Below are 225,785 nucleotides of genomic sequence, written 5' to 3'. Positions count from 1 at the left end.
GTGAAGCGGGTGGGCGAATCGCGCCAGGCGCTCAGCACCGCTTCCCGCAGCCGGACTGTCCCGAAAGGATCAGCCGCTCCCCCAGCGACTTCGTTCACCGGAGGACATCGCTCCCGTCGGAGTCGCCCTGCTCCGGCGCGGAGCCTTCCTCGGCTGCGACCGCCTCGACGACCACGTCCGCCGCCGTACCCGCCGCCGAAGCCTCGACCGGTTCCTCGGCAACCGGCTCGACCGAATCCGCAGCGACGTCCTCCGAAGCGGCTTCGGCAGCCTCCTCGACCGGTTCCTCGGCAACCGGCTCGGCTGAATCCGCAGCGACATCCGAAGCACCCTCCGAAGCCGCTTCCGCAGCCTCCTCGACCGCCACCTCCACGGCCGCCTCCGGCTCCACCGCCGCGACCTCAGCGGTCTCTTCGGCAGCCGCGGCCGCCGCCTCTTCCACCACCGCCGGGTCCGCGACCGCGCTCGGCTCCGGAGCCGGCTCCGGAGCTGGGGTGAAGTCGATCAGCGAATCGTCGTAAACCAGTTCCGCGACCGGAACCGAGGAAGTCACCTCGACCCGCACCTCCGAATGCGCGCCGCAGCCGTACGCCACGTCCACGACGTGCCCGTCCGCGGGCGCGATGTCGTTCGTGCAGGCGCCGAAGGAGCCGCGCAGCGACCCGGCGAGCGGCACGAAGAACCCGCAGGTCCCGCAGGTCGCGGGCGCGCTGCGGGCCATGTCCGAGCGCGGGCCGAATTCGCCGCTGTGCCAGCGGGCGGCCGCGTCCAGCCTGCCGTAGCGCGAAAGCACGTGCACCCGGCCGAGGCCGACCTCGAGAGCGGTCTCCTCGACCGCCGGGTCGTCCGACTGCAGGTACGCGGGCGAAAGGCGCGGGTCGTCCTTGTCCGCCGGGAACAGGTCGCCGACCCCGAGGTCGCCCGCCCGCACCCGCTGCTCCCACGGCACCCAGGCGGGCGCGACCAGCGCCTCCGGGCCCGGCTGCAGCACGAGCTCGCTCACCGTGACCGGCTCGTCCGGCCCGGCCACCGCGACGGTGACCGACCAGCGCCAGCCGCGGTAGCCGGGCACCGAGGCTTCGAAAAGGTGGCTCGCGGAGACCGCGTCCTCGCGTTCCACTCCGACGTGCTCGCCGACCTGGTCGGCGGGGGCTTCCGCCAGCACGGCCTCCCGCGCCACCTCGACGGCGTCCGCGAGCTTCCGGTGGAGAGAGCCGTCGTCCAGGGTCAACAGCAGCGTCATACCCCCAATTGTGCCGCACGCATCCGCGCCGCCCGTGCCAGGCTGTTCCTCGTGCGAACCCGGATCGTCTGGCCCCTGGTGGCCGCCGCCCTGCTCGGCGGGTGCGCGGGCACCCAAGCCGCGCCCGCCCAGCCCGAACAGCTCACCGTCCAGGTGCTCGGAACGCTGCCGCACGACTCGACGGCCTTCACCGAAGGACTCGAGTACTCCGGCCCGACGCTGTACGAGAGCCGCGGGCTCGAAGGCAAGTCCGCGCTCACCGCGGGCCCGGCCGGCGAAGCGCCCGCCAAACAGGTAACGGTGCCGTCGCCGCTGTTCGCCGAGGGCATCACGGTGCTCGGGCCGAAGCTGTGGCAGCTGACCTGGCGCGACGGAATCGCCATCGAGCGCGACTCCCAGACGCTCGCCGAGTTGCGGCGCGTGCGTTACGACGGCGAGGGCTGGGGACTGTGCCACCAGCCCGACGGGCGGCTGGTGATGAGCAATGGGTCGTCGAAGCTCACCTTCCGGGATCCGCAAACGTTTGCGGTCACCGGTTCCGTCGAGGTCGGCCAGGACCAGCTGAACGAACTGGAGTGCGTCGGCGACACCGTCTACGCGAACGTCTGGCAGACCGACACCATTCTGCGCATCGACGCCGGCACCGGACGGATCACCGCGAAGATCGACGCCAGCGGGCTGCGCAAGCCCGCCCGGCCCGGCGAGGACGTGCTGAACGGCATCGCCGCCATCCCGGGCACCGACGAATTCCTGCTCGCCGGGAAGCTGTGGCAGTCGTCGTTCCGCGTGAAGTTCGTCCCGGAAAATCAGCGAACCGGCACGTGAGCGGGCGGCGCGGGACCCCGATGAGGCAGGATTGAACCGTGGCCCTCTTCAGCTCGCGCTCCGGTTCCGACAGCCCCCTCGGCGGGCAGTCGGGCAAAGGCCGTGGGCGGAAGAAGCGCCGCTGGACTCCCGAGCCCGGCGCGGCGCAGGCCCGTCCGTGGCGCGAAGCCCCGCCGACCCGGGTCGATCAGGCCGTTGACCAGCGCGTTCGCCAGACTCCGCCGGAGTACGCGCCGGAGCCGCCGCGGGCCCGTCCGGAGCGCATCCCGCCCGAACCGCCCCGCGGCCGCCCGGCCGAACCGCGGACCGAGCACGTCGATCCGCGCCGCGAGCCGCCTCGCGCGTACCCCGGACGCAGCGCGTTTTACGACGACGTGCCGCCGTTCGTGCCGAATGCCGACGAAGCGCCCACCGGCGCCGTCCCGATGGGACACCGGCCCCCGCCGCCACCGCGCGGCGCCCGGCCGTACCCGCCGCGCGAGCACCGCACCGAGCCGGTGCACCCGCGGCCGTACGAAGATCGTCCCGGCAGCGCCGGCTACGAGCACTACGACACCGGCGGTTACGCGGGCGAGCCTCGGATCGACGAGGAGCAGGACGAGGCGTTCAACACCACTGCCGTCCCCGGTGCCGGGTCGATTCCGAAGCTGCCGAAGAAGCTCACCGTCACGCGGGTCGCCGCGCTGCGCAGCCGTCAGCTGAGCGGGCAGGCGATCGGCGCGTTCCAGCGCGCCACCAAGGCGGACGGCGCGGACAAGTCCGGTCTCACCTCGCTGATGTACGCGGTGATGCTGAACTACGCCAGCGACGCCGCGATGGCGATCGCGCTGGCCAACACGCTGTTCTTCGCCGCGACCAGCGGCGAGAGCAAGGGCAAGGTCGCGCTGTACCTGCTGATCACGATCGCGCCGTTCGCGCTCGTCGCGCCGGTGATCGGCCCGGCACTGGACCGGATCCAGCGCGGCCGCCGGCTCGCGATGTGCGTGTCGTCGATCGGGCAGGGCCTGATGGCCGTGGTGATGGCGCTGCATTTCGACGACTGGCTGCTGTACCCGGCGGCGCTCGGGATGATGGTGCTGTCGAAGTCGTTCACCGTGCTGAAGGCGGCGGTCACGCCGCGCGTGGTGCCGCCGGAGATCACGCTGTCGAAGACCAACGCGCGGATCACCGTGTTCGGCCTGATCGCAGGCGGCGCGTTCGGTGCGCTGGCCAGCGGCGTGAGCAGCCTCACCAACTCCTCCGGCGCGCTGTGGTTCACCGCCGCGATCTGCGTGGCCGCGGCAGTGCAGTCGATGCGGATCCCGTCGTGGGTCGAGGTGACCGAGGGGGAGGTCCCGACGTCGCTGTCCGCCCGGCCGGAGCCGAAGCAGAAGCGGCGGCGCCAGCCGATGGGACGGCACATCGTGGTCGCCTTGTGGGGCAACGGTTCCGTGCGCGTGCTGACTGGCTTCCTGATGATGTTCGCGGCCTTCGCGGTGAAGGCGCAGACCGAACACGCCGGGCACAGCCCGTTCGTGCAGCTGCTGTTGCTGGGCATCATCGGCGCGGCGGCGGGCGTCGGCGGATTCGTCGGCAACGCACTGGGTTCGCGGCTGCACTTCGGTTCGGCGGACCAGGTGATCGTGGCCTGCGTGGCGGCGTGCGTCGTGACGACGTTGATCGCCACGCTGCTGCCCGGACTCGCCACGGCGGCGATCGTCGGTCTCATCGGCGCGACGGCCAGCGCGCTGGCGAAGATCAGCCTCGACGCGGTGATCCAGGAGGACCTGCCGGAGCAGTCGCGCGCCTCGGCGTTCGGGCGTTCGGAAACGGTGCTGCAGCTGTCGTGGTGCATGGGCGGCGCGATCGGGCTGCTGCTGCCGCCGACGTACTGGATCGGCTTCCTGGTCGTGACGCTGCTGCTCGCGGTCGGCCTGACCCAGACCTTCCTGGTGCAGCGCGGCGGTTCGCTTCTGCCCGGGCTCGGCGGCAACCGCCCCCTGCGCCCGGAGCCGACCGGCAGCTTCCCCGCCCCGGGGCCCGCGCGAGGCCGCCGGTAATCTCGGGCCATGCGACGTTCCCGGGTGGTGGCCGTGCTCGCGGCCGGTGGTTTCGCGGTGGCCGGCTGTTCCGCGCCGGGTCCCGCCGAGGTGACTTTCTACGCCGACGGGCACACGATCAACGTCGCCCCGATCGGCAACTGCGACATCAAGTCCGGCGTCTGCGCGGCCAACCCCGGCGCGACGGGCAAGCTCAAGGTGCGCCCGGGCCGGTCGGTGCAGATCTCGGTGCCGAAGGAGATCGCCGAGACGCCGTGGAAGGTCACCGTGCAGTACGTGAACTCCAAGGGCGAGCCGCAGCCGCTCAAGGAGGACATCATCACCTCCCGCGACCGCTACGCCTACACCGCGACCCCGCCCGCGAAGGACGACCAGATCGTGGTGGTCGAGATCGCGCAGGCGTCGGTGATCAGCCGCACCGGCGACCCGAACGACGCGGAAGCCGTCACGACGGCGCTGTGGTCGCTGCAGGTCCAGCCTGCCTGAATCGCCTTAAAGCCGTGAAGGGCTCCGCGCGGGGAGATTCCCGCACGGAGCCCTTCACTGTTTTCAAGCGGTGGCGTGACTGATCACGGGTCGAGGTCGCGCGCGACCGCGCGCATGATCTCCGCGATCTGCTTGGTGTTCTTGCGATCCGGGTACCGGTTGCGCCGCAGGTCCGGCTGGACCTTCAGCTCCAGCAGCTTGATCATGTCCTCGATGAGGCCGTGCAGCTCCTCCGCGGGACGGCGGCGCGCCTCGGCGACCGACGGCGGCGGGTCCAGCAGCCGGACGGAGAGCGCCTGCGGTCCGCGCCTGCCGTCGGCCACGCCGAACTCGAGCCGCTGCCCGGCTTTCAGGCCCTCCACGCCGTGGGGCAGCGCGGCCTTGCGGATGTAGACGTCCGCACCGCCGTCTTGCGTGACGAAGCCGAACCCCTTCTCCGCGTCGTACCACTTGACCTTGCCGGTCGGCACTTCCCTCACCAGTCCTTCTGCTGTGCAGGTCACGACGAACGCGCCCCGAGCGATCTCGAGGCGCGCGTCCGATAAGCGTATCTCGCCACAGGTGCTGGGGAGAAGCGGATAGTCCCGTTACTCTCACAGCCCATGGAGAACAAAGCGAAGCAGACCGGCAAACCGATCCTCATGCGGCTCGGCATCGGCCTGTTCGCCATCGGCATGCTCGCGGTGGCGACGGTGTTCGTGATGTTCGCCGTCGGCCTGGAGAACCTGCCGGTGTGGCTCAGCGCGGCCGCCGGCGTGATCACCCCGCTCGGCCTGCTGCTCGGCCTGATCGCGCTGATCCAGGAGGCCCGCGCCGGAAAGCACGGCTGAGCAGCGGTTACACCGCCGTCTCCACGAACGTCCTGGCAAACCACTCCGGGAAATCGACCAGCGAGTCGAACACCACGTCCGCGCCCTCGGCGGCCAGTTCCTCGCGGGTGCACGGCCCGGTCGCCACGGCGACCGACATCGCGTTGGCCGCTCGCGCGCCCCGCACGTCGCCGAGGTGGTCGCCGACGTACGCGCGGGCCTCGTGCTCCAGCAGGGCCGCCGCCTTCTGCGTGGACCACAGCTCGCCCACCAGCGCGTCGACCCGCAGGCCCAGTGCGTCGAGGTGCATCTGCGCGTTGGGCGCGTACTTGCCGGTGACCACGAGCGTCCGGCCGCCCGCCGCGCGGACCGCCCGCAGCGCCTCGGCCGCGCCGGGCAGCGCGACCGTGCTCGGCACGACCGTCTCCGGGTACAGCTCGCGGAACTGCCAGATCAGCTCGGGGATCCGGTCCTCCGGCGCGCCGAAATCGCGCAGTGCCTGATCGAGCGGCGGCCCGAGGTTCGACGCGAACGCCTCCCCGTCGAACGGCAGCCCGGACTTCTCGCCGAGCGCGTTCATCGCCGCGACCATGCCCGGCCGCGGGTCGATCAATGTCATGTCGAGGTCGAACCCCACCGTGATGCCCACGTCCGACACGGTAGCTGCCCGCACCGACAGTTCCGGCGGGGTTTTGTACACGTGCGCCATCCAGGTAAAGCTTCTTGACACAGATTCATCCTGTGTCAAGCTGACGGTGTGACCAGCTTCACCGAGCGGACCAAGGCGACGCTGCGCGAGACGCTGCTGGACGCCGCCGCGGACCTGCTCCCCGACCGCGGCCACCAGGGCCTCCGGATGGCCGACGTGGCCGCGAAAGCCGGGGTCAGCAGGCAGACGGTCTACAACGAGTTCGGCAGCAAGGCGGCGCTCACGCAGGCCGTCGCGCTGCGCGTCGCCGCGGAATTCCTCGACGGCATCCGCTGCCGGTTCGAGGACGCCGAGAGTTTGCTCACGGGCATCCGCGGCGCGGTCGTCTACACCATCGAACACGCCAGGGAGAACCGGCTGATCGCGGCGGCGCTCGGCACCGAAGCCGGCGAGGACCTGCTTCCGTTGCTGACCTCCCGGGGCGAGCCGATCCTCACCGCGGCGGCCGATCTCGCGGCGCAGCAGTACCTCGCGCTCGAACCCCGGCTCACGCCGGAAGCCGCCGCGCTGCTCGCCGAGACGGTGGTCCGGCTGTCGCTCAGCCACCTGGTGCTGCCGACGCATTCCGCGGCCGAGGCCGCGGAGTCGATCCTCGCGGTGCTCGCCCCCGCCATCGACCGATTCGTCCACAATGGAGTGAAACGAGAGGGCCAGTCATGACCGAGACGCTTCCGGAGCTGCGCAGCGGATTCTCGTCCCTGCGCGAGGGCGGGCTGAACTGGGACTCGTTCCCGTTGCGGCTGTTCGTCAAGGGCAACAAGAAGTTCTGGAACCCGGCGGACCTCGATTTCAGCCGCGAACGCGAGGGCTGGGAAAGCCTGACGCCCGAACAGCAACGCTCGACCACCTACCTCGTCGCGCAGTTCATCGCGGGCGAGGAGGCGGTGACCGAGGACATCCAGCCGTTCATGCGCGCGATGTCGGCCACCGGCCGGTTCGGCGACGAGATGTATCTGACCCAGTTCTGTTTCGAGGAAGCCAAGCACGTCGAGGTCTTCCGGCGCTGGATGGACGCCGTCGGACTGGACGCCGACCTGCATTCCTACGTCGCGGAAAACCCGCACTACCGCAAGCTTTTCTACGAGGAGCTGCCGCAGTCGCTGCGCGCGCTGGAGGACGATCCCAGTCCGCTCAACCAGATCCGCGCGAGCGTGACGTACAACCACGTGATCGAAGGCAGCCTCGCGCTCACCGGGTACTACTCGTGGCAGCTGATCTGCACGCAGAACCAGATCCTGCCGGGAATGCAGGAATTGGTCCGCCACATCGGCGACGACGAACGCCGCCACATGGCGTGGGGCACGTTCACCTGCCGCCGGCACGTCGCCGCGGACGACGCGATGTGGGACGCCGTGCAGGAACGCATGGGCGAGCTGCTGCCGCACGCGCTCGGCATGATCCAGTGGGTGCAGGACCAATTCGAGGAAGTCCCGTTCGACAACGATCCGGAAGAATTGCTCCAGTACGCCGCCGACCGCGCCCAGCGCCGCCTCGGGGCGATCGAATCCGCGCGGGGCACGCCGGTCGAGCAGATCGACCTCGACTACTCGCCCGAGCAGCTGGAGGACACCTTCGGCGAGGAGGACGAGAAGGCACTCGCCGAAGCCGCCGCAGCCGCTTCCGCCTGACCTGCTCGTGAGTGTTTATGCCGGTTCTAACCGGCATAAACACTCACGAGGTTCACGCGTGCTTCTGCGCCGCTGCCTGCTCCAGCCCCAGCAACGTCACCGACTGCTGCCGCATCTCGACCTTGCGCACCTTCCCGGTCACCGTCATCGGGAATTCGTCGACCACGTGGATGTACCGCGGAATCTTGTAATGCGCCAATTTGCCCTGGCAGAACTCGCGCACCGATTCCGCGGTCAGCGGTTCCGCACCCTCGCGCATCCGGATCCAGGCCATCAGTTCCTCGCCGTACTTGACGTCCGGCACGCCGATCACCTGCGCGTCCAGCACGTCCGGGTGGGTGTAGAGGAATTCCTCGATCTCGCGCGGGTAAATGTTTTCGCCGCCGCGGATCACCATGTCCTTGATCCGGCCGGTGATGTTGAGATAACCCTCGCCGTCCATGACCGCGAGGTCGCCGGTGTGCATCCAGCGCGCGGCGTCGATCGCCTCGGCGGTCTTTTCCGGTTCCTCCCAATAGCCGAGCATCACCGAATAGCCGCGGGTGCACAGTTCGCCGGGAGTCCCGCGCGGCACGGTCAGCCCGGTTTCCGGATCGACCACTTTGGACTCGAGATGCGGGCCGACCCGGCCGACCGTGGACACCCGGCGCTCCACCGAATCGTCGGCGCGGGTCTGCGTGGACACCGGCGACGTCTCGGTCATGCCGTAGCAAATGGACACCTCGGTCATCCCCATCCGGTCGATGACCTGCTTCATCACCTCGACCGGGCACGGCGATCCGGCCATGATGCCGGTGCGCAGCGAGCCGAGGTCGAACGTCTCGAACTCCGGGTGGTTCAGCTCGGCGATGAACATCGTCGGCACGCCGTAGAGCGACGTGCAGCGTTCGGCGGCGACCGCGGCGAGCGTGGCCTTCGGGTCGAACGCCGGGGCCGGGATGACCATGCACGCACCGTGGCTCGTGCACGCGAGGTTGCCCATCACCATGCCGAAGCAGTGGTAGAAGGGCACCGGGAGGCAGACCCGGTCCTTTTCGGTGTAATTGCACAGCTCGCCGACGAAAAAGCCGTTGTTGAGGATGTTGTGGTGGCTGAGCGTCGCGCCCTTCGGGAAGCCGGTGGTGCCGCTCGTGTACTGGATGTTGATCGGATCGTCCGCGGACAGCTCGGCCTGCTGCCGCGCGAGCCGCTCCGGGTCGCCGCCGCGGCCGGACTCCATCAGGTCGGTCCACGACGAGGTGCCGAGCAGGACGACCGCTTCCAGGTCCGGGCAGTTCGGCCGGACCTCCTCGATCATCGCGGCGTAGTCGGAGGTTTTGAACTTGTCCGCCGCCACGAGCATCCGGATGCCCGCCTGGTTGAGCACGTACTGCAGTTCGTGCGACCGGTAGGCCGGGTTGATGTTGACCAGGATCGCGCCGATTTTCGCCGTCGCGTACTGGAGGAACGTCCATTCCGCCCGGTTCGGCGACCAGATGCCGACGCGGTCCCCCTTGCCGATGCCGGACGCGAGCAGCCCGTGCGCGAGCGTGTCGACCTCGGCGGCGAGTTCCCGGTAGGTCCAGCGGGCGCCTGCCTCGCGGTCGACGAGCGCGTCCCGGTCGCCGAACGCGGCCACCGTGCGGTCGAAATTGTCCCCGATCGTGTCGCCGAGCAGGGGGACGCTGGAGGTCCCGGAGGCGTAACTCGGCAGTGCAGGCGCGTCAGGCATCGGTGCCTCCCGTGGCGGTCTTCTTCGACGAGCCCGAGTCTAAGCTCGATTTCGGACCTTTCCGCCACCCTCGTTATGGGGTGCGCTCGCACGACCGGCTGAGCGTCGTGCGCGTTCCGCTACCCTCGGTGCGGGTTGTTTCGTGCACGAGGGGACTGGGACGTTGCCAGAGGAATTCTCCCTGGGCTGGACCGAGACCGACGTGGCGGTGCGGCGCACCGGATTGCCCGCGTCGTGGCATCCGTTCGAGATCCGCAGCGCGGGCGCGACGATGACCGAGCACAACCGGCTGGCCGACGAGGCGTGGGCGGCGATGCGCGGCCGGGGTCTCGCCGACGCGGAGAAACTCGACCGGGACGTCGAAGCGACTCTGCGCGCCTGGACGAGGCCGGACGTGCTGATCATCGTGCGCGCGGCCGAACTGCCGTCCGGGACCGTGCTGTACCGCGCGTGCATCGGCGAGGGCCTCGGCGTGTTCTCCGAACAGGTCGACGACGGGCTCCGCTTCCGGCAGATCCGGCCGGAGCGGCTGGTGGACCTGGTGCTGAGCATGTTCCCGCCGTATCCCGCGCTGCCCGTTTCCCCGGTGGCGATCACGCAAGCCCCGCCGCCGAAACGCAACGCCGAGGCCCCGGCCCCCTCGCGCCGGGATCGCGACGCGCTGGCGGGGTACTCGCAATGGCCGCTGCACCGGCACGGAACCGTGGAACTTTCGCTGCGGCCAGGGCAAGGCACGCTGCGCCCGGTCTCGACGGCGACGTTCGTCGACACCGACGGCGGCCGGTATCTGACGTTCTCGGAACCGTTGCCCGACGGCGGGTTCCGGCTGCACTTCACCCCTTCGACGGGCACGCACCTGCGGAAATGGCTGCTGGAGACCATCGAAGAGGGCGTGCGCTGAAAATTCAGGGCTAATCCCCGATGCCGCCGCCCGCTCCGCCCGGCAAGATCGGCTTCATGGACCCGAGTGCCCAGACCGAATTCCACCTCGTCGACGCCTTCACCGACCGCGCCTTCGCCGGCAACCCGGCGGGCGTCGTCGTGCTCGATCAACCCGCGGACGCCGCGTGGATGCAGCAGGTCGCGGCGGAGCTGAAGCACTCCGAGACCGCGTTCGTGGTCAACACCGGCGAGGGCGCGAAGCCGCTTCGCTGGTTCACCCCGACCAGCGAGGTCTCGCTCTGCGGGCACGCCACCATCGCGGTCACGCAGGTCCTTGGCGGGCACCAGGTTTACGACACCCTCAGCGGTCAGCTGACCTGCACCAAGGCCGACGGCTGGATCGAGATGGACTTCCCCGCCGACCCGCCCGTCGAGACCGGCGAAGACCTCTCGCACATCCTCAAGGCGCCCGCGAAGTTCACCGGACGGGCCCGCGAGAACCTGTTCGCCGTGCTCGACAGCGCCGAAGCGGTGCGGGAGGCCGAACCGGACCTCGACGCCCTCCGCGCCACCTGGACCGGACGGCTGGTCATCACCGCGCCGGGCGACGACTTCGTCAGCCGCTTCTTCGGCCCCGGCGTAGGCGTGGACGAGGACCCGGTCACCGGTTCCGCGCATTGCTCGCTGGCCCCGTACTGGGCGCGGCAACTGGGAAAAACCACCCTCGTGGGGCATCAGGTCTCCGCGCGGGGCGGAACCGTGCGCACCGAAGTCCGCGACGACCGCGTGCTGCTGCGCGGCCAGGCCGTCACCGTAGCGAGCGGGGAGTTGTACGTCTGATGCGACTGATCCTCAACGTGATCTGGCTCGTCCTGGCCGGTTTCTGGATGGCGCTGGGCTACCTGCTGGCCGGGGTCGTCTGCTGCGTCCTGATCGTCACGATCCCGTTCGGCATCGCGTCGTTCCGGATCGCGAACTACGCGCTGTGGCCGTTCGGCCGCACGGTCATCGACCGACGAGAGGCCGGGGTCGGCTCGTTCGTCGGCAACGTGATCTGGTTCCTGGTCGCCGGACTGTGGCTCAGCATCGGCCACCTGGTCACCGGGGTGCTGCAGTGCCTCACGATCATCGGCATCCCGCTGGGGCTGGCGAACTTCAAGATGATCCCGATCTCGCTGATGCCGCTGGGCAAGGAGATCGTGGACTCCTGAGGTCCGCTGCCGCGCGACCCTCCAGGTTCCGCCAGCTCGCGGCCTCCGGCCAGCAAGATCCCCCGAACGCCAACCGAAAAATATTTTTGTCTTGACAACTCAGTCTTTCGGCAGCAGGCTAAGCCGCATGACGACCACTCGAAAGCTCATTCTCGGTTTCTACGTCTCCCTCGACGGCAAGAGCGCCGACGCCGACAACGGCATCCGCGACGTCATGATGTCGATCGACGACCCCGAGCAGGAGAAATACTTCGTCGACCAGCTCTGGGAAGCCGGGGCCTTCCTCATGGGCCGCACCACCTACGAGGCCATGGCGGGCTTCTGGCCCACCGCAGACCATCCCTCGGCCAAGGCGATGAACGCGATTCCCAAGGTCGTGTTCTCCAGATCCCTGACCACCGCCGACTGGGCCGAGACCCGGATCGCCAGCGGGGACCTCGCCGAAGAAATCGCCAAGCTCAAGGCCGAGCCCGGCAAGGATCTCGTCGCCGCGGGCGGGACCGCGTTCCTGCATTCGCTGATCAAGCTCGGCGTCGTGGACGAATACCGGCTCTGGGTGCTGCCCGCGGTCACCGGCAAGGGCGCGGCGCTGTTCCCCGAGCTGGAACAGGCCCGGCGGCTGCGTCTGGTGAAGAGCACCGCCTTCCCGTCCGGGATTCTCGAACTGCGATACGCCCCGGCCGCCTAGTCCTCCGGCTCGAAGGGAAGCTTCACCACGAGACACGGGCCGCCGACGAACAGGCCGCCGTCGATGCCCAGCGCTTTTCCTCCGGCGTAGAGGTACGGGCCCTCGATCTGCGTCGGGTGGATGCCCAGCTGGTCGGCGATCACGCTGTGCCCGTGGACGATCCGCGAGCCGCCGAGCGCCTTGAGCATCCGTTCGGCGTTCTCCTCGCCGTCCGGGCCGCGGAAGGCGTACCGGGTGGTCATCCGGCGCCACACGTCCCACCAGGCCTCGATGTTGCTGCCGGAGAGAATGTCGTGCGCGGTGGCGTTGATCGAGTCGAGGTCCTCGCCCCAGTCGAGGTACTCGAGAGTGTCCGAGTGCAGCAGCAGATGGTCCTCGTCGACCGCGACCAGCGGGCGCGCGGTGAGCCATTCGATGTGCTCGGGGGTGAGCCGGTCCTGGTCCGACAGCAGGCCGCCGTTGATCTCCCAGCTGCGCGCGAAACTGCGCGGCCCGAAATCGGACGGCACCGGACGGTCGCCGAAGTGGTACATCCCGAGCAGCAGGATCTCGTGGTTGCCGAGCAGCATCTGCACCGAGCCGCCCGCTTCGGCCGCCTGGTCCTGCAGCTGCCGCACGAGGTCGATCACCCCGACGCCGTCCGGGCCGCGGTCGGTGAAGTCGCCGAGGAACCACAACCGGTCGTCGACGCCGGCCCAGTTGCCGTCGCTGTCGACCAGGCCCTCGGCGCGCAGTGCGTCAACCAGGGCGTCCCGGTGCCCGTGGACGTCGCCCACCACATAGACGCTCATCGTTTGACGATATGCCCTGATCCCGGGCGGTGGGCGGTCAGCCTTCGCCGAACGGGTCGAGCGTTCGCCCGATCAGGTCGGCGACCGAGCCGATCACCTTCGTCGGCCGGTACGGGTAGTTCTCCACCGACTCCTCGTTCGAGATGCCGGTGAGCACCAGGATGGTCTGCAGCCCGGCCTCGATCCCGGAGTGCACGTCGGTGTCCATCCGGTCGCCGATCATGAGCGTCGACTCCGAATGCGCGCCCAGCCGGCGCAGCGCGGACCGCATCATCAGCGGGTTCGGCTTGCCGACGTAGTACGGCGAGCGGCCGGTGGCGCGCTCGATCAGCGCCGCGACGGACCCGGTGGCCGGCATCGAGCCCTCGACGCTCGGGCCGGTCGCGTCCGGGTTGGTCGCGATGAACTTCGCGCCGCCCTCGATCAGCCGGATCGCGCGGGTGATCGCGCTGAAGCTGTACGTGCGCGTTTCGCCGAGCACGACGTAGTCCGGGTCGCGTTCGGTCAGCACGTAGCCGACCTCGTGCAGCGCCGTGGTGAGCCCGGCCTCGCCGATCACGAACGCCGAGCCGTTCGGCCGCTGCGACGCGAGGAACTTCGCGGTGGCCAGCGCCGAGGTCCAGATGGACTCCTCGGGAATGTCCAAACCAGTCCGCAGCAGCCGCGCCCGCAAGTCGCGCGGGGTGTAGATGGAGTTATTGGTGAGCACTAAAAAGTCGATCTCGTTGTTGCGCAGTTCGGCAAGGAACTCGTCCGCCCCAGGGACGAGGTGTTCCTCCCTGACCAGCACACCGTCCATGTCGGAGAGATACGTCCACCGGCCTTCGCTCATGCGCGAAAACCTATCACGCGCGCGATCCGCCTGCGGCATACGACGAAAACGGCTACAGTGGAAATTGCCGGCAACGCGAGGGGAGTCGCGGAGCCGGTTACCGAGGGGGTTCGGGGGAATCTTTTCCGTAAGCACCGGCGCATTCGCCGTCGCGCAATTCTTCCTGCCCCTTGTCTTGAAGGGGGAACAATCCGATGACCGACATCATCGACCGGCCCGCCGCCGCGGGCGCGATCACCGGGCCGAACTGGGGGCTCGCCAAATTCCTTGACCCGCTGCCGGTTCCGCCGGTGCTGCGGCCGCCGTGGTGGGGACAGGACATGATCACCATTCCGATGGTGGCGAAGCGGCAGCGGCTGCACTCGCAATTGCCGCCGAGCACCTTGTGGACTTATGCGGGACATTTCCCGGGGCCGACAATCGAAGTGCGCAGCGGCAAACAACTGCGGATTTCGTGGTCGAACGAAATAGAAGGCGAGTTCCCGCTGGTCGCCGTTCAGGGGCCGGTGGCCGACGCGCCGACCAGCCGCCCCGGCCGCGAACTCGACCGGCCCGGCTACTCGATCGTCGACGGCGTCGCGGACCTGCCCGCGTGGACCGTCGTCCACCTGCACGGCGCCCGCACCAACGCGGGCAACGACGGCTGGGCGCACAACGCCGGGCTCAAGGGAACTTCGCAGCTCGTCGAGTACCAGAACCGGCAGCAGGCGATGCCGCTCTGGTACCACGACCACGCCATGGCGATCACCCGCTTCAACGTCCACACGGGCCTGGCCGGGATGTACCTGATCCGCGACGACGAGGAGGACGAACTCGGCCTGCCCGGCGGAGACCGGGAACTGCCGCTGATCCTGGCCGACCGCAATCTCGACACCGACCCGGCGACCGGGCAGCTCACCGGGCAGCTGCTGTACAAGTTCCCGTATGTGCCGAACGGGCCGATGATCCCGTTCTCCGGTCCGTTCACGCTGGTCAACGGCGTGATCTGGCCGCACCTCGACGTCACCCCGCGGTGGTACCGCTTCCGGCTGCTCAACGCGGCCAACGAACGGTTCTTCACGCTGAACCTGGTCGACGAGAACAACGTGCCGCAGAACGACGCCGTCCGCCTGATCGGCACCGACGGCGGGTTGCTGCCCGCGCCCGCGCCGGTGCCGTCCGGCGGACTGACCGTCGCGCCCGCCGAGCGCTTCGACGTGCTGGTCGACTTCAGCAGGTTCCGGGGGCGGAAACTCAAGCTGCGCAACGCGGATCCGCTCCTGGGCGGGGTCGAACCGGACGTCATGGAGTTCCGGGTGGACAGCCGCCCGCGGCACGATTCGTTCGAGCTGCCCGAAAAGCTCTCGTCGTCGTACGTCCGGATCAAGCACGGTTCGACGCTGCCGGAGGACCACCACCACGTCTGGGTCGCGCTGCTGCTCAACGCCGCCGGGCATCCGGAGATGTGGGACCTCGAACAGGTCGACGCCGATCCGGGCGGCAAGGGGGTCATCCAGGTCAAGGACCCGGCGGGCGGGCTGAAGACGTTCCGGATGGTCGGCCGGATCTTCGACGACACCACCGGCGTCTTCCTCGACCACGGCAAATGGGCGGTGTGGAACATCGTGCACGTCGCGGACGGCGGGCCCGCGCATCCGTTCCACATCCACCTGACCGAATTCCAGGCGCTCTTCCGGCGGAAGTTCACCACCACGTTCGACCCGGCCGCCGAGCGCACGACCGCGGCGATCGAGGGATTCACCGAGGTCCCGCTGGAAAAGTACGAGGAGGGCTGGAAGGACACGATCATCGTGAACCCCGGCGAGTGGGTGAGCGTCGCCGGCCAGTTCGGCGGCGGCACCGGCGAGTTCATGTACCACTGCCACATCCTCGACCACGAGGACGAGGGCATGATGCGGCCGTTCGTCGTGCATCCGCCTGAGGTGGCGAAGTTCCACGTGCACCCGGGCGGAGGCCACCACCACGAAGGCTGACCGGGGCCGAGCCGGGCGCCGCGTGGGGGGACGCCCGGCTCAGGAGGCCGCGGCCGGGTGCACCGCCACGGTCGCGGCCTTCACCGACAGCGTCACCGCCGAACCGGGCTCCAACGCGAGTTCCGCGACGGCGGCCGGGGTGAGATCGGCGGTCAGGCCGTGTGCCCAGCCGTCGCCCTCGGTCCGGACGCGGATTACCGGGCCGTGCGGTTCCAGTGCGGCGACGATGGCGTCGATCGTGTTGCGCGGGCTGCCGTGGTGCTCGCCGTCATGCGGATAAACCGCGACCGCGTTCGGCGCGAATACCGCGACCGCCGGCTCGTCCACCACGGTGTCCGGCGTCAGCAATCCCGTCACCACCTCACCGGACGGCGTAAGCAATCCGTCCGCCACCGCCACGCCGGAAACCAGGTTCAGCCCCGCGATCCGTGCGGTGAACGGCGTGCGCGGCGCGGCCAGCACCTCCCGCGTCGGGCCGCGTTCGACGATTCGGCCGCCGTTCATCACCGCGACGTGGTCGGCCAGCGCCAGTGCGTCCAGCGGATCGTGGGTGACCAGCACGGTCGTCGGGCCGTCGCGCAACACTCGGCGCAGCAGGCCGCGGATCGCCGGAGCCGAGTCCACATCGAGTGCGGCGAAGGGTTCGTCCAGCAGCAGCAGATCCGGCGCGGACGCCAGCGCTCGCGCGATCGCTACCCGCTGCTGCTGTCCGCCGGACAGCTGGCTCGGCCGCCGGTTCGCGAATTCCGCGGCGTCCACTTCGGACAGCCAGCGCGTGGCGAGCGCTCGCGCCTCCGCCCGTCCGGTTCCGGTCGAGCGCGGCGAGAACGCGACATTGTCCATTGCGGACAGATGCGGGAAGAGCAGTGCGTCCTGGGACAGCAGCCCGATCCGCCGTTCGTGCGGCGGCAGGTCGACGCCGTTCCCAGCCAGCCGTCGGCCGGCGAGCGTGACGTCGGCCGAGGTCACCGTCAACAGACCGGCGAGGCCACCGAGCACAGTGGACTTCCCGGAGCCGTTGGGTCCGAGCAGCGCGAGCACGGTGCCGCCGGGCACGGTGAACTCGACGTCGAGCGAGAACTCGCCGCGGGTCAGCGCCAGCTTCGCGGAAAGCGTCACCGCAGCCCGCCTTCCCACGACCGCGGCCGCGCGACCGCGATGACCAGGATCGCGACCACGATGAGCAGCAACGCGAGCGCGACCGCGCTGTCGATGTCCACTTCGGCCTGCGTGTAGACCTCGAGCGGCAGCGTCCGGGTCACGCCTTCCAGACTGCCCGCGAACGTGATGGTCGCGCCGAATTCGCCCAGCGCGCGAGCGAAACTCAGCACCACGCCGGAGCCGAGCGCGGGCAGCAGCAACGGCAGCGTCACCCGGCGGAACACCGTCCACGGGCGCGCGCCGAGGGTCGAGGCGACCTGCTCGTAGCGGTCGCCGGAACCGCGCAGCGCACCTTCCAGGCTGACGACGAGGAACGGCATCGCCACGAACGTCTGCGCGATGACCACCGCGGCCGTCGTGAACGGCACCTGCTCGCCGGTCAGCCAGGTGAGCAGAATGCCGAGAAAACCCTTGCGGCCCAAGAGGTACAGCAGGGCCAAGCCGCCGACCACCGGCGGCAGCACGAGCGGCAGCAGCACGATCGACCGCAGCATCCGCACGCCCGGCACCCGGGAGCGGGCCAGCACGACCGCCAGCGGGACCCCGAGCACCACACAGGCCACTGTGGACAGTGCGGCGGTCACCAGCGACAGCCGGAGCGCGTTCAGCGACGAGGGCGTCACCAGCAGCGACGGCAGCCGGGTCAGATCGGACCGCACGAGCAGACCGACGACCGGCAGCACGACGAGCGCGAGCGCGGCGACGGCGGGGAACCAGAGGAGCAGCGGCACCCGGGCGTGCGGCGGCCGGGTCCCGGCCGCCTTACTTGCCAGGCCCAAAACCGACCTTGGCCAGTTCGGCCTTGCCCTGCGCCCCGAGGACGAAATCGGTGAACTGCTTCGCCAGCGCCGCCTGCGGAGCGTTCTTCACGACCGCGATCGGGTACTGGTTCACCACGCCCGAGGACTCCGGGAAGTCGACCTTGTCCACCTTGCCCGCCGCCGACGTCGCGTCGGTGACGTACACCAGCCCGGCGTCGGCGTCGCCCGACTGGACCTTGGCCAGCACCTGCTTGACGTTCGTCTCCTCGCTCACCGGCTTGAGCGCGGTCCCGGTGCTCTGCTCGACCTTCCGCGTCGCCGAACCGCACGGCACCTGCTGCGCGCACACGACCACGTTCAGTCCCGGCTTGGTGAGATCGGCGAAGGTCTTGACGCCCTTCGGGTTCCCCTTGGCCACGGCGATCGCGAGCTTGTTGGTGGCGAACACCGCCGGCTGGCCGTCGATGACGCCGTCCTGCACGGCCTTGTCCATGTTCTTCTGGTCCGCCGAGGCGAACACGTCGGCCTTGGCCCCGTTGTCCAGCTTCTGCACGAGCGCGGAGGAACCCTCGTAGTCGAAGGTGACCTTGACGCCCGGGTGCGCGGCCTCGAACTGCTTGCCCAGCGCGTTGAACGACTCGGTGAGCGAGGCCGCGGCGAACACGGTCAGCGTGCCGCTCGCGCCGCCGGCCGGAGCGGGCGCGGAACCCGCACCCGGAGCGGAACTGGGCTGGTCGCCGGAACTGCACGCACTAGCGAGAAGCGCGAGCGACGCGGCGCCGACGAGGGCGAGCTTCTTCATCTGGATCCTTCCGGGGTTTCCACCACGACGGTGGTCGCCTTGACCACGGCGACCGCGAGCACGCCCGGGCGCAGCCCGAGTTCGCGCACCGCCTCGGTGCTCATCAGTGACACCACCCGGTGCGCCCCGCACTGCAGTTCGACCTGCGCCATCACCTTGTCGGCGACGACCTCGGTGACGAGCCCGACGAAGCGGTTGCGGGCCGAGCGGCCGACCGCCGACGGATCGTCCGGTTCGGACGCTTGCGCCCGGGCGAACCCGGCGAGCTGGGCCCCGTCGACGACCTTGCGGCCCGCGGCGTCGTCCGTCGCGGTCAGCTGCCCCGCGCGAACCCACCGGCGGACGGTGTCGTCGCTTACGCCGAGCAGCCGGGCGGCCTCGGACAACCGAAATTGCGGCATGGCCGGAACATTATCCCCGCAGATGCGGAAAAGCTATGCGCGAGGCGCGTTTTCGCGTAACGCTTCGAGCATTGCGAACTGATAACGCCCGAGGACTTTCCGTTCCGCGGAAGCGAACTCCGCGAGCACCCCGGCGAGCCGCCGCTCGACCCGCGCGGAGACCGCGGCGAGCCTCTCCCGGCCGGCGGCGGTGATCGTCACGAGCACCTTCCGGCGGTCGGTGCGGTCGCGTTCGCGCAGCACCAGACCGGCCTTCTCGAGCCGGTCGAGCACACCGGTCACCGCACCCGTCGACAACCCGGTGAGCTGCCCGATCCGGCCTGGCGTAAGGGAATCCGCGGGGTGCCCGGCGAGTTCGAGAGCCTGCAGTTCGGTCGCGGAGAGCCCTTCGCGGGCGGCGTCGCGAGCGTGCTGGAGGACGAGGTGCGTGCGCAGCTGAGCCGCCAGCGCCGCGAAGTGAGTCAGCTCACTGTTCGTATCCGCGGTGCTCACCGAGTGCCTCCACATCGGAACCGAGGGTGGTTTCCAGGATTTTCGCAAGACTGCCTTCCGCGGCGCCGCAAGCTATCCTCAGCGTAATGACAGCAGTGCATCTCGGGTTTCCTCGCGTCCCCGGCAACCGAGGTCCGTCCGGCACGCCCCGGCCCGAGCACCCCGGTCTCGTCGATTCCTTCGGGCGCGTCGCGACCGACCTGCGAGTCTCCCTCACCGACCGGTGCAATCTGCGCTGCACGTACTGCATGCCGGCCGAGGGCCTCGACTGGATGCCGAGCGAGCAGGTGCTGACCGACGACGAGCTGGTCCGGCTGATGCGGATCGCGGTGGAGCTGCTCGGCGTCACCGACATCCGGCTGACCGGCGGCGAACCGCTGCTGCGCCCGGGACTGGAAAAGATCGTCGAGCGGATCACCGCGCTCGAACCGCGCCCCCGGGTGTCCATGACCACCAACGGGATCGGGCTGGCCAAACGCGCCCCCGGCCTCGTCGCGGCCGGGCTCGACCGGATCAACGTGTCGCTGGACACCATCGACCGCGAGCGCTTCGCCGAGCTGACCCGCCGCGACCGGCTGCCGCACGTGCTGGCCGGCCTCGCCGCCGCCCGCGACGCCGGGCTGTCGCCGGTCAAGATCAACTCCGTGCTGATGCGCGGCTACAACGAGCACGAGGCGGTGCCGCTGCTGCGGTTCTGCCTCGAAGAGGGCTATCACCTGCGGTTCATCGAGCAGATGCCGCTGGACGCGCAGCACGGCTGGAACCGCCGCGACATGATCACCGCCGAGGAGATCCTCGCGATGCTCGGCGAGGCCTTCACCCTCTCCCCGTTCCCGGCCCCGCGCGGCGGCGCGCCCGCCGAGCGCTGGCTGGTCGACGGCGGTCCGGGCGACGTGGGCGTGATCGCATCGGTGACCAGGCCGTTCTGCTCCGCCTGCGAGCGCACCCGGCTGACCGCCGACGGCGCCGTCCGCTCCTGCCTCTTCTCGAACGACGAGACAGACCTGCGCGCCCTCGTGCGCGCGGGCGCGCGCGACGAGGAGGTGGCGGACGCGTGGCGGGCCACGATGTGGCGCAAGCTCGCGGGCCACGAGATCAACGAGGCCGGCTTCGCGCAGCCGATCCGGCCGATGAGCGCGATCGGCGGCTGAGCCATGACCTCTCCTTCGGTGCCCTCTTCCTCGATGACGGTCGTCGTCCGGTACTTCGCCTCGGCGCGGGCCGCGGCGGGAGCCGAGGAGGAGAAGGTGGAGCTGGCGGCGGGCGCGACGGTGGCCGACGCCGTCCAGGCGCTGCGCGAGCTGCACCCCGGGCAACTTTCCCGCGTTCTCGACGCGGCGAGCTTCCTGGTCAACGAGGTGGCGGTGCGCGATCGCGGCCGCACGCTCAGTGACGGGGCCCGCCTGGACGTCCTCCCGCCGTTCGCCGGCGGATGAGCCGCCGGAAAGCCCCCGTTCACGCGGCTGAGCGCCGCGCTGGCCGCCGGAGCGCCGGTTCCCGGCCGATTGGTCCGGACCACGGCGAATGGCGGCACTGGCGCGCTGAGCGGTCGGCACGCTTTATCCCTACTCTCCGAAGCGTTTCGCTCACGGCGTATTTCCGCTGCTCAAAGAACCACTCGGCGGGCAGTGGCCGACAGTTGACGAGTGGTTTAGAGTGCCCGCCCTTATCTGCTGCGAATGGCCCCTTGACGCCTTATCGACGTGACCCAAGCCTCACGATCCGTGAAATATCTCGGCAAGAAAACGGGCAGATAACGACGCTCTGACCAGCGGAAACAGCCGGATCGAGGCAGGTTGCGTGCCGTTACTGTGACGTAGGTCACACCCCGAATGATTTCCGATCACGCCGCGAATTACGTACCGTCGCTTTTCGGTTGGCCCCGACCGACCACGCAACACCGGGAATCCGTAGCGCCCAGCTCTGTCCAACGGATCCCCGGACCCATACCCCGAGCGAAAGCATTTCCGGACAGAGACGAGGGGACGAAGACGGCGCGTCGTGCGACGTCCGCGTCAGCCGCCCGGCAACGGGCGGACGGGCTCCCAACCCGACCCGCAGCATCGTGCTCGTAGGCGCAGGAATCGAGAAGTTTTCAGATGTCTTACCGAGGCAAGCACCGCAAGATGTCCGCCGCCACCCGCACCATTGCCCGTGTCGCAGTCGCGGGTATCGCGGTCGGCGCCCCCCTCGCGATCGCCGCGACCCCCGCGTCGGCGACCAACTGGGACGCCATCGCGCAGTGCGAGAGCGGCGGCAACTGGAGCACCAACACCGGAAACGGCTACTACGGTGGCCTCCAGTTCACCCAGAGCACCTGGAAGGCCTACGGCGGCACCGGCAGCCCGCAGGGCGCGTCGCGTGAGCAGCAGATCGCTGTCGCCGAGCGCGTGATGCAGGGCCAGGGCCCCGGCGCGTGGCCGGTGTGCAGCAAGAAGGCCGGTTCCTCGGCCTCTTCGCACAAGGCGACCCCGAAGAAGAGCACCGCCGCCAAGAAGAAGGCGACCCCGAAGAGCGTCGCCCCGAAGAAGGTGACCCAGCCGGTCGCCGCGCTGGTGGCGAACTCCAACCCGAACGGCGACTACACCGTCAAGGCTGGCGACACGCTCTCGAAGATCGCCAAGGAGCACAACATCCAGGGCGGCTACCAGAAGCTGCAGGACCTGAACAAGCAGTACGTGTCGAACCCGAACTTCATCGTGGTCGGCCAGAAGCTCGCCACCAAGTGAACCCTGGCCTCCTCGTGAGGCTGGTTCCGGCGCAGCGACTGCTGTGACAGAACGCCCGAAGGGCCCCACCGCGGCAAATCCCCTGGCGGTGGGGCCCTTCGTCGTCTCCGGGCTCGTGAGTGGCGATGCCGGTTAGAACCGGCATCGCCACTCACGACGAGAATCAGGGCGAGTTGACCCACTCGTCGGTGCCGTCGGTGAAGTGCTGGTGCTTCCACACCGGAAGCCGCGCCTTCACCTCGTCCACCAGCTCCGCGCACGCGATGAACGCCTGGCCGCGGTGCTCGGCGGCGACCGCGCAGGCGAGCGCCACATCGCCGATCGTCAGCGCGCCGACCCGGTGGCTCACCGCCACCGCCCGTACGCCCTTCCAGCGCGCCGCCAGGTCGTTGACCACCTCGGCGAGCACGTCCCGGGCCGTCGGGTGGCCCTCGTAGGTCAGATCGCGCACGCCCTTGCCGCCGTCGTGGTCGCGGACCACGCCGGAGAACGTGACCACGGCGCCCGCCGCGTCGTCCTCCACCAGGCGCGCGTGTTCTTCCACCGACAGCGGCTGGTCGCTCACCTCCGCCCGCAGGATCCGGACCGCGGGACCCGACGGCGCGGTCTCGCGCGGGTGGTCTCCACCGGCCAGCTGGTCCACCGCGTGCTCGAGAATGTCCGCCAAGACCCGCAGACCGTCCTTCACGCCGCCGCTCGACCCCGGAAGGTTCACCACGAGGGTCCGGCCCGCGACCCCGGCCACGCCGCGCGACAGGACCGCGGTGGGCACCTTCGGCAGCCCGGCCGCGCGGATCGCGTCCGCGACCCCGGGCAGCTCGTAGTCCAGCACCGCGCGGGTGACGTCCGGGGTCCGGTCGGTCGGCGAGATGCCGGTGCCGCCGGTGGTGAGGATCACCTGGACGCCGTCGGACACCGCGGCCCGCAGCGCGACGCCCACCGGGTCGCCGTCCTCGACGACGACCGGCGGCGGGACGTTGTAGCCCCGGTCGGCCAGCCAGGCGACGAGCACCGGGCCGGTCTTGTCCTCGTAGACGCCTCGCGCGGCGCGGTTCGACGCGACGATGACGCGCGCGGTCTTGGTCATGGCCGCTCCCAGGTCCCGGTCTTGCCGCCGTCCTTGCGGAGCAGCCGCACGTTGTCGAGCGTCGCGGCCGGGTCGACGGCCTTGATCATGTCGTGCAGCGTCAGCCCGGCGACCGCGACGGCGGTGAGCGCCTCCATCTCGACCCCGGTGACGTCCTTGGTCTTGGCTGTCGCGCTGATGTGCACGGCGGTCTCGGCCAGTTCGAACTCCACCTTGACCCCGGACAGCGCGATCTGGTGGCACAACGGGATCAGCTCGGGCACCCGCTTGGCGCCCATGATCCCGGCGATCCGCGCGGTCGCCAGCGCGTCGCCCTTGGGAAGGCCGTTGGCCGAAAGCAGGCCGACGACCTCCGCCGTGGTGTGGACGGTCCCGCCGGCCAGCGCGGTGCGCGCGGACGCGGTCTTGCCGGAGACGTCGACCATCCGGGCGGCGCCGGACTCGTCGACATGGCTGAGTTCACTCACGCCCGCGAGGCTACTGCCCGCGTTCCGCCCGCACCGCGTTGCGCACCGCTTCCGCGACCGCCGGGGCCACCGCGCTGTCGAACACGCTCGGCACGATGAACGACGCGTTGAGCTTGCCGTTGTCCACCACGTCGGCGATCGCGTCGGCGGCGGCCAGCAGCATGTTGTCGTCGATGTTGTGCGCGGCGGCGTCGAGCAGGCCGCGGAAGACGCCCGGGAAGGCCAGGACGTTGTTGATCTGGTTCGGGAAGTCGCTGCGGCCGGTGGCGACGACCGCGGCGTGCTTCTGCGCCTCCAGCGGGTCGATCTCCGGGTCCGGGTTGGCCAGCGCGAAGACGACCGCGTCGTCGTTCATCGTGGCGACCTGCTCCGCGCCGAAGAGGTTCGGGGCCGAGACGCCGATGAAGACGTCCGCGCCGACCAGCGCGTCGTGCAGCGTGCCGGACTTGCCGTCCTTGTTCGTGTGCTCGGCGATCCAGGTCAGGTTGTCGTCGAGGTTGCCGCGGTCGGGGTAGACGATGCCGTCGATGTCGGCGGCCACGATGTCGCCCGGGTTCTTGCGCAGCAGCAGGCGGATGATCGCGGACCCGGCCGCGCCGACGCCGCTGACCACGATCTTGCAGTCCTCGATGTTCTTCCCGACCACGCGCAGCGCGTTGCGCAGCGCGGCGACCACGACGATCGCGGTGCCGTGCTGGTCGTCGTGGAAGACCGGGATGTCCAGCTGCTCGCGCAGCCGCTTCTCGATTTCGAAGCAGCGAGGCGCGGCGATGTCCTCGAGGTTGATGCCCGCGTACACCGGCGCGAGCGCCTTCGCGATCATGATGATCTCTTCGGTGTCCTGGGTGTCCAGGCAGACCGGCCACGCGTCGACGCCGGCGAACTTCTTGAACAGCGCCGCCTTGCCCTCCATCACCGGCAGCGCGGCGGCCGGGCCGATGTTGCCGAGGCCGAGCACGGCGGAGCCGTCGGTGAGCACCGCGACGGTGTTGCGCTTGATGGTCAGCCGGCGCGCGTCCTCGGGGTTCGCCGCGATCGCCTGGCACACCCGGGCGACGCCGGGCGTGTACGCGCGGGAGAGGTCGTCGCGGTTGCGGAGCGCGACCTTGGGGCTGACCTCGATCTTGCCGCCGAGGTGGATCAGGAACGTCCGGTCCGAGACCTTGCGCACCCGCACGCCGGGCAGCGAATCGAGCGCCTGGGTGATGTCCTGCGCGTGGTTTTCCGACAGCGCGTTGGCGCTGATGTCGACCACGATCATGTCCGCGTGCGATTCGACGACGTCGAACGCCGTCAGCACGCCGCCTACGCGGCCGACCGCGGTGGTGAGATCACCCGCGGCCGTGGACGAGGCCGGGGCCTCGACCCGGACGGTGATCGAATACCCGGGACCGGGAACCGGCATGACACGTACTCCCCGCAGGTGGTGTGGGTTCGGACGGCTCGAATCTAGTCCGGTGACCCGCGCCACCCGACCCCAACCGGGTGACTGACCAGTAACTTCAGGTTCGGGGGCGCCGCCCGCGCGGCGCTCCCGAACGCGGTCCGCAGGTCAGCGGTTGATCTCGGTCTCCGGGTGCACGTAGGGCACCGTGTCGAGGGGGAAGGTCAGGTCGCCGAACGGCGAAAGCGCCCCCTGCCGGTCCGAGGACAGCTCGGTGACCGGGTGCTCGCCCGGTTCGCCCGGCCACGTCGGGTCGATGCCCTTGCTCTGCTTGTCGCCCTTCGCCACTGCTTCCTCCGAGGCCCTCGTCCGGCAAACTCGCACACAGTCTGCCCGAACACCGCTCGTGCGCGCGCACCCGCCCGGTATCCTGGGTGTCTATGCCCGCGACCTCTCTGGCGGACTGGCTGCGTGCGGAGTCCGACGACGCACTCGCCGAACTGCTGCGCACGCGTCGCGATCTGTCCACCCCTCCTCCGTCCGACACCACCGTGCTCGCCACCCGCGCGGGCACCCCGGGGTCGGTCGCCCGCGCCTGCGAAGACCTCGACACGTTCACCCTCGCGGTGCTGGACGCGCTGCTGGTCGCTGGCGCCGACGCCGAGCCGACGCCGGTGTCCGCGGTGACCGCGCTGGTCGGCCGCGACGTCAGCGAACCGCTCGCCCGGCTGCGTGCCCGCGCGCTCGTCTGGGGCACCGACGACGAACTGCGCGTGCCTCCCGCGGCCCGCGACGCACTCGGGCCGTTCCCCGCCGGGCTCGGCGCGTCGTCGCCCGCGCTGGCCGCCACCGACATCGCCGCGCGGCTTGCGGAGGTCGGCGACGACGAGCGGGCCGTGCTCACCGCGCTGGCCGCCGGACCGCCGATCGGCCGCACCCGGGACGCGAGCTTCGACGTCGGGCTGTCCGACGCGGCCACCCCGGTGCAGAAGCTGCTCGCGCGCGGCCTGCTGCTGCGCCGGGACGACCAGACCGTCGAACTGCCCCGCGAACTCGGCCTGCTGCTGCGCGGCGGGCTCGCCTTCGAACCGGACACGCTGGTCGAGCCGGAGCTGCCCGTCCATCCACATCGGACGGACACAGTGGACGAAACCGCGGCCGGCGAAGCGATGGAGTTGTTGCGGCAGACGGAATCCCTCCTGCGGATGTGGTCGGATTCGCCGCCGCCGGTGCTCAAGGCGGGCGGCCTCGGCGTGCGCGAGCTGAAGAAGGTCGCCAAGGATCTCGAGGTCGACGAAACGCGCGCGACGCTGCTCGTGGAGCTGGTCGTCGGCGCGGGACTCGTCGCGGACAGCGAAAACACCGCCCCGGAATACGTGCCCACCATGCTCACCGACAGCTGGCTCGCGTCGCCGTCGGTGCAGCGGTGGATGACGCTCGCGCAGGCGTGGCTGGAACTTCCGCGGCTGCCCGGGCTCGCCGGGGGCCGGGACGCGAAAGACAAGCCGATCGCGCCGTTGTCCGAGGAGTTGCGACGGCCGCTCGCGCCGGTTTCGCGGCACCGCGTGCTTTCCGCGCTGGCTGAGCTGAATCCGGGCGCGGGCGTGAAAAGCGTCGACGAGCTGGTGGCTGTGCTGGCTTGGCGCGCGCCCCGGCGAGGCGGCCGGCTGCGCGACGAAACCGTCCGCTGGACGATGTCCGAGGCGACCGCGCTGGGCCTGGTCGGTCTCGGCGCCCTCACCACCGCCACGCGACTGCTGCTGGAGGACGACCGCTCCGGCGCGGTCGAGGCGATGCACGACGCGCTGCCCGCGCCGGTCGACCACGTGCTGGTGCAGGCAGACCTGACGGTCGTCGCGCCCGGCCCGCTGGAACCGGAACTGGCGGCGGACATGGCCGCGGTCGCGGACGTCGAATCCGCCGGGCACGCAACGGTTTACCGGGTCACCGAGCCTTCGGTGCGCCGCGCGCTCGACACCGGACGGACCGCGGACGAGCTACACGCGATGTTCCGCAACAAGTCCGCGACCCCGGTGCCGCAAGGCCTCACGTACCTGATCGACGACGTCGCCCGCCGCCACGGCCGCCTCCGCGGCGGCACCGCGGGATCGTTCCTGCGCTGCGACGACGAGGCATTGCTCGCCGAGGTGCTCGCGAACCCGGTGGCCGCAGAGTACGACCTGCGAATGATCGCGCCGACGGTGCTGATCAGCTCCGCGCCCTTGGCGGAGGTACTGGAAGCCTTGCGCGGCGCGGGTTTCGCCCCCGCGGCGGAAGGCCCGGACGGCCGGGTAGTCGACCTGCGCCCCACCGGACGCCGCCTCCCCGCCCGCACCCGGGCCGCCCGCGCCCGGCCCGGCGAACAGGCCGTGCTGACCGACGAACAGGCGGCGCGGATCGTGTCGAACCTCCGGGCCGGAGACCAAGCTTCGGCCCGACGGCGAGGTTCGACGGTGCGTGCGCCAGGCGGCGGAGGCGCGGACACAACGGCGACACTCGACCTGCTGTCCCGCGCGACGCTCGAACAACGCGAGGTCTGGATCGGCTTCGTCGACTCCCGTGGCACGGCCAGCCAACGCGTCGTGCGCCCGCTGCGGGTCGGTGGCGGGGTGCTGGAGGGCGCGAACCACGAGCGGTATCCGTTGCACCGCATCACTTCCGCCGCGCTGGTCGAAGACTGACTTCAGTCTCGGACCTGGCACGCAGCCGGAAACCCAGCCGTCAGAGGTTGCGCAGCCCCTGCAGCACCCGCTCCATGAACTCCCTCGACGAGCGATCGCCCAGCACCAGATCGGTCTGGTGCAGCATGACCAGCCCGATGTCCGCCATGTCGCCCACCAAGACCTTCACCACTCCGAGCGGCAGGTGCAGGTGCGCGGCGATCTCCGCGACCGACCGGGTGTCCAGGCACAGATCGCAGATCCGCCGGTGCTCGATCGAGCGCACCCCGCGGTAGCGGCGGCCCTCGTCGCTGGTGGAGACCAGGGCCTCGAGCGCGAGGTTGTGGTCCGAGTGGGTCCGGCCGCGGGTGCGCGCGTACGGCCGCACCCGCGACTTCGTCGGCTGGGCGGGCGGTTCCGGCTGCGCGGGCTCCTCACCGGACCAGAACCGGTCCAGTTCGGACACTCCGGACGCCGGTCCCGGATCGGAGTATGAGGGCTCTTCGGCCAGCGCGTGCCTGCTGCGGGTGGCCTGTTCGACGTGCTGACGCTGGTAGGCCGAGCCCTGCGGCACCACGCGGTCGTCCGGTCCGGGCGAACCGGCGTACTCGTCGAACGAGTACGGGTCGTGCGCCGCGGGGCGGGCAGGCGGCTCTTCCCAGCGGTGGCTTGCCCGCGGCTCTTCCCAGTAACCGGATTCGCCGTCCTCGACCCATTCGTAGCCGTCGTCCCAGCCCTCCTCCCGCACCGGCGCGGGCGGCGGGGCCACCGGACGCGGCGCGACCGCCTGCTGCACCGGACGCGGGGCAGGCGCGGGCGCGGGCGCGGGCACCGGACGGGGCGCGGGCTCCGGACGCTGGGCATGCCGCGAAGCAGGAGGCGTGGACCGAGGCTGCCGATGCGGCAACCGCAGGCTCAGCGAACTCAGCTCGTACCGGCTCGGCGAGTCGAACGACTCCCGCTCCGTGCCTTTGTGGAGGGCGTCCCAGGCGCCCGTGTCCTGGTCTCCGAAACCCGAGATCTTCATCGGCTACCCCAGCACCCCGCCGCCCTGCAACTGCGCGCGCAGCTCCGGCGTGATCTGCTCGCCGACCCGCTCGACCAGCAGGGTCATCTCGTACGCGACGGTCCCGATGTCGCACGTCGGCGCGGCGAGCACGGCCAGGCAGGACCCGTCGGAGACGGACATCAGGAAGAGATACCCGCGTTCCATCTCGACCACGGTCTGGTTCACGCCGCCCGCCTCGAAGCACCGCGCCGCGCCCTGGGTCAGGCTGATCAGTCCGGACGCCACCGCGGAGAGCTGCTCGGCGCGCTCCTGCGGCAGTCCCTCCGACGGCGCGAGCATCAGTCCGTCCGCCGAGACCAGCACCGCGTGCGCGGCACCCGGGACCCGGCGCACGAAATCCGAGATCAGCCAGCTGAACGTGCCCTGGTCCGCTGGCCGGTCGGAATCGGTCACTGCCCCTCCAAGCTCCTCGAACGCTGCCGGACGCCCGTTCCCCGCACTCGGACCCATCCTCGCCCGGCCGCGGTGAAGTCGTCGTTCCAGCGTATTCACGCACCCGGTCGTGTCGAGCGGGTGCCCGGGCACGGTACGTGTCTGCCGGATGTAACGTCGCGCGAACGCATGCACAACCACGCATTCGCGGGTCACTCGGTGGTGGCGGCGGCCACCGTGCGCAGCAGGATGTCCGTGCAGGTCACCGCCGGTCCGACGCCCCGATCAGGGGCCGTCGGCCTCGGCCGCGAGGGGACGGGACTGCTCAGCCGCCCCGCTCGGAGGCACCACTCCCCGATGCGGGTGAAGCCCGTGGAGTTCACTCCAACGGCCGCACCCGCACCGGGGTGTTACGGGAATCTGGGAGTCGGCGGACGCCTCCTTCGCAGCCGGCGACGGGGACACCAGGCGGGACTAGCCCGCCCGCAAAGCCGTGTCGTGCGCGATCGCGTGCTGCACGACGGAGATCAGCACCTGCTTCGCCGACTCCCGCTCCCGCGCGTCGCACGCCATGATCGGCACCGACGGCGAGATGGTGAGCGCGTGCCGCACGTCCTCGATCTGGTGGTGCAGCAGCCGGTCGAAGCAGTTGATCGCCACGACGTAGGGCAGCTTCCGGTTCTCGAAGAAGTCGATGGACGGGAACGCGTCCGCGAGCCGGCGCGTGTCCACCAGCACGACCGCGCCGATCGCGCCGACGGCGAGGTCGTCCCACATGAACCAGAACCGGTGCTGGCCCGGCGTACCGAACACGTACAGCACCAGGTCGGAGTCGAGCGAGATCCGGCCGAAGTCCATGGCCACCGTGGTGGTCGACTTGTTCGGCGTGGCCGACACGTCGTCGTGGCCCACGCTGGCCTCGGTCATCATGGCCTCGGTGGTCAGCGGGTCGATCTCGGAGATCGCCCCGACCAGAGTCGTCTTGCCCGAACCGAACCCACCCGCGACCACGATCTTGGCCGACGAGGTCGGACCCGTATGCGGTGTGTTCGCGTCGGAGTCAAATTCTCCGAAGCCCACTGAGCACCCTTTCCATGAACTCGATACTGGGGCGGTCGCCCGAATTCGTGCTGCTGCTCGTGTGCACGAGCACCAGGCCGAGGCCCGCCACGTCACCAATCAGCACCCGCACCACGCCGAGCGGCAGCCGCAGCAGCGCGGCCACCTCGGCGACCGACCGGGTGTCGAGGCACAGGTCGCAGATCGACCGGTGCTCCGGCACGCGGACGCGGTCGAGCACCCGGCCCTGTTCGCTCGTCGACACCAGAGCCTCGATCGCGAGGTCGTAGGTCGGCTTCGTGCGCCCGCGGGTGCGGAAATAAGGCCGGACCAGCCCGGAGGTCTCCACCTCGGCGGGCTCGTCCGCGTACTCTCCGGCCGCCTGCATCGGCAGCGCGGCGGCCAGCTCGTTCGAGGACGGTCCGGGCGACCCGTCGCGTTCGGCGCTGAACGCGGCGAACTCGGCCGAGTCGTACAGCGGTCCGCTCGCGCCGCCGAACAGCTCCGAACCGGGTCCGCCGAGCAGCCGCTCGCGGTACCCGGGCACCGCGGTGATGCCCGGCTGCTGCCCGGCGTTGGAATCGGTCAGCCAGTTCGGCGGTTCCCGCACCGGCTCGGAATCCGCGGCTTGGACGTCCCTCGAACGCCATTCGCGGTCGACCCGGTCCCGGAAGGACTTCCAGTCCTCCCGGCTGCCGTCCCGATCGCCCCAGCCGCCGGTGTGCTCGTCACCGAGCCTGCCGTCGCCGCGCAAGCGCCCGTCGTCCACGGTTTACTCCTGTAGTCCTAGGCCCGCCTAGCGACGGACCGCAGCGCCCTGCAGTTGTGCCCGCATCTCCGGTGTCAGCTGCTGGCCGACCCGTTCGACCAGCAGAGTCATCTCGTACACCACCAAGCCGATGTCGCTTTCCGGCGAGCCCAGCACCGCGAGGCACGAGCCGTCGGACACCGACATCAGGAAGAGGAATCCGTTCGCCATCTCGACCACGGTCTGCGCGACCGGGCCGCCTTCGAACACCTTCGCCGCCCCGCGCGCGAGGCTGGTCAGCCCCGAGGCGACGGCCGCCAGCTGGTCCGCCCGGTCCTTCGGCAGCCCGCGCGAAGACGCGAGCAGCAGACCGTCGGCCGAGACGACCACCGCGTGCGCCGCACCGGGCACCCGGTGGACGAAGTCCGTGATCAGCCACGCGAAGCTGCTCGCCGCGCTGCCGCCGGCCTGCCTGCCGTTCGGCTGCACCGAGCCGCCTCCCGGCTGCACTCCCGCCCGTGTCACTCTCGCTCCTCACTGCTGTCGCTCACATACCCGGCCCCGGTGACGCGAACCCCGTCGTCGTCGAGCCGGGCTTCCGGCGGCCGCTCCTTCAGCGCGTGCCTGCCGGACTTGTACCCACGCTGGAAGCTTGCCATCCGGCTGCGGGCAGCCGTCGCCGAGCGGGTGATGGCGCCCGTCCCGGGCATTCCGGCGGTCGCGTCGGTGAACGAGTTCTGCTGCTGCGCCGGTTCCGGCGCGTTCCCGATCGAGCCGGGGACCAGGTACGCGTTGGGCACGCGCTTGGGCAGCCCGGCGGGCGTGATCTCCTCGTTCTTGGACTCGAGCAGCGACTGCGCCGCCTGCCAGCCCTCGTCGGAGACGCTGTGCCAGCTGTCGTCTTCCGGCTCGTCGGAACCGGGGTAGAGCGGCGTCGATTCGAGCGCCCGCTCCCGCGGCTCGGCCGGAGTTTCCTCCTGCTCGCCGGCGGGGGCCTCGGCGGTGTCCGGCTCCGCCGCGGCGGACGGCGGCGTTCCCGTGCCGGGGTCGCTGTCCTCGCCCTCGCTGAACCAGCGCGACAGCACCGACTGGTAGATCGGCAGCCGCCGGGTGGGGACGTCGTCCTCGAGCGCGGCGGAACCGTCCGGCTCGGCGGGCGGCTGTTCCTTCGGCGCTTCCGGCGCGACGTACTTCGGCTCCCGCTTCGGCAGCACCAGCGGCGGGAACTCGGTCTGCGCCAGGCTCGCGCCCTCGCCGTAGGACTCGCGGGTGAGCGGCGCGAGATCCTCGGCGGTCGGCCACGCCGGGGCTTCCGAAGCGGGCGTCGCCGGGCTGAGGAACGGACCGGCCGCGCGGTTGCCCGCGACGAGGTCGTCGAGGCTGATCGGCTGGTCGAGCGGGACCAGGCCGCCGTTCTCGGACGCTCCGCCGGAGTTCGCCGAATTCGCCGAGCCCATCGCCTCGGTCAGTTCGGCGGACGAGGGCGGCGGCGCGAGCGGAAGCGGGTTCGACGGCTCCGGATCGCGGTTGACCGGCGGGAGGCTCGGGTGCGAGACCTCGTTGCGGTTCGGCGGCGGCGGGGTGTTCCGCATCGTCGGCGAAACGGTCCGGACCTGGGTGAGCAGCTCGGCCGGGACCACGACGCGGGCGATCACGCCGCCTTCGATGTCCTCGTTCTCGCGCAACCGCACCTCGATGCCGTGCCGCTGGGCAAGCCGCGCGACCACGTACAGACCCATCCGCCGGGTCACCGACACGTCCAGGTCCGGCGGGTCGGCGAGGCGCTCGTTGACCTCGGCCAGGCGCTCCTCGCTCATGCCGACGCCGTGGTCGGTGACCTGGATCGCCAGCGCCTTCTTGCGCGTGATGACCGCGCGGACGGTGATCTTGGTTTCCGGTTCGGAGAAGTAGGTCGCGTTGTCGAGCAGTTCCGCGAGCACGTGCACGAGGTCGTGGATCGCGAGGCCCTGCACCGCGACCTCGGGCACGATGCCGATCTCGATCCGGGCGTACTGCTCGATCTCCGACACCGCCGCGCCGATCACGTCGGCCGCGGGCACCGGCTTGGGCACCGACTTCGCGAGGCCCGCGCCCGAAAGCACCAGCAGCGATTCGCCGTTCCGGCGCAACCGGGTGGCCAGGTGGTCGAGTTCGAACAGGCTCGCGAGATGGTCCGGGTCCTGCTCGTCGGCCTCGAGCCGGTCGATCACGCCGAGCTGGCGTTCCACCAGCCGCTGCGACCGCCGGGACAGGTTCACGAAGATGCCGTTGACGTTCTCGCGCAGCAATGCCTGTTCGGCGGCCATCTTGACCGCCTGCTCGTGCACCACGTCGAACGAGCGCGCCACTTCGCCGATCTCGTCGCGGGTGAGGACCGGCACCGGGTCGACCGCCTTCTTCGAGGCGTTGACCGGGTCCGGGTCGTCCAGGATGGCCTGCACGGTTTCCGGCAGCCGGGTGTAGGCGACTTCCAGCGCGGTCTTCCGCAGCACCCGCAGCGGGCGCAGCATCAGCCGGGCGATGACGAGCATCAGCATCAGCGCGGCGACCAGCGCGGCGAGGACGATGACGCCGCCGACCCACGCCGACCGCACCGCGTTGCTGGCCAGTTCGTCGGCCTGCGCGCGCAGCTGGGTCAGCAGGTTGACCTCGACCGCGCGCAGTTTGTCCGCGGCGACGGTCGAGTCCTGGCCGAGTTTGGTGCCGTCGAGGTTGAGCGGCTGGCTCTGCTGGGCGAAGGAGAACGCCTGTGTCTGCAACCGCCGACGCTCGTCGACCTCGGGTCCGGAGTAGGTGTCGTTGTAGAGCTGGACCTGGTCGCCGGTGGCGTTGGCGAGGAACGCGGTGATCGACGCGTCGCCGCTGGCCTCGGCGGCCCGGGTCTCGTCGATCAGGTTGCCGGGGAAGCCGTCGCGGAACGCGGCGATCTGCAGCGCGGAGTCGCCGCGGAGGATGAACTCCTTCGCCTCGCTGATCGACTGCGTGCTCGTGCCGAGGCGGAGCAGGTCGCGGTCGGTCGTCGCGGTGGAGACCTCGCGGCCGAGCTGGATCAGCGAGTCGAGCACCGAGGAATAGGTGTCGAGCACCGCGCGGTCGGAGTAGGCCGACGTGGTCATCGCCGCGCGCAGCGGGCGCAGCGCGTCGAGGCGCTGGAGGCCGTGCGCGTAGCGGTCGCTGGCCGCCTGGTCGTCGCTTTCGAGGTTGACCGCGGCGTTGCGCAGGTCGTCGACGTCGCGGTCGACCTTGGCCATCTGCGCGTCGAGGCCGGTCTGGCGCAGCGGGTCGCCTGAGGAGATCCGGACCACGGCCAGCGCGCGCTCGCGCTGCAGGTCGTGCACCACCGCGGTGACCTTCTCGGCGAAGGCGACCTGGTTGGCGGTGTGGTTGAGGTCGACCGCCGACCGCACGTCGTCGACCACGCGCAGCACGCCGAGCACCAGCGCGGTGACCGTGGGGATGAGGAGAATGAGCGCGAGCTTGGACCGCAATCGCCAGTTGCCGAGCGCGAGCCAGGACCGCTGCTGCGCGGTTCCCGCGTTGTCCTGAGCGGAGGCCTCCCCTGCCCCCGCGGTGTCTTCGTTCGGCACCGCCGCACCACCGTCCGGGCCCGAGGTGCCCGTTGATTCCGAACCTGCCGTGCTCGTGGCCACTACGCGCACGCTCCCGGCAGGTGATCCGCCACCTGAGTGGTCTGGACCGCGGCCCGGACTGTTACACCCTTCCGAGTGAAAAGATCGACTTCGCGGTGCGGCTGCCCGTCGCCTCGGGCGCGGAATCGGTTCAGGTCTGGCATGACGTTCGGTCCCCGCACGTGGTCGATCTCTTAGTCCGTTCGGCCGAGGCCACCCTGCGCCGGCTCGTCGCCGGCGTGCGCGGAGAGCCTTTTCCCAAGTCGCGCTCTCACTACATCGGTGGTCCACACCTCACATTGCAGGAGCAGAGGGTAGCGAACGCCTGGCCCATTTGTAACCCTCCAGAAGTTGCCCGGAGAGCACCCAGGCAGCGGATCAAGGCCCAGCGGGCACCCACGGGTCGTTCGCTTACCCCGACATACCAGCGGATTCGATCACCTGATCGAGTGACCAGTACCACTTCTGAATCGTATATGAACACCCATTGTGAGTGATCGTCCTGGTTCTCTACAGTAGCCGCGTGACTCCGGACAATGAGCCACCTTCCCCCCGCGTCCATGCCAGACGCGGGCCCATTTGCTAGGAGCGACCTTGTTTGATGAAGCGGTGAGCGGCCGGCGCAGTTACGGCAGGCGCGGGTTCCTGTCGCTCGCGATGGCGGGCGGTGTCGCGATGACCGCCAGCGGCTGCGGCCTGCTGGGCGGATCGGACAGTTCAAGCAGTTCGAACGGCGGCTCCGGGGTCGAGAAGACCAAGATCAAGGTCTCGATCATGCCGACGATCGACGTGGTGCCCTTCCACCTCGCGGTCCAGAACGGCTACTTCAAGAACGAGGGGCTCGAGGTCGAAGCCGTCGACGCGGCCAGCGGTGACGCGTCGCTGCAGAAGCTGCAGGCGGGCGAGGTCGACATCGCCTACGCGAGCTACACGCCGTTCTTCATCGCCAAGAGCAAGGGCGCCGCGGACATCAAGCTCGTCGCCGACGCCTCTTCGGCCGGTCCGAAGAGCACCGAAGTCGTCGCGATGCCGAACAGCAACATCAAGAACGTGCACGACCTGGCGGGCAAGCGGATCGCGATCACCGCCACCAACACGATTTGCGACACCCTGACCAAGTCGGTCATGCGCGACAACGGCGTGCCCTTCAACGACGTGAAGTGGGTTTCGCTGCGGTTCCCGGACATCGGCCCCGCGGTCAAGCGCGGCGACGTCGACGCGGGCTTCCTCACCGAGCCGTTCATCACGCAGTCGGCGAAGGTCAACGGCACCGTCGAGGTCATCGACACCGCGTCCGGCGGCACCAAGGACTTCCCGACCGCGGGCTACGGTTCGCTCGGCAAGTTCACCGACGCCAACCCGAAGACGGTCGCCGCGTTCCAGCGCGCGATGCTGCGCGCCACCAAGGAATCGGCCGACCGCTCCAAGATCGAGCCGCTGATGATCCAGTTCTCGAAGGTGGACGAGGCGACCGCGAAGCTCACCACGCTGCTCACCTTCCAGTCCACTTTGGACGCCCGGCGCATCCAGCGCGTGCCGGACCTGCTGCAGCAGTTCGGTTCCATCCAGTCGAAGATCGACGTGCAGTCGATGATCGTCCCGCAGGCGAACGCGTCCTGACGTGCGCCTCGTCCGGAACCTGACCGGCCTGCTCGGCTTCCTCCTGATCTGGGAGGCGGTCGTGCGGGCCGGTCTGATCGACCAGAACGACCTTCCCCCGCCGACCGTCGTGTTCGCCCGGATCGGCGAACTGCTCGGCGACGTCGACTTCGTCCGCGACGTGATCGCTTCGGTGCTCGCGTGGCTGATCGCGCTGCTCATCTCGATCGCCATCGCGGTGCCCGCTGGTCTGCTGCTAGGCAGTATCCGCTGGCTGCGCGACGCGACCAAGGCGATCGTCGAATTCCTGCGGCCGATCCCTTCCGTGGCACTGATTCCGCTGGTGCTGATCGTCGTCGGCGGCGGTCCGGAAGCGAAGATCACGCTGGCCGTGTACGCCGCGGTGTGGCCGATTCTCTTCAACACCATCTACGCGCTGGCTGAGATCGATCCGCTGTTGCTGGAAACCGCGCGCACGTACGGAACTCCGCGTGCGCGAGTGCTGACCTCGGTCGCGCTGCCGCACGCCGCGCCGTTCGTGTTCACCGGAATCCGGCTGTCCGCGGCGATTTCGCTGATCCTGGTGATTAGCACGGAATTCCTCGCCGGGGCGAAACTCGGCATCGGGCAGTTCGTGCTCGAGGCCAGTTCCGGGCCGGGCCGGATGGACCTGGTGCTCGCCGGAACGGTCATCGCCGGGATCCTCGGCTTCCTCGTGAACGAGGGCCTGGAACGCCTTGGCCACCGGCTGTTCCGTTGGAGCAACGCCGTCGAAGGAGCCGCCGCGTGAGCGTGGTCGAGAAGCCGTCCACCGTGACGCGCCGGGTGGGCCGCGGCCTCGGCGGGTTCGCCCGCAAGTGGCTGCTGTTCGTGATCGCGGTGGTGCTGTGGGAGATCGCGACCCAGCTGAGCCAGAGCGTGTTCTTCCCGCCGCCGTCGAAGATCGCCGCCGCGGCCGCGAAACTGTGGTTCTCCGGGCCGGCTTCGCAGCTGTTCCTCGGCGACTCGGTGTTCGACCACATCCTGCCGAGCCTCGGCCGGGTGCTCGGCGGCTGGCTGCTGGCGGTGGCGATCGGCGTCGCGCTCGGCACCGCGCTGGGCCGCTCGCGCACCGGAATGGATTACGTAGGGCCGCTTTTCGCGTTCTTCCGCGCCATTCCGCCGCCCGCGCTGGTGCCGGTGTTCATCATCCTGTTCGGCATCGGGCCGGGCATGCAGACCGCGACGATCATTTTCGGTTCGCTGTGGCCGGTTCTGCTCAACACCGTGGACGGCGTCCGCTCGGTCGACAAGGTCAAGGTGGAGACGGCGCGCGCGTTCCGCACGCCGAAGCGGTACTGGATCGGGCTGGTCGTGCTGCCCTCGGCGCTGCCGAAGATCTTCGCCGGGCTGCGGCTGTCGCTCTCGATCGCGCTGATCCTGATGGCGATCTCCGAACTGGTGGGGGCGCTCAACGGCATCGGCTACGCGCTGCTCGCCGCCCAGCGTTCGTACGACTTCGACCAGATGTGGGCGTGGATCGTGCTGCTGGGCATCCTCGGGTACGGGTTCAACGCCGCGCTGCTCGGCATCGAACGCCGGGTGCTCGGCTGGCAGCCCGGCCGGAACTAGGAAGGTTTCCCGTTATGTCGACCATGCTCGAGGTCTCCGGCCTCAGCCACCGCTACGGCAGCGGCGAGTCCGCGCACGTCGCGGTCAACGAACTGTCGTTCACGGTGGAGACCGGGCAGCTGGCGTGCATCGTCGGCCCGTCCGGCTGCGGCAAGTCCACTTTGCTGCGTGCGATCGCCGGCCTGATCCCGCCGACCGCGGGCACGGTGAGCCTGCACGGCGACCGCGTCACCTCGGTCCCGGACGATCTCGCCGTGGTGTTCCAGGACTACAGCCGTTCCCTGTTCCCGTGGCTGTCGGTCGCGAAGAACGTGGAATTCCCGCTGCGCTGGAGCAAACTCGACAAGGCGACCCGGCGCGCCCGGGCCGCCGAAGCACTCGAGGCGGTCGGCCTGTCCGGCGCGGTGAACAAGTACCCGTGGCAGCTGTCCGGCGGCATGCAGCAGCGGGTGTCGATCGCCCGCGCGCTGGCGAGCCGTCCGGCGCTGCTGCTGATGGACGAGCCGTTCGCCTCGGTGGACGCCCAGACGCGCTTCGAGCTGGAGGACCTGCTGCGCCGGGTCCAGGTCGAACAGGGCACGACGGTTTTGCTGGTGACGCACGACATCGACGAGAGCGTGTACCTGGGCGACCGGGTGCTGGTGCTGTCGAAGTCGCCCGCGCGGATCGTGGCGGACCTGAAGGTGGACCTGCCCGCCCAGCGAGACCAGATCACCACGCGGGAATCGGCGGAATTCGTTTCCCTGCGCGGCGAAGTGGCCCGGCTGCTGCACGGCCCGGCAGTGCAGGCGGCGGCGGATCTGGCCGAGCAGGAGGCGGCGGAGGCTGCTGCTTCCGAGGCTTCGGAAGCGGTCGTTTCGGAGAAGAAGTAGTCACAGCTTCGGGAACCAGACCGAGACGTCCGCGAGAGCGTCGAGGGTGCCGGGATCCAGGTGCCCGGCAACGGTTTCCGTCTCGGCGACCACCATCGTCCGGTTGTCCACTCTGGACTGGAAGTGGTGGCCGGAGAAGTTCACGTCCGCGAGGCGGAGCAGGGTGGCGGCGAGGGGTTTGATGTCCCCGCTGCCCTGCACCTCCTCGATCTTCTTCGGCGTCGGTTTTCTTCGGGTAGCCGACCCGCACGATGGAAAGCACGGCGACACCACTTCTTTGAGCTGTTTGAGCTTGAAGCGGCTGAAGGTCTCTTTTACGGCCCCGCTTCGCGGACTTCTCGGCCTCCGCTTTGCGCACCGTGAGGTTCCGGCCGGGTTCACCCATTCAGCCCTTAGCCCGCGAATCCGGCCCGGTCTCGTCCGGGCCGATCTCCGGGAGCGTCCGTACGCCCAGCACGTTGGCCCCCACCAGCTTCCGGGTCGCCAGGTTCCCCATCGGCATGAACGTGCTCGCCTGCACGTCCCGCCACATCCGCTCGAACGGCAGCGCCTTCGTGTAGGACATCCCGCCCAGCGCGTCGACCAGCCGCTGCATCACCTGGACCGCGTTGTTCGCCGCCGTGTACTTCACGACCGCGCTGCGGGCCACGCCGTCCTGGACGTCGCCGGTGAACAGCCGACGGCTCGTCACCTCGTCGGCCTGGCGGTAGATCAGCGCGCGGGAGGCTTCCAGCAGGATCTGGCATTCGCCGATCACGTCCTGCAGCACCGGGTCCTCGGCCTTGCCGCGTTCGATCAGCGTCCGCACGGTCCAGTCCAGCGCGCCCGCCGCGATTCCCGTGTAGACCGCGGAGAACGCGGGCATCGCCCAGGCCCACACGGTTTCCAGCACCCGCGCGTCGAGATGCTTCACCGGCAGCGAGTGCACGACCGCCGCGTCCTCGACGAACACCTTGTCCAATTCGACGTCGTTGCTTTGGGTGCCGCGCATGCCCATGGTGTTCCACGTCTGGTGGATTGTGACGCCCGGCTGGTCCAGCGCGATCTGGCACAACAACAGCCGCGGGCCGCCGTCGGCTTCCTCGTAGCGGGCGGTGGTCGAGCAGTGGGTGGCGACCGCCGAGTTGGTCGCGAAGCTCTTGCGGCCGGTCAGTTCGAAGCCGCCCTCGACGCGGACCGCGCGGGTCTTCGCGTCCGTCATGTCGTTGCGCAGGCCCGTTTCGCTGGTGATCGACGCCCAGACCAGTTCGCCGTCCACCGCTTTGCGCAGCAGTTCCGCCAGCCGGGGAGCCTTCGTGCGCCGCCAGACGCTCGCCCACTGTCCCAGCGGCGACAGGTGCATGGTGAACGCCAGCGCGGTCGCGCCGTCGCCCATCGCCAGCCGTTCCAGCACCGGCAGGATTTCCGGCAGCCCGGCCCCGGAGCCGCCCAGTTCCTCCGGGACCGACAGCCGGAGAAAGCCCGCCTCCCGCAGGTCGTCGTAGTTCTGGTGCGGGAAGGTGTTGTCCCGGTCGTGCTCGGCCGCGCGCTCGGCGAAAATGTCCGCGAGCTTGGCGGCGCGGTCGACGAGGGCCTGCTGCTTCGGCGTCAGGAGAGGCTGCACCCGGCCATCAAAACAGCGTCCCGGATCTTGGTCAATCGGCCGAACGCTCGTGAGCGGCGATCCCGGTTAGAACCGTGATCGCCGCTCACGACGCGTGCGCTCAGCCGATCAGTGTGGACAGTCCGGAACCGTTGAACGAGCCCCAGCCGGTCGTCTGGTCGTAGCCCTTGCCGGCGGAGAAGCCGGTGGTGCCGTTGAAGGTGTTGTTGCCGGTGGTCACGTCGTGGAAGCCGGTGCCGTACGAGGAACCGTTGCCGATGCTGTAGAACTTCGCGTTCAGGTTGCCGAGGCCGCCCTTGTGGACTTCGTTCTGCAGCGCGGCGAAGCCCGCCCACAGCGGAGCCGCGCCCGAGGTGCCCCACACATTCCCGGTCTGTCCGCCGGAAATGATCGTGTACGCCGAGCCCTGCGCGGCGTCCCCGGCGACGTCCGGGACCTTGCGCTTGGTCGTGCTCTGCTTCGACTGCCACGAAGGCGCGGCGAAGATCGTCGAGATGCCACCGCCGCCGGCACCGCCGGAAGCGCCGTCATTCCACGTCGTCTCGCTGCTGTAGCCGTTCGACGAGGTCACCGACAGCTGCGTGCCGCCGACGCCGGAGACGTTCGGGCTCGACGCCGGGAAGTCCACGGCCTGCGCCTTGCTGCCGGTCTGCCGGGCGCAGTCGGTGGTGCCGTCGTCGCCCGCCGCGGCGAAGTAGCTGATGCCCTCCGCGGTGCCGGTCGCGAGCGCCTTGTCGACGCTGTTGGCCGCGGCCGAGCCTTCCGCCGCCTCGCAGGAGCCCCACGAGATCGAAACGACGCTGACCTTCTTGTCCGACGCGATCTTCTGGTACATCGCCAGCTCGCCCGCGTTGGAGTTCGGGGCCTCGTACACGTAGTCGTTCGCCGGCGCGGCGAGCGCGTGCACGACCTCGATGTCCAGGTCGACCTCGGTTTCGCCGTCGCCGGGGCTGGAGTCGTAGTTGGCTCCGTTGACCGAAACCGTGCTGACCGTGCCCGCCTTGAGGCCGTACTTCGTGTCGTACGCGGTGATGTCGGACTTCTTGTAGCCGTCGAACTCCACGAAGCCGACGTTCACGCCCGCGCCGGTGGCGGACATGCCACTGGTGCCGTACGCGGTTTTGAGCACGGTCGGGGTCACCGGCTTGACCGTGCGCGGCGCCTGCTGCGGCTTGGCGTGGTGCTTCACCGCGTGGTTGTCGAGGCCGACGACCGAATCGACCACGGCGGACACCGAAGCGGGCAATTCCGGTGCGGTGTCGTTCGCGTAGAACTTCCGGCCGGTGACGGTGTCGGTGTAATTGCCAATCCGCGTATGGAAGGCGGATTCCAGCTGTCCGGCAGTTGCCGAGAAGGTGATCGCCTGGCGGTTTCCGGAAACCTCGATATCCCGCGCGCCGCTGCGCTTGAGGAAATTCACCGCCTGCTCCGCCTCGGCCTGCGTTGGGCCGAATGCCGCGGTGAACTGCTCCGGAGAGAGGAAGTGGCGGTACTGCGGCGAGGCCGGGTCCTGCACGTCGGCGAGGAAGCGGGACAGCGCCTGCTGGTTGTGCAGTTTGAGGGACAGAGCGGCGGGAATCTGCTGCTCAGCGGCGACATCGCCGGACCGCGCGCTGGCGGCGAGCGGTGCGGCGTTGCCGGGAAGGGCGACCAGCGGGTCGGCGTTCGCGACGCCGGCCACGGACAGGCACAGCAACGCCGGCAGCGGAACCGCGGCGGCGACGAGCTTGCGCAAGCGCATGAGAATTCCTCTCGAGAGGCGGGGACCGGGCCGGTAAATCGCGGTACCGACCCGTATCCCGACCCTAAAAAACCCCTCGAACCAAAGAAACCTACTTTTGGCTGACCTTCTCGCGGTTGGTTTGTTTTCCACTTGCGCTATTAATGACTGATTCCCGCCGCGATGTCCCGGCGAATCCGGAAACCATCGGAGGTCGCGAGGCGGAAGCCGCGGACATTCCGGACCCCTTGCGCACACACGCGCATTGTGCTCGTCAAGAGAAGAAGGGAACCTTGCCGGAATCGGAATTCCCGGCGAGGTTCCCTTCCGCGATGGACTGGCGGATCAGCCTTTGACGAGTTCGGCCCACTCGCGCACGGCCGCCGCGTCGACCGGAGCGTCCCAACCGGACGGACGCACCGCGCCGCCCACGTGAAACCCGCGCACCCCGCCGGCCCGCAGCAAATGCACCTGCTGCGCCCGCAGCCCGCCGCCGACCAGCAGCGCCGGGCCGTCGGTCCGCCGCGCGAGCTGCTGCAGCACCGACAGTCCACTCGCGACCCCGTTCGCGTGTCCCGCCGCCAGCACGGTGTCGCAGCCGAGCTCGGCCAGCACGTCGTACGCGGCGATCGGGTCGCGCGAACGGTCGATGGCGCGGTGGAACGTCCACGGCCGCCCGTCGATCTCCTTCAGCAGCGCGCGGCACGCGTCGGCGTCGACCTCGCCGTCCTCGGTCAGGAAGCCGAACACGAACTCCCGCGCGCCCGCGGACGCCAGCCGAGCCGCCGAAGCACGCAGTTCGTCGATCGCGCGGGCGTCGAAAGTGTTCTCCGCGCGCAGCATCACGCGCACCGGCAAATCAGTGGCGGCGAGCACCTCGCGCACCGTCGCCTCGCTCGGGGTGAGCCCGTCGCTGGCCATGTCGGAGACCAGTTCGAGCCGGTCCGCTCCGCCCTCTTGCGCCCGCTCCGCGTCCCGCGCGCCCAGCGCGATCACTTCCAGCAGGGCGGTGTTCGAACTCATGCCTCATCCGTTTCGATCCAGTGGCGGGGTGTCTTCCCCCCTGGCGTGCCTGCCGCGCCGGAAGCCGCCTTGCAGGCTCGTCATCCGGGCGCGCACCGCGTCGGGGGAAAGCGAGAGTATCGGCCGCTGCTCCGGCTCCGCGGCGGGGCCGCCCGCCACGTCGGCGACCCGCAGGAACGGCCAGGTGTCCTCGGCGCCGTCCTCTTGTTCCAGGTGCTCGGGGGTCGGCCATTCCGGGGCGGCCGCCTCGTCCGGGTCTTCCGTCGGAAACTCCGGCGGCGCCTCGTAGGCGTGCCGCGGCTCGACGGCCGGGGGCTCGGGTTCGGGCTCGGGTTCGGGCTCTGGGTCTGGGTCGAAGGCGGGCACCTCAGGCATCGGCGCGACCACGCGCGGTTCCGGTGTCACCGGCTCCTCCGCCGGGACGGAGAGATCGAACCAGCGCGACAGCACGTCGCGGTACGCGGGCATCCGGTCCGTCGGCGCGTCGATCTCCAGATGCGACCGTGCCGATTCGACCGGCCACGACGCCGCCTCTTCGACCACCGGTGCCCGCCGCAGCGGACCCGCGTCGTCGAGAGTCGGCGCGACCAGCTCGACCGGCTCCTCGGGCTCCTCGGGTGGGGCCAGCGGCGCGAGCGGGGCCAGCAGCTCCGGCTCCGGCGCGGGTTCCGGTTCGACCGGCGCGGGCGGCTGCGGCAGCGGCGGGGGCTCGGTGATCAGCGCCGCCGGGACGACGACCGTAGCGGTGAGCCCGCGTCCCTCGGCCGGGCTCAGCTTCACCGCGATGGCGTGCCGTTCGGCCAGCGTCGCGACCACGAACAGGCCCATCCGGCGCGACACCTCGACGTCGACCTCAGGCGGATGCGCCAGCCGCGCGTTGGTCCGGTCGATCTCCGCCTGCGGCATGCCCGCGCCGCGGTCGGTGATCTCGATCCGCCACGCCCCGTCCGGCGTCCGCGCGCTCTCCACGGTGACCGCCGTCTGCGGCCCGGAGTACCGGGTGGCGTTCTCCAGCAGCTCGGACACCACGTGCACCAGGTCGTTGACCGCGTCGCCGCGCACCGCGAGCGCCGGGGCCGGGCCGACCTCGATCCGCTGGTAATCCTCCACTTCGGACAGTGCGGCCCCGATGATCTCGTCGGCCACCACCGGTCCGGTGTCCTCGCGCACCAGGTCGGTGCCGGACAGCACCAGCAGGTTCTCGCTGTTGCGCCGCATCCGGGTGGCGAGGTGGTCGAGTTCGAACAGCCCGCCGAGGGTCTCCGGGTCCTGTTCGCCCGCCTCCATCCGGTCGAGCACGGACAGCTGCCGCTCCACCAGGTCCTGGCTGCGCTGCGACAGGTTGACGAACATCGCGTTCACGTTCTCGCGCAGCATCGCCTGTTCGGCGGCCAGCCGGACCGCCTCGCCGTGCACCGCGTCGAACGCGCGCGCGACCTGCCCGACTTCCTCGCGGGTGAAGATCGGCACCGGCGCGACCGCCGCCCGGTGCCGCAGGTTCTCCGGAGCCGGATCGGGTTCGGTCAGCAGCCGCTGCACGGCCTCGGGCAGCCGATGGTCGGCGACCTCGAGCGCGGTGCGCCGCAGGATCCGCAACGGCCGCAGCAGCGAGCGCGCGATCACCACCGACAGCACCCCGGCGACCAGCAGGACGCCGATGACGATTCCGCCGTCCCAGATCGTCGACGCGCGGGCGCTGGCGGCTCGTGCGTCCGTTTTCTCCTGGAGCTGGACGAGAAGCGCCTGCTGCACCTGATGGGCCAGATTGACCGTGTACGTGGACGCGGTGTCCCACTGGTCCGCGTCCAAGCCGGAGAGCGGCTGGTTGTTCTCCGTGCGGGTGAGCGCCGACTCGACCATGTCGTTGCCGATGTCGACGACGATGCCGATCACCGTGTCCGAGTACATCCGCTGCTCGTCCGGAGTGGCGAAGGTGCGGTAGTCGCTGCGCGCCGCGGCCAGCTCCGCCTCCGCGCCGAGCAGCGCGCGCGTCCGGTCCCGGTTGAGCGTGCCCTGCGCGAGCGCCTCGGACATGATCGCGCGCTTGACCGACATCTGGTCCTTGATCCGCGCGAGCGCGTTCCCGGCCAGCCGCAGCCGGGCCAGGTCGGGTTCGGTGACGTCGGCCGCGGCGGTGTCGCTGATGTCGAGCAGACCGGAGATCAGCTCGCTGTAGGAGCGGAGCACCGCGTCGGCCGGATACGCGGAGTGTTCGGCCGAATACCGGAGGCCGCCCAGCACGCGCAGCCGGTCGTCGCTCTGCTGCAGATCGCCCGCCGCGGAATCGTCCAGTCGCGTCTTGCTGTCGGCGAGCGACCGCTCGAACGCGCCGATCGCCAGGTCGACGCGGGTGCGCTGGCCGACGAGGACGTCGGTGGGGCCCTTGCGGTCGCCCGCGACGAACCGGACCGTGACGTCGCGTTCCCGCTGCAGCTGGTGCACGACCTCGGCGACGGTCGAGTCGACCCGGCAGCGCGCGGCGAACTCGGCGAGCTGGCGGGCGTCGCGCAGGTCGCTGTTGACCCGGAGGCCGACCAGCACGACCACGGCGAGCGCCGGGATCAGCAGGACGACGAAGAGCTTGGTGCGCAGCCGCCAGTTGCGCAGCCGCCACCGGCCGCCGACCGGACGCGAGGCAGCCGGATCCGCCGCGTCACCCGAACGGGGACGGTCGTCGCGACGGGTCACCTGTGCTTCCTTTTCCACCGCGGGGAACTTCTGCCCACGGACGTCCTCGGGCTCCGGCCGGAAACTACCGCTTGGTAGTTCCCGGCGAAAAGATCGGGAAGCCACCCTGGCGGGGGAACCGCCCTGCGGGCGATCGTATGGGCAGCGGCCCATACGATCCAGCACGAGGCAGAGATTCTCCCGGCAGGGGATGGCGAGTGAAAGCGACCGGTCTGAGGTTTGCGCTGGTGGCGACGTTGTTCGCGGTCAGCGGCTGCTCCGTGTTCGGATCCAGTGACGCCGGACAAGCGCAGCCGCCGGAACGCGCGACCCTGCGGGTCGGCGTCGCGAGCCCGATCGACACCGCCCCGCTGCGGATCGCGGTCGCGGCCGGAAAGTTCCGCCAGGCTGGGCTGAATGTCCAGCTGGTGGAACTCGGCGACAGCGACGGCGTGGAAAAACTGAAAGCCGGACAGGTCGATGTGACGTTCGGCAGCGACGTGTCGCTGTTTCGCGCCGCCGGGGCGGGCACCGCGCTGCAACTGCAGGGCGAGGCGTACACGTTCGGCCGCACGACTATCGCGCTCGTCACGTTGCCCGACTCCGACTACCCCGAACCGACCGCGAAGAAGTCGCCGAAGATCGCGGTGGACTCCCCGGACGACATCGGCGCGCTCACCGCGCGGGCGGTGCTCGGCACGGCGGGCGTCGACAAATCGAAGATCGAATTCGTGCCCCGGCCGTTCGGGCAGATGCCCGCCGCGCTGCAGTCCGGCGACGCGGACGCCGCGCTGATGGTCGAGCCGTACCTCACCCGCGCGGAGAAGGAGCTGGGCGCGCGGGTCCTCGCCGACGGCTCGACCGGCGCCACCCTCGACTTCCCGGCCTCGGGCTACGCCGCGACCGGCCAGTTCGCCGCCGCCAACCCGCGCACGCTGACGGCGTTCCGGAACGTGCTCACCCAGGCCCAGCTCGCCGCGTCGGACACGGCGAAGGTGCGCGACGCGCTGCCGAGGTTCTCCGACATCGACCAGACCACCGCCGCGCTGATCTCGCTCGGCAGCTACCCGACCACGCTGTCGGCGACCCGGCTGCAGCGCGTGGCGGATCTCATGCACAGCTCCGGGCTGCTGGCCAACCGGCTCGACGTGGCGGCGATGCTGCCCAACGCCTGGTAGCCCTCAGATGCTCGCCCCGGTCGGCTGCAGGCAGATCGTGCGCACCGGCGGGCCGGCGTAGACCAGCGACAGGTCCTTGTCCCCGCAGCTCGACGCCGACTTCGTGCCGTCGTGGACGACCGCGCGCGCTTCCGCCTTGGGATCGTCGCAGGCGACCTTGCCGACCTTCGACTCGTCGGAAACGTCGCGCACGCATTCGCCGGACACGACGTTCAACGCGAGGCACAGCGTCTGGGCCGGCCTGCTGGTGGTGCTGCGAGCCGACAAGTACAGCTCGAACCGCACGTAGTCCTCGCCGCGGCAGGAGGACCGGCCCTTCACGACGGTGTCGACGCGATAGGTGGCGGCCTGTTCGGAGCACTCCGCGCCGGTGTAGGTCTGCGTGTCCGAGCCCAGCGAGGAAAGGTAGAGGCAGCTGCCCGCGACCGGAGGACCCGCCGAACGCACGACCGAGGCGAACCCGAACGCGGCGAGCGTGCCGAGCCCGAGCGCCACGACGACGAGGGCGGCGAAAAGCGCCTTTTGCTTGCCCGGCACGCGCTTCGGGCCGCCGTGGACCGGCTGCTGCGGGAGCGGCTGGTACGGGTTCGCGGCCGGCGGCGTGCCGAACGGTGGTGTGGTCACTGGGTCCCCTCCCGCGCTTCGTCCCGCCATCTTGGCATCCCCGGGCCGCGTTCCGGGAGGGAACGTATAAAGGAGAGGTGACTGATGGCCCCCTGATCGTCCAGTCCGACAAAACCGTGCTGCTCGAGGTCGACAATCCGCGTGCCGACGACGCGCGGATCGCGATCGCGCCGTTCGCCGAACTGGAGCGAGCGCCCGAACACGTGCACACCTACCGGATCACGCCGCTCGCGTTGTGGAACGCGCGCGCGGCCGGGCACGACGCGGAACAGGTGGTCGACGCGCTCACCACGTACTCGCGTTTCCCGGTGCCGCAGCCGCTGCTGATCGACGTCGTGGACGTGATGGGCCGGTTCGGGCGGCTGCAGATCGCCAACCACCCGGCGCACGGCCTGGTGATGACCACCACCGACCGCGCGGTGCTCGAAGAGGTCTCGCGGAACAAGAAGATCAGCCCGATGCTGGGCGCGCGGATCGACGACGACACGGTGATCGTGCACCCGTCCGAACGCGGGCGGCTCAAGCAGGCGCTGCTGAAGGTCGGCTGGCCCGCCGAGGACCTCGCCGGGTACGTGGACGGCGAAGCGCATCCGATCGACCTCGCCGAGACCGACTGGCAGCTGCGCGACTACCAGCGGAAGGCGGCGGAAGCGTTCTGGGCGGGCGGTTCCGGCGTCGTCGTGCTGCCGTGCGGCGCGGGCAAAACGCTGGTCGGCGCGGCCGCGATGGCGCACGCCAAGGCGACCACGCTGATCCTGGTCACCAACACCGTCGCCGGGCGGCAGTGGAAGCGCGAACTGGTCGCGCGCACGTCGCTCACCGAGGACGAGATCGGCGAATACTCCGGGGAGAAGAAGGAGATCCGGCCGGTCACCATCGCGACGTACCAGGTGGTCACGCGCAAGACCAAGGGCGAGTACCGGCACCTGGAGCTGTTCGATTCGCGCGACTGGGGCCTGGTCGTCTACGACGAGGTGCACCTGCTGCCCGCGCCGGTGTTCCGGATGACCGCGGACCTGCAGTCGCGGCGGCGGCTCGGGCTGACCGCCACGCTGGTCCGCGAGGACGGCCGCGAGGGCGACGTGTTCTCGCTGATCGGGCCCAAGCGGTACGACGTGCCGTGGCGCGACATCGAGGCGCAGGGCTGGATCGCGCCGGCGGAATGCACCGAGGTGCGGGTGACGCTGACCGAGAACGAACGCCTGCAGTACGCCACCGCGGACTCCGACGAGCGGTACAAGCTCGCGGCCACCGCGATGACGAAGATCCCGGTGATCCGGTCCATTGTGGACAAACACGTCGGCGAGCCGACCCTGGTGATCGGCGCGTACCTCGACCAGCTGGAGATGCTGGGCGCGGAGCTGGAGGCCCCGATCATCCAGGGCGCGACGAAGAACAAAGAGCGCGAGGAACTGTTCGACAAGTTCCGCCGCGGCGAACTGCGCACGCTGGTGGTGTCGAAGGTGGCGAACTTCTCGATCGACCTGCCGGAAGCGTCGGTGGCGATCCAGGTTTCGGGCACGTTCGGTTCCCGGCAGGAGGAAGCGCAACGCCTCGGCCGGCTGTTGCGCCCCAAGGGCGACGGACGGCAAGCGCACTTCTATTCGATCGTGTCCCGGGACACTGTAGACACGGAGTACGCGGCGCACCGGCAGCGATTCCTGGCCGAGCAAGGATACGCGTACCACATTGTCGACGCGGAGGATTTGCGGCGACCGCTGTGAATTACGAACCGAGGTAGCGGAGAACGGCCAGCACGCGGCGGCTGTAACCTTTTGTTTGCGGCAGGTCGAGCTTGTCGAAGATCGCGTTCGCGTGCTTCTCCACGGCGCTCTGCGAAACGTACAGCAGCGTCGCGATGCTCACGTTCGTGTGGCCCTGCGCCATTTTCTCCAGCACGTCGCGCTCGCGCGGGGTCAGCCGGGCGAGCGCGTCCTCGTGCGACGTGCGGGCGACCAGCCTGCGCACCACCTCCGGATCGAAAGCCGCTCCGCCGGCCGCGACCCGGTCCAGCGCGTCGAGGAAGTCGCCGACCTGCGCGACCCGGTCCTTGAGCAGGTAGCCGACGCGTCCGCCGTCGCCGCCGATCAGCTTGGCCGCGTAGCGTTTCTCGACATATTGAGACAGCACGAGCACGCCGGTGCCCGGCCAGCGTTCGCGGATTTCCAGGGCGGCACGCAGCCCTTCGTCGGTGTGGGTCGGCGGCATGCGAACGTCGGTGACGACCACGTCCGGCTGATATTCGGCGGTCGCTGCGAGAAGTTCCTCTCCATCGCCGACCGCGGCGACCACGTCGTGTCCTTCCTCCGCCAACAGCCGTACGAGACCTTCCCGGAGCAGCGTCGCGTCCTCGGCCAGGATCACTCGCACGGCAGGGTCACCCGCACTATGGTTGGCCCATTTTCGGGACTCTGTACGGAGAATTCGCCGTCCATCGCCGCTACTCGCCTTGCCAGTCCGGATAATCCACCGCTCGATCCTATTCGTGCGCCGCCGCAACCGTCGTCAGTGATCTCCGCTACCAGCTTGGTTTCTTCCCGGCGGACAGCAATCGTGACCTTATTGGCGTTGGCATGTTTGGCGGCATTGGTAACGGACTCGGACACCACGAAGTAGACCACAGTCGCCAACTCCGGCGAGGGCTCATCGAGCGCGTAACGAAGGTCGACTGGGATCGTCGCGCGCTCAGCCAAAGACTCCAGCGCAGCCTCAAGACCGCTTTCGTCTAGCGCGATCGGATACACGCGCCAGCTCACTTCTCTTAGCTCGCGCAACGCTTCCTGCGATTCTTCGTGCGCTTGACGGACTAGCTCAGCCGCCCTTTGCGGATCATCCGCCCGACGCGCCCGACCGAGGAGAATCCCCAACGCGACCAGCCTTTGCTGCACCCCGTCATGAAGATCCCGCTCGATGCGACGCCGTTCGCCGTTGACCGCCTCGACCACTTCGCTCCGCGTGGTCGCCAACTCGGATACCCGGCGCCGCAACAGTTCTTGACCGCTGGGACCGAAAAACCGCCGCGCCAGCCGACGATCGAGCGCGGCGACCCCGATCAGTCCTTGTCCACAAAGGAATACCGCAATCGCGCCAAGGCCGAGCACCGGGAGCCAGTCCAGCGGTGCCCCTTCTCCCGCCCCACCAGGAGCCTGCCCGGTGACCAGCTGGACGAAGTAGATCGCCGCGGCCACGACGCCCGCGCCGACGCACACCCACACTCCCAGCGCGAGAAGCCCGGTCAAGCTGCGCGGAACGAGATATTGCAGAGCGCGGCGACCGTCGTAATCGTCGCCGTTCCGAGCGTCGAAGAACCGCCGCAGCCGAGCACGTTCGACTTCGGCGAGCCTGCGCGCTCCGCGGAACACACGCGGCCGCGCCGCGGGTACGGCGAGGAGCGGCGCGGCGAGTACTACGTACGGCAACTCGACGAGCGCCATCAACGCCCCCAGGCCGATACCTGCTGTGCGCCGCAGCACTCGCGATCTGTTCACGTCGTTCAGGCTAGCCAGACCGGCGGGGGCGGAGTACTGCGGTTTTCCGCATTTCTCCAGGCGAGCAGTTGCAATGCGGCATCTTGACTTCCCCCTCCGCGGCCCCGCTCACCCCGCCACCTTCGCCATGCGGGCACGCAATGGTGCGGGTTCCGGCAACTCCCGCCGCAACGGCATCCCGCAACGCAACACCTGATCCAGCCGCGCCCACCCCACCGTGGTGTTCCGCATTTCTCCAGGTGAGCAATGCCATGCTGCGGCTTGGATTTCCCTCTCCGCGACCTCGCCCATCCAGCCACCTTCGCCAGCCGGGCACGCCACGGTGCGGGTTCCCCGCCACCAACCCCACTGCGGCTTTCCGCATTTCTCCGGGTGGCCGACCGCAATGTGTTGCGCCCCTTGGGTTTCTACCTTCGACCACGTTGCTTCCGTCGAGAAAGGACCCCTCGTGAACCTCATGCTCGCCGCCCCCGCCGAACCCCTCACCGGACTGGCCGGATGGGCCGTCGGACTGATGGACTCGCTCGGCGGCGTCGGCGCCGCGATCGTCGTCGGCCTGGACAATCTGTTCCCGCCGATTCCCAGCGAACTCGTCCTCCCGCTGGCCGGATTCTCCGCGAGCCGCGGCACGTTCAGCCTGGCCGGCGCCCTGTTCTGGACGACCCTCGGTTCGCTGGCCGGCGCCGTGCTCGTCTACTGGCTGGGCGCACTGCTCGGCCGCGAGCGCTGCCGGACCCTGCTCAGCCGCCTGCCGCTGATGGACGCCGCCGACTTCGACCGCACCGAGGCGTGGTTCGCCCGGCACGGCGGGAAGGCGGTGTTCCTCGGCCGGATGGTGCCGATCTTCCGCAGCCTGATCTCGCTGCCGGCGGGCGTGGAACGCATGCCGTTCGGCCGGTTCCTGCTGCTCACGACGGCGGGCAGCCTGCTGTGGAACACCGCGTTCGTCGTGGCCGGATACCTGCTCGGGGAGAGCTGGTCGCTGGTGGACCGGTACGCGTCGGTGTTCCAGTACGTCGTGCTCGCCGCGGTGGCGCTCGCGGTCGGCGTGTTCGTCACGGTCCGGGTGCGCCGAGCCGCCCGGCGCTGATTTTTCTTCCCCTCGACCTGGGGTTCTCTCAGGTTCACTCGAACGGATGAGCGAGTGGCGCCCTGGAAATTGTCGGTGGTTCGAACTACTGTTCGATATGCAGGCACCGAACACCAGTTCGAGGGGAAGCTCATGACGATCGCACCGTTCCGCCCCGGCGTCGGGGCACCGCCGGTCCAGACCTTGCCGCCAGGGCGCTGGCACGGGCGCATCTGGGTGTCGGAGGAGCCGCTCACGCGGCCGCAGCGGTACCTGAGCTGTGTCGCGGAGTTCGAGCGGTCGGGGCTGTGGCCCGTGCTGATCCCGCCCGACCAGCGCTTCTCCGCCCGCGGCGAAGACTGGCTGGACGACCGCGGCCGCCTCGCCCCCGCCGGCCACCGCGTCGGCAACGCCGACCCCGCCGAAGTACTGGCCCGCTGGTGGGACGGTTCCTGCTGCGACGGAGCCTGCCTGCGCCCGTTCGGCACCCGCTTCCCCGGGTTGGCGAAACGCTCGCACCGCCGCTCCGACCCACTGGCCGAAGCGGGCAACACCGGCTCGATCCTGGCCGCCCGCACCCCGCACCGGCTGGGCCTGGTGCAGGCCGACCGCCCCGCCGACGTCCCGGCCCTCATCGGCTGGACGGGCATGATCAAGTCGACAGACCAGGTCGCGGAACTGTCCGCGGTCCTGCGCAGCTGGGAAGACCGCTTCGGCGCGACCCTGGTGACGCTGGGCTTCGATTCCCTGGAGTTGTCGGTCTCCGCCCCACCCCGAACCCACGCCAGGGCCCTGACCGTGGCGGCCGAGCACCGAGCCTTCAGCCTCCCGACGTACCTCACCCAGCCAGGAAACCTGCGCGAGTACGCGACCTCATTGGTACAGAGCCGGAGGTGGCGATTCTCCTGGGCGTGAAACAGTGAGAAGGTCCGGCCTGCGAGGCCGAAGACGACACAAGCTCCGCCGCGGCCGCAACGCTTCTAGCAGCCTCCCCCGACCCGGCAGAGCCTGGCGAAGCTGGCGAGCCCGACGACTACGGCGGCGCTAACGAGCACGGCAGCGCTGACGGATTCATCGGGCTCAACGGAGCAGGCGAATTCCCCGAACCGAGCGAAGCTGACGGCCTTCCCCCCAGCCTGACGACATCTGGCAGCGCCGCCAGATTCGTCGGACTCAACGGAGCGGGCGAATCCCCCGAACCGAGCGAAGCCGCCAGCCACCTCCCACCATGACGACCTCTGACAGCGCCAGCAGATTCGTGGACCGAACCGAGCCAGGACGATCGGGGCCAGACCGAGCCAAGCCAGCCGGGGCCGAGCCGGGCCAGGCGAGCCGGGCCAAGGCGGGCCGGGCCAAGGCGGGCCGGGCAAGCGAGCTAGGCCGGGCCAAGCCGGAGCGAGGTGGGCGGGACCAAGCCGAGCCGAGCCGAGCGGCCAAGCCGGGCCGAGCCAAGCCAGCCGGGCCAAGCCGGGCGAGCCGGGCCGAGGCGGACCGGCAAGCCGAGCTAGGCCGTCCCAAGCCGGAGCGAGATCGGCGGGGCGGGGCAGGGCAAGCCGAGCGTGACCAAGCCGAGCCGGGCCGAGCCAAGTCAGGCCGGGCCGGGCTGGGCTGGGCCGGGCTGGGCTGGGCTGGGCCGGGCTGACCTGGGACGAGCCAGGCTGGCAGGCACGGCGGCACTGCCAGCTCCGTAGAGCCGGAAGGCCCAGCCAGCGATCCGGCGCTGCCCCATGAGCCAAGCCCGCCCCAGGGACATCGGGCAAACCTCCGCAGCTTGGCCGATTCACCGCAGCCCAACGCCGCGAACACAGCAAAGCGCGATAGCACCCGCCTCCACACCAAGCCCTAACCCGCCAGCAAACAGGCCCCCCAACCCGCCCGTCACTCCAATGTCGCAGCCGCCGCACGCAGATCCCGCAGTGCGGCCACCGCGTACTGCGCAAGGCCTCCCGCACTGTCCCGCTCAGCTTCGGACCATTGCGCATAACCCCGTTTGAACGCGAGAACCCCCAGCTCAGCCGCGAGGTGCGCCACCGCGTCGGGTACCCCGCGGGCGACCAGCGCGGCCGACATCGCCGCCGCGAGGCCGACGTTCTTCAGCGCGTCCCGTTCCTGCAGCTCGGTACTGGCCGCCACCGCGGCCTTCAGGCGCGGGCCCAGCTCCCGGTTCGCCGGCCCCATCGCCCCGGAGGCGCGTTCGAGACCGGCCGCGACCGCCTCCAGCGGGCTGGCTTCCGAAGGGGCCTCGGCGATCCCCTCGGCGAGCAGCCGGCTGAGCGTCTCCTGGCCAGCGACCAGCAACTCCCGCTTGTCGGAGAAGTGCCGGAAGAACGTGCTCTTGGTGACACCCGCCCGCTCGGCGATCTGCGCGACGGTGGTGGCGTCGTACCCCTGCTCGGTGAACAGGTCGACCGCCGCCACGACAAGACGCTGAGTCGTCTCCGGTTGCCAGCGCGCCATGGGCTCATCCTAGGTGACGGGACAAGAGTCCCATCACTGTGTAGGGTGACGGGACAAAGGTCTCATCACTCAGGGAGAGTCCCATGCAGGTTTTCGTCACCGGCGGCACGGGCACCATCGGCTCCGCGGTCGTGGCCGAGCTGCTCGCCAGCGGGCACACCGTTCTCGCGCTGGCCCGTTCGGACAAGTCCGCGCAAGCCCTCACCGACGCCGGTGCCCAGGTGCTGCGCGGTCAACTCGCCGACCTCGACGTCCTGCGGACCGGTGCCGCTCAGTCGGACGGCGTGATCAGCCTGGCGTTCGGCAGCGACTACAGCACCGAGGAAGCGCTTGCCCGGTCGATCGCCGAAGAAAGCGCCGCCATGGCCACGCTGGGAGAAGCACTCGCCGGCAGCGACCGTCCGCTCGTCACTGTCTCGGGTACGCCATGGGTCGCCGGCCGCGCCGCCACTGAGGACGATCCGCTGCCGACCGACGGACCAGTCGGCGGACGCGCCCGCTCGGTTAACGCACTCCTCGCGATGGCCTCGCGCGGCGTACGCACCACGGCGGTCCGCATGCCGCGCACGGTTCACAACGAAGGCAAAGGCGGATTCGCCGGACTGCTCACCGAGCAGGCCCGCCGCACCGGCGTAGTCGGCTACCCCGGCGACGGCACCCAACGCTGGCCGGCCGTGCACGCCCTCGACGCGGCAGTGTTGTTCCGCCTGGCACTCGAATCGGCACCAGCCGGAACGGCCTGGCACGCCGTGGCCGACGAGGGCGACGCGGTTCGCGACATCGCAGCCGTCATCGGCCGACGCCTCGGCCTGCCGGTCGAATCCGTGCCACCGGAGAACTTCGGCCCGTTCGGCCCCATCTTCGCCATGGACCAGCCCGCCACCAGCGTCCGCACCCGCGAAGCCCTCGGCTGGCAGCCCACCCATCCGAACCTGCTCGAGGACCTGGAGCACCTCCAACCGTAAACCGCACCGCTGACCAGCCTTCCCTTGTCAGCCAAGGGTTTCGTGCTCACCACCGCAGGTCTAAACCAGCGACCAGCTACCTGAGACTCCCGTCCCTCAACCTAGGACATCTGTCCCAATAGTTAGCCCAACTGTCCCGAAAATGCCCGTCCGGACGGGTTTCGCAACCGTCCGGATGGGAACCCCGGACAGCGAAAGGCGGTGAGGGAGATCGGCCAGATCCGAGTGGGCACGTCCGGCTGGCGATACCCGCCGTGGCGCGGCGCGTTCTACCCCTCCGGCCTGCCGCAACGGCGCGAACTCGAGTACCTCTCCCGCCAGATGAACGCCGTCGAACTCAACGGGTCCTTCTACTCGCTCCAACGACCGGAGCGATACCTCGGCTGGCACGCCGAAACCCCGCCCGGATTCGTGTTCGCGGTCAAGGGCGGCAGGTTCATCACTCATCTCAAACAACTGCGCGACGTCGAAACCGCGCTCGCCAACTTCTACGCCTCCGGCGTCCTCGCACTCGCCGACAAACTGGGCCCGTTCCTCTGGCAACTCCCCCCGCGGCTGGCCTTCGACCCGGACCGGGTCGCCACGTTTCTCGGCCAGCTCCCCCGCACCACCCGCGAGGCAGCCGCCCTCGGGGCTAAGCACGACGACAAGCTCAAGTCCGCCGCGTTTCTGAAACCGGGCCCCGACCGCCCAATCCGGCACGCCCTCGAAGTACGCCACGAGAGCTTCACCACCCCCGAAGCACTGGACCTGCTCAAGAAACACCGGATAGCCCTGGTCACCTCGGACGCCGCCGCGCCCTGGCCGTACCGGGAGGACCAGACCACTGACTTCAGCTACGTCCGCCTGCACGGCTCGGAAGAGCTCTACACCAGCGATTACTCCGATTCCGCCCTGCGCGATTGGGCCGCGAAGATCACCGAATGGCACGACGGCGGCCGCCGAGACGTGCACGTCTACTTCGACAACGACAGCAAAGTCGCGGCCCCGCGCAACGCCGTCACGCTGACCCGCTTGCTCGACCTCCCCGTCGAACCCGCCCCGGCACAGTGAGCGAACAGTGAGCGCCCTCAGGTTGGGTGGTGGCACGGGCCGCCGGTGGTCTACGTGCTGCCGCTGGGGGTCGGCACGCGGACCACCGCGCCCCGCTGACCTCAGGTGACCAGCAGGAAACGCCCCGCCAAACGGCCGAAGTCGCTTTCCCGCCGCCGGGTGGTCCAACCAATCCCGCTCCGCCGCGGTGCAACATCCCACACCAGCCGCCGACTGCGCTCGCCTCGGTCCGGAGCAGAGTGGACCAGCACAGCCCAGTCAGGACTCCGGCACCCCGCCCACCGCTCCCTGGTCCGCATCCGGATGAACCAGTCTCGCCAAGTACGAGACCGCACCCTGCCAACCGCTCCGAGTCGCCTCGGCGCAGCAGTGCTCTCGCACGCGGAGCCCGCAGCCGCGCGACGATGCGGAAGCGCGGACAGCACGGCAGTGCCGCAGCGCGGCAGTGCGGCGGCGTTGCGGTGCTGTCGCACGGCGTCGCGGCAGTGCGGCCTCGCAGCCTGGCGACGAACAGCCTCGAGTCGGTGCGCTGCCGCAATACCGCGGCATCGCGGCTGTGCGGAGTTGCGTCGACGCGGCAGTGCGCGACCATAGTCTCACAGCAGACGGTCACGCAAAAACAGCAGCATCGCCAACTCGCAACCACCGCCGCATCAAGCCAGCGCTCGAACCTACCCCCGCACCAACCCTGCCAACTGCGCCCGCACCCGTTCCGCGTCCGGGTGATCCAATCGGGTCAGCAAGCGGACCGCGCGGAGCCAGCAGTCTCGGGCGGCTGCCGTGCGGCCGTAGCGGAGGTGGGCGGTGCCCAGTTCCGACAGGACGTCCGCGGCCTCATACTCCTCGTCCATCGCGAAGAACATGTCCACCGCTTCGGACAGGCACTCGATTCCCTCCACGTGCCGTCCCAAGCCGAGCAGTGCTCGGGCTCTCGCGGCCAGCGAGAAGCGGCCTTGCGGGAGGTCGTCGGGCGGGACCAGGGCCAGCGCCTCGTCCGCGAGCGACAGCGCCTGCGGGTAATCTCCCATCATCGCGCACAAATCACCCAAGGCGCGCAAAACGTTCGCCTCCACCGAGGTGAAACCCAGTTCCCTCGTGATTTCCAGCGACCGCAGGCCATGCCGGTAAGCCTCCGGGAAATCTTCGATGCCCTGCGCGGTCATCGCCAGGTTGTAGCGCGCCCGAGCCTCCCCGGGCAGCGAACCCAATTCCAGCTGCACAGCCAGTGCCTGCTCCAGATATTCGCGCGCCAGCACGTAATTTCGGGCGACTCCCTCGATCACGCCCAGTCCATTGAGGATCGCCGCTTCGCCGTGCCGTTCACCGGAATTCCGCGCTGCCCGCAGGCCGATCTCGAAGACGTACCGCCATTCGTCGACCCTTGCCCGGCCAGCAAAATAGGTGAACAGCGACCACGCCAGACGCCAGCATTGTGCGTATCGTCCGATTCGGAACGACCACTGGATCACCGAGAGCAGGTTTCCGTGTTCCTCGATGAACCACGCCAGCGCCTGGTGGAAGTCCGAAAACTCTAGCGCGCCATCAGACGGGATCGGGCCGATTTCGTCCATCAGCTGGTTCGGACGCATCGCCAAACCCGCGTTTCGTGCCGACGCGATGCACCAGTCGAGCAGGCGCGCGCTGGCTGCGGTGCGTTCGGCGGCGTCGTCTTCTTGCTCCGACAATTCCTTCGCATAGTCGCGAATCAGGTCGTGGAACTGGTACCGGCCCGGCTTCGGCTGGATGAGCAGGTGCGTCGAAACGAGGGTGTCGAGAGCGCCGCGAGTCTCCTTTTCGGACCGTCCGTTGAGCGCGACTGCCATGCCCAGCGACAAATCCGGTCCGACCGACAGCGCCAGCAGCCGCAGCAGTCGCGCCGCCGCTGGGCACAAAACCCGGTAGGAATAAGAGAAAACTGTGCGGATATTGGTCTCGTCGCCGTCGCCGAGATCGAACGTGCTCAACCGGCCGGCGTCCGAGGGCAGCGCCGCGACGAACTCGTCCAGCGGCAACTTCGGGAACTGCGCGGCGCGCACGGCGAGGATCCGGATCGCCAGCGGCAGGCCGCCGCAGTACTGCACAAACCGGTCGGCCGCGCTGGGATCCTCGTGCACCCGTTCGACGCCGATGGCCGACGCCAGCAGTTCCACCGCCTCTTCACTGTCCAATTCAGACAGTGCGATCCGCCGGGCGCCGTGGGTCGCGACCAGCCCGCGCAGCTGCCAGCGGCTCGTCACCACGACCAGACATCCCGGACCAGGCAGCAAATACCGCACTTGTTCGGTGCTGTTCGCGTTGTCCAGCACGACCAACAGCCGCCGGCCGGTGGTGTACGTGCGCCAGGTCGCGGCGCGTTCGTCCAAACCGGACGGGATGCGGTCGGCGGGGACGCCCAGCGCGGTGAGCATCGTTTCCAGCGCGGCGAGCGGAGGCACCGGTGCGCCGGGGCCGTAGCCGCGCAAGTCCAGAAACACTTGCCCGCCGGTGAAACGGTCGGCGATCTGGTGTGCGAAGTGGACGGACAGGGTGGTTTTCCCTTGTCCGCCCATGCCTTCCACCGAGGCGATCGGCGTGGAGGTGCCGTCGTCGAGGGCTTCCGGAAGCAATGCCCGCAGGGCTTTCAAATCCGCTGCACGACCAGCGAAAGCGCCTAGATCAGCCGGAAGCTGGTGCGGGATATGGGGTTCCAGGGGAGTACGGAACCGCGTGCCTTCGTCGCCGCCCAAGACGAGTCGGTGCGCGCGCTGCAGTCCGGCACCGGGATCCAAGCCCAGTTCCTCGGCGAGCAGTCCGCTGATCCGCCGGTACACGTCCAGCGCCTCGGCCTGCCGTCCGGAGCGGAGCAGCGCGTACATCAGCTGCTCATGCGGGCGTTCCCGCAGCGGATGTTCGCGCGTCAACTGCTCCAGCTCGGGCACGACCGTCTCGTATTCGCCGACTGTCAACAGCGTCTCGGCCCACTGCTCCCGGACCCGCGTGCGTTCCTCGGCGAGCTGCCCGACCTCGTCCCGGTGCAGCGCGTCCGACTCCACGTTCTGCAGCGCCGAACCCCGCCACTGGCTCAGCGCGTCCTCGAAATAGCCCGCCGCCCGCCGGTGCTCGCCTCGTTCCGCCGCGCTGCGGCCCCGCGCCGCGAACTGGCGGAATCGACCGAGGTCCACCGCGTTCTCGTCGACTTCCAACAGGTAGCCACCGCGTTCGGTGCGGATCGCCGCGCCGTCGCCGAGCGCCCGGCGCAGCCGCAGGACGTACGTCTGCAGCGCGCCCTTGGACCGGCGCTGGTCGTCGCCCCACAGCCAGTGGCTGAGCACGTCGACCGACACCAGCCGGTTGGCCCGCAGCAGCAGTCCGGCGAGCACGATCAGCGGGCGGCTGCCGCCCAGCGGCACCGCCTGATCCCCGGCCAGCACCTCGGCCGGGCCGAGCACCCGGAAGTCGAGGCCGTCCACACGTTCCATTGTGGCGTTGAGACGGCCCCCGCGGCACCTCGGTTCCGCCGCCGCGGCGATGGCATGATCGGCAGTCATGCAGGTTTACGCGCTCCCGCTGCACACTCGGTTCCGCGACATCACCGTCCGTGAAGGACTTTTGCTCCGCGGTGCCGCCGGCTGGGGCGAGTTCTGCCCGTTCGCGGACTATTCGGACACCGAGAGCGTCCCCTGGCTCGCCGCCGCGCTCGAAGCGAGCGAAGAAGGCTGGCCCGAGCCGGTCCGGGACCGCATCGAGGTGAACACGACTGTCCCCATCGTGTTGCCCGAACGCGCCTACGAACTGGTCCGCGCGTCCGGCTGCCGCACGGCGAAGGTCAAGGTCGCCGACAAACGCGCGACGCTCGCCGAGGACTGCGCGCGCATCGAGGCGGTCCGCGACGCGCTGGGTCCGTCCGGCGCGATCCGCGTCGACGCCAACATGGCTTGGGACGTCGACACCGCCGTGCACGCCCTGGCGGAACTGGACCGCGCGGCCGGTGGACTGGAGTACGCCGAACAGCCGTGCCCGACCATCGACGACCTCGCTGCCGTCCGCCGCCGGGTGTCGGTGCGGATCGCGGCCGACGAGTCGATCCGCCGCGCGGAGGATCCGCTGAAGGTCGCCGTCGCCGGGGCCGCCGACATCGCCGTGCTCAAGGTCGCGCCGCTCGGCGGAGTGCGGCGTGCGCTGGAAGTCGCGGAGGCGTGCGGGCTGCCGTGCGTGGTGTCCTCAGCGGTCGAGACGAGCGTCGGACTGGCCGCCGGGCTGGCCCTCGCCGGAGCGTTGCCGGAGCTGGATTTCGCGTGCGGACTCGGCACGATGTCGTTGCTGCGCGGCGATGTCTGCACCACCACACTGTCCCCTGTGGACGGTTATCTGCCGGTCCCGCGACAGGCGCCGGAGCCCGACGCCTTCGCCGAGTTCGCCGCCTCCCCCGAGGTCGAAGCGGCGTGGCTGGGCCGGTTCGAGCGGGTCCGGAAGATCAGCGGGTAAGGGAGACTTCAGGGTCGCGGCCCCGGGGCTTTCTCCGGGGCGATCCCGGATGTGCGGGGCGCCGCGGTCGCGGAGTATTGCTGGCATGACGGACACCACGCAGGCCGCACCGGCCAAGAAGATCTTCCGCAGCCGCTCCGACCGCATGCTCACCGGCGTGTGCGGCGGATGGGCCAACTACCTCAACGTCGACCCCTCGATGGTGCGCATCGCCGCGGTCGCCGGAGCCGTGCTCTCGGCAGGCGTGATCCTCCCGGTCTACGCCGCCGCTGCCGTCCTGACCCCGGAAGACTGAGCCGGGAACGGGCGAAGCCCGGCCCACCGCGAGGGTGAACCGGGCTTCGCCGGAAAGCAGCCGAACTCAGAAGTCCATGCCACCCATGCCGCCGGACGGGTCGGCCGGAGCGGCAGCAGCCTTCTCCGGCTTGTCCGCGACGACAGCCTCGGTGGTCAGGAACAGCGCCGCGATGGAAGCGGCGTTCTGCAGCGCGGAGCGGGTGACCTTCGTCGGGTCCGGCACGCCGGCCGCGAGCAGGTCCTCGTACTCGCCGGTGGCGGCGTTCAGGCCGTGGCCCTGCGGCAGGCCCTTGACCTTCTCCGCCACGACGCCGCCCTCGAGACCGGCGTTGATCGCGATCTGCTTGAGCGGAGCCTCGACGGCCACCTTGACGATGTTGGCGCCAGTCGCCTCGTCGCCCTCGAGCTTCAGGCCCGCGAACGCGGCCTCGGCGGCCTGGATCAGGGCCACGCCACCGCCGGCGACGATGCCCTCTTCCACGGCGGCCTTGGCGTTGCGCACCGCGTCCTCGATGCGGTGCTTGCGCTCCTTCAGCTCGACCTCGGTCGCGGCGCCGGCCTTGATGACGGCCACGCCGCCGGCCAGCTTCGCGAGCCGCTCCTGCAGCTTCTCGCGGTCGTAGTCCGAGTCGGAGTTCTCGATCTCCGCGCGGATCTGGTTGACGCGACCCTGGATCTGGTCGGCGTCGCCAGCGCCCTCGACGATGGTGGTCTCGTCCCGGGTGATGACGGCCTTGCGGGCGCGGCCCAGCAGCGACAGGTCCGCGTTCTCCAGCTTGAGGCCGACGTCCTCGGAGATGACCTGGCCGCCGGTCAGGATCGCGATGTCCTGCAGGATCGCCTTGCGGCGGTCGCCGAAGCCCGGGGCCTTGACGGCGACGGACTTGAAGGTGCCGCGGATCTTGTTGACGACCAGGGTCGCCAGGGCTTCGCCCTCGACGTCCTCGGCGATGATCAGGAGCGGCTTGCCGGACTGGATGACCTTCTCCAGCAGCGGCAGGACGTCCTTGACGTTGGAGATCTTGGAACCGAAGAGCAGGACGTACGGGTCCTCCAGCTCGGCTTCCTGGCGCTCCGGGTCGGTCACGAAGTAACCGGACACGTAGCCCTTGTCGAAGCGCATGCCCTCGGTGAGCTCCAGCTCGAGCCCGAAGGTGTTGCTCTCCTCGACGGTGACGACGCCTTCCTTGCCGACCTTGTCCAGCGCCTCGGCGATCAGCTCGCCGATGGTGCGGTCAGCGGCCGAGATCGAGGCGGTAGCAGCGATCTGCTCCTTGGTCTCGATCTGGACGGCGGCCTTGTGCAGCTGCTCGGTGATGGCCTCGACAGCCGCCTCGATGCCGCGCTTCAGCGAGATCGGGTCGGCGCCGGCCGCGACGTTGCGCAGGCCCTCGCGCACGAGCGCCTGGGCGAGCACGGTGGCGGTGGTGGTGCCGTCGCCCGCGACGTCGTCGGTCTTCTTGGCAACTTCCTTGACGAGCTCGGCCCCGATCTTCTCCCACGGGTCCTCGAGCTCGATCTCCTTGGCGATGGAGACACCGTCGTTGGTGATCGTCGGCGCGCCCCACTTCTTTTCGAGCACGACGTTCCGGCCCCGCGGGCCGAGGGTCACCTTGACGGCTTCGGCGAGGGTGTTCAAGCCGCGCTCAAGACCGCGGCGGGCGTCCTCGTCGAACGCGATCAGTTTGGCCATTGCGGTGTGGTCCTCCGGTATTGGGCGCCACCGCCGCGCTGTCTCCAGCGGCGGCAGCAGGACACGTCCTCGGCCAGGCTCGGTGCCCGCGACGGACGACTGACCGGTGGGTCAGCCTCACCGTCCCGACCTTCAGGCAGGCGGTCGGTGACCGCTCGCCTAGCACTCGACGGCGTCGAGTGCCAATGCCGTGTTTAGCACTCTCCGGGGTCGAGTGCAAGGAGCGCAGGTCAGGCTTGGTGCCGCGGTGGACCAGGTCTACCCGGTCAGTGGCTCGGCTGGATGTGGATCGACGACGGCGGCGGGCGCAGCGACGACGGACCGGCCGACTTCGAGCCGCCCGGACCGACCGGGATGTTGGGAGCCGAGGACGCCGGAGCGGTGCCGCCGCTGCCGTTGTCGTCGCCGCCGAAGAGGAAGATCGCGCCGACGACGAGCCCGGCCGCGACGAGCACTCCCAGCGCGATCCACAGCCACTTCAGGCCGCCGCTCTTGGACTGCTTTTCGAACGCGCCCGCGCCGCCCGCGGGGGACGGCGGGCGCAGCCGCATCGGGTCGCCGAAGGCCTGCTGGTTCGGGTGGCCCTGCTGGTTCGGCTGACCGGGGTAGCCGGGCTGGTTCGGGTAGCCGCCGTAGCCGGGCGGGGGGCCTTGCGGTGCTTGCTGGGCGGGGCCGGGCTGTCCGGGCTGACCCGGGTAGCCGTAGCCGGGCGGGGGGCCCGCCGGTGGCTGGCTCGAGTAGCCCTGCTGACCTTGCTGCTGGCCTGGCTGGCCGGGCTGCGGCTGGCCGGGGTGTCCGGGCTGCTGCTGGCCGGGCTGGCCGGGGTGTGCTGGATAACCGGCCGGGGGCTGGTTGCCGTAACCGGCGGGACCGCCGTAGCCGCCCTGGCCGGGGTAGCCCGCTTGGCTGGGTTGCGGAGCACCCCAGGCGCCGGGAGCGCCCTGGCCGCTGGGTGCACCCGCGCCAGGTCCTGCTCCGGGGCCCTGCTGCCCGCCCGGTCCGCCGGGACCGCCCTGCCCAGCCGGTCCGCCGGCACCGGGCGCACCCGATCCGGGGCCGCCCGATCCGGGACCGCCAGCGCCGCCAGGTCCTTGCTGCATGCCCGCCTCCGGAAGTCCGTTCGGCCGGGCGGGGCCCGGCGGGGTGTCCGAGGTCGCGAGGGGGCCGAGCGCGACCCTGGCCGCAGCGATCATCGCGACGCAGTTCGGGTACCGGTCGTTCGGGTTCTTCGCCATGCCCTTGCGGATGACGTCGTCCAGGGCGGCCGGGAGCGCGACCACGCTCGCCACCGACGGCGGTTCCCCGCCGAGGTGGCCCTTGATGACGGTGGGGACGTCGCCGCGGAACGGCGGGTTGCCGGTCAGGCAGGCGAACAGCACGCAGGTGAGGGCGTACTGGTCGGTGCGGCCGTCGAGCGGCTCGCCGCGCAGGTGTTCCGGCGCGGCATACGTGGGCGAGCCGAGGAAGTCGCCGCCTCGGGTGCGGTGGCCGGTGGCGCCGCGGCGGGTCAGGCCGAAGTCGGCGACGTAGACGTGCTCGCGGGACGTCTCGCGGCTGGTGACGAGGACGTTGGCCGGTTTGACGTCGAGGTGCACGAGGCCGTGGTTGTGCAGCGTGTCGAGGGCGTCGGCGACCTGGTCGAGCAGGCTGAGCGCGCGCGCCGGGCTGATCGGGCCCGCGGACATCAGGCCGGCGAGGTCGCCGCCGTCGACCATCCGCATGGCGATGTAGAGCATGCCGTCGAGCTCGCCGAAGTCGTACAGCGGGACGACGTTGGCGTGGTCGATCGCGGAGGTGTTGCGTGCCTCGTCGACGAACCGTTCGCGGAACTCGGCGTCGGCGCCGAGGTGGTCACCGATGACCTTCAGCGCCACCTTGCGGCCGAGCCGCGTGTCCGTGGCCTGATAGGTCACGCTCATGCCGCCCTTGCCGAGCACCGAGTCGATGCGGTAGTGGCCCAGCTGGCGACCGGTGAGGTCCCCCGACACGTCGCCTGTCACGCAGCGCAGCTTAACGCGCCGGTATCGGCTGCCACTGCCGGTTCGCCCAACCGGTCAGCGGACCTGCCTCGCTAGACCTTGCGGACGTCCGCGGCCTGGCTTCGGCCGTCGCGGCCGGACTGGACTTCGAACTCCACCCGGTCGCCCTCGTCGAGGGTGCGGAATCCGTCGGCCTGGATGGCCGAATAGTGGACGAAGACGTCCGGACCTTCGGGGGATTCGATGAACCCGTAGCCCTTTTCCGAGTTGAACCACTTGACGGTGCCGACTGCCACGGCGCCCTCCCTCGGGACAAGAATCCGCTGTCCATCAGCGTGCGAAGTGGAGTTCACGCTACCGGAATCAGCGCTCCCGGCAATGGGGTAATCGGCAGAATCCCCTTACGCCCGCGATACTCGCCGGTTGCGCGATTGGACGAGCACGGTTCCCGGTCCGGCGAAATCGAGGACGAGTCCTTCGCCCGTGCGCAGCGATTGCGGACCGCTCGGGTCGAGCGCGCGCAACCGGCATTGCACCGTGTCGGGATAGGCGAGGAGATAGTCCGGGCGCACCGTCACGATCTCGCCGCGGCCGAGGTCGAACGAGTCCACCGGACCGGGCGCGGTGAGCAGCAGCGGGCCGCGGCCGCTGTAGTGCTCGAGGAACCCGGAATCGGCGCCGAACAACTGCTGCAGCGGGGCCCAGTTCTGGTCGACGCGGACCGTGCCCGGCCGGGCGAGGACGCCTTCGCGGTGCACCGACCAGCCGGTGGACCCGGTGAGTTCGAGGGGGTAGACGTCGCCGGGGCCGAGCGGGGCCAGGTCGACCCAGCCGCCCTCGGCAGGCGCGGTGAACACCGAAGGGCCGCTCTTGCGGCCGCGGCTCTGGTTCGTCTCGGCCACGTTGAAGCTGCTGGCCAGCAACGACTCCGCGGCGGCCTGCACGGCTTCGCCGGGGGCGAGCAGCACGCGGGCGACGCCGAATCCCGGCGTGTGCCTGGTGTGGACGCGCATGTCAGCGGGGCGTCGCGAGCGCGGCGCGCCCGGGCTGGTTGCGGACCAGAAACTGCATCAGAACTCTCCCCGTACTCCCCGGCTTGTGCCGGGAGAGTGTTGCACGACGGGCAGCAAGAGGGAGGATGGTCCGCGTGATCTCTGTCGACGCCTACCGCGAGACCGTGACCGAACTGCTCGGCCGCGCACCCGTCCGTGCTGTTCCGGTCACCGATGCCGCCGGGCTCGTCCTGGCCCGCGACGTGCTCGCCGGGGTGGCGCTGCCGCCGTTCGACAACTCCGCGATGGACGGGTACGCCGTGCGCGCCGCGGACGTCGCCGAGGCGCCGGTGACGCTGCCCGTCGCCGACGACATCCCGGCCGGGCGGGTCGACGTGAAACCGCTCGAACCGGGTACCGCTCAGCGGATCATGACCGGCGCGCCGCTGCCGCCGGGCGCGGACGCGATCGTGATGGTCGAGGACACCGACCGCGGCACCGCGGAAGTCCGGATCTCCCGTGCCGCTTCGGTCGGCAACCACATCCGCCGGACCGGCGAGGACGTGACGCAGGGGACCGTCGCGTTGCACGCGGGCACCGTGCTGAGCCACGCACACCTCGGCCTCGCCGCGGCGGTCGGCCAGGCGGAACTGGAGGTGTACCGGCCGCTGTCGGTGCTGGTCGTGTCGACCGGCACGGAGCTGGTGGAAGCCCCGAACCCGTTGCAGCACGGGCAAATCTACGAATCGAACAGCGTGATGCTGGCGGCGGCGCTGCGGGAACTCGGCTGCCAGGTCGAGGTCGTGCGCAGCGTGGTCGACGACGTGGAGGAATTCCGCGGGATCATCGAGCCGCGCCTGGAATCGGCGGACCTGCTGATCACGTCGGGCGGGGTGTCGGCAGGCGCGTACGAGGTGGTGAAGGACGCGCTGACCGGACAGGGCGTGGAATTCCGGAAAATCGCGATGCAACCGGGCGGACCGCAGGGATGCGGCCGGTGGAACGGCGTGCCAGTGGTGACGCTGCCGGGAAATCCGGTGAGTGTGCTGGTGTCGTTCGAGGCCTTCCTGCGCCCAGCGGTGCTGTCCGCGATGGGCCACACGGACGTCGACCGGCGACGGGTGCGGGCGCGGCTGACGGAGGACATGCCCTCCCCTGCTGGGCGGCGGCAGTTTCGGCGGGGGTTCTTCACGCCGGTGCTCGGCGAGGTGACCGGGGTGGTCGGGCCGCGAGGGGGGCCGGGGTCGCATTTGCTGGCGGCGTTCACGCAGGCGAATTGCCTGATTGTGTTGCCGGAGGAGGTTTCGGAGGTTTCGGAGGGGGATGAGGTCGAGGTGCTGCTGCTTTAGTTCGGGCTGGGTGATTTCGCGAGCTCGGCTTGGGGAAAGTCCCGCTCCCGTCGCAAAGACCCCAGCAGCAGCACCCCCAGTGAAGCCAGCTGAACGCCCACCATCGCGAACATCGCCACCCGCGCCCCGGCCGCTTGGCCGAGTGCCCCGCCCGCCAAGGCACCCAACGGGATCGTGCCGTAGTTGACCATCGACGAGCTCGCGCTGATCCGTCCGTAGAGATGGCGCGGGCAATACCGCTGCCGAAAGGTCGCGCCCAGCACATTCGACCCCACCACTCCCGCCGCGATGCCGGCTCCGGCGAGGACAAACAGCGTCAGACCCCACCCCGGCCGGGCGAGCGGGCCGAGCAGCATCGCAGGTACCACCAGTGCCTCACACCACAGGAAACCCCACGCCGTGCCGGTCCGTCGGGCGACTCGGCTCACCAGCGTCGCGCCTAGCACCCCGCCTGCCTCGCCTAGGGCGAGCACAAGTCCGACGGCCACCGGGCCCTGGCCCAAATCGTCGACCAGGAAGACCACGGCCACCGCATAAAAGCCGTTCAGGGCAAGGTTCGCGACCCCGCCCGACAGGACCAGGACCCGCAGATAAGAGTCCCGCGCCACGATGCGCATTCCTTCGGCGATTTCGGTACGCAACCGAGTTCGCGGACGCGGAGGCGGCTCGTCCGCGCGCAGGAAACCCAGGCACAGCGTGGAAAACCCGAAGCTCAACGCATCCACGAGCACACCGCTGACCGGCCCGGACGCTGAAGCCAGCAGCCCGGCCAAACCCGGACCGCCCACTTGTGCCGCGGATTCCGCGCCCTGGAGCCGGACGTTGGCTCCCAACAAGTCCGCATCGTCCACAACGGACGGGAGGAAAGCCCGATAAGCGAGGGAAAAGAAGACTTTGGCGAACCCGCCGACCAAAGCCGAGACCAAGAGCAGCGCAAAGGAAAGAAACCCGAAGGCCCACGAAACAGGCACAGCAAGGAAAGCCGCCATCTGGATGACGTCGCAAACCAGCATCACCCGCCGCTTGGGCCACCGGTCGACCCAAGCGCCCGCTGGCAAACCGACGGCAAGCCAGGGGATCCAAGCCGCCGCAGTAAGTGAAGCAACCTCGAACGTCGAGGCGTGCAGCACCAGCAAGGCCACCAACGGAACCGACGCACTGGCCACCGCGCTGCCGACCGTGCTTACGGTCTGCCCAGTCCAGAAGAGACGGAACGCGACACCCCTCACGGCTGCGCTCTGAAACCACGCCCAAACACGAAAACCGGCTCCCGTTCCGTCGAAGGATCCGCTGCCGCTTTAGCCCCGAACTCCTCGAACAGCGCGAAAATCCGATCGTTCAGCTCCGCCAATTCCGCAGGCGTCAACCGCATCCACGCATCAGAGGAGAACCACGCATCGCGCCATTCCGCCGGAGCCGTCTCCATTTCCGAAAGCCAGCCCCGCGACAACGTCATCTGCCGATCGAGGCTCACCGTCTCCGCGACCTCCGCCACCGGATCTCCGGCGAAGTCCGAAGTGGCCCACGACAACGTGCCCGAAGGACGCCTCCACCAGCGCTCCCGCCGGTCCCGCGCCAGCTCCGGCGCTTCGACCACCAGGCCGGCCCCGGAAAGCACCTTCAGGTGGTGGCTCACATTGCCCACCGCCTGCCCGGTTTTCTCCGCGAGCACCGACGCGGTGGCCGGGCCGTCGAGCTTCAGCACGTCCAGCAGACGGCGGCGCAGCGGATGCGACATCGCGGCCAGGACCTGGAAATCGCGGACCTCCATAATGCACAAGAGTAGTTGTACAATACCTCTTGTGCAATAGCCCGCAGGTATCCTCGCGGGCATGGGCATCATCCTGTGGATCGTCTTCGGCGCGCTGGTCGGCTGGATCGCGAACCTCGTGGTCGGCGGCCGGGAGCGGCAGCGGCAGGGCTGCCTCGTCAGCGTGCTGGTCGGCGTGGTCGGGGCGGCGCTCGGCGGCTTCATCTACCGGCTGGCGACCGGTGAGCAGCAACACTTCGAGTTCGACTTCCCGAGCTTCGGCGTCGCCATCCTCGGCGCGATCGTGCTGCTGCTCGTGCTGCGGCTGGTCAGCGCCGCCACCTCGGGCCGGCGCGATCGTGACCGTTGGTAACGGTTTCCCGACGATCTGTCAGAACACCCGGGCGGCGGGCTAAACTGATCCGTTCCGCACCCGGGTGCGTGCTTCGTCGGGGGACGCATGCACCCGGGCCGCGTCCCGCACGAGCCGGACGGCGTGCGCGGGGTCGACGAGCTGGGGAATGGGCGTCGAAAGGACATCCCGGCGCCAGGCGCGCAACAGCCGCGCGAGCAGATCGGGTACCGCCATCGTCTCCCTCGCCAGGTCGGCTCGGGCACCGGTCCCGAGCGGCGTCAACTACCCGGTGTTATCGGATTGTTCGACGCGTCGTTACCGGTTTGTGGTCGCGCCCACCCGCGCCGCGACAACCCTTACGACCAGGGCCTGCCGGGTCCGCCGCAGGCGGGCGGTAGCGTGGGGAAGCCCAAATCGGACCCTTACACCGACCGAGACGAACAGCGGGGAACTCGACCCATGAGCGGCCAGCCCACCGGTAACCCCCTCGCGCACGCTGTCCAGCTGGCCCGCGAGACGTTCCCGCCGATGCACCCGGCGGGACGGCCGTTTCTCCTCGGCGGCCTCGCCGCGACCTTCGTGCTGCGCCGGTTCTCCAAGCGGCTCGGCGTGGCCGGCGCGCTCGCCACCGCGGGCATGACGGCGTTCTTCCGCGAGCCGAAGCGCGTGCCCCCGGCGCGGGACAACGTCGCGATCTCGGCCGCCGACGGCACCGTCTCGCTCATCGAGGAAGCGGTCCCGCCCGCCGAACTCGGCCTTCCCGCCGAACCGCGGATGCGGGTGAGCGTGTTCCTGTCGGTCTACGACGTGCACGTCCAGCGCGTCCCGGCGACCGGCGTGATCTCGAAGGTGGCGTACAAGCCGGGCAAGTTCCTTTCCGCGGACCTCGACAAGGCGAGCGAGGTCAACGAGCGCAACTCGCTGGTGCTGCACACCGCCGACGGCCACGAGCTCGTCGTCGTGCAGATCGCCGGTCTGGTCGCGCGCCGCATCCGGTGCGACGTCCGCGAGGGCGACAAGGTGTCCGCGGGCGAGACCTACGGCATCATCCGCTTCGGCTCGCGCGTCGACACTTACCTGCCGCCGGGAAGCAAGGTCGTGGTGGCCAAGGGCCAGCGCACCGTCGGCGGCGAAACCGTGCTCGCCGAACTTCCTGCGCAGGGAGAAAGCTGACCATGGTCCGCGTGACCACCCCGGGCGTCCGGCTGCTGCCGAACGCGATCACCGTGCTCGCGCTCTGCGCCGGACTCTCCTCGGTGCAGTTCGCCCTCACCGGCAACTACGCGATGGCGATCGGCTCGATCGGCATCGCCGCCGTCCTCGACAGCCTCGACGGCCGGATCGCCCGGCTGCTCGACGCGACGTCCAAAATGGGCGCCGAACTCGACTCGCTGTCCGACGGCATCTCCTTCGGCGTCGCGCCCGCGCTGGTGCTCTACGTCTGGCAGGCGCACGGCGACCGCATCGGCTGGGTCGCGTCGCTGATTTTCGCGGTCTGCATGATCCTGCGGCTGGCCCGCTTCAACACGCTGCTCGACGACACCGACCAGCCGCCGTACGCCGCCGAGTTCTTCGTCGGCGTGCCCGCGCCGGCCGGCGGGCTGGTCGCGCTGCTTCCGCTGATCGCCACGCTGCAGTGGGGCGAGGGCTGGTGGTCCGAGCAGTACGTGGTGCTGGTGTGGACCATCGCGGTCGCCGCGCTGCTGATCAGCCGCATCCCGACGCTGTCGCTGAAGACCGTCAAGGCCCCGGCGAAGGCGATCGCGCCGCTGCTGGTGGGCGTCGGCCTGCTGGCGGCCGCGATCATCGTCTTCCCACTGGCCGCGCTGGCGGTCGCGCTGGTGCTGTACCTGCTGCACATCCCGTACTCGGTCTACCGGCACCGCTGGCTCGCCGCGCACCCGGAGGCCTGGGAAGTGCCGCCGCGCGAACGCCGGGCGATCCGCCGGGCCCGCAGCCACCGCCGGCTCCGCTTGCGCCCCGCCTCGGGCCGGGTCGCCGGTGCGGCGATGCGCGCGGTGCGGCGGACGAACTCCGACCTGGTGCGGAGCCGGAATCTGCGCGAGCGGGACCACAGCTCGGCCACGTCCGGGCCCACCCAGCGGCGGCGCAGCTGGCGCCGGATCGGCATCCGGCGCCGCTAGTTTTCCGCCTTTCCCAGCGCGGACACGAAGAGGTCCAGCTGCGTCTCGAAATCCTGTCGGCAGTCCGCGCCGGTCAGCACCGGCAGCAGGCGGTGCAGGTTCGGTGTTTCGCTGGGCGTCGCCATGCGCCGGAACCAGTCGTCGACCGGCTCCGGTCGGTCTAGCGGCGCCCCGGCCAGCCCGGTCTCTTCGGTGAGCGCGGCACCGAACGCGAGACCGGTCAGAGAGCGGTACGCGCGCACGGTTCCGACGTCGTCCAGCCCGGCGTCCAGCAAGGCGCCGAGCATGCTGTCGATCACCTTCAACGCCCCCGGCGAACGCGGGTTGGCCTCCTCCGCGACCAGGGTTCGCAGCACCGCCGGATGGCGCCGGAACTGCGCGTAAAGCCCCTCGACCAGGCCGCGGATCCGGACGTCCCACGGCGTGGCCGGGTCGGGCACCGGGACCGCCTCGAAGATCCGGGCCACGAGACCGTCCAGCAGATCGCCCTTGTTCCGCACGTGGTTGTAGAGGGACATCGCCTCCACGCCCAGCTCCGCGGCGAGCTTGCGCATCGACAGAGCCGCCACGCCGTGCTGGTCGACGAAAGCGAGCGCCGCGTCGAGCACCTTTTCGCGCGTCAGGGTTTCCCGGGCCATCCCGCCAGCTTACGGCGTAAGTCCTCGACAGCCGCCGTACTTACACCGTACGCTTACGCTGTAAGTACAGCCTGGGAGGTCCACAGTGGATGCCGTCACCTTGCTCACCACCACTCGCTCCGTCCGGCGGAAGCTCGATCTGGAGCGGTCGGTCTCGAAGACCGTGCTCGAGGACTGCCTGCGGATCGCGCAGCAAGCCCCGGCCGCCGGTTCTCTTCTCGCCGCGCAGCGCTGGGTCGTCGTACTTGATCCCGCGGTACGCAAGGAAATCGCCGCGATCACCCGTGAAGCCGCGGAGGATGCGTGGCGGAAATACGAACACCTCGTTGACCGCCGGATGGCAACCTCGGCGCGGTACCTAGTGGAGCGCCTCGACCAGGTGCCCGCGCTCGTGCTGCCGTGCATGCCGGGACCGGTGCCGACGGGCACCGCCGAGCTTTCCGCGTACTACGGTTCGATCTACCCAGCGATCTGGAGCTTCCAGCTGGCTCTGCGCACGCACGGGTTGGCCAGTTCGCTGTGCAGCTACCACCTCGGCGGCCGGGAGGCGGATGTCGCGCGGCTCCTCGGCATTCCGGACGACGTCGCGCAGATCGGCCTGCTCGCGGTGGCGTATTCGACCCAGCAGGAGTTCTCCCCCGCCGCTCGCCCGGAGGTGGACGAAATCCTCTCCTTCGACAGCTGGGAGAAGCCGTAATTCAGGCGCCGAACACCGCGCCGCTACGTGGAGTCCGACGCGCCCGAGGAGTTCGTCGCCGCGATCCGCGACTGGTCCGCGACGCACTAGGCACGGTCCTCGCGTTCGCGCATAACCACCCGCGAATTCATTAGGGTGAGCAGCGTGAGCGATCCGCAGATCACCCTGACCGTCCGGCACACGCCGTCCGCGCTGGACGCGCGGCGGGGAGTTGTCCGGCTGCACCCGGAAGTGCTCGACGCGCTCGGCCTGCGGGCCTGGGACGCCGTGCACCTCACCGGCGCGCGGCGCAGTGCCGCGTTGGCCGCGCCCGCCTCCGAGGAGGCGACGCCGGGGGTCGTGTTGACCGATGACGTCACCATGTCGAACCTCGGCGTCGCGGAGGGCGGCGAGGTCGTGGTCTCGCCAGCGGAGGTCACCGCTGCCCGCACGGTCACCGTGTCCGGGTCTCGGCTGGCGTCGGTTTCGGTGTCGCCGCAGACGTTGCGGCTCGCGCTCACCGGCAAGGTGCTGACCCGCGGCGACGCGGTTTCCCTGCTGCCGCAAGACCTCGCGCCCGCGCCGGGATCGGACGTCGCCGCGGTGCGCGGGCAGTTGTCCCGCGTGATCGGGGCGACTTGGACCAACGAACTGCTGACCGTCACGGCGACGGAACCGGCCGGCGTAGTCGTCGTCGGACCGTCCACTGTGGTCAGCTGGCGCGACGGCGCCCGCACTGGCACGCCGACCGGCGAGCCGCCGACGCGCACCGCGACCGCGCTCGTCCGCACCACCGCCGTCACCGCGGCCGAGGACTACCTCGACGCGGAGATCGTCGAAGAGGTCGTCACCGAGGCCCGCGAGGAAGGCCTGGACGAGCCGGTGCCGGTCGCCGATCTGGTCGGGGCCGAGAGCGCGGCGCGCAAGCTGGCGGAATGGTTCGACCTGGCGTTCCACCGGCCCGAGCTGCTGGCGAAACTGGGCACTTCGGCGCATCTGGGCGTGCTGTTGTCCGGACCGGAAGGGGTCGGCAAGGCGACGCTGGTGCGGTCGGTCGCCGCGGCGGAGAAGGTGCGCGTGGTGTCGGTGACCGCGCCGAATATCGCGGTGCTGGAACCGAATGCGGCACACCGTTCGCTGCGCGAGGCCATCGAGCGGGCCGCGGACGGCGACGGTCCGGGCGTGCTGTTGATCAACGACATCGACGCGCTGCTCCCGGCCACTCAGCCGCCGCCGGTGGCCACCGTGGTGCTGGAAGAACTGCGCGCCGCACTGCGCCGGGACGGGCTGGCCGTGGTGGCCACGACCGCGCGAGCCGAGTCGGTGGACCCGCGGCTGCGCGGCGCCGACCTGCTCGACCGGGAGCTGGGACTGCCGTTGCCGGAGGCGAAAACGCGCGTCGAACTGCTGCGGATCCTGCTCCGCGACGTGCCGGTCGAATCCGGTGCCGACCTGGGCGTGCTCGCCGAACGAACCCCCGGCTTCGTCGCCGCCGACCTGCTCGCCCTGCGCCGGGACGCGGCGTTGCGGGCCGCGCTGCGCCAGCGGGACGCCGACGAACCCAAGATCTCCCAGCAGGACCTGCTCGACGCGCTGGCCACCGTCCGGCCGATCTCGCTGTCCACTTCGGACAATCTGGCCACCGGCGGGCTGACCCTGGACGACGTCGGCAACATGACGTCGGTCAAGGAAGCGCTCACCGAAACCGTGCTGTGGCCGCTGCGCTACCCGGACTCGTTCGCCCGGCTCGGCGTCGAACCGCCGCGCGGCGTGCTGCTGTACGGCCCGCCCGGCGGCGGCAAGACGTTCCTGGTCCGGGCGCTCGCCGGGACCGGGGCGCTGAACGTGTTCGCGATCAAGGGCGCGGAACTGCTGGACAAGTGGGTCGGCGAATCGGAACGCGCGGTCCGCGACCTCTTCCGCCGCGCGGCCGACGCGGCACCCTCGCTGATCTTCCTCGACGAGATCGACGCCCTCGCCCCGCGCCGAGGCCAGTCGTCGGATTCGGGTGTGGCCGACCGCGTGGTCGCCGCGCTGCTCACCGAACTGGACGGCGTCGAACCGATGCGCGAGGTGGTCGTGCTGGGCGCGACGAACCGGCCCGAACTGGTCGACCCGGCCCTCCTGCGCCCCGGCCGGTTGGAGCGGCGAATCTACGTCCCGCCGCCAGACGCGGAATCCCGCGCCGCGATCCTCACCGCGACGGCCAAGCACACCCCACTGGCGTCCGATGTGGACCTCACGGCCACCGCGGAGGCACTGGAGGGCTACTCGGCCGCCGACTGCGCCGCCCTGATCCGCGAGGCAGCACTGACGGCAATGCGCGAATCGCTGGAGGCCCGCGAGGTGACCGCGGCGCACCTGGCCAAGGCCCGCGAGGCAGTGCGACCTTCACTGGACGCGGCACAGCTGGCGACGTTGGAGGCTTACGCGCAGGCGCAGCAGGAACGGTGAGGCCGGTGAGCGCTGGTGCCGGGTATTGGCGGTGCCAGCGCTCGCTGGCGTCACGGTGACTTCCTGTGGTGTGCGGAGTCTGGGAGGTGGTTCGCCTTGGCTGCCGCGCTCGTCGGTGCTCCGTGCCGCACCACGCACCAGGCTGTGCCATATCACCCGGCTACGCTGCATGACCGCTGCGTCCAGCCGCCTGCCATATCGGGCTGCCCGTCCTGCCATACCGCGCCGCCTGGTCTGCCACGGCTAGCCACTCGCGCTGCCATACCGCGGCGTCCGCGCTGCCATACCGAGCCACTCACGCTGCCATACCGCGCCGCCCGACCCCGCCATACCGAGCCCCGCCTTGCCACAGCGAGCCGCCCGCCCTGCCATACCAGGCCGCCCGTCCTGCCATACCAAGCCGGACACCACACCCCACCACCGCGCCGAACGCAGATCAGCCGAGCGCCACCCACCCGACAACCCAGCACCCGCACCCGAGGCACCGCAGACATGACAAAGCCCGCGCCGGAGCGCGGGCCGTCACAAACCGAATCAGCTGCCCTTGTGTCCGGGCTGGTAGTCCTTCGTGATGATCACTATCACCCCGGGGCTCGAGTTCTGGATGCCCTCGAACCGGGGCTGGGCCTGGAAGCCGAACTCCTTGGCCAGCTGTTTCGCGGCGGCTTCCTCGTCGGTGCCCGGGCGGAAGTAGGCCGTGGTCGTCGGGATGACGCCCTGCGAGTAGTTGCCGACCTCGGCGACGTTCCAGCCCGAACCTCGGAAGTCGGCGGCGGCCTGTTCGGCCAGGTGCTTGATCAGCGAGTTGTTGTAGACCCGCAGGGTGACCCACTTGTTCGAGGCCTGCTGGTCCGGGCCCGCCTGGCCCGGCTGTCCTGGCTGCTGGCCCGGCTGGCCGCCGGGCTGTCCGGCCTGGCTCGACGCCGGGGCCGACGAAGCGGCGGACGACGAGGCCGGCGCCGACGAAGCGGGCGACGACGGCGCGGAACTGGTAGGCACCGAGGACGAAGACGGCGCGGACGACGATCCGCCGGGCGAGGTGGGCTCGCCGGACGTGCTCGGTCCGGCGTTCTGGTCCCCGCCGGTGTTGAGCACGGTGACCCCGCCGATGACGGCCGCGACCACCGCGACCCCGATCAGCGCGACCCCCGCGGCCTTCAACGGCCGGGACAGTCCCGAGAAGACGCTCATGACAGCTCGATCCCCAACCGCCGGGCCCCGCGTTTGCGCTGACGGGCGGCGCGCGTTTTGCGCAGCCGCTTGACCAGCATCGGATCGGCCGCGACGGCCTCCGGCTTGGCCAGCAGCGTGTTCAACAACTGGTAGTAACGGGTGGAAGACAGTCCGAAGCGCTCCCGGATGGCGTTCTCCTTCGCCCCGGCGTGGCGCCACCACTGCCGCTCGAACGCGAGAATGTCCAGTTCGCGTTCGGTCAGGCCACCGACATTTTCCGGCGGCGACGGCTGGTCCCCAGCCATCGACTCCGCGGCGTCCATGCGGTCCTCGCAATCGGTGTCGGCAGTCCTTTCCGCGGGCGTCATTGAACCACGGAACCCATGCTCGACATGGGCATCCGACACGGCGCGTCACGGTCCGATCCAGGTGTACCAGAAGGGTCCGACTAAACTCGGCGTCCGTGACCGTCCACCCCATCTGCATCGCCGGCGAACCCGTGCTGCACCAGCCCACGCGCGAGATCACCGAGTTCGACGACAAGCTCGCCACCCTCGTCGAGGACATGTTCGAGACCATGTACGCGGCCGAGGGCGTGGGCCTCGCGGCCAACCAGATCGGGCTCGACCTGCGAGTGTTCGTATACGACTGCCCGGATGACGAGGGCGTCGAGCACAAGGGCGTGGTGGTCAACCCGAGGCTGGAGACCTCCGAGATCCCGGAGACCATGCCGGACCCGGACGACGACTGGGAGGGCTGCCTGTCCGCCCCCGGCGAGTCGTACCCGACCGGACGCGCCAAATGGGCGAAGGTGACCGGCTTCGACGTCGAGGGCAACCCGATCGAGGTCGAGGGCACCGGCTACTTCGCGCGCTGCCTCCAGCATGAGACCGATCACCTCGACGGGTTCATTTACCTGGACCGGCTCGTCGGCCGCCACGCGCGCGCGGCGAAGAAGATGCTCAAGAAGAACAAGTGGGGCGTGCCCGGCCTGACCTGGCTGCCGCCGAAGGAACCCGCGGACGCCTGACCCGCGCCGAATTCGCCGAAGGCCTCCTCGGAATCACCGGGGAGGCCTTCGGCGTCCTTCGGCCAGACGGGCGGGAGGGTTGTGCCGACCCGAGGCTCCATGGCATCGTCGGACGAGCAACCTCAACCGAATGCAACGCGGGAGCTCGCGCCTTGGCGGGCTGAGAGGGTGACTGGTGTCCATCTCGCGGACACCCGGCGTCACCGACCGCATGAACCTGACCGGGTAATGCCGGCGTAGGGAGTGAACGTCGTTGACGACGCTGGAAAACCAGGGTGCCATCGCCCCGTCCGTCACCACCGGGCCGATCACCGGCTCGCGGAAGGTCTATCACCGCACCGAATCCGGGCTGCGGGTTCCGGCGCGGCGGATCGACCTGTCGAACGGGGAGCATTTCGACGTGTACGACACGTCCGGCCCCTACACCGATCCGGACGCGAACATCGATGTCCACAATGGACTACACCCGCTGCGGTCCGGCTGGGCCGACGGGCGGGAGCACAACACCCAGCTCGGCTGGGCGAAAGCCGGGGTGATCACCCGGGAAATGGAGTTCATCGCCGCGCGCGAACGCTGTACTCCGGAGTTCGTGCGGGACGAGGTCGCCCGCGGGCGCGCGGTGATTCCGGTCAACCGCAAGCATCCGGAGACCGAGCCGATGATCATCGGCAAGAACTTCCTGGTGAAGATCAACGCCAACATGGGAAATTCGGCCGTCTGGTCCTCTGTGGAGGAAGAGGTCGACAAGATGGTGTGGGCCACCCGCTGGGGAGCCGACACGATCATGGACCTCTCCACCGGCAAGCGGATCCACGAAACGCGCGAGTGGATCGTGCGCAATTCGCCGGTCCCGGTCGGCACCGTGCCGATCTACCAGGCGCTGGAAAAGGTCAACGGGGAGCCGGAAAAGCTCACCTGGGAAATCTACCGCGACACCGTGATCGAGCAGTGCGAGCAGGGCGTCGACTACATGACGGTGCACGCCGGCGTGCTGCTGCGCTACATCCCGCTCACCGCGCGCCGGGTCACCGGCATCGTCAGCCGCGGCGGGTCGATCATGGCCGCCTGGTGCCTCGCGCACCACAAGGAATCCTTCCTGTACACGCATTTCTCCGAGCTGTGCGAGATCCTGCGCGAGTACGACGTCACGTTCTCCCTCGGCGACGGCCTGCGTCCCGGCTCGATCGCGGACGCCAACGACCGCGCCCAGTTCGCCGAGCTGGAAACCCTCGGCGAGCTGACGCACATCGCGCGCGAGCACGACGTGCAGGTGATGATCGAAGGCCCCGGCCACGTGCCGATGCACAAGATCAAGGAAAACGTGGAGCTGGAGGAAAAGCTCACCGGCGAGGCCCCGTTCTACACGCTCGGCCCGCTCGCCACCGACATCGCTCCGGCCTACGACCACATCACCTCGGCGATCGGGGCGGCGCAGATCGGCTGGTACGGCACGGCGATGCTGTGCTACGTCACGCCGAAGGAACACCTCGGCCTGCCCAACCGCGACGACGTGAAGACCGGCGTGATCACCTACAAGATCGCCGCGCACGCCGCCGACCTGGCCAAGGGCCACCAGTACGCGCAGGACTGGGACGACGAATTGTCCAAGGCCCGCTTCGAATTCCGGTGGAACGACCAGTTCAACCTGTCGCTCGACCCGGACACCGCGCGCTCCTTCCACGACGAAACGCTGCCCGCGGAACCGGCGAAGACCGCGCATTTCTGCTCGATGTGCGGGCCGAAGTTCTGCTCGATGCGGATCACCCAGGACGTGCGCAAGTACGCCGAGGAACACGGTCTGTCCTCTGTGGAGGCGATCGAGGCGGGCATGGCCGAGAAGTCCGCGGAGTTTTCCGAGCAGGGCAACAAGGTCTACCTGCCCGTGGTCAACCAGTGACAAGCACGCCTCGCACCGCCCTCACCATCGCCGGATCCGATTCCGGCGGTGGTGCGGGCGTGCAAGCGGACCTGCGCACGTTTTTCGCCAACGGCGTGCACGGGCTGGTCGCGCTCACCGCGGTCACCGTGCAGAATTCGCTTGGCGTACAAGGGTTTTCCGAGATTCCGGTCGACGTCGTCACCGCGCAGATCAAAGCGGTCGCCGAGGACATGGGCGTCAACGCGGCGAAGACCGGCATGCTCGCCACCGCGGAAATCATTCAGGCGGTAGCGAAAACACTGGACGAAGTCCACATTGGACGTGCCACGGACACGCCGTTCGTGGTCGACCCGGTGGCCGCGTCGATGACCGGACACGCGCTGTTGCGCGAAGAAGCACTGGGAGCGATCCGGACGGAACTGTTCCCACGCGCCACCCTCATCACGCCGAACCTCGACGAGGTCCGGCTGCTGACCGGTGTCCGCGTTACCGACGCGAAGAGCCAGCACGCAGCCGCGGAAGCGTTGCTGGAGTTCGGTTCCCAGTGGGTTCTGGTCAAGGGCGGGCACCTCTACGACGCCGCCGACTGCGTCGACCTGCTCACCGACGGTTCAGCGGTGATCGAGCTGAGCGGGCCGCGCATCGAGACCGAAAACACCCACGGCGGCGGCGACACCATGGCGTCGGCGATCACCTCGTCGCTCGCGAAGGGCGCGGACGTGCCCACCGCGGTCGCGGAGGCGAAACGGTTCATCGAACGCTGCGTCCAGGAGGCGTATCCGCTCGGTGCCGGAGTCGGCCCGGTTTCCCCCTTCTGGCGGCTCGCCGATGCGACACTGGCTGGATGAGCGAGTCACCGGAAGCGTTGTGGGCGCGACTGCCGCTTGAGGTGCAGCATGAGGTCGACGGCCTGGTCGCCGAGCACCGCACCGCTTCGGCGGTCAAAACGATCCGCAAGTCGGGCGTCACGCCGCGGCCGGGGATCGCCGAAGCGCAAGCGGTGTACCAATACCGGATGTCGGTGCTGAAGCCGCCGCCGCGGTTTTAGCCGCGCGAGGGACCAGCGCGAACACCGGGTGTGCCATCGTGGTGGACTGTGCAGGAACGACAGCCGCCAGGACCAGACCAGAAGCCGGAACGCGCCCATGACTGAGAACCCGAGCCCGCCGTCCGCGCTCACCATCGCCGGATCGGATTCCGGCGGGGCCGCCGGACTGCAGGCGGACCTGCGGACCTTCCTCACCTGCGGGGTGCACGGCCTGGTCGCGGTCACCGCGGTCACCGTCCAGAACACGCTCGGCGTGCACGACCGCGCCGACCTGCCGCCGCACATCGTCGCCGGGCAGATCCAGGCGGTCGCGGAGGACATGGGCGTCGGCGCGGCGAAGACCGGCATGCTCGCGTCCGCGGAGATCATCCACGCCGTCGCGGCGGCCTGCGACAAGGCCGGAATCGGACGCGACGGCGCTATCCCGTTCGTGGTCGACCCGGTGGCCGCGGCGATGACCGGCCAGTCGCTGTTCGACGACAACGGCCTCGCCGCGCTGCGCGACCAACTCCTGCCGCGCGCCACCGTGCTCACCCCGAACCTGGACGAGGTGCGGCTGCTCACCGGCATGACCGTGACCGACCGCGAAGGCATGCACACCGCGGCCGTCGTGCTGCACCAGCTGGGCCCGAAGTACGTGCTCGTGAAGAGCGGCCACCTGCAGTCCGACCCGGAATGCGTCGACCTGCTTTTCGACGGTTCGACGTTCGTGGAACTGCCTGGCCCGCGCTGGCAGACGCCGCACACCCACGGGGCTGGCGACACGATGGCGTCCGCGCTGACCGCGGGGCTGGCCAAGGGGATGTCCGTGGTCGAGGCGGCGCGCTACGGCAAATGGTTCGTCTCCCAGGCCGTCGAACACTCCTACCCGATGGGCGCGAAAGTCGGCCCCGTCTCCGCGTTCTGGCGGCTCGCCCCCGAGGAGCGCTAGCCCTCGTCGGAGATCAGGGCTTCCAGCGCGGGCAGCGCGGCGATGATCGACTCCCGGGCCTCGGGCGTGAGCCGGTCGAGGCGGCGGTTCAGTTCCTGCACCCGGGTGGACCGGACGCCGGAGACGAGGCGTTCGCCTTCCTCGGTGGCGCGGGCCAGCCAGGCGCGCCGGTCGACCGGGTCGGATTCGCGGGTGACGTAACCGGCCTCCACCAGCGTGGCCACGATGCGCGACATAGTGGCCGCCGCGACGCCTTCCTTCGCGGCGAGGTCGCCGAGGCGCAGCTCGCCGAAGTGGACGAGCGTGGCCAGCGCGGAGATGGACCCGTGTCCAGGTCCGGGCGCGCCGGCCTGGCGCAGCGAGCGGGAAAGCCGCCCCACCGCGAGATACAACCGGCCCGTTACGTCCTGGACCGAGGAAAGAGTCACGATCGGCTCCTTCTGACGCTGGTGCCCGCCGCTGGGTGCGCCGGAAAGGGTGCCGTCAACCATACGGCGTGCCCGTGCTCAATCCGTGTCAAGCGCGGGAGAAATCACCATAACCCGCCGATTTGTGCAGCTTGGCCGCCCATTCAGAGCACTGAAACGTCGAGCGGAAGCTCCGCGGGCGGCGGCAGCGGCGCGGCCGCCTCGGCCCGGAACGACTGCAGCAGAAAGCCGGCGAGCCGACGCGACGCCGCCGGTGCCGCGGCTCCCGCGCCCGCCCGCAGGCCGCCGTTCGCCAGCAAGATCAGCGACAGGTCGGAAACCGCGAAGTCGGCGCGCAGCGCACCGGCTTCCTGCGCCCGGCGGATCAGCTCGGCGAACGCCCGCAACGCCCGGTCCCGCAGCTGTCCGAAGGCGGCCTGATCCGGCAGCGCGGTCACGATCGCGGCGGAGAAACCGTGGTTGCGCGCCTGCATCGCGCACACTTCCTCGATCACCCGGCAAAAGCCGCGCCACGGATCGGGGTCGGCGAGCGCCTCGTCGAGCATGCTCGCGCATTCGGCCATCGGCTCGGCGAAGGCTTCGGCGATCAGGTCGGCTTTGGTCGGGAAATGCCGGTACACGGTGGCCACGCCGAGACCGGCACGGCGCGCCAGCTCGCTCATCGACACGTCCAGGCCCTCGGTCTCGAAGGTGCGTTCGGCGACCTCGAGGATCTGCGCGCGATTGTGGGCGGCGTCGGTGCGCAACCGAGTCGATTTTTCCGGCACTCTCTCACTTTAGGCGAATCGGAAGACCCTTTCCACTTTCCGTGCTAGAAGTGGAACATGCCTTCCACTTCGATGAACGCCATCGTCTACGACCGTTACGGACCGCCGGAAGTCCTGCACGAGGTGAAGGTCCCGGCACCGGTGCCCGGCCCCGGCGAAGTCCTGGTCCGGGTGCGCGCGCTGTCGGTCAACGGCGGCGAACTCGCCATGCGGTCCGGGAAGCTGCTTCCGTTCAGCGGCAAGCGTTTTCCCAAGCGGGTCGGCCTGGACCTGGTCGGCGAGGTCGCCGCGCCCGGAACGAGCCGGTTCGCCGCCGGCGATCTCGTCTGGGGCGTCGGGCGGCGGATGGGCACCGCCGCCGAGTACTACGCGATGGCCGCGGATCGGCTGGACCACGTGCCTGCCGGGCTCGATCCCGCGCAGGCGGCGTCGCTGCTGGCGGGTACCACCGCGATCACCGCGCTGCGCGACAAGGCCAGGCTCAAACCCGGCGAACGCCTGCTGATCCGCGGCGCGACCGGCGGGGTCGGCTTCGTGGCCACCCAGCTCGGCAAAGCGATGGGCGCGCACGTGACCGGGCTGGCGAGCGCCAAAAACCTGGAGCTGGCAAGGGAACTCGGCGCGGACGTCGCGCTCGACTACCGCGATCCGGGGGACCTGGGGAAGTTCGACGTCATCCTCGACACCGTCGGCCGGGACCTAGGCGCGTTCCGGCGGCTGCTGACCCCGCGCGGGCGGATGGTCGCGATCGCGTTCGACCTCGCCCATCCGGCCCGCACGCTCGGCTACCTGGCGGCGAACTCGCTGCGCCCTGCCCGCTGGGTGCGGGCGTTCAGCGGGAACCCGAAGGCGGATCTGCTCGCTGACCTGAGCCGGTGGGTCGACGCGGGGTTGGTGCGGCCGCTGGTGGATCGGGTGTTTCCGTTCGCCGATATCGCCGAAGCACACCGCGCGCTGGAAAACGGCGGTGTGCGCGGCAAAATCGTCGTCGAGGCGTAGCTCACCGAGGCGGGCTCGACGCCTGCGCCCAGAACCGCTGCGGCACCCGCCCCGCACCCCGTGCCAGGTACCCGGCCTCCACCGCGCTTCGCATCGCCAGCGCCATCCGCTCCGGATCCGCTGCGCGGGTGACCGCGGTCGACAGCAGCACCGCCGAGCAGCCGAGTTCCATCGCCAGCGTCGCGTCCGAGGCCGTGCCGATCCCCGCGTCCAGCACGATCGGCACCGACGCGCGCGAGACGATCAGCTCGATGTTGTGCGGGTTCCGGATGCCCAGCCCAGTGCCGATCGGGGCGCCGAGCGGCATCACCGCGGCGCAGCCCGCCTCCTCCAGGCGGAGGGCGAGCACCGGGTCGTCGTTGGTGTACACGAACACCGTGAACCCGTCCGCCACCAGGCGTTCGGCTGCTTCGAGGGTCTCCAGCGGGTCGGGCAGCAGGGTGCGGTCGTCGGCGTGCACCTCGAGTTTGACCAGGTTCGTTTCCAGCGCCTCGCGGGCCAGCTGGGCGGTGAGCACGGCCTCGGCCGCGGTCCGGCAGCCCGCGGTGTTGGGCAGCAGCTCGATGTCCAAGCGCCGCAACAACTCCAGCACGCCCGAACCGCCCTCGGCGTCGGCGCGGCGCATCGCCACGGTGGTGAGCTGGGTGCCCGACGCGACGAGCGCTCGTTCCAGCACTTCGAGATTCGCCGCGCCACCGGTGCCGATGATCAGCCGCGACGACAGCTTGTGCTCGCCGATGATCAGGTCGTCCATGCTCAACCTCCTTGAACCGCGGTCAGCACTTCGAGCTGCGCGCCCTTCGGCACGACCGCTTCTTCCCATTCGCCACGCCGAACGACCTCGCCGTTGACCGCGACGGCCACGCCCCGGCGTTCCGCGCCCAGCGCGTCGAGGACCGCGGAAACGGTGCTGTCGTCGGGGAATTCCCGCCATTCGCCGTTGACCTTGATCTCCATCAGACTCGCTCCTTTTCCAGACGGGCGGGCGTCGCCGCGGCGACCTCCGGCGGCGGGGCTTCGCCGGCCAGCCACGCGACCACGGCGTCCGCAGTCGCGGGCGCCATCAGCAAACCGTTGCGGTGGTGTCCTGTCGCCGCGTACACGCCTTCGCTCACTTCGCCGAGGTACGGCAAAGCGTCCCGGCTCGCGGCCCGCAGTCCGGCGGCGACCTCCACCAGCTCGTACTCCGTGATGCCGGGCAGGATCCGCTCCGCGCCTTCCAGCAACTCGCGTACGCCGCGCGCGGTGACAGCCTGGTCGAAACCGGCTTCGTACTGCGTCGCGCCAAGGACCAGTTCGCCGTCTTTTCGCGGTACCAGATAGATCGGCCGTCCTTCGACCATCGCGCGCACCGTGTACGGCGGAGGCGGCAGACACCCGCGACGCGGACGCAGCCGCAGAATCTCGCCCTTCAGCGGGCGTACGGCGTGCTCCAGCAACGGATGCAGCTGTCCGGTCCACGCGCCGGCGGCGAGGATCACCGGACCGGACACTTCGGAGAGGCTCTGCAACCGCTCGCGCCGGAACTCGACCCCACGCTTCGTAGCCGCTTCGCTCAACGCAGTGAGCAGTTTCCGGTTGTCCACGGCTAAATCGCCCGGCACGTGCAAGCCGCTGCGCACCGCGCCGAGCCCCGGCGCGAGCCGCTTCGCCTCGCGTCCGGTGAGCGTCTCGACGTCGCGGCCGAGCGAACGCAGATAGCCAGCGAGGATGTCGAGGTGCCCGGCGTCGGCGCTGTCGAACCCGACGACGATCGTGCCGTGCTCGGCGAGCCCGGGATCGGTGCCTTCGGCGGCGAGGTCGCTCGCGAAGCCGGGCCAGCGCCGCAGCGCCGCTTCCCCCAGGCTGAGCACGGCTTCCTCGCCCGGCCACGCCTCGGTGACCGGCGCGAGCATCCCGCCGGCGAGCCAGGACGCGCCGCCGCGCACGGGTTCCGGGTCGACGACCGTGACGCGCCATCCGCGAGCGGCCGCGCGCCAAGCCGCGGACAGCCCGATGACGCCGCCGCCGACGACAGTGACGGTTGTGGTGCTGGTGTTCACAGTGGAATCACGCTCCCTGCGCCGGCATGACCCGGATCAGGTTCCACGGTCGGAGCGGCAGCTCCCTCTCAGCCCGTTGCCTCGGGCTCCCGTGCGGACCCCCACACCGTAGCGCGCGGGTAACGTCACCGCCATGCCTGCCTTGACCGGAGACCAAATTCGCACCCGGCTAGCCGCCGCCCGGCTGTACCTGTGCACCGACGCCCGCTCCTCCCGAGGAGACCTAGCTGAGTTCGCCGACGCCGCGCTGGCCGGTGGCGTCGACATCGTGCAACTGCGGGACAAGACCGGAGGCGCACCGCTGGAGGCCAAGCAGGAAATCGCGGCGCTGGAGATCCTGGCAGAAGCCTGCGCCCGCCACGGAGCGCTGCTCTCGGTGAACGACCGAGCGGATGTAGCGCTGGCAGTCGGCGCCGACGTCCTGCACCTGGGCCAAGACGACATCCCGGTGCCCCTGGCCCGCCGAGTCCTGGGCGACGAGGTAGTGATCGGCCGCTCCACCCATTCGGAGGAGCAAGCCACCGCAGCCGCAACGGAACCAGGAGTGGACTACTTCTGCACCGGCCCGTGCTGGCCCACCCCCACCAAACCAGGACGATCCGCCCCAGGCCTTGACCTGGTCCGCGCAACCGCAGCAAGCGGCACAAACCGCCCGTGGTTCGCCATCGGCGGCATCGACGAACCCCGCCTGCCCGAAGTACTGGCAGCAGGCGCCACCCGCATCGTCGTAGTCCGAGCAATCACCGAAGCAGAAGACCCGAAAGCAGCCGCACAAGCACTACGAGCCCAACTCCCGTAAACACACCGCAGCCGCCGCACCCAGCCCTAAAACCGCACCGCTGCACCCAAACAGCGAGGCACCCAGCCCCTCCCCCGCACCCCGATACGAAGCCTCCCTGCGGGCGGTGGGTGCTTGTCAAGGCATCTTTCCCGCCTTGACAAGCACCCACCGCCCGTCAGCACAATTGGGCTTCGGGGTGCCCCACGCAACCAATCACCGGCAATGTCGCCCCCCAGGGCGACGAGCCGCCTACTCATTCGCGTTAGAAGGCACCCCAGGCGCAGTAGGCGTCTGACTACCGCTAGGCGCCTGCGAAGAAGTAGTCGGCTTCGAAGACGAAGACGGCGGCTGCGTCTGCTGCGTCGCCCGAGAAGACGGCGGAGCACTAGGCGTAGTAGCAGGCGAAGACGTCGCACTCCCCGACCGAGACGGACCCCCAGAAGGAACCTGCGGCTCAGTACTGGGCGAATGATCCGGCCGATCCTCCCGCTGCTGACTGGTATCCGGCTGCCGAGGAATCAACCCGGTGGACACGCTCCCCTGGGTAGTCCAGTCCAGCCCCAGCAAGACAACCAACGCCACCACGAACGCGACTCCGGACGACCCGATGATCAACGGCCACCGCATCTTCCGAAGCTTCTCCCCGAGCCCCTCGGCAGGCTCCGGCTCCGTAGCCCGCAGCCGAACCGTCGGCATGTTCGCCAGATCAGCGGGCACGTGCACGGTCGCCGCGTCCCCTGGCGCCGACTCCCGCACCGCGTCGACCGGCACCCGCACCGGGGACAGCCCGCTGCGGCTGCGCCGAGCCGCCGTCTCGAGAGCCTTCCGAGCAGCATCACGAGTGCGTTGCAGAGAACGCAGGTACAACTCGCCTCCGACGGTGCTGACCACACTGGCCACCCCGGCGCCGATGACGGTGCCCGCGACCCCCAGCGTCGAACCCAGCAACGCGGCGGTGACCGCCGCGAGCGCCGCGGCGAGCACCGAGGTCATCCGGAGGTTCTTCTTGTCCTCCTTGGCTTCCTTCTGCTCCTCGCTCATGATTCCGATCTGATCGTTTCCCAGCCGTTGGTCTCTGTTTCTTCAACGGTTAAGTCGCGTGAGGTGCTCCCTTCGTTGCCCCGAGGTGAGGGACGCCACGTTGACTGTCCACAATGGATAGACTAAAGCTCACACTTTCCTGACATACTCGCCTCATGCACCTCGTGACGATCTCCGACATCGAAACCGCGGCCGGACGGGTGAAGGGCACCGCGGTGCGCACCCCGCTGCTGCGTCAGCTCTGGGTTCCCGGCGAATTCTGGGTGAAACCCGAGAGCCTGCAACCGATCGGCGCGTTCAAGATCCGCGGCGCGTACAACGCGATCGCCGCACTCACCGACGCCGAACGGGAACGCGGAGTGGTCGCGTATTCGAGCGGCAACCACGCGCAAGCAGTCGCGTACGCCGCCCGCGAATTCGGGATTCCGGCGGTGATCGTGGTGCCGGACGTGACGCCGCGGCTGAAGGTCGAAGCCACCCTCCGCTGGGGCGCGGAGGTCCGCGAGGTGCCGATCGCGGAACGGGAATCGGCGGCGCTCGCCCTCGCCGAGGAACGCGGCCTCACGCTGATCCCGCCGTTCGACCACCCGGACATCATCGCCGGGCAGGGCACCGTCGGGCTGGAGATCGCCGAGGACCTGCCGGACGTCGAAACCGTGCTGGTCCCGGTCAGCGGCGGCGGCTTCGCCTCCGGGGTCGGCACCGCGATCAAGGCGAAGTGCCCGAACGCGAAGGTCTACGGCGTCGAACCGGAACTGGCCGCCGACACCGCCGCCAGCCTCGCCGCGGGCGAGCTCGTGGACTGGCCCATCACCGACCGCGCCCGCACCATCGCGGACGGCCTGCGCGCGCAACCGTCCGAACTGACGTTCGCGCACCTGCGGCGCGTCCTGGACGGCGTGATCACGGTGACCGAGGACGAAATCCGCGACACCGTCCGGGTGCTGGCCCGCCAAGGCCGCCTGGTGACGGAGCCCAGCGGCGCCACCGCCCCGGCCGCCTACCTGCACCACGCCGACGAACTTCCGGGCGGCCGCACCGTCGCGATCGTCTCCGGAGGCAACATCGACCCGGCGATGCTGGCCGAACTGCTCGCTTAGCCCCGCGTTGGGACGGTGCCAGCGGCACTCCCCGGCCGCCGGCACGGTCCGCGCCGTGGCCGTTTGGCGCGCCCAACGCGACTTGGGAGGCCGCTCACCAGTTGACGGTCTGGCCCTGCCGGTCCAGATAGTGCAGCCCGCCCTTGCCCGCCCACGCCTCGATCGTGTCGGCGACCGCGGGGATGCTCTCGTCGACAGTCAGCCGCGCCCAGGGCCCGCCGAGGTCCGTCTTCACCCAGCCCGGCGCCATGAGCAGCAGCGTGCGCGGATCGTCGGCGTGCCGCGCGGCGAAACTGCGCATGAGCTGGTTCAGCGCGGACTTGCTCGCCCGGTACACCTCGAACCCGCCGTTCGTGTTGTCGGCGACGCTGCCCTGGCCCGACGACATCACGCCGATGGTGCCCGTCTCGGGAACCAGATCCTGCAGAGTCTCGACGACGCGCATCGGGCTCAGCGCGTTGGTCACCATGACGTGGGTGAAGTCCTCGGTGGACACGTCGGCGAGGGTCGCCGAGGGGTCGGTCGTGTAGTTGGTCCCGGCGTTGACGAACAGCAGGTCGAACGCCGATCCGGCCAGCCTTTCGCGCAGCGCCGCGACCTGCTCGGGCGCCGTGATGTCCACGGTCTCCACCGCCGCCCCGACCAGCTCGCGCAGCGCGGACGGCGTGCGCTCGGTCGCGGTGACCTGCCAGCCGCGACCGAGGAACTCGGCGGCCAGCGCGTAACCCAGCCCCCGCGACGCTCCGATGATCAGCGCGCTCTTGCCCTTCATGGCCGCTCCTTAGCTATCAATTGATAGCTAAATCTACGTCGCCGAGCAGATACCTGTCAAACGATAGGTATTCGGCTACGCTGGCCCGGTGAAAGACGACCAGCTCTTCGAGGCAGCCGACCTGATCCTCGCGGTGGCCCGGCACCTCAACGCCGCCAAGGAGGCACACGCCGAGTCGGGGACACCGCTGGAAGGAGCGGTGATGCGATTCGTCGACCGCCACCCAGGCACCACGGTCAACGCCGCGGCCGAGGCCACGCAGATGATCTCCAGCAACGTCAGCAGGGCGGTCCGGGGCCTGGAAACCAAGGGCCTGCTACGCCGGGAAGCCGACCCCGCCGACGCCCGGCGAGTGCGCCTCTACCCCACGGCCAAGGCAGCGGAGAACCTGCAACGACTGCGCGACACCTGGTCCGCCCTGCTCGACGGGACCTTCGCGGATACCGAAGAGATCGGCACCTTGATCACGGCCTTGCAGCGCATCGAGACCCGGCTGGTCGCCCGCTCCCGCGGCACCGCGTAGTCCGCCGAAAGATCAGCGCCGCCCACCCGGATGGACGTGCGTCGGCGGCCCTTCCACCCCGCAATGCAGGCAATCCCCTGGATGCGGCGAATCATCCGTTTCCACCGCGCCGAGCACCCCGTTGTGAATTCCCAACGCGATCAGCCCGCCGACGATCGCCAGCACCGCGCAGATCACCAGCGCGGTCTGCCATCCGGCGGTCAGCGCGGCCGGGTCTCGGTAGGCCGACCCGGTCAGACCCGCCGCGGCGGGCAGCACTGCTACCGCCAGAAGTCCACCCGATCGGGCGATCGCGTTGTTGACCCCGGACGCGACCCCGGCGTACCGGTCCGGCGCGGCGGCCAGCACCGTCGCGGTTACCGGGGCGACCACTGTGGCCAGGCCGAGTCCGAAGACCACCACCGCGGGCAGCACCGATCCAAGGTACGACGACCCTGGGCCCACCCGCGTCAGCAACAACATCCCGATGCCGACCACGATCGGTCCGGCCACCAGTTGCAGCCGGGGGCCGATCCGCTGCGCCAGCGCGCCCGACCGGCCGGAGAGCAGCAGCATGATGACCGTGATCGGCAATCCGGCCAGCCCGGCCAGCGTCGGCGAGTACCCCAGCGACACCTGAAGCTGCAGAACCAGCAACATCATCACGCCGCCGAGCGCCGCGTAGACCACGAACGTCAGCGCGTTCGACAGCGTGAACGTCCGGTCGCGGAACAACGAAGGCGGCACGAGCGGTTCGGCCGCCCGGTGCTGGAGCCAAAGGAACAGCCCCAGCCCGGCGACCCCGACCGCCAAAGCCGCCAGCACCACCGGATCGCCGATCCCGCGCACCGGAGCCTCGACCAGCGCGCCGGTCACCCCGGCCAGCCCGAGCGCGCCGACCGCCGCGGCGACGTAGTCCGGATGCCCGGTCGCCGCGGGATCGCGCGACTCCGGCACGAACCGCCGCGCCATCAGCACGACGACCACCGCGAGCGGCAGGTTGATCAAGAACGCCAGCCGCCACGACCACGCCTGCACCAGCAGTCCGCCGAGCAACGGCCCGACCGCGGCGGCGATCCCGCCGAGCCCGGACCACGAGCCGATCGCCCGCGCCCGGTCCTCGGGCGAGAACGACGACTGCAGGATCGCCAGCGACCCCGGCGTCAGCAACGCCCCGCCGATTCCCTGCAGCACGCGGAACAGCACGAGCAGCTCGGTCGACGTCGCCGCCGCGCACAGCCCGGACGCGAGGCCGAACCACACCACGCCGGCCAGGTACACCCGCCGCCTGCCGTAGCGGTCGCCGAGCGACCCGGCGACCAGGATCAACGCGGCCAGCGCCAGCAGGTAGCCGTCGAGAATCCACTGCAGACCGGCGACCGACGCGCCCAGCTCCTCGCCGATCCTGGGCAGCGCGACGTTCACGATCGTGCCGTCGAGCATCGCCATCCCCGAACCGAGGATGGTCGTCCAGAGCACGCCGCGAGCCGCGGGCGTGCCCCAGCGGATGCCGGCGGGCACGCGTCAGGGAAGCAGCGTGGTGACGAACTTGTACCGGTCGCCGCGATAAACCGCGCGGGCGAACTCGACCGGCTTGCCGTCGGTGGCGAACGAATGCCGGGTCAGCATCATCACCGGCATGCCGACGTCCGCGCCGAGGATCTCCGCTTCCTGCGGACCGGCCAGCGACGTCTCGATGGTCTCCTCCGCGCGCTCCAGCTCGACGCCGTAATGCTCGCGCAGCACCGCGTACAGCGAACCGCCCGCGGTGATGTGCTTGCGCAGCCCGCGGAACCGGCCGAGCGGCAGGTGCGTGGTCTCGAGCGCCATCGGCTGGCCGTCGGCGAGCCGGAGCCGGCGCAGCCGCAGGATCTTCGCGCCGTTGCGCAGCTGCAGCAGCTTCGTCATCTCGCCCTCGACCGGAAGCTCCTCGAGTTCCAGCAGCTGGGACGACGGCTTCAGGCCCTGCTTGCGCATGTCCTCGGTATAAGAGGACAGCTGCAGCCGCTGCGCGAGCTTCGGCTCGGCGGCGAACGTGCCCTTGCCCTGGACGCGGTGCAGTCTGCCCTCGGCGGTGAGATCCGCCAGCGCCTGGCGCACGGTGGTGCGCGAAACGGTGAACTCTCCCGCCAGCGCCCGCTCGGTCGGGATCGGCGATCCCGGCGGCAAAGCGTCGAGCAGGTCCAGCAGATGCTGCTTCAGCGCCCAGTACTTGGGTTCGCGCTGCCCTCGCGCAGCAGTCCCCGCCTCGCTCGCGGGGGGTGTCTCCAGCATGCCCGGCTCCCTCAGTCTTCCCACATTAAACGCGCCACGGCCCCGTGAGGAAACGTACCCTTCTCCCGACCCGCTCCGCCCGGCTAGCATTGGTCTAGACCTGACCGGACGCCGCTCAGCACACCGGGACCCCGTCCCGGCGGAGAGGAAAGTGATGACCCAACTACGTCCCGGCGAGCACATGGCCGCGGAAATCTCGGAGCAGCCCAGCGTTCTGGCCGGGCTGGTCGAGCGGCGGTCCGGCATCGCGGAGGTCGCGGAAAAGATCTCACAGAACCCGCCGCGGTTCGCGCTGCTCGCCGCTCGCGGTTCGAGCGACCACGGCGCGCTGTACGCGAAATACCTGATCGAGGTACTCCTCGGCCTGCCGGCCGGCCTCGTTTCGCCGTCCACCGCGACGCTGTACGGCGCTCGCCCGGACCTGCGCGACGTGCTCTTCATCACGGTCAGCCAGAGCGGCGGTTCGCCCGACCTGATCGAGGTCACCGAGGCCGCGCGGCGGCAGGGCGCGCTGACCGTGTCGGTCACCAACACCCCGGATTCGCCGCTGCGCGCGGCTTCCGAGCTGGGCATCGACATCGGGGCCGGCGTCGAGAAGGCGGTCGCGGCGACCAAGACGTACTCCGCGACGCTGATGGCGCTGTACCTCTTCATCGACGCGATCCGCGGCGGCAAGGGAGAGGACGCCGAGAAGATCGGCGAACTGGCCCAGCAGACGCTCGACGGCGCCGTCGAAGGCGTGCAGCGCGCGGTGGACCGTTATCGCTTTGTCGACCGCGTTCTCACCACCGGCCGCGGCTACTCCTATGCCAGCGCGCTCGAAGCGTCGCTGAAGCTGGCCGAGACGAGCTACCTCGCGGCCCGCGCGTACAGCGGCGCGGACCTGCTGCACGGCCCGGTCGCGGCGGTCGACGGCGAGACCGCCGTGCTCGCCGCCACCAGCCTCGGCCGCGGCGGCGAGGCCATGCGCGAGGTCCTCGAAGCGGTCGGCGAACGCGGCGCGGACGTGCTCGCGGTCGGCTCGGCGGCGAACGACGTGCCCGCCGCGCTGCGCATCCCGGTCGCCCCGACGGTCGAGGAATTGGCTCCAGTACTGGAAATCCTGCCGATCCAGCGGATCGCGCTCGGTCTGTCGCTCGCTCGCGGCGGCAACCCGGACAACCCGCGCGGTCTGCTGAAGGTGACCAAGACCCGGTGAGCCTCGTAGTAGGCGTGGACGCCGGCGGCACGTCGACGCGAGCGATCGCGCTCGACGCCGCCGGCGTCGTCCGCGGCACCGGGGCCGCGGAGGGCGCGAACCCGAATTCGCATCCGCCCGCGGTAGCGGCGGCCCGGATCGCCGGGGCCATCGAGTCCGCAGTGGACGGACGGACCGACGTGCTCGGCGTCGTGGTCGGCATGGCAGGCGAGAGCAAGCTGTCCGATCCGGCGGTCGCCGCGGAGTTCACCGCGGCGTGGGAGCGGATCGGACTCGCCGGCCGGGTCCGCACGACCGGCGACGCCGAGGTGGCCTACGCGTCCGCGACGGCCGAACCGGACGGCACCGTGCTCGTCGCGGGCACCGGCTCGATCGCCGGGCGCATCCGCGGCCGCCGGATGGTCGCCACCGCGGGCGGGCACGGCTGGCTGCTCGGCGACGAGGGCTCCGGATTCTGGCTCGGCCGCGAAGCCGTGCGCGCCACGCTCGCCGCTCTCGAAGGCGACGGGCCGCTCGACGGATTGGCCGAGGCGGTGCTCGCCGAGGCGTTCGGACCGTCCGCAGTGGACCTGTCCGACCGGTTCACGGTCATGTGGGCACTGGTGACGAAGGCGAACGCGGAACCGCCGGTCCGGCTGGCCCGGTACGCGCCGCTGGTGAGCGCCGCGGCGGCGGCCGGCGAGCCCGGCGCGGAGGAAATCGTCGCCCGGGGCGCCCGGCATCTCGTGCGCGTCGCCCGCGCCACGCGCGAGCCGGGAGAAAAAACTCCGATCGTGCTCGTGGGCAGCGTGCTGGCCGAAAACAGCCCGGTCGGGGCTCGCGTGCGGGCCGAATTCGCCGGTCTCACCGTTCTGACCAGCTCCGATGGAGTGCTCGGCGCGGCCTGGCTCGCGGCGGTCGAGGCGTGGGGCGAGGACACCCCGAGACCATCCCGACGGGTGAATGCCACCAAAACTTGAGCGGAAGAGTCGAAACCGTCGACTCAACCCCTCCGGTCCGGGTACCGTAGGAACCGGCCCCCGGACCCTCCCCCCTCGCCGGGGGCCGCCTTAACTTCCGGGTCCGTTTCCGGACTCGCCCGCACCCGGGTCTTTCGCCAGGCGAAGGCCCGGGTGTTCCGCGGGAAGGCTCCGGTAGAGGACCCACCCGCTCACCGCGACGGTCGCGGCCACCAGCGGCCAGGAGAGCACCGTGCGCGCCACTCCGAGCGCCACCACCTGCCCGGTCCACCACAGCAGTCCGTAAACGACCACGCGCAGCAAGTACTGCAGCACCCACACGCCGCTCGCCCACGAATACGCGCGCAGCAGGGCCGGATCGCGCCGCCAGCGGGTCTTCTGCCCGAGGAGCAACCCCACGATCACGCCGAGCAACGGCCAGCGGACCGCGATGCTCGCCGCGAACAGCAGCGCGCTCGCCGCGTTCGAGAACAGCTGCAGGAGGAAGAAGTCCTCGGCCCGGCCGGTGTGCATCGCGATCAGCGCGGCGATCACCACCGCGGCGAGGCTCACCACCACCGCGCGCGCCTTGTCGCCGCGGAACAGCCGGTAGGCGCCCAGCAGCACGGCGACGCCGATCGCGACCCCGGCTCCCCAGGCGATCGACTGGCCGGAAGCGAGCCAGCCGACGACGAACGCGGCCGGCGGGATGCTGGCGTCGATCGCGCCGCGCCGCCCGCCGAGGATCTGCGTGAGCGACTCCCGCGCCGGCCCCTTCGCAGTCTCGTCTGTCACAGCTTCCAGCCTGCCGCAACTCGCGACGGACCCCCAGGCCGGGAGACCTACCCCACATGGCGCCCGGTAAGGGGCCGATCGTGAGGTTCGTCCCGGTGAAAATGCCGTAATAGGGAGGCGCGAACCCCCGACAAGGTAAGAGACTGTGACATCCGGCTGAACCGGTCCTGTCCGGCGGGAAGGATACGGGGATATCCGACTGTTAGTTGGGGTGTACAACTAGGTCCGGGACTTCACGGGGAACAGGCGCGCACCAGCGGGAAAGGGGAACCCAGCGTGTACGGGATCAACAGCTACGTAGCCATCGGGGACAGCTTCACCGAGGGCCTCAACGACCATCGGGGCGACGGGACTTTCCGGGGCTGGGCCGACCGGCTCGCCGAGATCCTGGCCGGCGACGAGCCGGGGTTCCAGTACGCGAACCTGTCGCTGCGCGGCAAGATGCTCGACGAGATCATGGACGAGCAGCTCCCGATCGCCCTCGAGCTGAAGCCCGACCTGGTCACGCTGTGCGCGGGCGGCAACGACGTGATCGTGCCGGGCGCGGACGTCGACGCCATCGCGGAGCGGTTCGAGGCGGGCGTGGCGAAGCTGCGCGAGGCCGGGATCCCGGTGGTGATCTTCAACGGGCCGGACACCAAGACGCTGTCGGTGATGAGCGTGCTGCGCGGCAAGGTCGCGATCTACAACACGCATCTGTGGGCGATCGCGGCCCGGCACGGCGCGAAGATGGTCGACCTGTGGACGATGGAGCCGCTGCACGACCGTCGCGCGTGGAGCGACGACCGGCTGCACTTCACGCCGGACGCGCACCGCCGGATCGCGCTGCACACCGCCGAGGTGCTCGGCGTCCCGGTCACCGAGGACTGGCGCGAGCCGTACCCGCCGAGCACCGAGCCGGCCACCTGGATCACGTCGCGGCGGTCCGACCTCACGTGGACCAAGGTGCACCTGCTGCCGTGGATCCGCCGTCAGCTGCGCGGCGAGTCGATGGGCGACGGGCTGTCGCCGAAGCGCCCGGAGCTGGCTCCGCTCGTCCCGCTCGTGCCGGACGACCCGGCGAGCATCAGCATCGACGTGCGGGGCAACGCGACCGCTTCCTGAACGCTCCTCCATCGAGGAGTGCCGGCGCCGGTGACCGCCGGTGCCGGCACTCCTTCGAGAGCCACCCGAACGGCGGTCCGCACCAGGTCGCCAACCGGACCGGCCCGGCATAGGGTCCTGTTATGTCCGGTGCACGAGGGTGGCTTCGCTTGATCCCCGTCGCGGTCGTGGTCACGGCCCTGCTCGCGGGCCTCGTGACTTGGCTGCAGGGCAGCGGAATCCAGGACGACCTCGCCGCGCGGTCCCGCTCCGCGCTCGACGCGGCCGGTCTGCGCGGCGGCGAGGTGAAGTTCTCCGGACGGCAGGCGACCCTCGAGGGTTTCCCGGCCGAGGAAGCCGGTCGCGCGCTGGGCATCGTGCAGGGTGTCGACGGGGTCGAATCCGCGCAAGCCTCCGGCGGAGCCGGACCGGTGCGGCCCGCGCCCTCGCCCGAACCGTCGACGGCTCCGCCGTCCAGCCCGCCGCCGAGTTCGCCCGCCCCGCCGCCCGCGCCGCCGACCGACCGCGACGGGATCCAGGCCGAACTGGACCGCAGGCTCGCCGCCGCGCCGATCACCTTCGAACCGGACACCGCCCAGCTCACCGACGAGGGCGAGCAGGCCGCGCGCGATCTCGCGCCGCTGCTGCGGGACGCCCCGGACAACTTCCGCTACCGCTTCGTCGGCCGGGTCGCCGACGGTCCGGGCGGGCGCGGTGCGGCGCTGAAGCTCTCCCGCAACCGGGCGCTGGCCGTGATCCGGTTGCTGATCCGCGAGGACGTGCCGCGCGACCGTTTGCTCGCGGTGGCCAGCGCGAGCGGTTCGGGCACTGGTTCGGACAACGGTCCGGACGACGGGGGCGACAGCGACCGGCGGGTCGAGATCACAGTGGAACAGAGGTGATGGCGGATGCTCTGGCTCTTCGGGCAGATCTGGCTGTGGCTGCTGGTCTCGTTCCTGCTCGGGGCGGCGGCCATGTGGCTGTTCACGCGCGTTTCCCGGCCGAAGGCCGAGGCCGAGCCGGAGCCGTACCGGCCCGCGGCAGCGCCCGTCGAGGCCCCGGCCGAGGAGACCCGGCACATCCCGCCGGCGAATCCGTACGAGGACTACGAGGAACCCGCGTACCCGCACTACGAGGACCAGCCGGAGCGCGTCTACAACGACTATCCGGAAGTCGACCCGGACGAGCCGTACCACGAGCGGCATCCGGTGCCCGGTCCCGCCGGGCATCCGCTGCCCGATCCGGAGCCGAGGCTGTCCGGCGAACTGAGCTGGCCCGAGGACGACCAGCGGAGTCCGCACTGGCCGCACGACGACGAACCCGCGCCCCGGCGACCTGGACGCAGTGGCTGACACCCACCTGGTAGATTCGGCTACGCACGGTAAGCGGGCGCCGAGGGCCCCGGACGACGTCAGGAGGTCCGATGGCGCTTCCGCACTGGACGCCACAGAACCTGCTGCCGCCCGGCCGCCATCACGCCGACCTCGCCGACGTCTACGAGCGCCTGGTCTACGACGCGCCGCACCAGAACGAGCGCGAGATCCTCTTCAGCGCGCTCAACAGCTACCTCGGGGTCGCCCAGCGGGTGATCACCTCCGGGAGGGCCTGGCTCGGCGGCGCGTTCGTCACCCGCACGGCGCATCCGCCGCGCGGGCTCGACGTGGTGCTGCTGCCGGACGAATGGGGCGCGCTGAAGCGGCTTGACGACGCCGGCCGCACCGCGCTGTACGGCCTGCTGACCCTGCGCGGCATCATCGTCGGCCAGCCCGCGATGTACCTCGACCAGATCCAGCCGGTAGGCGGCATGCTCGACGGCTTCCTGTGCCGTCCCGGCGACGAGGACGTGTGGGAATCGGTGTGGGCCGAAGGCGGCAGAGGCATCCCGGAGATGGTGTGGTGAGGAACGAGTTCCGGCGGATCGCCGACGAGATCCCCGGCGGCACGTGGCTGGACGACCTCGCGCGCGCCTCGGCGATGGCGGCGAACGCGAAGTTCGAGCGCACCTGCCGCGCGCCGCTGCTGCACGTGTCGGTGATCGGCGAAACGCACATCGACGCCTACACCTTCTCCGACATCAGCCGCGCGCTGCAGGACGCGACGGCGAAGATCGGGCACATCATCCGCAATCCGTCGAACGAGGTCACCTTCGTCCAGCAGGCGGACCGCGACAAGGCCCCGCTGATCCAAAAAGGACAGGCGGGCAACGCGATCTTCTTCGGCTTCCCGGAACCGGCGGTCGACGACGCGCTGATCCACGACGGCATCGAAACGCTGTCCGAGCGCGCGGTGAAGGAACTCTGCGATTTCCTGCCCGCCAACGGTTCCGACGACGGCGCGCTCGACGCGGTGCTGCTGCAGCGCGACACGGTGCGCAACGCGGTCAGCGACGTCGTCAACGCGGTCAGCAAGCACGCCGGCATCGGCATGGCGCTCACGCCGACCGCGGGCGAGCAGGTGACCCGGAGCATGACCACCGAACAGGCCAGGGTGCTGCAGGGCAGCCTGCGCGAGTCCCGCGAGGCGGTCGGCTACGAGACGGTGACCGGACGCCTCGACGGCGTGCGCACCCGGCGGCGGATTTTCTACCTGGAGCGGGAATCGGGCGGAACCATTCAGGGCGCGGTCGCCCCGGATCTGCTCGACCAGATCAAGGAAAACCTCGATCGCCCGGTGACCGCGCGGTTGCGCGTGGTGCGCACGACGACCATCGACGGACGGCGCGGCAGGCCGGTGCACGAACTTCTCGAGATCACTCCGGAAGTCAGTCTTTTCGACCAGTGAATGGCGCGCGGGAGACCGCGGCACCAGGTCAGGACCGCCGCCGGGTAAGCGCGCGGTCGCTGTTCGGAATCGCCGCACCGCTCTTTTTCCGGGCAGTAAATGGCACCGGTCCGCGCAATCCGGCGGGAAATGACCCCGACTGCCCGGACGCGGTAAATGAATGACATTGTCAGTCGATAACGATTATTCCAACTTCGCGGGCATCTGCGTTAGCGTCGTCGCCAACCCACGCGGAAGAGGCACGCATGACGACCGAGCAGCCGTATCCGGCCGCACCCGCACGACACAGCCGGACCACTACTCGCCCTGGTCCGCACCGTCCGCCGCAGCAGGCGCCGTCCCGGAGGCAGGCGAACTGGCCGGGCGGGCTCGCGGTCACGCTCGGACTGGCCGCGGCCGGTGTCGCGTTCCTCCCGGATTGGGGTTTCCTCGCCTGGCCGCTCGCCGGGGTCGGCCTCGCCGCGGGAATTGCGGGAATCGTACTTTCCTCCAAGGGCACAATGCGCGGATTGGGTGTCGCACTCACCGGAACCACGCTTTCCGCACTCGCCGCCCTGCTGTGCGGCGCGATGCTGCTGTACCCGTCGATGTTCGGCACCGCGCGAGCGGGAGAACTGCACATCCCGCCGCAGCCGGGCGAGAAGCATTCGGTCGACTTCGTGGTGACCTCGGCAGGCGGCGCGACCGTCCGCTACGGCACGCTGAACGACCAGCGCACCGCGTCCACCCCGCCGAGCACCGACGACTGGCACGGGCACGCCTCCTACGACGGCGGCAGGCCGGTCCTCTCGCTCACCGCGGACACCGCGAACGCGGGCGTGACCAACCAGATCAGCTGCCAGATCATCGTCGACGGCAAGAAGGTCGCCGAGAGCAGCGGCAGCTCGATCGCGCTCTGCACGTCGAACGTCGAATAGAGCCTGGCGGCCGGCCGGCCTACCCCCATCTCGGCCGGCCAACCGCCACCGAACCGCTCCTGGCGGCTCTCCCAGGTCCGCGCCATACCGCCGCGGTCCCGTCGCCGGCTTCACAGCCTGCCCCTCCCCTAGGGCTCCGCCAGCGTCGCGGCCGACCCTACGCGCGCTGACCGCCGGATGGCTAAGAATCCGCTAAGCGGACGCGATTATTACCACGCAGACCTGCGAAAATACAGCTGAACATTGTACAAGAGCACGGGCCGCCGACTGCCCGCTCACTCCCCGGCGGCCCGGTCTTTGCCCGCCCGGCAACCTCCGCGGGCGGGCCCGGCCGGAGGAGGGCGGCCTCGGTCGTCCGGTCGCATCGCCTTCCGCCGGTCGCCCACCCGCCCACCGCCAGCGGGGCGGGCCCGACCGGAGGACAGTCGTCCGGACGCATCGCTTTGCGCCAGCTGTCCGCCCGCCCACCGCCAGCGGGGCGGGCCCGACCGGAGGACGGTCGTCCGGACACATCGCTTCCCGCCGGCTGTCCACCCGCCCACCGACAGCGGGGCGGGCCCGACCGGAGGACAGTCGTCCGGCCGCATCGCCTTCCGCCGGCTGTCCACCCGCCCACCGCCAGCGGGGGCGGGTGCTACTCCAGCTCCGCCGCTTCCTTCCGCAGCTCCTCGACCTGCCGGGGATTCATCCGCTCGTACAACGCCACCGCCCGCCGGTACTCCTCCCGTGCGGGCTCCAGTCGTTCCTGGCCGCGCAGGATCCGTGCCAGCGTCACTCGCAGGATGCCCTCCTGCAGTTCGAACTGCCGCGCCACCGCGAGAGCCACCGCCTCCCTCGCGTAGCGTTCGGCGGCTTCCAGGTCTCCGATGCCCAGATGCAGTTCCGCGAGGTTGTTCAGCGACACCACGGCATAGCTGTCGTCGCCGAGCTGGCGGTCTATTTCCAGCGACGCCAGCTGATGCGTGATCGCCTCGGCCGGACGGCCGGCTCGTTTTTCCGTCTCGGCGCAGTTGTTGAGCGCTTGGCCACGCAGTTCGAGATCGCCGGTGCGTTCGGTTTCCTCGACGGCCTCCAGCAGCCGTTCGATCGCCTCCGAATAGCGGCCGAGCAGGGTCAGCACGCTGCCCAGGTGGATCTTGGCGACGATGAGCGAGCGGCCGTCGAGCCGGGTGGCCAGGCCGACCGCGCGTTCGGCGTCGGCGATGCTGCCCGGCGACAGCTCGAAGGTGAGCGCGATGGCGCACCGGGAGATCAGCATCCAGCACTGGCCGAGCGGTTCGTTCGCGGCCTCGGCGGCGGCGAGGCCCAAGTCGACCAGCCGGATCCATTCCTCGTACAGCGGGCAGACGACCCGGTAGGTGTGCGCGACGCGGGCGAGCCGCCAGACGTCGGCATAGCGGCCGTCGGCGTGGGCGGCGTCCAGTACAGCCAGCAGGTTCGGCCATTCCGCGGCGAACCAGTCCTGGGCCTGGGCGAAGGTCTCCAGCGGCGGCAGTGCCTCCGGCGGCACCAGGCCGGTGAGGTCGAGCGGGTCGACGATGCGCAACATCTTCCGCCGCGCGGTGTCCGAGGCGGCCTGGTGGTAGCGGATCGCCCGGTCGAGCACCGCCGCGCGTTCCGCCGGGTCCAGTTCGGTTTCCGCCAGCTCCCGCAGGTACAGCCGGACCAGGTCGTGCGGGGCGAAGGCGTCGCGCGAGGTCTCGGCGATCAGGTTGTGCGCGGCCAGCGTGCGGAGTTCGCGCCGGGCCTGCTCCACCGGGATCTCCGCGATGGCCGCCGTGAGATGCGGACCGGTGTGCCGGGCGGGCACCGCGCCGAGCCGCAGCAGCGTCCGGGCCAGTCCGTCCGGCAGGCCGCGGAACGAGACGTCGAACGCGGCCCGCACGCCGTCGTCGGCCCCGGTGACGTCGAGCCCGGCCAGCCGGGTGCGTTCGTTTCCCAGCTCCCCGACGAGGTCCTTGAGTGTCCACTGTGGACTCGCGGCGAGCCGGGCCCCGGCGATCCGCAGCGCGAGCGGCAGGTAGCCGCACAGCCGGGCCAGCGCGTGATTGAGGTCGAAGTCCGCCGGCCCGGCCAGTTCCTCGATCACGCTCACCGCCGCCTCCGGCGCGAGCGTGCCGAGCACGCGCAGCTTCGCCGCGTGCGACACCGCCAGCGCCTCCAGCCGCGAACGGCTCGTCACCACCGTCATCGACCGTGCACCCGGAGGGAGCAACGGACGCACCTGTTCGGCCGAACGCGCGTCGTCGAGCAGCACGAGCATCCGCCGCCCGGCGATCAGCGACCGGTACAACGCCACGCGTTCGTGCACGTGCTCCGGCACTTCGTCCGCGGGCACGCCCAGTCCGAGCAGGAACTGCGACAGCAGATCCCCCGGCTCCAGCGGCGGGTGATGCGGGTCGAACCCTTGCAGCGCCGCGTACAGCACCCCGTCCGGGAACAGCCGGGCCGCGCGGTGCGCCCACCAGATGACCAGCGCGCTCTTGCCGACCCCGGCGGTGCCGGACACGATCACCGTGCTGTCGCCGCGTTCCGCGAGCCCGTTGAGCCATTCCACCTCCGCCTCGCGCCCGGCCAGCGTCGGCAGCGCGGGCGGCAGCTGAGACGGCGCGACGGCGTGCTCCGGCACCGCGCTCTCGTGCTCGGCGAGATCGTCGTTGAGCACCCGCTCGTGCAGCGAACGCAGATCGGCTCCGGGTTCGACGCCGAGCGAACCGAGCGTGGCCCGCGAGACGGTGCGGTACAGCTCGAGCGCTTCCCCGCGCCGCCCCGCGTGGTAGAGCGCGCGCATCAGCTGCCCGGCGATGCGTTCGGCGAGCGGGTCCGCGCGGACGATCGGGCTCAGCTCCACGATCAGCTCGTCGTACCGGCCGAGATCGAGGTCCGCGTTGATCCGGGCGTAGCGGATCGCGCGCCGCAGCTCGTCCAATTCGGGCGCCCGTACCGAATCGGGCACGCCGGACAGCGTCGGCCCCTGCCACAGCGCGAGCGCCTCGGCGAGCAGCTTCGAGGCGTTCTCCGGCGTTTCCAGCGCGGCCTGCTCCAGCAGCGCCCGCGCCCGATGCGCGTCGATCCGCTCCGGCGCGAGGGAAAGCTGGTACCCCGGCGGACGGGTGCTGATCTCGGCGACCGGATCGGCCATTTCCCGCAGCAGCCTGCGCAGCTGCGACACGTTGCCGTGCACGATGGTGCGGGCGGTGGCGGGCGGATCGTGGCCCCACAGCGCGTCGATGATCTCCTCGAGCGGCACCACCTTGCCCACGCGCAGCGCGAGCAGCGCCAGCAGCCCCCGCACCCCGGGACCGCCGACCGGTACCGCACGGCTGCCGTTGAGCAGCCGCACCGGGCCGAGCAGTTCGACCCGCGCGCCGCCATCGGCCATGCTCGCGCGCACCTCCCAGGCTCACCCCCAGCCAGACAGGTCAACTTACCGTCAGCGGCAGCCGGCAGAAACCGCTCTTTCGTGAATTCCGCCCCTGAACAGACGAGTCCGGCCCCGCACCATCAGTCCCGATCTGATGGTGCGGGGCCGGACTCTATGATCGTCGGCCGGGCCGCCAGGGGGCGCGGTCCACCCGTGCATCGCGGCCGTCCGCCCGCGGTTCGGGGGGCTCACCCCGAGCAAGAACCCGGACCGCCGCGGACAACCTTGCCCTCGCAGCCGAACCGCGAGGTGGCGATAACGTAACAGGGCGCACATTCTCCGTTACGAGCGACCCGCCGGTTGGCGAAGGTGTCCCTGGTCACCGCGTGATCGGCGTGGAGTCGCGGCCCGCGATGAACGACGGCCGCGGCTCGCTCGCGGCGAACGGCCGCTGCAACGCGTTCTCCACGCTGTTGAACACCAGGAAGATGTTCGAGCGCGGATACGGCGTGATGTTGTTCGACGAGCCGTGCATGATGTTCGAGTCGAACCACAGTGCCGAACCGGCCGAACCGGTGAACTGCTCGATGCCGTGGTCGGCGGCGAGCTTGGTGATGTCGTCCGGCGACGGCACGCCCACCCGCTGGTCCTTGAGCGAGCTCTTGTAGTTGGCCTCCGGGGTCTCGCCGACGCACTGCACGAACGTGCGCTGCGAACCCGGCATGACCATGAGCCCGCCGTTGTAGGGATAGTTGTCGGTGAGCGCGATCGAGCAGCTCACCGCGCGCGGCGACGGCATGCCGTCCTCCGCGTGCCAGGTCTCGAAATCGGAATGCCAGTAGAAACCGGTGCCCTTGAAGCCCGGCATGTAGTTGATCCGGCTCTGGTGGATGTAGACGTCGGAGCCGAGGATCTGCCGCGCCCAGTCGAGCACGCGGGGATCGCGCACCAGCTCGGCGATCAGGCCGGAGATCTCGTGCACGTCGAAGATCGACCGGACCTCGCCGGTCCGGGCCTCGGTGATCACGCGCTCGTCGTCGCGCAGCTTCTCGTCCGAGGACAGCCGCACGACCTCCTGCCAGTACGTCTGGACTTCACCGGGCGAGAGCAGCCCCTCGACGACCGTGTAGCCCTTGGCGTCGTGGTTCGCCAGGGTCGCGGCGTCGATCGGGCCGTCAGCCTCGGTACCCCACACGGTGGGGTGCACGCGCGGAAGATGATCCGGCGTACCGGTGATCCGGGTCGGGTAACCGTCTTCGACCCGGGTGTCCATGATCGTCACAGTGGCTCGCCTCCAGTTCTTCTGGCGTTTCTTCTTTCTTGCGGTGGTGGGAGTGGCTCAGCGTCAGGAGTCTTCGGTGACGAGCGGGTAGACCCCGTTCTCGTCGTGCACCTCGCGGCCGGTGACCGGCGGGTTGAACACGCACACGCACTTGATCTCGGTCTTCGGCCGGACCTGGTGCTTGTCGTGGTCGTTCAGCAGGTACAGCGTGCCCGGCTTGAGCTGGTGCACCTCACCGGTGGCGAGGTCCTCGATCTCTCCCTCTCCGGAGGTGATGAAGACGGCCTCGATGTGGTTGGCGTACCAGAAGTCGTTCACCGTGCCCGCGTACAGCGTCGTCTCGTGCACCGAGAAACCGACGCCCTCCTTCGCGAGGATGATGCGCTTGCTGCGCCAGTTCGGGGTCTTGATGTCAGCGTCGGTGTCGGTGATCTCGTCGAGCGTGCGGACCAGCAAGTGAAGGGCTCCTTCTTGTGCTTCGGGTGGTTACTTGAGAACGGCGGCGACGGATTCGGAAATGATCGAAAGGCCCTCGCTCAGTTCCTCGTCGGTGAGGGTAAGCGGCGGAAGCAGCTTCATCACCTCGCCGTCCGGGCCGGAGGTCTCCATCAGCAGGCCGCGTTCGAAGGCCGCCTTGCAGACCGCGCCGGCCAGCTCGCCGTTGGCGAATTCGAGGCCGCGCGCCAGACCGCGGCCCTTCGCGGCGAGATTCGCCTCCGGGTAGCTCTCCACGAGGTCCTTGAAGGTGCTCGCGATGCGCTCGCCCTTGGCCTTGGTCGACTTCTCCAGCTCGTCGTCGCTCCAGTAGACGCGCAGCGCCTCGGTCGCGGTGACGAACGCCGGGCTGATGCCGCGGAAGGTGCCGTTGTGCTCGCCCGGCTCCCAGACGTCCAGCTCCGGTTTGATCAGCGTGAGCGCCATCGGCAGGCCGTATCCGCCGATCGACTTCGACAGGCACACGATGTCCGGCGAGATGCCGGCGTCCTCGAAGCTGAAGAACGGGCCGGTGCGGCCGCAGCCCATCTGCACGTCGTCGAGGATGAGCAGGATGCCGTGCCGCTTGCACAGGTCGTCGAGGCCCTTGAGCCATTCCAGGCGCGCGGCGTTGATGCCGCCCTCGCCCTGCACGCCCTCCACGATCACCGCGGCGGGCTCGTTCAGGCCGCTGCCGGAGTCTTCGAGCAGCTTCTCGAAGTACATGAAGTCCGGCATCGCGCCGTCGAAGTACTTGTCGTAGGGCATCGGCGTGGCGTGCACCAGCGGGATGCCCGCGGCGCCGCGCTTCATCGAGTTGCCGGTGACCGACAGCGCGCCGAGCGTCATGCCGTGGAACGCGTTGGTGAAGTTGATGACCGATTCCTTGCCGGTCACCTTGCGCGCCAGCTTCAGCGCGGCCTCCACGGCGTTCGCGCCGCCGGGGCCGGGGAAGACGATCTTGTAGTCCAGCTCGCGCGGCGCGAGGATCTTCTCCCGGAAGGTCTCCAGGAAGTCCCGCTTCGCGACGGTGTACATGTCGAGCGCGTGCGTGACGCCGTCGCGCTGGAGGTAATCGATCAGCGCCTTCTTCAGGTGCGGGTTGTTGTGCCCGTAGTTCAGCGCGCCGGCGCCGGCGAAGAAGTCGAGGTACGGCTTGCCGTCCTCGCTGTAGAGCCTGCTGCCCTGCGCCCGGTCGAAGACGACCGGCCACCCCCGGCTGTAGCTGCGGACTTCTGATTCGAGCTCTTCGAAGATGCTCATGACGATTTCTTTCGCTCCTACTCGGCGAAATTGACGGGTTATTAGCGGCGCAACGGACCGATGCGGTAAACGTCCTCGGGTTCGTGCGCCTCCCCCTGCGGAAAATCAGCGACTTCGAACAACCGGCGGTGTTCCAGATCCGCGTCCCAGCGCTTCGCGAACGACTCGAAGAGCCGGATCGACGCCTGGTTGTCCGGAGTGATCGTGGTTTCCAGGTACCGCACGCCCTCGCCGACCAGACGCGTGTACAGACTGTCCAGCAACTGTCCGGCCAGGCCTTTTCCGCGTTGCGACGCGTCGACCGCGACCTGCCACACGAACGCCACGTCCGGCGCGGCCGGCCTTCGGTAAGCGATCACGAATCCGACTGGCGCACCGTCAACACGGGCGACGACCGAGGTGTCCGCGAAATCCTGGCACCACAACAGGTACGCGTACGGCGAGTTCAGATCCAGCTTCTGCGAATCGCGCGCGATTCGCCAGAGAGCGGCACCATCGGCCTTGGTCGGGGATTCGATCAAGTGCTTTCCGGACATACTTTGGAAACGTAACAGAGAATTTTCCCGCCGCCAGCGATCCATGCCACGCCCACCGCCCTCACCAGGGACGACGGGGATACCCCGGTGAGGAGTGCCACAAACATGTTTAACGAGCGGAAGTTCTGGGCACACGGGCCCCTTGGCCGCACACCCTCGGTATGCGGCCCGTGTCCCCAGACGATGGGCCTTCCGGGCCGCTACCGCAACTCCAGCGCCGAAAAACCCCGGTTTACCTGGGGGTCAGCGTAGCCTGCCCGGACGCGCCCCCCGCCGCTTCCTCCGGCCGCGCCGGCCGAGCCCGGACAGCGGCGTCCAGACCGCGGGCAGCAGGAGCAGCGCGACGACAGCGAGCCACCACAGCGGAGCCTCCCCGCGCCGCCAACCGTCCACAACGGTGCCGAGCCAGCCGAACAACGGCTGCGCGAGAGGCGGCAGGAAAGCCGCGAACAGCAACGCCGCTACCACCAGCACGCCCAGCACGGTGAGCACCATTCGCCACGTGCGCCTCAACGTCAGCAGGCTCACCACGAGGAACACGAGCGCACCGGCCGCCACGGGCAGGCCGAGCCACTGCAGGACGGAGCCGCCCTCGCCGCTGAGCACGAACCCGGCGATCGCGGTGACGGCGGCGGCGAGCAGGTTCCAGGGGCGGCCCAGCCGCGTCGCGCCTTGCGTGACCCACCACGAACTGCGGCTGCTGAGCTGGGCGAATTTCGCCAGCGGCTGGAGGGTTTTCGGGACCCGGGTGGCGGTGGACGCGGCATTGAGCCCGGCGGCCCCGGCTTTGACAATGGTTTTGGCGAGCAGCGTACTGCCGAGTTCGCCTTCGAATCGTTCCGCGGAAACCTGGCAGGCTTGGAAAGCACGCTGCGCCGGGTCCGGCCGGCCGGCGTTTTCCGGCGAGGCAGCCGCTTTCTTTTGGTCGAGCGGCCGGGAAAGCATCAGCTTCCGGAAGCTTTCCGACGCTTTTCCGTTGCCCTCCTTCGCATCCGCCTCGGCCTGCCGCGCGAGCACCGGCAGTTCCTCCCGCGCGATGTCCAGCTGCCGCGACCTGGCCAGCACCATCGACGTCACCGGAAGACTGGTCGGCACCTCCTTCCCGAAGCCGACCGGCGACAGATTCGCGTCCAGGCCGAGGAAAGCCAGCTCGTCGCCCAGCTGCGCGAGCAACCCGGGCAGGTCCGAGGGCATCCCGTTGTCCGCCGGCGAGGGCGGCTGCCAGCCGATCTCGAGGAACGTCGTCCTCACCTGCTCCCGGAATTCCTCCGGGCCCACGATGTCGCGCAGCACCCGCAGGCGCTTCGGGTCGAGCAGACACTGCGTCAGCCAGCCCGCGCCGTCGATCCGGCCCCACATCCAGTCGTTCGCCCGCCAGGACGCTTTGTAGAACGCGCCGAAGTTGTTCGCCTGCGTGCCGGTCAGCTTGTCCCGGCCGCGGGGGCGCGCGAGGTCGAGCAGGGTGCGGCTGTCCGCGCTCAGCTGCACCAGGTCCACCCGCTGGTCGACCGCCGGAGCTTCGGCCAGCAGCCCGCGCGTTGCCATGTGCAGCAACAGGAAGCGCGCCATGACGAAGCCGTCCGCGACGTCCGCGTTGTCCAGGCCGAACCAGTCCAACAGCGTCGTCACGGTTTCGGCGGCGTCTTCGGACCACTGGTTTTCCTTGCCCGACAACGCTTGCAGCACCGGAGCCGCCGACCGCAGCGCGCCGGTCAGCTCCGGCCACGCCTCGCGGACCGCGTCCGACGCCCCGAGATCCGCCCATTCGGCGGCGAGCTGACCGATCCAATCCGGCATCGCGGTGTCTGGCGGCGGCGGTTCGTGCCGCGCCACCCACGCGGACAGCCGTACGTCGCGAGCCGCTTTCCGGCGGGCGGCGTGCAGCTTCGCGCGGGCCTCGTTGAGCTGGGCCGCCTGCTCGAGATCCGGGCCCATCCGGAAACCCGCGTTGATCAGCTGGATGCCGGTGGCGACCGCGTCCTCCAGCGTCGAGGTGCGGTAGCGGACCATCTCAGCGACCGGCACCGACTCGCCGGGCAGCGTGGTCGGGATCCCGTGCCGCAGTCCGTCCGCGGCGATATCCCGCAGCAGAGCCGCGTTCCCGGCCGCCCACCCACTGTCCTCATCGGACAGTTCGTAGCGGCGGGTGGCTGCCCGCACCAGGTCGGCCGCGTCGAGCGCGACCCGGCGGTCGAGGTACGCCCGGTGCACCCGGTCGTCCACCAGCTGTCCGCCGCGCAGGCCGAGCGACGCGAGCGCGACGCGCGTGTCCCGGGTGCGCGTGACGGCGGCGTTGTGCTGGTTCAATTCCTCCAGTTCGACGCTGATCGTCTGGCTCATGATGGTCGAGGCGACCTTCGCCAGCGCGGTGCCGAGCATCGGCGGCTTAGCCGGGTCGCACGTCATCGGCTTGGCTTCGCCGTCGACAGTCGGGACGACGTACAACAGCAGCCGCCGCACATCCGTCGACGACGAGCGCTCGAAAATCTCCCGCAGCGCCGGCCGCAGCGGCTTGTTCACCAGCACGCCGCCGTCGGCGAGCCAATGCGAACGCACCAGCTCCGTGTAGTCGGTCATGTCCGGATGCAGCCGGTCCGCGGCTTCGGGACCGATCGGCATCCGCGACAGCTCGAAGGCTCCGGGGAAGGACGCGCTCGACCGCGCGGCGAGCGCGAGCGGGGCGTGCACCTGGTTATTCCACAATGGACCGTGGAAGCGGAACAGCATGCGATGTTCGGTGTCCCGCACGCGGTTTCCGAGCGCGTCGTCGTACTGCGTGGTCTCGCCGTCGAGCATGGTTCCGGTGAGCAGCACCGTCACGTCCGGCGGCTCGGCGGGCACGACACCGGACCCGGTGATGTCGTGCATCGCCTGGACCAGACCGTTCAGCAGCACCTTGTCGCCGTTCAGCACCGAACGCGGCCGCGTCTCGCCGGGATCGCGGATCAGGTTCTCCAGCGACCCGGCGGAGAACCAGGTGTCGCGCAATACCGCGGGCGTCGACCGATAGGCCTCCGCCAAACCGAGGCACGCGGCGTTGATGCCGCCCGCGCTCGTGCCGGTGAGCACGTCGAGGCGCACCGAAGCGTGCAAAAGGTCGAGAAGTTTCCGGTAGCCGTTACTTTCCTCCGGCGTGCGCGAAGCGTGCAGCAACGCCGACGTCTCGGTAGCGACTCCCCCCATCCACACTGCCAGGCTGGATCCCCCCACCATGGCCATCGCGATCCGGATTTCCTGCGGCCACGGCACCGCCGTATCACCCATGGGGGTCAGTCTGCCGGCCCAGCCCGCTCCTCCACAAGGGGAGATATCAAGCGGCGAGATGCTCCAGAACCAGTACCTGCGCCTCCCCGACCGCGAATCCGAGCAGCGCGCCGGTCGCGATGAGAATCCATTCGTCCTGCTGGAAAGCCGGGCGCAGCAGCTGCTCGAACTCCTCGGGCGACAATTCCTTCATCTTGCCGACCAGCACGTTCCGGATGTCCATCGCGTCGGTGGCGTAATCCTCGAGGTAGCGCATCGTGTCCGGCAGCCGGGTCATGATCTGCTCGGAGATGGCGAGCTTCATGTCCTGGTAGCGGCGGCTGCCGATGGCGAAGACCAGCAACGGTTTCGCCACGTTCGCCGCCCGGCCCAGCTCGCGGTCCAGCTGCCGTTGAATGAGCGCCAGCACGCGGTCGGAAAGCGGGCCGCGCAGCACCGCCTCGATGACGTTGTGCGGCGTGATGATTTCTTTCGCGATCAACTCGCCGTAGGCCTCGGCGACCTCCGCGCGCCGTTTGAGGAACAGGCCCTGCCAGGTGACGCCGAAGTATTTCTTCGGCTGCAGCGGGTAGAAAATCATCCGCAGCGCGAGCCAGTCGGTGAACCATCCGGTGAAGAGGCCGAACAGCGGCATGATCGGCGGGAATTTGAACAGCACCCAGGCGACCATCTGGATCACGCCGATCAGGCCGCCGAACACCAGGCCGGAGCGCGCGATGAACTTGAACTCCTCCGCGCCCGCCTCCTGGAAGATCCGGTTGAGCAGCCGTTTGTCCTTGACGAGGCTGGTCACCACCATGCCCTTGAGGTCGAACACACTGTCCACATCGGACTGGATGAGTTCGAGGACGGCCTTGACCATGTGCGGCGATTCGGCCTGCACGCGCTGGATCACCAGCCGCTGCACGCCGACCGGCAGCGATTCCCACAGGCCCGGCTGATAGTGCCCGGCCACCTCGCGCACGATGTCCTCGACCGCGGCGAGCAGCGGTTTCTCGATTTCCTTGGCAATCCGGTCGGCGTCGAGGCGGGCGACGACCTCGGCCGGTTTGATCAGCTGCTCGGTCATCGTGTCGCAGGCGATGCTCGCCATCCGGGCGGCGCGTTTGGGCACGATGCCCTGCCAGCCGAAGAACGGTTTGACGCCGATGAACTCGACCGGCTGGAACATCATCCGGATCGCGACCAGCTTCGTGCCGTACCCGATCAGCGCGGCGACGATCGGGATGGAGACATACAGCGGCCAGTGCCGGACGAAGTCGTCGAGGACGCCCGAGACGAATCCGCCCATCGGGGTCAGCCCAGGCTCGGGTCGCAGGCCTGCCAGAACTGCGCGCCGAGCCGCGAGACGTGGATGGTGCGGCGGATGATCTTGATCCGCTTCACCTGCTTCTCCACCTCGCGGACCGACTCGTCGGTCAGCAGGATCTCGTACTGCGTCTCGAGCGAGGGCACCTCCTCGTCCAGTTCGACCAGGCCGAGGCCGATCAACCGGGTCACGTAGCCGGGCACCTGGTCCGGCAGCGACACCCCGGCCGCCTTGCCGACCGTCGAGGCGTTGCGCAGCACGATCCGGCCGGTGCCGCCGATGGCGGTGCGCTCGGCGACGTCGACCGCGGGGAACGGGGAGCCGTCCGACAGCGCGGAGAGGATGCGCGCCTCGTCGGGTGTGAGCTGGCGGAGAATGATCGCGTACAGGTATTCGCGGGCGCGCTCGCGGCCGAAGCCGATGGAGTGGTTGAGCAGTTCGGCCATCGCCGCGCGCAGCGGTTCGACGTGGTCGCGGGCGGGCACCAGCGTCACGGTCGTGTCGACGGCGCGGCTGCCGACGTCGGGGCGGTTCATCGCGGACGCCGCGGTCAGCGCCGCGTGATAGGGGTCGTCGACCTCGTCGAGGCGGCGGCGCAGTTCGCTCAGCAGCCCGCGTTCGACCTGCTTGAGGCCGCGTTCGGCGGTGTCGATCCCGGGGAGTTTGCGGGTCAGGTCGAAGCCGGTGCGCGCCGCCCATCCGGCGAGCTGGCCTGCCCGGCGGGCCAGGTTGGCCACGTCCTCGGCGGTGCCCCGGCCGTTCGGTCGCTGGTAGTCCACGGGCTGCTCCCCTCACTGTTCGCGCTGATGCTACCTGCGAGTAGGCCGAATAGCCCGGTGATGCGCGGCCGGTGGGTGTTGGATGACGCGCATGACCGCGCCGTGGGGACCGCCGATCGACGTGCTGCCGCTGCTCGTCCGCGAGGAACAGGCGCTGATCGGAGTTCTCTCCGACCTCCGGACCCCGGAGTGGGCGCTCCCCGCGTCCGGCGAATGGACAGTGCACGACCTGACCGCGGACATCCTGGGCCGGAAGCTCCGGCGGCTCTCCCGCGACCGGGACGGCCATTTCGCGGAGGGGACGTCTTGGGTATCGGCCTGCCGGCAGCTCTCGCCGGAGGTGCTGTTCGCGATGCTCGTGGACAGCACTACGCAGCTGACCGAACTGTGGAAGCACCGAGATCTGGACGAGCCGACCGCGACGCCGTTGTGGCTGACGGTCGCTCGCGACTACGCGGAGCAGTGGGTGCTCCAGCAGCAGATCCGGGAGGCGGTGGACGCTCCGTTGCTCGACGAGCCGGAGTTCCGGACGCCGGTGGTGGACACGTTTCTGCGCTCGCTGCCGCAGCTGGTGCGAGAGGTGCCCGCGCGGGCCGGCCGTCAGGTGGCGTGTTCGGTGGAGGGGGCTGGGCGGTGGACGCTCCGGGCTACCGGAGCGGGCTGGACGATCGATCGGGGCGCGGCGACGTCGCGGGCTCCGCTCGCGGCTTTGGCGACCGACGCGGACGCGTTCTGGCGGTGGTGCAGCGGAATGCTGCCGGAGGCGGACGCGCGAGTGCGGCTCAGCGGGGATCCCGCGGTGTGCGAGATCCTGCTGAGCCTGGGGGCTCGCTGCCGGGCGCGGTCAGCGTCGCCGGCGGGCCTGCTTCCGTAATTGGAGGATGCGGGCGCCGCCGATCAACGCGACCAGCGCCGCACCCGCGATGGCGGCGAAGAGCATCGCCACCGCGAGCGGCATGCTGCCGGACGCGCCGAGGAAGTGGACGGTCGCCGTGTCCAGGTTCTGCAGGATGAACACCAGCAGGAACGCCAGCACGACGATCGCCACGATCACGGCGATCCAGGTGCCGCTGATCCGGGTGGACTTCACCTTGCCCTTGCGGCCGGCGGGTTTCGCGGCGGACGGCCGCGGTCCGGCTCCCGGCGCGGTGCCGGGGGCGGCGGGGTCGAGCGCGCCGGGCACCTCGGTGCCCGACGCCTCGGGGATTTCCGATTTCGCGACCCCTTCGGGGCCGTCGTTTCGCGCGTGGGACATATCGTGATTGTCCGCCCACTCGCCGTGATGCGCTAATTCAGCGCTTGCCGTCGACCTCGCGCAGCACTCGCAGCGTGTTGCGGCCGGCGAGTTTCGCGCAGTCCTCGTCGCTCCAGCCGCGTTCCATCAGCGCGGCGATGAGCACCGGGTACTTCGAGGTGTCCTCAAGCCCTTCCGGCAGAGCGCCGACGCCGTCGTAGTCGCCGCCGAGCCCGATGTGGTCGATCCCGGCGACCTCGCGCGCGTGCTCGATGTGCGCGACGACGTCCTCGACGGTCGCCTTCGGCTTGGGCGGCCCGTCCCAGGTCTCGGCGAACCGGCCGCGCTCGCCGAGGTTGAGAAACTCCTTCCCGGCGGCCGTCATCGCGGCTTCGAGCTGGTTGTCCCACTCGGTGACCGCGGCGGAGATGAAAGCGGGAACGAAGGTGATCATCGCGACGCCCCCGTTGCCGGGCAGCTTGGCGAGGACGTCGTCGGGAATGTTGCGCGGATGGTCGTTGACCGCGCGGCACGACGAGTGACTGAAGATCACCGGCGCACTGGAGACCTCTATCGCGGCCCGCATCGTGCTCGGCGCGACGTGCGAAAGGTCGACCAGCATTCCGATCCGGTTCATCTCGCGCACGACCTCACGACCGAATTCGGTGAGCCCGTCGTGCTCGGGTTTGTCGGTTCCGGAATCCGCCCAGGTGGTGTTGAAATTGTGCGTGAGCGTCATGTAGCGGACGCCGAGCCGGCGCAGAATCCTCAGCACGCCAAGGGATTCCGCGATGCTGTGCCCGCCCTCGGCCCCGAGCAACGACGCGATCCGCCCGTCCGCGAACGCCGCCTCGGCCTCGTCGGCCGTCGTCACCAGCCGCAGCCGCTCGGGGTAGCGCTCGGCGAGCTGGTAAACCACCTCGATTTGCTCCAGGACCGCAGTGACCGCACTGTGGCCCTCGAACTGGCACGGTACGTACACCGACCAGAACTGCAGACCCAGTTTGCCTTCGGCGAGTTTGGGAAAATCGGTGTGCAGCCCCGGCTGCGGCACCGTGAGATCCACGCCAGCCACCGCCTCGACCGGATTGGGACCAGCCTTGTCGCGGAGCGCCCAGGGCAGATCGTTGTGTCCGTCGGCGAGAATCGTGGCAGCGAGCAGGTCTTGCGCGCGGGTGAGATCGGTCATGTCCTCGACCCTAGCGAGCTGCTTTGTCGTTGCCCCGGTAACTTCTCGCGCGCAAGATGTATTCGGGTAGACTCGGGCAGATGACCCCGGATCCGCAAACGGACGACGATGAGATCGTGACGTGGTGGGGCCTCGTGATCGAGGGCTATCTGGCCACGCAGAACGCGCTGATGGGAGAAATCTCCGCCCGCTTCGGCCTGGCTCCCGCGTCGTTCGACATCCTGCTGCGCCTGGTGCGATCGCCCGAACACCGGATGCCGATGACCCGCCTGGCAACCGAAGCCGCCCTGTCGAGCGGCGGCTTCACCAAGGTGGCAGACCGACTGGTCGCCGCGGATTTGATCTGCAGAATCCCCAGCCCGGAAGACCGCCGGGTCACGTTCGCCGCCCTGACGGAACATGGACTGGAGGTAGCGCTCAAGGCGAGAGCCGCTTGTGCGGAAATCCTGCGGCGGATTGTGCTTACACCGCTGGGGCCGGATGCGGAGGGGTTGGCGGAGGCCATGCGGACGCTTCGGTCGGTGAATGGCTGATTTTGGGGTTGCGGGTGCTTCGGGTTCTTTGACGGTAAGGCTTCCTGGTGGCGGGCTTTGCGGATGTGGGGCTTCGAGTGTCGTGCGTTTTCTCGGGTGGCGGGGGCGCGTTCTGGCCGCGGGGCCGTTCTGGCCGCGGGCTTCCGGCCGCGGCCCGTTCCGACGGCGAGCTTCCGGCACAGCCCCGCCGGCACAGCCCCGCCCTTCCCTGGGGGCTGCCCCAGCCCAGTCTATCGGGGCGGGCCGACCGGCGAGGGTGTGCTGGCCTGGTTGCCCACAGGCTAGGGAAGTTGTGGACAGACGCGGAAAGCGCAGGTCAACTGGGCTGCGGCGGCCGTCCGGCAGGCCATCGGGCAAGCGCCTGACCGGGCAGTCCGCGAGCGGGCTGCGTCGCACCGGGGAATCGGCGGGCGAGCAGTGCCGCGCTGGACAACGGCGACCGGCAGGAGCTGGACGCGGCGACCCGCGACCGAGCAAGTGCCGCACCTGGCAATCGGCGACTGGACAGTGCCGGATCGGACGAACGGCGGCCGACGAGTGCCGGACCGGGCGATCGGCACCGGGCAAGCCGCACTGGACGACGGCAACCAGCAAGTGCCGGACTCCGCAACCCGCAACCGGGCAAATGCTGCACCGAGCAATCGGCGGCCGGACAGTGCCGGACCGGGCGACCGGCGACCGGGCACCGGGCAGTGCAGCACCGGGCAACGGAGACGGCGACCGGGCGGTCTCGCACCCGGCAACGGAGACCGGCGACCGGGCACCGGGCGGTGCCGGACCGGGCAACGGAGACCGGCGACCGGGCATCGGGCGGCGCCGGACCGGGCAACGGAGACCGGCGACCGAGTGCCGGGCAGTGCCGCACCGGGTACCGGAGACCGGCGACCGGGCATCGGGCGGCGCCGGACCGGGCAACGGAGACCGGCAAGCGGCGGACCCGCCAATCCCCGAGCGGCCAACCCCCGTCCGGGCGAATGCCGCACCAAGCAAGCCGCGACCGGCAAGTGCCGGACCCGCCAATCCTCGACCGGCCAATCGCTGCGCCCGGCAATCCGCGACCGGCGCGAACCGGCCGTCCGCACGGCGGTCCAACAAGCTCTGTCATGGATAACTGAAGCCTTCCGCCTCCAGTCGGCGTCGCAGTACCGTCAGGCAGCGTTGTCGGATTCGGCTCACGCTCGACGGGGAGATGCCCAGCTCCGCGGCCAGCTGGTCGTGGCGGAGCTCCGGATAGTGCGCCAGCAGGAGCATCATCCGGCGGTGGCGCTCCGGGAACTTCTCCACCGCTCGCCACAACGCGGCTGCTCGTTCGCTGGCCAAGGCCTTCTCCTCGGGCGACTCCGCCAGCTCGTGCGTCTCCAGCTGCGCATCCTCGACCGGCTGCACCCGCGCGCGTTTTTCGGCGGCTCGGAGCGCTTGCCGTCGCGCGACGGTCGTCAGCCAGCCGGCCAGGCCGTTTGGGTCCTGCAGGTTCGGCGGGCGGCTGAGCAATTCCAGCCAGGCCGCTTGGCACGCGTCGTCGACGTCGGCGCGAAAGCCTGGGTTCGCGCCGACTATTCGATTCATCCTCGCCGACAAACAGCGCACTTGGTCCTCGTCCTGCATTCCCGGCTCCCTTCCTCGGTCGGGAAGGCTGACGGGCCGGGCCTCTCGGCGGATCCGTTTCAGCAGGTCTAATGCCGAATCGAGTGATCAACTTCGGCCGGATGTATCCAGGGGCGGGCTAGCGCCTCGGGCACCCGGAAGAGGCAGCAGGAACCAAGCTGCAGGTCGACAAATCGATGCCGAAGCACCGAAGCACCGAAGCACCGAAGCACCGAAGCACCGAAGCACCGAAGCACCGAAGCACCGAAGCACCGAAGCAGGCTGCCACCCGCCTCAACCCCGGGCAACGGCCTCCGCATAAGCCGCCGCCAGGCGTTCCGTGGCGGTCGGGCCGTCCCCGTTCGGCCGGGGGATTCCCAGGTGCCGCTCCCGCAATTCCGCCATGAATTCCTCCCACAGCGGCGGTCCGCCGGCCTCCAAAAGTTCCGCCCGCACCCGCAATTCCGGCGTAGTCGGGCGATGTCGCAAACCCCAGCTCGCCAGCTGCGCCAAAACCGGCACCAGCTGAATCGCGGCTTCCGTCAAACTGTAAGTCGCGCGCTGACCGCGGCCGGCCGAATCGCGCGTCAGCAATCCCGCTTCTACCAGGGTGCGCAATCGGTCGGCGAGGATATTCGACGCGATTCCTTCCTCCGACTGCGACTGCAATTGCCGGAAATGCCGCCGGTCGCCGAACATCACGTCGCGCAGCACCAGCAGGCTCCAGCGGTCGCCGACGACCTCGATCGCGGCGTTGATCGGGCATCCCGAGCGCGGGCCGTCCGGCATCGCATACCTCCTTTAAACCACTTGCACTTTACCATCACCTCCGACATAGTGCTTGCAAAGACAAGCAGGGAGTAGCGATGCTGGTGCGCGTCCAGTGCTTCAACGTTTCCGCCGACGGGTACGGCGCCGGTCCGGAGCAGACCCTCGAGCAGCCGTTCGGCCATCCCGACCCCGGGCCGCTCTTCGCCTGGGCCGGGGCCACCGCCAGCTGGCCGATGCGCGGCGAACCAGGCGGCACCCGCGGGCTCGACGACTACTTCACCCGCGACATGCACCGAGGCGACGTCGGCGCGGAAATCATGGGACGCAACAAGTTCGGCCCCTATCGCGGCCCCTGGGAGAACTACGACTGGCAGGGCTGGTGGGGCGACGAACCCCCGTTCCGCGCACCGGTCTTCGTGCTCACCCACCACGTGCGTCCTTCGATCACCTTGGGCCAGACCACTTTCCACTTCCTCGACACGACCCCGGAGGAAGCACTCGCCCAGGCGAAGAAAGCCGCCGGCGACAAGGACGTCCGCATCGGCGGCGGCGTCAACACAGTGCGCCAATTCCTCGAAGCGGGGCTCATCGACACGCTGCACATCGCCGTCGCGCCGGTCGAACTCGGTGCGGGAGAACGGCTTTGGGAAAGTCCGGAAGAACTGACCGACCGCTATCACCTGGAGAAAATTCCCAGCTCCAGCGGTGTTGTCCACCACCTGTTCTGGCGGAAGTAGCTCAGCGCAAGCCGGGCATCAGCCGTAACGCGTTGCCGGACAGAACTCCGTCCAGCACATCAGCGGGCAAACCCAAATCAGCGACCGCGCGGACATTCACGGCGGTTCCCGGCACCCCAGGCCAGTCAGTACCGAAGATCCATTTCCTAGCCAACCGCACCAGATCGAAGCGCGCGTAATACTCCGGCAGTTTCTTCGGCGGGAGTCCGGCGAGGTCGAGCCACACGTTCGGCCTCGCCTGGGCCATGAACGCCGCCACGTCGTACCACCAGCCCCGCCCGCCGTGCGCGAACACGAAGTTCACCGCCGGGAAGTCTTCGACCACATCGGACAGCAGCGAAGGATCCCCATAGCTGGCACGGGAACCCGGGAATACTGACAGTCCAGAGTGGAGGATCACCGGAACCCCGCGTTCAGCGCACAACGCGTAAACCGGATACAACTCCTTGTCCGCCGGGGAAAACGCGCCGTGCACCGGGTGGATCTTCAACGCCACCGCACCCAGTGCGAGCTGACGTTCCACCTCGGCGGCCAGCGGATGGTGCAAATGCGGGTTCACGTTGGCCACCAAGCGGAACCGCTCCGGATTGTAGGCGACCAACGGAAGATTGTCTTCAATCGCCTGGATACCGGTAGCCCGCGGGCTGTATTCGCAAAACAACAGCACCCGGTCGACACCCTCGCTCGCCATGAGGTCGTCCATCGCGGCGGGAATCACCGTGCCGTCCGCGTCGTACACCGTGCGCCACGGGTAGTCGCCGGCGAAGTCGCGTGCCCAGTCCAGCCACGCGGGTTTGAGCGTGGGCAGGCGCGGGGTGTGCACGTGGGCGTCCACCACGAAATGCTCGTCGATCATGCCGGCCAGTCGATCACGATTGCGGCTGCGGCACGAGCAACGACTCGCGCACCATTTCGCGGATCACGTTCCGCCGGATCTTCCCGGTCGCGGTTTTCGGCAGCTCGGCCATCTCCACCACCCCACGCGGTCGCTTGAACGCCGCCAGGCCTTCGCGGCAGAACTCGATCAGCTCGCCAGCGTCCACAGTGGCCGAAGGCGCGGCGACGACGCACGCCACCGGTTTGTCCAATCCGTCCTCGTCCGGAGCGGCGACCACCGCCACCTCGGCGACCGCCGGATGCTGCAGCAGTCGTTCCTCCACTTCGGACGGAGACACCCAGATCCCGCCCGCCTTCAACATGTCGCCGAACCGGCCGAGACACGTATAGGTGCCGTCCGGGTTGCGCACGTAACTGTCCCCGGTCCGCAGCCACTGGCCCTGGAAAACCTGTTTCGTCGTCTCGTATCGCGCCCAGTACCCAGTCGCGATCGACGGACCGGACACGAACAGTTCGCCAGGCCGTCCCGCTTCCGAGATCACCGCGCCCTGCTCGTCCCGGATCTCCACCGAGTACCCCGGCACCGCCACTCCGGTGCTGCCCGGACGCACCGCGCCCGGCTGGTTCGACAGGAAGATGTGCAACGCCTCGGTCGACCCGATCCCGTCCAGGATCTCCACCCCGAACCGGTCGCGAAACCGCGTGAACAGCGCCGACGGCAACGGTTCCCCCGCCGAAACCGCGTACCGCACCGAGGAAAATGAGTCGTCCGGCACGTCGCTGGCCAGCAGGGCCGCATAGAAGGTCGGCACGCCGAAGAACAACGTCGGCCGGTCCGCCCGTGCCCGCGCGGCGATGACTCCCGGCGTCGGACGCGCCGGTTCCAGCAGCGTCGTCCCTCCACAAGAGAGTGGAAAGAACGCGGAATTCCCCAGCCCGTAAGCAAAGAACAATTTGGGCACCGACAAGAATCGGTCCGAAGAGGACACACCCAGCACCTGCGAGGCATAAGTCGAGCACACCGCGCGGATGCTCCCGTGCCGGTGCATCGCGCCCTTCGGCTTCCCGGTCGTACCCGAGGTGTACAGCCACAACGCGGGCGAATCCTCCCACGTCGGCGCGGCCACGACATCGTCCGTCGCGGTCAGCGGCCACCGATGCGTCCGGACTCCGGCGGGGAATTCCGCCGGATCCGCCCGGTCGAGCACCACGTCAGTCACCTCGGGCGCACCGGTCAGCGCGCCCGCCGCCTGCGCGGAAAACTCCCCGGACACGCACAGCACCCGGGCCCGCGAATCGGCGAGCACCTGGCCCAGTTCCAGCCCCGTGACCATAGTGGACACCGGCACCGCGACCGCGCCGACGAGCATCGCGCCGAGAATCCCGCTCAGCAGTTCGACGTCGTCGACCATGCAGAACATCACCCGCTCCTCCGGACGCACGCCGAGCGCGCGCAGTCCGGAAGCGACCCGATGGGTCTCGGCGGCGAGTTCTCCGTAGCTGAGCGTGCGCCGCGGCGAGACGACCGCGAGCGCGTCCGGACGGCCGCGGCGCAGCAGGTACTCCGCGGCGTTGAAGTTCGCGGGAACCGTCATCGGTGCCCCCTCAGGTGAGGTACACGTACTCGTAGTCGAAAGGTTTGCCGTTGATGCCCTGCCTCGGCGGCGCGACCCAGCTGGCGATCTTCCCGCGCTCGTACACCGGGTGCATGAGCGACCGGACGAACGTCAGGTCCTCGGCCGTCGGCAGCCACTTGTGCCGCGCTGCCTCCCACGTCGCCTCGTCGACGATGTTGCCGTCCGGAGTGATGTGGTGGCCGGAGTTTATGCCCACCTCGCGGTTGAAACCAGGGTGCGGCAACGCGAACCGGAAGTCGATGCCGGCGTCGGCGAGGATCTTGTTCCACCGGTTGACCCCGGTCTGGCAGTCCGCGGTGTACTCGCCGCGCAGGTCGAGGTTCAGCAGCAGGATGGCCTGCATCTCCTCGGACGTCCAGGTCCCGTCGGCGCGCGGGCGTTCCAGCACGCGGCTGTCCTCGGTGAGTTTGTGGTCGTCCTTGCGCCGCGTCTCCTGCCAGCGGCCCTTGAGCCCGGCGGTGTAGTAGTTCGCCGCGTTCGTCGACGTTTCACTGCCGAACAGGTCGAGCGACACCGTGTAGTGGAAGTTCAGGTACCGCTGTATCACGTCCAGCGGGATCCCGCCGTGCGACGCGATGTCGTACGTGTCGTGCTCGCGGATGAGTTCGGCGCTGCGCTGCACCACCCGGTCGACGCCGGTGGTGCCCACCATCATGTGGTGCGCCTCTTCCTTGAGCATGAACTCGCAGGTGCGCGACAGCGGGTCGAACGAGCTTTCCTTCAACGTGCCGAGCTGGTATTTCCCATCGCGGTCGGTGAAGTACGTGAACATGTAGAACGCGAGCCAGTCGGCCGTTTCCTCGTTGAACGCGCCGAGAATGCGCGGTGCGTCCGGGCTGCCGGAGTTGCGCAGCAGCAGCCCCTCGGCCTCGTCCCGGCCTTCGCGGCCGAAGTACGCGTGCAGCAGGTACACCATCGCCCACAGGTGCCGCCCCTCTTCCACGTTCACCTGGAAGAGATTCCGCAGGTCGTACAGCGAAGGCGCGGTGAGCCCGAGCAGTCGCTGCTGTTCGACCGACGCCGGTTCGGTGTCGCCCTGGATCACGATCAGCCGCTGCAGATCGGCACGGTATTCGCCGGGCACCTGCTGCCACACCGGTTCGCCCGCGTGCTCGCCGAACGCGATCCGCCGGTCCGGTTCCCGCTCGGCGAGGAAAATCCCCCACCGGTAGTCCGGCACGTTGACGTGGTCGAAATGCGCCCAGCCGTCGCGGCCGACGCTCACCGCGGTGCGCAGGTAGACGCCCTCGGTCTCCAGCGTGGGACCCATCTCGCCCCACCAGTTCATGAATTTCGGCTGCCAGCCCTCCAGCGCGCGCTGCAGCCTGCGGTCGTCGGCGAGCTGGACGTTGTTCGGGATTTTCGCGTCGTAGTCGATCTTTTCGGGCATCGGTTCAGACCCGCTTCCTGTCGAAGACCGCCTTCTGCCCGGTGCCGTAACGACGCAGCGCGCCGTCGGGACCGGAGGCGTTCGGTCGGGTGAAGATCCAGTTCTGCCAGGCGGTCAGCCGCCCGAAGATCTTGGTTTCGATCGTTTCCGGGCCGACGAACCGGTGGTTCGCCTCCATCCCGGTGAGCGCGTCCGGCGACAGCGACGCCCGGCCTTCCAGCGCGATCCGGATCTCGTCCTCCCAGTCGAGGTCGTCCGGGGCGTCGGTGACCAGGCCGAGTTCGACGGCTTCGGCGGCGCTCAACCGGCGGTCGCGTTCGCGGGCCAGCCACGCCAGGTGGTCGTCGTCGCCGTAGAAGCGCGACTGGAGCCGGGACAGCCCGTTGCCCATCGGGAACACGCCGAAATTGGCTTCGGACAAGGTGATCGACGCGCGTTCCGGCGAATCCTCGTCGTCGATCGGCGGCCCGTCGAGCAGGTACTGCCGGTCCGCCGCGAAGGCCAGCTCGAGCAGGCTACCCGCGAAGCAGCTGCCCGGTTCGATCAGCGCGATCAGGGTGCGGCTGGTGACGTCCAGCCGCTTCAGCGTGCGTTTGTAGTAGTGCAGGATTTCGTTGCTCAGCCAGTCTTTTCCGCTGAGCACGACCTCCTCGTGCGCGAGCACCTGCTCCGGATCGCCCTCGGTGCGCAACACCCAGGTGCCGAGTTCCGGTTCGTTCGTGCGCAGCCGCAGGATCGCGTCGTCCAGTTCGCGGGTCAGCCGCAGCAGCCAGCCGTCGAGCTGAGGTTCGCCCTCCGGACCGAGCACGGTGAGCGTGACCAGGGAATTCGGCCGGTCGTACTCGACGCGAACGTGCCGGTACTCGATTCCGTCCTCGGTCACCGACGGCTCCAGCGGAGCCAGCTCGATCCCCTGCTCAGCGGGCAACCGGTCGGATTCCGCGGCCAGCTCGTACGCCCGCGACAGCACCTTCTCGCGGAATCCGACGCGCGGCACCAGCTCGTCCACCAGCCGCCAGTCGACCGCGGTCCGGCCCTTGACGCCGTCCGGCCGCGTCGCGAAGACGTCCGCGAGATCCCGCCGGACGCGCCGTTTGTCGACCACCCGAGTGAGCCCGCCGGTACCGGGCAGCACGCCGAGCAACGGCACCTCGGGCAACGCGACAGTGGACGAGTTGTCGTCGACCAGCAGGATCTTTTCGCAGGCCAGCGCGATTTCGTAGCCCCCGCCGGCACAGCTGCCGTTCACCGCCGCGAGGTAGATCTGGCCGGAGGAGGCGGTGGCGTCCTCGATGCCGTTGCGGGTCTCGTTGGTGAACTTGCAGAAGTTCACCTTCCACTCGTGCGACGACGCGGCGAGCATCCGGATGTTGGCCCCGGCGCAGAACACCTTGTCCTTGGCACTCGTCACGATCACCGCGCGCACCTGCGGATATTCGAACCGCAGCCGCTGCGTGGCGTCGTAGAACTCGATGTCGACGCCGAGGTCGTAGGAGTTGAGCTTCAGCTCGTAGCCGGGCACGAGGCCGCCGTGTTCGTCGACGTCCATCTCCAGCCAGGCGACCTCGCCGTCGACGGTCAGCCGCCAGTGCCGGTAAGTGTCCGGATGCCGCTCGAACGTGACAGGTGTGGTGGTGGTCACGTCCTCGATTGTCTACATCGTTTCAACTAACGTCAATGTTGTGTAGACATTTGCCTCGCGGCGCTCACCCGGTTGAGCCGCATCGCCGCCCAGCACACGAATACCCACAGCGCGAGCGACGCGAACGTGTCGGTGAAGATCGTCGCGAACCAGAACGCCGGGACCAGCGGCACGCCGACGAGGAAATGCGCCGCGCTCGCCAGCCCGGACAGCGAGTAGACCAGCAGAAACCCCAGCGAACGCCAGTACTGGCCGCGGACGTAGGCGCGATAGCCGAGCGCGCCGAACCCGGTGAAAACGACCCAGCTCACCGCGACCACGATCTGGGTGGCCAGCACGCTGATGCCGGGGACCTGCGGGTAGTCCGCCGCGCGCACGACGTTGTGGGTGTAGTGCAGAACCGTGCTGACCAGGGTGAACACCAGGATCGCCCGCAGCGGGCCGAGTCCCTTCTCGCGCAGAACGTCCATGCCGCTCGCCCCCTTGCGATTTGATAGATCGCTCTAGCGGGAGCGTACCCGGACGGCGGCGACCGGCCAAGCCGTGCGCGAAACTGGAGCCATGACCGAGCAGACCATCGAGGCCGACGGCATCACCCTGTGCCACGAATCGTTCGGCGATCCGTCCGCACCGCCGCTGCTGCTGGTCATGGGCCTGGCCGCGCCGATGATCTGGTGGGACGACGAGTTCTGCACCCAGCTCGCCGAGGCCGGTTTCCACGTGCACCGGTTCGACAACCGCGACGTCGGGCGCTCGCAGTGGTGGACCGGCCGGGCCAGCCTGCCGCTCGCGTACTTCCTGCGGTCCGCGCCGTATTCGCTCGGCGACCTGGCCGACGACGCGGGCAAACTGCTCGACGCGCTCGGCATCGAAAGCGCGCACGTCGTCGGCACCTCGATGGGCGGGATGATCGCGCAGGAATTCGCGATCCGGCAGCCGCGGCGCGTGCGGACGCTGACCTCGATCATGTCGACCACCGGCGCGCGGCACGTCGGCCTGCCCAGCCCGCGGGCCGCGCTCGCGATGCTGGCCCCGGGGCCGCGCACGCGCGAGGACTACGTGACGCAGCTGGTGCGCACGTCGAAGCTGATCGGCTCGCGCGAGTACCAGTTCGACGAGGACCATTTCCGCCAGCGCGCGGAACGCACGTACGACCGCGGCCTCAACCCGGCGGGCGTGTTCCGGCAGCTCGCCGCGATCCTGTCCTCGCGCGACCGGACCGCCGACCTGCGCCGGCTTTCCGTGCCGTCCCTGGTGATTCACGGGACGGCCGACCCGCTCGTGCACGTGTCCGGCGGCCGCGCGACGGCCCGCGCGCTGGGCGCCGACCTCGACCTCATCCCCGGCATGGGACACGACCTGCCGCGCGAAGTGTGGCCGCGCGTGATCGCCGGGATCAAACGGCTCGCTACCCGCTGATCGTCACCGAGCCCAGGTTCGAGAAGTGCGCCGCGACGCGGGAGCCGGGGCGCAGGTCGACGGCGTCGGTCATCCCGCCGGTCAGCACGAGCCAGCCCGGTTCCAGCGCCAATCCGCGTGCGGCCAGGGAATTCGCCGCCAGCGCCAACGCCTCGGCCGGATGCCCCTGCACGGCCGCACCGGTCGCGGTGTCGACGATCTGACCGTCCACTTCGAGCAGTGCGGCCTCGAGCGACAAGTCCAAAGAGGACGGTGGGCGGCCGACCGAGCCGAGCCCGAACAATGCCGACGAACCGTTGTCCGCGACGACGTCCGGCAACGTGAACCGGTAGTCGCGGTAGCGGCTGTCGATGATCTCGATTCCGCCGTACACCTGGGAAACCGCGGCGAGAGCGGTAGCCGCGGTGACGCCCGGACCAGCGAGCCGTTCGCCTAGCACGAACACCAGCTCCGGCTCCGCACGCGGGTGGATGAGCCGCGGCGTCGGTGCGCCGGCGGGCAGCACCATCGCGTCGGTCAGCCACGCGAGCAGGGGTTCTTCGACGCCCATCCGCTGCTGCTTCGCGCGCGACGTGAGCCCGAGCTTCACCCCGATCAGCGTCTCGCCGCGTTCCTGACGCAGCCGCAGGGCTTCATCCTGGATCGCGTACGCGGTGGCGAGATCGAGGTCCGGCCAGGTGTCGGTGAGCTGCGCGCTTTCTTCGGTCCGGTTGAGCAATTCCTGCGCTGCGGCAGTGATGTCGGCGGTCACTTGTCCTCCTCCGGCGCGAACACCGCGGTCACACTGCCCAGGCCGGCCATGGTCGCCACGACGGTGTCGCCGGGGCGGACGGTCTGCGCGGCGGTCATCGAACCGGGCAGGACGACGTGGCCGGGCTCCAGCGTCACGCCGAGCGGGCCGACCGTGTTGGCCAGCCACACCAGGGCGTTGATCGGCGAACCCAGCACCGCTCCGCCCGCGCCGGTGGCCGCGAGCTGACCGTTGACGTGCAGCGTGCACCCGGCGAGCCGCAGGTCGACGTCGCGCAGGCGGGTCGGGCTGCTGCCCAGGATGACGCCGCCGGACGACGCGTTGTCCGCGACGGTGTCGAAGATCGAGATTTTCCAGTCGCGGACGCGGGAATCGACGATCTCCAGCGACGGCAGCACGAAGTCGACCGCGCGGACGGCGTCGGCGACGGTCACGCCCGGACCGCGCAGCGGCGCGCCGAGCACGAACGCGATCTCCGGTTCGATGCGCGGCTGCAGGAACCGGGTCGTCGGAATCGGCTGGTGTTCGAGCAGGAACATCGAGCCGGTCAAGTGTCCGAAGTCGGGCTGGTCCACGCCCATCTGGCGCTGCATCGCCGCGGAGGCGAGGCCGACCTTGTGGCCGCGCACCACGTCGCCGGCGGCCACCCACGCGCGGACTTGCTCCTGCTGCACGCGGTAGGCGTCTTCGATGGTCGCGTCGGGGAAGGTCTTCACGAGCGGATCGATCGGCTCGTGGCGCTCGTACGCGCTCGTCAGCAGCGCGACGGCGTCCTGCAGCTCAGCGGGTTCCACGGGCCGAACTCTGCCTGACCGCGCCGCGTGCGCCAACCTGTCCGTTCCATTCAGCGGTACGAGCCATTTCTCTTGCGCGCTAATCTCTTGCGTGCGAGAGTTTGTCGGCGTACCGTATCTCGTGTTGGCTCCCAGAGAGGACGTGACCCGAGATGGCACCCACCGAGACCGAAGTCGCCCAGCTCGCGCAGACCCGCGACCGGTTGCGGGAGAAGCACCTGCGCCCCGCGGCGGAACGTCCGGCGACGGTCGGCCGCGGCATCCACCACACCGCGCTGCTGTCCAGCGACGTCGAGCGGACGATCACGTTTTACCAGGACATTCTCGGCTTCCCGCTCACCGAGCTGATCGAAAACCGCGACTACCCGGGGTCGAGCCACTTCTTCTTCGACGTCGGCAACGGCAACGCGGTCGCGTTCTTCGACCTGCCCGGCCTCGACCTCGGCCCGTACGCGGAGGTGCTCGGCGGCCTGCACCACCTGGCTCTGTCGCTCACCCCGGAAGCCTGGGCGGACGCGCGTGCCCGGCTCGACGCCGCCGGCGTGCGGTACCAGGAAGAAAGCGGCACGTCGATCTACTTCGCCGACCCGGACGGCGCCCGGATCGAGCTGATCGCGGACGACCTCGGCGAGATGTACGGCTCGAAGATCGGCTGACCCCCTGGACTCGGCGCGCCCCCGGGATCAGAGTGGGTGCTCATGAGCGACTGGGCGGCTTCGCGGCGGAAAGCACGGCTCGACCGGCGGGAAGCGATCGACGAACTGATCGCGCGGGTCCGCTACGAGGTGCGGTTGCACCTGGCGGAGCCGACCGCGATCAGCCGGTACGACGATCTCGCCGAGGTTTTCGCCCTCGGGCATGGCGAGTGTGCCGCACTGCTGGCTCATCGCCGGTTGCTGCCGTGGTGGGAGCGACGGTTGCTCACGCGATTCGCGCGTCGGCTGCATGGCCGCGCGATTGCGGACAGTGTCGCTGATGTGCCGGCGGGTGCGCCGGTCGCTGGTGCTTTTCGCGAGGAAATCGCCCGCCTTCTTCCGGACGCGGGCGACACTGGAGCCCGTTATGACCTGCAGGGACGCGGGTTGCTGACCGTCTTTCGGCTAGCGCTCGGCGCCCGCGGCGAAGCCTGGCCGGACCGGCCCGAAGTCGCGTCCACGGTTGCGCGCAATGTTCTGGTGTGCAGCTTCGCGTTCCTGCGGCGGTCGCCGTGGCACGTGCTGTGGCCGGTGTACCGCGTGCGTGGCCTGCGGTTGTGGCGGCTGTGACTTCGCGGAATCCTTGACTGGGTTGGGCTGTTGCATCTGAGTATGAAGCCTGAAGAGATCCTCGCCAGCGCGCGCACGATCGCTGTCGTCGGCTTGAGCCGCGACCCGGGCAAGGCCGCACACGGCGTGCCGGCTTCGCTGCAGGCGCACGGTTTCCGGATCATCCCAGTACACCCGTCGGCGACTGAACTGCTCGGGGAGAAGGTGTACCGGTCGCTGGAGGAGATTCCGGAGCCGGTGGATCTGGTCGACGTCTTCCGTCCAGCCGGGGAAGCGCCGGACATCGCGCGCTCCGCGGTGGCGATCGGGGCGAAGGCGTTGTGGCTGCAGCAGGGGATCGTGTCGGCGGAGGCGCGGCGGATCGCTTCCGAGGGCGGGTTGGAGTATGTCGAGGACCGGTGCACTGCCGTGGTGCGGGCGGTGGCGGGGATTTCACTGGCTTAATCGGCGGAAGGCTTGGGAGCGCCCGGGTTTTGCGAGGAAATCCGCGATGAGTTGTGCGCATTCCCGGGGACTGTGCACTAACGTGTCGCATTCGAGGTCATAATCGCCATGGGCGTGCACAACTGGGTATTGGCGTTCCGCTAGCCCGGCGGGACGATCGCCTCGCTCCTGCTCGCGCCGTCGCAACTCTGGCAGCGGGCAGTGCACGCCTACGAACGTAACTTCCTGCTCCGCTAGCACTTCCAGGCAGTCGGCGAGCCAATGCGGCCGAAGCACGTGGTCGGCGATCACGCCGTTGCCCGCCGCCGCGAGTCCGGCCAGCATTCGGTGGTAGCCGCGCACAGTCCGGTCGAAAACCTCGTCGAACTCACGCGTGCCGAATTCAGGCGTCTGGGTCCGCGAGCGCATGCTGTTGACCGCGTCCCGCGATAGAGAGAAATACGGGCCCGGCAGCAACTCCAGCAGTTCCGCCGCGATACTCGACTTGCCAGAGCTGGACGTGCCATTGAGCAAAACGATATGTCCGCTCATCCCACGAGCCGATACCCTACCCCGCGCACCGTCTCGATCGTCCGCGTTCCAAACGGCGCGTCGATCTTCCGCCGCAAATACCCGACATAAACCTCGACCACGTTCTCGTCCCCCTCGTAATGCGCGTCCCACACGTGGCCAAGAATCTCGTTCTTCGTCAACGCCGCCCCCTGCCGTCGCAGCAGAAACTCCAGCAAGCCGAATTCTCGGGCAGTTAGCTCGATCCGCGTCTCGCCCCGGTGGACAGTGCGTGCGGCCGGGTCAAGCCGGAGGTCGCCAGCGGTCAGCACGGCCGGTCGAGCCGGTGCGCCACGGCGAAGCAACGCCCGCAGCCGAGCCAGCAAAACGACAAACGAGAACGGTTTCGACAAGTAGTCATCGGCGCCGAGATCGAATGCGTCCGCCTCGTCGTATTCGCCGTCCTTCGCCGTGAGCATCAGCACCGGCGTCCAATTCTCCGCCGCCCGCAAGCGTTTCAGCACTTCATAGCCGGAAAGCTCGGGCAGCATGATGTCGAGCACCACGGCGTCGTAATCGTGCTCCATCGCCGACCAGAGCCCGTCCCGGCCGGTGTGCGCCACGTTCACCGTGAATCCCTCGGCGACCAGGCCGCGGCGAAGGGTTTCGGCGAACTCCAGCTCGTCCTCCACGATCAGCAACCGCATGCTCAGTCCTCCTCGATCCGGGGCAGTTCGATGCTCGGCAGTTCGATCACGAAATGCGCGCCCGGATAGCTCGGGTCGGCCACGTCGACGTACCGCGCGCGGCCGCCGTGCCGGGCCGCGATGCCGGCCACGATCGACAGGCCCAGTCCGGTGCCGCCGCGCCGCCGTGACGCGTCCAGCCGCACAAACCGCTCGAACACCCGCTCCCGGTCGTCCTCGGCGACGCCCGGGCCGTCGTCGCTCACCTCCACCACGACCATCTCATCTCGCACCGAACTCGCAATCCGGATCCGCTCGCGCGCGTGCCCGCACGCGTTGTCGACGAGGTTGCGTACGGCGCGACGCAGCTGCGCCTCACTGCCACGCACCTTCGCCGGTCCCGCGCGCACTTCGATCTCGACAGCCGCTTCGCCGCGTACGCGTTCAGCTTCGGCGCGAACGATGTCGTCCAGATCGACTTCAGTGCTCGCGGGCCGGTCGGTGGCGTCGTCGGTGCGTGCGAGCATCAGGAGGTCATCGACCAGCTCTCGCAGACGCGCGGTCTCGCGAGTAATCACCGGCACCAATTCGTCGGTTGTTTCCGGGTGCTGGTTCGAAACGTCGAGCGCGGTGCTGATGGTCGACAGCGGTGAGCGCAATTCGTGACTCGCGTCGGCAACGAAGCGGCGTTGCGCGGCCTGCGCGGACCCGAGCCGTTCGAGCATTTCGTTGAGCGTGACAGCGAGCCGGTGCACCTCGTCGCCGCCAGGCGGCAGCGGTACGCGCAACGCGAGGTCTCGCGTCGAGATTTCGGCGACAGTGCGCCGCATTCGCTCGACTGGACGCAGCGCGGAGCCGACAGAGCGGTACACCGCGAAGCCAGCGATACCGAGCAGCGGCAGCGAAATCAGCCCTAACAACAGCGTAAGCCGGGCAGAAGCCTCAGTGACCGGTTCAAGCGACCGTGCGGAGATGACGGTGAACGGTCCGCCTGGCCCGTTGACGCCTTCCGAGACCAAGCGGTACTCGCTGCCGTCGCCGTCTAAGCCGAGCGGCAGCGTCTCGACGGTCTCCTGGCCCGGAGCCGGGCGCGCGGTGGTGATAGCCGGACGGCCGACGATCGCCGGGTCGCTGGCGATAGGCGTGCTTCGCGGCCCGAGGACCTGCGTCACGGCTTCAGTGTCACCGGTACTCGCGACGTCGCTCGGTGACAGGTCTCGCGCGCCCGCGCGCACGAGTTGAACGGCAACCTGCCGCGCGGTGCTGCGCGCGCTCTCGGTGACGCTTCGGTCGAGTGACTGCTGCAGCAACAGCACCACGACGACGCACGCGGTCGCGATGGCCAGCGCGAGCGCGAGCACGGCAACCCCGGTTGTCCGCATCCGGACGCCTGCGGCAGCGAGAATTCTCACGCACGCAGCGTAACGAGCAGCGAGGGACGTCATCGGGCGCGGCGCGCGGCCAGCCGTTCCGAGCGCAGCGTCTCGACCTCAGGCAGGTCCAGCGGCTTCAGCGCATGGCCGAGCACCCACGACAACAGCAGGTCGGCCAGGTCGGGATTGCGGGCCAGCGCCGGGCCGTGCAGGTAGGTGCCGACAACGTGCTCGGTGACCGCGCCCTCGGTGCCGTCGCCGTTGCCAGTGCCCCGCACGACGCGACCCAGCGGTGCGCTGCCCGGCCCGAGCACGCTCGCGCCCTGGTGGTTTTCGAAGCCGGTCAACGGGGCCTGGAGCAGGTTCGGTTCGACGATCAACTCGGCCACCGCGCGCTGCGGGGCCGGCTCGGTGACGAGATCGAGCAGCCCCAGCCCGGCGTGTTCGATGCCGTCGACGCCGCGGAAACGCGTGCCGAGGATCTGCAGGCCGGCGCACACGCCGAACACCGGACGTCCGGCCGCTGCCGCGCTTCGCAGGCCTTTCGCGTTGCGCAGGAAGTCCGCGGCCAGCACCTGCGCCATGTCCTCGCCGCCGCCGAGCAGGTAGAGGTCCAAAGTGGACGGTACCTCGGAGTCCAGCGAAACGGGCACCACCTCGGCGTCGTACCCACGCCACTGCAAGCGTTTGCAGAGCACCTGCGCGTTGCCGGAATCGCCGTACGTCCCCAGCACCTCCGGCAGCAAAAGGCCGATGCCGACGGTCGAATCAGACATCGGGCAACCGGTCCACCAGGTCGCGGAAGGCGGTGTAGTTCGCGACGAGTTCGACCCCGCCCGGCGGCAGCGTGTCGATCGCGCTGACCGGGTCCGGGGCCGACCAGTGCGGCACCTCGGCGTAGCAAAGCCGCACCGCGAGATCCGCGGACCGCTCGCCGGCGACGACGACCTGACGGCCGCGCAACCGCTCGAAGTGCACGTCCCAGAGCCACGACAGGTCACGGCCGTCCGCCTCGTGCGCGTTGACCGCGACGACGACCGGGGTGTCCTCGTCGAGCACGCGCAACGTTTCGGCCCAGCCAGCCGGATTCTTCGCAAGCATGAGCCGCACGGAATGCCGCGTGCGGCGAATCGTGCGGTAGCGCCCGCCGATGTCGGTGATCGTGCGCAGCCGGGCCGCGGCGGTATGCGGCGGCACGCCCACGCAGTGCGCGGCGGCGAGTGCGAGCGCGGCGTTCGCCCGGTTGGCCTCGCCCGGCAACCGCAGGTCGAGGTCGACTTGCCGGCCGCCGGGCGTGTGGACCAGGTCGCCGTCGAGGGTCCAAGTCGGCTCCGGGCGAGCGAAGGCGCACACCGCGCACCGCCATTCGCGATCGGTGTGCGTGATCGCTCCGCCGCAGCGCGGGCAGGACACGGAATCACCCGACCAGCGCCGTCCAGTGCCGACCCACACCGGGCGCGCCGCCGCCGCGGCCGCCGACGCGACCAGTACGTCGTCGCAGTTCGCGACCACGACGGTGCGCGGCAGCTCGGCGAACGCGGCGCGGAGATCGCGCTCCATCATCCGGACCTCGCCGACGCGATCGAGCTGGTCGCGGCTGAGGTTCAGCAGCACGAGAGCCGCGGGCTGCACCTGCTCGGCCACCCACGGAACGTAGGTCTCGTCCACTTCCAGTACCGCGTACGGCGCGTCCGGGCGGGCCGCGAGCGCGGCCACCAAACCGTCGGGCATGTTCGCGCCGTCGCCGTTGTGCGCGACCTCGGCGAGCGCTTCGAGCGCGCGGGTGAGCATCAGCGACGTGGTGGTCTTGCCGTTCGTGCCGGTGACCATCACGACCGTGCGCTCGCGGCCGAGCCGGCGCAACGCCTTGGGGTCGAGCCGCAGCGTGACGCGGCCGCCGATCACCCCGCCGCGGCCCAGCCGGGCGGTACGGGAAAACCACGCGGTCAGCCGCCCGGCGGCGACCGACGCCCGGGTGCGCAGACGTGTGGACATCACCCAAACCGTGCGGCACAAGCGCTGTGATTTTCCTGAGAGGGTGATTCGAGTCTCCGTTACCCTTTGTAAGCAGTCTTACCGATCGGAGGTTGAACCATTCGGCGCAACCTTGACCTTGCAGAATGACCGAGATCGGTCAAGATCTTCCGTCCATACATCGGAGGTGTTAGCGTCCAACCCCGCTTGATGGCACCACGCACCGGTGACCGGGAACGCAGAGCGACAGGCGGAGGGCGAACGTGGACGCAGCAGCACGCGGGCTGGACCAAAGCGGCACCCTGGAGCGCGGGCTGGCGGTGCTCGAACACGTCGGGCAGCACCAGGAAATCTCCACGAACGCGCTCGCCCGGCAACTGGGTCTGTCGCGCAGCGCCGCCTACCGGATCGTCGGCACCCTGAAGCGGCTGGAGTACCTCGAGGCGGACACCGTCACCGGACGCGTGCGGCTCGGCACCCGGCTGGTCGAACTGGGCGCCCGCGCGATGGCGGCGACCGATCTGCACCGCTGCGCCCCGCGGTATCTCACGGCGCTGGCCGAACGCTCCGGCGAGACGACATACCTCGCGGTGCCGGACAACGACGCGATGGTCTACGTCGCGACCGAACGCAGCGCCAGCGCGGTCACCCTCTCCTGCCGTCTCGGCACTCGGCGGCCACAGCACGCGACGTCGCTGGGGAAGGCCTGGCTGGCCGCGTTGCCCGAGGCCGATCGGGTGGAGCGAGTGCGCCGGATGAAGCTGGACAGCCTCACGCTCAAGACCATCAACGATCCGGTCCGGCTGCTGGACGAGCTGGCGCGCACCCGGCGTCGCGGATGGGCCGTGGACGACCTGGAGAACGAGCCGGACGTCGGCTGTGTCGCGGCGGCTGTGCGGGACCACTCGGGGCGTCCGATCGCGGCGATCAGCGTTGCGGGACCAGCGCCGCGGGTGATGCGCCGGGCAGACGAACTGGGCGCGACGGTGGCGGGGACGGCGGCCGCGTTGTCGATGCGGCTGGGGTACGTCCGAAACCGCTGATGTCTTTCGCTGGTTCGGGTTGAGCGGCCTACTTTCGCCGGGCTCCGGTCAATCCGCGGAGGTCGGCCGCGGCGCGGCGATCAGCGTTGCCGGACCATCGCCTCCGAAACCGCTGAGCCTTTCACCGGATCGGGTCGGGCAGCCGGTTTTCCGGCCTCCGACCAGGGAAAACAGGTTATCCACAGGCGTGTCGACTTGTGGACAACCCTGGGGATGGCGGCCTGCGGGCGCGGGAATTGTCGGACCGCTGGTGGACCGTTGCGGGCATGTCGATCACTCCCGCACCGCACGGTGCCCAGCTACTTCGTTCCCGCTTCCAGCTTGCTGCACGACTCGGCCCGCTCCAGCAGCAGCGCGCGCTCTCGTTCGTTGCCGGTCATCTTCGCCGCGCGCTCGAATTCGGCCCGCGCCTCGTCCCGGCGGCCCAGTTTGTACAGAAAGTCGCCGCGCACGCTCGGCAGCAGGTGGTAGTTCTTCAGCGCGGGCTCAGTCAGCAATTTGTCCACCAGCACGAGCCCGGCTTCCGGCCCCTCGGCCATCGAGACCGCGACGGCCCGGTTCAGCTCGATCACCGGAGACGGCGTGAGCTGCGCCAGACCCGTGTACAGCGCGGCGATCCGGGCCCAATCGGTGTCTTCCGGCGTCACCGCCACCGCGTGGCAGGCGGCGATCGCGGCCTGCGCGGAATACGGCCCGTAGGTGCCGTCCGCGAGCCGTTCGGACCGGGCCAGCGCGGTGAGGCCGCGCTGGATCAGCAGGCGGTCCCAGCGGCTGCGGTCCTGGTCCAGCAGCAGCACCGGTTCGCCGTTCGGGCCGGTGCGCGCCGCCGAGCGCGACGCCTGGATTTCCATCAGCGCCACCAGGCCGTGCACCTCCGGTTCGCCGGGCATCAGTCCGGCCAGCACCCGGCCGAGCCGCAGCGCGTCCTCGCACAGCGCGGGCCGCATCCAGTCGTCGCCGCGCGTGGCGGAGTAGCCCTCGTTGAAGATCAGGTAGATCACTTCGAGCACGGCGGGCACTCGCGCCACCCGCTCGTCGCCGACCGGCGTTTCGAACGGCACCTTGGCCTCGGCGAGCGTCTTTTTCGCCCGCACGATGCGTTGCGCGACAGTGGATTCCTTCACCAGGAACGCGCGGGCGATCTCGTCGGTGCTGAGCCCGCCGAGCATGCGCAGCGTGAGCGCCACCCGCGCCTGGGTGGACAGCACCGGATGGCACGCGGTGAACACCAACCGCAGCAGGTCGTCCTCGATCTGCTCGTCGTCGAGCACCGCGTCGAAATCGGGCAGCACGCCCTCGCCGAGCTGTTCGGCCTCCCGGCCGATCTCGTCCAGCTTGCGGCCGAGGGTTTCGTTGCGCCGGAACAGGTCGATGGCCCGGCGCTTCGCGATCGTCATCAGCCAGGCGCCCGGGTTGCGCGGCACCCCGGTCTCCGGCCACTGCTCGAGCGCGGCGACCAGCGCGTCCTGCGCCAGCTCCTCGGCCAGGCCCACGTCGCGGGTCATCCGCGCGAGCCCGGCGATCACCCGCGCCGACTCGATCCGCCAAACGGCCTCTACCGCACTTCGCGTGTCCACCGGCCCATCAGACCGGCCCGGCCCGCCCGAGGCAACCCTCGGGCGGGCGCGGCGTCACAGCTCGCCGGCCATCGGACGGATCTCGACGGTGCCCGCCTGCCGGTCCGGATTGGGGGCGCGCTTCATCAGCTCGACGATTTCGGCGAGCGACTCCCCCTCCAGGATCCACACGCCGGCGACGAGTTCCTTGGTCTCGGCGAACGGGCCGTCGACCACGCTCGGCTCCGCCTCCCCGTCGAACCAGAGCAGCCGGGCGCCTTCCGAGCTGGGCGTCAGCCCGGCGGCCTGCACGAGGTGCCCGGACGCGGCGAGTTCCTCGTTGAACCGGCCCATCTGCTCGAGCAATTCGGCACTCGGCGCGGCTCCCGCTTCGGATTCCTCACTGGCTTTCACCAGCACCATGAACCGCATCAGTTCTGCGCGGCCTGCTCGCGCAGCTTCTCTTCGGCCTCCCGCAGTTCCGGGGTGAGGTTGTCGCCGAAGTCGTCGGCCTCGAAGATCCGCCGGATCTCGATCTCGTGGTGCGCGCCGTCGGTGTTGGGCACGCGCTTGATCCACTCCACGGCTTCCTCGAGCGAGCGGACCTGGAGGATCCAGAACCCGGCGATCAGCTCCTTGGTCTCGGCGAACGGACCGTCGACCACGCTCGGCTCGCTGTCCCCGCAGAACTTCACGCGAGCGCCTTCGGAGCTGGGCGCCAGGCCCTCGCCCGCGAGCATGACGCCGGCCCGCACGAGTTCCTCGTTGAACTTGCCCATCTCGGCGAGCATCTCGGTGCTGGGCAGCTGGCCCGCTTCGCTCTCTTCGCTGGCCTTCATGATCACCATGAATCGCATCTTCGGTTCCCCTTCGGTCTCGGCTTGCTTCCACCACTGCGTCGAACGGGCCGCGGCCGGATCGACAAGGTCCGCGAACTTTTTTTCTGGACGCGAAACTAGCAGGTCAGGCGGGCCTCGGAGGACGAAACGGGCATGGGAGAATCAGTGCCCGTGGCAGTACTCCCCGAATCTCTCCGCGCCGCGCTCGACGACGAGCTGGCCCGGTTCCCCGAATCCCGGCTCGCACAGGCCGTGGACCGGCTCAGCAAGCGCTATCGGCAAGGCGACTCGGCGACGTCGCCGATCCTCTCGTCGGAGCTGGATGTCGCCGCATACGCCGGGTACCGGATGCCAGCGACGTACGCGGCGGTCAGCGCCGTGCTGGACGAGGTGGCTGCCGCCGCGCCCGGGTTCGCCCCGAAGACGCACGTCGACGTCGGCGGCGGCACCGGAGCGGCAGTGTGGGCCGCGGCCGACGTATGGCCGTCGCTGGAGAAGTGCACTGTCCTGGAGCAGGTGGCGGCCGCGCTGGCGCTGGGGCGCAAGCTGGCGGCGAACGCAGACGAACCAGCCGTCCGCGCCACGGTCTGGCAGCGCGGGCTGGTCAATTCCGCCTCGGCCGCGCCGGAGGCCGACCTGGTCACGCTGTCGTACGTCCTCGGCGAGCTTCCCGAACGCGGTCGCGCCGACGTCGTCCGATGGCTCGCTGCCAAAGCCGGCACCGTCGTGCTCATCGAACCCGGAACGCCGGCGGGATTCGAGCGGATTCGCGAGGCCCGCGAAGTCCTGCGCGAAATGGGGCGCAGCGTGGTGGCGCCGTGCCCGCACGACGACGCCTGCCCGATCAAGCCGGGAGAGGACTGGTGCCACTTCTCCGCCCGGCTGCCCCGAAGCGGGGTGCACCGGCGGATCAAGTCCGGCACTCTGGGATTCGAGGACGAGAAGTTCTCGTACGTGGCGGCCACGTCGGCACCGGTCGACCGTCCGCCGGCCCGGATCATCCGGCATCCGCGCAAGCACAAGGGGTTCGTGCAACTCGACCTCTGCACGGTCGACGGGCTCGCGCCCGGGACCGTCGTGTCGAAGCGGCACGGCGTGCGGTACCGCGCCGCCCGCGACGCGGAATGGGGAGACGCCTGGAGCGTGGAGTAGCCGGGTTTCCCCGGCTGGGGTGTCTGGATGGCGGGGCCGGCTCCGACTTCCTGGTGTCAGCGGCTCTGAACCGGAGAGGACACCCCATGGACTTCCACGAGCGTTGCGCCGAGATCGTCCGGCAGACGGAACTGCTCGCCGCGGCCGTCGAGGGCGCGGACCGGACGGTGCGGGTCACCGCGTGCCCGGAATGGACTCTCGGACAGCTGCTCGAGCACGTCAGCACCGGGCACCGGTGGGCGGAGGAAACCGTCCGCACGCGGGCCGATCACTGGCTGCCGGACGACGCGCTCCGGAATCCGGTGGACACCCCGAGGCCGGCGTCGTGGCTCGTGGACGGCGCGAAGGCGTTGGTGGCGACGCTGCGCGAAGCGGGTCCAGACGCCGAGGTCTTCACGCCAGTCCCGAACGGACCGCCGCGAGCAGCGTTCTACGCGCGCCGGTTCATGAACGAGACACTGATCCACCGCGCGGACGCGACGCTGGCCGCGGGCGGAGACTTCACGGTCGCGCCGGAGGTCGCGCACGACGCGATGGAGGAATGGCTGGAACTCGGGTCGCTGCCGCAGTTGCTGGAATACGTCCCCGAACGCCGCGGACTGCTCGGCCCGGACCGCACGATCCACCTCGCGCCGACCGACCACGCCGCTTCTTGGACGGTCGACCTCACCGGCGATCAGCTGGCCTGGCATCCCGGCCCGCCGGCGAACGCGGCGGTCACCGCGGCCGCGCCGCTGGGCGATCTGCTGCTGATGGTCTACGGCAGGCTGTCGTCGGAGATCGCGCACCGCGCGGGCGACACGGAGTACCTGGACCGCTGGCTCTCGCTCGTCGGCTTCGGCTGAGCCGGTCAGTCCCAGCGGATCGGGAGGCTCTTGATCCCGTTCTGGAAGTTCGACCGCAGCCGGCGGGGTTCGCCCGCGAGCCGGACCTCGCCGAGCTGGTCGAACACCGCCGCGAACAACGCCCGCATCTGCATCCGCGCGAGGTGCGCACCGAGGCAGAAATGCGGTCCGTGGCCGAACGTCAGGTGCTCGGTCGGCGCACGCGTCACGTCGAACACGTCCGGGTCGGGAAACACCGTCTCGTCGCGATTGGCCGAGGAGAACCACACCACGACCTTGTCGCCGGCCTTGATGTCCACATCGGACAGCCGAGTGTCCTGTGTCGCGGTGCGGCGGAAGTGCATCACCGGCGTGTGCCAGCGCAGCATCTCTTCCACCGCGCCGGGAAGCAGGCTTCGGTCGTCGAGCAGTGTGCGGTACTGCTCGGGATGCGCCAGCAACGCGGCCATTCCGCCGGGCAGACCGTTGCGCAGAGTTTCGTTGCCCGCTACGGAAAACAGCCAGAAAAGGTTCTCGAACTCCGCGATCGACACGCGGCCGCCGTCGTCGTCCACGTACCGCATCAGGTTGCTCATCACGTCGTCGCCAGGGTGCGCGCGTTTGTGCTCGCCAAGCGCGTGCGCGTAGGCATAGAGGTCCGGCATTCCGGCGCGGCTGCGCGGATCCGGCATCTGGCCGTCCGGACCGGGTTCCGGGCGCACGGCCAGCGCGGCACGGGCGAGGTCGGTGACGTCGTCGGCATTGACGGTCGCGCTCACCGCGTATTCGGCGTCCTGGAAGCCGATCACGCGGTTGCTCCAGTCGAACATCAGGCGGCGGTCCCGCTCCGGCACGCCGAACACCTCGGCGAGCGTGAGCAAGGGCAGATCGGCGGCGATGTCCTTGGCGAAATCGCATTCGCCGCGATCGGCCACCGCCGCGACGAGATCCCGTGCCCAGCCTTCGATCCGTTCGGCGATCCGGCCGACCGCGCGCGGCGTGAACGCCTTCGTGAGCAGCCCGCGCAGCCTGCCGTGCTCGGGCGGGTCCATGTTGAGCATCATCCGGCGCACGTAGCGCAGGTCCTCGGGGGTGGCCGGGTCGCGGATCTGCGTGCCGCCGAGCTGCGACGAAAACACCGCCGGGGTGCGGAGCACGTGCCGGACGTCGGAGTGGCGCAGCACCGCCCAGAAGTCGCCGATCCGCGTCACCGGCGTTTCCCGGCGCAGGCGGGCAAGCAGGTCGTAAGGCACGCCCGTGACGTAGGTGTCCGGGTCGGCGATGACAGCACTCGACACGTTCCGACCCTAGCCCCGAGACCGCCGCCTGCGGAAAGATCCGTCCGGTGGAAAAGCTGAAGCTGCGCGTCACCGGACAAGGCGAGCCGCCGGTCCTGCTCCTGCACGGGCTCGGTGCCACCGGCGCGGTCTGGGACGGCCTCGCCGGCCTGCTCGACCGGCGGCTGCTCGCGCCCGACCTGCCTGGCCACGGCGGCTCGTCCCGGCTGCCCGAGTACACGTTCGAGGCGCTCGCGGCCGCGGTCGCCGAGGCACTGGACGAGCGCGGCCCGGTCGTCGTACTCGGCCATTCGCTCGGCGGTGTCGTCGCGCTGGAGCTGGCGAGCGGCCGCTACGGGCTCGACGTCAGCAGCGTGCTGGCGGTGGGCATCAAAGTGGAATGGAGCGAAGACGACCTGGCCCACGCCGCCGCGATGGCCGCCCGTCCGCCACGACTGTTCGACACCCGAGAGGAGGCCGAAACCGCCTACCTGAAGATCGCCGGGCTGACCGGCCTGGCTCCGGCAGACCCGGACGGCGTCATCGAAACCTCCGATGGCTGGCGGCTGACTCTGGACCCGCCCGCCTTCGGTGTCGGCCGCCCGGACCTGGCGGGCCTGCTGTCGGCGGCGCGCTGCCCGGTGGTGCTCGCCGCCGGCGAGAACGATCCGATGTGCCGTCCCGAGCAGCTGCGTGCCCTTGTTCCCGACGCAGTGGTCCTGTCCGGGCTCGGGCACAACGCGCACGTCGAGGATCCGGCCGCGGTCGCGGCGCTGCTCACCCCGCGAGGCGACTGAGCAGGCGCTTAGACTGGCCTGGTGACGACGATCGATCCGACCCGGACCGGGCTAGACCAGCTACTGAAGCTCGAACCGCTCGAGCTGAACCTGTTCCGCGGCTGGTGTCACCAGGGTTCGCCGCAGCGGGCGTTCGGCGGTCAGGTCGCGGCGCAGGCGCTCACCGCGGCCGGCGCGACCGTGCCCACGGCGCGGCACGTGCACTCGCTGCACGGCTATTTCATCCGCGGCGGCCGCACCGACATGCCGATCATCTACGAGGTCGAGCGCACCCGCGACGGCGGTTCGTTCACCACGCGCCGGGTCGTCGCGATCCAGAACGGCGAGAGCATCTTCAGCCTGTCCGCGTCGTTCCAGACGGAGGCGGAAAGCAGCGCGCACCAGGCGCGGATGCCGGACGTCCCCGCCCCGGACGAGGCGGGCGTCGTCGAACAGGACCGCTCGCCGATCGTGCTGTCCGCCATCGAAGTCCGGTTCGTCAGCAACCCGGAAACCGGCCTGCCCGACACCGGCCGCGGCCCGCGCCAGCAGATCTGGGTCCGAGCGAAGGACGCGCTGCCGGACGCTCCGCTGGCGCACGTCTGCGCGCTCACCTACATTTCCGACATCCGCCTGGCGGGAACCGCCCTGCTGCCCCACCGCGACGACCCGGGCGTACCGCAGCTGACGTCGCTGGACCACGCGGTGTGGTTCCACCGCCCGTTCCGCGCGGACGAATGGCTGCTGTTCGACATGGAAAGCCCGAGCTTCGCGAACACCCGAGGCCTCACCCACGGCGAATTCTTCACCACCGACGGACGGCTCGTTGCCTCGGTGACCCAGGAAGTACTGTTGCGCAGGCGCTGACCCAGTCCGATGTAGACAGTTCAGCCAAGCCGAACCCGAACCGGCCCGACCGCCTCCGCGGCGGCCTCGGCGACCGGCTCGCGCAAAACCTTCGACAACTGCCACGCCTCGAGCCCGGCAAGCACGGTGTTGGCCACGACGAGAACCAAGTACAACCCGGCCTGCACCGAAAGCCGGAACGGATGCTGGTCGGAAGACCCGGCCAGCAACGAAATATGGCACGCGACGACGACCGCCATCGAAGCCGCGGACAACCCGCCGAGCACGATCAGCAACACTCGCAGCACCCGGGTGCGCCGCCAGTTCAGGTAACCGGTCTGGACCAGATCCGGCGTGCTGACCATGACCAGCCCGCAGCCGTAACCGGAAAACCCGCCGACCACCCCGCCGCCGGCGACCAGCGCGGTCGTCAGGTGGTACGAAACCGGAACCCGGTAGGCGGCGAGGATCGCGGCCACGCAGACCAGCAGCCCCAACGGCAGGTGCGGCCAGCCGTACCAGGGAAGCCGCCGCTCCATCCGGAGAATCGTCGGCAGATCGATGTCGCGGTACGCCTCGGGGTCGCGCAAAGCCATTCGCACCGTTCCTCTCGTCCCGGAAACCCCCGGTGTGTGCGCGGTGACCGGCGAAGCCTAGGGCAGGCCGCCCGGCCGTGCAAAATCCACCAGAACCCGTCCCGGCGAGGCACCAGGTCACCTGACCCCTACTTTCGCATCCCCTCTCCCCAGCGCCCGCTGCCGGCGAAGACCGCGTGACCCACACCACCACCGAGGTCAGGCACGTCCTTCCGACCAGCAGGAACTATTCCCGAACCCGCATTCATTTCTTGCGCCTGCCCTGGAGTTGTCCCGGGATGTCCGGTAGAGGGATTTTCTGTCGGTGGGGCCAGTTAGGCTGCAGGCATGAACACCGACGAACCCACCGTCGCCGCCGAAGATCTCGCCCAAGGCCAGTGGTTCTGGCACGAACCCGCGCCTGGCCTGCGTTCCTGGCCGCTGCAGGTGGCCACGGCCGAGATCCTGGAAGACGCCGTCCGCATCATCACCACCGACGAGGTCCGGGAACTGGTCTCGTACGCCCGCGACCGCCGGGTCCGCCTGGCCGTCGCCTCCTGAAAGACCACCACAACCGCACTACCACTGGGGAAATCTGGGGGGACTGGGCCGACCGCGCAGGCGAGCGGCCCGTCCAATATGGACACCACACCCGGGGCGACAGCCTCCGGTCGGATCTTGCGCTGAATTTCCTTAGCTTCCACCGCTCGTCACCGACGCTCGCCCCACGACGGTCACCGCGAGGCGCTTCACTCACGCCGTAATGTCTCCGCTGGGTACGTTCGGCGTGCCCGGCTCGCGCACCACTTCGCCGCGGTCACGGCGTCGGCGTTGCCCCGCTCCCTGCGGTGCACTGCCCGCTGGGCTTATCCGTACGTCTCGGTGCCACGATCGCCGGACCGCACACGGTCGCAACCACGCCACAGCACAGCCCGCCGCCTAGCCCAGCGCCGTCACAGCCGCGCAACGCTGCCTCACGCAGCTACGCGGCCCGAACGTTTCCTGATGCCGCTCTCAACCGGACAGCTCTCGGGGACGGCATCTGGACAACACGCAACGCTGCGCGAACGGTGCCTGGCACATCACCGCAGTCACACGGCGCGGGACGTTTTCTCATGCCTCACACAGCCGCACAGCGCATCACGAGACGGTGCCTGATGCATCACGCAGCCCCGCAGCGGATCACGAGCCGTCCTCGACCACGCAGCGCAGCCCCTTCCCAGCACCGCAGCCACACAGCACGGGCTTTCTCATGACTCACGCGATCGTGCAGGGCCATCACGCACATTGGCTGCCACACCTCGAAGTCCACGCAGTGATCACCGTCGATTGCGCGTAGTTCCGTTGCCTTGCAAGCAGTCCTCGCCCCCCGGCGGTTCGCGGTTATGCATGAATGAGACCCGCCACCAGGCTGATCATGAGCCGAAAGCCGCGTCGTCAACCGCCTGTTCAACGGCAAAGCGCGGATCGGGTCAGCGGGAAAGGACTCCTTGCAGCAGGACGTCCAGGAGGTGCCGAGCGCGGGAATCCCACTCGTCCTCGTCCAGGCGGGTCAGGTAGCCCGACAGGATGAACAAGTCTCGGGCGTCGATGTCGGAACGGAAGGCACCCTGGGCCTTTCCGGCGTCGAGCAGGAGGGTGATGGCGTCGCCGAGCGGACCGTGGCTTTCTTCGGACAGGCCTTTCCACACCGCGGTTTCCAGTGCCGCGAAGACGCCGCGCTTGACTCGGGCGTATTCGGCGATCCGGTCGAACCAGCGGGACAGCGCCTCGACCGGTTCCCAAGCAGCCAGCAGTTCCGGGGCCAGTGCGACCAGGTCCTCGACCTCCTGCCGGTACACCTCGGCGAGCAGGTCCTCGCGCGTGGGGAAGTGCCGGTACAGCGTTCCCTGCCCGACACCCGCCGACTTGGCCACCGCGTTCAGCCGCAGCTCTCCCGAGGAAGCGATCGCCTCGCGGGCGATCTCGACGATTCGCTCCCGGTTCTCCCGGGCGTCCGCCCGCTGAGCCGCGCTCATCGGCGAGGCCCGGTACCAGTGGAAACGCACATGCCGCAACGTTATCGCGTACCGCGCGAGTGCCGCATAATCCGCGGCCGGTCAAGGCGGCAACGCCCCATCGGCATCCCGAGCAGGCCGAGGTGCGCTCGGCGAGCAAGAAGGCACTCCGAACAGGGCGGCATCCGGAGCGCGCAACCGACCGGCGACCACATCGATATCCCGACCAGACAGGACACGCTCGGCCAGCAAGAAGAAGCTCCGAACCGGCGGTTCACCCCAGCAACCCGACCACACCAGGCGCGCTCCACGAGCAAGAAGACACTCCGAAAAGAACGACCGACAGAGCAACGACCACCCACAACCCTCGCCCGACAACACCCCGAACGACCCGGGAGACCCGACCTCCGAAGCCGGACCGCGCGGTCACCGACGCCGTTCCCCGCGGATCTGCCCGAACCAGAACACCGGGAACACCGCTATCCCACCCACCCCATTGATAACCACCACCCCGGGGTTGAAACACGCCTCGCATAACTGCCCGTTTCGATTGACAACCCTTCCGCCCCGAGCAGAGGCTGGTCAGCAAGCTGTCTGTGCCCGGAGCGGTCCGGTTACCCTGTCCGCGAGCCGAAAACCGCAGCGAAAGGCCGACCCGGCGCTGAACCGTCAACCGTCGCTACCCCCTGGTGAGGAAAACGATGTCCCCCAACCACCCCGCACCATCCGACTCCGCCGCTCTCAGCCAGGACCGGCGGGTGGCTGCGCTGGAGGAGACCGTCGCGGGGCTGGTGCGGCGGGTCGGGGTGCTTGAGGCCGAGGCGGAGATCCGGCGGGTGCAGGCGCGCTACATGTTCCTCTGCGACACGCCCTGCCCGGAGTTCGGCGTCGCGGACGACGACGAGCGGATCGATCTCATCATGGAGCTCTACACCGAGGACGCGGTCTGGGAGGGCGTCGGCGAGTACTACGACGGGCAGTTCGGCCGGGCGGAGGGCGCGGCCGCCATCCGGGCGCATTTCCAGCGGTTCTGGGGCGAGAAGAAAGACCCCGAACTTCTGCTGAACGCGCATTATCTCACCTCGGAGCAAATTCACGTGGACGGCGACGAGGCCACCGGGCAATGGATCCACATGCAACCGTGGCTGTTCTCCGACGGGAAAGCACTCTTGCGGTCCAGCCGGTTGAACAACGCGTTCCGGCGCGTCGGCGACACTTGGCGGATCACTCGCACTCGCACCGAAAACGTCTTCATCGCCCCGCTTCCGGAAGGCTGGGCCAGCGACTATCCGTCGGCGTCGGTGCTGATGAAGCCATGAGCGACGATCCGGTCGTGCACGTGGTGGACGACGACGAGGACCTCCGGCAGTCCCTGGTTTTCCTGCTGGAGAGCGTCGGCGTGCAGGCCTTGACGTACCCGGACGCCCAGACGTTCCTCGACGAATTCGATCCGGCCGAACCCGCGGTCGTGATCGTCGATGTGCGCATGCCCGCGATCAGCGGCTTCCAATTACAGGAAAAGCTCGCGGAAATCGACTGTCCGGCTCCGCTCATTTTCTGTTCCGCGCACGGCGACATTCCGATGTCCGTCCGCGCGCTCACCGCGGGGGCGGTCGATTTCCTGGAGAAGCCTTATCAGGCCCAGCGCATGGTCGAGGTGGTCCAGACCCAGCTCGTCGAGGCGCGCCGCCGGTTCGCGGAGCACGCGGAGCGGCAGGCGGTCCGGGCCCGGCTCGACACCCTGACCCAGCGCGAGCGGGAGGTGCTGCGGCTGGTGGTCGACGGGATGCCCAGCCAGGCGATCGCGCACCGGCTGGGCACCAGCGTCAAAACCGTCGACGTGCACCGGGCGCGGATCAAGGCGAAGACGTCGGCGGACAGCCTGGGGACGCTGGTCCGCGACATCCTCACCCATCGCGTCACCGTGTGAGCGCGGCCTCCACCCAACAACCCGTGCCCAGCAGCGCGGACTCGCCGGAAGCACTGCCGACCAGCTGCAATCCCAACGGCAAACCAGCCTCGTCGCGCAGGCCCGGCACGGCGACGGCCGGCAGGCCGAGCGCTTGCCACGGGCGGCTGAGCACGGGATCGCCGGTCGCGGCCAGGCCAGCGGGGGCTGAGCCGAGTGCGGCGGGGGCGAGGACGGCGTCGTAACCGCCAACGATCTCGGCGAGGCGGGAAGCACCGGAAGCGACGACCTCCAGCGCGGCCTCGTACTCCGCGCGCGGCATCTCCGCACCGGTACGCAGGAGTTGCGCCAGTGGGGCACTGAGCCGGTCCGCGGAAGCAAGCTCGACCGAACGTTCCCGCGCCGCCTCGTAGGCCATCACCACGGGATGTGCGGCGGTCAAGGCAGGCACCAGAGCCGGGTCCGGGAATTCGTCGACGACGGCACCGGCGGCGCGCAGCCGAGCAACCGCAGTGCCGACCGCGTTCTCCATCGCGGGGCTCACCTCGGCAGACGACCACACCAGCAATCGCGGGGCGACGGGAGCGACCTCCGGCTCCCCCGACAGCGCGGACCAGGCCAGGGCCAGGTCGGAAACCGTCGCGGTGAACATGCCGTGGCTGTCCAGGCTCGGGCTCAGGCCGGTGACGCCGTCGACCGGGTACCGGCCCCGGGTCATGACCAGCGAGGCGACTCCGCAGAACGCGGCCGGTCGCGTCACCGAGCCGGCAGTCTGCGAGCCCAAAGCCAGCGGGACGTGTCCAGCGGCGACGGCGGCGGCGGAACCGCTGGAGGAACCGCCGGGGGTGTGGCCGGGCGCGGCGGGATTGTCCGTGGGTCCGGGGGCGAAAAACGCGAATTCCGTAGTCACCGTCTTGCCGATCGGCACCGCTCCGGCGCGACGCCATTCGCGGACGATCGAAGCGTCCACAGTGGCCGGTGGAGCGTCCGCGCGCAGGACCGAACCGCAGCGGGTCGGGAGTCCGGCCAGGTCGATGATGTCCTTGACGCCCAACGGAACTCCGCCAAGCGGACCCGGCGAAACAGGCACGTAAGCCGACGAAACCCAAGCGTCGAAGGAAGCCGCGGCGATCCGCGAGCGAGCCTCGGCAAGAGCGGCTTCCGGCGTCGTCCGGCCAGCGGCCAGATCGGCGACCAGCGCGCGCAGCGACCACCGGGCGGTCACGGCTGGGTCCAGGCGGCGTCGGCGGTCCAGTAGTCCATGCCGCTCGCGCTGACCGCGTGCCGCCACTCCGACGTCCGGCGCAGCAGCGGTTCGACGCGGGCGGTGGCCTCGTCCGCGGCGTCCGGGCCGTCGGCCGGGGCCTGCCAGTGCACCCAGTCCAGCTCGCGGCCGTTTTCGTCGTGCACGAAGAGATCGACGTGCCGCCAGCCGTAGCCGTGCGTGTCGTTGTAGCAGGTCAGGGTCATCCGGTCCACGGGTTCTCCTCGATCAGGCGTCGATCAGGCGCTGAGTGCGGCAAGCCGGTGGAAGCGGCGCTGGAAGTACACCAAAGCGCCCGTGTCCGGCGCGGTCAGCACCTTCTCGATCTCGACGAACAGCACCGAATGCGAGCCGTGCTCCTGTTCGGCGACGATCCGGCCGACCAGCGAGGCCGCCGCGCCGCGCAGGACCGGGGCGTCCTCGCTGTCGAGGTCCCAGCAGTCCTGGTCGAAGCGTTCGGCGGTCGGCACCTTCGTCGCACCGGCGAAGTGCATGGCCAGGTCCTCCTGGCCGGGGCCGAGGACGTTGACGCAGACCCGGCCGTTGCCGACCAGGATCGCGTGCGACCGGCTCGCCCGGTTGACGCACACGAGCACGGTCGGCGGGCTGTCGGTGACCGAGCAGGCGGCGCTCACCGTCATCCCGGCGAGGCCGTGCGGGCCTGCGGTGGTCACGACGTTGACGGCCGCGGAGAGGTTGGCCATCGCGGTGCGGAATTCGCGCTGGGTCCGGGTCAGCTCGGACACGGTGCCTCCTAGGACTGGGGCCGGGACTGCCTCGACCGTACAAAGCCGCACCGCTCGCGGGATATCGAGAACTTCCCCGGCGCAGCTGAAGAATTCCTAACCCGGGCCGGTCGCGGGCAGTGCGAAGCCGAACCGCGAACCGCCGCCTGCCCGGTGTTCGGCCCAGATCGTCCCGTGCTGGCGGGTGATGATGCGGTGGCTCAGCGCCAGTCCGATGCCGCTGCCGCGCTCCTTCGCGGTGAACGACTCGTCGAACGGGTTGCGCGGGAAGCCGCGGCCGCGGTCGTCCACGGTGACCACGCCGGTGTCGCCGTCGCGGCGCGTAGTGAGCACCAGGCTGCGCCGCTGCTGCGGGCACTGCGCCATTTCCTCGATCGCGTTGAAGCACAGATTCAGCACGACCTGGCCGGTCAGCACGCGTTCACAGCGCACCGGCACCGGCTCGGCAGACCGCTCGAAGGTCACCTCGATCGCCGCCGGTTCCGCCCGCAACCGCACGAAATACAGGCATTCCTCGACGACCTCGTTGAGATCCGCCACCTGCTCCACGTGCTCCAGATGCCCCACGAACGCCCGCACGGACGACACGATCTGGCTCGCCCGCTCGATCTGCCGGACCGCGCTGTCGATGCCGTACACGACCGGCGCGGCGTCGAGCGTCCGCGACCGGACCCCGGCCAGGAAGTTGCCCGCGGCGGCGAGCGGCTGGCTCAGCTCGTGCGCGATCGCCATCGCCATGTCGCCCATCGCGGTGTAGCGCGCCAGGTAGTTCTCCCGGTGCAGTTCCCGCTCACGCCGGACCTCGCCGCGGACGCGTTCGGACACGTCGTAGAGCAGCAGCAGAAACGCGTCCCCACCAGGCTCGCGAAGCCGTTCGACGCTGCCCTCCAGCCACACGCGACCCTCGATCTCCAGCCGTACCTGGGTGGCCGGCGCCGCGCGTTCGCGGACCTCGTCCCAGGTGGCCGGACGGTCGTCGAGGCGCAGGCCGGCGTAGTCGGTCAGGCGGCCGAGCGGTTCGTCCGGCGTCGCGCCGAACAACGCGACCGCGGAGTCCGTCGCGAACCGCAGCTCCCCCGAGCCGTCGAGCATCAGCGCGACCGCCGACGTCTGCCGGGCCAGCGCGTCCACCCACGACGTGGTCAACCGCAGCTCGCGCTCGATTTCCTGCTCGCGTTCGATGTCGCGGAACTGCACCATCACCGCCGGGCCCTGTTCCAGCTCGACCCGCGTGGCCACCGCGTCCGTCGGGATCACCCGGCCGGACTTCGTCCGGTAGTGCCATTCGATCCGGCTGACGCCCTTGTCGACCGCCTCCTGCAGCCAGGCCCGGCCGATCACCCGGTCGTACTGCTGCGCGGAGCTGCTCATGTGGTTCGCCTTGAGCGGCCGCAGCTCGGTGACGCTCCATTCGAGCATCTCGCAGGCAGCCGGATTGGCCCACAGGATGTTCTTCGTCGCGCCGTCGTGCACGAGCACGCACGTGCGGCTGGCGTTGAGCATCGCGACGAAATCGTGCGTCGTCAGCTCGGGCGCGCGCGGGTCCGCTTCCATCGGCTCAGGGTAAAGCCCCTGGCTGGCGGCTCGCACTGAAGAAATCCCCTACGCCCGCTCAGGCACTACCAATTCCCGCGCGAGGGCGGGATTCGTACCGTCAGTGCCACCGCACCGGCATTCTGAGGAGCAGCGATGAGCGAAGTCACCGTCGAGGAGGTGCTCGCCGAGCTCGCCCAGCGCAAGGACGAGTTCCAGCAGCAACGCTACGTTCCGCGCGACTTCGTCGACCGGCTCAAGCAGCTCGGCGTCTACCGGGCCAGCACGCCGGCGAAGTTCGGCGGCAACCCGCTCCCGCCCGCCGAATTCCTCCGCCTGATCGAGCGGATCTCCACAGTGGACGGTTCGACCGGATGGGTAGCCAGCTTCGGCTCGTCGCTGGTCTACCTCGCCGCGCTGCCCCTGGACACGCAGGCCGAGCTGTACAAAGACGGTCCGGACGTCGCGTTCGCCGGCGGGCTCTTCCCGGTCCAGCCCGCCCCGGCGACCGAAACCGGGTTCCGCGTGAACGGCCGGTGGAAGTTCGCCAGCGGGTGCATGGGCGCGGACATCCTCGGCGTCGGCATCCCCGGCGACGAATCGACCGGCGGGAAACCGCGCACCGCGCTGCTGCGGCCCGAGCAGGTCGAGATCGTCCAGGAGTGGGACGTCGTCGGCATGCGCGGCACCGGTTCTTTCGACCTGGTCGTGCGCGACGTCGAGGTCCCGCGCGAGTGGACGTTCATCCGCGGCGGCGCGCCCACCGTGGACGAACCGCTCTACCGCTACCCCACGATCGCTTACGCCGCACAGGTTCTCGCCATCGTCGGCGCGGGCGTCGCACGGGCCGCGCTCGACCACGCCCGGGAGGTCGGCGCGGGCTACACCGGCGTCACCGGTGCGCCGAAGCTCGCCGACCGCGGCTACTACCGCACCGGGTACGCCGAGGCCGAGGCCGCGCTGCGGTCCGCCCGCGCCTGGTTCTACGAGGTCAGCCACGAGGTCTGGGACACCGTCGTTTCCGGCGCCGAGGCCACCGACGAGCAGAACGCCCAGCTGCGGCTTTCGTCGGCGCACCTGGCCAAGACGGCGTCCGAGGTCGTCTCGAAGCTCGTCGAGATCTCCGGCACCGCGCCGATCTACTCCACCCATCCGTTGCGTGGACTTCAGGGCGACGCACTGGTACCCAAGCAGCATGCGTTCCTGGGCCCGGCCATCCACGACGCCGCCGGCGCGGTTCTGATGGGACAGCCGCCGACCAGCCCCGGATTCCGCTGACCAGCCGCCACCACGACGAGGAGTCTCCGACCGTGAGCACGCAGCCCCTGCGGGTGCTTTTCTGCATCGGCATCAACCAGAACTTCTTCGACCTGCCCGCCGACGGCATCACGATCGGTGACGTCTGGCAGGCGTTCGTGTCCATGATGGACCAGCTGAAAGCGTTGCCGGGCATCACTTTCATCGGCGACATCGACGACGACTCGCACATGGTCGGCCCGTCCGACGGCTGGCCGTGGACCTGTTACATCCTCGCCGACGCTGACAGCCAGGAGACCGTCAAGGCCGGGTGCAACCTGCTGCGCACCACGGAGGTCGGCTCGAACGGCGTGAAGCTGTGGCGCTTCGCCAAGATCGAAGCCCGGATCGGCCGTCCGCTGACCGTCCGCGAAGACGTCGAACTGCCCGACTGAAATCGGAGACCTGATGACTGAAAACGCGACAGTTCCCGCCGATTTCGCCGAAAGCGACCGGGTCGCCGCCCGGCTTTACACTGACCCGGACATCTTCGAACGCGAGATGACGCAGATCTTCGAGCGTTCGTGGGTATGGGTCGCGCACGAAAGCGAATTGGCCCAGCCGGGAAACTTCAAGTCCACTTACGTCGGCCGCCAGCCGGTCATCGTGACGCGGGACCGCAAGGGCACGCTGCACACGATGCTCAACCGCTGCCGCCACCGCGGCGCGAGCCTGTGCGAGAAGCCAAGCGGCAAGGCTAACGGCTTCACCTGCCCGTACCACGCCTGGAGTTACGGCCTCGACGGCAAGCTGCGCGGCATCCCTTACCCGGACGGCTACGAAGGCGTCTTGGAAAAGGGTGAACTGTCGCTGAAGAAGCTGCGCACCGAATCGTACGGCGGCATGGTCTTCGCGACCTTCGTCGAGGACGGCGAATCGCTGGAAGACTTCCTCGGCGACGCGAAACTGTGGATCGACCGCTTCATGAAGCAGGGCGGCGGTTACCCGATCAAGGTGCTCGGCAAGCACCAGTTCAAATTCCGCGGAAACTGGAAGATCCAGCTGGAAAACACCACCGACGGCTACCACTTCCCGATCGTGCACCGGTCGTGGATGGCTTCGGTGGACGCGGAAACGGCCGACATGATGTCGTTCATGACCGATCCGTCGGCGATCACGCACGCGCTCGGCAACGGCCACAGCGTCATGCAGATGGTGCCGGAACACTCCGACCTTGACGTCGACGACGGCACCGAGCCGCTGCAGGCCCGGTTCGACCACGTCGTGGCCGAACTGTCGAAGACGCTGGACGAGGCGCGGGTGCGCAAGGTGGTCCGCGCCATGCACGGCACCGGATTCAACCTCAACCTCTTCCCGAACGTTTCGATGTCCGCGGCGTTTTTCCGGGTGCTGCGGCCGATTTCGGTCAACGAGACCCTGATCGAGCACGTCGCGATCGGTCCGGACGGGCCGCCGGAGCTGGACATCGTCAACCGCGAGCGGCTGCGCATCCACGAGCATTTCCAGGGCCCGTTCGGATTCGGCACGCCGGACGACGCCGAGGGCTGGGACCGCGTGCAGCGCGGCGCGCACGGCGGCCCGGACCTGCCGATCCTGGTCAACCGCGGGCTGGCGCGCGAAAAGGCGAGCCCCGAAGGCTGGCCGACCTCGCACGTCACCGACGAAACCGGCATGCGCGCCGCGTACGCCCAGTGGAAGGAGATGATGGGCGATGACTGAAACCATCCCCACCACTGACGCCCGGGTCGCCCGCGCCGTCGACCTCGTCAACCGCGAGGCGGAACTGCTCGACCGCACCGAATACCACGAGTGGGAAAAGCTGTTCGCCGAGGACGGTATTTACGTCATCCCGATCGACCGGGAAACCGACGATTTCGCCGGCTCGCTGAACATGGTCTACGACGACGCGCGAATGCGGCAGATGCGCGTCGCCCGGATGACCGAGGGGTACGCGCTCGCCGCGGTCGATTCCGCTCGCACGGTGCGCACGGTGGCGCGATTCGTGCCGGAATCCGTTTCCGACGAGGAAGTCGTGCTGCGTTCGGCACAGATTCTCGTCGCTTACAAGCGCGGCAACCACGACCTGTGGGCGGCGGATCTGGTGCACCGCATCCGGTTCTCGCCGGAGGGCCCCGAGGGCGACCGGATCGCGTTGAAGGTCGTCCGGCTGGTCAACAGCGACGACGCCGTTCCGGCCGCGGGATTCCTGCTGTGAACGCGCCGGCGGAACCGCACGTCGCGGTCGTCACCGGCGGCGCGAACGGTCTCGGCGAAGCGATCGTGCGGCAGCTGCACGCCGAGGGTTACCGCGTCGCGATCGCGGACGTCAACGGAGAAGCGGCCGAGAAGCTTGCCGCGGAACTCCGCGGCTGCCGCGGCTACGAAGTCGACGTGCGGGACCGGACGGCGCTCGCGCAGCTGAAGGACAAGGTCGTCCGCGATTTCGGCAGCGTCCAGGTGCTGGTCAACAACGCGGCCCGCACGCAGGCGCGGCCGCTCATGGAGATCACCCCGGAAGACCTCGACGAGGTCCTCGCGGTCAACTTCACCGGCACGTTCACCGCCTGTCAGATCTTCGGCGCGTACTTCGCCGAACAGGGCTACGGGCGGATCGTGAACATGGCGTCGCTGGCAGGCCAGAACGGCGGGACGGCCACCGGCGGGCACTACGCGTCGTCCAAGGGCGCGATCATGTCCGCCACGAAGGTGTTCGCGCGGGAACTCGCGCCGCGCGGGGTCACCGTGAACGCCGTGTCCCCCGGGCCGCAGGACAGCCCGATGGTGCGGTCGATCGTCGGCGAGGACAACCTCGAAGCCTTCACGAAGAACATCCCCGTCGGACGGCTCGGCGACCCGGCGTTCATCGCGCGGATGGTGTCGCTGCTCGCCTCGCCCGGCGCGGCCTCGGTCACCGGGGCCTGCTGGGACGCCAACGGCGGACTTTACCTGCGCTGACCCGCTGAAACGGAGAGCCGATGCCGAACACCGTGGTCCGGGTGGCCGAGATCGTCGAGGAAGCGCCCGGGATCCGGGCGCTTCGCCTCGTGCGCGCCGACGGCCTGCCGTTCGAACCGCATCCCGCCGGTGCGCACGTCGACGTCACCGGTCCGACCGGGATCCTGCGCCAGTATTCGCTGTGCGGGCGGCCGGGCGACACGTCGTCGCTGCTGATCGCGGTGAAACGGGAGCCGGATTCGCGCGGCGGTTCCGCGGCGCTGCACACCGTCGCGGAAAACGACAAGCTGGAGATCGGCGAATCCCGGAACCTGCTTTCGCTCGCTCCGGACGCCGACCGGCACGTGCTGATCGCGGGCGGCATCGGCATCACTCCGTTGCTGAGCCTGGCTTATCAGCTGCACGCGGACGGCGCGGAATTCGAACTGCACTACTTCGCGCGCAGCCGGGAGTCGGCGGCTTTTGTTTCCCTGCTGGAAGAACAGGTTGAATTCCGGGACCGGGTGCTGCTGTATTTCGGCGTCCCGCGCGACGAACAGCCCGCTGTGCTCACCGAAGTGGCGACTGGGCTCAGCACCTCCGGGCACGTCTACACCTGCGGTCCGGAGGGATTCATGGAGCAGGTCACCGACGTGTTCGCGCCGGTGGTCGGCGAGGCGCAGGTGCACGTCGAGCATTTCACCGCGGCCGAGGTCGACACCAGCGGCGACCGCCCGTTCACCGTCGAACTCGACACCGGCGAGGTGTTCGAGATCCCGGCCGAGAAGTCGATCCTGTCGGTGCTGACCGAAAACGGGATCGAGGTGTTCAAATCGTGCGAGGAAGGCATCTGCGGTTCGTGTGTTTCCGGGGTGCTGGAAGGCACGCCGGAGCACCGCGACCAGTGCCTTTCGGCCAGCGACAAGGCTTCCGGCGACCAGATGGCGCTGTGCGTGTCGCGGGCCCGCTCGGAAAAACTGGTGATCGAACTGTACTGAGCCGCCGCGGCCGGAATACTCGCGATTCCGGCCGCGGTGCGCCTTGATTGATAGATTTTATTTATCAATCCTCCGCAAATCGGACTTTGCCTCCTTCGTCACGTTTTCCCTAAGCTGTGTCCACCGTTTCCCACCACCGGACACTCCGCGCATTCCGCGCGAGACGACGAAAGGCCGGCTATGGCCAAGCGCGACGAAGCGCATTCCCCCGGCGTGCTGCGGCTCGGATTCGCCGCCGGCGTCGGCACTTCCCTCGAAATGTACGATTTCTCGATCTACGGCACCGCGGCCGCGCTCGTGTTCGGGTCGGTGTTCTTCAAAACCGGCAACGCCTGGTTCGGCACCTTCATGAGCCTCGCGACCTTCGCGATCGGTTTCGTGATGGCCCCGCTCGGCGCGGCGCTGTTCGGCTGGCTCGGCGACCGTCGCGGCCGCCGGACCGCGCTGTACGCCGCGTTTCTCCTGATGGGTTTCGCGACACTGGGCATGGGCGTTCTCCCGCCGTACGCGGTGCTCGGCATCGCCGCGCCGTTGCTGCTGGTCGGGCTGCGCCTGCTGCACGGCGCCGCCCGCGGCGGGGAAAGCGCCGGCGCGGCCGTGTTCGCCGTCGAACACGCGCCGGAAAACCGGCGCGGCCTCTACGGTTCCTTCGTCGCACTCGGCTCGCCGATCGGCGTCGTGCTGGCGAACCTGGCTTTCGCGCTGGTTCTCCTGCTGCCCAACGACGACGTCACGAGCTGGGGCTGGCGGCTCCCGTTCCTCGCCGGCGGGATCGTGCTGGCGATCGGCATCTGGGTCCGCCGCGGCGTCGCGGAAAGCCCGGAATTCGAGAAAATGGCCGCCGCGGAAACGCGCGCGAAAAAGCCGCTCGCCGACGTCCTCCGCTCGAATTGGCGACGGCTGCTGCTGATCGCCGGCGCGAACCTCGGCCTCACCGCCTGCACTTTCGCGCTGGTCACGTTCATGCTCTCGTACGCGACCGCCGCCGCCCCGGAAGGCCTCGGCCTGCCGCGCGCCCCGATCGTCACCATTTCGACGATCACCCTGCTGTGCCACGCCGCCGCGAACGTCGGAGCCGCCTGGCTGTCCGACCGGATCGGCCGCAAACCGGTGATGCTGACGGGTTCGGCCTTGTCGATCCTCGCCGCGCTCGTGATGTTCCCGATCGCGTCGGCGGGCACCATCAGCTCGGTGTTCCTCGCGCTGCTGCTCGGTTTCACCGCCACCGGAATCCTTTTCGGACCGATGTACACCTGGTTCGCCGAACTGTTCCCGCGGGAGCAGCGCCAATCCGGTCTCGGCGTGGGCTACCACGTCGGCGCGGTGCTGGGCGGCGGGCTGTCGCCGATGATCGCCAACCGGATCGTCGCCGCGACCGGCGACGCCATCGCGGTCGGCTACTACCTGGCCGCGCTGCTCGTGCTGAGCCTGGTCTGCCTGCTGCTCCTGCCGGAAACCGCCCCCGCGCGGCGCGCCGCGAAACCGGCTCCCGAACTGGTCGGCTGACGCGGACCCACCCCAGTCCCGCCGTTTCGGCGAGACTGGGGTGTTATGGCGGAGATCGACGAAGTCCTGGACGCGGTCGGCCCCCGGTTGCGGACCCTGCGCAACCGGCGCGGCATCACCCTTGCCGACCTGTCGGCGGAGACCGGCATCTCGGAGAGCACCCTGTCCCGGCTGGAAAACGGTCAGCGCCGGGCGAACCTGGAACTGCTGCTGCCGCTGTCGCGCGCCTACGACGTGCCGATCGACGACCTGGTGGGCGCGCCCCGGGCCGGCGACCCGCGCGTCCATCTGCGCCCGATCCACCGGCACGGGATGACCTACGTGCCGCTCACCCGGCGGCCGGGCGGGGTGCACGCGTACAAAATGCTGATCCCGGCCGGCTCCGCGGAACCCGCGCTGAAAACGCACAGCGGTTACGAATGGCTGTACGTCCTCAACGGCCGCCTCCGGCTGATCGTGGGCGCGAAGGACCTGACCGTCCCGCCCGGCGAGGCGGCGGAGTTCGACACCACGGAACCGCATTGGCTCGGCTCGGCCGACGGAGGCGCGGTCGAGCTGCTGATCCTCTTCGGACCGCAGGGGGAACGGGTGCACGTGGAGCCGCGCCAGAATTAATTCCGGACATCGCGTAACACTCGTGGCGATTCGAGCGACCTGTCTGTGCACGTTCGATCACGAAAGGCTCGCATGTCCGCCCCTGACTTTCCTCCGCCGCCCGCGCCTCACCCGGCCCCGGCCGCCCCTCCCGCCCCGCCGAAGAACGGGCTGGGCACCGCCGGGTTCGTGCTCGGGCTGGTCGGCCTGATTTTCGCGTTCCTCCCGATCATCGGGATCATCGCCTGGCCACTGGTGATCCTCGGGATCATCTTCTCCGCGCTCGGCTTCGTCCGGACGCGGTCCGGAAAGGCCACGAACAAGGGCCTCTCGATCGCCGGTCTCGTGCTGTCGGTGATCGGCCTGGTGATCTGCATCGTGTGGACCGTGACGGCCGCCAAGGTGGTCAACGAGGTCAACAACGAGGCAAACCGTTCGGTAACGGTCCACTACGAGGTCACCGGCACCGCGAAGGACGCCTCGGTCACGTACACCACCTTCGGCGACGGCAGCACGGCCACCAACCAGGAACACCCGCAGTCCCTCCCGTGGTCGAAAGACATCACCACGAAGGGCCTGTTCAAGGGCGGCAGCCTGCTGGTGACCACCGGAGCCGAGGGCGGAGAGGTGACCTGCAAGGTCACCGTGGACGGCAAGGAAACCAAGACGTCGAAGGCGGCGGGCAACTTCGCAACCGCCACCTGCGACGGTTTCTGATCTTCCGGATTACGGGTGGGCCCGGCGCGTTCGCCGGGCCCACCCGTCGTTCTGGACGCGGCATTCTCGCGATTCAGATTTGCGTCTCCGGCAAATCCACCTCAACCTCCTCCAGCCCACCACCCAACGTGAGCTGGCAACCCAACCGGCTGCGTCGCCCGTCCCGGTCCGCCGCGGTGCACTCCAGCATCTCGTCTTCCTCTTCCGACAGCGGTGGCAACGCGGGCAGATACGGTGCCCGGACGTACACATGGCAAGTCGCGCACATCGCTTGCCCGCCGCATTCGCCGACAATCCCGTCGATGCCGTTTTCGACCGCAGCGCGCATCACGTTGCTGCCGTCCTTCGCGACGACCGTGCTGACGTTGCCGTCGTAGTGGAAAGTGACCTTGGGCATCCGAAGCTCCTCGTCAGTTCCAGTGCACGGGCAGGGTCAGCACGCCCCGGAAGACCCAGCCGCCGACGGTTGCCGGGTGGGCTGGATCCAGGCGCAGCTCCGGGAAGTCCTCGAACAGGCGCGGCAAAGCGACCCGGACCACCGACGTGCGGGCGACCCAGGCTCCGGCGCAGAAATGGTTGCCGCCGCCGAAGGCGAGGTGTGGTTTGCGGGGGCGGTCGATGTCGTAGGAATCCGGGTCGGCGAACACCGCGGGATCGCGGTTCGCCGCGCCGATCACCACTCCGAGCCGGGTGCCGCGCGGGATTGCCACGCCTGCCAGTTCGGTGTCGCGCGTCGCCTGCCGCGGGTACATGCCGATCGGCGCGATCCAGCGGATGCACTCCTCGAATGCGTCCTGCCAACGGTCCTGTTCCCGCACCGCCGCCAGCTGATCGGGATGAGTCAGCAGCGCCCACGCGGTGGTCGCGAGTGCGTCCCGCGGTTCGTTGAGACCGCCGCCGATGGTCATTTTCACGTTGGCGCGCAACGCTTCCAGCGGCATGCCGGAAGCTCCGAGCGCCGACAGCAGGCTGCCGTCCGGCCGGTCGCGCACCACCGGCAGCATTTCGTCCACTGCCTCGTCGACCTCACGGGACGAGCGCTCCGCGGCAGCCCACACCTCCGGGTCGTCAGCGTAGTTTCCGGTGCCGTCGATGAGGGTTTGCGACCAGCGCTGCAGATCCTCCGGGGCTGCGTTGGGGAAACCGAGTACCGCCCGGAGGTTTTCCGCGGCATACGGCGCGGCGAACTCGGCGACCAGGTCCGCGCCTGGACCCGCGGCTCGCAACCGGTCCGCGCAGGTGCGGTAGTTGCGTTCGAAGACCGCTTCCCACTCTTGTTTGATCGCCTTTGGCCGCAGCACGCCGCCGTAAGCCTTCCGGTCCTCGGCGTGTTCCGGATCGTCCTTGCGCAGCATGCTGTGCCCCATGGACCGCTTCATCAGCGACTGTTCCTCGTCGGCGGAAAAGCGTTCCTGGTCGACTTCGATCTCGTGGCTGGCTTCGTAACCCACGACCAGGCACCGGTCGAGCGCCGGAATCCAGTGGATCGGCGAGCGTTCCCGCAGTCGCCGGTAGATCGGGTACGGATCGGCGTAGAGGGCGGGGATGTCCACCCACTCCGCGGTCGGGATCTCCTGGGCCGTCGTGCTGTCGGTTGTCATCTCGACCTCCTCGCCGATCAGCGTGATCCAGCACACCACCGCAGGTAAACTTCAAATAACCTGCCAATAACCACAGGTGAGGTTGGTTATGCCGCGCTACACCCTGCGTCAGCTCGAGTACTTCGCCGCCGTCGCGGAGGCGGAATCGATCTCGTCGGCGGCCGCCGCACTGCACGTCACGCCGACCGCGGTGGCCTCCGCGCTCACCGAACTGGAACGCGTCCTGCGCAGTCAGCTCGTGGTCCGCCGCAAGGCGCACGGCATCACGCTGACGCCGACCGGCCAGCACCTGCGCACGCGGATCGCCGCGCTCCTGCGCGAGGCCGACGAACTCGAGCGGGCCGCCGCGGGCGGGGCCGGCGAACTCGCCGGACCGCTCGTGCTGGGCTGCTATTCGACCGTGGCCCCCACGATCGTCCCCATCCTGATGAAGTGGGTCCGCGACCACCATCCGCGCGTGGACCTGTCCGTCGTCACCGGCAATCAGGCCGAACTGCCCCGCCGCCTCCTCGCCGGGGAACTGGACTTGGCGATCGGCTACGACATCGCCTTGCCGGACGGCCTCGATTCCGTGCGGCTGTACAGCGCCCCGCCGTACGCGCTGCTGCCCGCCGGACACCGGCTGGCCCGCCGCGAGACGGTCTCCGTCGCCGAACTGGCCGTCGAGCCCATGATCATGCTCGATCTCCCGCCCGCCGCCCAGCACACCCGGATGCTGTTCGAGCGCGCCGGCACCGAGCCCCGGGTGGAGCAGCGCACCACCGATTTCGAACTGACCCGCTCGCTCGTCGCGCGCGGCTTCGGCTATTCGGTGCTGATCCAGCGCCCCACGGTGAACCGGTCCTACGAAGACCTGCCGCTCGCCTTGCGCGAGATCACGCCGGCGGTCCCGGTCGCGAACGTGCTGATGATGTGGTCCCGCGAGGTACGGCTCAACGACCGCGCCGAGGCACTGGCCGCCTTCGCCACCCGCAACGCGGAATTGCTGGACCCGCGCCGCCGCGGCTGAATCCTGCGGTCGGAGTGCACTGCTGTGCGCGCCCGGACAAGGTCCGCGCTCGCCGCACCAACGACAACCAGAACGGCCGTGCATGCGGGGAGCCCGCCGTTTACATTCGGAAGCAGGCCGTTCGACGCTGGAGTCGGAGGAGGATCCATGGCAGCCCCGGCGACCAGGAAACGGAGCGCCACCCTCCTGCCGCCGGTCGCGTTCGCGACCGAATCGGCGCTGGCCTGGCAACGCGTGGTGTCGTCCTCGTTCGTGCCGCTGATGGTCGACGACCTCAGCGACGGCCAGTTCGCCGGCACCATTCGCGGCCGCGTCATCGACGACGTGTTCTTCTCCCGGTTGCGCGTGACGCCGCACGAGGTGCACCGAACTCAAGCGCTCATCGACGTCTCCCGGCGGCTGTTCTACAAGATCACCTTGATGATCGAAGGCACCGGAGAACTGGTGCAGGACAACCGCACCGCGCTGATGCTCCCGGGCAGCATCAGCGTGTACGACACCGCGCGCCCCTATGACCTGCGTTTCGCCAGCCCGGTCGACACCGTGGTGATCATGTTCCCGCGCGATCTGGTCAGCCCGAGCCCGGATCAGATCCGGACGATCACCGCCATTTCGCTGGGTCCGGAGGAATCACTGACCCGGCTCGTCACGCCGTTGCTCACCGAGATCTCGCACGATTTCGCTTCGCTGGAAGGCCCCGCCGCGACGCGCGTGGTGCACACCGCGGTGGAGCTGATTTCCGCGTTGCTGAGCACTGCCGCGCTAGCGCGCACCACCGAAGGCGACCGCGAACATTTGTCGTTGCTGCTGCGGATCCGGGAGTACATTCTGGACCACCTGGGCGACGCAGACCTGAATCCGGACCGCATCGCCCGCGCGGTATTCATTTCCACCCGGCATTTGCACGGATTGTTCCAGCACCAGGGCACTACCGTGTCGGCCTGGATCCGGGAGCGGCGCATCGAGGCGATCCGCCGCGAACTCGGCGATCCGCTGCACGCGCACCGGGCCATCGCGGACATCGCCGCGGGCTGGGGTTACCCGGAGGCCTCGCATTTCTCCCGCACCTTCCGCCAGCAGGTCGGCATGGCGCCGAGCGCGTTTCGCCGCGCCGCGCTGGACAACGCGCGACGCGGCGAAAGGCGGGGTCAGGACTGGGCGACCGGATAGTCGAGCACGATGGCACCGCCGGTGGCGTAGTTCGGCACGTCTCGGCGGACCGCTTCGCCCTGCGGAGTCGCCATCGCCGCGGCGTAGGCAGCCGCGTCGGCGAATTCCGCTTCGAAAACCGCGAAGTACGGGCTTTCCGGTTCGGCGTGCACTTGCAGGCTGTACCGCCAGCCGAGCAGCCCCGGCAATTTCTGCACCAACGGAAGGTGCTGCTTTTCGTAATACTCGGCGAAAGCCGCGGGATCGTCCGGAGGCGGGTACAGGACCAGGAGTTTGTGCATCAATTCCTCTTTCGCTCGGTGGGATCCGCTCCGATCGCGGCGTGTCGCGCGATCGCCGCGGCGACCCGTTCCGGAGTGGCCAGCATATCCCCGTTGCGGTGCGGATAGCTGAAGTTCTCGGTGAACTCGTCGCACAGCGTCCGCATGCCGGACATCGCCCCGAGGAGTTCCTGGACGTGCGGCGGAGTCGGCGTGGCGATCATGGTGTTGACCCAGGTGCTCAGCCCGTCGACCCGTTCGCGGCGGCGCAGCGCGACCTTCTGGGCGAAGCGCTCGTCGACCACGCCGTCCTCGATCACCGCGTCCGCGGCGACTTGCGCTTCGAAGGACGCGGAGTTCGCGCCCTGCCCGGTGACCGGGTCGACCGTGGAATGCGCGTCGCCGAGCGCCAGCACCACCGTTCCGTCGTCGAGCAGCCGGTAGTCCTCCCGCACCACCGGCCGGACCGCGCCCTGCAGGATGTCGCCGGGACGCATCAGCCGGAACCGGGACTGGTCGATGCGTTCGTAGACGGTCGGATGGTGCTGTTTGAGCTTTTCCAGCATCAGCAGGCGATAGGCCTCGGGATCGTCCGATTCCCGTTGGGTCATCAGCACTTCCAGATCCCCGCCCGGAACGTTCTCGCACAGCAGCGCGCTCGCCCAGCCGTCGAACGTGGTGATCGGCAGGTCGAGCAGTTCGCCGTGGCCGGGGGAGATGCTCATGGTCACCGCGCGCGGATCGGTCTGCGCGACGCCGTCCCAGAACCCGACCGCCAGGTGCCGTTGCGGCTTCGAGTAAGGGGAAACCTCCGGCCGTTCTCCGAAATACTCGGCGAACGATCGCTTCCCGGCCGCCACCACGATCAGGTCGTGCCGGCGGGCCAGCTGGTCGAAATCGCCCGGTTCGACCGCGCGCTGCTCGATCGTCCCGCCCCGGTCCTCGTATTCGGCCATCAGCCGCGGCAGGTAGATCCGGTAGTCCAGCACTCGCGAGGGACGCAGGAAATCGCCGCGGAAGACCGGCGGCCCGCCGGGCACGTTCAGGTGGTGGAAATGCACCTGGTAGCCGTATTCCTCGGCGGGCCAGAAATTGACCCCCATCGCGCTCTCCCGCGCGATCGTCGGCGCGTGGTGCGAGACGCTGTTCTGCGGGCGCCCCGCCGCCACCTGCCCGGCGGTCTGGTTCGTGTAGATCCGGGTGGGGATCCCGGCCTGCTGGAGCAGCAGCGCGAGGTGCAGGCCCGCGGTGCCGGCTCCGATGATCCCGATGTCTGGCATCTGCGTCTCCTCGTTGAGGCGTGGACGTGCCGACAGCGCGGTCGGCCCGGCCATGGTGACCCGGAGCGGGGACGTGCGGTAGCGCGCGGAGCCGCTGTTCGCTGTGGTTCCAGAACCGCTGCGCTGGATGTCAAGTCGGCTCGGACCGCGAATGGCCAAGGCGCGCAGGAGTCTGTGCAATCCCCGCACACCGCCTGATTCGCCTGGTCCAGCCGTTGCCGCGGGTTTCCGGCAGTTCCTACCGTCGTCCGCACTCGTCCGCCGCGCCTTCGCGGCGGACAGCCCCGACGACGTGACACAGGAGCGTTCGGAGATGACCGTGACCAACGACTTCCCCCGGCTTCCCGCGCAGTTCCGCGGCTGTCTCGGCAGGTTCGCGACCGGTGTCGCGGTGGTGACCTTCGACGGCGTCGACAGCACCGGTGCGGCGAAACGGCACGGGCTCACGGTGAACTCGTTCACCTCGGTTTCGCTGGATCCTCCGCTGGTGCTGGTGGCGATCCAGCGTTCGGTCCGCGCGCACGCCTTGCTCGCCGGGAGGCCGTTCACGGTGAACGTGCTCGGCGCCGAACAACGTGCGGTGGCGTTGCACTTCGCGGGAAAGCCGGCGGTGGAACCGGAGTGGGTGGAAGGCGAGTACGCCCCGCGGCTGGCGAATACCGCGGCGTGGTTCGAATGCACCCCGTGGAAGGAGTACGACGGCGGCGACCACACCCTGTTCGTCGGCGCGGTGGAACGCTTCAGCCAGCGAGACGGCGCCTGCCTCGGCTTCGTGGACGGTTCGTTCGTGACCATCGACAGCGCTCGATAGCCCAATGCCCGAAAGCCCGCGCGGCGCGGCACCCGGATACACTTCCCGGTGCCTGATACAGGCGACGCCGGCATAGCTCAGTTGGTAGAGCAACCGCCTTGTAAGCGGTAGGTCAGGGGTTCAAGTCCCCTTGCCGGCTCCACGCGGTTCCTCCCCTCGCCGCCCGCCCTTCCCCCGGCGGCCGACCCGTTCCCAAATTCCCAGGTCAAGGCCGGAAACCGGCAAGATCCACCCCGGTGCGGCACGATCGTGCCCAGGTGTGTCGGACACCACTGCAACAGCTGGGGCGAAACGGCCGATGGTCCCCGGGAACGAACGAGGAGGTGGGGATCGATCATGAAGATCAACGAGCGTGCCGGCCAGGGGGCAGCGCGCAGACGGTGGCCGATTCTCGAGCCCCCGCACCCGAGGTCGAACCAGCGGCACCGGCCCAATCTGCTGCGCCGGCGCGCCTGGCACATTCTCGAGGCTCCGACGGCGGAACAGCCCGCGGTCGAGTCCGAGGAGGCGATCGGGCCCAAGCCGCCGGACGACGCGACCGTCAACTTCGTTCTCGATCTCACCCTGCGGATCGGCGAGGTGCAGATGGCCAGCGGCGCCGGGGCTTCCGACGTCACCGCGACCATTCTCGCGCTCACCTCCGCGCTCGGGCTGCCGCACTGCGAGGTCGACGTCATCTTCACGTCGATCACCGTCACCTGTCACCGCGGCACCGACCTCGCGCCGGTGACCGCGTTGCGAGTGGTCCGTTCGCGCAGTCTCGACTACACCCGGCTGACCGAGACCGAGGCGCTCGTGCGCCAGATCGTCCGCGGCCGCACCGGGGCCGAGGAAGCGGTCACCGAACTGGACCGGATCACGTCCGCGCCGCACCCGTACGCGCGCTGGACCGCGACCGCCGCCTGGGGCGGGCTGGCCGGGTTCATCACGCTGCTGCTCGGCGGGGGCCTCGACATCGCGCTCGTGGCGATGGTCATCTCCGCCGCGGTCGACCGGATCGGCAGGCTGCTCAACAAGGTCAACCTGCCGTTCTTCTTCCAGCAGGTGGTCGGCGGGCTCTTCGCGACGCTGTCGGCGATGGTGATCGTCAGCAGCAACATCCTGACCACCGACCGGCCGACGCTGGTGGTCGCGGCGGCGGTCACCGTGCTGCTGTCCGGGCTCTCCACCGTTTCCGCGGTGCAGGACGGGATCACCGGGTACTACGTGACCGCGTCCGGCCGCACGATGGAAACCGCGTTGATGAGTGCCGGACTGATCGCCGGCGTCGTGCTCGCGCTGCGGATCGCGGTGCTGCTCGAACTGCCGCGCACCCCGTTGCCGGACGTTCCCGCTTCGACCGCGCAGCACCTGCCGATCATCGTCGTCGGCGGAGCGGGCGCGGCTGCCTGCTTCGCGCTCGCCTCGTACTCGAAACTGCGCGCGATGCTCGTGGCCGCCGCGGCCGGGGCGATCGGCGCGCTCGTGTACGGCGCGTTGATCCTCGCGACGCTGGACGCGGTGAGCGCTTCGGCGATCGCGGCGACACTCGTCGGGTTCTGCGGCGGCGTGATGGCCCGGCGGCTGAAAGTTACTCCGCTCGTGGTCGCCGTGTCCGGGATCACTCCGCTGCTCCCCGGCCTTTCCACCTATCGTGGTCTATACCAATTAGCGGTGTCGCCAGGCGGCAACATCTCCACCCTGATGACCGCGGTCGCCATCGGGCTCGCCCTCGCGGCGGGCGTTGTACTGGGCGAATACCTCGCCCAGCCGGTCCGCACCGGTCTCGGCAGGCTCGAGCGCAAGCTCTCCGGGCCCCGGCTCGCCGGACCGATGGAACCGACCGAACGGCGTCTGGAGTAACCAGCTGGTCACCGGCCGGTCACTCCGCGCGCGCTAGGGTTTCTCTTGGGGCCGCGACCCGCCGATGACGAGGGAGCAGCTGGAGTGACTGACGCGATCGCCGACCGGAAAAGCGCACCGTCCGCCGACTTCGTCGTGGTGGCCAACCGGCTGCCCGTCGACCTCGAACGGACCGCGGACGGGGAACAACGCTGGACCGCCAGTCCGGGCGGACTGGTCTCGGCACTCGAACCGTTCCTGAGGTCCCGCAAGGGCGCCTGGGTGGGCTGGCCGGGCGTGCCGGACGTCGAGGTGGACGAGTTCGACGACGACGGGCTCGTCCTGCACCCGGTGTCGCTCACCTCGGCCGAGGTCCGCGACTACTACGAGGGCTTCTCGAACGCCACGCTTTGGCCGCTGTACCACGACGTGGTCGCCCGGCCGGTCTTCGACCGGTCGTGGTGGGACAGCTACGTGAAGGTCAACCGGCGCTTCGCCGAGGCCAGCGCCGCCGTCGCCGCGCACGGGGCGACCGTGTGGATCCAGGACTACCAGCTGCAGCTGGTGCCCCGGATGCTCCGCGAACTGCGGCCCGACCTGCGCATCGGGTTCTTCCTGCACATCCCGTTCCCGCCGGTCGAGCTGTTCATGCAGCTCCCGTGGCGCGCGGAGATCGTGCGCGGCCTGATCGGCGCGGACCTGATCGGCTTCCACCGGCCTGGCGGCGCGCAGAACTTCCTGTGGCTGGCCCGGCAGCTGGTCGGCCTCGAACCCACCCGCGGCGCGGTCGGCGTCCGGTCCCGGCCGGGCATGGTGCAGGTCGGCGACCGCACCGTGCGCGTCGGCGCGTTCCCGATCTCCATCGACGCGGCCGGACTCGACTCCCTCGCCCGCAGCAAGGGCGTCGCCGAACGCGCCAAGCAGATCCGCCGCGACCTCGGCAACCCGAAAGCGGTGCTGCTCGGCGTCGACCGGCTCGACTACACCAAGGGCATCGACCTGCGGCTGCAGGCGCTGCACGAGCTGCTGCACGAGGGCAGGCTCGAACCGGGCGACGTCACGTTCGTGCAGCTGGCCACGCCGAGCCGCGAACGCGTCGAGCACTACCAGCGGATGCGCGGCGAGATCGAGCAGATGGTCGGCCGGATCAACGGCGAGTTCTCCCGCGTCGGCCACCCGGTCGTGCACTATTTGCACCAATCCGTGAACCGCACCGAGCTGGCCGCCTTCTTCTCCGCGGCCGACGTGATGGTGGTGACTCCGCTGCGCGACGGGATGAATCTCGTCTGCAAGGAGTACGTCGCGTGCCGGCCGGATCTCGGCGGCGCGCTGGTGCTCAGCGAGTTCGCCGGCGCGGCCGCCGAACTGACCAGCGCTTTCCTCGTCAACCCGCACGATCTGGACGGGGTGAAGAACGCGTTGGAGGCTGCCATTACGCTCGACCCCGCCGAGGGCCGACGCAGGATGCGCGCCATGCGTCGCCAGGTCCTCACCCACGACGTCGACCGGTGGGCGCGTTCGTTCCTCCAGGCGCTGGGTGCCGAACCGGCCGACTGACCCCCTCCCCCGTACCGCGCTGGACCTCCTGAGGAGGAGTGTTGACCGCCGAGGCGTTGCCCGCGGAGCTACGGCGCGCGATCGTGCAGATCGCCCGTACCCCGCGCCTGCTGGTCGCCTGCGACTACGACGGCACGTTGGCCCCCATCACGGCGAACCCGGACGAGGCGCGGCCGCTGCCCGAGTCCGTGGGTGCGTTGAGATCTCTCGCCGGCCTGCACGAAACGACCACCGCCGTGATCTCCGGCCGGGCCCTGCGCGACCTCGCGACGCTGTCGCGGCTGCCGTCGGAGGTGAACCTGGTCGGCAGCCACGGCTCCGAGTTCGACATCGGCTTCATCCACGCCCTCGACGAGGACGCGAAGGCACTGCACCGGCGGCTCGAGCACGAGCTGGAGCAGCTGGTGCTCGACGTGCCCGGGGTGTCGCTGGAGGTCAAGCCGGCGAGCATCGCGGTGCACGTGCGCCGCGCCGAGCACAACGCCGGACGGCGCGTCCTCGCCGCCGTGCACGAGGGCCCGTCGAAGTGGGAAGGCGTCACGACCACCGACGGCAAGGAGGTCGTCGAGCTGGCGGTCGTGAAGACCGACAAGGGCAACGCTCTCGACACCCTGCGCCACCAGGTCGGGGCCACCGCGGCGGTGTTCCTCGGCGACGACGTCACCGACGAGAAGGCGTTCGCCCGGCTGGCCGGCCCGGACCTGGGCATCAAGGTCGGCGACGGCGAATCGCTCGCCGAGTACCACGTGCCCGACACCGTCGACGTCGCGATGGTGCTCGCGTTCCTCCTGGAGGAGCGGCGCAACTGGCTCTACGGCGAGTCCGCGCCGCCGATCGAGCGGCTGTCGATGCTGGCCAACGAGCGTTCGGTCGCGCTGGTGACGCCGGACGCGAAGCTGACCTGGCTGTGCCACCCCGGCCCGGACGCCCCCGCGGTGTTCGCCGACCTGCTCGGCGGTCCCGGGGCCGGGCATTTCTCGATCAAACCGCACCGCAACGGGCTTCCGCTCGGCCAGCGGTACCTGCCGAACACGATGACGGTCGAGACGCGCTGGTCGCGGCTGCTCGTCACGGACTATCTCGAACCGGAAAGCCCCGCGCACCGCACCGACCTCGTGCGCGTGATCTCCGGCGAGGCGGTGGCGCAGGTCGTGTTCGCGCCGCGGCCGGAATTCGGCGGCGTGCCGGTGCGGCTGGTCGCCGAGGAAGAGGGCCTGCGCGTGCTGGGCACGTCGGAGCCGTTCGTGCTGCGTTCGCCGGGCGTCGAATGGTCGATCGCCTCCGACGGCCTGCAGGACACCGCGACCGCGCTCGTCCAGCCGACGCCGGACCAGCCGGTGGTGCTCGAACTGCGGTGCGGCACCACGGATCTCGCCGCGCACGAACTGTCCGAAGTGGACCGCCGGGACCGCGCGGGCCGGTACTGGAGCGACTGGGCGGCGAAGCTCAAGCTGCCGACCGTCCAGACCGAACTGGTGCGCCGCTCCGCGCTGACCCTGCGCGGGCTGGTCAACACCGACACCGGCGGCGTGCTGGCCGCCGCGACGTCGTCGCTGCCGGAGGAGATCGGCGGGGTCCGCAACTGGGATTACCGCTACTGCTGGATCCGCGACGCCGCGATGACCGTGCGCGAACTGGTCCACCTCGGATCGCACGAGGAGGCCGAGGGCTACCTGAAGTGGCTGCACGGCGTGCTCGCCACGCTGGCCGGCCCGGAGCGGCTGCACCCGCTGTACACGCTGGCCGGAAGCGTCATCGGCGCGGAGGCGGTCATCGAATCGCTGCCCGGGTACGCCGGTTCGCGTCCGGTGCGCGTCGGCAACCTGGCCAACCACCAGGTGCAGCTCGACGTGTTCGGTCCGGTCGTGGAACTGGTCGCCACGCTGGCGCAGGTGCGCGGCGAACTGCGCGACGAGGACTGGCAGATGGTGCGCGCGATGGCCGAGGCCGTCACGCGGCGCTGGAACGAGCCGGACCACGGCATCTGGGAAGAGCGGCACGTGCCGCGGCACCGGGTCTACTCGCGGGTGATGTGCTGGGTGACCATCGACCGCGCGGTCCGGCTCGGCGACGAGTACGGCCGCGACGTCCCGGGAGCCTGGCCGAAGCTGCGCGACGAGATCAAGGCCGACGTGCTCGAGCACGGCTGGAACGAAGAGGTGCAGGCGTTCACCACCGCCTACGACGGCACCGACCTCGACGCGGCGTCCCTGTTCGTGGGCCTGACCGGCCTCATCGACCCGGCGGACGAGCGGTTCCAGAAGACCGTGACGGCGATCGAGGCCGAACTGCGCAGCGGCTCCACGGTGTACCGCTACCGGCGCGACGACGGTCTCCCCGGCGGCGAGGGCGGCTTCCACATCTGCGCGGCCTGGCTGATCGAGGCGTACCTGTGCACCGGGCGGCGCAACGAGGCCGAGGAGCTGTTCGCGCAGATCGTCGGCGCGGCGGGCCCGACCGGGCTGCTGCCGGAGCAGTTCGACCCGGTGGCGGAGCGCTCGCTCGGCAACCACCCGCAGGCGTACTCGCACATCGGCCTCATCCGGTGCGCGAATCTCCTGGCCGAGAAGGCTTGATCAGGCAAGCCCGTTAGCACGCCTCGGTGACAAGTGCCGTGAAGGCCGCCTTGCCGGAATCGCATTCCGTTAAGGTGGTCTTCACGAGCATTTGCACGTTCGTTCGGGTTTGCCGGCGCGGAGGTGATGCGGTGAAGCAGTACTACGGGCAACAGGCCGTGGAGTACGCCCCGCTGCCGCCGCTGTTCGCTGCCCGGGTGCGCTTCGCCTCCGTGGTCACCGGCGTTTCGCTGGCGATCGGCACGCTGCTCGTGCTCGGGCTCACCGCGTTCGTGAACCGGCCGCTGCACGGGCAGATCCTGCCGCGCGGCCCGCTCGGTCTCGCCGCCTTGCTGCTGCCGATGCTGTCCGTGCTGGCCATCGCGGCGGTGGTGCTGTCCGCGCGCCGCTGCCTGCAAGGCGACTACCTGGTGATCGCCCGGGCCCGCAGCACGCGCGCGGCGCTCGCCATGTGTTTCACGCTGCTGTCGATCAGCTGCATCGTCGCGCTCGGGGTGTCCGCGCTGGTGGATCTCTGGGGCAATCACGGCAGGCTCGGCTTCACCGAACTGCTCGCGACCTTCGCGAATTTCGCCATCGGCCTGATCGGCTACAGCGCCGGTCTCTGGTTCGTCCGGCCGTCGGTGAGCACGCTGGAGAAGTTCAGCGACCACCCCATCTGGTGACGCCGTGAACGCTCGCCGGCGCCGCGGGCAAGAACAGGCATGCAGGTGACCCATGACGGTCCCGAGCCGGTGTCGACCGGCCCGCAGGACCGCCCCTACCTGGGCGGCCCCGATCCCGCCCCGGCCTTCGGGCGGCTGTTCGACGCGCACGCGGCGACCATGCACCGGTACCTGGCGCGCCGCGTCGGCCCGGACACCGCGCACGATCTCGTCGCCGAAACGTTCCTCGTCGCGCTGCGCCGGCGGGATTCGTACCAGCCGGAACTGGGCACCGCGCGCTCGTGGCTGTACGGGATCGCGACGAACCTGCTGCGCCACCACGTCCGCAGCGAAACCCGGGCGCTGCGGGCCACCGCGCGGCTCGCGAACTCCAGCGACCGCGGCCAAGGCGGGCACGACACCCGGGTCGCCGAGCAGGTGGACGCACAGGCCCGCGCGGCACAGCTGGCGGGCGCGCTCGCGAAGCTGAGCGTCGCCGACCGCGACACGCTGCTGCTGGTCTCGTGGGCCGGGCTGGAACCGGTCGAAGTCGCCGAGGCGCTCGGCATCCCGCCGGGCACCGTGCGTTCGAGGCTGCATCGGATCCGCAGATGGCTGCGCACCAACGCGGCCGCATCGACCCGCGAGGAGGCGAAGGAACAGTGAACGACGACACCGTGCGGCAGTTGTGGTCCGACGCCGAACTCGACGAGGCGCTCGCGGCGCTGCACCCGCACGAGGCGACCACCGACCGCGCCGAACTCGCCCGGGCCCGCGCGAGCCTGCTGCGGGCCGCCGAGGGAGCGGGCGATTCCGCCGAACCCGTTGTCCCGCAACGGAAAAAGCGCTCTGGCGCGTGGCGGTGGATCGCCGTGGCGGCGGCGGTCGCGCTCGTCACCGGCGGCGTGGTCGTGGTCCGGGAACTCGCGAGCGCGCCGACGTCACTGGCTCCCGCCGGCCCGGGTTCCCCGGTGGACCGCCGCGAAGCGGGCGCGCCGTTCACCCACGTCGTGACCAAGTACAGCCGCACCGCGCTGGTGGGCGGGACCAGTGTGTTCCGGGTCCGGGAGCAGGCGGACCTGTGGATCCCGGCCGAGGAGTCCGGCATCTGGAAACGCCGCTGGACCCGGGCCGGATCGCCGACGCTGCTCGGCGGGGACGACCGGGCCCGCGCGAAACTGGACGGGCCGTCCCAGGCCGAGCAGTCCGCGCCCGGCGGGCAGTTCGCCCACGACTCCCGCTTCCCCGGCGAATCGTCCCCCGGCGCCGTGCCGGGGTGGTTCCACCCGACCCCGGAATTCGTCGCGAGCCTTTCGACCGACGCCAGCGTGCTGACCGGCCGTCTCCTGAAGGACAGCGCCCCTCCGCAGCCGCCGCCCGCGAACGCCGGGCCGCTGCCGCAGCCGCTGAACTACGGCGCTCCGCAGCTCCCCAGCCCGATCAGCTATCCGGCGGCGACCGGGATGATCCTGAACGTGCTCGCTTCCGGATACGCGTCGCGCGAACTGCGGGAGACCTTCCAGAAACTGATGGACAACCCGGCGCTCGGCTTCGAAATCATGCAGATCGGCCCGGACTTCGTGCAGTACGCGGTGCCCGCCGGCCCGTACCGGCTGCTCGTCTCGGTCAACCGGTCGCGAGCCCAGCTGACCGACATCCAGGCGCTCGCCACGAGCGCCGCCACCGGGTTCTCGCCCGGCACCCTGGTCAGCTCCGCGCAGTTCTCCTACGAGACCACCGACCGGGCGGGAGACTGATCATTTCGCGTGATTCGCCGCGTTGAGCGCGCTCGCCACGTCGGGCACCTCCAGCACCCGGATGCCGTCCGGGAGCTTGCCGGAATCGGGCGGCACCAACGCGTGCGTGAAACCCAGCCGGGCCGCCTCGGCCAGCCGCCGCCCGACGTTCGGCACCCGCCGGATCTCGCCGGCCAGCCCGACCTCGCCGACGGCCACCAACCGCGGCGACAGGGCCACGTCGTGCAGCGACGAGGTCAGCGCGAGCACCAGCGCCAGGTCGATCGCGGGCTCGGTGATCTTCATGCCGCCGACGGTGGCGACGTAGACGTCCTTGTCGCCCAGCTTCATCCGGCCGCGCTTCTCCATCACGGCGAGCACCATGGCCACGCGCGCCGAATCGAGGCCGCTCACCGCGCGCCTCGGCTGCGGCATGCCGCTGCTCGACACCAGTGCCTGCACCTCGCCCAGCAGCGGCCGTTTCCCCTCGACCGCGACCGTGACCGCGGTGCCCGGCACCGGTTCCGCCGTCCGGCTCAGGAACAGCCCGGACGGGTCCGGGACGCCGACGATGCCTTCCTCGGTCAGCTCGAAACAGCCGATCTCGTCCGCCGCGCCGAACCGGTTCTTGATGCCGCGCACCATCCGCAGCGTGGAATGCTTGTCGCCCTCGAACTGCAGCACCACGTCCACCAGGTGCTCCAGCACGCGCGGACCGGCGACCGAACCGTCCTTCGTGACATGTCCCACGAGCACGACCGGCAGCCCGCGCTCCTTGGCGAGCGCGACGAGCCCGGCGGTGACCGCGCGGACCTGCGTCACCCCGCCCGGCGAGCCCTCGACCTGCGGCGATGCCATGGTCTGGACCGAATCGACGATCAGCACGCCCGGCTTCACCGCGTCGACGTGCCCGAGGATCGCGGACAGATCGCTCTCCGCCGCGAGAAACATCTCACCGTGCACGTTGCCGGTGCGCTCGGCGCGCAACCGGACCTGTCCGGCGGATTCCTCGCCGGTGACGTACAGCGAACGCCCCGCCGTGACCGCCCACTGATAGGCGACTTCGAGCAGCAGCGTGGATTTGCCGACCCCGGGTTCGCCGGCCAGCAGCGCGACCGCGCCGGGCACGAGCCCGCCGCCGAGCACCCGGTCCAGCTCCGGCACGCCGGTGGCCTTCGCCCGGGCCGCCTCGACGTCGACCTCGGCGATCGGCCGCGCGGGCGCGCTCGGCGCTCCGGCGGCCACCCGGGCGATCGCCGGTTTCGCCGAGCCGCGCTCCTCGAGCGTGCCCCACGCCTGGCATTCCGGGCAGCGGCCGACCCACTTCGCCGTCTCGTACCCGCATTCCGCGCACCGGTGGACGGTGCTGGTCTTCTTCACCACTCCGCGAGGCTATCGGCGGGCACCGACAGAAATCGCGGCGGCGATCAGGACGCCGCGCGCGCCGGCGCGGCGACCGGCAGCTCGACCACGATCGGGCCTGCGTTCTGGAAGGTGAAGGTGACCTTGATCGTCGCGCCCGGCCACAGCGGCTGCTTGAGGCCCTGGAGCACGACCTTGCCGGTGCCCAGCTGGCTCGCCGCGCCGCCGTTCTCGCCCGCCTGCGGCGCGTTCGACGCCGAGCCGGGGGCCGAGTTCGCCGAGCTGTTCGGGGCGGAGCTGGGCGCGCTGGAAGGCGCCGAGTTCGCCTCCGACGCCGGGGTGCTGTTCGCCGACTCCGGCCGCGCCGGGGCGCCCTGCTCGACCGCGGCGGCCGGGCCGATCACGAGCGAGTGCCCGGCGACGATCGCCGAGTCCCCGGAGATCTGCGCGGGGGCGGAGGTGGCGTCCGACGTCACCGAGACCAGCTTGTCGTCCTTCTGGCCCTGGTTGACGACGGTGAGCGTGAGCGGGGCGGGCGAACCGGCGGCGTAGCCGGGGCCCTGCGCCGGGTACTGCACCGCGGCGTTGCGCAGCACGATCGTCTTCACCTGGGCGTAGGTGCCGTTGACGGCGGGCTGCTGGGTGTCGGTCTGGGTGATCTGACCGGCTCCGCAACCGGCGAGCACGAGTGCGGCGCCGAGCGCCGACACGCCTGCGCCGAGCACGCGGCGATTCTGCAGCCTCACGTCAGAGTCCTTCCCTTTCACGGCCTCGTCCTTCCCGAAGACTAGCCGGGCGCTTTCCCGCGCGCGGAACCGGTGTGCGTTCCCGGCCGATCGACTGTCCACAAAGGATCCCACGGTGCCGGTCCGGGCGCTGTCGGCTCACCTGCATGAGCACGGCGAAAACCGGTTTGTCAAGCCCTGCCCAGGCCGCTGACCTGCGACGACGATCCCGGGTCGCTAGGTGGCCGCCGAACAGCCGTGATAGGATGGACCTCAGCGAAAGGGGCAGAGGACACATGGTTTTCAAGGTCGGAGAGACCGTCGTCTACCCGCACCACGGTGCCGCACTCATCGAAGCCATCGAGACCCGCGTGATCAAGGGCGAGGAAAAGAAGTACCTCGTCCTCAAAGTCGCGCAAGGGGATCTTACGGTTCGCGTGCCCGCGGACAACGCCGAGATCGTCGGCGTACGCGATGTCGTCGGGCAAGAGGGACTGGACAAGGTCTTCGATGTTCTGCGTGCTCCGCACACCGAAGAGCCCACGAACTGGTCTCGTCGGTACAAGGCCAACCTGGAGAAGCTCGCCTCCGGCGATGTGAACAAGGTGGCCGAAGTGGTGCGCGACCTCTGGCGGCGAGAAAAGGACCGCGGACTTTCAGCCGGCGAGAAACGCATGCTGGCGAAGGCACGGCAAATCCTGGTCAGCGAGCTCGCGCTCGCGGAGGGCACCGACGAGGGCAAGGCGGAAACGCTCCTCGACGAGGTCCTGGAGACCGCGACGGTCTGACCCCGGGTCCTCCGGTTCGCCCCCTCGGCAACCGGTTCCCTACGATCACGACCTGATGAACCCACAGGTGCACAGCGTCGCGTTCGTGACTGTCGCGCACCATCCGGCCGATTCCGAGCTCGCGCTCACGACGGTCGGCGGTGCAGCACTACTCACGCACACCGTGCGGGGGCTGCTCGGCACACCGGAGATTGATCTGGTGGTCGCCGCAGCCCCCGAGCGGTGTGCGAAGTCGTTTTCCGAGGCGGTGCGCGGCCTCGCCTGCCGCGTCGTTCCCGGCGAATCGCTCCGGCAGGTGTTCCCCGCCGTCGAGCCGCTTCTTTCCCCGGACGCCGTCGTGCTGGTGCACGACGCGCTGCGGGCGTTCACTCCACAACGGACGGTCGGCCGGGTGCTGGCCGCGGTCCGGGACGGCGCGCCCGTCGCGGTGCCGGTGCTGCCGATGTCGGACACGGTGAAAACCACCGACGAATCCGGAATTGTCACCGCCACCGTGGATCGAGACGGTCTTCGCAGCGCGCAAACCCCGGTGGGTTTTTCCCTTTCCGCTTTCCGCTCCGCACTCGCCGATTCCGCCGACCCCGGTCTCGCCGACACCGCGGGCGCGGCGGTAGTCCCCGGCGATCCGGACGCGATGCGCGTCGCGAGCGCCTTCGAACTCACCCTCGCCGAGGCGCTCGTCGCCGGCGGGGACCGAGAGGATCCCCTGTGACCGATCTGCGGGTAGGCAACGGCGTCGACGTCCATCCGATCGAACCCGGCCGCGAATGCTGGATGGCCGGCCTGCGGTGGCCGGAAGCCGACGGCTGTGCGGGCCACTCGGACGGCGACGTCGCGGCGCACGCACTGTGCGACGCCCTGCTGTCCGCCGCGGGCCTCGGCGACCTCGGCGCGGTATTCGGCACCGGCGATCCGCGCATGGACGGCGCGCACGGCACCGACATGCTCGTCGAGGTGCGGGCGCTGCTGCGGGCCGAAGGGTGGCAGGTAGCCAACGCGACCGTGCAGGTCATCGGCAACCGGCCGCGGATCGGAAAACGGCGCGACGAGGCACAGCGGGTGCTGAGCGAAGCCGTCGGCGGGCCGGTGAGCGTCTCCGGGACCACGTCGGACGGGCTCGGGCTCACCGGCCGCGGCGAGGGCGTCGCGGCGGTCGCGACCGCGCTGCTCGTGCGCGGCTGAGCGAATTCGCGCACCCGGGAAATCGTCATATTCCTTTTTCGCCGATACCTGACCAGCGAGAACAACACGGTCGGGAAAAACGATCTTTGCCGATCGGACACAGATCCGCGCTAACTTCTGCGCGGGTACCCCCGGCTCTTTATAGTTATTCCGCGACGTTCGCGGCGGCAGGGAGCGGGGCCGCCCGGCCAAAGGGGGACGATGCCCGTCGATGCGCATCGATTGTCCGGAGTACGTTCGATCACCGGGAGGCTGGTCGAGGAACTGCTGTCCCGTCCGGGAGGGCAGAGCAGGCCGCTGCCGATCGTGGTGGCGCTCGGCGTGCGCGGCTCGGGGAAGTCGGCGCTGCTGGAGGAATTGCGCGTCCGCTGCGAGGACCTCCCGCACGCGCTCGTCGATTTCGAGCGGCGCGACTGGGAGCAGATTCAGCCGAGGGAACTGCTGGGCCACTTGGCATTCGATCTCGGCAGGCAATGGCGGCAATTCGGCCGGATCGCGTTTCCCCGGCTGTGGTTGTGCATGCTCGTGCTCAGCGCGCCGGTCGATCTCGGCGACCGCAGGGCCGCGCTGCGCAAACTCCGGGACCTGATCGCGAAAAACCAGCCACTGGAACGCAATCGCGACGCGATCGTGGACGTCGTCAAGCTCGTCGGCGGGGTCACGTCCGGCAACAGCCTTCCCGGATGGAACGAGGCGACCGAGCTGTTGCTGCGCGGGCTCAGCTGGTACGACCGGCGGCGGCTGATGGGCAAGGTCAAAGCCATGCCGACCGGGCACGGCAACCACCAGGACTTCCTGATCGAAATCGCCAAGCACGCGCACGGCGACGAGGAGGACCGGGCCGCGGTCGACGCGATCATCTGCGACGCGTTCCTCGCCGACCTGCGCCGCGCCTACTCCGGGATCTCCGGCACCCGCCGGACGATGAACTGCCTGGTATTGCTGGACAACGCGCACACGAAAGGCGGACAGGACTTCCTGCGCGCGCTCGTCGAGGCGCGCCGGCACACGCCGGACGAGGCCGATCCGCTGGTGGTCATCGCGACGAGCCGGACGTGGAATCCGGACTGGGGCGAAAGCTGGTCGGTGGTCACCGCGCATCCCGGCAGCGACCGGGAGGTCCGCCGCAATCCGGAGCACCGGACCAGCGGGCTCGACTGGCCGGTGCCGCGGCTGCCCGCACAGGTGGAAACCGACTGGATCCCCGGACAGCCGGACAACCGCTGGTCGCCGTGGTACCTGCTGGAACTCGGCGCGCTGTCCACTGGCGACGTGGTCGATGTCGCCGCCGCGCACGACGTGCACCCGACGTCGCGGCTGCCGCGGTTCCTGTCCCGGCTCACCGACGGACATCCCGGCGCGGTGCGGGAAGTGCTGCGGACTGTCGCCGCTCGATACGATCCCGCCAACCCGAACACGTTGCGGGAAGCCTTGTACACCAAGGTCATCCTGGACGACGGCAGCGAGTCCACCTTGCTCGCCGAGATGTGCGACTACCTGCTGCAGGACTTTTCGACGGCGAGCCGCCAGGAACTCGTCACCGCGAGCGCCGCGGTCGACGTGGAAATGCTGTTCCACAAGGAAATTCTCGATCTGCGCAATCCGATGGGCGAGGGGCCGCTGTTCAAGCAGCTCGCCGACCAGCTGTGGCTGCGGGCGGATCCGGACGACCCGTCGCGCTACGTGCTGCACCCGTGGCTGCGCCGGCTGCTGCTGCGGAAACTGGCGACGCGCGCCGACGACCATCCGCTGAACTGGGAGAAGGTGCACACCCGCTGCCGCGATTTCTACGAGAAGAACGGCCGCGTCGCTGCCGCCCGCTACCACGATCTGGCGCTCGAGAACGTCGACGCGGTGGTGACGCATCTGTGCAAGCCGCTGACTGCGCCGCACGCCGAGTTCGACGTGCCGACCGCGGAAGCCTGGCTCGCCGAACTGGACACGATCACCGCCGCGCCGAACCGGCTGGTGGAGAACGCCGATCCGTACACGCAGGTGCAGCAGCGGGTCGGGGACTGGGAAGGCGAACTGGAGACCACGGTGGCGTGGCTGGTCGTTTCGCTGTGGCTGGCGCGCGATCCGCTCGGTGACCCGGGCGGCACCCTCAACGCCACGATCGAGAGCGGATTCCACCATCTGGCCCAAGGCCGGGGACGAGGATCAATGCTGCTGCACGAGCGAGCGGAGCGCTACCGATGACGCAACGGATCAAACCGCCGCGGCCGTCCTGGGCGAAGTGGCTGTGGGCCGGCGGCGCGGTGCTGCTGGTCGTGGTCATTGTTGTCGCCGCGTTCGTCGTGGTCCCGGCGATCAGCCAGGCGAACCGCACGTGCGGCGCCGGCGTCGAGGAGCGCGGGGAGAATTCCGAATGCGTCGGCACGACTGACGGCGAATTCGTGTTTTCTCCCGACCTCGCGGACGTGGAAAACAGAATTCATCAGGAAAATACCGAAACCGTCGGCTCCGGGAAGCCGTACGTGACCATCGCGGTGCTCCTCCCGATGACGCTCACCGAGCACGACATCCTTTCCCGCGAATGGGTGCGCCATCAGCTCGAAGGGGCGTATGTCGCGCAGCACCGGGCCAACAAAACGCAGTCGTGGGGCAGTGTGCCGCTCATCCGGCTGCTGCTCGCCAACCCCGGCAGCCAGCTCAAACAGTGGGAGCCGGTGGTCGACGACCTGATCGGCCGCACCGGGACCGACCGGATCGTGGGCGTGACCGGGATCGGGCTGAGCCTCGGCACCGCGCGCGGCGCCATCCAGAAGCTGTCCGACCACCGCGTCCCGGTCGTCGCCTCGCACCTGGCCGCCGACGAGTTCTCGCAGATCCCCGGGTTCCTGCGGGTCTCCCCGACCAGTTCGACCTACGGCAGTTCGATGGCGGGCTACGTGAAGCCGGCCGCGCGCACCGCGACCGTCGTGCAGGACCAGAACCCCGGCGACCTGTACCCGAAGACGCTGGCCACGGCGTTCGCCAAGACGTTCGCCGACGCCGCGCACCGGATCGTCGGGCGCACCGAGTCCTACGACTCCAGCCTCCCCGGGATCGAGAACACGTTCCTGCAGATGATGCCCAACATCTGCGGCGACAACCCGGACGTCGTGTACTTCGCCGGCCGCGAGGACCACCTGAAGTCGTTCGTCGCGCAGCTCGCCCAGCGGCCGTGCGTCGAGAAGCACCTGACCGTGCTGACCGGCGACCTCGCCCAGGTCGGCCCGCCCGGCCCGGAAATGCGCCGCGGGCTCCAGGCGAACGTCACCGTGCTCGCGCCCGGGCTCGCGCATCCGCAGGCCTGGCGCGACCATCCGGATTCGTTCAACAAGGCGGCCGTCGCGAGCTTCGAGGAACCCGCGTGCGACGGCTGTTTCACCGCGGTCTTCCCCCGGGAACGGCTGGACGACGGCATCGCGATCCTGGCGCACGACGCGGTGCTGACCGTGGTCTGGGCCATCCGCGGCATCCCGCGGGTGTCTCCGGAGCAGGTCACCGCACAGGACGTGCTGCAGGCCAGGAACCGGCTGCACGGCCAGTCCGCGGTCCCGGGAGCGAGCGGCATGATCTCGTTCGACGACCGCGGCGACCCGGTGAACAAAGCGGTGCCGATCCTGCGGGTCCGGCTCGACGCGACGCCGGAGTTCGTGGAGCTGTACGTCCCGGCCGGCTGATCTTCGCGAAGGTGAGCCGGGGGCCACAAACGGGCGGCGGCGCACCCGGCCCGCCGGATAAGGTTGGCGCGTGGCCATCAACGCGGTGTTGTTCGATTTCTCCGGCACTCTTTTCCGGCTTGAGCAGCAGGACGGCTGGCTCGACGACGTACGCGACGACGACGGCGAGGCGCTCGACTTCGAAGCGCAGACCGAGCTGATGCGGCGGATGACCGCGCCGGTCGAGCAGTCCGTCGAACTGGACGAGGAGCACCTGCACGCCTGGCACAACCGCGACCGCGATCCGGAACTGCACCGGAAGGTGTACCTGGAGGTGCTGCGGCTGTCCGGCGTTCCCCGCCGCGACCAGGCCGAGGCGCTGTACCAGCAGCTCATCACGCCGGATCAGTGGACGCCGTACCCGGACACCGAGGCCGCGCTCAAGGCGGTCGCGAGCAGCGGGCGCAAGGCGGGCGTGCTGAGCAACATCGCGTTCGACATCCGGCCCGCGTTCAGCCAGCGCGGCTGGGACGCGCACGTCGCCGAGTTCACCCTGTCCTTCGAGGTCGGAGCGGTGAAACCGGAGCCGGAGATCTTCCAGGCGGCGATCGAGCGGCTCGGCGTGCGCGCCGAGGAGACGCTGATGGTCGGCGACAGCGAGGAGGCCGACGGCGGCGCCCGGGCGCTGGGCTGCCAGTTCGCCCTGGTGGACCCGCTTCCCACGGCCGAACGACCGGACGCGCTGCTGGGCGTGCTGCGGGAGCACGGCGTGCTCTGACGTCCTGCGACGTCTCCCACAGTGCTCCCGGTACCCTTTACCTCGTGGCTTTGCACCTGTACGACACCGCGACCCGTGCCCCTCGGGAGTTCACTCCCGTCCGCAGCGGAACGGCGTCGATCTACGTGTGTGGGGCCACCGTGCAGGGAGTACCGCATATCGGGCACGTCCGCGGCATGCTGAACTACGACGTGCTGCGCCGCTGGCTGCTCCACAGTGGACTCGACGTGCTGCTGGTCCGCAACGTCACCGACATCGACGACAAGATCCTCACCAAGGCCGCCGAGGCCGGACGGCCGTGGTGGGAATGGGCGGCGACGCACGAGCGGGCGTTCGAGAAGGCGTACGCGGACCTCGGCTGCCTTCCGCCGTCGGTCACGCCGCGCGCGACCGGGCACGTCACGCAGATGGTCCAGCTGATGGAGCGGCTGATCGAAGCCGGGCACGCGTACGCCGTCGACGGCGACGTGTACTTCTCGGTGAAGTCGTTCCCGGAGTACGGCTCGCTGTCCGGCCAGCAGCTCGACGAGGTCCAGCAGGGCGAGACGCCCACCCGCGGCAAGCGTGATTCGCGCGACTTCACCCTGTGGAAGAGCGCGAAGCCGGGGGAGCCGTCGTGGCCGACGCCGTGGGGCGCCGGACGGCCGGGCTGGCACCTGGAGTGCTCGGCGATGGCGACCAACTACCTCGGCGCCGAGTTCGACATCCACGGCGGCGGCGTCGACCTGGTGTTCCCGCACCACGAGAACGAACGCGCGCAGTCGAACGGGGCGGGCGACGGGTTCGCCCGCTACTGGCTGCACAACGCGTGGGTGACCATGTCCGGCGAGAAGATGTCGAAGTCGCTGGGCAACACGGTCGCGATCCCGGCGATGCTCGAGCGCTACCGCGCGCCGGAACTGCGCTACTACCTCGTGCAGCCGCACTACCGGTCCACTGTCGAGTACTCCGACGGCGCGGTTTCCGAAGCCGCCCAGGGCTACCGGCGGATCGAGGCGTTCCTGCGCCGGGCGGAGTCGGCCGGTTCGGTTCCCGTGGGCGAGGTCCCGGCGGAATTCGCCGCGGCGATGGACGACGACCTGGCCACCCCGGCCGCGTTCGCCGTGGTGCACAACACGGTCCGCGACGGTAACGCCGCCCTCGACGGAGGCGACACCACGAAGGCGCTCGAATTGGCCGGCACGGTCCGCGGGATGACCGGTGTGCTCGGCATCGACCCGCTGTCGCCGGACTGGGCGGACGGCGGCTCGGACACCCCCGTCCGCGAAGCGCTGGGCACGCTTGTGGAAGCCCTGCTGGCCGAACGCCAGGAGGCCCGTGCTGCGAAGGACTTCGCCCGCGCGGACGCCGCCCGCGACCGTCTCGTGGCGGCGGGGATCGCGGTGGAAGACACCCCGAACGGTCCGCAGTGGACGGTCAGGAACTCCTGACCTCCTCGCGGCAGCAGAGATTGAGGACTCATGGCAGGCAACTCACAGCGCAAAGGTGCCATCCGGAAGGCCGGCACCAAGAAGGGTGCCGTCGTCGGTTCGGGCGGGCAGCGGCGCAAGGCGCTCGAGGGCAAGGGCCCGACGCCGAGGGCTGAGGACCGGCCCGGGCACAAGGCGTACCGCGCTGCCAACGCCGCCACCAAGCGCGACCAGGCCCGGCAGAAAAAGGCCGACCGGCCGGAGCTGATCGCCGGCCGCAACCCGGTCGTCGAGGCGCTGCGCGCGGACGTGCCGGGCACGGCGCTGTACGTCGCGCTGAACATCGACATCGACGACCGGGTCAACGAGGCCGTCCGGCTCGCGGGCGACAAGGGCATCTCGATCCTGGAGATCCCGCGCGAGGAACTGGACCGCAAGACCAACCGCGCGATGCACCAGGGCCTCGGCCTGCAGGTGCCGCCGTTCGAGTACGCGCACCCGGACGACCTGATGCAAGCCGCGCGCGACTCGGGCAACACCCCGCTGTTCGTCGCGCTGGACGGCGTCACCGACCCGCGCAACCTGGGCGCGGTGATCCGCTCGGCCGCGGCGTTCGGCGCGCAAGGCGTGCTGCTGCCGGAGCGTCGCAGCGCCGGAATGACCGCGGTCGCGTGGCGCACGAGCGCGGGCACCGCGGCGAAACTGCCGATCGCGGTCGCCACGAACCTCACGCGCCAGCTGCGCGCGTGGGCGTCGGACGGCCTGATGATCGTCGGCCTCGACGCCGACGGCACGGTCGACATCGACTCTCTCGACCTGGCCGCCGACCCACTGGTCGTCGTGCTCGGCTCGGAAGGCCGCGGCCTCTCCCGACTGGTCCGCGAAACGTGCGACGCGACGGTGTCGATCCCGATGGCGGCCGGCGTGGAATCGCTGAACGCCTCGGTCGCCGCCGGAGTGCTGCTGGCCGAGGTCGCCCGCCGCCGCCGGATCGCCGGACGCGTCTGACGTTTCCGGCGGAAGCGCGGGCCTGTTATCGTCGATAACATGCCTGCCGACGCCCGCGCCCGCATCATCGAGGCCGCCCTGAACCTGCTGGCCACCGAGGGCCCGGACGCGGTGTCGACCCGCGCGGTCAGCTCCAAGGCAGGCGTCCAGCCGCCGACGATTTACCGCCTTTTCGGGGACAAGGACGGCCTGCTCGACGCCATCACCGTCCAGGGCTACGCGGATTATTTGGAAGCGAAAACCGCCCAGCCCCCCGCCGAGGACCCGCTGGAGGACCTGCGGCGGGGCTGGGACCAGCACCTGGAGTTCGGCCTGGCCAACCCCGCGCTGTACCGCCTGATGCTCGCCCGCCCCACCCCTTCGCCCGCGTGGGAGAAGGCCCTGGAAATCCTCGCGTCCCGAGTCAGCCGCGTCGCCTCCGCCGGACGACTCCGAGTGCCCGAACCCCTCGCCGCGGCGTTGCTCCACGCCGCCGGCTCGGGGGCGACGTTGAGCCTGATCTCGACGCCACCGGAATCCCGCGACCTGACAGTGTCAGTCGCGGCCCGAGAGGCGGTGATCGCCGCGATCAGCACGGATCGGCCGGTCTTCCGAACACCGGGCCCCGCCGCGGCGGCGACGGCTTTGCGCGCGGTGTTGCCGCAGGTCACGGGGTTGAGTGGGGCGGAGAAGGCGTTGATGGGCGAGTGGCTGGACCGGATCACCGACTGAGCCTGACTGAGACTGACTGCGAATGCCTCGGCCTCGGTTCGGGGCTTTGTCCGGCCTAGCTCCTCTTGGGCGCGCGCATCAGGCTGGCCTTGCCCGCGGTCGCACCCCACCAACCCGGCCCGCGATCACAACGCCCCAGATCTGCCGCGCTCGCACCTCGCCGCCCGGGCTCACGCTCACCACCCCGCGCACATCTCCCACAACCACCCTCGCTTGCAACGCCCTTGAACCACCCGCGTTGCACCTCGCCAAACCCATCCGCGCTCGCTCCTCGCTGACCCCGCCGGGCTTCCATCTCGCGCCCCACCCAGCGCCCACATCTCCCCTGCCCCACCCGCTCCCATCTCGCCACCCACTCCCATCTCGCCAACCACTCCCATCTCGCCAACCATGCCCACGCCGCCCTCCCCGGCCCGCCGCGCGCTCACACCTCGCCAACCATGCCCGCGCCGCCCTCCCCGGTCCGCCGCACGCTCACATCTCGCCTACTCCAACCCGCCTACTCCAGCCCGCCTAGCCACCCGCCTCACCGCCGGATTCCTGCCGGTCTCCCGCAAAGCCGCTGACCCCTCCGGATTCCCGCACGCATCCCCCTCCGCCCCAGCCTCGCCGCCGCCTCCCGCCGAATCCCGGCACGCCGAAGCTCCCGCCCTTCCAGAACCCCTCGTGCCCCCGGTCCCCCGTCGCGAAGGGCGAAATCCCCCCAAATCCGTCACCGACCGTAATTCGCGCTGTGATCCGTCGGGCATCGCCCCGCGGAGCCACCCGCTCGGGCTAAGGTCTCCTCCGGAACCGAGGGGGTCCGTCACCGATGTCGTTCGTTTCACCGCTGTTCTTGTGGTACTTCATGCCCGCGGTGCTGATCGCGGTCCTGGTGTGCCCGCGCAGCTGGCGCAACGGCATCGTCGCGGTCGCGAGCCTGCTGTTCTACACGATCGGCGCCGGCCCGTACCTGTTCCTGCTGCTGCTTTGCATGGCGGTGAACTTCCTGGCCGGCCCGGCGCTGGAGCCGAGTCCGTGGGACGTCCGCGGCACGCGCCGGAAGCGGATCCTGATCGGCGTCATCACGCTCGACGTCCTCGTGCTCGTCATCTGGAAGTACGCCGGTTTCGCGACGCAGCAGATCGCCGCCGTCGCGCATTGGTTCGGCGGCGACCTGGGCGTCGCGAACATCGTGGTGCCGATCGGCATTTCCTTCTACACCTTCCACCACATCTCGTACGTGGTGGACATCTACCGCGGCGAGCGGCACGCACTGCGCAACCCGGTGTCGTTCGCCGCGTACATCGCGATGTTCCCGCAGCTGGTGGCGGGTCCCATCGTGCGGTACCGGGAGATCGCCGACCAGCTTCCGCAGCGTCGTTCGCATCGGCTGGACGACATCGCCGCGGGCTTCCCGAGGTTCGCGCTGGGCCTGTGCAAGAAGTCGATCATCGCGGACTCGCTCAGCCCGATGGTCGAGGCCTGCTTCTCGACCCCGGCCAACCAGATGACGTTCACGACGGCCTGGCTCGGCGCGATCGGCTACACCCTGCAGTTGTTCTTCGACTTCTCGGGTTATTCGGACATGGCGATCGGCCTCGGCCGCATGCTCGGCTTCCGGCTGCCGGAAAACTTCGCCCGCCCGTACTCGTCGGTGACGATCACGGAATTCTGGCGCCGCTGGCACATGTCCCTGTCCCGCTGGTTCCGCGACTACGTCTACATCCCGCTGGGCGGCAACCGTTCGGGGGCCGGAAAGACCTACCGGAACCTGTCGATCGTCTTCGTGCTGACCGGTTTCTGGCACGGCGCGCAATGGACGTTCCTGATCTGGGGCTGCTACCACGGCGCGCTGCTGGTCATCGAACGCCGCTTCAACCTCGGCGACGCCCCGTCCAGCCCAGCCGCCCGCATCGCCCGCCGCCTGCTGACGCTGATCCTCGTCGTGTTCGGCTGGGTCTTCTTCCGCTCCGCCGACCTCGGCCACGCGTTGTCGATGATCGGCCACATGCTGATCCCGGACTTCGGCGGTCTCGGCGACGTCGTGGAGAGCGCGCTGACGAACCAGCGCATGGTGATCCTGCTGCTGGCGCTGATCGTGTTCATTCTCCCCGCGCACCCGGTGACCGGCCCGCTGCTGGAATCGTCCCGAAGCCGCGGAGCGACCGCACTGCGCATCGGGGTCATGACGGTGGGCCTGGTGTACGCGGCGATCCTGGTGGCCACGGGGACTTTCAGCCCGTTCCTGTACTACCAGTTCTGATCTGGCCTCGGCGCGGGATATTCAGGTCGGAAGCACAGACGTCGTCTTCAAGGGGAAATACCGCGCCGCTTGACGCGGAATCGGGGCCGTTAGCTGCCTGTGCCGCCGCGGGAGTGCGGTGGCACCGACCTGGCGAGAACGCTGAGGCACCCCGTGCGTCGCAGGTAAGCTTCATCCGTTGCCGAACGGAAGGCCCGGACCAATGACCGACCCGACCGAGCCGCCAGACCTGGCTTCGACCCCGAACGTCATCCCGTACGTCGACCCGCACGACGGCCCTCGGCGGTTGCTCACGATCGACATTTCCACGCACATTTTCCACGCCGGCGCGTACATCCCGTTCGCGGGCATCGACGGCCGGCAGTACGTCGTTTCCTGGGGTGCGGTGTCGTTCGAGATTCCCGCTGACCGCAACGTTCATGTCAGCGTGCACCTGCAGAGCAACGGCGGGGCCGGGTACACGCCGTCGCCGTTCGCGTCGATCATTCTGTACCCGAACCCGCTGCCGCAACGACTGGCGACCCAGTTCGCCCGGGCGGGCATGGGGGCGCTCGTACCGCTGCCGTAAGCCGCTCCCGAATCGGCGGAAAGGTGAACACGGAGGGGGAAGTGATGGGATATCCCGGCATGCCCGGACAAGCGCGGATCCCCGCACTGGTGCTCGCGGGAGTGCTCGGACTCAGCGAGATTATCGTGCTGTGAGCCGAAACCGCCACCATGATCAACCGTAGTTGGGAGAGCGGGGGTTACGTGCGTCCGCTGCTGGCCGTGCTGAGTATCGCAGCACTGGCCGGAGCGGCACTGCTCGCGACCCGCGGTCCGCGCCCGGCGCGCTTCCTCGTGGTGCCTACGGTCGTGCAAGCGGTGGTGGCGATTGTTTCGTTGTCACGCTTGCTTCCGCGGCACGTACTCGCCGTCGTGGAAACTCAGACGGGAATCGCCGCCATCGTCGCTGGACTGGCAGCGATCGCGATGCTGCTGCCTCCGGTCGCCAAACTTCTTGCGGGCGCGCGACCTGCCGGGCCGGGCTACAGCCCAGCGTCCTGGACGGCCCCGGGCCCGCAGCCCACGCCGCCCGGTTACGCCGGGCAGGTTCCGCAAGCGTGGCAGGCTCCGCAAGCCGGGCAGGTTCCGCAAGCCGGGCAGCCTCCGCAAGGCGGGTATGCGCCTCAGCCGGGCGCGGGGTATCCGGGACAGCCCGGAGTTCCCGCTCAGTCCGGAGTTCCCCAGCAGCCCGGAGTTCCCGAGCAGCCCGGGATTCCGCCGCAACCGTGGACGCCAGCCCAACCTTGGCAGCCAGCACAGCCTTGGCAGCCGGTGCAGGCTGGCCAGCCGGTGCAGGCTGGCCAGCCAGTGCAGGCTGGGCAGCCGGTGCAACCTGGGCTGGGGAATCCCTTGCCGCAGAACAGTTACCCGCCGCAAGCAGCCCCACCGCAGCCCGCATACCCGCCACAGCCTGAGTATCCGCAGCAACCTGGATACTCGCCACAGCCCGGGCACCCGCAGCAGCCCGGACACCCGCCACAGCCCGGGTATCCACAGCAGCCCGGATACCCGCCACAGCCCGGGCACCCGCAGCAGCCCGCGTATCCGCCAGGGCAGCCTGGGTATCCCCCACAGCAGCCTGACCAGCCAGGCGGGCCGCCACCCTCGTCTTGATCAGATCAACGTTGGCCGTATCCCTTCAGTTTCTCCACCACGTGCTCGATTTCCGCGGGCGGCAGCAGCGTCGGACTGCCGGCGGACCGAGCCGCCAGCCACACCTGGCAGACCCACTCCAGTTGCTGAGCCCGGCTGTACGCGCTCGACAGCGAGTCGCCATAGGTGATCGTGCCGTGGTTTGCCAGGAGGCAGCCGCGGCGGGCGTCCAGGGCTTGCAGCATGGCGTCGGCTAGCTCGGTGGTGCCGTAGGTCGCGTACGGGGCCACTCGGGCCGTGGGTCCGATCGCCGCGAGCATGTAGTGGATCGGCGGGACTTCAGTGACCAAAGTGGACACTGCGGTGGCATGCACCGAATGCGTGTGCACGACCGCGTTCACCGGGGCGGATTCCGGGTCGGTGGCGCGGGTGTACACGGCCAGGTGCATCGGGAGTTCGCTCGTCGGCTTCAGGGCACCGTCCGCGAGCTTGCCCTCGAGGTCCACCACCGGGATGTCGGCCGGGGTGAGGGCGGCGTAGTCGACACCGGTCGGGGTTACCGCGACCAGGTCGCCGGACCGCGCGGACACGTTGCCGGACGTGCCGACGACCAAGCCGTCCGCGGTCAGCCGGCGGGCGTACTCGCACACCGCGGCACGCTCGTTCTCCAGGATCATTCACAGCCTCCACAGTCCGCGCGCGGCAGACAGGGAAGTCTGATAGTCGGCGTAACCGCGCTCGTAGTCAGCCACATTTTCGGGCCGGGCCTCGACTGTTCGCGAGTTCGCGGCCCAGCGATCCCGATCGTACGGCGTTCCCAGCGCGTCCGCGGCGGTCAGCACGGCACCGCGGGCGCCGACGCCGGGATCGCTCGGGATCACGACCGGACGGCCGAGTACGTCGGCGAAAATCTGCAGCCATTCGGGCGAGCGGACTCCGCCGCCGCAGGCGTAGAGCTGTCCCGACAGCCCGGCTGCTTCGAAGCAATGCCGTGCGGCGTAAGCGATTGACTCGCACAGCGCCCGGACCAGGTCGGCTCGGCCGGTCTCCAGGCTCAGCCCGGAGAATTGTGCGCGCGCTCCCGCGTCGACGAAGGGCGCGCGTTCACCGGAAACTGAAAGGAACGGCAGTGCGCGCACCCCGCGAGCGCCTGGTTTGCTGCTCGCCAGCAGCGGGTCGATTTGCTCGACGCTGATGCCCAGCAACTCGCAGACCCAATCGATCCCGGCCGTACCGACCATCGCGGGCATTGCATGCAAGTACTCGTGCTCGTCGGGCGTGCACAGGAACATGCCCGCCGGTTCCGCTTCGGGATCGAAAGTGGGGTCGGAGGTGAGCACCTGGCAGGCGAGCGTGGTCCCGGCGGTGAGGATGCCGTCGCCCGGTTTCCGAACGCCAGCACCGATTGCGCTGGCTGGCAGGTCGAACGGCCCCGCGGTGACCGGCAATCCCACCGGCAGCCCGAGCAATTCGGCCCCGCGCCGGTCGAGCCGGAACACCGATTTCGCCGGAGCCGGCTTCGCGAACAAGGAACGGCGATGCCCCAGTCCGCAGGCCTCGATCGCCCCGTCGTCGTAGTCGCGGGTGGCCGGGTTCAGGAACGGCAACGACGCGTCCGAGACGTCGACGGTGATCTCGCCGGTGAGCCGCTGCAACACCGCGTCCACGCAGTATCCGGCCACCGCGGCGCGGTCGAGTACCTCGGGCTCATGAGTGTCCAAATAGGACATGATGGCCGCGGTGCAGCCGGGGAACATGCCGGAACCAGTACGCCGGAAGACTTCCGCGGTAACGCCGTCGGCCTGCCATTTCGCGAGCACCGTGTTCGCCCGGCCGTCGAGCCAGGAAATGGCCGGGTGCATCGCGTTGCCTGCTTCGTCGCGGAGCCAGAGCCCGTCTCCCTGCCCGGTCAAGGCCAACGCGGACACCGGCTCGGGCAGCGCGGCCGCGACCTCGCGCACTACAGTCGCGACCGTGCCGACGACCTGGTCGAGGTCCTGCTCGACCCGGCCGCCCGGAAGGTGGTGCACCTCGGACGGCGTGCACGCGCTCGCGATGGAGCTGCCGTCCTCGTCGAACACCACGGCCTTGGTGAGCGACGTCCCGATGTCGACCCCGACAATCACGGCCGTCGCTCCAGCACCTCGGGATTCGCGAGGTTGGCCAGCTGCTCGCCGCGCGCGTACCGGCCGACTTCCGCGGCGACGATCGTGGCCGCCCGCTCCGCCGTCTGCTTGCTCGCGCCAGCGAGATGCGGGGTCGCGATCACGTTGGGCGCGTCGCGCAGCGCCCAGTCCGCCGGCGGCGGCTCGACGTCGTACACGTCGAGGGCAAGCGCGCCGAGCCGACCGGAACGCAGGGCTTCGGGCAGCGGCGCGTAGTCGAGCAGGCCGCCGCGAGCGGTGTTCACGAGGACCGCGCCCTCCGGCAGGAGGGCGAGTTTGCTCGCGTCGATGAGGTGCCGGGTTTCTTCGGTGAGCCGCGCGTGCAGGCTCACGACCCGGCTCTGCCGGAGCAGCTCGTCAAGCTCGACGAGCCGCGCGCCGTCGGCCTCCACCGCGGCACGGTCGGCATACGGGTCGGCTACCAGCACGTTCGCTCCGAACGCGACGAGCACCTTGGTGACCCGGGACCCGATCGCGCCGTACCCGACGAGCCCGACCGTGGTGCCGCCCAGCTCCAGTCCGGCCTGGTCGTAGGCGTAGTAGTCGCCGCGCCAGGTGCCGGCGAGCAGTTCGGCCGAGGACGTCGAGATCCGCCGCATCGCGGCGAGGATCATGCCGACCGCGAACTCGGCCGCCGCGCCCGCGTTGCGGCCCGGCGCGTAGGTGACGACGACTCCGGCCTCGGTGGCGGCGGCGAGGTCGACGTTCACCGGCCCGCCGCGGCACACCGACACGAGCTTGAGCTCCGGCGCGGCGGCGAAGACCTTCTTGGTGAACGGAGCCATCTGCGTGACGACGGCCTCGGCACCGGCGAGTGCCTCGATCACCTGGTCCTCGGTACCGCTGGCCTCCAGCACGTTGCCGACCGGCCCGAACGGCTCGACCGGCCACGGCAGCGTCAGCTCGGCGACCTCGTGGTCGCCGCCGAGTTCCGCGCGGACGGCTCCAGCCAGCAGGCCGGGGCTGACGAAGTGGTCTCCCGCAGCGAGAATGTGCAACTCTGCTCCCTCACTCGCTCTGTGCCGATTGTGCGCCACGACGGACGCCTTGGTCAGTGGGCGTTCTCGTATTCGGTGATGTGCGCGACCTTGGTCGCGCTGGCCGACGCCGGGTCGAACCGGTATCCGACCCATTCGCCCACGATCTTCTTCGCCACCTCAGGGCCGATCGCGCGCGCTCCGAAGGTGATCACCTGGCAGTCGTTCGATTTGATCGACCGCTCGGCGGAGTACGAATCGTGCGCGACCGTCGCCCGCACGCCGGGCACCTTGTTCGCCGAGATCGCCATGCCGATGCCGGTGCCGCAGACCAGGACGCCGCGGTCCGCTTCGCCGCGGGCGATCGCTTCCGCCGCGGCCAGCCCCAGCAGCGGGTACGCCCGGTCGTCCGACTCGTCCGGGACGCCGAGGTCGGTCACCTCGGTGACTCGTTCGTCGGCCCGCAACAGGTCGCGCAGCTGATTCTTCAGTTCGACCCCGGCGTTGTCCGCCGCCACCACGATGCGCATCAGTCCGCGCTCCTTTCCAGCTCCTCGCCGACAGCCGTGACCAGCAGCGAGAACGACACCGCGCCCGGGTCCGAATGACCCTCGCTCCGTTGCGCGAGCCGCGCCGCGCGTCCCTTCGCCGGACGCAACTGCGCGGTCTCCCGCGCGGCCACGGCCGCGGCTCCAGCGGCTTTCCGCCATGCCTGCACTACTTCCGAACCCGTCTGCTCCCGCAGCGTGGCCCGGAACGGCTCGATCGCGTCGAGCATTGTCTTGTCGCCCAGTTCGGCCTTGCCCAGCTCGCAGAACGCGCGAACCGCACCGTCAACCGCGTCGGCGAGCATTGCCGTCGTGATGTCCTCGGCGGCGGCACCGCTCAGCCCGGCACCGGTCTCCGCCAGCAGCACGCCGTACAGCGCACCGGAGGCTCCGCCAGCCGCATCGGCGAACGCCGTACCGGCTGCCAGCAGCGCACCGGAGACCGTGTCCGGTTCGCGCCGCGCGGCGGCGACCGCGGCACGCATCCCACGGGTCATGCCGAGCCCGTGGTCTCCGTCCGCGGCTACCGCGTCGAGCCTGCCCAGTTCAGCTTCGTTTTCCTCGATGCTGCGCAAAGCCGCGGTGAGAACCCGGTCGACCACGCTCGTCCCCGGCTCCTCCGCGGTCAGCAATTCGTCCACTGTGGACTCAAGCTCGACCGTGGTCAGCTCGGCGCCGCTGGTGCGGTAGCCCGGGGTGTCGCACGGCGCGGCGTACAGCTCGGCCAATTCGTCGTCCAGCACCAGGATCGACAGCGAGACCCCGGCCATGTCGAGCGACGTGACGAACTCCCCGACCTCGGAATGCACCGGGCTGAGCCCGGCTCGCGCCAGCCGTTCGTGCACCCGGGTGTAGGTGACGAACATTTCCTCGTATTTGGTGCGGCCGAGCCCGTTCACCAGCACGACCACGCGGCCGTCGCCCTCCGGCAGCTCCGGCAGGAGACCGTCGACCAGTTCGTCGGCCAGCTCCTCCGCGGACAACCGGCCCACCGTGCGCACGCCTGGTTCACCGTGAATTCCGAGGCCCAGCTCCATTTCCTGGTCCGCGACCGTGAACAGGGGCGCGTCCGCGCCGGGCAGCGTGCAGCCGCCGAACGCGACGCCGAACGTCCGCGTGCGAGCGTTCGCCTTCGCCGCGACCTCGTAGACCGCGTCGAGGTCGTAACCGCGTTCCGCCGCCGCGCCCGCGATCTTGAAGACCAGGAAATCGCCCGCGACCCCGCGCCGGCGCTCCGGTTCAGTCGCCGGACCGCTCGCGATGTCGTCGGTGACCAGGATGGTGCGGCTCGGGATGCCCTCCGCCGCCAGCCTGCGGGCGGCGAGTCCGAAGTGGAGCACGTCGCCTTGGTAATTGCCGAAGCCGAAGAGGACGCCAGCGCCGTTGTCGGCCGCCCGCGCCGTGCGATAGACCTGCTCGGCACTCGGGCTCGTGAACACATCGCCGACGACCGCTCCGTCCGCGAGGCCAGGGCCGACAAGACCCGCGAACGCCGGGTAGTGCCCGCATCCGCCGCCGATCACGACCGCGACCTTCGGGCTCGCCGGAGCCTCGCGGCGCACGACGCCGTAAGCGTCCGGCACCTTCCGCACCGTACGGCCGTACGCGGTGACGAACCCGTCCAGCCACTGCCGTTTGAACGTGTCCGGGGAACCCAAGGTGGTCATGGTTCAGTCCTTCGCAGCCACCGGCTCGCCGGCCAGATAGGCCAGGAGCTTCAGTCGGACGTCGTCGTTGCTCTCGGCCACCGCGCTGGCCAGCTCCAGCGCGTCCGGCTTCGGCGGGTACGTCGGGTTGGGCAGCGCGATCACGGTGAGCCCGGCCGCGGCCGCCGCCCGGATGCCGTTGCTGGAGTCCTCGACCCCGAGGCATTCGCTCCCCGATTTGCCGAGCCGGGCCGCCGCCTCCAGGTACACGTCCGGGTTCGGTTTGCCCCGCGCGACCTCGGCGCTGGACACCGTCGCGGTGAACTCGCCGGTGAGCTGGTGCTTTTCGAGCACCGCGTCGATCACCCGGCGGGCCGCCGACGACGCGAGCGCGACCGGGACCCGCTCGCTGACCTCGCGCACCATCTCCCCCGCGCCGGGAAGCAACGGAGCCTCGCCCGCGTCGATCGAGGCGATCATGCCGTCGACCACCGCGCGTTCCACCTCGTCCGCCTGGTCCGGCACCCCGCACCGCCGCGCGAGATAGCCAGCCCATTCGGGCGCGCTCATGCCTTGTACCGAGGCCGTGTCCTCCGCCGTCCACTCGACCTGGTGGCGAGCGGCGAAAGCGACCCAGTTCTCCTCCCAGAGGTGTTCACTTTCCACCAGGACACCGTCCAGGTCGAACACCACCGCGTCGAGCGTCATCCACCAGATCCCTTCAGAGAGCGAGCCCGTTTCACACGAGCAATGTTAAGTTAACAGAGACGATGAGAAGTTCGCAAGAGTGTTCACACCAGGAGGGCACTAGTGGGCGCACGGCTGCTGCTGGCCAGGCACGGACAAACCGAATGGCACGCGGAGAACCGCTACGCGGGCACCAGCGAGGTGGCGCTGACCGAGGAGGGGATCCGCCAGGCGGAGGCGCTGGCAGCGTACGCCCGCCGGGTGAAACCGGACGCGCTGTTCTGCTCGCCGCAACGACGTGCCCGGCGCACGATCGAACCGGCGGCGCGGGCGCTCGATCTGGTCCCGGAAATCGTTCCTGACCTGCGGGAAACCTATTTCGGGATCGCCGAGGGCCGCACCCGCGACGAGGTCCGCGAGACCAATCCCGACGCGGTCGAACGCTTCCTCGCCGATCCGATCGCCGGCGCGTTCCCCGGTGCCGATGATCCAGCCGAAGCGGCCCGGCGCGGAGCCAGCGCGATCCGCGCGATCGCCGCCGCGACCAGCGGAACCGCCCTGGTCGTCGCGCACAACACGCTGCTGCGGCTCACGCTCTGCCAGCTGCTCGGCATCCCGCTGTCCCGCTACCGCACCGTGTTTCCCCGCCTGGACAACGCGGCCGTCACCGAACTGGAGGTGAGCGGTGACCGAACTGCCCTGGTGCGCTTCAACCTCCCAGTGGAACCGCGATAATCACGGCATGTCGAGCGAAAAGCCTGCCGCCCACCCCCGCGAGAACCGTCAGCAGAAGCTGACCGACCACGTGTTCCGGCAGGGTTCGGCGACCATCGGCGAGCTTGTCGACCTGCTCGGCGTCAGCATGATGACGGTGCACCGGGACATCGACGAGCTGTCCCGGCGCGGCCTGGTCCGGAAGTACCGCGGCGGGGTCTCCGCGATGCCGTCGACGGTGTTCGAGAGCAACGCCGAATACCGGATGAACGCGCACGTCGACGCCAAACGGGTGATCGCGATGCACGCGGTGGAGCAGGTCGAGCCCGGCATGTCGGTGCTGCTCGACGACTCCACGAGCGCTCTCGCGCTGGCCAGGCTTCTGGTCGACGTGACGCCGCTGACCGTGGCCACGAACTACCTCGCCGCGATCGACGTGCTCAAGAACGTGCACGAACTGCGGCTGATCTGCATCGGCGGCGACTACTCGCCCACTCACGATTCGTTCCTCGGGATGCAGAGCATCGAGTCGATCGAGCGGCTCTCGGTGGACATCGCGTTCGTGTCGACCTCGGCGATGAGCACGTCGATGAGCTTCCACCAGGAGCCCGAGATCGTGATGATCAAACGGGCGATGCTGGCCAGCGCGCGGCACAAGGTGCTGCTGATGGACCACAGCAAGATGAAGCGCACGGCGCTGCACCGGCTCGCGCCGCTGGACGACTACGACCTGCTGATCGTGGACGAGGGCGCCGATCCGCACTACGTCGACGAGATGCGCAGCCGGGTCGAAGTGCAGGTCGCCGAAGACCCCGATAACTGATCAACTTAATAACACACTTGCGTGCGAAGTTCACACGGTTCATGATACGTTCGATCTCGACGTCATGGAGGCGTGTATGAACGAGTCGGCAACAGCGGAGTTGCCCAAGTCGGGCTTCGGGCGCTTGCTCACGAAATGGGGGCTGCCCGCGCCCCTGTTCCTCGGGTATGTCGGACTGCTCCTGTTCATGATCGGCGACGGAGTGGAGTCCGGCTTCATCGCGCCGTACATGGCGGGCAACGGCGCGGGCACGGAAATCAAGGCGTCGTACGTGATCACCGTGTACGGCGTCGCCGTGATGCTGGCGTCGTGGCTGTCGGGCGCGCTGTCCGAACTGTGGGGGCCGCGCCGGGTGATGGTCGTCGGCCTGGTCATCTGGCTGGTGTTCGACGCGCTGTTCCTGACGCTCGGCCTCGCCGGCGGGAACTACGCGGCGATGCTGATCTGCTACGGCATCCGCGGATTCGGCTATCCGATGTTCGCGTTCGGGTTCCTGGTGTGGATCACCGCGGTGGCCCCGGTCGCCCGGCTCGGCGCGGCGGTCGGCTGGTTCTACTTCGCCTTCACCGGTGGTCTGCCCACGCTCGGCGCGCTGGTCGCGAGCTTCACCAACCCGCTGTTCGGCCACTACGGCACGTTGTGGGTGGCGGTCGTGCTGCTCGGCGTCGGCGGGCTCGTGGCGGTGCTCGGCGTCCGGCAGCGCACGGGATACCGCAGGCTCGCGCCGCCGGACGTGAAACCGGTGCAGAGCCTGGTGTCCAGTGTCTCGATCGCGTGGAAGAAGCCGCGGGTCGGCGTCGGCATGATCGTGCGGATCATCAACACCGCGCCCGAATTCGGCATGCTCGTGTTCTTCCCGACGATCTTCATCTCCCAGATCGGGTTCGGGGAAAGCCGCTGGCTGCTGCTCGTGTCGGTGATCTACGGAACGAACATCTTCTTCAACCTGATCTTCGGCGTGCTGAGCGACCGGATCGGCTGGCGCACCACGATTTTCTGGTTCGGCGCGATCGGCTGCGCGATCTCGATCCTGCTGCTGTACTTCGTGCCGGTCGCGATGGGCTCGCAGTACTACTGGCTCGCGCTGATCGTGGGTGCGCTCTACGGCGCGACGCTCGCCGGGTTCGTGCCGATCTCCGCGCTGCTGCCGTCGCTGGCCCCGGAGCACAAGGGCGGCGCGATGGCTCTGCTGAACCTCGGCGCGGGCGCGGCGGCGTTCGTCGGACCGGCGATCGTGTCGCTGTTCCTCGGACCGGCCGGTGCCGCCGGAGTCGTCATCATCTTCGCCGCGCTGTACCTGGTGGCCGCGGTGCTGGTGCGATTCCTGAAGCTGCCGGAGGAAACCGAGAAAGCACTGGCGAACGACGGCAGTCTGCAGGATGTCGAAGAGAGGGTCAGCACGGCGTGAACGAGCAGGTCTCGGTCGGCATCGACGTCGCCACCGCGGGGGTTCGCGCCTTCGCGGTGCGCGGCGGCTCGGTCCTCGCCACCGCATCGGCGTCGCTGCCGGCGCCGGTGCGCGCGGACGGTGGCCGCAGCGAACAGGATCCGTCGGCGTGGTGGCCCGCGGTCGGTTCGGTGCTGAGCGAGGTCACTGCCGCGTTGCCCGGACGCGGCGCGGAAGTCGCGGCGGTGGCGATCGCGGCGACGTCCGGAACGATCGTCGGCGTCAACGCTGCCGGTGAACCGGTGACGCCCGCGTTGATGTACGACGACCGGCGCGGCGCGGATTACAACGCGAAAGCCGCGGAACTCGGCGCCGGACGGTGGCGGAAACTCGGCTCGGGTGTTTCGCCGACCGCGGCGCTCGGCCGGATCGCCTGGCTGGCCGAACACACCGAGGCGATCGCTGTCCGGCACACGCCGGAGATGATCGCGGCGAAACTGACTGGACATCCGGTCGCGGCGGATTGGTCGCACGCGCTCAAAAGCGGGTACGACCCGCTGGATGAGGAATGGCCAACCGAGGTCTTCGCCGGATTGGGCGTGCCGGACGGGATGCTGCCGCCAGTGGTCGCGCCGACGAGCGTGCTCGGCGAGGTTTCGGTGCCGACAGCCGGATTGCCCGCCGGATGTCTCGTGGTGGCGGGCATGACGGACGGATGCGCGGGCCAGTTGGCCGCGGGCGCGGTCGAACCGGGACGGTTCGTGGGGATTCTCGGGACCACGTATGTCTTGAAGGGCGTCACGGAGTCGTTGGTGCCGGATCCCACTGGAGTCATGTACAGCCACCGGCATCCAGACGGCTGGTGGTTGCCCGGCGGTGCTTCGAACACCGGTGGCGAGTCCGTTTCGGACAGTCCCCGGCTGGCCGAACTGGATGCCGCCGCCGCTGCCCGCGGTCCGGCCGACGTGGTGGCGTTCCCGTTGCGGCGCAAGGGAGAACGTTTTCCCTTCGCGCACGGTGAGGCGGAAGGTTTCGTTCTCGGAACCCCGGCTGACGAGGTCGAGTTGCATCGGGCTCGCCTGGAAGGAGTCGCTTTCCTGGAACGACTCGCGCTGGACCACTTGCGACGGCTGGGAGTTCCGGTCCGAGAACCACTCCTCGCGGCGGGCGGTGGCAGTAAGAGTCCTTTGTGGACTCGAATCCGAGCGACAGTCAGTGGGCTGGGACTGCAGGTGGCCCCGCAAGCAGAAACGGGATACGGCGCGGCTCTCCTCGCAGCGGCGGGGTGCACCCCGGGCGGGTTGAGTGCGGTGTGCGAGGAGATGCCGGTGGGGTCGCTCGTCGAACCGGAACCCAGTGAGGCGTCGGCGATGACGGCTTCGTACCGGCGGTTCTGCCGTGAGTTGCGAGACCGCGGCTGGATTGACGACGAACTGTTCGCGGTGGCGGCGGGGTGATGCTGCTGGGGAAGTGATGAGACGAGGCGGCCCAGCAGTCTGATGGGTTTCGAGCGGCTGTGAATTGGGTGAGTCGAGGCTTGCGGGGTTGGCTGGGCTAGCGGACCGGACTTGCGCGGCGGATTGGCTGGCTTGCTTGCCTGGGGTGTGCGCGAGGCTGCTGACCTGACGCTGGCGCAACTGCGGCCAACAGGCTTGCGGGCTTGCGGGCTTGCGGGCTTGCGGGCTTGCGGGCTTGCGGGCTTGCGGGCTTGCGGGCTTGCGGGCTTGCGGGCTTGCGGGCTTGCGGGCTTGCGGGCTTGCGGGCTTGCGGGCCCACGGCCCACGGCCCACGGCCCACGGCCCACGGCCCACGGCCCACGGCCCACGGCCCACGGCCCACGGCCCACGGCCCACGGCCCACGGCCCACGGCCCACGGCCCACGGCCCACGGAGAGGATAAGCCTTGCGGGGCAATAGAGAACCCCCCGCAAGGCCGGAATCTGCGTGGCTAGGAGCGGCCTGCGCGGGGGCGGCCGGGGCGGCGGCCGTTGCCATTGCTGCGAGGGGGAGTCGGCGCGGAGGGCTTGGCGGGTTGCTGCGGGTCTGCCGGTGACTGGGCGTCCGGAGTCGCGGCTGGGCGTGGGGTCGGCTGGGGCAAGGGCGGGGTGGGTGAGTCAGTCGGCGAGGGAGCGTTGGTCGGCGAGTTGGATGCGGGCTGCGAGGTGGCTGCGGGCTGCGAAGGTGCGTCAGTCGCGGAAGACGCCGGGGGCTGCGAGGAGGTAGTCGGCGAGGGAGCGGGAGTCTTCGAGCGCGCATCACTCGGCGAAGAGGCGGGCGCTGCGGAGGCGGCTTCCTCCTCCTGCGTACCTAGGAACCGCAGCGCTTCCTGGACTGCCTCGTTTGTGGCGGCGATTCGGTCGGCGACCTTGGTGCGCAGGTCGAGGGCCAGGGTGCGCGATTCGGTGGCTTCGGTCTGCTTCTGGAGGGCGTCGGCGAGGGCGGTTTCCGCTTGGGCCTTCTTGATGGCGATCTCTTCCGACGCTCGACGGTCGGCCTCGGCTCGGGCTTGGGCGGCTTTTGCTTCCGCGGCGGCGTCGGCTTCGGCGCGGGCTCGGGCGGATTCCTCGTCAGCGGCTTGGCGGGCCGCTGCGGCTGCGGCGTCTGCCTCTGCGCGGGCTCGGGCGGCGGCTTCGTCGGCTTCGGTGCGGAGGCGGAGGGCTTCCGCGTCCTTCTCGTCTCGGATGCGGCGGGCTTCTGCGTCGGCGGCTAGGCGGGCGTGCTGGGATTCGGCGTCTGCCCTGGCTCGGGCTTCGGCGGCTGCCTCGTCGGCCTGGGTGCGGGCGGCCAGGGCGGCCTGATCTGCTTCGGCGCGTGCCGCGGCGGCGGCCTGGTCTGCCTCGGCACGGGCGCGGTCGGCGGCTTCGGTTCGGGACGCGATCTCAGCGTCGGCGGCCGCGGTGCGCGTGGCGATGTCCTCGTCGGCGGCCGCCGTCCGAGTCGCGATGTCCTCGTCGCAGGCCGCAGTTCGCACAGCGATGTCTTCGTTGCCCGCTTTAAGCCGTGCTTCCAAATCCGCCAAGCGAGTCGCGATCTCCTCGTCCGCGGCCGCCGTGCGGGTTGCGATGTCCGCTTCCGCAGCGGCGATCCTCGCCTCCAGATCCGCCTCTCGCGCGGCCAAATCCTTCTCCGCCGCCGCGACCCGGGCGTCCAAGGCCTCCGAGCGCGCGGCCAAGTCCGCGTGGGTCTCCGCGAGCAATCGCTGGCGTTCCGCTTCCGCTTCTTTCGCCGCTTTGTCCGCTGCCCGTTGGGTTTCGTGGGCGTAGCGGTCCGCTTCGGCGCGGGTTGAGGTCGCGTCCGCTTCCGCGGCGCGGCGCAGGTCGGCGATTTCTTCCTCGGCCAGCTGCACCATCATCCGCACGCGTTCGGAGATCGCGCCGGCGCCTGCCGGGCTCGAGGTGACCCGGACTAGCGCCGCCTTTGCTTCCGACAGCTCTGCTTGGGCGGTCGTCAGGGCCTTCGTGAGTTCGCCCGCCGTGGCCACCGCCTCGTCGCGGCCGTGGGAGGTCGTCTTGAGTTCGCTGGTCAGCTGGGCGATGCGGGCGTCGACCTGGTGCGGGTCGTATCCCTTCCGGGTAACAGCAAAGGCGGGGTGCTGCGGCTTCTCGGGCGCGACCATCGGGCCACCTTAGTGAGCGGAGCACCTGCGGCACGTACCGCCAAACGGCTGTATTACGAAGCGCGAAACCCGACGTCACGCATGGCATCCTGTCCCCCGACCTACCGCGCGGCGAACGGGGCAGACGCATGGACCTTCCAGCCATCGCCGCCGACCTGGCCGCGCACTGGCACGTGTACGCGACCATGCCGTTCATCGCCGCGCTCATCGGCTACCTGACCAAACGCGTCGCCATCGAAATGATGTTCCGGCCGCTCGAGTTCCGCGGCATCCGGCCGTTCCTCGGCTGGCAGGGCGTCATCCCGGCCAACTCGCGGCGGATGGCCACCACCGCCGTCGACCTGCTCACCAAGAATCTTCTCGATCCGCGCGAGGTGTTCGCCCGGCTCGATCCGGAGGAAATGGTCGCGCAGCTGGAAGAACCGTTGCTGAAAGCGGTCGACGAGGTCACCCGCGAGGTGTTCGAGACCTACCAGCCGCGGCTGTGGGAAATGCTGCCCGCCCGCGCTCAGCAACTGCTGGTGGACCGCGTCCGCGCGCAGGCGCCCGCGGTCGTGAAGCGGCTGATGCGGGAAGTGGCGTCGAATGTGGACGAAGTCCTCGACGTCAACGACATGCTGATCAACGCCATGGTCCGGGACAAATCGCTCACCTGCCGGCTGATCCGCGAGGTCGCCGCGCCCGAGTTCCGGTTCATCGCGCGCAGCGGGATCGGCTTCGGGTTCGTGATCGGGCTCGTCCAGCTCCTCGCGTGGGCGCTCACGAAACAACCGGTGATCATGCCGATCTTCGGTTTCGTCACGGGCTTCGTCACGGACTGGCTCGCGCTCAAAATGATCTTCTACCCGCGTCAGCCGCGCCGGTTCCTCTTCTTCACCTGGCAGGGCATGTTCCAGAAACGCCGCGCGCAGGTCGCCGCGGACTACGGCGCGTTGATCGCGGAGGAAGTCCTCACCGCAGGGAATGTGCTGGAAGCCGTGCTCACCGGACCGCGCGCGGACAAGCTGTTCGCACTCGTCACGCGGGAGGTCCAGCGGACCGTCGACGCGCAGGCCGGGCTGGCGAAACCGCTGGTCGCGCTGGCTGTCGGCGGACGCGAGTACCAGCAGATGAAACAGGCCGCCGCGGAGAAGGCCATCGCGTACCTGCCGGAGACCGTCAAGTACGTCGAGAGCTACGCGACCAACGCGCTCGACGTCCGCAACACCATCGTCGACAAGATGCAGCAGCTCACCCCACTGGAGTTCGAGGGCATTCTCCGCCCGGCGTTCAAACAGGACGAATGGAAGCTGATCGCGGTCGGCGCGGTGATCGGCGGCCTCGTCGGCGAACTGCAGGTGCTGCTCCTGCTCCACTGACGCGCGGGTTACCGTTCCGTAGGCAACACGGAGGGGACACGCGTGCACACTTTCGCCGAGCACTGGCCGGTGTACGTCTCCATGCCGTTCATCGCGGCGCTGATCGGCTACGTCACCAAACGCGTCGCCATCGAGATGATGTTCCGGCCGCTCGAATTCGTCGGCATCCGGCCCTTCCTCGGCTGGCAGGGCGTGCTGCCCGCGAACGCCGAGCGGATGGCGACCACCGCGACCGACATGCTCACCACCAACCTCGTCGATCCGCAGGAGATCTTCGCCCGGCTCGACCCGGAGCAGGTCGCGAAGGAGATCGAACAGCCGCTGCTGCGCGTGGTCGAGGACGTCACCCGCGAGGTGATGGAGACCTACCAGCCGCGGCTGTGGGAAATGCTGCCGTCCGGCGCGCAGCAACTGCTGCTGAAACGCGTGCAGGCGGAGGCGCCGCGGGCGATCACGAAGATCATGCGCGAGATTTCCCGGAACATCGAGGACGTGCTCGACCTCAAGCACATGGTCGTCACGAACCTGGTGCGCGACAAGGCTTTGCTGAACCGGCTGATCCGCGACATCTCGCGCCCGGAAATGCGGTTCATCGCCCGGTCGGGCATCTGGTTCGGGTTCGTTCTCGGCTGCGTGCAGCTGCTGGTCTGGTCGCTGACGAAGTCGCCGATCGTGCTGCCGCTGTTCGGGCTCGGGATCGGCTGGCTGACCGACTGGCTCGCGCTCAAAATGATCTTCCTGCCGCGCGAGCCGAAACGGTTCTTCGGCTTCTACACCTGGCAGGGCGTCTTCCAGAAGCGCCGCGACGAGGTGGCCGCCGACTACGGCGACATGATCGCGCGCGAGATCATCACCGTGCCGAATCTGCTGGAAGCCGTGCTGCGCGGGCCGAAATCGGACCGGCTGTTCTCGCTGATCAGCCGCGAGGTGCAGAAGACGATCGACGCGCAGGCCAGCGTCGTGAAGCCGTTCGTCGCGATCGCGGTGGGCACGAAACGGTTCCAGGAGATGAAGCAGGTCGCCGCCGCGAAAGCCGCCGAGCGGGTGCCGGACACCATCCGGCACGCGGAGACTTACGCGGTCAACGCGCTCGACGTCCGCAACACGATCGTGGACCGGATGCGCCGGCTCAGCCCGCTCGAGTTCGAGCAGCTGCTGCGGCCCGCGTTCCGGCAGGACGAATGGAAGCTGATCGCGGTCGGCGCGGTGATCGGCGGGCTCGTCGGCGAGCTGCAGGCGTTGCTGCTCCTCGGTTAGGACGCGCGCGCGATACGGTTTCCTTCCGGAACGGGGAGGGAGGCCCGGTGAACGCGGTGCTGGACGAACTCGCGCGGCACTGGCCGGTGTACGTCTCGATGCCGTTCGTCGCCGCGCTGATCGGCTACGTCACCAAGCGCGTCGCCATCGAGATGATGTTCCGCCCGCTCGAATTCATCGGGATCCGGCCGTTCCTCGGCTGGCAGGGCGTGGTGCCGAAGCACGGCGGCCGGATGGCCGCGATCGCGACCGAGCTGCTCACCGCGAACCTGCTCGACATCAAAGAGGTCTTCGCCCGCGTCGACCCGGTGATCATCACCCGGGAACTCGAGCAGCCGCTGCTGCGCGCGGTCGACGGAATCGCCCGTGACGTGCTCGAACAGCATCATCCGCGGCTGTGGGAGGTCATGCCGACGCTCGCCCAGGAACTGCTGATCAAGCAGGTGCAGGCCAGCGCGCCGCAGCTGGTGCGGGACTTTCTGGACGAGGTGCGAGACAACCTGGACGAGGTCCTCGACGTCCGGCACATGACGGTCGAGAGGCTTACTCGCGACCGCGCGCTGCTGGTCCGGCTGATCCGCGAAACGTCGCGACCGGAGATGACGTTCATCGCGCGCGCCGGGATCGTCTTCGGCTTCGTGCTCGGTCTCGTCCAGGCGCTGGTCTGGGCGCTGACCCACCAGCCCCTGGTGCTGCCGATTTTCGGCGGTGCGATCGGATTGTTCACCGACTGGCTGGCGATCAAGATGATCTTCCTGCCGCGCGAGCCGGTGCGGCTGGGCCGGGTCGTCCTGCAGGGCAAGTTCCAGCGGCGGCGCGCCGAGGTGGCCCGCCAATACGGCGAAATGGTCGCGGGCGAGGTGCTGACCGTCCCGAATCTGCTCGACGCCCTGTTGCGCGGCCCGAAGTCGGACCGGCTCGTGGCGATGGTCGAACGCGCCGTCGGACACGCGGTGGACGCGCAGGTCAGCGCCGCGAAACCGGTGGTCGCGCTGGCCGTCGGGACGAAGCGGCTTCAGGAGATGAAGCACGCCGCGGCGCAGCGGGCGCTGGCCGAACTGCCGCTGACCGCGCGCTACGCCGAGGGGTACCTGACCGAGGCGATGGACGTGGCGAAGATGGTCGAGCAGCGGATGCTCGCGCTGACGCCGCTGGAGTTCGAGGGCCTGCTGCGGCCGGCGTTCCGGCAGGACGAGTGGAAGCTGATCGCGGTCGGCGGCGTGATCGGGTTCCTCGTCGGCGAACTGCAAGTCCTCCTCATGCTCGGCTGATTTTTCGGTGGTTGTTCGCGCCGGGCTCACTCGAATTGACTAACCTCAGTGCCGTGTCCGAGCCACCGCAGCTGCCCGCAGTCCACGAGGCCTACCTGCCCCGCGAGCACGCGCTGCATCGCCCGCGGCACGGCAAACGACAGCTGACCGCACTGGTCAGCGCCCTGTTGTTCTTCGCGACGCCGACCCTGCTGTGGGTGGTCGGGGTCCGGCCGAGCGAGATCGAAAACCACAAGCTCGCCGGATTCCCCAGCCTCGGCGAAGGGTTCGGGTTCTTCACCAATCTCCCCAAATGGGCGACGGACCAGCTGTCGTTCCGGGCCGGCGCGATCAACGCGGCGAACGGGATCAGCGAGGGCGTCTTCGGCGAGGCCGCGCCGCTCGACCAGGGTTCGACGGCGAACACCGGCCCGATCCCGGCCCCGCCGCTGCAGCAGCCGGGCGCGCCGAACACCGGCCCGTCGCTGCCGAGCGGACCGGGCTCCAGCCAGGCCGGGTACCGCAAGGTGGTCCAGGGCACCGACGGCTGGCTGTACTACGGCTATGACTCCGAGGCGAAGTGCACGCCGACCCAGGACATCGACACCACGATGAAGCGGATCGGCGAACTGCGCGCGGCGGTCGAGGCGTCCGGCCGGAAGTTCGTGTTCGTGGTGACGCCGGACAAGACGACGATGGTGCCGCAGTTCCTGCCCGCGAGCTATCCGGGCAAGGAGTGCTCGCAGGCCGCCTCGCCGAACGACTGGTACAAGATCACCACCGAAGGCCATTCGCTCGACCTGCGCCCGCAGCTTGCCGCCGAAGCGGCCCGGGTCGGCCACCCGATCTACGCCCCGAACGACACGCACTGGCGCGACGAAGGCGGCCTCGTCCTGACCCGCGCGCTCGCCGACACGATCAAGCCGGGCACGACGAGCACCTGGCAGAGCGCCCCGGACGGCCAGTACGACGCGGTCGCGGACCTTCCGTTGCTGCTCGGGCAAACCGGCGTCAAGTCGAACACCCGCTACGACCTGCGTCCGGACGGCGTCACCGACCGGGCGGGAGAATTCGTCGGCAGCATTGACGAACCGGTGCACCGCTCGGCCCCGCCGATCGTCGGCACGATCGACCAGCCGACCCTGGTCTACGGCGACTCGTTCAGCCTCGCGTCGTCGCGGTATCTGGAGGCGGCGTTCACGAACCTCACGTACCTGGCGTATTCGACGGACAAGACGCCGCAGTCGAAGGCGGTGGACCAGTTCGTGAACTCGCACGTGGTGGTGTTGCAGGCGGTGGAGCGGAATGTCTCCGGCGGGCTGGTGCCGTTCACCGACGAAGGGTTTATCGCGGCGGTGAAGTCGGCGCTGGCGCAGCATCCGATCCGGTAACGGGCGGGTGGGCTTGGCGGTGCGCCAGGAGATCGGCGAGGTGCTGACCGCTCCACTCGCGCATGGCGTCGATGACCGGCAGGAGGCTGCGCCCGAGGCCGGTCAGCTCGTAGGTGACGTGCGGCGGATTGGCCTGGTGGTCGGTGCGGGTGACGAGGCCGTCGCGGGTCATGTCGCGCAGGGTTTCGGCGAGGACTTTCGCGCTGCTGACCCCCAGGGTTTCCCGGAGGCGGCTGAAGCGCAGCGGGCCGTCCAGCAACGCGACGACGACCATTCCGGTCCATTTCCCGCCGACCTGGAAGGGGAAGGCGGCCATCGGGCACGACGGGTCCATCCGAGCGTCGGCAGTCATCTCGCCAGCCTCCGGTTTCGTTGAAGTAACCAGTTTCCCGTCGATACCGTCCAGCTCATGGTGCCTGAACAGCGAAACGCTCCGCTCGTCGTTTTCGGCGCTGGCGGCCGAGCCGGGCTCGCCGTCGTCGCCGAGGCACTGCGTCGCGGACGCCCGGTCGTCGGAGTGGTTCGCGACCCCGCCCGGCAGGAAAGGCTGGCCGCTCTCGGGGAGGACGTCACGGTCGTCGCGGGTGATCTGACTGATCAGGACAGCGTGGCGGCGGTGGTGCCGGGCGAGGTCGCGGCGGTGGTGAACGCGGTGACGCCGTTTACCGCGCCGCCTGAATCGTTCGAAGACTTCGACCCCGACTACTACGTGCGTTTGGCAGAGAACCTCGTTCAAGCCGCGCGGGGATCCAGGGTGCTCGAAATCGGTCTCGCCGCGACGCTTCGCACCGGCAGCGGCCGGGTGTTCGAAGACCCCGCGGCGTTCCCGGCTTTCCTGCGCCCGTTCGCCGAAGCCCGGATGAAGGGCCTAGCCGCTTGGCGGGAGCAGCCCGCGGAGGTGGACTGGCTGGTCCTCACTCCGCCACCGGGGTTGTCGCTCGAAGCGCCGACCACCGGCGAGTACCGGCTTGGCGGAGACGTGCTCGATTCCCCAGCAGCGGATCTCCCACTGTCCTATGCGGACCTGGCGACCGCCGTCCTCGACCAGATCGACCGGCCGACCGTGTCGCGCCAGCAGGTGTCCGTCTACCGCTAGCCGACCGGAACCGGGGCCGCTTCCGCCGGGCTGGTCCGCACCCCGCGTCGCCGGTCGCGGACCCACGCGAGCACCCGGCACACCAGGTAGATCAAGAACGAAATCGAAGTCACGAACGCGCTTACCGGCAGTCCCGGGGCCAGCGACAGCACGATCCCGCCCAGTGCGGCGACCTCCGCGAACACCACCGACAACACCGTCGCGCGCAGCGGGCTTGCCGTCACCCGGGCGGCGGCCGCGGCGGGGGTCACCATCAACGCGACCACCAGCAGCGAGCCGACGACCTGCACGCTCAGCGCCGTCGCGACCCCGACCAGCAGGGAAAACAGCACCGTCAAGGACTTGACCGGAACGCCGCGTGCCTCGGCCACCGAGCGGTCGACGCTCGCGAACAGCAGCGGCCGGTAGATCAGCGCCAGCACGGCCAGCACCGCGGCGGCGGAGATCACCAAGGCAGTCAGGTTCGTGCTGTCCACGGTGATGATCTGGCCGGTGAGAATCCCGAACTTGTTCGCCGACCGTCCTTTGTAGAACGACAGCAGCAGGACGCCCATGCCCAGCCCGAAGGACAGGATCACGCCGATCACCGAATCGCGGTCGGCGTCGCGGATTCCCAGGATTCCCAGCAGCAGCGCGGCGGCGACGGCGCCGGCCAGCGCGCCGTATTCCACCCCGACGCCCAGCAGCAGCGCGCCAGCCGCTCCGGTGAACGCCAGTTCGGACGTTCCGTGCACCGCGAAGGACATGCGGCGCATCACGATCAGCGGGCCGAGGACGCCGGCCAGCAAGCCGAGCACCGCGGCCGCGATCAGGGCGATGCGGACGCTGTCCAGTTCCGCGATCAGCTCCCACGTCTTGGCGAAGTCGAACATGCCGTCCAAGGCTCAGCCCACTGCTTCCTGCTCGTGGTGATGCGGTTCGTCCTCGCACAGCGCGCTCTGCGCACCGGCGATGTGGATCTGCCCGCCGACGCGCAGCACCTCGATCTTCGTTCCGTACAGGTCCGACAGCGTCTCCGAGGTCATCACCTCGTCCGGCTTGCCGATCCGGAACTGGCCGTTCACCAGGTACAGCACGCGGTCGACGAACTGCAGGACCGGGTTGATCTCGTGGGTCACGAACAGCACCGCGGTCCCGGCTTCGCGCCGGCGCGCGTCGATCAGTTCGCTCACCGCGCGCTGGTGCGCCAGGTCGAGCGACAGCAGCGGTTCGTCGCACAGCAGCACCGACGGGTCGCCGACCAGTGCCTGCGCCACCCGAAGCCGCTGCTGCTCGCCGCCGGAAAGCCGGCCGACCGGCTGCTTCGCGTATCGCGTGCCGCCGACCGATTCGATCACCGACGCCACCCGGCGCTTCCGCTCGCGCATTCCGGCGAGGCCGGGACCCCAGCGGTGGCCGTCCAGTCCGAGCCCGACCAGGTCGACGCCGCGCAGCGTGAGCGAATCGTCGATCGCGCGCTGCTGCGGGATGTAGCCGACCTCCCGGTTCGCGCCTCCCGGACGCCCGCCCGCGATTTCCACCGTGCCCGCCGACAGCGACTGCATACCCAGCAACGCCTTGAGGAAGCTGCTTTTGCCGGACCCGTTCGGGCCGAGGACGGCCAGGAATTCGCCCGGCTCGACGTCCAGGTCCAAACCGGACCAGAGGGTGCGGTCGCCGAAGGCGAGCCCGGCCCCGCGCACGCGGACCGCGGGGCCTGCTTCCGGAAGCTGGACGGACATCAGCTGTTCAGCGCCCCCGCCAGCGAGTCCACATCCTTGGTCATCCAGTCAATGTAGCCCGTGACGTTCGCCGGGAGCGTCTCGGATACGTCGACCACCGCGACCCCGGACGCCTTCGCGTCGGCGACCGCCTGCTTGGTCAGCGGGGTGACCGTCTGCACGTTGTTGACCAGCGCCTTCACCTGCTTCTCCTTGATCAGCTTGGTGAACTCGGAGACCGCCGCGGCGGGCACGTCGGTCTCGTTCTCGATCGCGTCGGAGAACGCCTTCGGGGTGGCGTCGGCGATGTTCGCGGTCTTGAGCAGGTAGTGCGCGACCGGTTCGGTGACGACGACCTTCGTGTCCGGGTGCGCGGTGCCCAGCGCGGCCGCCTTCTTGATCAGGCCGTCGAGCTGGGCCTTGAAGGTCTTGGCGTTTTCGTCGAACTTCTGCTTCGACGCGGGCTGGATCTCGCCGAGCGCGGCCGCGACCTGGTCGGCGACCTTTTCCACGCCCGGCAGGTCGTACCAGACGTGCTCGTTCTCCTCGCCCGGCTTGGCGATGTCGTAGGCGACCAGCTTCTTCGCCGAAGCCGCTTCACCCGAAAGCTTGGTGAAGAACTCGTCGTACCCGCCGCCGTTGCCCAGCGTCAGCTGCGCCTTCTTGGCGGCGAGCGCGTCGTCGGCGGTCGATTCGTACGAGTGCGGATCGGCCGACGGATCGTGAATGATCGACGTGACCTGCACTTTGTCGCCTCCGACGGCGGACACGACGCTGCCCCAGACATCGGTGGAGGCGACGACCTTCACCTGATCGCCCGTTCCCCCTCCCGCCCCGGAACCGGTCGAGGACGACGTGCTGGAGCACGCGCCGAGCGCGAACACAGCCAAAGCCGACGCGGCGGCGAGAACGCTCGTGGTGCGGCGGGAAGTCATCGGGCTCTCCTGAGTCGAACTGCTAATGGAAACCGTTGTCAGATTCACTTTACCCCATCCGAACGGCGAGCCTCACTCCACCGGGTGGCCGTACCCGCTCTTGATCACCGAACGGATCGAGACGCTCACCACAGGGGTGTCGCTTCTGGAAAACGATCTGAACCGTTACGGTTTGCGGATGGGCCGTCCTATTCGCACCCGGAGGCAGGCGACATTGGCGTCGCTCGCGGCGGAACTCGGGGTGTCCAGGACCACCGTGTCCAACGCCTACAACCGCCCGGACCAGCTCTCCCCCGAACTGCGCCGCAGGGTGCTCGAGACCGCGCGGCGGCTCGGCTACCCCGGACCCGACCCGGTCGCGCGCTCGCTGCGCACCCGCAAGGCGGGCGCGGTCGGGCTGCTGCTCACCGAGAACCTCTCCTACGCCTTCCGCGACCCGGCCGCCGTCGGCGTGCTCGAAGGGCTCGCGCTGGCCTGCGAGGACGCGGGCGTCGGCCTGCATCTCGTGCCGGCCAGCCCCGGTCGCGAGGACCTCGCCGCGGTGCACCGCGCGGGCGTGGACGGGTTCGTCGTGTACTCCGTGCCGGACGACGATCCGCATCTCGCGGCCGTCCTGGAACGGCCGGTGCCGACGGTGATCATCGACCAGCCCCGGATCGAGGGCGTGGACCGCGTCGGCCCGGACGACGCGGCCGCCGTGACACAGCTCGCCGACCATCTGGTCGCGCTCGGCCACCGGCAGATCGGCGTGCTCTGCATGCGGCTCGGCCGCGAGCGCAACGACGACTTCGTGACCGCCGAACGCCAGAGTGGCGCGCATTTCCACGTGCAGCGCACCCGGCTGGAGGCGCTGGCACAGGCGTTCTCCTCCGCGGGGGTCGACTGGGCGACCGTGCCGGTGGTCGAGCGCTTCGACCACACGGTGGACGACGGGGCCTCGGCCGCGCGGCAGCTGCTGGACGCGTATCCGCAGGTCACCGCCCTGGTCTGCACGTCGGACATCCTCGCGCTCGGCGCGCTGGCGGAGGCGGCCCGACGCGGGCTGCGGGTGCCGCTCGACCTCACCGTGACCGGGTTCGACGGGATCGCCGAGGCCGAGCGCTCCGGCCTCACCACGGTGCACCAGCCGGTGCTGGAGAAGGGCAAGGTGGCCGGACGGCTGCTGCTCAGCTCGGCCGAGCGGGTCGGGCCGAAGGTGATCACGCTGCCGACCGAACTGCGGGTCGGGAGGACGTCGGCGCCGCCGCGGACGGTCGAGGAGCCCTGGTTCGGCGGGTGAGTCGTGAGTGGCGATCGCGGTTAGAACCGTGATCAGCACGCACGAGTCACCCCAGCCTTTGCCGTGATTTCCCGCCCAGCGCGTTGTGCGGGCGCGCCGGGGCAGGTTGCATGGACGCCACGCCCGTGTCCCGCGGGAAGCACAGGCCGAAAGGTGTCCCATGACCTCCATCGACGTGCTGCTCAAGCGCAATCGGGAAATCGGGAACATCGTCCCCGGCGACCGGTCCTCCCCCAAGCCGTCGCTGCAGGTGTCGATCCTGACCTGCATGGACGCCCGGATCCGGGTCTTCGAGATCTTCGGGCTGCTGCAGGGCGAGGCGCACGTGCTGCGCAACGCGGGCGGCGTGGTCACTGACGACGTGATCCGGTCGCTCGCGCTCAGCCAGCGCAAACTCGGCACCCGCGAGGTGCTGATCGTCCAGCACACCGACTGCGGTCTCTCCATGGTCACCGACGAGGAGTTCAAGGACGAGCTGGAGTCCGCCACCGGACTGCGGCCGACCTGGGCGGTCGAGGCGTTCCGCAAGGTCGAGGACAGCGTGCGCACCTCGATGGAACGCGCCCGGCGCAGCGACTTCCTCCTGCACAACGACAACGTGCGCGGATTCGTCTACGACGTGCGGGCCGGGAGCCTGACCGAGGTCAAGTAAGGGCTTTCGTATTCAATGGTGGAGTGGCAGTAGACACCGATGTTCTGATCGAGTGGTTCGCCGACGTCGGCCGGGACCTGCCGTGGCGGGAGCCGGACTGCTCGGCGTGGGGCGTGCTGGTCAGCGAAATCATGCTGCAGCAGACGCCGGTCTCGCGCGTCCAGCCGATCTGGCTGGAGTGGATGGCTCGCTGGCCGGTGCCGTCCGCGCTGGCCGCGGAGACCACTGGCGAGGTCGTGCGTGCGTGGGGCAAGCTCGGCTACCCGCGTCGCGCGCTTCGGCTGCACGCCGCCGCCACCGTCATCGCCCAGGAGCACGGCGACGTCGTGCCGTCCGATGTGGACACGCTGCTCGCGTTGCCCGGCATCGGCGCGTACACGGCGCGCGCGGTGGCGGCGTTCGCGTACGGCAAGCGCGCGCCGGTGGTGGACACGAACGTCCGACGCGTCGTCGCGCGCGCCGTTCATGGTGCGGGCGACGCTGGCCCGGCGTCGAATACCCGCGACATGGCGGATGTCGAAGCGCTGCTTCCCGCCGAGGACGCGCCCGCGGCGAAGCTGTCCGCCGCGCTGATGGAGCTGGGCGCGCTGATCTGCACCGCCCGGTCGCCGAAGTGCGCGGACTGCCCGATTTACGCCGAATGCGCGTGGCAGCTCAACGGCCGTCCCGAATACGCCGGTCCGGCCAAGCCGGTGCAGAAGTTCGCCGGCACCGACCGGCAGGTGCGCGGGTTGCTGCTGGACGTCCTGCGCGGCGCCGAGGGACCGGTCGAGAAGGCGCGGCTGGATGTCGTGTGGCACGAAGCCGGTCAGCGCGACCGGTGCCTGGATTCGCTGCTCGTGGACGGTCTGCTGGAGCAAACCCGCGACGGGCTGTTCGCGCTTCCCGGGGAACACTGACGCACTACGACGAAAGTCGGCAAAAAGTTGTCCCCTCCGGGGCGCCGGGTTAGCTTTCCCCCGTCGCACTCGCAGGCTGAGGAGTTCCGCATGGGGGAAGCAACGCGTCGTGCCGTCTTGAAAGGCGGCCTCACCGTCACCGCCGTGGGCGCTTTGGGCTTCGCCACGGCGAGATCCGCGGCCGCGGTGACCACGCCGGTCATCCATTCGACGGCCGAGTGGAACGCCCGGCCGCCCTCGGGCGCGATCGTGGTGGAGAACCACAAGCCCACGTACATCGTGGTGCACCACACCGTCGACCCGGGCAACAACACCGACTACTCGCTGGCGCACGCGCTGCAGATCTCGCGGGACATCCAGAACTTCCACATGGACACCCGCGGCTGGATCGACACCGGCCAGCAGTTCACGAACAGCCGCGGCGGCTTCGTCACCGAGGGTCGGCACCGCAGCCTCGAAATCCTGCGCGGCGGGAAGCAGCACGTGCAGGGCGCGAACGTCGCCAACCACAACAGCGAATGCATCGGCATCGAGAACGAGGGCCTCTACAGCACGGTCGACGTGCCGGCCGCGCTGTGGAACTCGCTCGTGCAGCTCGTCGCCTACATCGCGCACCAATACGGCATCACGCCCGAGTTCATCAAGGGCCACCGCGATTTCAACTCGACCGAGTGCTGCGGCCAGGTGCTCTACAACCGGCTGCCGGAGCTGCGCACAGCGGTCGGCCAGCAGCTCGGCCTGTCCGTCGCCCGGCTCGACGCGCCGGAGTGGCCGCTGCTCAAACCGGGTGACACCGGCCCACAGGTGCAGACCGCGCAACGCTTCCTGCGCGCCGCCGGGTTCGGCGTGCCTACCGACGGCGTGTTCGGCAAGGCGACCGCGGCCGCGGTGTCCGCACTGGCCGCCGAGCACGGGCTTTCCCGCGACAGCTGCACCGCGGCCCGGGCCAGCGACGAATCCGCCTACCTCGGCTCGGACGTCTGGCCGTTGATCGTGCCGGCGGACCGCTCGACCGCCGCGTGGCGCACCGAGCTGGCCCGCTGACTGGGGACGCCTCACGCGTGCCAGCGAGGGCGGCACACGTGAGGCGTCACAGGCCGGACAGGAACGCCTCCACCGCGCCGCGGTAGGTCTCCGGCGCTTCGGCGTGCGGCAGATGGGCCGAACCGGGCACGACCAGGTGCTTCGCGCCGGGCACCCGCGCCGCGACCTCGGCCTGCTGCCCGGTCGGCATCGCGGTGTGCTCGCCCTCGACCAGCAGCAGCGGACAGCGGATACCGTCCACAATGGACCAATAGTCGCGGCGGCCCCATTCGGCGGCGATCTCGTAGAGGTTCTCCAGGTCGGCGATCAGGTGATAGCCGTCCTCGCGCTCCTCGACGCATTCGGTGAAGTAGTCGCCCGCGGTGCCGAAGAACTCACGCACGTGGGCCAGCGATTCGAACGGCACCGGCCAGCTCTCGAAGTAGCCGCGCCAGGTCTCGACGGTGCGTCCGCGCTGGTCCGGCGCGAAATCCTCGCTGACCACCGCTTGCACCAGCTCCGGGTATTTCGCCGCGGTGGCCCACGCGTGCAGCCCGCCCATCGAATGCCCGATCAGCACGGACGGACCAAGGTCGGCCAGCACGTCCGCGACGTCCTCGGCGAACTGCTCGGTGGTCCACGGTCCGGTGTGCGGCGCGCGGCCGTGCCCGCGGGCGTCGAGGGCACGCACCCGGCCGTACCGCTTGAGCCATTGCGCGACCGGCCACCACGTGCGAGCGCGGCCCATCAGCCCGTGCAGCAGGAGGATCGACACGCCGGGGCGTTCGTCGCCGCCGAAGTCGATCAGGCCTGGTCGCATTAGTCCTCCCGGGTTTCTGCGGCTACTTCATCACAAACCTGCCTTTAGGGTGAAGGAATGCGCTGCCGCCGAACCGCCGTCCTCGCCCTCGCCGGCGTGCTTGCGCTGTCCGCGTGCAGCCCCGCCGAACCCGCTGCTCCGCCGCCGCCCCCGATGCATCCGGCACCGGGCGCGAGCAGCGCGGGCGACCCGTACTTCCCGGAAGACGGCAACGGCGGATACGACGCGCTCGACTACCACGTCGACGTCAGCTACGACCCGCCGAGCGGCCGGCTCGACGGCGACACGACGGTTTCCGCGAAAGCCACCCAGGACCTCAGCCAATTCGGCTTCGACCTGCGCGGGCTGGACGTCACCTCGGTGGAGATCGACGGAAAGCTCGCGAAGTACAGCCGGGAAAAGAACAAGCTGGTCGTGACTCCGGCCGAACCGCTGCGGTCGGGCACGACGTTCCGGACGCGCGTGCGCTATTCGGGTGTTCCGGCGCAAACCCCGCACGACGGCGGGTCGGAGAACGGCTGGGCCCGCTCCGAGGACGGCGGCGCGTACCTGGTCGGCGAGCCGCATTCGGCGTCGTTCTGGTACCCGGTCAACGAAACCCCGCGCGACAAGGCGACCTTCACGCTGACCGCGCACGTGCCCACCGGCTGGACGGTGCTGTCCAACGGCCGGGAGCAGGGCACCAGCGCCAAGGACGGCAAAACCACCGCGACGTGGGCGGATCCGAATCCGGTGGCCAGCTACCTGACCACGATCGCGATCGACAAGTTCACCGTGCAGCGCTCCACGCTCCCGGACGGCACGCCGATCGTTTCCGGCTACGCACCCGGCGCCGAAGCCCGCGAGGCCACCGGCGGCCGGCTGCCCGAGGTGATCTCGTTTTTGGAGAGCAAGTTCGGCAAGTACCCGCAGAGCGCGGCGGGCGGCATCTACCTCGACGAGAACATCCACTTCTCCCTGGAAACACAAACCCGTCCCACTTATGCGAAATGGGCGGAAATCCTGACTCTGGTGCACGAGAACGCACACCAGTGGTTCGGCGATTCGGTGTCGCTCAACTCGTGGGCGGACATCTGCCTGAACGAATGCTTCGCCTCGTACGCGCAGTGGCTGTGGGGCGAGCGCGAGGGGCAGAACCTGGACGACCGCTACCGCGCGGCCGTCGAGATCACCAGGGGCAGCGCGGATTTCTGGGGCCAGAAACTGGTCGACATGGGGCCGGAGCACCTGTTCGAGGGCGCGTACGACAAGGGCATCCTCGCCATGCACGCGCTGCGCCGCGAACTGGGCGAGCCGGGGTTCGAGAAGGTGCTGCACGAGTGGGTCGGCCAGCATCGCCACAGCAACGCGACGTGGACGGACTTCGAGAAGCTCGTGTCGCACGTCGCCGGACGCGACTTGAGCGGGTTCCTGAACGACTGGTTCCACGGTTCGAAGCTGCCGTCGGACGCCGATCTTTACCCAGGCCCGTTGCGGCCGTGACTGCCGAGCAAAGACCTGGTCAGATCGCTGTCGTTCATCTCGGCTAGGGCCGCGCCCAGTTCGGGGTCGCCGACCCGGACTGGTTCGTCGGGCCTCCGCGCCAGCGCGCGCAGCGACGCCCGGCGGAGCAGTTCCTTCATGAACGACGCCGTGACGCCGTCGGTCACCTCGACCACGGGGGTGAGGTCGGCGGTCAGCTCCAGATCACGCGAGTACAGCCGCAGCAACGCTTCCCGCCCGGCCGCGTCCGGCAACGGCACCTCAACCGCCAAGTCGACTCGACCGGGCCGGTCGGCCAGCGCCTTCTCCAGACTGCTGGCCCGGTTGGTGGTGAGCAGAAAGGTGACATCCGCGTCGCCGCCGACGCCGTCCATCGCGTCGAGCAGGCTGAACAGCAGCGGCGTCGGCCCGTGCACGAGGTTGCGGTCCTCGGCGATCAGGTCGACGTCCTCCAGCACCACGACGCTCGGCTGCAACCGGCGCGCCAGCGAAGCGGCTTGCGAGATGAACCGCAGGGCAGCGCCGGTCAGGATCACGACCGTGCAGCCCGGGAGCTGCCCCATGAGGTAACGCACGGTGTGGGTTTTCCCGGTGCCGGGCGGGCCGTGGAGCAGCAGGCCGCGCTTCAGGTGCTGGCCCGCCTCGGCGAGCCGCGCGCCGTGTTCCGCGATGCCGAAGGTGTGCCGTTCGACCGCTTCGAGAACGCCTTCCGGCAGCACCACGTCTTCCTTGCGCAGCTGCGGCCGCGGCAGGAAGGTGACCAGCTCGTTGTTGCGGTGCTCGCTCAGGCCGAACGCGATCACCTGGCCGCGCAGCACGTCGTGCTCGGTCATCAGCGCTTCGATGCGGTCGCGAGTCTCGGTGGCCGCCCGCCGGTCCTCGGCGATTACTTCGAGGCGGCAGTTCGCCTGGCCGTACTGCGGGGCCGAGCCGCGGACGCCGACCAGCACCGGCGAGCCGTCCGGCGCGGTTGTACCGACCAATCCGAGCTGCACGACGTCCGCCGCTTCGTCCGGGCCGACCGCCACCGTCGCGTAGTCGACCGCGCCCAGCTCGTAATTGCCGTGCTGTTTGGCCGTGACCAGCATGCCGACCAGGTCTTCATGGCCGCGCAACCCGCCGGCGATGCCGAACCAGTCAGTGCCGATCCCGTGCTCGGCGAGATACGCGTCGACCCCGGCTTGAATGGTCGCGTGCTCCCAGTTCTCGAAGTTATGCGTGACCACCAGCGCCTGCGCGAGCGGCACGCCAAGGTGCCCGGTGACGCGGTCGATCAACTCGCTGGAACTGCCCGAACCGACCGATTCGGCCGCGGCTTTCACGAGCCTTTGCAGGTTGCGGGCCAATTCGGTGCCAAAGACTTCGTCGTCCCCCATGTGAGCAGAGTGGCACGAACCGCGAAAACGGGCCAGCCGTTAGTACGCTAGGGAGATGGCAGTGGTCAAGATCAACGCAATCGAGGTCCCCGAAGGCGCCGGTCCGGAGTTGGAGAAGCGTTTCGCCGCGCGGCTGCACTCCGTCGACGACCAGGAGGGGTTCCTCGGCTTCGAGTTGCTCCGCCCGGTCGCGGGCGAGACGCGCTACTTCGTGTACACGAAGTGGGAGACCGAGGAGCACTACCAGGCCTGGGCGAAGGGTCCGGCTCGCGAGGCGCACGCCGGCGAGCGTCAGAAGCCGGTGGCGAGCGGTGCGAATCTGCTCGAGTTCGAGGTCGTCCAGGCATCTAAGCCGGGTGAGTGACGAACTCGCTCGTGCCGCCGAGCTGATCCGCGGCGCCGGTGCGCTGCTCGTGTGCGCCGGCGCCGGGATGGGCGTCGATTCCGGGCTGCCCGATTTCCGTGGCGGGGAAGGGTTTTGGCGGGCATATCCGCCGTACGCCGGGCTCGGGCTGCGGTTCGAGGAGCTGGCCGACCCGCGGCATTTCGCCTCGGATCCGGAGCTGGCCTGGGGGTTCTACGGGCACCGGCTCGAGTTGTACCGGAAAACGGTGCCGCATCGCGGATTCGGCCTGCTGCTCGAATGGGGACTGGCCAAACCCGGCGGGGTGCGCGTTTTTACGTCCAATGTGGACGGACAATTCCAGGCCGCGGGGTTTCCGCACGTCGCCGAGGCGCACGGGTCGATTCATCACCTGCAGTGCCTGGCCGGGTGTTCGCGGGAGATCTGGTCGGCGGACGAACTCGCGATCGACCTGGACGAGACGACGATGCGCGCCCGGCCGCCGCTTCCGTCCTGTCCGCGTTGCGGCGGTCTGGCCCGGCCCAACATCCTGATGTTCGGGGATTTCGACTGGATCCCCGACCGCAGTCAGGAACAGCTGGACGAGCTGGCGGCCTGGCGGCGCGCGCATCGCGACGCGGTGGTGGTCGAACTCGGTGCCGGGCAAGCGGTTCCGACAGTGCGGCGGTACGCCGAACTCGCCAGCGCGGCGACGGGTGCGTTGATCCGGATCAACCCGCGCGAGCCGCGGATCCGGCACGGACGCGGGATTTCGATCGCCGCCGGTGCGTTGGAGACGCTGGTCAAGCTCGCTTGAGCTCCAGCAAGGGGAACGGGCGGCCGTCCGGATCGGTTTCCTGCCTGCCGACCACCTCGAAGCCGTGGTGCAGATAGAAACCGACCGCCTGCGGGTTCTGCTCGTTCACGTCCAGGGTGAGAGCCGGGTAGCGGTCCAGGGCCGCGCGCAGCAACGCCGTTCCGATCCCGCGGCCGCGGAAATCGTCGTGCACGAACAGCATTTCCAGCTTTCCCTCGGCGATTCCCGAGAAACCCGCGGCGACTCCGTCGACCTCCGCCACCGTCAGCTCCACCTCGGCGAAGTAGAGCGGGACGCGCGTGGCGTAGTACTCGACGTCCGACGGGGCCAGAAAGTCGTGCGTCGCCTCGACGGCGCTGCGCCAGATCTCCAGCAGCCGCGGGTACTCGGCGTCCCCGACGCTCGGCCGCAAGGTCGTCATGGCAGTTGTACCTCCGCATACACCGCCCGGTGATCGCTGCCGGGCACGTCGAACGCCTGGTAATCCCGGATCGCGATCCGGCGGTCCACCAGCACATGGTCCAGCGACACTAGCGGGACCGAAGACGTCGACCAGGTCGGGACCAGGCCGTCGCCGCGTGCCTCCGCCGCGTCGACGTATCCGCGGGACAGCACCGTGCGCAGCGCGGCGTGGTCGAGAGTCGCGTTGAAATCGCCGGCCACCACGCGCAGGCCGTGCTCGCCGATCGCGCGCGACAGGTCTCGCATCTCCTGCTCCCACAGGTGATACCCGGAGTCCGGCGAACGCGGATGCGCCGCCACGATCTCCAACGTCGTCCCGGCGCCGAGGTCGGCTTCCGCGCCGGGCTGTTTCTGGGCCGAATCGCCGGTGTAGTCCTCTTCGGTCAGCGGATAACGCGACACGATGCCGGACCCGTCCACCCCGGACGCCGGGTGCAGCACCCGGTACGGCAGCGTCTGGAACAGCCCGGCCTTCTCCAGCCCGGACATCGCGGCCGGGGTCATCTCCACCAGGTTCAGCACGTCGATCCGGTGCTCCCGGACCAGCCGCACGAGCGCCGCCGGGTCGGCCTGGCCGAGGTACAGGTTGGCGGCCAGCACGCGCACCGTCTTCCCGTGCGCCGCCGGCTGCTCGTCGGACATCACCCGCGGCGCGACGTACACCGCCAGCAGCGCGGACAACGCCAGCGCGACCCCGCCGGTCCACCACCGCCGCAGCACCAGCGCGAGCGCGGCGAGCAGCAAGCCGTAGACGACGACGTACGGAGTCAGCGCCAGCAGCGCGGTCAGGTACCAGCCGCTGCCGTCCCAGCCGATCGTGCGCAGCCCGGCCACCGCCAGCAGCGGCAGGCCGACCAGCACGAGCAGGCCCGTGACCAGCCGGGTTCGCGTCCGCGCCGCCATCACCATGATCGAAGAGTATGCCGGGCAGGCGCTGACAGGTCCGTGTCAGCGCCGTGTGCGCGGCTTGCCAGCGCCTTAGCCCACTGTGTGCTGGAGCGACACAGGAGGAGGCGACAATGTCGCACGCGATCCAGGCCGAGGGCCTGGTCAAGCATTTCGGGGAGACGAAGGCGCTGGACGGCGTGGATCTGGAGGTCCCGTTCGGGAAGGTGGTCGGGGTGCTCGGGCCGAACGGCGCGGGCAAGACGACCGCGGTCCGCATCCTGGCCACCCTGCTGAGACCCGACGCGGGCCGCGCCACGGTCGGGGGTTACGACGTGGTCCGCGACCCGGTCCGGGTGCGCGGCCTGATCGGGCTCACCGGGCAGTACGCGTCGGTGGACGAGGACCTCAGCGGCACCGAGAACCTGGTGCTGATCGGCAAGCTGCTGAACCTGTCCCGGGCCGACGCGCGGGCGCGGGCGGCCGAACTGCTGGAGCGGTTCGAGCTGACCGACGCGGCCAAGCGGCCGATCCGGACGTACTCCGGCGGCATGCGGCGCAGGCTCGACCTGGCCGCGAGCCTCGTCGGCCGTCCCGCCGTGCTGTACCTGGACGAGCCGACCACCGGACTCGACCCGCACGCGCGCAACGAGGTGTGGGCGGTCGTCCGCAGCCTCGTCGCCGACGGCGCGACGGTGCTGCTGACCACGCAGTACCTGGAGGAGGCCGACCAGCTGGCCGACCGGATCACCGTGTTCGACCACGGCCGCGTGGTCGCCGACGGCCGCGCCGACGAGCTGAAGCGGCGGGTCGGCGGGCAGACGCTGCAGGTGCGGCCGACGTCGCTGAGCGACCTCGACGAGGTCGACCGCATCCTGGCCGACCTCACCGGCGTCCGGCCCGCCCGCGACAACGCGACCGGGCTGCTGACCGCACCGGTCTCCGACCCGGTGCTGCTGTCCACGCTGGTGCGCCGCCTCGACTCGGCGGGCATCACCTCCGACGAACTGGCCCTGCGGCTGCCCAGCCTCGACGAGGTGTTCCTGGCACTGACCGGACACGCGGCCGAGGAGCCGAAGCCGGAGCGCGAACTCGAAGGGAGCCGGTCATGACCACCGCGACCGCCGCGGCCCCGCCCCGGCACATCAGCCCGGTACTCGGCGCGAAACACGCGTTTTCGCTCGCCTGGCGGGGAATCCTGAAGATCCGCAAGAACCCGGAACAGCTGGCCGACGTCACGCTGATGCCGATCATCTTCCTGCTGATGTTCACCTACCTGTTCGGCAACGCGCTGGGCGGTTCGATCGAGAACTACCTGCAGTCGTTCGTGCCGGGGCTGATCGTGATGAACGTGCTGCAGGCGTCGCTGACGGTCGGCACGCAGCTCAACACCGACATCACCAAGGGCGTCTTCGACCGCTTCCGCGCGATGCCGATCGCCCGCTCGGCGCCGCTGATCGGCGCGGTGCTGGCCGACCTCGTGCGGTACGTCGTGTGCCTCACGGTGCTGCTGACCGTGGCGACCGTGATGGGCTTCCGCGTGCAGACCGGTCCCGGGGAGTTCGTCCTCGCGATCCTGCTGGCGGTCGCGTTCGGCCTCTGCTTCTGCTGGGGTTCGGTGTTCGTCGGGATGCTGATGAAATCCCCGGGCGCGGCGCAGGGCCTGATGTTCGTCTTCATCATGCCGTTGACGTTCGGCAGCAACGTGTTCATCTCGACCGCGACTATGCCGGGCTGGCTCAAGGCCTGGGCCGACATCAGCCCGGTGAGCCTGATGTCCGACGTGATGCGCGGCCTCCTGAACGGCGGCGCGTACGGCGGTTCCCTGCTGGGCGCACTGGCGTGGATGGCCGGTGCGGTAGCGGTGTTCTTCCCGCTCGCGACGTGGGCCTACCGCAAGCGGGTCTGAGGGCGTCCTTCACGGGGGTGTGGACGCTGGTGGGGAGTGTCTGTGTCCGGGTTCCACAGCCGGGCACAGACACTCCCTTTTCATCGGGCGGCCGCGAGATGGCCAGTCAGCCGTTCCCAGTTGCCCGACCCGATGGCGGCTTTCTCTTCCTCGCTGAACGGCGCCTTCTCCAAAAACGACCGCGCTACCCCGCCACTCGTGTCCAGGTAAGGAAATCCGCCCGGCCGCGTGCCGAAGGTGTAGGGATAGTCGGTCGAGTACAGCATCCGCTCCGTCCCGACCACCTCGGCCGCCCAGCGCAGGTACCGTTCGCTGACCGTGCCGCTGCCCGCGATCCAGAAGTTCTCGCGGAAGTAGCCGGCCAGCGGTCGCCGCAGGCCGGCCATCTCCCGCAGGAAGCCGACGTGGTCCAGGTAGAACAGGACCACCTCGCCCCAGTGTCCGGCGATCACCTGCAGTCCGGGGTGCCGGTCGAAGACGCCGGAGAAGATCATCCGCAGGTACTGCACGCCCAGGTCGTAGTACCAGCCGAGGCCGGCGGTCGCCAGAGCCGCGCCGACGCCGTTGGGCAGGCCCGAGTAGTACGCGTCCTGTACCGCCCGCACCGGCGCTTGCGGGTGGAAGTGCAGGGGGACGTGAAGTCGCGCGGCGGTTTCGTAGAGGTCGTCGAATTCCGGTGCGTCGGCCAGTTTGTCGCCGGTTCGGCCGTACAGCATCGCGCCGCGGAAGCCGAGGGCGACCGCGCGTTCCAACTCTTCGACGGCGGCTTCGGGCGAGGACGTCGGGAGCGTGGCGAAGGCCTGGAACCGCGTCGGATTGGCCGCGACGATCTCGGCGAGTGCGTCGTTGGCTTCGCGGGCGACGGGCACGGCGTCGGCGGCCGGGAGGTTCTGCACGCCGGGGGTGGACAGGGACAGCACCGCGACGTCGATGCCCTGCTCGTCCATGTCGGCGAGACGTTCTTCGCCGACGTCGCACAGACGTCTCGTGACCGGATGGGCCTCGGGATAGCCGTGCGGCTGCACTCCGGCCTTCGCCCACGCTTCGCGCAGAACGGGCAGGAGCACGTGTTCTTCCAGGGCCACGATGCGCATGACAGCTCCTCGATGTTTCCAGTGATAACCACCTGAGCGTATCACCGAAAACATCAGCGGAAGCGAGTTCGTGTTATCACTGATAACGGACTACTCGCTGCAGCGCTGCGCCAGAACCTCCTCGATCGCTCCGGCCCGGTCCATCCGCGCGGTCTCGGCCACGAGCGCCTCGTACCGTTCCGGGCCCAGCTCCCGCGTCAGGTTCTCGATCAGCGCGCGGACCTCGGGACTCCCCAGATCGAACCGCCCCCGCACCACCGCGCTCAGCGCCAGCATCCGCGCGGACGCCTCCAGCCGCCCCTGTGCGTACCGGATCCGCGCCAGCAGCTCGACCATGCCGGCCAGGTCCGGCATGTCGAATCGCCCGGCCGCGCGTTCGATCACCGTGAACACCGGCGCTTCCGCCTCGTCCGGGCGGCCTTCGGCGAGCAGCAACCCGGATTCGATGGCCCCGAGCCATTCCACCTCGAAACCCTCCGGCGTCGGCCAATCCGCCCGCGCCGACTGCATTTCCCGGAACACCTCGCGCGCCTCGGCGAGGTTGTTCTCGCGGATCAGCAGTTCCGCGCGGCCGAGCAGCACGATCAGGCGCAAACCGTTGTTGCCGCCGGAAGCCGCGTAGCGTTCCGCGGCTTCCATGTCCCGCCACGCGCCCTCCTGATCGCCCGCGCGCGAACGTTCGACCGCCAGCCGCCACCACTGCTGCACGATGTCGTCGCGGGACCGCAGCTCCATCACCAGCCGCAGCCCCTCGGTGTACCCGGCGATCGCCGCCTCGTGGTCGCCGGACTGCGATTGCGCCGCGGCCCGGAACCCGTGCGTCATGCCGAGGCCCCAGCGGTCGCCTACCTCGGCGAAGCCCTGGTGGGCGAGGTCTCGCGCCCGGTCCGCGCCCTCGAGGTCTCCCATGTCGCCGAGGACGAAGCTCTCCGCCCAGTGCCCGGCGGCGCGGCTCCAGAGGTCGTCCCGTTCCACCGCCCGGCGGATCTCGCGCTTCGCCAGCTCCCGCTCGCCGTTGAGGTAAGCCACTATCGGCAGCCCCACCCACAGCCACGGATTCCGTTCCGCCGCACCGGTCCGGACGCAGTCCTCGACCAGCTCGGGGACGTCGACCTTCTCGTGCGGACCGGACATGGCCAGCATCAGCACCTGGCTCAGCCGCAGGCTCGCCGCCACGTCCGGCGGCAGGTCCCCGCCCAGTTCGAGCACCTCGTCGACGAACTGGGCGGCCCGCTCGTTCTGCCCGACGATGTTGAGATACCAGAACAACCCGAACAGCAGCCGGGCCGCCGATTCCGCGGCTCGCGATTCGATCGCCGCCCGCAGCGCGGACGTGAAGTTGTCGCTGTCGTGCTCGTAAACGTCGATCGCGCGCAGCTGGTCCCGTCCGCGCAGCAACGGCTCGTTGCGGTACGCGAGATCCGCGTAGTAGCCGACCATCGCGGCCCGCATCCGCTCTTGCTCACCGGACTCGGCGAGGCGCTCGGACGCGTACGCGCGCAAGGTTTCCAGCAGGCGGTACCGCAGACCCACTACGTCCACAATGGACTTCTCTACCAGCGAGCCCAGCACGTACACGATGTCTTCCGCGGGCAATTCCTCGTCCGCGCAGACGTTTTCCACCGCCTCCTCGGAAAAGCTCGCCGCGAACACCGCGAGCCTGCGCGCGAGCCGGACCTCCGCGTCGCTCAGCAGATCCCAGCTCCACTCCACCACCGCACGCAGCGTGCGCTGGCGCGGCAACGCCGTCCGGCTGCCGGAGGTGAGCAGCCGGAACCGGTCGTCGAGGCGTTCGGCGATCTGCTCGGCGGTCATCGACCGCAACCGCGCGGCGGCCAGTTCGAGCGCGAGCGGCATTCCGTCGAGCCGGCGGCAGATCTGCCGCACGGAGTCCACTGTGGACTCGTCAAGCCGGAAGCCGGGCCGCACCGCCATCGCGCGGTCAAGGAACAGCCGGACCGAATCGAGGGTGCCGACGTCCGCGGGCGGCGCGGTCTCGTCCGGCACCGGCAGCGGACCAAGCGGGCACAGCGTCTCGCCGGTAATCGCCAACGGTTCGCGGCTCGTGGCCAGCACGCGCAGCGCGGGCAACCGGCGCAGCAGATTCTCGGCCAGCTCCGCGGCGGTGTCCACGACGTGTTCGCAGTTGTCCAGCACCAGCAACGTTTCCGCGCCGCCGAGCGCCTCCACCGCGTGTTCGAACGGATCGACCTGCCAGCGCCGCGCGTTGGTCTCGGTCGTCCGAAGGTCGCGCACCTCCAGCGCGTTGAGCAAGGCGGACAGGACGTCTTCGGCATCCCGTACCCCGGCCAGCGGCACGAACCACACCAGACCGCGCGAATGCGCCGGATGCCGCGAAGCCGCTTCCGTCGCGAGCCGGGTCTTGCCAGCGCCGCCCGGGCCGACGAGCGTCACCAGCCGAGCGCCTTCAAGCAACTCGGCCAGCAGCTTCAGTTCGTCGGTGCGGCCGATGAAGCTGGTCAGCCGCTGCGGCAACCGGTCGGCCACCGCGGCGACCGGCGTGTACTCGCCGCGCAGCGCGCGCAAATGCACTTCCTGCAGCTCCGCCGACGGGTCGACACCCAGCTCGTCGGCCAGCGTCGCGCGGATCGCGGAGTACGCGGCGAGCGCGTCGGCCTGCCGTCCGGCAGCGGAAAGCGCACGGATTCGCAAGCCAGCCAACCGTTCCCGCAGCGGATGCGCTTGAGCGGCGGCGGTGAGGTCCGCGAGCACCTCCGCGTGCCGGCCCAGCCGCAACTCGGCTTCGAACCAGTCCTCCGCGGTCTCCGTGCGCCGCTCCTCCAGCAACGTGGCGGGCGCGGCGGCGAATGGTGCGTCCAGCACGTCCGCGAGCGCGGGCCCACGCCACAGCGCGAGCGCGGCGGCGAGCGCTTCGGCGGCGGTACCGTCCCGCCCAGCGGCAAGCTCCCGGCGCCCCTCGGCGGACAACTGCTCGAACCGGTGGAGATCCACCGCCTCCGGCGGCACCCCGAGCCGGTAACCGCCGTTGACGGACTCCACTTCGGCCCCCGCCTGCCGCAGTGCGCGACGCAGCCGCGAGACGAGCGATTGGAGCGCGTTGGCCGCGTCGGCCGGGGGTTCCGCGCCCCACAGCCCGTCGATCAGCGCCTCGGCGGAAACCGCGCGACCGGCGTCGAGCGCGAGCCGGGAAAGGAGCATGCGAAGGCGGGCTCCGCCGATGTCGATCGGCGTGCCGTCCTCCCCCTCCGCTCGCAGCGGGCCCAGCAGCGCGACGCGCATGAGGTCCAGCTTTCCAGACAACGCCCGGTCCGTGCCGAGGCCCGACGTAAGTGTGGACTTTCGGGACAATCCGCCGCCAACCGGTTACCGCCCGGCTTCCCGGCGCTACGTTGCGGAGGATCCACCCGCAGACACAGGAGCGCCCATGAGAGCACTGCACCGCTGGCATCGCCCGGCAGTGACCGTCGCAGCCACCCTCACCGCGTTGACGCTCGGCACCGGGATCGCGTCCGCCGGGCAGAACGGCTGGGACAAGCCGACCCCCGGCTCGGACGGCGCCGGAGACAGCTACTACCCGCAAGACGGCAACGGCGGGTACGAGGTCTCCGACTACGACCTCAAGATCAACTACGCTCCGGACACCCACCAGCTCGCCGGCGTCCAGACGGTCCACGCGAAGGCGACCCAGTCGCTCAGCTCGTTCGACCTCGACCTCCGCGGCCTCACCGTCGACGCGGTCCGGGTCAACGGCGCGCCCGCCAAGTTCACCCGCACCGGCGACCACGAACTCGTGATCACGCCGAAGATGCCGCTGTGGAAGGGGCTGCCGTTCACCGCCGAGGTCGCCTACCACGGCGTTCCGGTGGCGATCGAGGACCCGAACCTCGGCAAGAACGGCTGGCAGTTCACCGAGTCCGGCGGCGCGTTCGCCGCCGGCGAGCCGAAGTCGGCCACCACCTGGTACCCGGTCAACGACACCCCGCGCGACAAGGCGAGGTTCCGGCTGTCGATCACCGTCCCGAGCGAATGGGGAGTGATCGCCAAC

The 225,785-nt window shown here is 69.6% G+C and carries 222 protein-coding genes, 1 tRNA gene and 2 riboswitches (2 of these 225 running past the window's edge); of the genes, 114 read left to right on the top strand and 109 right to left on the bottom strand.

Annotation, left to right across the window (positions count from 1 at the left end; genetic code table 11):
- Positions 1-98 carry the 5' portion of a sacsin N-terminal ATP-binding-like domain-containing protein gene (locus tag F9C11_RS10975; RefSeq protein ID WP_409184753.1) on the bottom strand. Its footprint begins 2,695 nt before the window's first position, so the window shows 98 of its 2,793 coding nt (coding positions 1-98); the start codon lies at positions 96-98; its stop codon lies beyond the left edge, outside the window.
- Positions 95-1,243 carry a DUF3027 domain-containing protein gene (locus F9C11_RS10970; protein WP_409184752.1) on the bottom strand — a complete coding sequence of 383 codons (1,149 nt, stop codon included), beginning with the start codon at positions 1,241-1,243 and terminating at the stop codon, positions 95-97. Before F9C11_RS10970 ends, F9C11_RS10975 begins: the two co-directional genes overlap by 4 nt.
- A gap of 51 nt (positions 1,244-1,294) precedes the next feature.
- Here F9C11_RS10970 and F9C11_RS10965 point away from each other — a divergent pair, with 51 nt between their 5' ends.
- Genes F9C11_RS10965 through F9C11_RS10955 form a run of 3 tightly spaced genes read left to right on the top strand, consistent with a single transcriptional unit; the run spans position 1,295 to position 4,593 of the window.
- Positions 1,295-2,068, top strand: a complete 774-nt coding sequence (locus tag F9C11_RS10965) for a glutaminyl-peptide cyclotransferase (protein ID WP_409184751.1) — start codon at positions 1,295-1,297, stop codon at positions 2,066-2,068.
- A 38-nt stretch (positions 2,069-2,106) separates the two neighbouring features.
- A complete protein-coding gene (locus F9C11_RS10960) occupies positions 2,107-4,107 on the top strand; it encodes an MFS transporter (RefSeq protein ID WP_409184750.1) in 2,001 nt (666 codons plus the stop codon).
- Between the two features lie 9 nt (positions 4,108-4,116).
- Entirely contained in the window at positions 4,117-4,593 is a 477-nt protein-coding gene (locus F9C11_RS10955) for a DUF2771 family protein (protein ID WP_409184749.1), read from the top strand.
- An 83-nt stretch (positions 4,594-4,676) separates the two neighbouring features.
- Here F9C11_RS10955 and F9C11_RS10950 read toward each other — a convergent pair whose 3' ends face one another.
- Positions 4,677-5,063, bottom strand: a complete 387-nt coding sequence (locus tag F9C11_RS10950; RefSeq protein WP_101437344.1) for a cold-shock protein — start codon at positions 5,061-5,063, stop codon at positions 4,677-4,679.
- Between the two features lie 132 nt (positions 5,064-5,195).
- Between F9C11_RS10950 and F9C11_RS10945 the strand changes: the two genes are divergently transcribed.
- Positions 5,196-5,423, top strand: coding sequence for a hypothetical protein (locus F9C11_RS10945; RefSeq protein WP_409184748.1), 228 nt, complete (start codon positions 5,196-5,198; stop codon positions 5,421-5,423).
- A gap of 7 nt (positions 5,424-5,430) precedes the next feature.
- Here F9C11_RS10945 and F9C11_RS10940 read toward each other — a convergent pair whose 3' ends face one another.
- A complete protein-coding gene (locus F9C11_RS10940) occupies positions 5,431-6,051 on the bottom strand; it encodes an HAD family hydrolase (RefSeq protein ID WP_409186870.1) in 621 nt (206 codons plus the stop codon).
- Positions 6,052-6,159: 108 nt separating this feature from the next.
- Between F9C11_RS10940 and F9C11_RS10935 the strand changes: the two genes are divergently transcribed.
- Both F9C11_RS10935 and F9C11_RS10930 read left to right on the top strand, forming a co-directional pair.
- Complete coding sequence (locus tag F9C11_RS10935) at positions 6,160-6,771, top strand: TetR family transcriptional regulator (RefSeq protein WP_409184747.1); 612 nt, start codon at positions 6,160-6,162, stop codon at positions 6,769-6,771.
- Positions 6,768-7,739 carry a R2-like ligand-binding oxidase gene (locus F9C11_RS10930; RefSeq protein ID WP_409184746.1) on the top strand — a complete coding sequence of 324 codons (972 nt, stop codon included), beginning with the start codon at positions 6,768-6,770 and terminating at the stop codon, positions 7,737-7,739. Before F9C11_RS10935 ends, F9C11_RS10930 begins: the two co-directional genes overlap by 4 nt.
- Before the next feature lie 52 nt (positions 7,740-7,791).
- On the opposite strand, the gene F9C11_RS10925 is transcribed toward F9C11_RS10930, so the two are convergent.
- Entirely contained in the window at positions 7,792-9,450 is a 1,659-nt protein-coding gene (locus F9C11_RS10925; RefSeq protein ID WP_409184745.1) for an AMP-binding protein, read from the bottom strand.
- Positions 9,451-9,592: 142 nt separating this feature from the next.
- Between F9C11_RS10925 and F9C11_RS10920 the strand changes: the two genes are divergently transcribed.
- The 4 genes from F9C11_RS10920 (at position 9,593) to F9C11_RS10905 (ending at position 12,231) form a co-directional block, all read left to right on the top strand.
- Complete coding sequence (locus F9C11_RS10920) at positions 9,593-10,351, top strand: ESX secretion-associated protein EspG (protein ID WP_409184744.1); 759 nt, start codon at positions 9,593-9,595, stop codon at positions 10,349-10,351.
- A gap of 56 nt (positions 10,352-10,407) precedes the next feature.
- A complete protein-coding gene (locus F9C11_RS10915; protein ID WP_409184743.1) occupies positions 10,408-11,172 on the top strand; it encodes a PhzF family phenazine biosynthesis protein in 765 nt (254 codons plus the stop codon).
- Positions 11,172-11,543 carry a YccF domain-containing protein gene (locus tag F9C11_RS10910; RefSeq protein ID WP_409184742.1) on the top strand — a complete coding sequence of 124 codons (372 nt, stop codon included), beginning with the start codon at positions 11,172-11,174 and terminating at the stop codon, positions 11,541-11,543. The genes F9C11_RS10915 and F9C11_RS10910 overlap by 1 nt, the downstream gene beginning before the upstream one ends.
- Before the next feature lie 127 nt (positions 11,544-11,670).
- Positions 11,671-12,231, top strand: coding sequence for a dihydrofolate reductase family protein (locus F9C11_RS10905; RefSeq protein WP_409184741.1), 561 nt, complete (start codon positions 11,671-11,673; stop codon positions 12,229-12,231).
- Here F9C11_RS10905 and F9C11_RS10900 read toward each other — a convergent pair.
- Complete coding sequence (locus tag F9C11_RS10900; protein ID WP_409184740.1) at positions 12,228-13,022, bottom strand: metallophosphoesterase; 795 nt, start codon at positions 13,020-13,022, stop codon at positions 12,228-12,230. The genes F9C11_RS10905 and F9C11_RS10900 overlap by 4 nt on opposite strands.
- A 37-nt stretch (positions 13,023-13,059) precedes the next feature.
- Positions 13,060-13,854, bottom strand: a complete 795-nt coding sequence (locus F9C11_RS10895; RefSeq protein WP_409184739.1) for an HAD-IIA family hydrolase — start codon at positions 13,852-13,854, stop codon at positions 13,060-13,062.
- Positions 13,855-14,048: 194 nt separating this feature from the next.
- On the opposite strand from F9C11_RS10895, the gene F9C11_RS10890 reads away from it, so the two are divergent.
- A complete protein-coding gene (locus F9C11_RS10890) occupies positions 14,049-15,827 on the top strand; it encodes a multicopper oxidase family protein (protein WP_409184738.1) in 1,779 nt (592 codons plus the stop codon).
- Positions 15,828-15,866: 39 nt separating this feature from the next.
- Here the strand turns inward: F9C11_RS10890 and F9C11_RS10885 are convergent, their stop codons facing one another.
- Genes F9C11_RS10885 through F9C11_RS10865 form a run of 5 tightly spaced genes read right to left on the bottom strand, consistent with a single transcriptional unit; the run spans position 15,867 to position 19,444 of the window.
- Complete coding sequence (locus tag F9C11_RS10885; protein ID WP_409184737.1) at positions 15,867-16,946, bottom strand: sulfate/molybdate ABC transporter ATP-binding protein; 1,080 nt, start codon at positions 16,944-16,946, stop codon at positions 15,867-15,869.
- Positions 16,943-17,719: an ABC transporter permease gene (locus tag F9C11_RS10880; RefSeq protein ID WP_409186869.1), complete on the bottom strand. Its 777-nt coding sequence runs from the start codon at positions 17,717-17,719 to the stop codon at positions 16,943-16,945. Before F9C11_RS10880 ends, F9C11_RS10885 begins: the two co-directional genes overlap by 4 nt.
- A gap of 31 nt (positions 17,720-17,750) precedes the next feature.
- Positions 17,751-18,551 carry a molybdate ABC transporter substrate-binding protein gene (modA, locus tag F9C11_RS10875; protein ID WP_409184736.1) on the bottom strand — a complete coding sequence of 267 codons (801 nt, stop codon included), beginning with the start codon at positions 18,549-18,551 and terminating at the stop codon, positions 17,751-17,753.
- A complete protein-coding gene (locus F9C11_RS10870) occupies positions 18,548-18,952 on the bottom strand; it encodes a molybdopterin-binding protein (protein WP_009083933.1) in 405 nt (134 codons plus the stop codon). The genes modA and F9C11_RS10870 overlap by 4 nt, the downstream gene beginning before the upstream one ends.
- A 33-nt stretch (positions 18,953-18,985) precedes the next feature.
- The gene (locus F9C11_RS10865; protein WP_409184735.1) at positions 18,986-19,444 is read right to left on the bottom strand and encodes a MarR family transcriptional regulator; all 459 of its coding nucleotides are present in this window, start codon (positions 19,442-19,444) and stop codon (positions 18,986-18,988) included.
- An 86-nt stretch (positions 19,445-19,530) separates the two neighbouring features.
- Here F9C11_RS10865 and moaA point away from each other — a divergent pair, with 86 nt between their 5' ends.
- The 3 genes from moaA to F9C11_RS10850 all read left to right on the top strand — a co-directional run bounded on the left by moaA (position 19,531) and on the right by F9C11_RS10850 (position 22,173).
- Positions 19,531-20,595: a GTP 3',8-cyclase MoaA gene (moaA, locus tag F9C11_RS10860; RefSeq protein ID WP_409184734.1), complete on the top strand. Its 1,065-nt coding sequence runs from the start codon at positions 19,531-19,533 to the stop codon at positions 20,593-20,595.
- 33 nt (positions 20,596-20,628) lie between these two features.
- Entirely contained in the window at positions 20,629-20,880 is a 252-nt protein-coding gene (locus F9C11_RS10855; protein WP_409184733.1) for a MoaD/ThiS family protein, read from the top strand.
- Between the two features lie 663 nt (positions 20,881-21,543).
- On the top strand, positions 21,544-22,173 hold the full coding sequence (locus F9C11_RS10850) for a transglycosylase family protein (protein WP_409184732.1): 630 nt from the start codon (positions 21,544-21,546) through the stop codon (positions 22,171-22,173).
- Between the two features lie 163 nt (positions 22,174-22,336).
- Here the strand turns inward: F9C11_RS10850 and F9C11_RS10845 are convergent, their stop codons facing one another.
- The 4 genes from F9C11_RS10845 to F9C11_RS10830 form a co-directional block, all read right to left on the bottom strand.
- Positions 22,337-23,260: a molybdenum cofactor biosynthesis protein MoaE gene (locus F9C11_RS10845; RefSeq protein ID WP_409184731.1), complete on the bottom strand. Its 924-nt coding sequence runs from the start codon at positions 23,258-23,260 to the stop codon at positions 22,337-22,339.
- On the bottom strand, positions 23,257-23,727 hold the full coding sequence (gene moaC / locus F9C11_RS10840; protein ID WP_078560995.1) for a cyclic pyranopterin monophosphate synthase MoaC: 471 nt from the start codon (positions 23,725-23,727) through the stop codon (positions 23,257-23,259). The genes F9C11_RS10845 and moaC overlap by 4 nt, the downstream gene beginning before the upstream one ends.
- Before the next feature lie 10 nt (positions 23,728-23,737).
- Positions 23,738-25,132 carry an NAD-dependent malic enzyme gene (locus tag F9C11_RS10835; protein ID WP_409184730.1) on the bottom strand — a complete coding sequence of 465 codons (1,395 nt, stop codon included), beginning with the start codon at positions 25,130-25,132 and terminating at the stop codon, positions 23,738-23,740.
- A gap of 147 nt (positions 25,133-25,279) precedes the next feature.
- Complete coding sequence (locus tag F9C11_RS10830) at positions 25,280-25,459, bottom strand: hypothetical protein (protein ID WP_409184729.1); 180 nt, start codon at positions 25,457-25,459, stop codon at positions 25,280-25,282.
- A 92-nt stretch (positions 25,460-25,551) separates the two neighbouring features.
- Between F9C11_RS10830 and F9C11_RS10825 the strand changes: the two genes are divergently transcribed.
- The gene (locus F9C11_RS10825; RefSeq protein WP_409184728.1) at positions 25,552-27,792 is read left to right on the top strand and encodes a helicase-associated domain-containing protein; all 2,241 of its coding nucleotides are present in this window, start codon (positions 25,552-25,554) and stop codon (positions 27,790-27,792) included.
- Positions 27,793-27,832: 40 nt separating this feature from the next.
- Here the strand turns inward: F9C11_RS10825 and F9C11_RS10820 are convergent, their stop codons facing one another.
- The 6 genes from F9C11_RS10820 to F9C11_RS10795 form a co-directional block, all read right to left on the bottom strand.
- The gene (locus tag F9C11_RS10820; protein ID WP_409184727.1) at positions 27,833-28,798 is read right to left on the bottom strand and encodes a DUF742 domain-containing protein; all 966 of its coding nucleotides are present in this window, start codon (positions 28,796-28,798) and stop codon (positions 27,833-27,835) included.
- A 3-nt stretch (positions 28,799-28,801) separates the two neighbouring features.
- Positions 28,802-29,233, bottom strand: a complete 432-nt coding sequence (locus tag F9C11_RS10815) for a roadblock/LC7 domain-containing protein (RefSeq protein ID WP_009083953.1) — start codon at positions 29,231-29,233, stop codon at positions 28,802-28,804.
- Between the two features lie 453 nt (positions 29,234-29,686).
- Positions 29,687-30,292 (bottom strand): ATP/GTP-binding protein, encoded by a 606-nt coding sequence (locus F9C11_RS10810; protein WP_009083957.1) that lies wholly within the window; start codon positions 30,290-30,292, stop codon positions 29,687-29,689.
- On the bottom strand, positions 30,273-31,040 hold the full coding sequence (locus F9C11_RS10805; RefSeq protein ID WP_409184726.1) for a DUF742 domain-containing protein: 768 nt from the start codon (positions 31,038-31,040) through the stop codon (positions 30,273-30,275). Before F9C11_RS10805 ends, F9C11_RS10810 begins: the two co-directional genes overlap by 20 nt.
- Positions 31,041-31,067: 27 nt before the next feature.
- Positions 31,068-31,544: a roadblock/LC7 domain-containing protein gene (locus F9C11_RS10800; RefSeq protein WP_369871052.1), complete on the bottom strand. Its 477-nt coding sequence runs from the start codon at positions 31,542-31,544 to the stop codon at positions 31,068-31,070.
- Complete coding sequence (locus F9C11_RS10795; protein WP_409184725.1) at positions 31,541-34,606, bottom strand: nitrate- and nitrite sensing domain-containing protein; 3,066 nt, start codon at positions 34,604-34,606, stop codon at positions 31,541-31,543. The genes F9C11_RS10800 and F9C11_RS10795 overlap by 4 nt, the downstream gene beginning before the upstream one ends.
- Positions 34,607-35,305: 699 nt before the next feature.
- On the opposite strand from F9C11_RS10795, the gene F9C11_RS10790 reads away from it, so the two are divergent.
- From F9C11_RS10790 to F9C11_RS10775, 4 genes are read left to right on the top strand one after another with little or no spacing between them, the layout of a single operon-like run.
- Complete coding sequence (locus tag F9C11_RS10790; protein WP_409186868.1) at positions 35,306-36,268, top strand: ABC transporter substrate-binding protein; 963 nt, start codon at positions 35,306-35,308, stop codon at positions 36,266-36,268.
- Position 36,269: 1 nt separating this feature from the next.
- On the top strand, positions 36,270-37,037 hold the full coding sequence (locus F9C11_RS10785) for an ABC transporter permease (RefSeq protein ID WP_409184724.1): 768 nt from the start codon (positions 36,270-36,272) through the stop codon (positions 37,035-37,037).
- Positions 37,034-37,858 (top strand): ABC transporter permease, encoded by an 825-nt coding sequence (locus F9C11_RS10780; protein ID WP_409184723.1) that lies wholly within the window; start codon positions 37,034-37,036, stop codon positions 37,856-37,858. Before F9C11_RS10785 ends, F9C11_RS10780 begins: the two co-directional genes overlap by 4 nt.
- 14 nt (positions 37,859-37,872) lie before the next feature.
- Positions 37,873-38,730 carry an ABC transporter ATP-binding protein gene (locus tag F9C11_RS10775; protein WP_409184722.1) on the top strand — a complete coding sequence of 286 codons (858 nt, stop codon included), beginning with the start codon at positions 37,873-37,875 and terminating at the stop codon, positions 38,728-38,730.
- On the opposite strand, the gene F9C11_RS10770 is transcribed toward F9C11_RS10775, so the two are convergent.
- From F9C11_RS10770 to F9C11_RS10750, 5 genes are all read right to left on the bottom strand, one after another.
- A complete protein-coding gene (locus F9C11_RS10770) occupies positions 38,731-38,931 on the bottom strand; it encodes a hypothetical protein (RefSeq protein WP_409184721.1) in 201 nt (66 codons plus the stop codon).
- A 184-nt stretch (positions 38,932-39,115) separates the two neighbouring features.
- Positions 39,116-40,333, bottom strand: a complete 1,218-nt coding sequence (locus F9C11_RS10765) for an acyl-CoA dehydrogenase family protein (protein WP_409184720.1) — start codon at positions 40,331-40,333, stop codon at positions 39,116-39,118.
- A gap of 100 nt (positions 40,334-40,433) precedes the next feature.
- Positions 40,434-42,074: a protease pro-enzyme activation domain-containing protein gene (locus F9C11_RS10760; RefSeq protein ID WP_409184719.1), complete on the bottom strand. Its 1,641-nt coding sequence runs from the start codon at positions 42,072-42,074 to the stop codon at positions 40,434-40,436.
- A 324-nt stretch (positions 42,075-42,398) separates the two neighbouring features.
- Complete coding sequence (locus tag F9C11_RS10755) at positions 42,399-43,076, bottom strand: copper homeostasis protein CutC (RefSeq protein ID WP_409184718.1); 678 nt, start codon at positions 43,074-43,076, stop codon at positions 42,399-42,401.
- 3 nt (positions 43,077-43,079) lie between these two features.
- Positions 43,080-45,764 (bottom strand): nitrate- and nitrite sensing domain-containing protein, encoded by a 2,685-nt coding sequence (locus F9C11_RS10750; protein ID WP_409184717.1) that lies wholly within the window; start codon positions 45,762-45,764, stop codon positions 43,080-43,082.
- A gap of 137 nt (positions 45,765-45,901) precedes the next feature.
- Here F9C11_RS10750 and F9C11_RS10745 point away from each other — a divergent pair, with 137 nt between their 5' ends.
- Positions 45,902-46,921 carry an ABC transporter substrate-binding protein gene (locus F9C11_RS10745; RefSeq protein ID WP_409184716.1) on the top strand — a complete coding sequence of 340 codons (1,020 nt, stop codon included), beginning with the start codon at positions 45,902-45,904 and terminating at the stop codon, positions 46,919-46,921.
- 3 nt (positions 46,922-46,924) lie between these two features.
- Here the strand turns inward: F9C11_RS10745 and F9C11_RS10740 are convergent, their stop codons facing one another.
- Entirely contained in the window at positions 46,925-47,545 is a 621-nt protein-coding gene (locus F9C11_RS10740) for a hypothetical protein (protein WP_409184715.1), read from the bottom strand.
- A 77-nt stretch (positions 47,546-47,622) separates the two neighbouring features.
- Here F9C11_RS10740 and F9C11_RS10735 point away from each other — a divergent pair, with 77 nt between their 5' ends.
- Entirely contained in the window at positions 47,623-49,269 is a 1,647-nt protein-coding gene (locus F9C11_RS10735) for a DNA repair helicase XPB (protein ID WP_409184714.1), read from the top strand.
- Between the two features lies 1 nt (position 49,270).
- Here the strand turns inward: F9C11_RS10735 and F9C11_RS10730 are convergent, their stop codons facing one another.
- Together F9C11_RS10730 and F9C11_RS10725 are read right to left on the bottom strand one after the other, a co-directional pair.
- Complete coding sequence (locus tag F9C11_RS10730) at positions 49,271-49,915, bottom strand: response regulator (protein WP_409184713.1); 645 nt, start codon at positions 49,913-49,915, stop codon at positions 49,271-49,273.
- A complete protein-coding gene (locus F9C11_RS10725; RefSeq protein ID WP_409184712.1) occupies positions 49,906-51,033 on the bottom strand; it encodes a histidine kinase in 1,128 nt (375 codons plus the stop codon). The genes F9C11_RS10730 and F9C11_RS10725 overlap by 10 nt, the downstream gene beginning before the upstream one ends.
- Positions 51,034-51,481: 448 nt before the next feature.
- Between F9C11_RS10725 and F9C11_RS10720 the strand changes: the two genes are divergently transcribed.
- Together F9C11_RS10720 and F9C11_RS10715 are read left to right on the top strand one after the other, a co-directional pair.
- Complete coding sequence (locus tag F9C11_RS10720; RefSeq protein WP_409184711.1) at positions 51,482-52,123, top strand: DedA family protein; 642 nt, start codon at positions 51,482-51,484, stop codon at positions 52,121-52,123.
- A 132-nt stretch (positions 52,124-52,255) separates the two neighbouring features.
- Entirely contained in the window at positions 52,256-53,017 is a 762-nt protein-coding gene (locus F9C11_RS10715; protein WP_409184710.1) for a DUF4253 domain-containing protein, read from the top strand.
- Between the two features lie 963 nt (positions 53,018-53,980).
- On the opposite strand, the gene F9C11_RS10710 is transcribed toward F9C11_RS10715, so the two are convergent.
- Positions 53,981-54,559 carry a TetR/AcrR family transcriptional regulator gene (locus F9C11_RS10710; protein ID WP_409184709.1) on the bottom strand — a complete coding sequence of 193 codons (579 nt, stop codon included), beginning with the start codon at positions 54,557-54,559 and terminating at the stop codon, positions 53,981-53,983.
- 83 nt (positions 54,560-54,642) lie between these two features.
- Between F9C11_RS10710 and F9C11_RS10705 the strand changes: the two genes are divergently transcribed.
- Positions 54,643-55,524, top strand: a complete 882-nt coding sequence (locus F9C11_RS10705; RefSeq protein ID WP_409184708.1) for an SDR family oxidoreductase — start codon at positions 54,643-54,645, stop codon at positions 55,522-55,524.
- Between the two features lie 201 nt (positions 55,525-55,725).
- Positions 55,726-56,577 carry a DUF72 domain-containing protein gene (locus tag F9C11_RS10700; RefSeq protein ID WP_409184707.1) on the top strand — a complete coding sequence of 284 codons (852 nt, stop codon included), beginning with the start codon at positions 55,726-55,728 and terminating at the stop codon, positions 56,575-56,577.
- Between the two features lie 671 nt (positions 56,578-57,248).
- On the opposite strand, the gene F9C11_RS10695 is transcribed toward F9C11_RS10700, so the two are convergent.
- The gene (locus F9C11_RS10695; RefSeq protein WP_409184706.1) at positions 57,249-60,035 is read right to left on the bottom strand and encodes a BTAD domain-containing putative transcriptional regulator; all 2,787 of its coding nucleotides are present in this window, start codon (positions 60,033-60,035) and stop codon (positions 57,249-57,251) included.
- Between the two features lie 67 nt (positions 60,036-60,102).
- Between F9C11_RS10695 and F9C11_RS10690 the strand changes: the two genes are divergently transcribed.
- Entirely contained in the window at positions 60,103-61,041 is a 939-nt protein-coding gene (locus F9C11_RS10690; RefSeq protein ID WP_409184705.1) for an o-succinylbenzoate synthase, read from the top strand.
- An 85-nt stretch (positions 61,042-61,126) separates the two neighbouring features.
- Positions 61,127-61,336, top strand: coding sequence for a PspC domain-containing protein (locus F9C11_RS10685; RefSeq protein WP_409184704.1), 210 nt, complete (start codon positions 61,127-61,129; stop codon positions 61,334-61,336).
- A 66-nt stretch (positions 61,337-61,402) separates the two neighbouring features.
- Here F9C11_RS10685 and groL read toward each other — a convergent pair whose 3' ends face one another.
- The 4 genes from groL to F9C11_RS10665 form a co-directional block, all read right to left on the bottom strand.
- Positions 61,403-63,031 carry a chaperonin GroEL gene (gene groL / locus F9C11_RS10680; protein ID WP_037361473.1) on the bottom strand — a complete coding sequence of 543 codons (1,629 nt, stop codon included), beginning with the start codon at positions 63,029-63,031 and terminating at the stop codon, positions 61,403-61,405.
- A gap of 266 nt (positions 63,032-63,297) precedes the next feature.
- Positions 63,298-65,031 carry a serine/threonine-protein kinase gene (locus tag F9C11_RS10675; RefSeq protein ID WP_409184703.1) on the bottom strand — a complete coding sequence of 578 codons (1,734 nt, stop codon included), beginning with the start codon at positions 65,029-65,031 and terminating at the stop codon, positions 63,298-63,300.
- 71 nt (positions 65,032-65,102) lie between these two features.
- The gene (locus tag F9C11_RS10670) at positions 65,103-65,306 is read right to left on the bottom strand and encodes a cold-shock protein (protein WP_009083993.1); all 204 of its coding nucleotides are present in this window, start codon (positions 65,304-65,306) and stop codon (positions 65,103-65,105) included.
- A 105-nt stretch (positions 65,307-65,411) separates the two neighbouring features.
- The gene (locus tag F9C11_RS10665) at positions 65,412-66,023 is read right to left on the bottom strand and encodes an AIM24 family protein (protein WP_409184702.1); all 612 of its coding nucleotides are present in this window, start codon (positions 66,021-66,023) and stop codon (positions 65,412-65,414) included.
- Positions 66,024-66,157: 134 nt separating this feature from the next.
- Between F9C11_RS10665 and glp the strand changes: the two genes are divergently transcribed.
- Positions 66,158-67,351 (top strand): gephyrin-like molybdotransferase Glp, encoded by a 1,194-nt coding sequence (gene glp / locus F9C11_RS10660; protein WP_409184701.1) that lies wholly within the window; start codon positions 66,158-66,160, stop codon positions 67,349-67,351.
- Here glp and F9C11_RS10655 read toward each other — a convergent pair.
- Positions 67,348-68,580 carry an MFS transporter gene (locus tag F9C11_RS10655; RefSeq protein WP_409184700.1) on the bottom strand — a complete coding sequence of 411 codons (1,233 nt, stop codon included), beginning with the start codon at positions 68,578-68,580 and terminating at the stop codon, positions 67,348-67,350. The genes glp and F9C11_RS10655 overlap by 4 nt on opposite strands.
- Complete coding sequence (locus tag F9C11_RS10650) at positions 68,577-69,122, bottom strand: ArsR/SmtB family transcription factor (protein ID WP_409184699.1); 546 nt, start codon at positions 69,120-69,122, stop codon at positions 68,577-68,579. Before F9C11_RS10650 ends, F9C11_RS10655 begins: the two co-directional genes overlap by 4 nt.
- A gap of 61 nt (positions 69,123-69,183) precedes the next feature.
- Between F9C11_RS10650 and F9C11_RS10645 the strand changes: the two genes are divergently transcribed.
- Positions 69,184-69,474 carry a GlsB/YeaQ/YmgE family stress response membrane protein gene (locus F9C11_RS10645; protein ID WP_409184698.1) on the top strand — a complete coding sequence of 97 codons (291 nt, stop codon included), beginning with the start codon at positions 69,184-69,186 and terminating at the stop codon, positions 69,472-69,474.
- A gap of 39 nt (positions 69,475-69,513) precedes the next feature.
- Here F9C11_RS10645 and F9C11_RS10640 read toward each other — a convergent pair whose 3' ends face one another.
- On the bottom strand, positions 69,514-69,690 hold the full coding sequence (locus F9C11_RS10640; protein ID WP_409184697.1) for a hypothetical protein: 177 nt from the start codon (positions 69,688-69,690) through the stop codon (positions 69,514-69,516).
- A 225-nt stretch (positions 69,691-69,915) separates the two neighbouring features.
- Here F9C11_RS10640 and F9C11_RS10635 point away from each other — a divergent pair, with 225 nt between their 5' ends.
- Entirely contained in the window at positions 69,916-70,629 is a 714-nt protein-coding gene (locus F9C11_RS10635) for a phosphatidylserine decarboxylase (RefSeq protein WP_409184696.1), read from the top strand.
- A 2-nt stretch (positions 70,630-70,631) separates the two neighbouring features.
- Positions 70,632-71,600, top strand: a complete 969-nt coding sequence (gene pssA, locus F9C11_RS10630) for a CDP-diacylglycerol--serine O-phosphatidyltransferase (protein ID WP_067579721.1) — start codon at positions 70,632-70,634, stop codon at positions 71,598-71,600.
- Here the strand turns inward: pssA and F9C11_RS10625 are convergent.
- A complete protein-coding gene (locus F9C11_RS10625) occupies positions 71,597-72,238 on the bottom strand; it encodes a TetR/AcrR family transcriptional regulator (protein WP_409184695.1) in 642 nt (213 codons plus the stop codon). The two genes, pssA and F9C11_RS10625, sit on opposite strands and share 4 nt — an antisense overlap.
- Positions 72,239-72,323: 85 nt before the next feature.
- Here F9C11_RS10625 and F9C11_RS10620 point away from each other — a divergent pair, with 85 nt between their 5' ends.
- Together F9C11_RS10620 and F9C11_RS10615 are read left to right on the top strand one after the other, a co-directional pair.
- Positions 72,324-72,935, top strand: coding sequence for a nitroreductase family protein (locus F9C11_RS10620; RefSeq protein ID WP_409184694.1), 612 nt, complete (start codon positions 72,324-72,326; stop codon positions 72,933-72,935).
- Positions 72,936-73,079: 144 nt separating this feature from the next.
- Entirely contained in the window at positions 73,080-75,368 is a 2,289-nt protein-coding gene (locus F9C11_RS10615) for an AAA family ATPase (protein WP_409184693.1), read from the top strand.
- A gap of 534 nt (positions 75,369-75,902) precedes the next feature.
- On the opposite strand, the gene F9C11_RS10610 is transcribed toward F9C11_RS10615, so the two are convergent.
- Both F9C11_RS10610 and F9C11_RS10605 read right to left on the bottom strand, forming a co-directional pair.
- Complete coding sequence (locus tag F9C11_RS10610; RefSeq protein ID WP_409184692.1) at positions 75,903-76,559, bottom strand: LytR C-terminal domain-containing protein; 657 nt, start codon at positions 76,557-76,559, stop codon at positions 75,903-75,905.
- The gene (locus tag F9C11_RS10605) at positions 76,556-76,864 is read right to left on the bottom strand and encodes a DUF3263 domain-containing protein (protein ID WP_067579729.1); all 309 of its coding nucleotides are present in this window, start codon (positions 76,862-76,864) and stop codon (positions 76,556-76,558) included. The genes F9C11_RS10610 and F9C11_RS10605 overlap by 4 nt, the downstream gene beginning before the upstream one ends.
- Positions 76,865-77,004: 140 nt before the next feature.
- Between F9C11_RS10605 and F9C11_RS10600 the strand changes: the two genes are divergently transcribed.
- The 5 genes from F9C11_RS10600 (at position 77,005) to thiD (F9C11_RS10580) (ending at position 81,429) form a co-directional block, all read left to right on the top strand.
- On the top strand, positions 77,005-77,571 hold the full coding sequence (locus F9C11_RS10600) for a peptide deformylase (protein ID WP_409184691.1): 567 nt from the start codon (positions 77,005-77,007) through the stop codon (positions 77,569-77,571).
- 127 nt (positions 77,572-77,698) lie between these two features.
- A riboswitch (TPP riboswitch) is annotated at positions 77,699-77,831 on the top strand.
- Positions 77,825-79,468, top strand: coding sequence for a phosphomethylpyrimidine synthase ThiC (thiC, locus tag F9C11_RS10595; RefSeq protein ID WP_409184690.1), 1,644 nt, complete (start codon positions 77,825-77,827; stop codon positions 79,466-79,468). Its footprint overlaps the riboswitch before it by 7 nt.
- Positions 79,465-80,298 carry a bifunctional hydroxymethylpyrimidine kinase/phosphomethylpyrimidine kinase gene (gene thiD / locus F9C11_RS10590; RefSeq protein ID WP_409184689.1) on the top strand — a complete coding sequence of 278 codons (834 nt, stop codon included), beginning with the start codon at positions 79,465-79,467 and terminating at the stop codon, positions 80,296-80,298. The genes thiC and thiD (F9C11_RS10590) overlap by 4 nt, the downstream gene beginning before the upstream one ends.
- Complete coding sequence (locus F9C11_RS10585) at positions 80,295-80,498, top strand: hypothetical protein (RefSeq protein ID WP_409184688.1); 204 nt, start codon at positions 80,295-80,297, stop codon at positions 80,496-80,498. Before thiD (F9C11_RS10590) ends, F9C11_RS10585 begins: the two co-directional genes overlap by 4 nt.
- 97 nt (positions 80,499-80,595) lie before the next feature.
- On the top strand, positions 80,596-81,429 hold the full coding sequence (gene thiD, locus F9C11_RS10580) for a bifunctional hydroxymethylpyrimidine kinase/phosphomethylpyrimidine kinase (RefSeq protein WP_409184687.1): 834 nt from the start codon (positions 80,596-80,598) through the stop codon (positions 81,427-81,429).
- On the opposite strand, the gene F9C11_RS10575 is transcribed toward thiD (F9C11_RS10580), so the two are convergent.
- Positions 81,426-81,857: a MarR family winged helix-turn-helix transcriptional regulator gene (locus F9C11_RS10575; protein WP_037718524.1), complete on the bottom strand. Its 432-nt coding sequence runs from the start codon at positions 81,855-81,857 to the stop codon at positions 81,426-81,428. The two genes, thiD (F9C11_RS10580) and F9C11_RS10575, sit on opposite strands and share 4 nt — an antisense overlap.
- A 143-nt stretch (positions 81,858-82,000) precedes the next feature.
- Entirely contained in the window at positions 82,001-82,624 is a 624-nt protein-coding gene (locus tag F9C11_RS10570) for a TetR/AcrR family transcriptional regulator (protein WP_409184686.1), read from the bottom strand.
- Between the two features lie 57 nt (positions 82,625-82,681).
- Here F9C11_RS10570 and F9C11_RS10565 point away from each other — a divergent pair, with 57 nt between their 5' ends.
- Complete coding sequence (locus tag F9C11_RS10565) at positions 82,682-83,623, top strand: NAD(P)-dependent alcohol dehydrogenase (protein ID WP_409184685.1); 942 nt, start codon at positions 82,682-82,684, stop codon at positions 83,621-83,623.
- Position 83,624: 1 nt separating this feature from the next.
- Here the strand turns inward: F9C11_RS10565 and F9C11_RS10560 are convergent, their stop codons facing one another.
- The 3 genes from F9C11_RS10560 to thiO all read right to left on the bottom strand — a co-directional run bounded on the left by F9C11_RS10560 (position 83,625) and on the right by thiO (position 85,665).
- Positions 83,625-84,377, bottom strand: coding sequence for a thiazole synthase (locus tag F9C11_RS10560; protein ID WP_009084036.1), 753 nt, complete (start codon positions 84,375-84,377; stop codon positions 83,625-83,627).
- Between the two features lie 2 nt (positions 84,378-84,379).
- Positions 84,380-84,580, bottom strand: coding sequence for a sulfur carrier protein ThiS (gene thiS, locus F9C11_RS10555; protein WP_037361904.1), 201 nt, complete (start codon positions 84,578-84,580; stop codon positions 84,380-84,382).
- On the bottom strand, positions 84,580-85,665 hold the full coding sequence (gene thiO / locus F9C11_RS10550) for a glycine oxidase ThiO (RefSeq protein WP_409184684.1): 1,086 nt from the start codon (positions 85,663-85,665) through the stop codon (positions 84,580-84,582). The genes thiS and thiO overlap by 1 nt, the downstream gene beginning before the upstream one ends.
- Positions 85,662-85,768, bottom strand: a riboswitch (TPP riboswitch). It overlaps the preceding gene by 4 nt.
- Positions 85,769-85,798: 30 nt before the next feature.
- Between thiO and thiE the strand changes: the two genes are divergently transcribed.
- Positions 85,799-86,464, top strand: coding sequence for a thiamine phosphate synthase (thiE, locus tag F9C11_RS10545; protein ID WP_409184683.1), 666 nt, complete (start codon positions 85,799-85,801; stop codon positions 86,462-86,464).
- 231 nt (positions 86,465-86,695) lie between these two features.
- Here the strand turns inward: thiE and F9C11_RS10540 are convergent, their stop codons facing one another.
- The gene (locus tag F9C11_RS10540; RefSeq protein ID WP_409184682.1) at positions 86,696-87,487 is read right to left on the bottom strand and encodes a hypothetical protein; all 792 of its coding nucleotides are present in this window, start codon (positions 87,485-87,487) and stop codon (positions 86,696-86,698) included.
- A 155-nt stretch (positions 87,488-87,642) separates the two neighbouring features.
- On the opposite strand from F9C11_RS10540, the gene F9C11_RS10535 reads away from it, so the two are divergent.
- Entirely contained in the window at positions 87,643-88,587 is a 945-nt protein-coding gene (locus tag F9C11_RS10535) for a threonine/serine dehydratase (protein ID WP_409184681.1), read from the top strand.
- A gap of 94 nt (positions 88,588-88,681) precedes the next feature.
- Here the strand turns inward: F9C11_RS10535 and F9C11_RS10530 are convergent, their stop codons facing one another.
- Positions 88,682-89,359, bottom strand: a complete 678-nt coding sequence (locus tag F9C11_RS10530; protein WP_409184680.1) for an SDR family NAD(P)-dependent oxidoreductase — start codon at positions 89,357-89,359, stop codon at positions 88,682-88,684.
- Between the two features lie 88 nt (positions 89,360-89,447).
- Between F9C11_RS10530 and F9C11_RS10525 the strand changes: the two genes are divergently transcribed.
- Entirely contained in the window at positions 89,448-89,882 is a 435-nt protein-coding gene (locus tag F9C11_RS10525; protein ID WP_409184679.1) for a MarR family winged helix-turn-helix transcriptional regulator, read from the top strand.
- A gap of 12 nt (positions 89,883-89,894) precedes the next feature.
- On the opposite strand, the gene F9C11_RS10520 is transcribed toward F9C11_RS10525, so the two are convergent.
- Together F9C11_RS10520 and F9C11_RS10515 are read right to left on the bottom strand one after the other, a co-directional pair.
- Positions 89,895-91,382: an MFS transporter gene (locus F9C11_RS10520; protein WP_409184678.1), complete on the bottom strand. Its 1,488-nt coding sequence runs from the start codon at positions 91,380-91,382 to the stop codon at positions 89,895-89,897.
- A gap of 3 nt (positions 91,383-91,385) precedes the next feature.
- Positions 91,386-92,135 carry a GntR family transcriptional regulator gene (locus F9C11_RS10515; protein WP_009084055.1) on the bottom strand — a complete coding sequence of 250 codons (750 nt, stop codon included), beginning with the start codon at positions 92,133-92,135 and terminating at the stop codon, positions 91,386-91,388.
- A gap of 154 nt (positions 92,136-92,289) precedes the next feature.
- On the opposite strand from F9C11_RS10515, the gene F9C11_RS10510 reads away from it, so the two are divergent.
- Together F9C11_RS10510 and F9C11_RS10505 are read left to right on the top strand one after the other, a co-directional pair.
- Positions 92,290-93,333: an SIS domain-containing protein gene (locus F9C11_RS10510; protein WP_409184677.1), complete on the top strand. Its 1,044-nt coding sequence runs from the start codon at positions 92,290-92,292 to the stop codon at positions 93,331-93,333.
- A complete protein-coding gene (locus tag F9C11_RS10505; RefSeq protein WP_409184676.1) occupies positions 93,330-94,292 on the top strand; it encodes an N-acetylglucosamine kinase in 963 nt (320 codons plus the stop codon). The genes F9C11_RS10510 and F9C11_RS10505 overlap by 4 nt, the downstream gene beginning before the upstream one ends.
- 90 nt (positions 94,293-94,382) lie before the next feature.
- Here the strand turns inward: F9C11_RS10505 and F9C11_RS10500 are convergent, their stop codons facing one another.
- Positions 94,383-95,066, bottom strand: a complete 684-nt coding sequence (locus F9C11_RS10500) for a DUF3159 domain-containing protein (RefSeq protein WP_409184675.1) — start codon at positions 95,064-95,066, stop codon at positions 94,383-94,385.
- Between the two features lie 276 nt (positions 95,067-95,342).
- On the opposite strand from F9C11_RS10500, the gene F9C11_RS10495 reads away from it, so the two are divergent.
- The 6 genes from F9C11_RS10495 (at position 95,343) to F9C11_RS10470 (ending at position 99,847) form a co-directional block, all read left to right on the top strand.
- The gene (locus F9C11_RS10495) at positions 95,343-96,170 is read left to right on the top strand and encodes an SGNH/GDSL hydrolase family protein (protein ID WP_409184674.1); all 828 of its coding nucleotides are present in this window, start codon (positions 95,343-95,345) and stop codon (positions 96,168-96,170) included.
- Positions 96,171-96,319: 149 nt separating this feature from the next.
- Positions 96,320-97,051: an OmpA family protein gene (locus tag F9C11_RS10490; protein WP_409184673.1), complete on the top strand. Its 732-nt coding sequence runs from the start codon at positions 96,320-96,322 to the stop codon at positions 97,049-97,051.
- Between the two features lie 6 nt (positions 97,052-97,057).
- Entirely contained in the window at positions 97,058-97,501 is a 444-nt protein-coding gene (locus F9C11_RS10485) for a LapA family protein (protein ID WP_409184672.1), read from the top strand.
- A 71-nt stretch (positions 97,502-97,572) separates the two neighbouring features.
- Positions 97,573-98,049, top strand: coding sequence for a DUF6932 family protein (locus F9C11_RS10480; RefSeq protein WP_409184671.1), 477 nt, complete (start codon positions 97,573-97,575; stop codon positions 98,047-98,049).
- Positions 98,046-98,930 (top strand): hypothetical protein, encoded by an 885-nt coding sequence (locus tag F9C11_RS10475; RefSeq protein WP_067580198.1) that lies wholly within the window; start codon positions 98,046-98,048, stop codon positions 98,928-98,930. Before F9C11_RS10480 ends, F9C11_RS10475 begins: the two co-directional genes overlap by 4 nt.
- A 245-nt stretch (positions 98,931-99,175) precedes the next feature.
- On the top strand, positions 99,176-99,847 hold the full coding sequence (locus tag F9C11_RS10470) for a hypothetical protein (RefSeq protein WP_409184670.1): 672 nt from the start codon (positions 99,176-99,178) through the stop codon (positions 99,845-99,847).
- Positions 99,848-100,481: 634 nt separating this feature from the next.
- On the opposite strand, the gene F9C11_RS10465 is transcribed toward F9C11_RS10470, so the two are convergent.
- The 8 genes from F9C11_RS10465 to F9C11_RS10430 all read right to left on the bottom strand — a co-directional run bounded on the left by F9C11_RS10465 (position 100,482) and on the right by F9C11_RS10430 (position 112,118).
- Positions 100,482-103,229, bottom strand: a complete 2,748-nt coding sequence (locus F9C11_RS10465; RefSeq protein ID WP_409184669.1) for a BTAD domain-containing putative transcriptional regulator — start codon at positions 103,227-103,229, stop codon at positions 100,482-100,484.
- 361 nt (positions 103,230-103,590) lie between these two features.
- Positions 103,591-104,493, bottom strand: a complete 903-nt coding sequence (thpD, locus tag F9C11_RS10460; RefSeq protein WP_409184668.1) for an ectoine hydroxylase — start codon at positions 104,491-104,493, stop codon at positions 103,591-103,593.
- 63 nt (positions 104,494-104,556) lie between these two features.
- A complete protein-coding gene (locus F9C11_RS10455; RefSeq protein WP_037807993.1) occupies positions 104,557-104,949 on the bottom strand; it encodes an ectoine synthase in 393 nt (130 codons plus the stop codon).
- 30 nt (positions 104,950-104,979) lie between these two features.
- Positions 104,980-106,230, bottom strand: a complete 1,251-nt coding sequence (gene ectB, locus F9C11_RS10450) for a diaminobutyrate--2-oxoglutarate transaminase (RefSeq protein WP_409184667.1) — start codon at positions 106,228-106,230, stop codon at positions 104,980-104,982.
- A 41-nt stretch (positions 106,231-106,271) separates the two neighbouring features.
- Positions 106,272-106,766, bottom strand: coding sequence for a diaminobutyrate acetyltransferase (gene ectA / locus F9C11_RS10445; RefSeq protein ID WP_409184666.1), 495 nt, complete (start codon positions 106,764-106,766; stop codon positions 106,272-106,274).
- 243 nt (positions 106,767-107,009) lie between these two features.
- The gene (locus F9C11_RS10440) at positions 107,010-110,030 is read right to left on the bottom strand and encodes a patatin-like protein (RefSeq protein WP_409184665.1); all 3,021 of its coding nucleotides are present in this window, start codon (positions 110,028-110,030) and stop codon (positions 107,010-107,012) included.
- A gap of 46 nt (positions 110,031-110,076) precedes the next feature.
- Entirely contained in the window at positions 110,077-111,321 is a 1,245-nt protein-coding gene (locus tag F9C11_RS10435) for a DUF445 domain-containing protein (protein WP_409184664.1), read from the bottom strand.
- 5 nt (positions 111,322-111,326) lie between these two features.
- The gene (locus F9C11_RS10430) at positions 111,327-112,118 is read right to left on the bottom strand and encodes an Abi-alpha family protein (protein ID WP_409184663.1); all 792 of its coding nucleotides are present in this window, start codon (positions 112,116-112,118) and stop codon (positions 111,327-111,329) included.
- A 91-nt stretch (positions 112,119-112,209) separates the two neighbouring features.
- Between F9C11_RS10430 and F9C11_RS10425 the strand changes: the two genes are divergently transcribed.
- Positions 112,210-112,992, top strand: a complete 783-nt coding sequence (locus F9C11_RS10425; RefSeq protein ID WP_409184662.1) for a hypothetical protein — start codon at positions 112,210-112,212, stop codon at positions 112,990-112,992.
- Here F9C11_RS10425 and F9C11_RS10420 read toward each other — a convergent pair.
- The gene (locus tag F9C11_RS10420; protein ID WP_409184661.1) at positions 112,963-113,373 is read right to left on the bottom strand and encodes a lipopolysaccharide assembly LapA domain-containing protein; all 411 of its coding nucleotides are present in this window, start codon (positions 113,371-113,373) and stop codon (positions 112,963-112,965) included. The genes F9C11_RS10425 and F9C11_RS10420 overlap by 30 nt on opposite strands.
- Positions 113,374-113,410: 37 nt before the next feature.
- Positions 113,411-114,541 (bottom strand): dipeptidase, encoded by a 1,131-nt coding sequence (locus tag F9C11_RS10415; protein WP_409184660.1) that lies wholly within the window; start codon positions 114,539-114,541, stop codon positions 113,411-113,413.
- 80 nt (positions 114,542-114,621) lie between these two features.
- On the opposite strand from F9C11_RS10415, the gene F9C11_RS10410 reads away from it, so the two are divergent.
- The gene (locus tag F9C11_RS10410; protein ID WP_409184659.1) at positions 114,622-115,074 is read left to right on the top strand and encodes a MarR family winged helix-turn-helix transcriptional regulator; all 453 of its coding nucleotides are present in this window, start codon (positions 114,622-114,624) and stop codon (positions 115,072-115,074) included.
- A 1,101-nt stretch (positions 115,075-116,175) separates the two neighbouring features.
- On the opposite strand, the gene F9C11_RS10405 is transcribed toward F9C11_RS10410, so the two are convergent.
- Both F9C11_RS10405 and F9C11_RS10400 read right to left on the bottom strand, forming a co-directional pair.
- Complete coding sequence (locus tag F9C11_RS10405) at positions 116,176-116,679, bottom strand: RNA polymerase sigma factor (protein ID WP_409184658.1); 504 nt, start codon at positions 116,677-116,679, stop codon at positions 116,176-116,178.
- A gap of 273 nt (positions 116,680-116,952) precedes the next feature.
- On the bottom strand, positions 116,953-117,447 hold the full coding sequence (locus F9C11_RS10400; protein WP_409184657.1) for a winged helix-turn-helix transcriptional regulator: 495 nt from the start codon (positions 117,445-117,447) through the stop codon (positions 116,953-116,955).
- Between the two features lie 77 nt (positions 117,448-117,524).
- Between F9C11_RS10400 and F9C11_RS10395 the strand changes: the two genes are divergently transcribed.
- Entirely contained in the window at positions 117,525-118,166 is a 642-nt protein-coding gene (locus F9C11_RS10395) for a dihydrofolate reductase family protein (protein ID WP_409184656.1), read from the top strand.
- 1 nt (position 118,167) lies between these two features.
- On the opposite strand, the gene F9C11_RS10390 is transcribed toward F9C11_RS10395, so the two are convergent.
- The 5 genes from F9C11_RS10390 to F9C11_RS10370 are packed head-to-tail and all read right to left on the bottom strand — an operon-like array spanning position 118,168 to position 124,142.
- Entirely contained in the window at positions 118,168-119,022 is an 855-nt protein-coding gene (locus F9C11_RS10390) for an amidohydrolase family protein (RefSeq protein WP_409184655.1), read from the bottom strand.
- 13 nt (positions 119,023-119,035) lie between these two features.
- Positions 119,036-120,598: a benzoate-CoA ligase family protein gene (locus tag F9C11_RS10385; protein WP_409184654.1), complete on the bottom strand. Its 1,563-nt coding sequence runs from the start codon at positions 120,596-120,598 to the stop codon at positions 119,036-119,038.
- Positions 120,599-120,608: 10 nt separating this feature from the next.
- Entirely contained in the window at positions 120,609-122,030 is a 1,422-nt protein-coding gene (gene boxB, locus F9C11_RS10380) for a benzoyl-CoA 2,3-epoxidase subunit BoxB (protein ID WP_409184653.1), read from the bottom strand.
- Between the two features lie 4 nt (positions 122,031-122,034).
- Positions 122,035-123,672 carry a 2,3-epoxybenzoyl-CoA dihydrolase gene (gene boxC / locus F9C11_RS10375; protein ID WP_409184652.1) on the bottom strand — a complete coding sequence of 546 codons (1,638 nt, stop codon included), beginning with the start codon at positions 123,670-123,672 and terminating at the stop codon, positions 122,035-122,037.
- A gap of 32 nt (positions 123,673-123,704) precedes the next feature.
- On the bottom strand, positions 123,705-124,142 hold the full coding sequence (locus F9C11_RS10370) for a hypothetical protein (protein ID WP_409184651.1): 438 nt from the start codon (positions 124,140-124,142) through the stop codon (positions 123,705-123,707).
- A 91-nt stretch (positions 124,143-124,233) separates the two neighbouring features.
- On the opposite strand from F9C11_RS10370, the gene F9C11_RS10365 reads away from it, so the two are divergent.
- Positions 124,234-125,091, top strand: a complete 858-nt coding sequence (locus F9C11_RS10365) for an alpha/beta fold hydrolase (protein WP_409184650.1) — start codon at positions 124,234-124,236, stop codon at positions 125,089-125,091.
- Here F9C11_RS10365 and F9C11_RS10360 read toward each other — a convergent pair.
- On the bottom strand, positions 125,081-125,842 hold the full coding sequence (locus F9C11_RS10360; RefSeq protein WP_409184649.1) for a 2-keto-4-pentenoate hydratase: 762 nt from the start codon (positions 125,840-125,842) through the stop codon (positions 125,081-125,083). The genes F9C11_RS10365 and F9C11_RS10360 overlap by 11 nt on opposite strands.
- Positions 125,839-126,636 (bottom strand): 2-keto-4-pentenoate hydratase, encoded by a 798-nt coding sequence (locus F9C11_RS10355; RefSeq protein ID WP_409184648.1) that lies wholly within the window; start codon positions 126,634-126,636, stop codon positions 125,839-125,841. The genes F9C11_RS10360 and F9C11_RS10355 overlap by 4 nt, the downstream gene beginning before the upstream one ends.
- Positions 126,637-126,788: 152 nt before the next feature.
- On the opposite strand from F9C11_RS10355, the gene F9C11_RS10350 reads away from it, so the two are divergent.
- Genes F9C11_RS10350 through F9C11_RS10340 form a run of 3 tightly spaced genes read left to right on the top strand, consistent with a single transcriptional unit; the run spans position 126,789 to position 128,345 of the window.
- Positions 126,789-127,292 carry a VOC family protein gene (locus F9C11_RS10350; protein ID WP_409184647.1) on the top strand — a complete coding sequence of 168 codons (504 nt, stop codon included), beginning with the start codon at positions 126,789-126,791 and terminating at the stop codon, positions 127,290-127,292.
- Between the two features lie 42 nt (positions 127,293-127,334).
- The gene (locus F9C11_RS10345) at positions 127,335-127,901 is read left to right on the top strand and encodes a hypothetical protein (RefSeq protein WP_409184646.1); all 567 of its coding nucleotides are present in this window, start codon (positions 127,335-127,337) and stop codon (positions 127,899-127,901) included.
- Between the two features lie 42 nt (positions 127,902-127,943).
- Positions 127,944-128,345 carry a CoA-binding protein gene (locus F9C11_RS10340; RefSeq protein ID WP_409184645.1) on the top strand — a complete coding sequence of 134 codons (402 nt, stop codon included), beginning with the start codon at positions 127,944-127,946 and terminating at the stop codon, positions 128,343-128,345.
- Here the strand turns inward: F9C11_RS10340 and F9C11_RS10335 are convergent.
- The 5 genes from F9C11_RS10335 to F9C11_RS10315 form a co-directional block, all read right to left on the bottom strand.
- Positions 128,334-128,876, bottom strand: coding sequence for a chloramphenicol phosphotransferase CPT family protein (locus tag F9C11_RS10335; RefSeq protein ID WP_409184644.1), 543 nt, complete (start codon positions 128,874-128,876; stop codon positions 128,334-128,336). The genes F9C11_RS10340 and F9C11_RS10335 overlap by 12 nt on opposite strands.
- Positions 128,873-129,541 (bottom strand): response regulator transcription factor, encoded by a 669-nt coding sequence (locus tag F9C11_RS10330; RefSeq protein ID WP_037354559.1) that lies wholly within the window; start codon positions 129,539-129,541, stop codon positions 128,873-128,875. Before F9C11_RS10330 ends, F9C11_RS10335 begins: the two co-directional genes overlap by 4 nt.
- Positions 129,542-129,543: 2 nt before the next feature.
- Entirely contained in the window at positions 129,544-130,881 is a 1,338-nt protein-coding gene (locus F9C11_RS10325) for an ATP-binding protein (protein WP_409184643.1), read from the bottom strand.
- Positions 130,882-130,961: 80 nt separating this feature from the next.
- Entirely contained in the window at positions 130,962-131,669 is a 708-nt protein-coding gene (locus F9C11_RS10320; protein WP_409184642.1) for a type 1 glutamine amidotransferase, read from the bottom strand.
- On the bottom strand, positions 131,662-132,888 hold the full coding sequence (locus tag F9C11_RS10315) for a MurT ligase domain-containing protein (protein WP_409184641.1): 1,227 nt from the start codon (positions 132,886-132,888) through the stop codon (positions 131,662-131,664). The genes F9C11_RS10320 and F9C11_RS10315 overlap by 8 nt, the downstream gene beginning before the upstream one ends.
- A 242-nt stretch (positions 132,889-133,130) precedes the next feature.
- On the opposite strand from F9C11_RS10315, the gene F9C11_RS10310 reads away from it, so the two are divergent.
- Positions 133,131-133,910: an IclR family transcriptional regulator gene (locus tag F9C11_RS10310; RefSeq protein ID WP_081684630.1), complete on the top strand. Its 780-nt coding sequence runs from the start codon at positions 133,131-133,133 to the stop codon at positions 133,908-133,910.
- A gap of 299 nt (positions 133,911-134,209) precedes the next feature.
- On the opposite strand, the gene F9C11_RS10305 is transcribed toward F9C11_RS10310, so the two are convergent.
- From F9C11_RS10305 to F9C11_RS10295, 3 genes are read right to left on the bottom strand one after another with little or no spacing between them, the layout of a single operon-like run.
- Positions 134,210-135,487 (bottom strand): RNA polymerase sigma factor, encoded by a 1,278-nt coding sequence (locus tag F9C11_RS10305; RefSeq protein ID WP_409184640.1) that lies wholly within the window; start codon positions 135,485-135,487, stop codon positions 134,210-134,212.
- A 54-nt stretch (positions 135,488-135,541) separates the two neighbouring features.
- On the bottom strand, positions 135,542-135,898 hold the full coding sequence (locus F9C11_RS10300; RefSeq protein ID WP_409184639.1) for a YciI family protein: 357 nt from the start codon (positions 135,896-135,898) through the stop codon (positions 135,542-135,544).
- Positions 135,898-136,323 (bottom strand): YciI family protein, encoded by a 426-nt coding sequence (locus F9C11_RS10295; protein WP_409184638.1) that lies wholly within the window; start codon positions 136,321-136,323, stop codon positions 135,898-135,900. Before F9C11_RS10295 ends, F9C11_RS10300 begins: the two co-directional genes overlap by 1 nt.
- Before the next feature lie 135 nt (positions 136,324-136,458).
- Here F9C11_RS10295 and F9C11_RS10290 point away from each other — a divergent pair, with 135 nt between their 5' ends.
- Together F9C11_RS10290 and F9C11_RS10285 are read left to right on the top strand one after the other, a co-directional pair.
- A complete protein-coding gene (locus F9C11_RS10290; protein WP_409184637.1) occupies positions 136,459-137,457 on the top strand; it encodes a small ribosomal subunit Rsm22 family protein in 999 nt (332 codons plus the stop codon).
- 86 nt (positions 137,458-137,543) lie between these two features.
- Positions 137,544-138,302 carry a maleylpyruvate isomerase family mycothiol-dependent enzyme gene (locus tag F9C11_RS10285; protein ID WP_409184636.1) on the top strand — a complete coding sequence of 253 codons (759 nt, stop codon included), beginning with the start codon at positions 137,544-137,546 and terminating at the stop codon, positions 138,300-138,302.
- 5 nt (positions 138,303-138,307) lie between these two features.
- On the opposite strand, the gene F9C11_RS10280 is transcribed toward F9C11_RS10285, so the two are convergent.
- On the bottom strand, positions 138,308-139,579 hold the full coding sequence (locus F9C11_RS10280; RefSeq protein WP_409184635.1) for a cytochrome P450: 1,272 nt from the start codon (positions 139,577-139,579) through the stop codon (positions 138,308-138,310).
- A gap of 47 nt (positions 139,580-139,626) precedes the next feature.
- Between F9C11_RS10280 and F9C11_RS10275 the strand changes: the two genes are divergently transcribed.
- Together F9C11_RS10275 and F9C11_RS10270 are read left to right on the top strand one after the other, a co-directional pair.
- Positions 139,627-140,355: an alpha/beta fold hydrolase gene (locus tag F9C11_RS10275; protein ID WP_409184634.1), complete on the top strand. Its 729-nt coding sequence runs from the start codon at positions 139,627-139,629 to the stop codon at positions 140,353-140,355.
- 21 nt (positions 140,356-140,376) lie between these two features.
- Positions 140,377-141,201: an acyl-CoA thioesterase gene (locus F9C11_RS10270; protein ID WP_409184633.1), complete on the top strand. Its 825-nt coding sequence runs from the start codon at positions 140,377-140,379 to the stop codon at positions 141,199-141,201.
- A gap of 20 nt (positions 141,202-141,221) precedes the next feature.
- Here F9C11_RS10270 and F9C11_RS10265 read toward each other — a convergent pair whose 3' ends face one another.
- The gene (locus F9C11_RS10265; protein WP_409184632.1) at positions 141,222-141,776 is read right to left on the bottom strand and encodes a hypothetical protein; all 555 of its coding nucleotides are present in this window, start codon (positions 141,774-141,776) and stop codon (positions 141,222-141,224) included.
- Positions 141,777-142,103: 327 nt separating this feature from the next.
- Between F9C11_RS10265 and F9C11_RS10260 the strand changes: the two genes are divergently transcribed.
- Positions 142,104-142,316 (top strand): hypothetical protein, encoded by a 213-nt coding sequence (locus tag F9C11_RS10260; protein ID WP_037354589.1) that lies wholly within the window; start codon positions 142,104-142,106, stop codon positions 142,314-142,316.
- Between the two features lie 911 nt (positions 142,317-143,227).
- Here F9C11_RS10260 and F9C11_RS10255 read toward each other — a convergent pair.
- A complete protein-coding gene (locus F9C11_RS10255; RefSeq protein ID WP_409186867.1) occupies positions 143,228-143,773 on the bottom strand; it encodes a TetR family transcriptional regulator in 546 nt (181 codons plus the stop codon).
- A 737-nt stretch (positions 143,774-144,510) separates the two neighbouring features.
- Between F9C11_RS10255 and F9C11_RS10250 the strand changes: the two genes are divergently transcribed.
- Together F9C11_RS10250 and F9C11_RS10245 are read left to right on the top strand one after the other, a co-directional pair.
- Complete coding sequence (locus tag F9C11_RS10250; protein WP_409184631.1) at positions 144,511-145,071, top strand: nuclear transport factor 2 family protein; 561 nt, start codon at positions 144,511-144,513, stop codon at positions 145,069-145,071.
- Entirely contained in the window at positions 145,068-145,682 is a 615-nt protein-coding gene (locus F9C11_RS10245; protein WP_409184630.1) for a response regulator transcription factor, read from the top strand. The genes F9C11_RS10250 and F9C11_RS10245 overlap by 4 nt, the downstream gene beginning before the upstream one ends.
- On the opposite strand, the gene F9C11_RS10240 is transcribed toward F9C11_RS10245, so the two are convergent.
- The 4 genes from F9C11_RS10240 to F9C11_RS10225 form a co-directional block, all read right to left on the bottom strand.
- A complete protein-coding gene (locus F9C11_RS10240; protein WP_409184629.1) occupies positions 145,672-146,886 on the bottom strand; it encodes an amidase in 1,215 nt (404 codons plus the stop codon). The two genes, F9C11_RS10245 and F9C11_RS10240, sit on opposite strands and share 11 nt — an antisense overlap.
- Positions 146,883-147,131, bottom strand: a complete 249-nt coding sequence (locus tag F9C11_RS10235; RefSeq protein WP_409186866.1) for a hypothetical protein — start codon at positions 147,129-147,131, stop codon at positions 146,883-146,885. The genes F9C11_RS10240 and F9C11_RS10235 overlap by 4 nt, the downstream gene beginning before the upstream one ends.
- Before the next feature lie 33 nt (positions 147,132-147,164).
- Positions 147,165-147,671 (bottom strand): flavin reductase, encoded by a 507-nt coding sequence (locus F9C11_RS10230; protein WP_409184628.1) that lies wholly within the window; start codon positions 147,669-147,671, stop codon positions 147,165-147,167.
- Positions 147,672-147,767: 96 nt separating this feature from the next.
- Positions 147,768-149,225: an ATP-binding protein gene (locus F9C11_RS10225; protein WP_409184627.1), complete on the bottom strand. Its 1,458-nt coding sequence runs from the start codon at positions 149,223-149,225 to the stop codon at positions 147,768-147,770.
- 135 nt (positions 149,226-149,360) lie between these two features.
- On the opposite strand from F9C11_RS10225, the gene F9C11_RS10220 reads away from it, so the two are divergent.
- The 9 genes from F9C11_RS10220 (at position 149,361) to F9C11_RS10180 (ending at position 157,210) form a co-directional block, all read left to right on the top strand.
- Positions 149,361-150,482 (top strand): acyl-CoA dehydrogenase family protein, encoded by a 1,122-nt coding sequence (locus F9C11_RS10220; protein WP_409184626.1) that lies wholly within the window; start codon positions 149,361-149,363, stop codon positions 150,480-150,482.
- Between the two features lie 32 nt (positions 150,483-150,514).
- Positions 150,515-150,895: a hypothetical protein gene (locus F9C11_RS10215; protein ID WP_409184625.1), complete on the top strand. Its 381-nt coding sequence runs from the start codon at positions 150,515-150,517 to the stop codon at positions 150,893-150,895.
- A gap of 13 nt (positions 150,896-150,908) precedes the next feature.
- Entirely contained in the window at positions 150,909-152,180 is a 1,272-nt protein-coding gene (locus tag F9C11_RS10210; RefSeq protein WP_409184624.1) for an aromatic ring-hydroxylating oxygenase subunit alpha, read from the top strand.
- Positions 152,173-152,676 (top strand): aromatic-ring-hydroxylating dioxygenase subunit beta, encoded by a 504-nt coding sequence (locus F9C11_RS10205; protein WP_409184623.1) that lies wholly within the window; start codon positions 152,173-152,175, stop codon positions 152,674-152,676. The genes F9C11_RS10210 and F9C11_RS10205 overlap by 8 nt, the downstream gene beginning before the upstream one ends.
- On the top strand, positions 152,673-153,416 hold the full coding sequence (locus F9C11_RS10200; protein ID WP_409184622.1) for an SDR family NAD(P)-dependent oxidoreductase: 744 nt from the start codon (positions 152,673-152,675) through the stop codon (positions 153,414-153,416). The genes F9C11_RS10205 and F9C11_RS10200 overlap by 4 nt, the downstream gene beginning before the upstream one ends.
- A gap of 20 nt (positions 153,417-153,436) precedes the next feature.
- Complete coding sequence (locus F9C11_RS10195) at positions 153,437-154,393, top strand: PDR/VanB family oxidoreductase (protein ID WP_409184621.1); 957 nt, start codon at positions 153,437-153,439, stop codon at positions 154,391-154,393.
- Positions 154,394-154,573: 180 nt separating this feature from the next.
- Positions 154,574-155,899: an MFS transporter gene (locus F9C11_RS10190; protein WP_409184620.1), complete on the top strand. Its 1,326-nt coding sequence runs from the start codon at positions 154,574-154,576 to the stop codon at positions 155,897-155,899.
- A 45-nt stretch (positions 155,900-155,944) separates the two neighbouring features.
- Entirely contained in the window at positions 155,945-156,514 is a 570-nt protein-coding gene (locus tag F9C11_RS10185) for a helix-turn-helix domain-containing protein (protein WP_409184619.1), read from the top strand.
- Between the two features lie 72 nt (positions 156,515-156,586).
- A complete protein-coding gene (locus tag F9C11_RS10180) occupies positions 156,587-157,210 on the top strand; it encodes a DUF4190 domain-containing protein (RefSeq protein WP_409184618.1) in 624 nt (207 codons plus the stop codon).
- A gap of 73 nt (positions 157,211-157,283) precedes the next feature.
- Here the strand turns inward: F9C11_RS10180 and F9C11_RS10175 are convergent, their stop codons facing one another.
- Both F9C11_RS10175 and F9C11_RS10170 read right to left on the bottom strand, forming a co-directional pair.
- Positions 157,284-157,607: a 2Fe-2S iron-sulfur cluster-binding protein gene (locus tag F9C11_RS10175; protein ID WP_409184617.1), complete on the bottom strand. Its 324-nt coding sequence runs from the start codon at positions 157,605-157,607 to the stop codon at positions 157,284-157,286.
- A gap of 13 nt (positions 157,608-157,620) precedes the next feature.
- Positions 157,621-158,811: a cytochrome P450 gene (locus F9C11_RS10170; RefSeq protein ID WP_409184616.1), complete on the bottom strand. Its 1,191-nt coding sequence runs from the start codon at positions 158,809-158,811 to the stop codon at positions 157,621-157,623.
- A gap of 88 nt (positions 158,812-158,899) precedes the next feature.
- Between F9C11_RS10170 and F9C11_RS10165 the strand changes: the two genes are divergently transcribed.
- Together F9C11_RS10165 and F9C11_RS10160 are read left to right on the top strand one after the other, a co-directional pair.
- The gene (locus tag F9C11_RS10165; protein WP_409184615.1) at positions 158,900-159,820 is read left to right on the top strand and encodes a LysR substrate-binding domain-containing protein; all 921 of its coding nucleotides are present in this window, start codon (positions 158,900-158,902) and stop codon (positions 159,818-159,820) included.
- Positions 159,821-159,967: 147 nt separating this feature from the next.
- On the top strand, positions 159,968-160,990 hold the full coding sequence (locus F9C11_RS10160) for a helix-turn-helix domain-containing protein (protein ID WP_409184614.1): 1,023 nt from the start codon (positions 159,968-159,970) through the stop codon (positions 160,988-160,990).
- Here F9C11_RS10160 and F9C11_RS10155 read toward each other — a convergent pair.
- Positions 160,969-161,271 carry an EthD family reductase gene (locus tag F9C11_RS10155; RefSeq protein WP_409184613.1) on the bottom strand — a complete coding sequence of 101 codons (303 nt, stop codon included), beginning with the start codon at positions 161,269-161,271 and terminating at the stop codon, positions 160,969-160,971. The two genes, F9C11_RS10160 and F9C11_RS10155, sit on opposite strands and share 22 nt — an antisense overlap.
- Complete coding sequence (locus F9C11_RS10150) at positions 161,271-162,530, bottom strand: styrene monooxygenase/indole monooxygenase family protein (RefSeq protein ID WP_409184612.1); 1,260 nt, start codon at positions 162,528-162,530, stop codon at positions 161,271-161,273. The genes F9C11_RS10155 and F9C11_RS10150 overlap by 1 nt, the downstream gene beginning before the upstream one ends.
- Before the next feature lie 313 nt (positions 162,531-162,843).
- On the opposite strand from F9C11_RS10150, the gene F9C11_RS10145 reads away from it, so the two are divergent.
- The 8 genes from F9C11_RS10145 to F9C11_RS10110 all read left to right on the top strand — a co-directional run bounded on the left by F9C11_RS10145 (position 162,844) and on the right by F9C11_RS10110 (position 171,696).
- A complete protein-coding gene (locus F9C11_RS10145; RefSeq protein ID WP_409184611.1) occupies positions 162,844-163,341 on the top strand; it encodes a flavin reductase family protein in 498 nt (165 codons plus the stop codon).
- A gap of 66 nt (positions 163,342-163,407) precedes the next feature.
- Positions 163,408-163,483 (top strand) — tRNA-Thr (locus F9C11_RS10140).
- Positions 163,484-163,677: 194 nt separating this feature from the next.
- Positions 163,678-165,183: a threonine/serine exporter ThrE family protein gene (locus F9C11_RS10135; protein WP_409184610.1), complete on the top strand. Its 1,506-nt coding sequence runs from the start codon at positions 163,678-163,680 to the stop codon at positions 165,181-165,183.
- A gap of 84 nt (positions 165,184-165,267) precedes the next feature.
- Complete coding sequence (locus tag F9C11_RS10130) at positions 165,268-166,719, top strand: trehalose-6-phosphate synthase (protein ID WP_409184609.1); 1,452 nt, start codon at positions 165,268-165,270, stop codon at positions 166,717-166,719.
- A gap of 41 nt (positions 166,720-166,760) precedes the next feature.
- Complete coding sequence (gene otsB / locus F9C11_RS10125) at positions 166,761-169,295, top strand: trehalose-phosphatase (RefSeq protein ID WP_409184608.1); 2,535 nt, start codon at positions 166,761-166,763, stop codon at positions 169,293-169,295.
- Positions 169,296-169,426: 131 nt separating this feature from the next.
- Positions 169,427-169,960, top strand: a complete 534-nt coding sequence (locus F9C11_RS10120; RefSeq protein ID WP_409184607.1) for a hypothetical protein — start codon at positions 169,427-169,429, stop codon at positions 169,958-169,960.
- A gap of 39 nt (positions 169,961-169,999) precedes the next feature.
- Positions 170,000-170,605 (top strand): RNA polymerase sigma factor, encoded by a 606-nt coding sequence (locus F9C11_RS10115; protein ID WP_409184606.1) that lies wholly within the window; start codon positions 170,000-170,002, stop codon positions 170,603-170,605.
- Positions 170,602-171,696 carry a hypothetical protein gene (locus F9C11_RS10110; protein WP_409184605.1) on the top strand — a complete coding sequence of 365 codons (1,095 nt, stop codon included), beginning with the start codon at positions 170,602-170,604 and terminating at the stop codon, positions 171,694-171,696. The genes F9C11_RS10115 and F9C11_RS10110 overlap by 4 nt, the downstream gene beginning before the upstream one ends.
- On the opposite strand, the gene radA is transcribed toward F9C11_RS10110, so the two are convergent.
- Entirely contained in the window at positions 171,697-173,058 is a 1,362-nt protein-coding gene (gene radA / locus F9C11_RS10105) for a DNA repair protein RadA (protein ID WP_182895735.1), read from the bottom strand.
- Positions 173,059-173,102: 44 nt separating this feature from the next.
- Positions 173,103-173,783 carry a hypothetical protein gene (locus F9C11_RS10100; protein WP_409184604.1) on the bottom strand — a complete coding sequence of 227 codons (681 nt, stop codon included), beginning with the start codon at positions 173,781-173,783 and terminating at the stop codon, positions 173,103-173,105.
- A gap of 275 nt (positions 173,784-174,058) precedes the next feature.
- Between F9C11_RS10100 and F9C11_RS10095 the strand changes: the two genes are divergently transcribed.
- From F9C11_RS10095 to F9C11_RS10045, 11 genes are all read left to right on the top strand, one after another.
- Complete coding sequence (locus F9C11_RS10095) at positions 174,059-174,550, top strand: CarD family transcriptional regulator (protein WP_009084200.1); 492 nt, start codon at positions 174,059-174,061, stop codon at positions 174,548-174,550.
- Between the two features lie 67 nt (positions 174,551-174,617).
- On the top strand, positions 174,618-175,262 hold the full coding sequence (locus tag F9C11_RS10090; RefSeq protein ID WP_409186865.1) for a 2-C-methyl-D-erythritol 4-phosphate cytidylyltransferase: 645 nt from the start codon (positions 174,618-174,620) through the stop codon (positions 175,260-175,262).
- A gap of 5 nt (positions 175,263-175,267) precedes the next feature.
- Entirely contained in the window at positions 175,268-175,732 is a 465-nt protein-coding gene (ispF, locus tag F9C11_RS10085) for a 2-C-methyl-D-erythritol 2,4-cyclodiphosphate synthase (RefSeq protein WP_409186864.1), read from the top strand.
- A 201-nt stretch (positions 175,733-175,933) separates the two neighbouring features.
- The gene (locus tag F9C11_RS10080) at positions 175,934-177,931 is read left to right on the top strand and encodes a hypothetical protein (protein WP_409184603.1); all 1,998 of its coding nucleotides are present in this window, start codon (positions 175,934-175,936) and stop codon (positions 177,929-177,931) included.
- Positions 177,928-179,400: an ABC transporter substrate-binding protein gene (locus tag F9C11_RS10075; protein ID WP_409184602.1), complete on the top strand. Its 1,473-nt coding sequence runs from the start codon at positions 177,928-177,930 to the stop codon at positions 179,398-179,400. Before F9C11_RS10080 ends, F9C11_RS10075 begins: the two co-directional genes overlap by 4 nt.
- A gap of 70 nt (positions 179,401-179,470) precedes the next feature.
- On the top strand, positions 179,471-180,157 hold the full coding sequence (locus F9C11_RS10070) for an HAD family hydrolase (RefSeq protein WP_409184601.1): 687 nt from the start codon (positions 179,471-179,473) through the stop codon (positions 180,155-180,157).
- Between the two features lie 44 nt (positions 180,158-180,201).
- A complete protein-coding gene (gene cysS / locus F9C11_RS10065) occupies positions 180,202-181,587 on the top strand; it encodes a cysteine--tRNA ligase (RefSeq protein WP_409184600.1) in 1,386 nt (461 codons plus the stop codon).
- Positions 181,588-181,617: 30 nt separating this feature from the next.
- Positions 181,618-182,574 carry a 23S rRNA (guanosine(2251)-2'-O)-methyltransferase RlmB gene (rlmB, locus tag F9C11_RS10060; RefSeq protein ID WP_409184599.1) on the top strand — a complete coding sequence of 319 codons (957 nt, stop codon included), beginning with the start codon at positions 181,618-181,620 and terminating at the stop codon, positions 182,572-182,574.
- Between the two features lie 39 nt (positions 182,575-182,613).
- Positions 182,614-183,285 (top strand): TetR/AcrR family transcriptional regulator, encoded by a 672-nt coding sequence (locus F9C11_RS10055; protein WP_409184598.1) that lies wholly within the window; start codon positions 182,614-182,616, stop codon positions 183,283-183,285.
- An 811-nt stretch (positions 183,286-184,096) separates the two neighbouring features.
- Complete coding sequence (locus F9C11_RS10050) at positions 184,097-185,530, top strand: MBOAT family O-acyltransferase (protein WP_409184597.1); 1,434 nt, start codon at positions 184,097-184,099, stop codon at positions 185,528-185,530.
- Positions 185,531-185,732: 202 nt separating this feature from the next.
- Positions 185,733-186,098 carry a hypothetical protein gene (locus F9C11_RS10045; protein ID WP_101437200.1) on the top strand — a complete coding sequence of 122 codons (366 nt, stop codon included), beginning with the start codon at positions 185,733-185,735 and terminating at the stop codon, positions 186,096-186,098.
- Between the two features lie 1,096 nt (positions 186,099-187,194).
- Here F9C11_RS10045 and F9C11_RS10040 read toward each other — a convergent pair.
- The 6 genes from F9C11_RS10040 to F9C11_RS10015 are packed head-to-tail and all read right to left on the bottom strand — an operon-like array spanning position 187,195 to position 193,212.
- On the bottom strand, positions 187,195-187,845 hold the full coding sequence (locus F9C11_RS10040; RefSeq protein ID WP_409184596.1) for a class II aldolase/adducin family protein: 651 nt from the start codon (positions 187,843-187,845) through the stop codon (positions 187,195-187,197).
- Positions 187,846-189,294 (bottom strand): FGGY family carbohydrate kinase, encoded by a 1,449-nt coding sequence (locus F9C11_RS10035; RefSeq protein ID WP_409184595.1) that lies wholly within the window; start codon positions 189,292-189,294, stop codon positions 187,846-187,848.
- On the bottom strand, positions 189,291-190,331 hold the full coding sequence (locus F9C11_RS10030; protein WP_409184594.1) for a 2-hydroxyacid dehydrogenase: 1,041 nt from the start codon (positions 190,329-190,331) through the stop codon (positions 189,291-189,293). Before F9C11_RS10030 ends, F9C11_RS10035 begins: the two co-directional genes overlap by 4 nt.
- 53 nt (positions 190,332-190,384) lie before the next feature.
- Positions 190,385-190,840 carry a ribose-5-phosphate isomerase gene (locus F9C11_RS10025; RefSeq protein ID WP_409184593.1) on the bottom strand — a complete coding sequence of 152 codons (456 nt, stop codon included), beginning with the start codon at positions 190,838-190,840 and terminating at the stop codon, positions 190,385-190,387.
- Complete coding sequence (locus F9C11_RS10020; RefSeq protein WP_409184592.1) at positions 190,840-192,525, bottom strand: dihydroxyacetone kinase family protein; 1,686 nt, start codon at positions 192,523-192,525, stop codon at positions 190,840-190,842. The genes F9C11_RS10025 and F9C11_RS10020 overlap by 1 nt, the downstream gene beginning before the upstream one ends.
- 3 nt (positions 192,526-192,528) lie before the next feature.
- On the bottom strand, positions 192,529-193,212 hold the full coding sequence (locus tag F9C11_RS10015) for an HAD family hydrolase (RefSeq protein ID WP_409184591.1): 684 nt from the start codon (positions 193,210-193,212) through the stop codon (positions 192,529-192,531).
- A 102-nt stretch (positions 193,213-193,314) separates the two neighbouring features.
- Here F9C11_RS10015 and F9C11_RS10010 point away from each other — a divergent pair, with 102 nt between their 5' ends.
- From F9C11_RS10010 to F9C11_RS09995, 4 genes are all read left to right on the top strand, one after another.
- Positions 193,315-193,926 carry a histidine phosphatase family protein gene (locus tag F9C11_RS10010; protein WP_409184590.1) on the top strand — a complete coding sequence of 204 codons (612 nt, stop codon included), beginning with the start codon at positions 193,315-193,317 and terminating at the stop codon, positions 193,924-193,926.
- Between the two features lie 7 nt (positions 193,927-193,933).
- On the top strand, positions 193,934-194,728 hold the full coding sequence (locus tag F9C11_RS10005) for a DeoR/GlpR family DNA-binding transcription regulator (protein WP_409184589.1): 795 nt from the start codon (positions 193,934-193,936) through the stop codon (positions 194,726-194,728).
- 76 nt (positions 194,729-194,804) lie between these two features.
- Positions 194,805-196,136, top strand: a complete 1,332-nt coding sequence (locus F9C11_RS10000; RefSeq protein ID WP_409184588.1) for an MFS transporter — start codon at positions 194,805-194,807, stop codon at positions 196,134-196,136.
- The gene (locus F9C11_RS09995) at positions 196,133-197,572 is read left to right on the top strand and encodes an FGGY-family carbohydrate kinase (protein WP_409184587.1); all 1,440 of its coding nucleotides are present in this window, start codon (positions 196,133-196,135) and stop codon (positions 197,570-197,572) included. Before F9C11_RS10000 ends, F9C11_RS09995 begins: the two co-directional genes overlap by 4 nt.
- Before the next feature lie 490 nt (positions 197,573-198,062).
- On the opposite strand, the gene F9C11_RS09990 is transcribed toward F9C11_RS09995, so the two are convergent.
- Positions 198,063-199,730, bottom strand: a complete 1,668-nt coding sequence (locus F9C11_RS09990) for a hypothetical protein (RefSeq protein WP_409184586.1) — start codon at positions 199,728-199,730, stop codon at positions 198,063-198,065.
- Positions 199,731-199,858: 128 nt separating this feature from the next.
- On the opposite strand from F9C11_RS09990, the gene F9C11_RS09985 reads away from it, so the two are divergent.
- From F9C11_RS09985 to F9C11_RS09970, 4 genes are all read left to right on the top strand, one after another.
- Positions 199,859-201,088: a DUF445 family protein gene (locus F9C11_RS09985; protein WP_409184585.1), complete on the top strand. Its 1,230-nt coding sequence runs from the start codon at positions 199,859-199,861 to the stop codon at positions 201,086-201,088.
- 81 nt (positions 201,089-201,169) lie between these two features.
- The gene (locus tag F9C11_RS09980; RefSeq protein WP_409186863.1) at positions 201,170-202,345 is read left to right on the top strand and encodes a DUF445 family protein; all 1,176 of its coding nucleotides are present in this window, start codon (positions 201,170-201,172) and stop codon (positions 202,343-202,345) included.
- Between the two features lie 47 nt (positions 202,346-202,392).
- On the top strand, positions 202,393-203,616 hold the full coding sequence (locus F9C11_RS09975; RefSeq protein WP_409184584.1) for a DUF445 domain-containing protein: 1,224 nt from the start codon (positions 202,393-202,395) through the stop codon (positions 203,614-203,616).
- Positions 203,617-203,669: 53 nt separating this feature from the next.
- Entirely contained in the window at positions 203,670-204,986 is a 1,317-nt protein-coding gene (locus F9C11_RS09970) for an alginate O-acetyltransferase AlgX-related protein (RefSeq protein ID WP_409184583.1), read from the top strand.
- Here F9C11_RS09970 and F9C11_RS09965 read toward each other — a convergent pair.
- On the bottom strand, positions 204,940-205,338 hold the full coding sequence (locus F9C11_RS09965) for a winged helix-turn-helix transcriptional regulator (RefSeq protein ID WP_409184582.1): 399 nt from the start codon (positions 205,336-205,338) through the stop codon (positions 204,940-204,942). The genes F9C11_RS09970 and F9C11_RS09965 overlap by 47 nt on opposite strands.
- Before the next feature lie 57 nt (positions 205,339-205,395).
- On the opposite strand from F9C11_RS09965, the gene F9C11_RS09960 reads away from it, so the two are divergent.
- Positions 205,396-206,082 (top strand): NAD(P)-dependent oxidoreductase, encoded by a 687-nt coding sequence (locus tag F9C11_RS09960; RefSeq protein ID WP_409184581.1) that lies wholly within the window; start codon positions 205,396-205,398, stop codon positions 206,080-206,082.
- On the opposite strand, the gene F9C11_RS09955 is transcribed toward F9C11_RS09960, so the two are convergent.
- From F9C11_RS09955 to F9C11_RS09945, 3 genes are read right to left on the bottom strand one after another with little or no spacing between them, the layout of a single operon-like run.
- Positions 206,079-206,963: a metal ABC transporter permease gene (locus tag F9C11_RS09955; protein WP_409184580.1), complete on the bottom strand. Its 885-nt coding sequence runs from the start codon at positions 206,961-206,963 to the stop codon at positions 206,079-206,081. The two genes, F9C11_RS09960 and F9C11_RS09955, sit on opposite strands and share 4 nt — an antisense overlap.
- Positions 206,964-206,966: 3 nt before the next feature.
- Complete coding sequence (locus F9C11_RS09950) at positions 206,967-207,803, bottom strand: metal ABC transporter ATP-binding protein (protein ID WP_409184579.1); 837 nt, start codon at positions 207,801-207,803, stop codon at positions 206,967-206,969.
- Positions 207,803-208,717: a metal ABC transporter solute-binding protein, Zn/Mn family gene (locus F9C11_RS09945; RefSeq protein ID WP_409184578.1), complete on the bottom strand. Its 915-nt coding sequence runs from the start codon at positions 208,715-208,717 to the stop codon at positions 207,803-207,805. The genes F9C11_RS09950 and F9C11_RS09945 overlap by 1 nt, the downstream gene beginning before the upstream one ends.
- A gap of 178 nt (positions 208,718-208,895) precedes the next feature.
- Between F9C11_RS09945 and F9C11_RS09940 the strand changes: the two genes are divergently transcribed.
- The 4 genes from F9C11_RS09940 to F9C11_RS09925 all read left to right on the top strand — a co-directional run bounded on the left by F9C11_RS09940 (position 208,896) and on the right by F9C11_RS09925 (position 212,591).
- Positions 208,896-209,996 (top strand): LacI family DNA-binding transcriptional regulator, encoded by a 1,101-nt coding sequence (locus F9C11_RS09940; RefSeq protein WP_409184577.1) that lies wholly within the window; start codon positions 208,896-208,898, stop codon positions 209,994-209,996.
- A gap of 160 nt (positions 209,997-210,156) precedes the next feature.
- The gene (locus F9C11_RS09935) at positions 210,157-210,648 is read left to right on the top strand and encodes a beta-class carbonic anhydrase (RefSeq protein ID WP_409184576.1); all 492 of its coding nucleotides are present in this window, start codon (positions 210,157-210,159) and stop codon (positions 210,646-210,648) included.
- Between the two features lie 23 nt (positions 210,649-210,671).
- A complete protein-coding gene (locus tag F9C11_RS09930; protein WP_409184575.1) occupies positions 210,672-211,547 on the top strand; it encodes an A/G-specific adenine glycosylase in 876 nt (291 codons plus the stop codon).
- 90 nt (positions 211,548-211,637) lie between these two features.
- Positions 211,638-212,591, top strand: coding sequence for an N-acetylmuramoyl-L-alanine amidase (locus tag F9C11_RS09925; RefSeq protein ID WP_409184574.1), 954 nt, complete (start codon positions 211,638-211,640; stop codon positions 212,589-212,591).
- Between the two features lie 46 nt (positions 212,592-212,637).
- Here the strand turns inward: F9C11_RS09925 and F9C11_RS09920 are convergent, their stop codons facing one another.
- Complete coding sequence (locus F9C11_RS09920) at positions 212,638-213,390, bottom strand: alpha/beta fold hydrolase (protein ID WP_409184573.1); 753 nt, start codon at positions 213,388-213,390, stop codon at positions 212,638-212,640.
- Between the two features lie 57 nt (positions 213,391-213,447).
- On the opposite strand from F9C11_RS09920, the gene F9C11_RS09915 reads away from it, so the two are divergent.
- Positions 213,448-214,872 carry a M1 family metallopeptidase gene (locus F9C11_RS09915; protein WP_409184572.1) on the top strand — a complete coding sequence of 475 codons (1,425 nt, stop codon included), beginning with the start codon at positions 213,448-213,450 and terminating at the stop codon, positions 214,870-214,872.
- On the opposite strand, the gene F9C11_RS09910 is transcribed toward F9C11_RS09915, so the two are convergent.
- Positions 214,848-216,248, bottom strand: coding sequence for an AAA family ATPase (locus F9C11_RS09910; protein WP_409184571.1), 1,401 nt, complete (start codon positions 216,246-216,248; stop codon positions 214,848-214,850). The genes F9C11_RS09915 and F9C11_RS09910 overlap by 25 nt on opposite strands.
- 55 nt (positions 216,249-216,303) lie before the next feature.
- Between F9C11_RS09910 and F9C11_RS09905 the strand changes: the two genes are divergently transcribed.
- Together F9C11_RS09905 and F9C11_RS09900 are read left to right on the top strand one after the other, a co-directional pair.
- Positions 216,304-216,612 carry an antibiotic biosynthesis monooxygenase family protein gene (locus F9C11_RS09905; protein WP_409184570.1) on the top strand — a complete coding sequence of 103 codons (309 nt, stop codon included), beginning with the start codon at positions 216,304-216,306 and terminating at the stop codon, positions 216,610-216,612.
- Positions 216,605-217,408: an SIR2 family NAD-dependent protein deacylase gene (locus F9C11_RS09900; protein WP_409184569.1), complete on the top strand. Its 804-nt coding sequence runs from the start codon at positions 216,605-216,607 to the stop codon at positions 217,406-217,408. The genes F9C11_RS09905 and F9C11_RS09900 overlap by 8 nt, the downstream gene beginning before the upstream one ends.
- On the opposite strand, the gene F9C11_RS09895 is transcribed toward F9C11_RS09900, so the two are convergent.
- Positions 217,395-217,829, bottom strand: a complete 435-nt coding sequence (locus F9C11_RS09895; RefSeq protein ID WP_409184568.1) for a GNAT family N-acetyltransferase — start codon at positions 217,827-217,829, stop codon at positions 217,395-217,397. The genes F9C11_RS09900 and F9C11_RS09895 overlap by 14 nt on opposite strands.
- Positions 217,826-218,779: an endonuclease/exonuclease/phosphatase family protein gene (locus F9C11_RS09890; RefSeq protein ID WP_409184567.1), complete on the bottom strand. Its 954-nt coding sequence runs from the start codon at positions 218,777-218,779 to the stop codon at positions 217,826-217,828. The genes F9C11_RS09895 and F9C11_RS09890 overlap by 4 nt, the downstream gene beginning before the upstream one ends.
- 110 nt (positions 218,780-218,889) lie before the next feature.
- On the opposite strand from F9C11_RS09890, the gene F9C11_RS09885 reads away from it, so the two are divergent.
- Both F9C11_RS09885 and F9C11_RS09880 read left to right on the top strand, forming a co-directional pair.
- A complete protein-coding gene (locus F9C11_RS09885; RefSeq protein ID WP_409184566.1) occupies positions 218,890-219,867 on the top strand; it encodes an ATP-binding cassette domain-containing protein in 978 nt (325 codons plus the stop codon).
- A complete protein-coding gene (locus F9C11_RS09880) occupies positions 219,864-220,664 on the top strand; it encodes an ABC transporter permease (protein ID WP_409184565.1) in 801 nt (266 codons plus the stop codon). The genes F9C11_RS09885 and F9C11_RS09880 overlap by 4 nt, the downstream gene beginning before the upstream one ends.
- An 80-nt stretch (positions 220,665-220,744) precedes the next feature.
- Here F9C11_RS09880 and F9C11_RS09875 read toward each other — a convergent pair whose 3' ends face one another.
- Entirely contained in the window at positions 220,745-221,758 is a 1,014-nt protein-coding gene (locus F9C11_RS09875) for an amidohydrolase family protein (RefSeq protein ID WP_409184564.1), read from the bottom strand.
- 90 nt (positions 221,759-221,848) lie between these two features.
- On the bottom strand, positions 221,849-225,019 hold the full coding sequence (locus F9C11_RS09870; protein WP_409186862.1) for a BTAD domain-containing putative transcriptional regulator: 3,171 nt from the start codon (positions 225,017-225,019) through the stop codon (positions 221,849-221,851).
- A 145-nt stretch (positions 225,020-225,164) separates the two neighbouring features.
- Between F9C11_RS09870 and F9C11_RS09865 the strand changes: the two genes are divergently transcribed.
- Positions 225,165-225,785 carry the beginning of a M1 family metallopeptidase gene (locus F9C11_RS09865; RefSeq protein ID WP_409184563.1) on the top strand. The gene runs 825 nt beyond the window's last position, so the window shows 621 of its 1,446 coding nt (coding positions 1-621); its start codon is at positions 225,165-225,167; its stop codon lies off the right edge, out of view.

This window comes from Amycolatopsis sp. VS8301801F10, from assembly GCF_046195355.1.
Lineage (GTDB): Bacteria > Actinomycetota > Actinomycetes > Mycobacteriales > Pseudonocardiaceae > Amycolatopsis.
This window is presented reverse-complemented; position numbering and strand designations above follow the sequence as displayed.

Excerpts from the sequence above, each read along its gene's own strand:
- F9C11_RS10465 (WP_409184669.1), bottom strand. The coding sequence starts at position 103,229 with ATGGCCGATGGCGGCGCGCGGGTCGAACTGCTCGGCCCGGTGCGGCTG.
- moaA (WP_409184734.1), top strand. The coding sequence starts at position 19,531 with ATGACAGCAGTGCATCTCGGGTTTCCTCGCGTCCCCGGCAACCGAGGT.
- F9C11_RS10285 (WP_409184636.1), top strand. The coding sequence starts at position 137,544 with ATGGACTTCCACGAGCGTTGCGCCGAGATCGTCCGGCAGACGGAACTG.
- F9C11_RS09935 (WP_409184576.1), top strand. The coding sequence starts at position 210,157 with ATGACCTCCATCGACGTGCTGCTCAAGCGCAATCGGGAAATCGGGAAC.
- F9C11_RS09980 (WP_409186863.1), top strand. The coding sequence starts at position 201,170 with ATGCCGTTCATCGCGGCGCTGATCGGCTACGTCACCAAACGCGTCGCC.
- F9C11_RS10045 (WP_101437200.1), top strand. The coding sequence starts at position 185,733 with ATGACCGACCCGACCGAGCCGCCAGACCTGGCTTCGACCCCGAACGTC.
- F9C11_RS10665 (WP_409184702.1), bottom strand. The coding sequence starts at position 66,023 with ATGCGCGTCCACACCAGGCACACGCCGGGATTCGGCGTCGCCCGCGTG.
- F9C11_RS10715 (WP_409184710.1), top strand. The coding sequence starts at position 52,256 with ATGACGATCGCACCGTTCCGCCCCGGCGTCGGGGCACCGCCGGTCCAG.
- ectA (WP_409184666.1), bottom strand. The coding sequence starts at position 106,766 with ATGTCCGGAAAGCACTTGATCGAATCCCCGACCAAGGCCGATGGTGCC.
- F9C11_RS10155 (WP_409184613.1), bottom strand. The coding sequence starts at position 161,271 with ATGCACAAACTCCTGGTCCTGTACCCGCCTCCGGACGATCCCGCGGCT.
- F9C11_RS09960 (WP_409184581.1), top strand. The coding sequence starts at position 205,396 with ATGGTGCCTGAACAGCGAAACGCTCCGCTCGTCGTTTTCGGCGCTGGC.
- F9C11_RS10480 (WP_409184671.1), top strand. The coding sequence starts at position 97,573 with ATGGCGCTTCCGCACTGGACGCCACAGAACCTGCTGCCGCCCGGCCGC.
- F9C11_RS10385 (WP_409184654.1), bottom strand. The coding sequence starts at position 120,598 with ATGACGGTTCCCGCGAACTTCAACGCCGCGGAGTACCTGCTGCGCCGC.
- groL (WP_037361473.1), bottom strand. The coding sequence starts at position 63,031 with ATGGCCAAACTGATCGCGTTCGACGAGGACGCCCGCCGCGGTCTTGAG.
- F9C11_RS10095 (WP_009084200.1), top strand. The coding sequence starts at position 174,059 with ATGGTTTTCAAGGTCGGAGAGACCGTCGTCTACCCGCACCACGGTGCC.
- F9C11_RS10930 (WP_409184746.1), top strand. The coding sequence starts at position 6,768 with ATGACCGAGACGCTTCCGGAGCTGCGCAGCGGATTCTCGTCCCTGCGC.
- F9C11_RS09870 (WP_409186862.1), bottom strand. The coding sequence starts at position 225,019 with ATGCGCGTCGCGCTGCTGGGCCCGCTGCGAGCGGAGGGGGAGGACGGC.
- F9C11_RS10435 (WP_409184664.1), bottom strand. The coding sequence starts at position 111,321 with ATGGGCGGATTCGTCTCGGGCGTCCTCGACGACTTCGTCCGGCACTGG.
- F9C11_RS10115 (WP_409184606.1), top strand. The coding sequence starts at position 170,000 with ATGCAGGTGACCCATGACGGTCCCGAGCCGGTGTCGACCGGCCCGCAG.
- F9C11_RS10260 (WP_037354589.1), top strand. The coding sequence starts at position 142,104 with ATGAACACCGACGAACCCACCGTCGCCGCCGAAGATCTCGCCCAAGGC.
- F9C11_RS10145 (WP_409184611.1), top strand. The coding sequence starts at position 162,844 with ATGACCGTGACCAACGACTTCCCCCGGCTTCCCGCGCAGTTCCGCGGC.
- F9C11_RS10515 (WP_009084055.1), bottom strand. The coding sequence starts at position 92,135 with ATGCTGGAGACACCCCCCGCGAGCGAGGCGGGGACTGCTGCGCGAGGG.
- F9C11_RS09910 (WP_409184571.1), bottom strand. The coding sequence starts at position 216,248 with ATGGGGGACGACGAAGTCTTTGGCACCGAATTGGCCCGCAACCTGCAA.
- thiE (WP_409184683.1), top strand. The coding sequence starts at position 85,799 with ATGCCTGCCTTGACCGGAGACCAAATTCGCACCCGGCTAGCCGCCGCC.
- F9C11_RS10900 (WP_409184740.1), bottom strand. The coding sequence starts at position 13,022 with ATGAGCGTCTATGTGGTGGGCGACGTCCACGGGCACCGGGACGCCCTG.
- F9C11_RS10425 (WP_409184662.1), top strand. The coding sequence starts at position 112,210 with ATGACCGCGCCGTGGGGACCGCCGATCGACGTGCTGCCGCTGCTCGTC.
- boxB (WP_409184653.1), bottom strand. The coding sequence starts at position 122,030 with ATGCCCGAAAAGATCGACTACGACGCGAAAATCCCGAACAACGTCCAG.
- F9C11_RS10685 (WP_409184704.1), top strand. The coding sequence starts at position 61,127 with ATGACGGACACCACGCAGGCCGCACCGGCCAAGAAGATCTTCCGCAGC.
- F9C11_RS10080 (WP_409184603.1), top strand. The coding sequence starts at position 175,934 with ATGCCCGTCGATGCGCATCGATTGTCCGGAGTACGTTCGATCACCGGG.
- F9C11_RS10175 (WP_409184617.1), bottom strand. The coding sequence starts at position 157,607 with ATGCCCAAGGTCACTTTCCACTACGACGGCAACGTCAGCACGGTCGTC.
- F9C11_RS10820 (WP_409184727.1), bottom strand. The coding sequence starts at position 28,798 with ATGAAGATCTCGGGTTTCGGAGACCAGGACACGGGCGCCTGGGACGCC.
- F9C11_RS10910 (WP_409184742.1), top strand. The coding sequence starts at position 11,172 with ATGCGACTGATCCTCAACGTGATCTGGCTCGTCCTGGCCGGTTTCTGG.
- F9C11_RS10530 (WP_409184680.1), bottom strand. The coding sequence starts at position 89,359 with ATGAAGGGCAAGAGCGCGCTGATCATCGGAGCGTCGCGGGGGCTGGGT.
- F9C11_RS10610 (WP_409184692.1), bottom strand. The coding sequence starts at position 76,559 with ATGAGCGTCTTCTCGGGACTGTCCCGGCCGTTGAAGGCCGCGGGGGTC.
- F9C11_RS10710 (WP_409184709.1), bottom strand. The coding sequence starts at position 54,559 with ATGGCGCGCTGGCAACCGGAGACGACTCAGCGTCTTGTCGTGGCGGCG.
- F9C11_RS10075 (WP_409184602.1), top strand. The coding sequence starts at position 177,928 with ATGACGCAACGGATCAAACCGCCGCGGCCGTCCTGGGCGAAGTGGCTG.
- F9C11_RS10220 (WP_409184626.1), top strand. The coding sequence starts at position 149,361 with ATGAGCGAAGTCACCGTCGAGGAGGTGCTCGCCGAGCTCGCCCAGCGC.
- F9C11_RS10295 (WP_409184638.1), bottom strand. The coding sequence starts at position 136,323 with ATGCGATTCATGGTGATCATGAAGGCCAGCGAAGAGAGCGAAGCGGGC.
- F9C11_RS10185 (WP_409184619.1), top strand. The coding sequence starts at position 155,945 with ATGGCGGAGATCGACGAAGTCCTGGACGCGGTCGGCCCCCGGTTGCGG.
- F9C11_RS10000 (WP_409184588.1), top strand. The coding sequence starts at position 194,805 with ATGAACGAGTCGGCAACAGCGGAGTTGCCCAAGTCGGGCTTCGGGCGC.
- F9C11_RS10025 (WP_409184593.1), bottom strand. The coding sequence starts at position 190,840 with ATGCGCATCGTGGTGGCGGCGGACAACGCCGGGGTCGAACTGAAGAAT.
- F9C11_RS10315 (WP_409184641.1), bottom strand. The coding sequence starts at position 132,888 with ATGTCCACACGTCTGCGCACCCGGGCGTCGGTCGCCGCCGGGCGGCTG.
- F9C11_RS10415 (WP_409184660.1), bottom strand. The coding sequence starts at position 114,541 with ATGACCGATCTCACCCGCGCGCAAGACCTGCTCGCTGCCACGATTCTC.
- F9C11_RS10005 (WP_409184589.1), top strand. The coding sequence starts at position 193,934 with ATGTCGAGCGAAAAGCCTGCCGCCCACCCCCGCGAGAACCGTCAGCAG.
- F9C11_RS10895 (WP_409184739.1), bottom strand. The coding sequence starts at position 13,854 with ATGAGCGAAGGCCGGTGGACGTATCTCTCCGACATGGACGGTGTGCTG.
- F9C11_RS10365 (WP_409184650.1), top strand. The coding sequence starts at position 124,234 with ATGACCGAGCAGACCATCGAGGCCGACGGCATCACCCTGTGCCACGAA.
- F9C11_RS09940 (WP_409184577.1), top strand. The coding sequence starts at position 208,896 with ATGGGCCGTCCTATTCGCACCCGGAGGCAGGCGACATTGGCGTCGCTC.
- F9C11_RS10565 (WP_409184685.1), top strand. The coding sequence starts at position 82,682 with ATGCCTTCCACTTCGATGAACGCCATCGTCTACGACCGTTACGGACCG.
- F9C11_RS09885 (WP_409184566.1), top strand. The coding sequence starts at position 218,890 with ATGTCGCACGCGATCCAGGCCGAGGGCCTGGTCAAGCATTTCGGGGAG.
- F9C11_RS10165 (WP_409184615.1), top strand. The coding sequence starts at position 158,900 with ATGCCGCGCTACACCCTGCGTCAGCTCGAGTACTTCGCCGCCGTCGCG.
- F9C11_RS10535 (WP_409184681.1), top strand. The coding sequence starts at position 87,643 with ATGCACCTCGTGACGATCTCCGACATCGAAACCGCGGCCGGACGGGTG.
- F9C11_RS09915 (WP_409184572.1), top strand. The coding sequence starts at position 213,448 with ATGCGCTGCCGCCGAACCGCCGTCCTCGCCCTCGCCGGCGTGCTTGCG.
- F9C11_RS10255 (WP_409186867.1), bottom strand. The coding sequence starts at position 143,773 with ATGAGCGCGGCTCAGCGGGCGGACGCCCGGGAGAACCGGGAGCGAATC.
- F9C11_RS10760 (WP_409184719.1), bottom strand. The coding sequence starts at position 42,074 with ATGCGCTTGCGCAAGCTCGTCGCCGCCGCGGTTCCGCTGCCGGCGTTG.
- F9C11_RS10410 (WP_409184659.1), top strand. The coding sequence starts at position 114,622 with ATGACCCCGGATCCGCAAACGGACGACGATGAGATCGTGACGTGGTGG.
- F9C11_RS09875 (WP_409184564.1), bottom strand. The coding sequence starts at position 221,758 with ATGCGCATCGTGGCCCTGGAAGAACACGTGCTCCTGCCCGTTCTGCGC.
- F9C11_RS10210 (WP_409184624.1), top strand. The coding sequence starts at position 150,909 with ATGACTGAAAACGCGACAGTTCCCGCCGATTTCGCCGAAAGCGACCGG.
- F9C11_RS10345 (WP_409184646.1), top strand. The coding sequence starts at position 127,335 with ATGAGCGACTGGGCGGCTTCGCGGCGGAAAGCACGGCTCGACCGGCGG.
- F9C11_RS10775 (WP_409184722.1), top strand. The coding sequence starts at position 37,873 with ATGTCGACCATGCTCGAGGTCTCCGGCCTCAGCCACCGCTACGGCAGC.
- F9C11_RS10265 (WP_409184632.1), bottom strand. The coding sequence starts at position 141,776 with ATGGCTTTGCGCGACCCCGAGGCGTACCGCGACATCGATCTGCCGACG.
- F9C11_RS10705 (WP_409184708.1), top strand. The coding sequence starts at position 54,643 with ATGCAGGTTTTCGTCACCGGCGGCACGGGCACCATCGGCTCCGCGGTC.
- F9C11_RS09945 (WP_409184578.1), bottom strand. The coding sequence starts at position 208,717 with ATGACTTCCCGCCGCACCACGAGCGTTCTCGCCGCCGCGTCGGCTTTG.
- F9C11_RS10205 (WP_409184623.1), top strand. The coding sequence starts at position 152,173 with ATGACTGAAACCATCCCCACCACTGACGCCCGGGTCGCCCGCGCCGTC.
- thiD (WP_409184687.1), top strand. The coding sequence starts at position 80,596 with ATGACTGAGAACCCGAGCCCGCCGTCCGCGCTCACCATCGCCGGATCG.
- F9C11_RS10970 (WP_409184752.1), bottom strand. The coding sequence starts at position 1,243 with ATGACGCTGCTGTTGACCCTGGACGACGGCTCTCTCCACCGGAAGCTC.
- F9C11_RS10370 (WP_409184651.1), bottom strand. The coding sequence starts at position 124,142 with ATGGACGTTCTGCGCGAGAAGGGACTCGGCCCGCTGCGGGCGATCCTG.
- F9C11_RS10225 (WP_409184627.1), bottom strand. The coding sequence starts at position 149,225 with ATGGAAGCGGACCCGCGCGCGCCCGAGCTGACGACGCACGATTTCGTC.
- F9C11_RS10040 (WP_409184596.1), bottom strand. The coding sequence starts at position 187,845 with ATGATCCTGGAGAACGAGCGTGCCGCGGTGTGCGAGTACGCCCGCCGG.
- thiS (WP_037361904.1), bottom strand. The coding sequence starts at position 84,580 with ATGGAGATCAAGGTCAACGGCGAATGGCGGGAATTCCCCGACGACAGC.
- F9C11_RS10635 (WP_409184696.1), top strand. The coding sequence starts at position 69,916 with ATGAGCGGCCAGCCCACCGGTAACCCCCTCGCGCACGCTGTCCAGCTG.
- rlmB (WP_409184599.1), top strand. The coding sequence starts at position 181,618 with ATGGCAGGCAACTCACAGCGCAAAGGTGCCATCCGGAAGGCCGGCACC.
- F9C11_RS10485 (WP_409184672.1), top strand. The coding sequence starts at position 97,058 with ATGCTCTGGCTCTTCGGGCAGATCTGGCTGTGGCTGCTGGTCTCGTTC.
- F9C11_RS10440 (WP_409184665.1), bottom strand. The coding sequence starts at position 110,030 with ATGGGTGATACGGCGGTGCCGTGGCCGCAGGAAATCCGGATCGCGATG.
- F9C11_RS10235 (WP_409186866.1), bottom strand. The coding sequence starts at position 147,131 with ATGACCCTGACCTGCTACAACGACACGCACGGCTACGGCTGGCGGCAC.
- F9C11_RS10170 (WP_409184616.1), bottom strand. The coding sequence starts at position 158,811 with ATGACAACCGACAGCACGACGGCCCAGGAGATCCCGACCGCGGAGTGG.
- F9C11_RS10745 (WP_409184716.1), top strand. The coding sequence starts at position 45,902 with ATGGGCAGCGGCCCATACGATCCAGCACGAGGCAGAGATTCTCCCGGC.
- F9C11_RS10905 (WP_409184741.1), top strand. The coding sequence starts at position 11,671 with ATGACGACCACTCGAAAGCTCATTCTCGGTTTCTACGTCTCCCTCGAC.
- F9C11_RS10350 (WP_409184647.1), top strand. The coding sequence starts at position 126,789 with ATGGCACCCACCGAGACCGAAGTCGCCCAGCTCGCGCAGACCCGCGAC.
- F9C11_RS10180 (WP_409184618.1), top strand. The coding sequence starts at position 156,587 with ATGTCCGCCCCTGACTTTCCTCCGCCGCCCGCGCCTCACCCGGCCCCG.
- F9C11_RS10420 (WP_409184661.1), bottom strand. The coding sequence starts at position 113,373 with ATGTCCCACGCGCGAAACGACGGCCCCGAAGGGGTCGCGAAATCGGAA.
- F9C11_RS09925 (WP_409184574.1), top strand. The coding sequence starts at position 211,638 with ATGGGGGAAGCAACGCGTCGTGCCGTCTTGAAAGGCGGCCTCACCGTC.
- F9C11_RS10335 (WP_409184644.1), bottom strand. The coding sequence starts at position 128,876 with ATGAGCGGACATATCGTTTTGCTCAATGGCACGTCCAGCTCTGGCAAG.
- F9C11_RS10625 (WP_409184695.1), bottom strand. The coding sequence starts at position 72,238 with ATGGCCCGGGAAACCCTGACGCGCGAAAAGGTGCTCGACGCGGCGCTC.
- ectB (WP_409184667.1), bottom strand. The coding sequence starts at position 106,230 with ATGAGCATCTTCGAAGAGCTCGAATCAGAAGTCCGCAGCTACAGCCGG.
- F9C11_RS10645 (WP_409184698.1), top strand. The coding sequence starts at position 69,184 with ATGGGCATCATCCTGTGGATCGTCTTCGGCGCGCTGGTCGGCTGGATC.
- F9C11_RS10340 (WP_409184645.1), top strand. The coding sequence starts at position 127,944 with ATGAAGCCTGAAGAGATCCTCGCCAGCGCGCGCACGATCGCTGTCGTC.
- F9C11_RS09920 (WP_409184573.1), bottom strand. The coding sequence starts at position 213,390 with ATGCGACCAGGCCTGATCGACTTCGGCGGCGACGAACGCCCCGGCGTG.
- F9C11_RS10405 (WP_409184658.1), bottom strand. The coding sequence starts at position 116,679 with ATGCAGGACGAGGACCAAGTGCGCTGTTTGTCGGCGAGGATGAATCGA.
- F9C11_RS09985 (WP_409184585.1), top strand. The coding sequence starts at position 199,859 with ATGGACCTTCCAGCCATCGCCGCCGACCTGGCCGCGCACTGGCACGTG.
- F9C11_RS10395 (WP_409184656.1), top strand. The coding sequence starts at position 117,525 with ATGCTGGTGCGCGTCCAGTGCTTCAACGTTTCCGCCGACGGGTACGGC.
- F9C11_RS10650 (WP_409184699.1), bottom strand. The coding sequence starts at position 69,122 with ATGGAGGTCCGCGATTTCCAGGTCCTGGCCGCGATGTCGCATCCGCTG.
- F9C11_RS10640 (WP_409184697.1), bottom strand. The coding sequence starts at position 69,690 with ATGGCGGTACCCGATCTGCTCGCGCGGCTGTTGCGCGCCTGGCGCCGG.
- F9C11_RS09880 (WP_409184565.1), top strand. The coding sequence starts at position 219,864 with ATGACCACCGCGACCGCCGCGGCCCCGCCCCGGCACATCAGCCCGGTA.
- F9C11_RS10585 (WP_409184688.1), top strand. The coding sequence starts at position 80,295 with ATGAGCGAGTCACCGGAAGCGTTGTGGGCGCGACTGCCGCTTGAGGTG.
- F9C11_RS10955 (WP_409184749.1), top strand. The coding sequence starts at position 4,117 with ATGCGACGTTCCCGGGTGGTGGCCGTGCTCGCGGCCGGTGGTTTCGCG.
- F9C11_RS10020 (WP_409184592.1), bottom strand. The coding sequence starts at position 192,525 with ATGACCACCTTGGGTTCCCCGGACACGTTCAAACGGCAGTGGCTGGAC.
- F9C11_RS10835 (WP_409184730.1), bottom strand. The coding sequence starts at position 25,132 with ATGCCGGTTCCCGGTCCCGGGTATTCGATCACCGTCCGGGTCGAGGCC.
- F9C11_RS10850 (WP_409184732.1), top strand. The coding sequence starts at position 21,544 with ATGTCTTACCGAGGCAAGCACCGCAAGATGTCCGCCGCCACCCGCACC.
- F9C11_RS09905 (WP_409184570.1), top strand. The coding sequence starts at position 216,304 with ATGGCAGTGGTCAAGATCAACGCAATCGAGGTCCCCGAAGGCGCCGGT.
- F9C11_RS10160 (WP_409184614.1), top strand. The coding sequence starts at position 159,968 with ATGGCAGCCCCGGCGACCAGGAAACGGAGCGCCACCCTCCTGCCGCCG.
- F9C11_RS10915 (WP_409184743.1), top strand. The coding sequence starts at position 10,408 with ATGGACCCGAGTGCCCAGACCGAATTCCACCTCGTCGACGCCTTCACC.
- F9C11_RS10135 (WP_409184610.1), top strand. The coding sequence starts at position 163,678 with ATGAAGATCAACGAGCGTGCCGGCCAGGGGGCAGCGCGCAGACGGTGG.
- F9C11_RS09895 (WP_409184568.1), bottom strand. The coding sequence starts at position 217,829 with ATGACGACCTTGCGGCCGAGCGTCGGGGACGCCGAGTACCCGCGGCTG.
- F9C11_RS10245 (WP_409184630.1), top strand. The coding sequence starts at position 145,068 with ATGAGCGACGATCCGGTCGTGCACGTGGTGGACGACGACGAGGACCTC.
- F9C11_RS10945 (WP_409184748.1), top strand. The coding sequence starts at position 5,196 with ATGGAGAACAAAGCGAAGCAGACCGGCAAACCGATCCTCATGCGGCTC.
- F9C11_RS10845 (WP_409184731.1), bottom strand. The coding sequence starts at position 23,260 with ATGACCAAGACCGCGCGCGTCATCGTCGCGTCGAACCGCGCCGCGCGA.
- F9C11_RS10755 (WP_409184718.1), bottom strand. The coding sequence starts at position 43,076 with ATGAGTTCGAACACCGCCCTGCTGGAAGTGATCGCGCTGGGCGCGCGG.
- F9C11_RS10150 (WP_409184612.1), bottom strand. The coding sequence starts at position 162,530 with ATGCCAGACATCGGGATCATCGGAGCCGGCACCGCGGGCCTGCACCTC.
- F9C11_RS10605 (WP_067579729.1), bottom strand. The coding sequence starts at position 76,864 with ATGGACGCCGCGGAGTCGATGGCTGGGGACCAGCCGTCGCCGCCGGAA.
- F9C11_RS10790 (WP_409186868.1), top strand. The coding sequence starts at position 35,306 with ATGGCGGGCGGTGTCGCGATGACCGCCAGCGGCTGCGGCCTGCTGGGC.
- F9C11_RS10055 (WP_409184598.1), top strand. The coding sequence starts at position 182,614 with ATGCCTGCCGACGCCCGCGCCCGCATCATCGAGGCCGCCCTGAACCTG.
- F9C11_RS10510 (WP_409184677.1), top strand. The coding sequence starts at position 92,290 with ATGACCCAACTACGTCCCGGCGAGCACATGGCCGCGGAAATCTCGGAG.
- F9C11_RS10050 (WP_409184597.1), top strand. The coding sequence starts at position 184,097 with ATGTCGTTCGTTTCACCGCTGTTCTTGTGGTACTTCATGCCCGCGGTG.
- F9C11_RS10870 (WP_009083933.1), bottom strand. The coding sequence starts at position 18,952 with ATGCCGCAATTTCGGTTGTCCGAGGCCGCCCGGCTGCTCGGCGTAAGC.
- F9C11_RS10695 (WP_409184706.1), bottom strand. The coding sequence starts at position 60,035 with ATGGAACGTGTGGACGGCCTCGACTTCCGGGTGCTCGGCCCGGCCGAG.
- F9C11_RS10540 (WP_409184682.1), bottom strand. The coding sequence starts at position 87,487 with ATGAGCGAGGAGCAGAAGGAAGCCAAGGAGGACAAGAAGAACCTCCGG.
- F9C11_RS10560 (WP_009084036.1), bottom strand. The coding sequence starts at position 84,377 with ATGGACGACCTGATCATCGGCGAGCACAAGCTGTCGTCGCGGCTGATC.
- F9C11_RS10290 (WP_409184637.1), top strand. The coding sequence starts at position 136,459 with ATGGGAGAATCAGTGCCCGTGGCAGTACTCCCCGAATCTCTCCGCGCC.
- F9C11_RS10390 (WP_409184655.1), bottom strand. The coding sequence starts at position 119,022 with ATGATCGACGAGCATTTCGTGGTGGACGCCCACGTGCACACCCCGCGC.
- F9C11_RS10855 (WP_409184733.1), top strand. The coding sequence starts at position 20,629 with ATGACGGTCGTCGTCCGGTACTTCGCCTCGGCGCGGGCCGCGGCGGGA.
- F9C11_RS09890 (WP_409184567.1), bottom strand. The coding sequence starts at position 218,779 with ATGGTGATGGCGGCGCGGACGCGAACCCGGCTGGTCACGGGCCTGCTC.
- F9C11_RS10925 (WP_409184745.1), bottom strand. The coding sequence starts at position 9,450 with ATGCCTGACGCGCCTGCACTGCCGAGTTACGCCTCCGGGACCTCCAGC.
- F9C11_RS10400 (WP_409184657.1), bottom strand. The coding sequence starts at position 117,447 with ATGCCGGACGGCCCGCGCTCGGGATGCCCGATCAACGCCGCGATCGAG.
- F9C11_RS09950 (WP_409184579.1), bottom strand. The coding sequence starts at position 207,803 with ATGTCCGTCCAGCTTCCGGAAGCAGGCCCCGCGGTCCGCGTGCGCGGG.
- F9C11_RS10690 (WP_409184705.1), top strand. The coding sequence starts at position 60,103 with ATGCAGGTTTACGCGCTCCCGCTGCACACTCGGTTCCGCGACATCACC.
- F9C11_RS10195 (WP_409184621.1), top strand. The coding sequence starts at position 153,437 with ATGCCGAACACCGTGGTCCGGGTGGCCGAGATCGTCGAGGAAGCGCCC.
- F9C11_RS10890 (WP_409184738.1), top strand. The coding sequence starts at position 14,049 with ATGACCGACATCATCGACCGGCCCGCCGCCGCGGGCGCGATCACCGGG.
- F9C11_RS10470 (WP_409184670.1), top strand. The coding sequence starts at position 99,176 with ATGACGACCGAGCAGCCGTATCCGGCCGCACCCGCACGACACAGCCGG.
- F9C11_RS10320 (WP_409184642.1), bottom strand. The coding sequence starts at position 131,669 with ATGTCTGATTCGACCGTCGGCATCGGCCTTTTGCTGCCGGAGGTGCTG.
- F9C11_RS10015 (WP_409184591.1), bottom strand. The coding sequence starts at position 193,212 with ATGACGCTCGACGCGGTGGTGTTCGACCTGGACGGTGTCCTGGTGGAA.
- pssA (WP_067579721.1), top strand. The coding sequence starts at position 70,632 with ATGGTCCGCGTGACCACCCCGGGCGTCCGGCTGCTGCCGAACGCGATC.
- F9C11_RS10190 (WP_409184620.1), top strand. The coding sequence starts at position 154,574 with ATGGCCAAGCGCGACGAAGCGCATTCCCCCGGCGTGCTGCGGCTCGGA.
- F9C11_RS09965 (WP_409184582.1), bottom strand. The coding sequence starts at position 205,338 with ATGACTGCCGACGCTCGGATGGACCCGTCGTGCCCGATGGCCGCCTTC.
- F9C11_RS10300 (WP_409184639.1), bottom strand. The coding sequence starts at position 135,898 with ATGCGGTTCATGGTGCTGGTGAAAGCCAGTGAGGAATCCGAAGCGGGA.
- F9C11_RS10330 (WP_037354559.1), bottom strand. The coding sequence starts at position 129,541 with ATGCGGTTGCTGATCGTGGAGGACGAGCTGGAGTTCGCCGAAACCCTT.
- modA (WP_409184736.1), bottom strand. The coding sequence starts at position 18,551 with ATGAAGAAGCTCGCCCTCGTCGGCGCCGCGTCGCTCGCGCTTCTCGCT.
- F9C11_RS09990 (WP_409184586.1), bottom strand. The coding sequence starts at position 199,730 with ATGGTCGCGCCCGAGAAGCCGCAGCACCCCGCCTTTGCTGTTACCCGG.
- F9C11_RS10825 (WP_409184728.1), top strand. The coding sequence starts at position 25,552 with ATGCCCGCGACCTCTCTGGCGGACTGGCTGCGTGCGGAGTCCGACGAC.